The sequence below is a fragment of the Psychrobacter sp. APC 3426 genome, from assembly GCF_030408035.1.
Lineage (GTDB): Bacteria > Pseudomonadota > Gammaproteobacteria > Pseudomonadales > Moraxellaceae > Psychrobacter.
This window is the reverse complement of sequence record NZ_JASDCF010000001.1, coordinates 173,015-403,700: the sequence shown is the minus strand read 5'-3', so window position 1 is coordinate 403,700 and position 230,686 is coordinate 173,015. Positions and strand designations below refer to the sequence as shown.

The following is a 230,686-nucleotide window of genomic DNA, read 5'->3' as shown; positions in this document are numbered from 1 at the left end:
GCGGAGGCTGTCAGTACTTCTGAAGAGATACAGCGTGTTGTACCAGTCGTACGGGCCATTCGGCAAAATTTTGGTCACGAGCTCTGGCTGTCTATTGATACCAGTAACCCATTAGTGATGCAGGCAGCCTTTGATGCGGGTGCCGATATTTGGAACGATGTACGAGCGCTTAAGCGCGAAGGTGCAGCCAAGCTAGCAGCAGCACTTAATATACCCGTTATGCTGATGCACATGCGTGGTGAGCCAACGACCATGAATGATTTGGCACAGTATGATGACGTGGTTGAAGAGGTCAGTAATGAGCTTGCTGCACGTATTGATGAAGTAATAAGCATCGGTGTCAAACGTGAAAAAATAATCATCGACCCTGGATTTGGCTTTGCTAAAAATTATGAGCATCATTGTGCTTTATTAAGTCAGCTTAAAAAGTTACAAGCACTCGGATTGCCGATGATGTTTGGGATTTCGCGCAAGCGATTTTTAGCAGAAGTACTCAGTAAAAGTGGCGTCGAAGCTGTTGCTACTACCCAAGCGCTAGAGCGTGATGCTGTGGGAGCCGCTGCTGGAATCTTTGCGCTGCAGCAGGGGGCTAGTATCATTCGCACTCATAATGTAGCGATGACTCAGCAATCAGTGGCATTATGGAGCCAGTTATCCGCGTATAATCATCATAAAGTCTAACAATTACAATTACTATTCGACACTCGAAAATCATATTTCCATTTAAATACATTTCTATTGAGATCATATCTATGACAGCAATAAACCAACCAGAACCAACCAATGAACAGCGCCGCATTATTTATCAGGCTCGTCGCGGACTAAAAGAGTTGGATTTTTATATTGACCCTTATGTCAAAGAGCTGTATTTGACGGCAGAACCTGCTGAGCAAGCCGCTTTTGCTGAGATGCTGACTCATGAAGACCCTGATTTATTGGATTATTTTACCAATCAATCGCGACCTGAAGATGATGTAATCTGGGAGTTGGTTAATAAAATTAAGACATGGCGTCATACCAAAGATTTGACTTAATTTTTTGTTTAGGGTGTCGCTGAGAAATATAGCAATAATTCGATAATTCAATCGTCCAGTTATCCACTTTAATAATGAGCTTCTGAAGCTGACTGGCACGGCAGTCTGATACGGCTTGTGATACGAACCTATGACTTTGATAAATACTTTGCGTATTGATACTGCTATTAGAACGGCAAGCCGCCTGCGTTTGCTACTATATATTGGTTTGGCTAGTGTCATGACAATATTAGGGTGGCTAGCGTCTCTAGCACTGTGGCAGTATGTACTTATCTTAATAGTGACAACTGCAGTAATAACTTATCTAGCATTATCACAGCCTATATTGCTACATCTTAGCCAGCCACCGCTTAGTCAGCGTGTCGATAGGCAATGGCAGTTGCTGATACGTACAGGCCGTGGCGATGAGTTATGGCACGCAAGTCTGAACACTGTGCATCGCTCTCGGTGGGCACTGAGTTTTGAGTTCGACATCGTAGAGCCTTATCAAAGAGCGCTATTGACCACTATATTTCGTGATCAGGTCAGTCCTGAGCAATGGCGAGAACTGAGTATTCTTGCCAATGTAAGCTCTGCTCAATTAAATTGAAACTCAACCTTACTGTATCCTCTATTTCTTATGGTTGTCTTTAGCTTAATATAGCTAGAGCGTGTCCTTATTTGAAAATGGTGATATATACTCAATTACGAACGCCTACATGTCATAACAAAATACCTATCTCGATGATTAAAGAGATTTGCTATATTAAAAATTAACAACAGGCATTCAAGCCAACAGTTTTATTTTTATAACAAATAATATGACAACAGAGGATGATATTATGAGCCTATTAGGGAATTTGGTAAGCCAAGTTGCACGTAGAGCAATGGATCCAGAGGATGCGCAGCGCAATCCAGTTAACCAACGTGTTGAGCCACGTCGGACAGGTGGTCTTGGTGATATATTGGGCAGTGTATTAGGCAACGGTAGCCAGACGGGTGGTTATAATCCAAGACAATACGATCGTCAACCAGACAATGGCTTTGGTCTAGATGATATTATTGGTGGTCTTACTGGTGGCGCGCAGCGTGGCGGTGTCAGCTCAGGCGCTGGCGGCTTGGGTGATATTTTAGGTGGCGTACTAGGTGGTCAGCGCACCAGAGGTGGTTTTGGCGGTAAAGGCATGTTGGTTGCTGCGCTGATGCCGATGGTACTGAGCTGGATCAAACGTAATGGTGGTTTGAGCGGTGCATTATCTAAAATCACTGGCATGGGTTATGAGAACCAAGCTCGTTCTTGGATGAGCAATCAAGAAGACAATGATAATCTTGATCCCAATGACGTCAGTCGTTTATTTGATGAAAATGAGATTCAACAGGTTGCTGCTCATACAGGAGCCAATGATTTAGAGGTGCGTCAAGGTCTCGCTGAATTGTTACCCGAAGTAATGAACCAACTGACACCCAATGGTAACTTGGATAATGAGTCTGAAGCCAATGAAGAGATTGACCAAATTATCAATCAGTTATCTAGCCGATTGGGCACTCTAAAATAATTCTAATTTTAAAATATGGTCAGTTGTCTGCTAAATTTTAGCCATATATATTCTAAAAAAGGGCGCGTTCAATAACGTGCTCTTTTTTATTGTTAATAATATGGTGGTTAGGTATTTTATCGTTTAATGCTGCAATAGCGGTTAGGAAAGTTTACTAAGCTATCCTCGTCGCACCAACGGTTCACAGTTATTGCTGTTTTCAAGCAACTCGGACACAGACTGACGATGATGTTATTAGATTACTCTAAAGGTCTGAAATGCTGACCTTGATTGAAGTCTAGCAATAAACTTAAGGTATTGTAAATACGCATTCATCTCACCACAGAGGTAGGAGACTTCTGCGCTAAAATGTTAAAAATAGTGAATAACAGGAAATAGATGCTGGAAATCTTATAAGATGTTTATGTAATCCATATGATTTATTGTTGCAGTCACTATGTTGACAGTATTTGATATGAGATAACTTTTATGAAAATTATTTTGATATAGAAAATTATATCTCTATAAGTGTGATTGCATAAGAATCTATAAGGATGTTGACTCATGCCATTTAAGCCTATCCAAGCGGTCATTGCCATTTTAGTTGGTTTAGTCATCTGGTTCGTTATTCCAGTACCTACTGGTGTTACGCCTGCAGCATGGCACATGTTGGCTTTGTTTATCGCCACTATCGTCGCCATCATTGGTAAGGTGCTGCCTATTGGTGCAATAGCCGTCATTGCTGTCACCTTAGTGGCTTTGACTGGGGTGACCAGTGACAGTCCACAACAAGCCATTAAGGATGCGCTATCAAGCTACTCAAGCCCGCTGATTTGGTTAATTGGTATCGCTGTTATGATATCACGTGGCCTTATCAAAACGGGTTTGGGTCGACGTATTGCTTATTACTTTATCTCTATTTTTGGCAAAAAAACCATTGGCGTGGCTTATTCTCTGACGGCAGCTGAGCTGATGATAGCACCTATTACGCCTTCTAATACGGCGCGTGGTGGCGGTATAATTCATCCTATTATGAGATCCATCGCAAAAAGTTTCCATTCAACACCAGATGAGGGAACACAAAATAAGATTGGTCGTTATTTGGCGATGGTCAACTATCATGCCAATCCCATCACTTCAGGTATGTTTATCACGGCTACAGCACCCAACCCGTTAGTCGTAGACTTAGTGAATAAAGCCACGGGCGGTGATATTCAATTGTCATGGACGACTTGGGCCGTGGCAATGTTTGTGCCGGGTATGCTTTGTTTGATAATCATGCCATTGGTTATTTATATGATTTATCCGCCTGATGTAAAGGTAACCCCTGATGCGAAAGGGTTTGCGAAGGATAACCTGGCTGAGATGGGTAAAATAAGCACTCAGGAAAAAATCATGCTTGGCGTGTTCGGTCTGATGCTAGTATTGTGGGCCAACATTCCGGCTCTTATACTCGGTGAGCAGTATAGTGTCGACGCCACCACCACAGCTTTTATTGGACTGACGACCTTAATATTGACTGGTGTACTGACTTGGGATGACATTCTCAAAGAGAAGTCTGCATGGGATACTATTATTTGGTTTGGTGCCCTCATTATGATGGCAGCTTACCTAAATGAGCTTGGGCTGATCAGCTGGTTTTCGGGTAATATTGAGTCAATGATTGGTGCAACTGGGCTTGGATGGGTAGGTGCCGTAACGATTTTGACCCTAGTTTATTTATATATCCATTATTTCTTTGCCAGTACCACAGCACACATTACCGCGCTATTTGCTGCATTTTATGCGGTAGGATTAAGTTTAGGTGCACCGCCAATGCTATATGCGTTAATTCTAGCAGCGGCAGGTAATATCATGATGACGCTTACCCACTATGCAACAGGTACTGCTCCAGTTATCTTTAACTCGGGCTATGTGACGTTAGGAGAGTGGTGGGGCATTGGTGCGATTATGAGTGTGGTTAACTTAGTGATATGGATAGGTGCCGGTCTGGTTTGGTGGAAGGTACTCGGTTATTATTAGCCAGACTTTTTAAACTATATTGATTGAGAGAAAGATGAGCGTTTTTCAAAAGCGCTCATCCAAAGTCTCTAATGTATGGTTAAGCGCGGCAAAACAGATATCGCTCTTAAAACCTCTATACTGTAAAAACCGCAGTTGGCGTGCTTTGTCTTTTTGTTCACTAGGGATGTCATTGCCGTATTTTTTTATCCGTGCGGTAACAGCCAGTTTAAGCCAGTCAATGCCTTCTACTAAGTTATCCGCACTGTCATCTATAAACTCAATAAACTCTTCAGATTCTGTATTTGCCATATCAATAAGCTCATCGATATTACCTGGCATCTCTACCTTTTTACGATAAAACTCTTGCTTGATACGGCCACGCCCACGACCCTTGCGGATATTTTCTCGGATAAGCATCAGGGTGGTACGATAATCACTTTGATACCCTTTTTCCTCGAACTCATCAAGCAGGGCGTCAATCTTTTTTGGATCTTGTTCTTTATCAATCAGTTTTTGTCTAAGCTCAACCTTGCCGTACTCTCGGCGCGATAGATAATAAAATGCCAACCAACGCAAGCGGCTTTCGGCTTTGATAGCATCAATCTCAGCTTGCTTTTGTTCAGGAGTACGTAAATACGCTTTGAGCGCAGATGGCAGGTTATCGATGTCCGATTGATTGCTTTCAGCGAACTCTTTTTGATGCTCATCACTGCTTATACCAGTCTCATGAACGTTACCCTTAACCTCAGCGAGCATCTGCTTAATACTCTGCGCCTCTGGAGGTTGATAAACAGGCGCGTCACTAGGCTCAGGGCTAAAATTAGCCGCTGGGTGAAAACGTTTTTTACGTTTCTTAGATTTGGCAGGGTTTTTGCTAGTAGAAGAATGAGCGTCAGCTGATTCTATCTCAAAGCCAGAGTCATCAGATAATAAATGCTTTTCACGAGAGTAGGTTGAATACTTGCGGCTCTTAGCTGTTTTTTTAGGCTTGTCTTGATAGGCGCGCTGAGAAAGTTTAGAAGACTCAGAAGATTTAATAGGTTTTTTTGATTTAATATTAGGACTACTCGCTGAATCGGCGTCCGACTCAGCGAGTATTTCAGCTAACGTTTTAATTTTCATAACAAGTCATGATTCTTGATAACGATTGATGACTGAGCCGCTATTGTACAGGTTCAGAGGCCAACGCTTCATTGGCCTCGTCAGCATCTGTGGCTTTGGCTTCTTTTTTTGATCCAAGCTTTTCGTCACGAATTTTGGCTTCGATTTCTTGTGCAATCGCTGGATTCTCTTTTAAGAACAGTACAGAATTGGCTTTACCTTGACCGATTTTTTCATCGCCATAGCTATACCAAGAGCCTGCTTTACCAACTGCACCAATTTCAACACCCAAATCAATCACTTCGGCCAAATGATTGGTACCTTCGCCATAAGTAATCTCAAACTCAGCCTGACGGAATGGAGGTGCCATTTTGTTTTTGATGACTTTGACACGGGTTTGGTTACCGATGATTTCATCACCATTTTTGACAGCACCGATACGGCGGATGTCCATACGAACTGAGGCATAGAATTTGAGCGCGTTACCACCAGTCGTGGTTTCAGGACTGCCGAACATTACACCGATTTTCATGCGGATTTGGTTAATAAAGACCACCATACAATTAGAGCGTTTGGCATTACCAGTGATTTTACGTAGGGCTTGGCTCATTAGGCGTGCTTGTAGACCCATATGTGAGTCGCCCATCTCACCTTCGATCTCTGCACGCGGCGTCAACGCTGCTACAGAGTCAATGACAATCATATCAATTGCTCCTGAACGTACCAACATATCAGTAATCTCTAATGCTTGCTCACCATTATCAGGTTGAGAAAGTAGTAGATCGTCCGTATTTACCCCAAGCTTGCGGGCATAGACAGGGTCAAGTGCATGCTCAGCGTCGATAAAGGCACAGGTACCGCCTTGTTTTTGACACTCTGCAATAGCTTGTAATGTCATTGTGGTTTTACCTGAGCTCTCTGGACCATAAATCTCAACGATACGGCCTTTTGGTAAACCACCGATGCCAAGCGCAATGTCTAGACCTAACGAGCCTGTTGACACGACATCAACATCCATAATAGCTGAGTCATCGCCTAGATGCATGATGGTGTTTTTACCAAACTGCTTTTCGATTTGACCAAGTGCTGCTTTGAGTGCTTTGGCTTTATTCTCGTCCATACTGGATTCCTTGTCTTCAATAATTGGCTTAAAACTATAAATTTGATGTGGTAAATAAACTGATTGTAAGTTAGAGGTTAGTGGCTAAATAGGGCTGGTGACTATTAAAATAGTAAATAGCGTACAGCTAAAATGACTGGGTTGTAACGTCAATGATGTAGGTAGTAATATCGAATATCACTCTACTATACAGTAAAATTAAATAGTGAGAGAAGCAAAATTAAGTTCATGATTAATGGCTGTCAGTACCAACGCTAAGCCATATTGTCCCAATGACTTGTGAAGCATTTCTCTTAAGTGCTGTTGGGTAGATAAGGCAATTATAGCAAAAACCAAGGGTGATAGAGAGGGGCTGGTAATGCTATACGACAGTAAGTGTCGCATGCAGTGTAATGGATAAGTTGTAAAAAATAGCAGATGGTCAAGCCACAAATTTGGACAGTATAACTGTATGCTTTGTCAATAGGGCAAGGAGTTGTCCACAACAAATAAAGGGTATTATTTTATTGGTTGTGAAACATAGATAAGGAATAATTTATTTTTAAAATATATTAAAAATAAATTATAATATTGGGATAACTAATGTAAGTGTATGATTTTAAAAGTATTATAAATTGTACAAAAAATGAACGATTTTACCTTACCCTTTGAGCTACCTAGGAAAATCCTTGTCAAGTGGTGAGTTATGCACAGGGTTATCCACAGCTTATGGGGAGAACTCGCGAAACCCTTATGGTACCAATGTTTGGGTAGACTGGCGTTATCGATTAAAAGTGTAGAAAGGCCGTTTTTATATTTTCGCAATCAATTATTAATCGAAAATCACATTTTAGTGACCATGTTTCACATAGTAAATTATTCCTAATTTTTTTTCATTTAAATAGTTATTACTTGTGGATTAAGGGTTGTAGCTGAAAGATTTACATATAAGGGGATAATATTGTGATTGGATAATATGTAAGCATAAAAAAGCGGCTAAGTAGTTTAGCCGCGATATGAGATTTCACTAACAATAAATACGTCGGAACTAGTCTTTGATATAGATTAAATCCCATACACCATGTCCACGCTCTAATCCTCGGCGCTCAAACTTGGTCATTGGACGAAAGTCAGGGCGTGATGTGAAGCTACCAGCCCCTGCTTGGTTAGTAAGACCTACAAAACCATCCAATACTTCGACCATCCAAAAGGCATAATGTTCCCAATCAGTCGCCGTATGGAACCAGCCGCCTGGTTTTAAGCTACGCGTGACAATCGCCATACGCTCAGGGCTGACAAAGCGGCGTTTATAATGACGCTTTTTTTGCCATGGGTCAGGGAAGTAAAGTTGGATGCGGTCGATATGGTTTTCTGGTACCTGTTTCAGTAGTTGAATGGCATCACCGTTGATGATTTTAACGTTGGTTAAACCTTGTGTGCCTGCCATATAAGCACATTTACCGATACCTGGCTCATGAACTTCAACACCTACAAAATTACGTGTCGGCTCTGCTGCTGCCATCTCGATGAATGAATCACCCAGTCCAAAACCAATCTCTAGTGTAAGCGGCGCTTCACTGCCATTAGGGCTATCAGCGAAGAGTGAGCGTAAATTATCAATACCTTCTAGATTGCCGTCACCAAAACTATTATTGACCAAGTACTCAGAGAACTCGGGTGCAGTTAAAGCCAGCTCTGCATTTTTATTCATATGCGTGCGACGCTTCATAAAAGTATTAACAATACGTATATGCTTGCCGTCTGCAGGCGCCGTTTGGCTGCTAACGTTAGTATCAGCACTATCAGCTTCTATGCTTAGAGCATTAGCGTTAGTAGTATTAGGGTTTTGCTCACCACTAGTATCGCTACTATTGATGTTGTCATTGATATCAGAATGTTGACTCATAGGATTAACAAGGCTTAATTAAGTGGGTAATGTTGGTTCATTATAAGTTAAATCGTAACGACTGTGAACGCACAATCCGATATTAGCGGATATGCCGTATATTGCTAAGGTTTATCTAGGTTATAAGGAATGGCTATACACTCGTTTTCTATAGACAGATTGTATTATGGGTTTTCTATAGATGGCTTTTGGCGTTATCATATAGTGACCATTACTCTTTTTGAAGGCTAATAGAGCATACTGCTATGTTATTTATCGAGACGGATTCACCGCCACCGTTTTATCAAGAACAGCTTACGGATGCTAAGCGTAAGCAGCTGGATGAATGGTTTATTGGGCAGCGTACCCAGCGCTATTACCTAAAGCGATTTGAGCAGTTTGATAAGCAAGGCTATCTGTCGCCAAAATGGCATTGGGCAGCGTTTTTTATCACCTTTCCTTGGTTGCTCTATCGAAAACGCTATATGGATGCGATTGTCTATAGTGTGGCAGGTTGGTCGTTTATCCAGCTCAATGTGGCACTAATATTGGTCGCTTTCGAATTTTTGGCAATGTCCTATATTCCTGATGTCTATCAAATGGCCACACGTATTGGCATTGCTGCGATGATTTGGCTATTTTGGTCATTTATGGTGGCGCGTTGGACAGATGCTTATTATTATCGAATGGCTCGACGTGAGATTGCTGATGCTATCAACGACCATCCGCGTGACGAAGCAGCGCAAAAATCGCATCTAAAAAGAGAAGGTGGGGTTAGCTTGTTTGGTTTAGGATTAGGGTTTGGGTTTTTTGCCTTTGCGCTTTTAGTCATTAAGGTACAGTTTTTACCTATAGTGGCAAAACCAAAAGAGAATGAGGTGTTATTCAATGCTTATGATATAGCCAAAAATGCGCAAAATAGAGTGGCTTTAATTTATCAGCAGACGGGTCGATGTCCTGTCAGTTTACCGCTGAATACAGAGGATCAGCAGGTGCGTATGCACATTGATACCCAAGCTGCTGGAGTGGCAGAGACGGATTGTGCCGTCATTGCCACTATCCAAAATGCAAAATTTCCAATACGCTATCTAAATAATCAAACACTGGTTTTTTATCATCTCCCAAATAGTGATGATTGGGGCTGTACCAGCTCATTGAATAAAAAACAGGCACCAAAAAGCTGTTTATCTGAATAGTCCACTCAGTGCATCGTCAACAAGTAATTTTTAGCAAACCTCCGCAGAAATCCCCTACCTATAAGGTAGTGGGTGGTTCATGTTTTAGAGTCCGTTGCAATATTGTCTTTATCCTCTACCGGTGTCGCTTGGCTCTTTAACGCTTCATAGAAGTCTGTCAAATCCATCTTGCGGGCTTTATCAATATCCTCGTCAAATAGACTTTCAAGCTCCGCCATTGCTGATTGTGCCGATTCGATAAGGCTTGCTTCATCGCCATAGATAGCTTGTTGGCGCTCAATCAAGTCATCATCATAATCACGGAAAGTCTGTACCGTCTCACGCGCTTTCTCGGGTGATATACCGAGCAGTTGTAATGACTCACGTGACATGTCTAGTGAGGATAGGTAGGTTTCACGCCAAATATGACGCACACCAACCTCACGCAGACGATAATAATGCTGACGATCACGGGCCCTTGCTAATAGGATAAGGTCGGGATAATTCTTGCGCAAGTATTGAGCTGTGGTAATAGAGCGCTCTAAATCATCAATTGCCAATATAAAGACACGGGCTTTTTTTATGCCGGCAGCGCGCAAAATCTCAGGGTTTTTTGGATCGCCATAGTAGACTTGGTTACCAAATTTACGAACGAAATCCACTCGGTTCGCCGAGCGTTCAATCGCTGTAAATTCGATATTATGCATGCGTAATACACGACCAATAATCTGACCGACGCGCCCAAAACCAGCGATAATGACCTGATGTTCGTGATCAGGAATGGTGTCGTATTCGCGACTGGGCTTGCTTTTGGCAAATAAAGGTTCGCCTACTTTTTCTAATAACAAAAAGGCCAGTGGCGTGAGTGCCATAGAAATAGTCACGATGAGGTTTAAGGTGTTGGCAAGCTCAGACTGCAAGACATTTTGTGCCGTTGCGACACTAAAGAGGACGAAAGCAAATTCACCACCTTGAGCAAGGGTAACACCCAATCTAATACTGGTCGGCCAACGATTACCTGAGACCTTGGCAATGGCAGTAATGACAGCAAACTTGATAAACATCAAGGCAACTGCGCAGCCAATAATAAAGATAGGCTTGGCTAAGATGAGTTTTACATCCGTTAGCATACCAACCGACATAAAGAATAAGCCAAGCAGCAGCCCTTTAAAAGGCTCGATACTGGCTTCTAGCTCATGGCGATATTCAGAATCCGCTAGTAGTACCCCGGTCAAAAACGCTCCTAATGCCATCGATAGACCAATTTGCCCCATCAAAATAGACACACCCATCACGATAAATAGCGCGACTGCGGTCAGTAGCTCTGATGCACCACTGGATGCCACAAACTTAAAAAATGGACGAACGACATAACGGCTCGCAAAGATAAGCCCAGCAAAAACGGCAAATACCTTACCGAAGTAAATCAAATCATAGCTTTGTTCACGTACTCCGGATAAAAACGGAATCACTGCCAATAGTGGAATGACAGCGATATCTTGGAATAATAAAATGGTGAATGCTTCGCGACCATGTGTACTGGAAAGTTGCTGTTTTTCAGTGAGTATCTGTAGTACAAAGGCGGTGGAGGAAAGGGCTAAACCAAATCCGACAATAAAAGCAGTATCTAAGGCCAAAGAAAAATATTGATGTAACAGCCACATCAATAGTGTGCCAGTAAGACCAACTTGCAAACCACCGAGGACAAATATCGAACGCCGCAATGCCCATAATCGAGAGGGCTGCAGCTCAAGACCGATGATGAATAGTAGCATCACCACCCCAAACTCAGAGAAGTGCAATAAGCTCTCAGCGTCACCCGCCACATCTAAGCCACTCGGACCTAATATCAGACCTGTGATGAGATAGCCTAGAACCGTCGCAATACCAAATCGTTTACCAAGGGGTACAAAGAGCAGTGCTGCTCCTAAAAAGATTGTAGCTTGTAACATCAAATTTGGTGAGCCGGCGGCGGCAGCAAACATCTGTTATCCTCAGATAGTGGTGATAAGAAAGGCATATTGATAAGAATAAGTGCTAGCAATATAAAGTGGCCAGAGCAAAAATAATATAGTAGCTACGTATGCTATGTATGTTATTTTTTATGATAAATCTTCCAGATACCATTATCAGCAAGCGGATTGTTATAAGCGTCATTACGGCGTTTACGAGGGGTTTGCCTGCTATCAACTATTTTAAAGTCAGGCAGCGCATGGACGATGAGCCCCGTACGATAGAATCGCACCCGTTCAGGATCCAACATCTCACCTTTGCTATCGCGGCAAAACACATAAGCGCGCAAGTCTATAAACTCGCGATGTGCCACCAGACGAGCTTCGTCATCATTATCAAAAACTGCCGACATACGCACAATTTCCTCAACACTATAATCACCACATTTATCAGTCAGTGCGCCAACAGAGCCAAAGCTCTTAGATTCTTTGGCGCGTGTCTTGGTTAAATGAAGGCGCTGAACATGATAAATAAATTGTGGTATCTCGAGGCTGGCCGGCAACGGTAGATAGTCGGGTGGTAGGTTGGCAGCCGGATAAAATGCCATCGCGCGTTCAAGCAGAGCTTGCCAGCGTTGTTGGTAGGCTTGGACTTCTGCTAAATTGCCTTCATAAATAGGCATATCGCGGATTTGGCGTAAAATATCAGGCGGGAATTGCTCATCACGAAAGCTGGCAATATCTTCTTGCAGCGTGGATAGCAAAACCTTGGCGTGTTTTTTGCCATCTTTTGACGTAGGGTTGTCGATATAGTCAGGGGCGACAAAAGGCGCCGAGCGTCTAGACATAATGGTATATCATCAATAGATAGATTAAAAAATAATAATAAGTATGCTTACCAAAGTCAATTAGCATGCTAAATAGTGGTTTATTATCGTTATTATAAACACATAAACCGCTTTAAGTTTAATTTGTTTGATGATTATGGTATTTCAGACCATGATGTTAAGGCTTTTATTTGCTAGGTGAGAGGCATTGTGATGCTAAATTTTTTAGAGCGGCAAAAGCAAGAGACCTGGGTTGATACTGCGCTAAGCATCTCTATACGCTTTATAGTTTTTGGTTTTATCTTAGCGCTTGGGTTTGTGTTGATAATGGCTTCAAATGTGGGGCCTGCGTATCTGCCGCATATCATGGACGGTGCGCTAGACTTTTGGACTAGAATGACGCTATTAAGTCTCGGGCTACTGATATGGATCATTACCCCAGTTTGGACGATGTGGATGGTATTACGCTATCTTTATCATTGTATTATCCGTAACCACTAAAGCTGTGTCTATATCCTCTACCATCCTTCGACCTAACGTCTCGTAATTGATTGTTTATTGATAATGACTGTTACTAATGATTGTGACCAATATGGCTATTACTATCAGCAGGACGCTCTGAGATATCACAAACTAGCGCATCACTGTGTGTCTCAGTTTGCGGATGCGATAGGCTTTCAACCTGGATGGTGACATGGTGAATACCGAGCGCTAACAGTCTTTTTTCAAGATTGGCAATCAATACACTGGCCTCTGAGATTCTCATATCACCATCGACCATTACGTGACAAGATAAGGCGTTTAGACCGCTGGTGATGCTCCAAACATGCAGGTCATGAACTTTATGCACCTGTGGATGCGCAACCAGTGTGTCCTCAACATCAACGAGCGAGATGCCTTCTGGTGTGCCTTCCATTAAAATATGCACTGAGTCACGTACGACTCGGTAACCACTAAATAAAATCAATATGGCGACAATGACGGATGCTGCCGCATCTGCCCAGACCCAACCAAAGCTCATCATCAATAGTGCAGCAATAATAGCGGCAACCGACCCCATTAAATCGCTCAATACATGTAAGTAAGCACTTTGCATATTAAGGTTAACGGGTTCTTTAGTATCAGGGTTTTTAACTTTTGCATTGCTTTTATTTGCATTGTCTTTATTTACATGTTCTTCCTTTGAGCCATGGCTGTGATCGTGAGCGTGTCCATTGCCACTGCGGCTACCTCGATGCATGAGCCATGCAACCAAAATATTGACTAACATACCGATAGTGGCAACGATAAGCATACCTTGGGTAGCAATCTCAGGCGGCGAGTTGAAGCGTTTGATTGCTTCGTAAAAAATCATCAGCGCAATGATAACCAGCGTAGCACCGTTCACAGTAGCGACTAATATCTCAAAGCGTTTATAACCAAAAGTCTTTTGATGGGTAGCTGCTCTTTCACCGATTTTGAATGCCATCAAGGTTGCACCAAGTGCAATGGCGTCGCTTAGCATGTGACCTGCGTCGGATAAGAGTGCCAAGCTGCCAGTGAGCCAGCCACCAATAGCCTCGATAAACATGTAGGCAGTGATAATAATAAAGCTAAACAGTAAGGTGCGCTGATAGCCCTTGGTATCTCGCGGTGCTGTGGTTTGCTCTAGGTGTTCATCGTGATCGTGGGTGTCTTGATTGTCATGAGTATAGTTGCCCTCATCATTATACAGATGCTCAGGCATAGCAGAATCACTCTGATGGGAGTGATTGCTTTGTTCAGGGTTTGAATTCTTTTGACTCATGACAACACTCAAATTTGTTGAAATTTAAATTAAATAGTCGATATTAATTTATGCTCTATACAAAGCAGATGTTCAGTCTGCATCAGGTTATATCAGAAAATGTTGTATTACAAATCTAACATAGTCGAGTGTTAGAAGCTGTATCGCCGAAGTAAAAATACGGCAGATGGATAATGGAGAATAGATATAACAGAAAATTATTTAGACTTTTTTAGCCCATTTAGAATTTAAGGTTCAGATTGAGCATACGCTCTAAGACTACCAACCAACAGGATCAATGTCTAAAGTAAGCTTAAGATATTTAGCGCTTGGTAAGGCGAGTACTGGCTGCCACCATTGATTTAGTACATGGTGTAATTGCCGTCTATCTTTGGCTAATAATAGCAATTGTGCGTGATAACGGCTGTTCTTCTTACTCATCGGCGCATCGATAGGGCCAAGCACCGCGAGGTTGTGCCCATGAGGCAGATTGGCAACGGCATCTTTCAAGGCTTGGGTAGTAGCCGCCAAGGTTTTGCCTTCACAGCGTATCAGCGCGGCGTGGCTATGAGGCGGTAGACCCATCATTTTACGCTCTTGTAATAGCTCACGTGCGAATGACAGATAACCATCTTTAACCAGCTTTAATAACAGCTCATTATCAGGTTGCAGCGTTTGAATCAGTACGCGACCAGATTTATCACCGCGTCCAGCACGGCCTGCCACCTGAACCATTAGCTGAGCGGTATGTTCAGGCGAGCGAAAATCTGCTGATAAAAAACCACGATCAGCATTGGGTAAGCAAACTAACGTAACATTGGGAAAGTGATGACCCTTGGCGACCATTTGCGTACCGACTAAGATGGCAGGATTGCCTTGATTGATACGCTGATAGATATTCTCCCAGCTGTCTTTACGCCTCGTGGTATCGCGATCGATTTGAATAATCGGATACAGCTCTTTACTGGCTTGCGGATTGGCAAAGATAGCGTGCAAGTTTTCGCTCAGTCTTGTGGTGCCCATACCTTTGGCATCTACGTTCTGACTACCACAGTCAGGGCAAACGGTCGGAATATAGGCTTGCCAGTCGCAGTGATGGCATTTTAAATAGGAGCTATTATAAGTGTTGTGTTGGGACTGGCTATTATAATGAACGGTTAAATGCGCGTCGCAGCGTGGGCAGTCCGCCTGCCAACCGCAAGCCTCACATAACAAGACAGGGGCATAGCCGCGACGATTTAAGAATATCAATACTTGATTGCCAGCTTCTAGTGTTTGCCGTATCGCACCAATCAGTGCATCGGTCAAACCTGTATCATAGCGCGCGCCGTCATCCGTCGTTTGTTGATGAGTGCTTTGCAAGCGCGCATCAATCAGCTGCATCGTTGCAGGCTTTGCATTACCAGGACGAGTAAGCAGTTGACACTCTACTAACTTGCTGTCATCAACCAGTTTTAAATGCTCAAGAGAAGGGGTAGCGGTACCAAGTACGACTGGGATATTGTATTGCAGGCCACGGTAGAGCGCGACGTCAGCCGCATGATAACGCAGTGTGTCTTGCTGCTTATAAGAACCATCATGTGCTTCATCGACGACGATGAGTCCTAAATTTGCAAAGGGATATAGCACCGCTGAGCGCGTCCCGATAATGATTTGTGCATGACCAGAGCGGCAATCTTGCCAGCCTTGTAGGCGGTGAGTATTGTTCATGCCTGAATGCAGTAAAACGATATGAGCAGCAAAGCGACTGGCAAAGCGCGCGCGCGTCTGCGGAGTCAGTCCAATCTCCGGCACTAGAATCAAAACCTGCTTGCCAGCTTCTAATACAGCTTGCATCGCTTGCAGATAGACTTCGGTTTTGCCACTACCAGTAATACCATTTAATAAAAATCCGGTATAGCGTTCAGCTTCATGGGCAGCAACAATAGCTGCAACGGCAAGCTGTTGCTCATCATTGAGATCGAGTGGCATTTTTGCGAGTTTAACAGGAGATGGCGCTTGTTTGGGCTCAATATAGCGCTCGATAAGTCCTTTATCCTCTAGCGTTTTTAAAAAAGCTCGCTCCATCCCTTCCAATAAGAGTACGTCTTCACTTGCACCGCGCTCGCCATGTAGTTTGAGCATATCAAATTGCTGTTTTTGCTTTTTTGCATTGGCACGAAAGTCATTATCGCTGGCATGGGGCAAAACGCGCCAATGGGTAATCAGTAAGTCTAGTGATTTGCCTTGACGAACGAGGTTTGGCAAGATGACTGCCAAAACATCACCAAGCGGGTAGTGATAATATCGCGCTAGCCAATGAGCGAGCTTTAACATATTGGCATCTAAAATCGGCTCAGCATCTAAGCATTTATTGATGGGTTTAAGCTTATTGGCGGGTACGCTGCTATCTGTCTCCGAGGTATGGGCAACCACAATGCCAATTAGAGTCTGACGACCGAATGATACCTCAACTCGGCATCCGATATGCGGTAAAGAAGAGCTTGATGAGGCGTTTACATCTACCGGTACGCTATAGTCAAATACCCGATAAAGGGGCACGGGTAGAGCAACTTGTACCAACATAAATGCATCCCCAATGTTTAGATATATAGCTTCTGAATAACCATATTTTAGATGTTTAGAACATGATATTGATAAGGGTAATAACAATAAGCCCAAATAGCTATATTTGGGCTTACTCTAGAATATGTTTACTTATTGGTTTGAAAATTAATTAAGAGGATATATCAGTTTATTCAATATACATAATAGCTTCAATCTCAACCACACCGCCTTTAGGCAACGCAGCAACTTGTACGGCAGCGCGGGCAGGGTAAGGTTCGCTTAAGTTTTCAACGAACACTTCATTGAGTACGGCAAAGTCGCTTAAGTCGGTTAAAGACACGTTGAATTTAACCACATCACTTAAGCTACCACCCGCGGCCTCACAAACGGCTTTTAAGTTAGCAAATACTTGTTTCGCTTGTGCTTCAAAGCCGTCTCGTAGTTCCATTGTTTCAGGGTCAAAACCAAGCTGACCTGAGATGTAGACGGTATTACCGACTTTTACTGCTTGTGAATAGGTGCCGACGGCGGCAGGTGCATTATTAGTTTGGATGGTTTGGCGGGTCATAGTATGTCCTTTTTATATTTTGCGGGTTTGGTTTTCTGCTAAAGATGAGCAGTGACAACTGTCTAAGTAGGGATGATGATAAATATCTTGGATTTTTTACAGCCTAATTTCATATTAACCGACTTTTAGTGGTTCGTTTTTAATCATTAATTTCTTATAGTTTACTATCACTTCAAATTTTCATGTTTAACCGTTTTGCCTAAACAACGATAGTAGCTATCATTTTTATAGCTGATATAGCCGTATAATGTTGGGGAAGCCTAGTCGCGAGCGTAACTCACGAATACCTTGCGCTAAATGATTGCGACTACGTACCACGATATGAATGATGGTATCACTGTTGCGTACATCAACCGTTTCGACGCCCATATTTAATTGACGCAAATGGTAGATGACTTCACTGATTTGTTCATCGCTAAGGGCAATAGAAAGCTTTAGATAAGCAGGAAAGCGAACTTTGCCGCTATTTTTTATGCCTACATCATCGGCATCACCTTGTTTAACGGCCTTATCATTGCGCCAGCGCAATTGAATCACTTGATAAGGGTTGTCTTTACGAATGTCGTCAAGTGAGAAGCATTTATGCCGATGAACCACTAAGCCATGGCGAGATAAATGGCCAACGATTGGGTCGCCGTAAATAGGGTGACAGCAATTGGCAAAATCGAGCTCCACGCCTGAGGCATTGACAATCAGCTGCTGCGGCTGTGTCATATCATCGATATGTTCTTGTGCCTGCAGGTCACAGACTTCATCACTAAACAAGCGAGTGACCACTAGCTGTGGCAATAGTGTGCCAGAGCTTATTTGCTCAAACAGCGTGTCTTTTTCTGTGAGCCCACGCCATTCAGTCAGGTTTTTCCAATCGCTATCCGTTAAATCATCGAGGCTTTTTTGGTAGGTTTTTAGCGCGCGATCCAAGGCCTGTCTACCATGATATTGCTTATCAGACGCGGACAAATCTTTAAACCATCTTAATATCTCTTCACGAGCTTTATTGGTAACGACAAATCCAAGCCATTCAGCTTTCGGTTCTGAGTGACTATTGACTTCAATCTCTACTAGCTGGCCATTTTTCACTACCGTACCAAGTTTAGCAGGTTTGCCATCGACGTTGGCACCGACGGCGACATTACCGACCATAGGGCCAACAGCATAAGCAAAGTCTAGTGCGGTGGCACCTTGTGGCAGCTCATAAGCGCGACCTTTTGGGCTATAACAGATAATCTTACTAGAGTGTAAGTAGTCCATCAGCTCGTTGATGGTAGAGACGGCGGCCGAAAAGTCAGGGCTGTCATTATTTAGAGTGTCTTCATCGACCAAGTCTTTCATATTGCGCAATGAGGCTTGAATAACTGATTGACTGACATCGGAGGCATGCTCAGCGCCAATGACACCAAGCCTAGCAGCGCTTTGCATTTGCTTGGTCAAAATGGTGACCTTCACCACGTCATTATCGCGCTCATAGATGAGCGTCAGTGATTGATTGCCACCAGGTAAGGGACGGCGAATATTATCGGCAATATGCGTATCGTCAATTTGATATTTTTTAATAAGATAATAAGCCAGTTTGTCACAGGCTTCAATATTGTCGAGGACAATCTCAAAGGCATAATGACGCAGCAATGCATTAATCTCGCCACGATTGCGGAAAAACTGACGGTAGATGACCACACGGTTGTCTAAAACTTTGACCAGGCCATTTAGCTCTAGATTGTTGAGGACTATACTCAAGTAGCGATGGATGGCTTCTCTTTGAAAGTTGCGCCCAAGACCATGCTGCAGTAGTTTATCAGAGATTTTATTGTACATCTCAGAATCAAGATTGCGATAACACAGCACCTCGATATAGTCGGCAATATCATTAAGACCCATTAAACGGGCAAAGGGCACATAAAAGTCTAAGGTCTCTTGGGCAGTGGTACGCTGTTTTTCGGGACGCACCGCATCCAAAGTCGACATATTATGCAAACGGTCTGCAAGCTTGATGATTAGTACGCGAGGGTCAGCAAGGGTAGCGGTCAAGATCTTATGAAAGGTGGCGGCTTTATTTTCTTGCTTGTTGTGTGTGGATGATTTTAACTTGGTAACGCCGTCTACCAGTCTGGCAACGACTTTTCCATAACGCTGTTCAATCTGTTCGTCACTGACCTCAGTGTCTTCAACCGTGTCATGCAAAATTGCCGCGATAATGGTGTCTCGATCTAAGCGAAAACCTGCGAGTATCTCAGCAACTGCGATGGGATGGGTAATATAAGGCTCACCTGATTTACGCTTGTCTTTGATATGCGCAATATCGCCGAACTCACAGGCATCAATAATATCACGGCGTTCAGCGGCAGTGAGATAACCTACTGAGCGCAGTAAATTATATTGAGCATCATCAACCAAGTGATGACTGAGTTTGGGTAAGGTTTGACTCATAAAGTGATGATCCTATTTTCCACTACCTAGCGGCTTAATTATCCACCAAAGTACTGATTATCCACCAAGACATATGGTGACTGAATGAATGCTGACCTACTAAAACGTATTGGATATTCGATGATGGTACTGACTTTATGTGCGAATATTCAAGACACCCTAGATAAAATACAAAAGCTTGAGTAATGAAAGCGAGAGAGTGAGTAGTCCACCCTCTAATTAATCGTAAATCGACGTCAATGTCAACTGCTAAGCAACTAGGATAAGTAAAAGTTTTGGAGTTTCTATGCAATGGTTTGGTTTTAAGCCATTTACCTACTAAAACAGGTAGAAACAGCATAATGCTGACAATCAAAAAACCACAGCATAGGCTGTGGTTTTTATCGTCGATAGGTGTATTCAGTGACGTAACATGATACACCTATCATAAGTACTATAAAATGAAATCTACAAAACAGGTTTATGAGACACTGTTTTGAGAGTCATTTTATGAAATGCCATTCTATTAGAAACTGTGATCGCCTGACAAGGCTAAATCTAGTGAGCTCGTAGCAAAGTTATGCTCTGGCTGATTTAGAATGTCACGGGTAATTTTGCCAGCGGCAATTTCACGTAATGCCAATACGGTTGGCTTATCGTTGTCAACATCAACCAACGGCTCAGCGATGCCTTTAGCTAACTGACGGGCACGCTTGCTTGCGACCAGTACCAGCTCAAAGCGATTATCAACGTTTTCTAAGCAATCTTCAATCGTCACTCGTGCCATAAATAGCTACCTCGGTTGTTTTTATTAGTCACAGAGCTTGCCTGCCACTTAATAAAAATAATATCAAAAATATAAAGGGGGATAGCTAGGCATTATAGCATTTTTTGCTCAGTCGCGTCGTTGCTTTTTTATATCTACTTAGCCAAACTATGAGCAAAGCGGTTGATACTCGGTTTATTCTGCTACTTTATTGTTTAATAAATTGCTAATGGTACGATGATAGCGCTGTTGCTGGCGACCTAGCGTCTGTCTGTCAGCGACAATGATGGCCTTTAACTCAGTCAATGCTACTTCAAAGTTATCATTGATAATCACAAAATCAAAATGTACATATTGCGCCATTTCGGTCACTGCACCAGCCAAACGCTGCTCGATGACCTCTATCGTATCTTGTGCGCGCGTCGATAAACGCTGACGTAAAGTTGCGATACTTGGCGGTAAAATGAAAATCATGGTGGCATCGGTAAATATCTTCTTAACTTGTAGCGCGCCTTGCCAATCAATCTCCAAAATGACGTCGACGCCTGCGTCTAATTGCGCACGGACACTTTGCTCAGACGTACCATAGTAGTTACCAAAGACTTCAGCATGTTCCAAAAACTGTCCTTCACCGATAGCTTTAGTAAACACATCTACGCTAGTAAAATGATAATGATGACCATCAATCTCACCAGGTCGCGGGTCACGAGTGGTATGAGAAACACTAACGGTTAAATCATTGGTAGTTGCCAGTAGCTGCTTTACCAGTGAAGTCTTGCCTGTACCCGAGGCAGCGGTAATGATGAATAATGAACCTGTCATACAATGTGTCCTAATGAATGTGTACCAGTAAAGTGTGTGCGAATAAAAGGCTAAAAGCTGTGCGAATAAATGTCGAGCTGGTAAAAATAAAAAACGCCATCATGTATGGCGGTAGCAAGGGTTGTTGGTATGTCGCTCATTATTAAGATGCCACTGGTCGAGGTATCACAATAAGTGAGCCTGTCATTATAAACTGCTTTTCGTCATGACGTTTTGAATTACCTTATTTTAATAATGCTGTATTTTGACATTATTCGTCAAACTAACCGTAACTCTGTACTATCAATACTTTTTTGCGCTAAACGAGCGTTGGTATTTTCAAGGCAATAAAAGCAAATTATGCTAAAGTAGAGTACTGATATTACCCAAACGGTTTTACCGCAATTTTTGACATGAAGCTTTTAACATGAAGCTTTAAATATAAATTATCTAATGATAGGCCTTCTTATGCAAATTTATCTTGCCAATCCACGTGGGTTTTGTGCTGGTGTGGATCGCGCGATAGCGATTGTCAATGAAGCACTGACACGTTTTGAGCCCCCTATTTATGTCCGTCATGAAGTGGTACATAATAAATTTGTGGTCTCAGATTTGGCCAATCGCGGTGCGGTTTTTGTCGAAGAGCTGCACGAAGTGCCGGATGGTTCAATCGTGATTTTCTCTGCTCATGGTGTGTCAAAAGCAGTTGAAGATGAAGCTGAGCGCCGCGATTTGACCGTATTTGATGCCACTTGTCCATTAGTCACCAAGGTGCATATCGAAGTGGCAAAATTTGCACAAGAGGGTATGGATGCGGTATTGATTGGTCATGCAGGACATCCTGAGGTGGAAGGTACCATGGGACGCTTTAATCGTCGTCATGGTGGTGAAATTCACTTAGTTGAAGATGAGAGTGATGTTGCAACATTGACCGTAAAGAATGCTGAGCGTTTGGCATTTGTCACTCAAACGACGCTATCGATGGATGACACTGCTCGTGTTATTGATGCGCTCAGAGATAAATTCCCAAGTATTCAAGGGCCACGCAAAGATGATATTTGTTACGCCACCCAGAATCGTCAAGACGCGGTCAAAGACTTAGCTGGTCGCTGTGAGGTGGTATTGGTCGTCGGCTCACCAAACTCATCGAACTCTAACCGTCTGCGTGAATTGGCAGAGCGCATGAATTGCCGCGCTTATCTCATTGATAATGCCAGTGAAATGGACAAGAGCTGGCTGAATGGTGTACAGAGTGTTGGCGTTACGGCTGGGGCTTCAGCGCCAGAAGTATTGATTCAAGAAGTGTTGCAACAGTTGCAAGACTGGGGCGGTGATTTGCCGAGTGAGCTGTCAGGGATTGAAGAAAATGTGACCTTTAGTCTGCCTAAAGCGTTGCGCATTCCGGTTACACAAGTAGGTAAGTAATATGAAAAAGCAGAAGAGAAAATTTATATTGGCAGAAGCGACTGTTGACGACATCAACAAGCAATTGAAAATAAATATGTTTGCGATGGTGATGTTGATATTAATGCTTTTTCTCAACACGACGCAGTTTATGAGAGATTATAGTCTCTTATATGGTGCGCTCATTATTATTATGGCTTTTTTCTTATTTATAATGGCGAAGAGTCGCACCCTGCTTAAGATGAGAAAGCAAACGCTTATAAAATAGCTTATAAGAAATGGCATTTCATATTTCATGTAGCCTGCGTGCCATTATACAACCATAATCAAAATCAATCACAGCCACTTCTCACGGCGGTTAACAGTACTGGATGAATGAGAGGGGTTACATCAAACATTGAGGGTGTTCATGTCAGCCTATTACAACTTTATCAAACGCGAACAGCAAACAGGTGGCGTCAGCGTTGCCCATTACCAACCAACCAAGCATGCACAAGGCGCTTGGAATGAGCATGAGCAGCATATGGCACCAGCAACAGGGCTACTGACGGCTGAGCTAAACGCCTATGCGCCACAAGAAAATATGCGCATTGCTCGAATCAGTCTTGATATTTTAGGGCTGATTCCGCTTGATGAGTTTACCATTACCACTCGTTGTATTCGTCCAGGCAGAACCATTGAGCTTGTCGAGGCAGTCATGAGTAGTCGCGGTCGAGATGCTATTATTGCTCGTGCGTGGCGGCTCATGACTCAAGATACCAGCGAGATTGCCGGACTAGAGGATCAGGAGGCGCTACACAAACCTGAGGACTTGCCTGTCTGGAATGATATGAAAGGCTGGCCAGGTGGTTTTATTGAAAGTGTGCGTCTGGTCGCTGCTCCAGAGCGTCGTGAAGGTAAAGGAATGGTTTGGATAACCAACGATGTAGATATGGTAGAGGGTGAAACGACCGATGATTTGGTACATTTAATGGGCATGGTCGATACGGCCAATGGGGTAGTACCTAGACTGGGTCTTGGGTTATCAAAATTAGAATGGATGTTCCCCAATACCGATTTGCAAATTCATATGCACCGCGCGCCTAGAGGAAAATGGCTGGGTATCGAAGCGGTACAGCAATATGGAGACGATGGAATAGGACTGACCAGTGCCGTATTGCACGATGTGCAGGGACCGTTTGGTCGTAGCGAACAAATCCTGACGATTCGTCCGATGCCGCGCTAGTCGCTAGCACGACATGTTTGGCTGGCTGTATTAAATGCGCTATTGTAGCTTTTAATAGCATCCTAGTTTTTAACATTTTCAGCGCAGAAATCCCCTACTTCTAAAGTGGTGGGATGAATGCGTTATTGATAACTACCCTTACTCCCTATGGTATTATAATTAATAATTATAACGCCAATTAACAACAAGCTCCTTATGACCAAGCAAATCCTAAAAGCCCATAAAGTCAGGCTCTACCCTAATGAGGGTCAGCAAATATTCTTTGCTAAATCATTTGGTTGCACACGCTTTATTTGGAATAAAATGCTTAGTGACAAGATTGATCATTACAACGAGCATAAGACCGAGCTTAAAAACACTCCTGCTCAATATAAGAAAGAGTTTGAGTGGCTCAAAGAAGTCGATAGCCTGGCACTGGCGAATGTGCAGCAGAACCTAAGAGCTGCCTATAACAAATTCTTCAAAGGCTCAGGCTTCCCTAGGTTCAAGAAAAAAGGAATTAAGGATAGTTATACGACCAACAACCAAAAGGGCACAGTGGCGATCACAGACAGCACTGTCAAACTGCCTAAGATTGGTCATATCAAGGCTAGACTCCCAAGTAAAATAAACGGCCTAATAAAATCAGCGACCATCAGCCGCACCCCATCAGGCAAGTACTATGTCAGCCTATTGGTTGAAACTATCGTAGAGCCGTTGCTAAAAACTCACTCAAGAATAGGCATTGATTTAGGACTGACTGACTTTATCGTCCTATCAGATGGCAGCAAAGTTGCCAATCCTACCTTTTTATCTAAGCTGCAACATAAGCTTGCGCGAGAACAGAAAATACTGGCCAAACGCAGAGCCGTTGCCAAAGCGAATCAGCGCAAGCTGTCTGACAGCCGCAACTATCAAAAGCAAAAAATTAAAGTCGCCAAAGTCTACGAGCGTATCACGAATTGCCGAAAAGACTTTCTGCATAAGCTATCATTCAATCTCATCAAAAACCACGATGTGATTGCCATTGAGGACTTGAACGTCAAAGGCATGGTTAAGAATAAAAAGTTAGCTAAAGCCATATCAGACAGCTCATGGTCAACCTTCACCACCATGCTGAACTACAAGGCTGAATGGTACGGCAAAAAGCTTGTCAAAATAGACCGATGGTATCCATCGTCTAAGACTTGCTCAGGCTGTGGTCACTTACTGACTAAGGCTGAGCTACCATTACAGGTGAGGTCATGGAATTGTCCGAGTTGCCAGCAAAAGCATGATAGAGACATAAACGCCAGTATCAACATCCTCAACGAAGGATTAAGGCTGGTAACAATCAAAACCGTCGGTGCGACGGGGTTAGCTTAGTCCATTTGCCTAACCGCTGATACAAAACATCGTATCAAGTATGGGTATTACCTAAGAAACCCCTACCTCTATAGGTGGTGGGTAGTTCATCAAAAAGCTATACATCAGTCTATGTTATATAAAATAAATGAAAAGCATGTAATTAATCTATTATACAAATGATTAAAAATCGGTTGTAATGGAAGACAACAAAATATCAAAGTAACTCATGGTTGCTATGATGAATTTTAATAATGAACGTCACACTCAATTTATCTCAAAAGGAATATGATGATGAGCGATAAGAAATGCCCTTACGATACCACCCCATTGACGATGAGTAATGGTGCTCCTGTTGTTGATAATGAAAATAGTAAAACGGCTGGCAAACGTGGGCCACTTTTAGCAGAAGATTTATGGTTGAATGAAAAGCTGGCCGATCTAAACCGTGAAGTTATTCCAGAGCGTCGTATGCATGCCAAAGGTTCAGGCGCGTTTGGTACATTTACCGTAACCAATGATATCACCAAATATACTCGTGCTGATATTTTTAGCGAAGTGGGCAAGCAGAGTGAGATGTTTGCGCGTTTTAGTACCGTCGCAGGCGAGCGCGGCGCGGCTGACGCTGAGCGTGATATTCGTGGTTTTGCTTTGAAGTTTTATACCGATGAAGGTATTTGGGATTTGGTCGGTAATAATACGCCCGTATTTTTTGTCCGTGACCCACGCAAGTTTCCAGATTTGAACAAAGCGGTTAAGCGTGATCCACGTACCAATATGCGTTCAGCGACCAACAACTGGGATTTTTGGACGTTATTGCCAGAATCGCTACATCAGGTCACCATTACCATGAGCGATCGCGGTCTGCCTGCATCGTATAGACACATGCATGGCTTTGGCTCGCATACCTATAGCTTTATCAATAGTGACAATGAGCGCTTTTGGGTCAAATTTCACTTCGTTACCCAACAGGGCATCAAAAACCTAACCGATGCAGAAGCCGAAGCGCTCGTCGGTATGGATCGTGAAAGCCATCAAAAAGACTTGTTTGAAGCTATTGAGAATGGCGATTTCCCGAAATGGAAAATGTACGTGCAAATCATGCCAGAAGAAGAAGCCGATACCGTGCCGTACCATCCGTTTGATTTGAGCAAAGTCTGGCCAAAAGGCGACTATCCATTGATTGAAGTCGGCGAGTTCGAACTCAATAGAAATTCGGACAATTATTTCTTAGACGTAGAACAAGCAGCATTTGCGCCGAACAATCTAGTACCTGGTATCAGTGCCTCACCAGATCGTATGCTTCAAGCCCGCTTGTTTAGCTACGCAGATGCCCAGCGTTATCGTGTCGGGGTCAATCATAAGCAGATTCCAGTCAACAAACCACGTTGTCCGGTCACCAGCAATCACCGCGATGGTGAAGGTAGAATAGGCGATAACTACGGTGGTCGACCACATTACACGCCCAACAGCTTTAGCCAATGGCAAGATCAACCTCAGTATGCTGAGCCGCCACTCAAGATTGATGGCTATGCGGATCACTATGATTTCCGTGAAGACTCAAATGATTACTTCAGTCAGCCACGTGCTTTATTTAATCTGATGAATGATGAGCAAAAGCAGGCACTGTTTGATAATACTGCCAGAGCGATGGGTGATGCGTTAGACTTTATCAAGTATCGTCATATCCGTAACTGTAATTGGTGTGACCCTGCTTATGGTGAAGGGGTTGCCAAGGCATTAGGGTTGACTGTAGAAGATGCGATGGCAGCGCGCGAGTCTGATCCAGCACGCGATTTGCCTAGCTGTCTGTAGACTGCAAATTATATCAATTGATTCAAAAATACCGCTCTAGGAAACTAGGGCGGTTTTTTTGTGGCTAATAACTATTTTTGGCTGGTTCGAGCTTGAAATTTTCGCCCGCGCCCCTATCTGATTAAGCAGCCTAACAGTATTTACAGCGCAGTCTCATCAATTGGATTCGCTATACTACTGGTATTTGAAAATTTGTAATTAACGTGTGCTGAGTAAAGCATCTTTGGTATCAATAATAGGAGTTTTTATGAGTGAGCAAACCCAAGCGGATAATAAAAACGCTGACGACATCAATGTTAATAAAGGCACTGCTAATAACAGTACCACCAATGAAAGCACCCCTGATTTAAAAAAACATACTTTTGAGGCAGAAGTGGCGCAGTTGCTGCATTTAGTGACGCATTCGCTATATTCTAATGCCGATATTTTTGTACGTGAATTGGTTTCCAACGCCTCTGATGCTTGTGATAAGTTGCGTTTTGAAGCAACCAATGATGACAGTCTTTATGAAGATGATGGTGAATTAAAAATTCGTATCGATGTTGATGAAGAAGCGAAAACCATTACCTTTACCGATAATGGTATTGGTATGAATGAAGCGGATGCCATCGAAAACTTAGGGACGATTGCCAAATCAGGTACCAAAGCATTTTTAGACAAACTCTCTGACTCGCAAAAGCAAGACGGTCAATTGATTGGACAGTTTGGTGTTGGTTTCTACTCAGGCTTTATCGTTGCAGATACCATTAGCGTTGAATCACGCAAAGCGGGCGAGACTGCCGATAAAGGTGTGCGCTGGGTATCAGATGGCACCGGTAGCTTTACCGTTGAGCCTATCACTAAAGACGCGCGCGGTACTGCCATTACATTACACCTAAAAGAAGAGTATTCTGAGGGCGAAGATAATTACTTAGATCGCGGCAAAATCAAGCGTTTGGTGAATAAATACTCAGACCATATCAGCTTACCGATTCAGATGCGTAAAGAAGTCTGGCAAGAAGATGAAGTTGAAGAGGGTGATGAGACTCCTGCCAATGGTCAAATGGTACTCACCGATGAGTGGGAGACCATCAATAAAGCCAGTGCGCTATGGACTCGCTCAGCGTCTGAGATTGAAGATGATGAGTATGTCGATTTTTACAAGAACATCACTTATGACATGGATGCACCACTGACATGGACGCACAACCGTGTCGAAGGTCGTGTACAGTATACGCAGCTGCTATATATCCCAAAAAAGGCACCAGTAGATTTATATACTCGTGAGCAGCAGCATGGTCTGAAGCTGTATGTCAAACGCGTCTTTATCATGGATGAGGCTGAGCAGTTATTGCCGATGTACTTGCGTTTTGTCAAAGGTGTCATCGATTCAGCAGACTTACCATTGAACGTTAGCCGTGAACTATTACAAGAATCACGTGATGTGAAGTCTATTCGTGATGGTAACGCTCGTCGAATATTGACGATGCTAGCCAGTCTGGCAAATAGCGAAGACAGTGATAAGCAAGAAAAATTCGCGCAGTTCTACGCAGAATTTGGTGATGTTATCAAAGAAGGTCTTGGCGAAGACATGGGTAACCAAGAGCGTATTGCTAAGCTGCTACGCTATGCGACTAGCACGCAAGACGGTCTTGAGACCAGTTTTGAAGATTACAAAGCACGTATGAAAGACGGTCAAAAAGCCATCTACTATTTAACGGCTGACAATTTGGCTGCGGCAAAGAACAGCCCACAACTTGAGCTGTTTAAGAAAAAAGGTATCGAAGTTATCTTGATGACCAGCCGTGTCGATGAGTGGGCGATGAACTTCTTAACGCAGTTTGACGACACACTGCTACAAAACATCGCCAAAGGCGCCGTCGATTTAGGCGACTTGCAGGATGAAGAAGAAAAGGCGGAAGCTGAAAAAGCTCAAGAGACGATGAAGCCAGTCGTTGATAAGCTAAAAACAGCACTTGGCGAGCGTGCGAAAGACGTGAAAGTATCAACACGTCTGGTAGATAGCCCAGCTTGTTTGGTGGTAGGTGAAGGCGAGCTGTCGCCACAAATGATTCAAATGCTACAACAGATGGGTCAAGACGTACCAGCAAGCAAGCCGACGCTTGAGGTGAATCCTGACCATCCACTCATCAAGAAGCTAGAAACCAGCGAGCAGTTTGATGATTTGGCGCAAGTGATTTTTGACCAAGCGCTACTTGCAGACGGTGGTCAGTTAGAAGATCCGGCCGCTTATCTCAAGCGCGTTAACGAGCTCTTAATGAGATAGCACTGAGTCTTTGATATAGTAATTATTAAGGTAAAAGGAGGTCTTGTGTTCAAGGCCTCCTTTTTATATGCTTTTATGCAAATTTAAGTGAATTTTACAATTCATCCTTATCGTCTTGAGCCACAATCCGTTACAATCGTGATAGATTGACTGGCTAGAATATTTAGTCAGGCTTTTCGATTTTTACCCTTATTTTATCGCAAGTTAAGTATAAAATTGCTATCAACATGCCACATAGAAATTTAAATTAATGACATCCTTGGATGTATTAAAAAACACTCTCAGCAAAATACTTTATCGTTAATTTGCGCTACTTCTCTCGACTGGCTAGAGGTCTAAGTCTTTGTCACTTGCGTCGTTAAAAACCGTATCGCTTCAGCGCTTCTCGCTCAACTTCGCTGCCAATATTATCGCAACCTTATGGATGCTGGTAGGGTCGACACGAGCGTTCTCTTGGGTCAAACCCACTTTTATACAATTTGCTGTCTTTGCGTCCTTGGCACTGGGCAGTAACGTCCTTTTTTCTTGGTTGGCTGCCGAAAATGGCAGTATGTTTAATGAGCAAGGCTTGGTCAGTTATCTTATCTGGCCGATGATTATCTTGCTCAGTGGTATTATTTTGGCACGGCGTGCGAGCAACCAAACATTGGTATTTGTCCCTGTAGTGCTGTGGTTGGTGGCGGACACATTGTCCGCGCTATTACAGAGCTTAGTGCAGTTTTTGGGCAGTCATGGTTGGCTACCAAACTGGAGTTATTCGTTCTTACCGATACTGTTTTTAATATTGTTCTTGTGGCAGACGTTGGCATTACTGTGGATATTTTCTCGTCGTTTGCGGACACCGTGGTGGGAGCGAATCATTGTGTTGGTGGGTGCAGTCGCGCTCTTAACGATTTGGCAGCGTAATGTCGCTGACCAACCAATATTCAAGCAGATACCTGTAGAGCCTGTACTAGAAGAGGCTGCGCTATATGAGCAGCCTCGTTTGCTTCAGCAAGCGTTAAGCAGTATTGATCCCAGTATCATCGGCAAAACAGACTGGTACTTTATGGGTGTGGCAGGATTCTCTGATCAAAATGTTTTCCGCTCTGAGATTAATAAAGTCCGTGAGTTGTTTGATGTACGATTTGGCACCAGTGGTCGATCGCTGACATTGATCAACAATACTTATAGTTGGCTAGACGAGCCTATAGCAACCAAGACTAGCATTTTACGTGGTCTAAAGAGAATCGGTCAGCAGATGAATGCTGATGAAGATGTACTGTTCTTGACGCTATCCTCACATGGTAATGAAGATATCGTGCAATTAGCCAATCCGCCGCTAGCAATGGACAATCTAGACGCTGCCTGGTTGCGCGAGTCATTGGACGCTTCAGGTATTCGCTGGCGTGTCATCGTGGTATCTGCTTGCTACTCAGGGTCATTTATTGACGAGCTTGCCTCTCCGACCACTGTCGTGATTACTGCCTCAGCGGCTGATAAAATGTCATTTGGCTGTACCAATACCGCAGAGATGACTTACTTTGGCCAAGCCTTTTTTGCTGAAAGTCTGCGTAGCAATAACAGTTTTGAATCTGCTTTTAAAGACGCTCGTCTGCGCGTTAGTGAGCGTGAGAGCTTGATGGGTTTTGAGCCATCAGAACCGCAGATGGTGATTGGTAGTCTGATGGAGACCGCTTTGCCTGCCTTTGAGCAAGTATTGTTTGATAAAACACGGCCAGCAGTTGCCAGTATGAGCAACCCTTCTGCTATGAATATCGCATCGAATAGTAACTCCAGCTTGTCAGTGGGTGAGGCGACTGCTACGGCGGCTGTTAGTGCAGATATGAATAATTAAACAGCAACAATTCACCACCAAACATCAGGTATTACGTCGCATGCGTTTAGTAATGCTACTATATACTTAAAGACTAGCACCATCTTATAAGTGCTTTTTATAAGTCATCGTTTATTTTACTTTGGATAAAAAGGATGTCACTCATGAATAATTCTTATAAACACAGTTTATCGACCAACTCAAAACTCACGCAGATCAGCGTCAATCGCTGTTTTGATGGTGAGCAGCACTACTACAGTCACGAGTCGACGTCTACTAAGACGCCGATGACGTTTAGCATTTATCTGCCAGATGAAGCATTGGCAGGTCATCGTTGCCCTGCCGTTTTGTATTTATCAGGCTTGACTTGTAATGCAGATAACGTCACTCATAAAGCACATTTTCAAAAAAAATGTAGTGAGCTTGGCATGATATTTATCGCCCCTGATACCTCTCCTAGAAGTAGTGATGGTATCGATGTGGCAAACGATGAGCGTTACTTTGTTGGGCAGGGCGCCAGTTACTATGTCGACGCAACTCAAGCACCGTGGGCCGAGCACTTTAATATGCAAAGCTATATCGTTGATGAGCTTTATGACTTATTACGCTCAGAGTTCCCTATCGATAGTATTGGCGTGACAGGGCATTCAATGGGTGGTCATGGCGCATTATTGTTGGGCTTTAAATTTCCAAGTAAGTTTGTCAGTGTGTCAGCGCTGTCTCCAGTATGTGCTGCCAGCGAATCAGCATGGGGCCAAGCAGCTTATACAGAGTATTTCGGTGAGGATGCATCACAGTGGTCGCAAGCAGACGCTGCAAAAATGATTGAAAAAGTCGGTCAGCAGTACTCTAGTATTTTGGTTGATCAAGGCGCGGCCGATAATTTCTTAGCAGAAGGTCAGCTACAAACTGCCAAACTACAACAAGCTTGTGAAAAAGCGCAGCAGCCTTTAACATTACGCTATCAAGCTGGTCATGATCATAGCTATTACTTTATCCAGACCGTGATTAACGATCATATCGAACATCATTGGCGTATGGCTCAACTCAGCTAAATGCTGGTGTTGCCGTATTAAGTAATGTCTCAGTACAGGGTTTTTAACAGTTGATGGTTCATACTTAAAGGGTGGTTTTTATGGTCAATTCCTCGCTTGCTATCATGCAAGCTGACATGCAAATTGCGCTAGAAAATAAGCAGCATGCTGATATTAATGTGAATACAAAAAGCGAGCAGCAAGGCGCTACTCGCTCTAGTAACAATATCGCCCAATCATTCAATAAGGCTGGCGAGTCGCTGCTTGATGACTTGCAAGTCTCACGAGTGATAGAGATGGCATGGGAAGACAGAACACCCTTTGAGGCGATAAAGCATAGCTACGGGCTCGATGAAACAGCGGTCATTAAGTTGATGCGCCAAGCGCTAAAGCCATCATCTTTTAGATTATGGCGTCAACGTGTCACCAATCGTGTGACTAAGCATCAAGCTAAGCGTCCATTCGACGTTGGTCGTGCTTATTGCAAGACCCAATATAAACAGCGCTAATGATTTAATTAGGGCGTGTCCATACTTTAATAATCTAACGGTCGTTTAAGCGACGTTTCAATCTCTTTTTATTTTCACCCTTTTGTTATAAACATGAATTAGGTAATTCAATTATGACCAGTCCTGCTAAACCATATCTAATCGCCCCTTCTATCTTATCAGCTAATTTTGCCAGACTTGGTGAAGAGGTTGAGCGGGTATTGGAGTCTGGCGCTGATGTTATTCATTTTGACGTAATGGATAACCATTACGTTCCCAATCTGACTTTTGGTAGTATGATTTGTAAGGCACTGCGTGACTATGGTATCGATGCACCGATCGACGTGCATCTTATGGTCAGTCCCGTTGATAGTATGATTGAGCAGTTTTTAGAGGCGGGGGCCAGTATCATCACCTTTCACCCAGAAGCCAGTGCGCATATTGATCGCTCATTACAGCTAATTAAAGATGGCGGGGCAGAATGTGGCTTAGTGTTAAACCCTGCAACGCCATTGCATTATCTAGATTATGTGATGGATAAGGTTGACCAAATATTGCTAATGAGTGTTAACCCCGGTTATGGTGGTCAGTCATTTATTGACAGCACTTTAGACAAGGTGCGCCAAGTCCGTCAACGTATCATTACCAGTGGCCGTGATATCCGCCTAGAAGTGGATGGTGGTATTAAAGCTAGTAATATTCGTGCCATTGCTGAAGCAGGCGCTGACATGTTCGTCGCAGGCTCTGCCATCTTTAATCAAGAAGACTATAAAGCTGCTATCGATGCGATGCGTGCTGAGCTTGCATTGGCCAATGGTAGTTAGTAACAGCGAATAACAGTGGTGGCTAATAACCGTTATAATGGCCCTAATAAAGCCAACTCGTTAATCGAGCCGTCAGCAGCGACCAGCATTTAGCATGGCTGTATACCGGCTGACCTATGAATAACAACTTGTGAATGATAAATAGTCACAATTGTCATTCATGTAAAGGTAAAATCAGTCACGTAAAGGTGAAGTATGAATATAAAAGAACCGCTTAACTCGTCGGTGGCGCCTGAATCTGTAAGTAGCACTGAACCACGCCAGCGCAGCTTAGTACCAAAAGGTATTACGATTGGCTTGGCTGTCTTTGCGCTTGTTTTAAGCGTAGCTGGTTATGGCTTTCGTCTCATGATTGGTGACGATGTCGATACGGTACTGCGTCATGCTGCGGTAATCGTCCCTGCCTTTGTACTTGGGATACCGCTGTTTTTTTGGCTTGGCTCGCGAGTACTTAATAAGGTAAAGGGCTTGCATATCGAAACCCGCAATGCGTTGACGCTCGGCTGGTTGACCGCCTGTGTGTCGATGCTATGGTTGATGGGCACCTATAGTTAATCTGTTGCCTCAGTGCCAAACTCGCTGTTTTAGACGCTTTGTCAGCCTATTTTAGTGCCCAGTCAGGCATTCAGCTTAATGGTCGTTCTAATAAACCTACTAATCATCAACTCTTATTCATAAATGAGTCACGCAATCTAAGCGTGACTGGATGCTAGCATGCCAAAACCATCTAATAAAATCACTGATCTTATCTTTCCAAAAGACCTACCTAACGGCTTGTTTATCGCTTTAATCATAGCTTGCCTGTTACTGGGCTTAGCTTCGCTAAGTCACGGCGAAGGATTACAGGGTTGGTTGCATGTCTTTGAAAGCTGGCTCATTATGCTGGTCATACTTCCGACCGCGACTGCCACCGTGGCACTACCGTTCAAATATCGTGACCCGACGTTAGAATTGAAACTCATGTATTATCTGGGTATGTTTGTGGCGTTATTATTTACTTTGGCCAAAATGCGCTATTGGCGTTAAGCTGATGTTATATAGCCATGTTATGTGTGATTAATCAGACAACTTGTACGACAGCCCTTGAATTTCAGGGTCAAAGCGTCCATTGTATGTGTAAGATAGTTTTACCCGCGTTACTGTAGGATGATAGCACTGTGTGACAGTATATTTGTCACACAAGATTTTCTTTGCACGTAGTACACGGGACAATAAGGAATACATTAATGCCATACGATATCGATAATGAGATAGAAGTAGATAACGAAAACACCGATCAATTCGCAGGGTTCGCCAAAGAAACCACCCTTGAGCTCGTAGAAGCTGAAGATGGCCGATTGTTACTACGTGATGCTGAACAAGATGATGCACCGCTGATGACCATTGATTTTTCTGAAAAGCTGAAAGAGTTGCTTGGCAGTGATACACAAGCGATTGGTCAGCATATGATTCATGCTGCGATTCAGGTGATTATGCAAAAGCAGATGAGCCAATGGCATGCGCATGTCTATGACAAAGAACCAACGCACTACAGCTAATCAACTGGTGAGATTGGTCAGATTTAAGCTGAGCGTTAATAGATAGAAATCTAAAGCGGCAATGATAAGTAGCAACCATAAAGCGCGATATCTGTAGAACACATCGCCTGTAAAATTAAAAAAAGCATAAAAAAAGGGTATATCAATTGATATACCCTTTTTTTTTGTTCAAATAGTAGATTTATAGAATCTATAAGAAATAGGTTCTATAAATAAACCAAACTATTTGATTTTAGCTTCTTTAAAGATCACATGCTGGCGTACTTTTGGATCAAACTTTTTGATTTCCATTTTGCCAGGCATAGTGCGCTTGTTTTTAGTAGTGGTGTAGTAATACCCAGTACCAGCTGTTGATACTAATTTAATTTTATCTCTCATGATAGCTTTCCTGTAAATGAGGGGTCTTCAAACGATAGGTACGGGTCTAAAATATTAAGTTGCCACAAATAATGTAGCAGAGCAGCAGCTTAGATGACGAAAATTATCGATATCACTAAACTGCCAATCAATACTTATACTTTTTGACCTTGTGCGCGTAGATCCGCTAACACTTTATCGATACCAAGTTTGTCAATAGTGCGCATACCTTTGGTAGACACACGTAGACGTACAAAACGATTTTCAGACTCTACCCAAAAACGATGGTTATGAAGGTTTGGTAGAAAGCGACGACGGGTTTTGTTGTTTGCGTGCGAAACATTATTACCCACCATAGGGCGCTTTCCAGTCACTTGGCAAACTCGAGACATGGCGAACTCCTAATCTATGAGGTATGAGTTTTTCTCATACCAGTCTGGGCAAGTTGCACGTTTTTGCGGCATGGACACAGCAAGCGGCAGCTTTGCACCAAACAAAACTATATGAAGGTTGAGCTGATATGACTGTTATCTAAAGGCAAATAACAGGCTAACCAATTCAGAAAATTTTAAAGCCGACATTTATACCATAAAAGAGATGAATACTCAAATATTTTTATGATTACTGTCGGTCTAAAGGGTAACTATTATACCCTGAAATGGACAGGCTATGTTGTTGATTATTTAATAGTAAAGATTCATTTTTTAGTTGTAAGTTATAACAAAAGTCAGTAAAGTTGCTGTTATATATTTAATACAATCTGTTAATACAACTGGCATTACTGTAAATCTATGTATCATTACCAATCTGTTATGATTCTGTGTAATGATTTTTTGCTTATTTGCTCGAATAAATTACTGCCCACGCGGAGTCTCAAACATGTCATATAGCTCACTACCTATTAGCTCTAAACTATTTCAACTCACTTCTCTGACTTGTGCTTTGGCCTTAGCAGGTTGTGGTGGTGGCGGTGATGGTGACACGGTAGACTCTGTCGCACCTGCACCTGATTTAGGTGTTACTCAACCTGGTACAGGTGGTGGTACTGGCGGTAATGGTAATACTGGTGGTGGCGAACAAGTGCCAGAGATTGAGCCAGACTTCTTTATCCAAAAACTGAGCACAGCGCCTACTATTATTGAGTTGTCTGATGATCAAGCAGCTTTTAGTGTTACGGTTAAAGCTGTTGAAAAAGTATCTGGTGGAGCTATGGTCGGTAAAGCCGTGACTCTAAAAGTAGTGGACTCTGAAAATAACGGTATCACTATTGAAGGTCAGAGCACCCAAACTACGGACGATGACGGGAATGCGGTATATGCATTAAAGCTCAATCCGCAAGCAGTTGCTGATAAAGATGAGCTGATAGCCAATGGTTTTACTCTAGTGGCGACTGCTAACAAAGCAGATGGCACTGCAGTCGCACCGCAGGAATTAAAGGTTTCTGTCAGTAAAAAAGGCAGTGGTGATGGCACACAAGTTACGGAAAGCAAGCTTGATATTACCTCTTCATTGAAAACAAGCTCAGTCTCTAATAACGCGCTAAACCCTTATGGTGACAGCGCTCAATTGACCGTCATTGCTAAGAACAGCAAGGGTGCCCGCGTTCAGGATGTTAAAGTTGGGCTGGGTATTGATAATATAAAAGGCATCTCTATCGTAGGTGGCAGTAGTAAAGTCACAAATGCGGATGGTATTGCAACTTTTAGCATTAAAATAGATGAAAATCTTTCGAAAGCTGAGCGTGATGCACTGTTGAAAGGTGAAGGTGTTGCATATGCAATCAGTATCCAAGAGCAGAATGGCGCCACCAAGCAAGAAACAGATACTTTAACTGTAGCCCTGCCTGTCTCTGATTATGTCTTAGATGTGAAAGGTAGGGACGTAGTGCTTAATGCCTATGGAGATGAGAAGCCGCTAACTATCACAGCAACGGCTAAAAACTCTAAAGTGCCAACCGTTATTAATGGGGCAAAAGGCACAATCAAGCTTAACAATGCAGTTACTGGTGTTAAGCTTAGTACAGAGAGTTTTACATTTGATGCAACAGGAAGTGCAGTTGTTAGTTTAATTGTAGCGCCTACGCTTACTGCAGCTCAGCGCAAAGAAATTGTAGAAAAAGGCGTCAGCTATACGGTGGTTTTATCAGAGCCAAACCGTGCAGTCACGATGGATACATATGGCAACGAAGCGTATATCCCTGAATCTCAGTATCAAATAAAGTTTGCGACGAAAAATAAAAGTAGAATCTCTAGTTTCGGTAGTGAAGCTATTATCAGTTTCCGTGTCAATGATAAAGATGGCGGAGCAATTGCCAATCAAAAAGTCACTGCCAGCTTGCCTCAGGATCTAATTAAAACTGGACTCTTAAACTTAGATAGTGCTGCTACTCAAGTAACTGATGGGAAAGGCATGGTGAATTACAGTGTGAGTGTGCCAGCAAGTTTGACAGCCGCTCAAAGAACAAAGTTAGAGAGTATCGGTGGCTTTGTCTTAACCGCTAAAGTTACTGAAGCTTCAGGAGCTAGTAGTAGTATCAATAGTGAACGTATCAAAGTAACTGCTGAAAGTGAAACGATTCTAAATGTAAAAAACATTCCTAGCGCTGTAAACATCCTAAAAAATCAATTCCAAATTCAAGTTGCAGGTAAGCGCCCGGATGGTAGTGCTGCAGCTGGCAAAGAAGTTAAGTTGGCTATTAGTAATGTCACAGGCGTGAGTATTCAAGGCAGCCAGCAAACGACAGATGCATCAGGCAACGCAGTATTTACCGTCAACTTAAGCCAAGATTTGACAGAAAAGCAACGTCAAGATTTGGTGAAGTCTGGTATTCCTTATACCGTGACTTTGACTGATGAAGATGGCGTGGCTACGAATAAGTATAAGGCACCAGTTATCATTCCAGTGGCTGAATATAAGCTAAACTTTGGCAGCAGTAGTACTGATAAGCTGTTGAGTACAGGCGGTGTAACCACTTTAAGTTTCCGCGTTAATGATAAAAATGGCGGCGTAATAGCCAACCAAACTGTAACAGCAAGCTTACCAAGTAGTTTGACTCAAAAAGGGCTGATAACGCTTGAAAGTGCAGCAAACCAAGCAACTGATGCTCAAGGTAATGTCAGTTATACGGTTCGTATTCCTGCAGGGCTATCTCCTACACAAAGAGCAGAACTTGAAAAAGCAGGTGGGTTCGTCCTAAATGCCCGTTTGGTAGAAGCCTCAGGTGCAAGTATCAATACAAGCAGTAATCGTATTCCTGTGACTGCAGACCCTAGTAGAAGTCAAACCATCCTGACTGCAAAAACCACTCCTAGCATCGTAAACGTTTTAAAAGACCAGTTTACGATTCAAGTATCTGCTAAGCGTCCGAATGGTAGTGCTGCTACAGGTAAGCCTGTGAAGCTTGCAATTAACAATGTCAAAGGCATTAGTATCGAAGGTGGTGAACAAGTCACTAACAGTGCTGGTAATGCTGTGTTCACCGTAAATATAGACCAAGCATTGACTCTAGAACAACGTAAGGCATTTGAAAAAACAGGTATTGCCTATACTGTTGCATTGACTGATGAAGATGGGGTTGCCACTGAAAATTATAGTATTAAAGCATCTGTGCCTAGTGCTGCATACAAAATCAATTTTGGTAGCAGCAGCAATGCAGAGCTCTCAAGCTCAGGTGGCAGTACTGTCATTAGTTTCCGAGTTAATGATAAAGACGGTGGCGTTATAGCCAATCAGAAAGTCTCGGTAAGCCTGCCAAAAGCTTTAGTGGATGCAGGATTGTTGACCTTAGATACTGCTGCTAATCAGACAACAAATGATAAAGGTATCGTGAACTATACCGTTCGTATTCCGACTGGGCTATCACCTACACAGAAATCAGCATTAGAAAAAGCCAGTGGATTTATCTTGAGTGCTAAGCTGACTGAGGCATCAGGAGCTACTACTAGTGCTAATAGTACGCCTATTAACGTCAGTAATAAAATACAGAAAAGCTTAACGGTCTTAACATCAGAGACCAATCCTAAAGTCGTTAATATTTTAAAAGACCAGTTCACGATTCAAGTATCAGGTAAACGCAAAGATGGTAGTGCAGCAGCTGATAAAGTCGTCAAGCTAAAGCTTACTCAGATGACGGGTATTACTGTTAAAGACGATGAGAAAAAGACTGATTCATCAGGTAATGTGACATTTATCGTAGATATAAGCCCAGATTTAACCCAAGCCCAACGTGAAGCACTAGTAAAGTCAGGCGTTACTTATACTGCAACCTTAACTGACAATGATGGTGTCACTGCCAGTAATTATAATGCCTCTGTGGTTATCCCTGCTGCACAGTATCAAATTAATTTTGGTAGCAGTGATAAAGTTCAATTATCAAGTTCAGGTGGTAGTGCAGTCATTAGCTTCCGTGTGAATGATAAAAATGGCGGGGTTATTGCTAACCAAAGCGTCACAGCAATGCTACCGAAAGCTCTAATTGATTCTGGCTTACTGACTCTAGATAGTACTGCGACCCAAACGACCAATGCTCAAGGCGTAGTTAGTTATAAAGTTAGTGTTCCTGCAGGTTTGGCTAAATCACAGAAAGATAAGCTAGAGGCACAAAAGGGTTTTGTGTTAACTGCCAAAGCTGTTGAAGCCTCAGGTGCAAGTAGTAGTATCAGTAGTTCAGCTATAAAAATCAGTTCAGAGTTAGCCAAAAGTGATATTAAACTTACTTCGATTAGCTCTCCTAAAGTGGTGACTGTCACAGACAAGCAGTTTACTATTCAAGTATCTGCTAAACGTCCTAATGGTAATGTTGCAGTAGGGCAAAAAGTTAAGCTTGAGATCAGTGATGTCGCAGGCGTCAGTATCCAAGGAAATGAGCAAACAACCAATGAAGCTGGCAATGCAGTATTTACTGTTAACCTTAGTCAAGATTTAACACCAGTACAACGTACAACACTAATTACATCAGGTATTAAATACAATGTTACTTTAACGGATGATGATGGCACAGTCGCTAAAATTACAGATGCAGTTGTCAAAGTGGTACAGCCAGCAACGAGTTTAGAGTTTGCTTCTATTCTTACGCCTTCAATTAGTGAGCTTGGCGGTAGCGGTACTATAAGTATCAAGCTATTGGATAAAGGTAAGCAAACGCCAGTTAAAGGACAGACAGTTGCTATCCAGTTAGGTAAAGCTGCACTCGATTACGGTGTTACTGTCAATGCAGAGTCAGCGACTACTGACTTTGGTGGTGAGACGACGTTTATAGTTACTATCCCAGAAGGGCTGACAGCAAAAGAGCGTACCGAGCTTAAATCTACTGGTATTAATTATCAGCTGTCGTATGTCGAAAAAGGCGAAACTTATACTTCTGCTATAACCAAAGTAGATATCTTAACCCCAGTGGTTGATTTGACAGTACTAAATCCACCAAATCTTATCAATAATCGTCCTTTCTATACATTGAATGGCGAAGGCGATACAGTTGTGGTTAATGCAGCACTGAGTACTCGAAATACCAACATCAGTATCGGTGGGCAGCCTATCAAGCTAGAATTTGCTAATGAAGAGTTGGCAAAGCTATTAACTGTAAATGGTAAGTTAGGATCGGCGACTAATATTGTCAGTACCAACGCTACCGGCACGGCAGGCTTTACCGTTACTGTACCGAGTAACTTAACCGCAGAGCAAAAAGCTGCTCTAAAAAACCAAAAGCTAACAGCTACTTTGACTGAGACATTGACAGGTAAGAAGCAAGAAATTCAGTTTAATATACAGTCAACTAAAGCCGCTATTGATTTGATAGCTATCACACCGAAAAAACTGAATCTAAACGGTGGTGAGACTCAAGTTGAGGTGATAGCCAAAGACAGTAAAGACAATGTCATTGCAGGCAAGACAGTTTACTTAGCACTCCCCGCTGCCATTGCGGCTCAAGGGGTTAGCTTAGTCACTAGTGGCACGCAAACTACCAATGAGTCGGGGAGAGCTAGCTTTACACTTGCTGTGCCATCTGGTCTAACTGATGAGCAGAAAAAACTCATCGGCAGTAACTTTAAAGTTGTATTCTCAGCAACCGATGAGAATAATAATATTGCCACGAAAACCAGCATCGTCGAGACGATGGCCCCAGATGCAAGTGGTACGCAAGAAAATATAACGATTGGCGCTAATAAAGTCGTTAATACGAAGGGTGATACATTTAAAGTATTTGTGCGTGTAGAGAATAAAAAGGGCAGTATTGCTAATCGTGAAGTGCGTTTAAATGTGGAAGATTCTATACAAACAGGCGTGACTATTAGTAATAACATTGCTACAACTAATGGTGACGGTGTAGCAACCTTTGATCTCACGCTCATAGACGGCGCTAACGTTAACCAAGCAACTCTAGAAGCGGGTATCAAGCTAACGGCCACCACCACCACGGCTGAAAACATTGATTTGATACAGAACTATATCGTTGCAGTAGATACTGCTACGATTGATAGTTATCAGCTCATAGCGTCCTCTGATAAGTCTACTCTAAACACTGGGGGTGATCAGACCAATGCTACCTTCCGTGTGACTGACAGCAAAGGCGGTATCTTGGCAGGAGTACCTGTACAGTTAAGTATTGAAGACTTAGAGGCCAGTGGTGCGGCGTTAACCACACCAAGTATGGTAACCACTGATGCTAATGGTCAGATCGATGTCGGCGTCATCCTAGCAGCCAACTCTATCAATTCGCGTCTAAATCATAGCGTAGTGATTCACGCTAAAATCGTGACACCGCAATACGATGCAGATGGCAAGGTCAGCATGCAAGTGCGTGAAGAGAAGTCATTAAGCTTATCAGCTATCGGTACAGAGATTACTATTGCAGCTACAGAAGCCAATCTAAAAGATGGCGCTTCTACTACTATCACGACCACATTAGTAGATGGTGCAGGACGTGCTATTGCCAATGCTGGTATGGAGTTGGTCGACGCGAACGGTGATGTTATTCACTCTAGTGCAACTGCTATTAGCAATGCAGATGGTCAAGCGGTGTTTAATATTAACGAAGCTGATTTGACCTTTGATAGCAATGGTAACTTACGTGTATTTGCTCGCGCTTTGGGTGAAAATAGTATCAATATTCAGCGTAGTTTAAATAGTATTGAGCTGATTAAGATTTCTCAAGCGGGCATCAGCTTTATTAATATTGAAGACGTTTATAATGTCGATGAGCCACAATTAATTAATGTTCAAATTCGTGCTGATAGTGCAGAACAGGCAGCAACTCTTGTCGGTAAAGAAGTTGAAGTGCAAACGACTATTGGTAGCTTGATTCCTAACTATTTAGATAAGTTCACTGATAAGGTTATTGTAACTAAGCCTATTAAGGCAACTGATATTCAGGGCAATATCATTACCGTGAAAGTATGGTTAAAATCTAATCTTGCTGGTACCGCTGTATTGCAAGCAACAGTTCTCGGTGAAAATGTCAATGGCCAGCCTCGTTACCAAACGACAGTTGATACACGTTTTCGTGCTACAACACCTGCTAAAATGCTATTCCAAGCGGTGAAGTCGGTTATTACTCCAGGTGGTAGTACTGAAATTGTCGCTACAGTAAAAGATAAAAACGATGTACCAGTTGAAGGACAAACCGTTGTCTTTAGTCGCACGTCAGACTCTTCAGCAGGTCGTTTGTCAGCTGCCACAGCAGTAACAAACAGTAGAGGTGAAGCACGTGTTGTCTACCAAGCCAACGCTAGCTCACCTATTGGCGGTGTGGTTATCAATGCTCGACTACTCGATGATAAATTTAATGTTCCTACTAGAACAACCACTATTACCGTATCAGAAGAAGCAGTGTATACGACCTTAGCATTCGCTGATAAGATATCATCAGATGATATTTATTATACTGTACGTGGTTCGATATCGGTCATGGATGGTTCGGGCCGTGCTGTGCCAAATAAAGAAGTATCAATTAAGTCTTATGCAGTTGAATACGCTCAAGGAAAGGTATGCTTACTGAATACAAATGTAGCTTATCAAGGTGCAAATACTATAGATAAAGATGGTAAAGTAAATACGCCAGCACTTAAGACATCTACTAAGCAAGAACCACTTATCTTTAAGTCTAATTGGTATGATACTGAAGATCCAGAGTATAATTACACTCTAGATAAAGATGCTGACATCAATATCAATGATGATGGTAGTATAGGAAATGGTAGATTAGACCCTATCAATCCAGTAGCTATTATAAATGGCCAAGTATCTGAAGATGGTTATTCATTTACAACTGATGAAGTAGGGCGAGCTGATTTTGAGATTCGTTATCCAATACGCTATTCAACTTGGGTGAAAGTGCGGTTTGATGCTTCAACGTTCTTGAACGGTAGTGAGAGTACACAAAGTATCAACTATGTATTACCGTATCAGTTAGGCGACCTGTCGATAAGTGATTCGAGCTTAATTACACCTTGGATAGATCATGCAAGTCCATTTGGTACTGGTGGTGTTCCATGTATTGATAGTATGAGTATCAATATCGATGCTGAGAAGGATATCTCCAAGGTGGTTTTATCTCCTTATCAGCCAAATTATTCTGTATCTATTAACGGTGAAGGTCCAAGTAACATATCTACAGGTTATAACAGCTTCATAGTAGACTTTAGTAAAGCATTTGACTTAGGGTCTACTATTAGCGTAAATAGTAATGGATTTGGCTTCTCTAAAGTGATTCAAGCCCAGTAGAGATTAACAACCTTATAAAATAAAAAACTATAAATACAAACCCCCAACCCCGCGTTGGGGGTTTTTGCATTTGTAATCTCAATAATTAAATACAAGCAACTCAATCAGCAAATTTTTGCAAAAGCGATTAGAATAGTCAGTTTCCTATGCTGCTAACCATATTCAAAGTAAGCAGCACGTTTCATTTTTAATTGGGCGCACTATGTCAGACAATACCACGACTGCTACAGCAAGCATAAAGTCGAGCAAAACTTCTCAAAATGTACTATCTACCGATGTTATTGATACCGCGACGCTACTGATTAAGTGTCGTGATCAAGCAGGTATCGTACAGGCCGTATCTGAGTTTATACACCGTTATAGTGGTAATATTATTACGCTCGATCAGTATTCAACGGCTCATGAAGGTGGGCAGTACTTTATGCGTTTGGAGTTTGCGTTAGCAGGCTTGAGCGAGATTATGGATAACTTTGAAGCCAGCTTCGGTCATACGGTGGCCAAGCGTCACAATATGGCGTGGCGCTTGCATAACAATGCGATTAAAACCAAGGTTGGTATTTTAGTATCAAAGTTCGATCATGCGCTATTAGATTTACTGTGGCGTCATCAGCGCGGATTACTCGATTGCGAGATTACATCTGTTGTCAGTAATCATGAGGATCTGCGCCAAGCAGTAGAGAATTTTGGCATACCTTTTCACTATATACCAGTGACCAAGGATAATAAAGCCGAGGCGGAAGAGCAGATTCATACGTTGATGGCAGGCAATGATTTGCTGGTATTGGCGCGTTATATGCAGATTTTATCGTCTGATTTTGTCAAGCGTTGGCCGATGCAAGTTATCAATATTCATCACTCGTTTTTGCCCGCATTTGTGGGGGCTGACCCATATCGTCAGGCCTATGAGAAAGGCGTCAAGCTGATTGGGGCGACTGCGCATTATGTGACTGCTGAGCTCGATCAAGGCCCCATCATTGAGCAAGATGTGCACCGTGTGACCCATCGTCAAGGCGTGACAGAATTACGTGCTATTGGCCGTGATATCGAGCGCAATGTATTGGCGCGCGCCGTGAATTGGCATGTACAAAACCGCGTGATTGTGGCGGGCAATAAAACCGTGGTTTTTAACTAGCTCTTTGCTAGAGCAATTTTAAAATCAAAAGAAAGCTTTTTAAGCAGAGTTAATAATAAGCCGCCAGTATTAGTATTTAATACTGGCGGCTATATTTTGCAAATCACATTATTGTTCTAAAACTACCTTTATAACAGCATCTCCAACACAAACTTGCTACCGACAAAGCCAATCGCCAGTAGAATAAAAGCGTAAATGGTGATGTTAGCAGCACGTTTACCACGCCATCCTGCCCGCCAATTGCCAAGTAGCAGTGCACCAAATAATAACCATGACAGCAGGCTAAATACCGTTTTGTGAGCAAGATGCTGTGCCATCAAGTCTTCTACATAAACAAAGCCAATTCCTAGCGCGATACTCAGTAAAACAAAGCCGACCAACAGCATATCGAATAATAAGCTTTCCATACTTTGCAGTGACGGGAGTTTATTGACCCAAAAGCGATGAATGGTCTGATGCTTAAGTTCACGAATTTGTAACCGTAAAAATAGCGCTTGCACCGCTGCCATCAGCAGCACACAATAGGCGGCAAGTGATAACAAAATATGAGTCTCAAGCCCAACGCTGATGTCGGTAATGGGTTGATAAGGGGCGCGGCCGACGAAACCGACGGTCATGCCTATCAGTGCAGTAGGCGCTGCTAAGATACCAAGGCTGACGATAGGACGGTATAGGCTAAACAGCACGTAGAAGAATAAGAAAAACAAACTGATTAAACTAATGATGTTAAACAGGTTGAAGTTTAGCCCATAGAGGGTCACGACATACGGGTAGAGTAGTGTGGCGTGCGCGAGCATACCAACCAGTAATAACCCTAAACTGATGCTCTTTGATATGGGTTTATCCTGAATCAGCGCCCAACCTATGTAAACGCTGACTAAGATGTAAATCAGGCTAGCAAGTAAGAATGCAAGGTGCACAGATATAAAGCCTCATCTCATACTGAGCGCAGAATGGCCGCTCAATTTATCGCTAAAGTGGTATTATCGGAATGATTAGAATAATCTTCCAATTTATCATAAAATGGGGAGCAATTGAGCATCATCTTGCTTATCGCCTACAAATGCTTATAGTCAGTCAATTGAGATGCAAATTAAATAACCCCTAAAATACATGTGATATAAGTGTTGTAAGCATCCTTTTTGCAAAACCACTATAAGCTTTGAATCATCTTAATGCTATAGTATTGATACTGTGCTGTTTTTTGTGACGCTTTTATAAGAGCGTCGCTAGATGTGTAAACACACCCTATATTATTTAGAAACCCTTTAATGGGTTACTTAACGCTGATTGAATCAACAATTACTTCAATCAAGAGCTATTTTAACTAAAAACTATTTTAACCAAAAATTATTAACTGCGAATTATTTTAACTGAGAGCTATTTATGTTTGATACCTTAACAGAACGCTTATCGTCGAGCCTACGTAATATCGTGGGCACAGGTCAACTGACAGAAGACAACATCAAAGACACCTTGCGTGAAGTGCGTATGGCGCTACTAGAAGCCGACGTGGCGCTGCCAGTCACTCGTGATTTTGTAAAACGCGTAAAAGAGCAGGCACTGGGTGCGGAAGTGCTGAAAGAATTGGCACCAGGACAAGCGTTTGTAAAAATCGTTCACGACGAGCTGACCGAAATGATGGGCAGTGCCAATCAGCAGCTTGAGATGACAGGTAAACCACCAGTCGTGTATCTATTAGCAGGTTTGCAAGGTGCTGGTAAAACCACCACGGCTGGTAAATTGGCCAAATTTTTGCAAGAGCGTCATAAGAAAAAAGTCATGTTGGTCTCAGCTGACGTCTACCGCCCAGCTGCTATTGCCCAGCTTGAGCAAGTAGCTGGTCAAGTGAATGCCAAGTTCGTCAATTCAACGACTGACGAAAACCCGATCGATATCGCCCTACGTGCTATCGAAGAGGCCAAAATCCAGTATCAAGATATTCTGATTATTGATACCGCAGGTCGCTTACATATCGACGACACCATGATGGATGAGATTAAAGCCCTCACGGCGGCAGTCAATCCTTCAGAAACCTTGTTTGTCGTCGATGCGATGACGGGTCAAGATGCGGCCAATACTGCCAAAGCCTTTAATGATGCGTTGCCACTGACCGGGGTTATCTTAACCAAAACCGATGGTGATGCGCGTGGCGGTGCGGCGCTTTCTGTACGTGCTATCACCGGCAAACCAATTAAATTCTTAGGTCGCGGTGAAAAGTTAGATGCGTTAGAGTTGTTCCACCCAGAGCGTATTGCCCAGCGTATCCTTGGTATGGGTGACGTACTGAGTTTGGTCGAAGAAGTTGAACAAAAAATCGACCGTGATAAAGCCGAAAAAATGGCGAAGAAGATGCAAAAGGGTGGCGACTTCGACCTTGAGGATTTATTAACCCAATTCCAGCAAATGAAAAGCATGGGCGGTATGGCAGGATTCTTAGATAAGATGCCTGGTATGGGTGGCTCTGATATGCAAAAAGCGGTTGAAGACGCTAAGCCTGAAGAAAAAGTACGTGAGATGGAAGCCCTGATTAATTCCATGACGCCGTTTGAGCGCAAAAACCCAGATAAGATAAATCCTAGCCGTAAGCGCCGTATTGCCGCAGGTTCTGGACGTGAGATTCAAGACGTGAATCGTTTGCTCAAGCAGCACAAGCAAATGGCAAAAATGATGAAAATGATTTCAAAGCCAGAAGGCATCAGTAAAATGATGAAGTCTATGCAAGGTTTGATGGGTGGCGGCGGCGGTGCCGGTGGTGGCGGTCCTCTATTTGGCGGTGGCGGTCAGCAAGGCGGCGCTAAAGACGTGAATCCGCAGCAAATGGCGAAGCAGATGGGCCTTGATCCAAATAACATGCCAAGCACTGAAGAGATGCAAAAGCAGATGCAAGAGCTACAAAACCAAGCGCCAAAAAAGTTTAAGACGCGCTTTTAAATGCTAGCAGGCTGTCGTTGCAGTCAGTATTAACAAAGGATGTTAATAAAGACCTCAAAGCTAAAACAGTTTTGAGGTCTTTTTTTATGTCTGTCATATTTAAATAATATCTGATGGATAAAGTATGAAAAACGTAGAAATTAATAAAATTCGCTTATCCTAAATGCTATGATAGGCGCTGTTTTATAATGCCAAGCGAATAAGCCGAGGTGATGATGTTTTTAGCAATGGATACCGTGTTTGATCAGTGTTCAATCGCGATTTTAGATGCCAGTGGTCAAGTACTCTCGAGCCATACTGAGACGGGCAAACGTCAGCAGACCCAGCAAATTCTGCCGATGATTGATGCGGCATTGTCTGAGGCTAATCTGCGTCTGGCTGATATACAAGCATTGATATTTAACCGAGGTCCTGGCGCATTTAGCGGTATACGGATTAATACGGCAGTGGTGCAAGCGCTATCAGTGGCGCACGATATTCCTTGTGTGGGTATTTCTAGCCTACAAGCGATTGCCCAATGTGCCTATCAAAAGTACGGCTTGACCCAAGTTTATAGCGCGCTTGATGCGCGTATGCAGCAAGTTTATTTTGGGCAATATGCTGTAATAGACAATGTTATGCAGCCCGTTAATCAAGACAATGGCGAAGATACCGAGCAGCTGCTTGATTATGATAGCCAGACAGCCCTTAACCTGCCCATCGCCGGAAACGGTGCGCCGCTATTAAAGACACATGATGGGCAAGCAAGCCATGAAGATGCTTGGCCAGATGCGGTGGTGATTGGACAATTAGGTATTGCTCAGTTTATGACCTCTGGTGGTAGCGATGCGGCGAATGCATTACCAAAATATCTGCGCAATCAGGCGTGGAAAACGCTGAAAGAGCAAGGTAAGGCTTAGTTTCTGCTTTATAACATGACGATACGGGTAATGACTAAATACTCTGAATCAACAAAATACAGAATACTATAAAGGTAACGATCATATAGGACAGGCGATAGCGCTGTCTTTTTAGGGAAGCAACTGTGGATATACTGTTATTAATCCAAGCGGTCATCATGGGTATCGTTGAAGGTATCACTGAGTTTTTACCCATCTCTAGCACTGGGTACTTGATTTTATCAGCAGATTTGATGGGGTTTTGGACCAAAGATAAAGTTGATTTGTTTGTGGTGGTGGTGCAGCTTGGGGCTATCTTGGCAGTTATTTATGATTATTGGGGCAGGCTCTGGCAGGCATTGATGGGGCTGTTGACTGGTAAAGCAGAAGGCATGAGCAATCCAAGACAGCTTGGGCTGAGCTTAATTGTCGCAACCATTCCAGTAATGATAGTGGGCTTTACCTTTGCCGATGAGATTAAAGCGTATTTATTTAATCCTATTGTCGTGGCGATTATGCTGATTGTCGGTGGTCTGCTGATATTTTATGTCGAAAATCGTCCTAAAGCCATTATTGCGCAAGAAGCGGAAGACGTCAGCTTAAAAACAGCTCTGATGATTGGTTTGATGCAGTGCCTTGCCTTGATACCAGGAACATCACGCTCAGGTGCCACTATTATTGGTGCGCTTTGGCTTGGCGTATCACGTAAGGCCTCGGCAGAGTTTTCTTTCTTTTTGGGCATTCCTGTCATCGTCGGTGCCGCACTACTGGATTTGCTGAAGCATCATGAGGTGTTGACCAGTAGCGAGGACTGGTTGGTATTAGGCATAGGCACCGTGGTGTCTTTTGTTGTCGCCTTACTTTGTATACGCTTATTGGTCGCGTGGGTCAGCCGTCGTGACTTTAAGATCTTTGCTTGGTTACGTATTATCACAGGCATCATCGTACTGGTCGCTGCTTGGGGTTTTGGCTATCAAATGGCAGGCTAGGATTTATAATGGAATAGTTTTTGATGGTAATACATGTGCTCTTAAATACTAGAAAGGAATGGCAGTTAATATGACCAATGTGAAGCAAGTACTGACCGCTCATATTAACTGCCAACTACTTTATGTTAGCGAGTCGCAGCAAGTGCAGATTGAACGCTTGCAAGCCTTGATAGAACAGCATCAGTTGCCCATCACTTTAAATACCGAGCTATTTACCGAAAAGCTCAATCAAAAACGTCGCCAGCAATTAAGCCAGACAGCAACCCAACCTATATTGTTGTTGGATGAAAAAAACAAACTGTCATGGCTGAGTGATGGGTTAAGCGTGGCACCAGAATGGGATAAGCTACAGCGCCGTGTGGTAAGTGCTGGACGCAAGTCTGAGTTATTATTGCAAGCTGCCAAAATAACATCAGACAGCATGATTATTGATGCGACCGCAGGCTTTGGTCATGACAGTCTCATATTGGGCAGTACTGGCGCTCAAGTTATTATGCTCGAGCAGCAGCCTTTGATGGCGTTGTTACTGCTGGCTGAACAGCAACGTATGAGCGCGCTGCCAAATTGGCAAAAGCTGATGAGCCGTCTACAGATTATCAATGTCGATGCGCTCAGTTATTTTGAAAAATTACAGACTGATGCGATACATGATAGTAAAGAAAATGATGCGAAAGTAGTTGATGTAATATATCTGGACCCTATGTTTCCAGAAGACAGCTATCAAGACAGCAAAACGGGTAAAGGTGCTAAAGTGGGCAAGCATATGCAAGCCTTGCACCAGTTGGCTCGCCCGCCAACATCAGAAGAAGAGCTGCAATTGCTACAAAGTGCGCAAGCAGTCGTCAGTCAATATGCTCAAAGACAAGGCCGCGTGGTTGTGAAGCGTCCGCAGCTTGCGCCGTTACTTGCTAATCAACAGCCGAGTGAAAGCTGGCATAATGAAGCAGTCCGCTTCGACGGTTATTTTTTTTGATGGCTGTTATTTCAAAATGTATTTTTTGATAGACATCTTTTATGATGACGAATGGACTCAGTGAATCAGCTTGAGTATTTAGGGTTAATGGATTTAGGAGCAAGGAATGTCAGCGCTAATCATATGGATAATGGGTGCAGGTTTATTATTAATCAATATTATCTTACGTACTCGGATATTAAGATTGGAAGCACGTTTAAAAGAACTCAGCAACCCGCAAGAGCAGTTGGCATTTTTACGTCAGCAAGCCGCAAATAAAGAGAAGATCCCTGCCATTAAAGCTTTGCGCAAACAATATCCTGAGCTGTCGCTCATCGAAGCTAACAAATTGTGGCAACAAATTCAGTAGCTCGCCAATGTATTAATAATTCAATGTAATGATAAGCACTCTAATAGCACTTCATATAAGAGCTGCCGGAAGCGTAGGCAAACACGCACAAGAAACCTTCTATTAATGATAATTAAAATACCATGACATTTAACGACAAACTACAAGCCTACCTGCAACTAACGCGCTTTGATAAACCCGTAGGTATTGAGCTATTACTATGGCCAACGCTATGGGGCGTGATGTTGGCGGCGATGGGTCATGCGCAGCAGCAAGGGGCAACGGCAGGTCTGCCAAGCCTAAAGATATTTGTGATATTTGCACTGGGCGCGATTTTTATGCGGGCGGCAGGCTGTGCGATTAATGATTTCGCAGACCGTAAAGTCGATGGTCATGTGACTCGCACCAAAGGTCGACCATTGGCCGATGGACGCCTGTCTGCTAAAGAAGCCATTGCTGCATTCTTAGTGTTGGTATTACTCAGTGCCAGTTTGCTCTTCTTTTTACCTGTTTCAGTATTTTACTGGTCGCTTGGTGCGGTCATATTGGCGTTTATTTACCCTTTTATGAAGCGCTATACGCATCTGCCACAAGTGTTCTTGGCAGCGGCGTTTGGTTGGGCGATACCGATGGCCTATGTGGCGATACAAGGTTCACCTGACATCTGGTGTTGGCTGTTGTTTGTCGCTTATATGTGTTGGACAGTGGCCTATGATACCCAGTACGCCATGGCTGACCGTGAGGATGATTTGAAAATTGGGGTTAAATCAACGGCGATATTATTTGGCCGCCATGACATGATTATTATCTCGCTGCTCCAAACTTTATTTTTGCTGATTATGGGCGTGGTGATGTGGCATTATTTTGCACCGACGACGTTAGGTCTTACCCCAGTCTTTGGCTTGGCATTAGTCGCGATGATGTTTGCCAAGCAAAATAGTGCTTGTGCCAGTCGTCAAGCTTTGGCTTGTTTCCAGGCATTTTTGGCCAATATATGGGTAGGGCGTTATGTCTTTGCTCTCATCGCAATTGCTTGTCTATGGACGACGTTTAATGGATAAATTAAATAAATTTTCGATATTAAAAGCAAAAAAGCCTTCTGACCCTAATGCGCCTGTTATCGACTATCAGGCAAAGCTGGCTGAGCATGGGCTAACACGCGCACAAGTCATTGAAACTGAGCGCAAACTGGCAAAATTTGCTAATACTATGGATTCGCTCGTACGTGTGCCTTTTACCAAGCAGGGCATGGGTGCTGATGCGGCACTTTCGACCATTCCACTGGCAGGGGATTTAGCAGGGCTTGCCTTGACCAGTTATGCCTTTATATTAGGCCGTCAGTTAGGTGTGCCGGCGCATAAAATGACGCCAGCCGTCAGACTGGCGCTCATTGATATGGTGGTTGGCATCGTGCCTGGTATTGGTACGCTGTTAGATGTGTTTATTCGTCCCAGTCGCAAGACGTTGACCATCGTGCACGAGCATCTCCACGAAGAATATGGCATCACTGAGACCATGCATATGGATCGGCCATTTTTGCATCAATCCTTGGAAGACAGGCAGCAGCAAGGCCGCCTCCGTTTTTTTTGGCGCAACCCAGTTGTTGCTTGGTTGTATTTACATATTCCTGATATTCTTGGCTTGCTTGTCATTGTAGTGATTGGCTTGGGGTTATGGGCGCTAATCGGTTGGTTGGTCGGCTTATTTGGCACAACGACTGGTTTTGGTTACTTAGATTAACACATGAAGTGCAATATCAAAGAGCAGGTGAAAAAGAGGCCTAGATGCGCTAGCATCAAAGCTACTATCCACCGCCAAAGTGAGATTGCAACCATGAGCTATACACATCTAAGCCTAGAGGAACGATATCAGATTTATGCCCTTAGAGGGGCACAACATAGTATTAAATTTATAGCAGGGGCGTTAGGCAGAAGTTCAAGCACCATATCAAGAGAGCTTAGACGCAATAAAAGCCTACGAGGCTACCGAGCAAAGCATGCAGACAACACCGCTAAAGCGAGGCGGGCAAATAATGCCTTCACCATCATTTTAAACGTCTGGGACTGGGTCGTGACTAAGCTTAAACTGCAGTGGAGTCCTGAGCAAATAGCAGGCGTTCATAGTGGAGTCAGTCACATGAGTATCTATCGTTACTTATGGACGGATAAGAGGCAAGGCGGCACGCTATGGCAATATTTAAGACGCAAAGCCAAACCCTATCGTCAAAGGCTTACCACTGAGACTCGTGGGCGTATTAATGACAGGATATCAATTCATGAGCGCCCTCATGTAGTAAAAGAGCGATCCCGCATCGGTGATTGGGAAGCGGACACCATCATTGGCCAAAACCACAAACAAGCTATCGTGACAGTAGTAGAGCGAAAGACAGGTTTGGTTAAGATGAAACGAGTGACGAAAAAGAGTGCTCATCTGGTCGCGGATGCGATGGTGGTTATGCTAACTCCAGTGAAACTACACGTTAAGACGATTACGTCCGATAATGGCAAGGAATTTGCGGATCATAAAGCCATTAAGCAAAGACTCTATAGTGGGTTTTACTTTGCTGATGCTTATGCCTCATGGCAACGAGGAACAAACGAAAATACCAATGGCTTGATTAGAGAGTACTTGCCTAAAGGATGTGACTTTAGACAAGTATCTGATGATGAGGTTCAAAATATTGAAGACAGGTTAAACAACAGACCAAGAAAACGATTGGGGTTTAAAACGCCAAACCAGGTGTTTTATTCCATTACTTAGCGTTGCACTTGGTGTGTTAATCTAGGTTAATAAACACTTAAGCACATAGAATAAAAACCACATGAGAAAAGGCGGCAACGATATGAACGTTTGCCGCCTTTTTTTTGCTTAAAATATTATTTTTGCGCAGCTCTAAGCCACTTATCTTTTGATGAATTACTCAGTGATGACTTCTGCTTCAGCCCTGACCGCATCGAAGCTAGTGACTTTATTGTTTTGAATAAGGTCAATACTGCCACCACCTGCATGGCTGACTAACTGGATGCTACCGTCTGTAGAGCGGTAAGTTGGATTATTGCCTTGGCCTTCTGGTGCACTTAGTGTGATTTTTGGCTTGTTAGGTAAGGTGACGATAGCATTGAGTACGCCTGCTGCCGAAGTCTCAAAAACAACAGAAAGAGAGTTGCCAGCCGCGCTTTTATAGCGTACATCGGTAATTTGAGCACCTTTGATTGCCTGTTCAGGGTTTGGCGCAGAAGGTGTATCGTTTGCAGTGACAGCAGTACCTTCAAGGTCATTCTCTAGCTGAGTTAAACTGATATCGCGCTCTGGATTTTCCGTTGTTTGCACAGGGTCATCATTAATACTTTCATTATCAATGGCTGGTGTATCGACATTGATATTGGTCGTCACGGGTGTGGTTTGAATTTCCGTGTCAGTCTGCGTATCGTTAGTCGTTTCAGCATCAGGTGATTTTTCGCACGCTGTCAGCAGCAATAAGCTAACAAAAGCAGCAGCAACTATTTGAGAGTTTTGAGAGTAGCGCTTTTGTCTTTTGACTTTAGGCAGTTTTGATACTGAAGTATTCATAATGATTTTGCTGTCCATTAGGTGGGCTTGATGTAAGGTTAATACTTAATAATAAATAATCTACCACTGATGATTATTTATTATTAAGTATTAACCGTTATAACCAACTTGCGCTGACTGATATGATTCCTATGCTCACATAAATAAATACCTTGCCACATACCAAGCCCCAATGCGCCATTGATAAGTGGAACCGTTAAGCTGACTCCAAGCATGATGCTTTTAAAATGGGCTGGCAGGTCGTCTGAGCCTTCTAGCGTATGACGATACTCTGGTAGGTCGGCTGGTGCAATTTTATTGAGCCAGTCTTCAGTATCTAATCTGACATCTGGATCGGCATTCTCATTGATAGCGAGACTGGCTGAGGTATGCTGTAAAAACAGATGCACCAGACCTGCCTCAGATGAATGCGGTATTAGCGCCTCGATGGCATCTTCAATCAATGGCGTGATGATATGAATGCCGCGACCATAGGCAGGTAAGGTAGGAATGGCTTGATGATAAGGCATGGAATCTGTCTCGTTATTAAAATCAACGGTGGTGTTCTAAAAAGTATGCTGGCATCAGACGTAGCCATAATTGACATAAAAGAACACCAGATCGAATACTTTAAAGTGATTATCAAGCTTTTTTGAGAAGCAACAAGTCTTTCTAATCGATCGTCTTAATCGGTGTCTAAGACGGCAGTTATTGCCTTCAATGCCTACCGTATGCTGTTTGCCAATTCGTTTGTTATCACTTTTAAAGGCGGTTATAAAACTGTCCCAGTTGTCCATGCTAATCGAGCCATAGCTGACTGTAAGCTGCTTTAAACGTGCTCTTAACTTCTTAGCCGTTTTTAGGTCACGTTTGCCCCAGACATAAGCGACAATCTCATTAGTAGCACGGTCATAAGCGTAGATGAGCCAGACTTTACGCTTCTTGCGATACACGTAAGTCCAGAACTCATCAACCTCTAAGCGTTCATAATATCGCTTCTTAGGCGCGATCTTATAAACAGATGAGCCTATGGTGCCAAGTACTTTACCAATGCTAACCTTGGCTATAACGGCTGTGTCTCTAACACCACAACCTCGGACAGTCATCAGTCGTATGAGATCTTCTATTCTAGAGTGACAGCCGTTATAGGTTACCGCATGATCGCCAATAAATTGGCGTTTGCAGTCCTTGCATTGGTAGTTCTGCTTGCCATAGCTTTTTATGCCATGTATCGAAAAACTGGGACTGTGACAGTCGGGGCAATTGATCTGTATTTGTGTCTTCATAACCTCAAATATATCATCTTGCTTTGACTGTCACCCTCCCTTTATTACTCCAGCATACTTTTTGATACACCACCAAATCAACTTATAAAGCTCATACTACAAGATAGTCATGAGCGTTGAAAGTGTTGAAAGTTAAGCCTTAGGACAGACAAAAATCCACCTCAAAGTTTCAAGTAAGTGGCGTCTGTAAGCGTGTGCGATTAGGCGATAGTCGCGCAAGCATCGCCGATGATAATGGGGCAAACGAGCCTAGCATCATATCTGCCAATGCTTCAGCACATATCGGCGCAATCGCATAGCCTTTAGCGCCCATCGCACTCATCACCCAAACCCGCTTACTGTCTGCAAGTGGTCCAACGATTGGATGGTAATCAGGCGTTTGAGTACGAATGCCCGCACGACCTTGCCATAAGCTGCTATCTGTTGGAATAACTGACTGCAACTCAGGAATAGCAGTGACGAGCTTGTCACGGCTAATCTGATGCTCTTCAGGACGGATGCCTGTGTCTGTATCGTTGCGTACAAAACTGGCGCCCAGTAATAAATGTCGTCCGCCTTCTACCACATTATTCAAATCATTATCACCAGCTTGAGCGATAAAAATAGCGCAATAGCCACTGTACTTAAGCGGTATTTTAGGTAATTTTGTGAATTGTTCGGCGCTGGGCGTAAACCAAGAGAGCTGACCACGGATTTTGCGACAATCAAAAATACGCTTATGCAGCTCATGGCTCTCATAAGCGGCGCAAATTACCACATTATCAGCGCTAATAGTCAGTAGATGGTTATCCTGATTACTGCCTTTTATATAAACACCTTCTTCTGCTTCACTAATATCATCAACGTTTAATTGTTGAAAGTGGATAAGCGGATGCGTCAATACGGTATCTTTTAATGCTTGCGGATTGACCAAGCCGGATTGTGGCAAATACAAATTCTCTGATAAGTCTTGGGCTTTTAAGTCGCTGATATCTTGTGCTTGCTCAAGCGATAAGGTGGTTGCCATCTCATCAGGATAATCAGCGATTTGCTCTGTGCCAATGTTAGCCTTTATAAGTAGGTCAAGAGCGCCTGTTGGTTCAAGTACTGGCGCTGTATGTTTCTGTGCAGCTCTGTCATTAAGCTTTTGATATAGCCTGCTGCTATAGAGATAGCCAATGGTATGCAAATGCTCATCAACATGATGGATGGGTGTCATCTTGGGCGCGAGTAGCGCGCGAGGGTTACCTGATGCACCCGCCAACGGTGCTGACTTGTCTAGCAAAGTGACATGAATACCACGATTGGCAAGCGTCCACGCCATCATCAGTCCTGAGATGCCAGCACCAATGACAATGCTATGGGAGAGGTCAGAGTTATGGCTATTATGCTCACTCTCAATGTTCTCTGAATAGTCAGGCTCAGTCATGATGGCCGTTAGCATTTCACGCTTACGGCCAAAGCCTTTTACTTTTTTAATCTGAAAGCCGCAGCCTTGTAGCGCGCGTTTGACGATACCAGCACAGCTATAGGTGGCTGCGGTGGTATTGGGACATGACAAGCGCTGTATTTGCGCAAAGATACTCTCCGCCCATAAGGTGCTGTTACAAGAAGGGGCAAAGCCATCTAAAAACCAAGCATCAACGTAGGGCACGGGCTTGATGGAGGTGTCTAGTGCCAGTTTGGCGAGGCTATCAGTAGCATCGCCCAGCCATATATCAACGGTCAAACTATCATCAAAGAAGCTTAAACGATGACAGCCAGCGATAAGGGGCGGGTAAGCAGCTAAAAACAGATCAATGAGCTCTGCCAACTCAGGAGCACGCTGTCCCCATAGTGCGAGTATCTGTGTGAGGTCTGCAAGCGGTATGGGGAATTTTTCAGTAGTAATAAAATGCAGTTTCGCAGTCGCCAATTGCGGATGGATGGCACGCAGCTGTCGCCATAATTGCCAAGTCGCCAAGAGGTTTAGCCCCGTACCCAAGCCCAACTCAGCGATGGTAAAGCATTGCTTTGGCGCAAGGTTTGCCAGTCGTTCTGATAGCTGATTATGTGCCAAAAACACGTGACGCGATTCTGCTAAACCATCGGCATGTGAGAAATACACATCACCAAACTCGCCAGACACAGGTACTTTATTGCCCGTATCATCCACTTGCCAGGCAATATTGGCAGGAGTAATGAGGTTTGGTTGTTCAGCAGTTTTAACTTGAGTGGTAGGCATGAGCAGTTCTTAGGAGCAGGATAAATTTTATGAGAGCGCTTGAGTGATTAAAGATGCTTGAACATCAGCAGGCGTCGTAAATATGCAGCATTAAATAGGCGCTATCAATAACAAACGATGGCACTACCAACGTTCACGGCGAACAAACACGAGCCAAGATATAAAAATACCGACCAGTAAACTGATTAATACCGTAAATGCCCCATATAAAAATAGCTGACCTTTGCTTTCATAAACCAATACATTGACTTGAGTTTGTAGATTATTTACTTGACGCTGCAACTGCGCATTACGGCTCAATAGCTCTTGATTGGCATCAGATAACGCCTTGTTAGACGGCTGCAGTTGTGCTGCCAAGGTATTACTGATATCCAAGCTCGAATTGGCGTTGTTTGCTTGACTGGCCGCTTGCCCTGTTAAAGGTGGTGCGGTCGTAACGGTATTCTGATTAATACTATCATTAGTATTAATAATCGTTGGTGCGGCATGCACTGACATAGCCGCGACTAGAAGTACGCTAGCGAGACTATGCTGATAGCAGCGAGTTTTCAACAAAGATAAGTACTGATTCACGACTTTGCTACTTTACTTGAGAGGTTGTCATCTGCTTTTGGCAAGGTATGAATAAAAGGTCTGATATCGACGTGACTGTAGACACCATCACGCAGATAAGGCTCATCATTTGCCCATGCTTGTGCCGCTTCAATAGAGTCAAAATCAGCAATAATTAGGCTGCCTGACATAGCATCTTTACCATGCTCAATAGGTGTTGGACCGGCGATGATTAGTCGGTTTTCACGACTTAATGACTGCAGGCGTTCGACATGCTCAGCGCGGGTAATCTGACGTTGCGCGCTGCTATTAGCCACGTCATGACCAATAATGGCAAATAAGGACATGAGACTTCCTTGTTAAGAAAATTAAAATGATAATTTATTTGAAATGAGAATAATAAATAATAGGTTTAATCAATATCGAGTAGCCAATAGTGATTAATTATTGCCACTATTGGCATTTAACCACATCAGTAAATTTATAATAAAATCATAGGTGGCATTTATCAGTGCTTAAAGCGCTAAGTGCTATCAATCAATAGGGTTTGATAAGCACTCTTTGGTAAGTGTTATTTAACCGTTTTATCCGTTAGCGCTGGATTGAGATGCTTTTTTAAGACGGCAAACTGCGCAACGACGAACACCAACATAATAGGAATCCAGCCGTAAGTTTTAAAGTTAATCCATGCTTCATCTGACATCGTGAACGCTGTGATATAATGCAATATGCCCATAAAGGCGAAAAACAGTGCCCATGCAATGGTGAGTTTTTTCCAACCACTCATGGTGAGCGAAAAGACATCTTTCATTGCCAGTTGCATTAATGGTTTATTAATGGCGGCACTGACCAAAAGCGTCAAGGCAAAAATACCGTTGATAATCGGAGATTTCCAGCGCAGATAGATGTCATCACGCAATAATAAAGTACCACCGCAGAATAGGATGGTTAATAGCAAGACGACCCATTGCTGCTTATCAAATTTGCCTTTTTGACGAATAAAGTGAATCGCATACACAATAATCGTGGCGATGAGCAACGCGCCAGCGGCCGCCAAAATGCCACTGTAACGAGCAGCAATAAAAAAGGCAATTAAAGGAATAAAGTCTAATAGGGCTTTCATAGCAAATCGGCTGTCCAACAAAACGTATGGGATAGTTTACACGTCTACTGCGGCAAAAAAAAGCAATCAACACGATAATCATGCTATATCACTGGCCTGCGTGGCAATACCTCATTATTATGACCCATAAATATTGTTGCTGCCAAATATAATGGCTTTTTGCTAGGTCATCTCTTAGGTTTATTATTTACCTTCTATACTTTTATCTTTTCAATTTTTATTTTTTAATGCTAAGGCTTACTTATGAAATTCGATTTACATTGTCACAGTACGTGCTCCGATGGTACTTATGCACCAACGGAAGTGGTACAGCGCGCCCATGCGGCCGGCGTCAATGTATTGGCGCTGACTGATCATGACACGCTGGCAGGGATTGATGAGGCACGTGCAGCTGCCACTGCTTGCGATATGCAACTGATTAATGGCGTTGAGATAAGCTGTGAGCATACGCTTAGCGGCGGCTATGGCAAAAACAAATCAACCAATAAGATTATTCATGTACTTGGACTTGATTTTACTGACCGCGACAAAATGCATGCAACGCTACAACAATTACAGGACAGTCGCGCCACTCGCGGTCAGAAAATCACTGAGAAGCTTAGTGAGTTATTAAGTATCGATTATGATGAGCTGTGGCAAGCCGTACTTGGTAAAGCCGGTGGCAACCCACAAGCCGTTGGGCGTGCGCATATTGGGCAGGTATTGTTTGAACGCGGTGACGTTAAAACGGTACAAAAGGCTTTTGATAAATATTTGGCAGATAATAAGCCTGCTTATGTGGCGATTGATGCGCTGAGCATGGCTGACGGTATTGAGCTGATACATGCGTGTGGAGGCAAGGCTGTATTAGCACATCCTACGCGTTATCAGCTATCAGCAACACGGGTACGTAAATTGATTGAAGAGTTTGCTCAGCTTGGCGGCGATGCCTGTGAGCTACCGGCGAACAGTGAGCCGATTAGCACTCGTAGAATGGTGGATCGCAGTATCGCTGAGCACAATCTAGTCACCTCGATAGGTAGTGACTTTCATGGTAGTAATATGCCATGGCGGCGCTTGGGTGATGTGCCAACATTAAATGCTGAGCAGCAAGGGGTTTGGCAATCTTTTTCTGAACTGAACTGAACTGAACTGAATTAATCTAATCACTTGAGATATAGTTTAGTCATATAGAGTATGGAGTTTACTAAGGCTAATCTGGTTACACTTTAGTATGAGGTATTACCCTATAAACAGGTAAAACAGATTGAAAACTTAGAGAAATATTGACACACTTAAAGAGTTGCTTAAAAGCATATATGGCTAAGGGCTAATGATGCACTTTTTCATATTTTAGCTTTTTTATACTAGGGTGTGTCCTCAATTCAATCGAAGACTACCTAAAATGAGGACACGCCCTAGCATTACGCCAAACTGTTGGTGCGACATCTAGTGTACTTAAATTTCTCGCGGTAGCCCAATTATGTCTGTATCGATATCTCATCTAGGCTACAAACGATTGTCCCAAGCAATTTTTGAATGGCAAGCAGCGGATAGAACGTCGCTGCTTGCCTTGTTTATTGTTATGGAGGTTTTTTTACACTGGTTGTGGTGTTTGTTTGTTTGGTGGCAACAAGATGCGCTCAATCCTTATGTGAACTTGTCTCTTTTGTATCCATTGTGGTTCGGCATAACGCTGGCAGGGTTGTTTTTTTGGGGTATCTTCAAATACTTGTTTTACACCACCATTGATAGTGATAAAGCCTTAGACAAATGGCAGATTCTTTTAGTGCTGCCTTACACTGTCTACATTGCTGTGGTTATCGTGATGGTAGGATACAGCAGCTTGTTTGCTGGGGTATCGCTGGTTGGTGGCACGATGCTATGTATGGTGCTAATCAAGCGTCGCTACGCTTGGCGGGTGTTTTTACTGCAAATACTTTTGATTTTATTGGCCATCATTTCACCTTATTTTGGTATCCATTTGCCTAGCTTGCGCCAGCTGACGGTGATTTATCCTCTTTTAGATACTCACAGCTATTTAACCTACAATGAGTTAATGGCGATTGAAAATACTGTTGCCGCCTCAGTGTTCAAAAATGATACCTTAAACTGGGCGAGCATCAGCGAGTTGCAACGCTCATCGACGTTTTTTTGGCGCTCAACCCATGTGCTTTTAGCATTACCCAAAGCAATATTTATCGTTTATATGTTCCGTACTTTGCTGTTGATATTGGATGACAGCAAAAAAGAGATATTAAAGCATGCCAATCAAGATGAGCTCACTCAGCTCAAAAATCGCCGTTACGGTCTAACGCAGATGCAGCAAGCCTTAGCACGAGTGCGTGATGGTGAGGACTTTAGTGTGATTTTGTTGGATTTGGATTGGTTTAAAGACATCAATGATAATTATGGTCATGAAGTAGGCGATCAGGTTTTGACGGAGGTGGCACAGACGCTTTTACAGTCGTTGACTGAGGAGGCGATTGTGAGTCGTTATGGCGGTGAAGAGTTTTTGATTGTATTGCCAGATACCAAGCATGAGCATGGCATGGTTGTCGCCGAACAGTTGCGCAAAAGCATCGCTGAACACGTTATATGTGTCGATGATGAAGTCAGTTTTAATGTTACTGCCAGCTTGGGGCTTTATACGTTGACTCATGATAAGCGCATCTGTATCAAAGAGGATTATGATGCTTTGGTACAAAAAGAGAGTCAGCCAAAATTATCAGTCAGGCAAGCTGCTAAATTACCCGCCAGTAAGCAAGTGGCTAGACAGATATCAAAAGCGCAGCTGCCGAGCGATATTTGCCAACGCTTAATAAGTACTGCAGACAAGGCCTTATATGAAGCCAAGAACCGCGGTCGTGACAGAGTAGTAAGTGCCAACGAAATGCTCGACGTAGCAGATAGTGGTGTTGCACCTCTATATGGTACCTAAACCCTAATACTTAAACTAAGGCGCTTAAACTCAGGCACTTAAACCAATCTACTCAATATGTGCCACTTAATCTACAGCACTTAATATGTAAAACTTGATAGCTGCTATATATGTAATGAACTGCACCTAGCTATAAGGTACTTAACTGCTGAACCACACTTGCCAAGACACTGGTCGCAAAGCTGCCAGTCGTCAATGTAAAGTTTAATACCAACATTTGCTCATCATTATGTTGCCACTCCCAGCTCATCTCTTCAATTGGTAGTCTCAGCGCTCGTCGTTGTGCTTTCACATCGCGCTTCTCTAATCCTATTGCCAGCTGTGTTAGTAAATCACTATTCTGTACCACATCGTCTTCAAGCTGAGCTGCTACACTGCTGACTTTGTCATTAGCCATGCCCCATAACACGCCAGTCGGATGAATATCACCGCTAGCAACTCGCGCACGTAAAGTGTCGTCTATTGCTTCACTGGTAAATATCGAGCCTGAACCGTCTAAGTTAAATACTTCACCTGTCAGCCCTGTATTCCAACTACCATCCCGTACCCGTGCAGCCAATATCTCATTGAATATTAAGCTACGCGCGGCGGATAATTCCATAGAGTTTTGCTCTCGCGGCGTACGTTTGCGTTTACTCTTCTTTGGCTGCGGTCGGCTCTCTGGCGTTGGACGCGCAAACAATGCCAAGGCTTCTCGAATATTATTACCATTCCATCCAAAACGCTGCGGACCAAAGTAATTGGGTACGCCAGTTGTGCTGATATTTTGCAAATGCTGTTCTACAGACGATTTATCGTCATTTTCCAATTCAATATCTCGCAAGGTGATAATAAATTGATTGGCCCTATGTGTACCGCGATTAAGCTTTTTATTGTGCCAATGCTGAGCAAGGATGGTGACAGACTCGTTGTCGCTGATATCTACTGGTGAAAACTCAGACTCTGGCAATTGCTTTTTTGGTATTCGTAGGCTAAACCACTGCGTCGTCAGCGCATGACGGTCTTTGAGTCCTGAATAACCGACATCACGTAAGGGAATCTCTGCCCACTCTGATAGCAGTTTCGCCAAATAGGCAGTATTCACCCCTGACTTCTCTATATGTAGCCAGAGATGCTCGCCTTCGCCAGTAAAGTCGAGCGGCAATATCTCATTGACGACAAAATCTGTGTTATGGGATTTGTAAGTCGCTTGTTTGATAGGTGGCAAAGTCGGCTGCGGTAATTGGGCAGTCTCCGTCGCTGCCTCGAGATCAAAACTGGTGATATCAAACTGTTCATTATTAGATGACTGACTGTTTAAGTCAGGTTCAGAGGTAGATGTAGCTGTCATTTCGTTCTGATTATCTTGATCTTGAGAATTCATAAAGTCGTCTTGTATTTTGGTTATAAGTTTTAAATTGAAAAAGTAGAGCTATTCGTTAAAGGCTAGTAAAGGTTAGGAAGTTACGTTTTGCAACGCAGCGAACATACAAATAAACAGCGTACGCTAACTGGGCTTGCTACTATCAATGAATCTGCTTTTTTAAATGTATATTTGATACTAAATAAAATGGTTACATAACATTATTATGCGTGACTGGTACAAGTTTTTCTCGCTTGCTGTGCCTACGCCGACAGAGGCTTGGTAAAATTCATCCCAGTAACGCTTGGTAGTCCGCATTAAACCTGTATTCATTAAAGTATATCGACTATCTCAAACACGTTTTATTCAGGAAGTAATTATAACTGTTAAGGATGACCTATGAGCCAAGTTAATAATAACCAAGCCAATAACAAAATCGCTGCCAAAAACCTAGTAACGATCAATAAATCTGACATTCCAAGTGGCGGTATGAAGTCATATAAACAAGATGACGATAGTATCATTTTAATTACCCGTGATGAGGACGAGTTTTTTGCCTTTGATGGCAAATGTCCTCATGTTGGTGCAGATCTAGGTGATGGTATGCGCTGTGGTAATCGAGTGGTCTGCCCATGGCATCATGGCAGTTTTGACAGCCGCGATGGCACGCTATTAGAGCCAGTTGCTATGCGTGGATTGACTCAATATGAGCTGATAGATGAGGGCGACAGCTTGACCGTCAATACTTCAGCGAAGATAGATGAACGCGTCGAAAACGACAAGCTGACTGATACCCATACTATTATCGTTGGTGGTGGCGGTTCAGGTTTTATGACGGCCAATCAGTTGCGTCGTACGGGCTATGGCGGCAAGATTACCTTGATTAGTAAAGATGATAAAGCCCCTTATAACCGTCCTCTATTGTCGAAAGCATTTTTGGCAGGAAAAATGGAAGAGAAATATCTGATGCTTGGCGGCAGCGAGTGGGCCAGTAAAAATAATATCGAGCTACGCTTAAACCAAACCGTCAGCGAAGTATTACCCAATGAACGCACCATCGTGATGAAAGACGAGAGTGGCAATAGTGAGCAGCAAACAGCGGACTTCCTCGTGGTAGCGACAGGTGCTGAACCTAAGGTACCACCTTTTAAAGGTGCTGATTTGGACGGCGTCTATACGCTACGCAGCATGGATGATGCCAAAAACATCAAAGCGGCCAGCGATAACAAGCATGTCGTCATTGTAGGTACGGGCTTTATCGGCATGGAAGTGGCGTCTGCTTTAATGGAGGCGGGGAAAGCAGCATCTGTCACCGTTATTGGGCGCAGCCGCCGCGTCATGAGCAATATCGTCTCTAAAACGGTGAGTAATGCGCTCATCAAACTCCACGAAGAAAAAGGGGTGAAGTTCGCATTCGGTGCTGGTGTTGATGAAATCAATGGAGAAGGTAGTAAAGTCAGCGGTGTAAAACTGTCAGATGGCAGTACGATTGCAGCAGATGTGGTCATTTTAGGTACAGGTGTCGCACCACGTACCGAGATTTTAAATGAGGTGAACGCTCCAGATGGCGTGCAAGTGGATGAGCATCTAAAACTGCGTGATGGCGTCTATGCGCTGGGTGATATTGCCAAAGCGACCAACCAAATGGGACGTATGCGTATTGAGCACTGGCGGGTGGCTCTGCAACATGGCATCGTGACGGCAGCAGCTATCTTAAATCAAGACAATGTCAACTCGCTAGAGGAACGTATCCCTTTCTTTTGGACGGCACAATATGGCAAAAGCCTACGCTATAGCGGCCACGCTGCTACGCCAGATAACAACATTTTGTTTGGCTCGCCAGATACGCTAGATTATATTGAATATTACTTTGATGACGATGGGGAAGATACGCGTGCGAGTGCTGCTAGCACGTTAGGGCGTGATAAAGAGCTGGTCGCCTTTTCTGAGCTGCTGCGCCGTGGTCATGCGCCAACGCGCGCACAAATTAATGCAGGATTTAATCTCATTGACCAAGCGCAAGCATTATCACGCTAGCATTTAGAGGGTTATAAGGTTTACTATAAAGGCTGATCTATTAATTTAGGTCAGCCTTTTATCATATAGCCTTTTATACTAAATAGACGGAAAAGGACAACCAGTTTCATGAATAAAGAACAGATAAATAAAAATCACTTGAATAGAGAGTCCGTATTTTTACGCCAAGCAGAAGCGGATGATATTGACGCACTCGAACAGTTACTAAACCGTTGCTACCGAGAGACGGAGGGCTGGACCAATGAAGCGGATTTAGTCGGTGGTGTTCGTATCACTCAAGCTGAGCTGGCAAGCACCATTGCCAATCCAAAACACTATCTGTTCATTTATCCAAAAACGACCACAGGCGAACGCGGTGGAGATGAAACCGGTGAGCTGTTGGGTTGTATCGCGGTCGATATAAAAGTTGATAGTGATGTAAATAAAGACGACCAAAATACGAGCATTGATAAAAACAAAGCTTATATCGGTATGTTTGCGGTACATCCAGAGCTGCAGGGGCAGGGCGTTGGTAATGTGATATTACAAGCCGCCGAAACTTTCGCTGAAAGACATTTAAAAAGTAACGACCAACCAACCCGTCTTACTATGTCTATTTTGAGCCATCGACCAGAGCTATTGGCTTATTATCAGCGCCGTGGTTATCAGTTGAATGGCAATAAGATGCCGTTTCCAGATGATGGTAATAATGGTGAACCAAAACGTCAAGATTTAGAGTTATTAGAATTAGAGAAAGTCGTTAATGCATAAAGGTTGATTTTATCCATCTCAAACTTGAGCTAACCCCAAAAATGCCCAAAGGTCATAAACAGCCCAATACTAAGCAAGATAAATGCCACGACAATTAAGCGCTTAAACCAATTAAAAGCGGGCAAGCGTGTGGCATTGTCATCAGACATTAAGTAAGCAAACAGGCATAATAAGCTTGCTGCTAATGTCATAATCCCTAAGCCTATGGGTAATATATAAAGGTAGATTTGCCACACAGCCATCTCGCAACTATTATTGATACTATCATCATAACAGCATCGATAATGGACTGTCTGTATGCGGCATACTTTAATCTTTTCATCTTATCGAAATGTATAATGAGTGAACAGTAATATCGATAAATCGTGCACTGCTCATATCAATTTTTCTTGCTTGCTGTGCCTGTACAGACAGAGGCTACAAGAAATCAATATCAGCAATAGCGTCGCATTTTTAGCCCATTTAGATGACTATCGATTGAATTGAAGACACGCCCTAGGATATTTTGACTATAAAAACCACTTACGAATAAAATTGACTTTATTTTCTAAAATTAAGTTGGGTTTGTAGAAAGGACTCTGTATAATTAAGTAACATTATAGATACATTGAGAACGATATGAAAAACCTAAAAAAACTCGCGCTGATACTACTTCTCACGCCATTATTCGCGGCTTGCTCTAGTGGTCCTTCTGAAAGCGATGTAGAGGCACTTATCCAAGCTCAGTATGATAAGGCCAACAGTATGATGGATGATGCTGTGGCAAATGCGGGCAATGATGAGATGGCAAAAGCCATGAGCGGCATGATGGAAGGGATGATGCCAACGCTTGAAAAAGTAGAAAATGTAAGCTGTGATACTACCGAAGGTGACAACACTTATTTGTGCACTGCTGACGTCACGCAAACGATTGGTGGTAAAAGCCGTACCGATAGTGGTACCTTTAAAGTTAATGATGTTAATGGCACTTGGGTATTGACTCAATAGCGGTTTATAAAGCTGTTAAAAGTAATGATATAAACAGGGTGCTTAAGTAGCGCCTTTTTTTGTACTTAACAATAGCTGATGAGTGGTTTATATTGTTCTATAAGACCTATGATAATAAAAAATAAGCGAATAAGGATTATCCGATGACTAGCAATATTCTATCTAAAGGCTTGTTTAAAAGAGGATTCAGAGCAACGACGATAATGACCGGTGCGCTTGTTTTTATGTCAACATTGCCAGCTTTGGCTCAAACCTCAAATCAGCACTATCAGATTCAGGATTTTTCTGACGATTACTATGCGGTTATTCAGACTAGCGCCGATGAGGATAGTGAAGAAAACACTAGTATAAATATTATAGATGCCAAAACCAAGCAAACCCTTATCAGCCAGCCAACTGATATTGATATAGAGTATGAGCTGAGCAATAGTGAAGCGTACCAACTAGGCAACAAGGTTAGCGCTAATATTGCCAATAGGCATTATGGCGAACATAGCGTACTCATATACGATGACTTTAATTTTGATAATAAAAAAGACTTGGCACTGCAAGATGGTCGCTACGGCTGTTACGGCGGGCCTTCTTATCAGGTTTATCTCAAGCAAGGGAGCAGGTTCGTGCTTAGCGAAGGTTTTACTGAACTAGCGCAAGGCTATTGCGGATTTTTTGGCATAGATAAAGACAGTAAAACCTTAAACACGATGACTAAGAGTGGCGCAGCATGGCATCAGTTTAAAGAGTTTAAGGTCATCAATAATAAGCCAGTAGCGGTGCGTATTATTGAGGAAGAATATAACTCAAGAAGCCTGCTATCTATTACTGAAAGCAAAAGGGTCAATGGCAAAATGAAGGTCGAGAATTATGAAATGCTACCGCAATATGATGATCAGAATGCAGCGGGCACACTACCTTATATTTATACCCTTATTGTAGATAATGGCAAAAAACTGGTGATTGATAGTCAGTATAAAGATGGCAGCGAGCAATTATATTATGCTTTTGCAAATAAAGAAGACAGAATTGAGCTGCTTTATGAAGGACAGTTTGACTATGATAAAACAACGAAGACACTGAGCTTCACCAACAGACCTGTGCTCTATAAAATCAATAACCAAGGCATCACGGTAAAGCTACCTAACCAGACAGTGCTGTTAAAGTCGCAACCTAATAGTGTGCAAGGCAATTTGGATGAAGTTACTCATTTCAAAAATGTAAGGGTGAGATAAAGAGTATTAAAATAATTCGTTAAAGTGAGAGATAGTCCTCAAACCCAGCAAAAAAGGCTACTCTCTCAAGAATAGCCTCTCTACTTACACACCCTATAAAACTAACGCATATATCAACGCGACATTAACGCATCGTCACAAACTCTTCCGAGCCAGTTGGATGAATGGCAACCGTATTATCAAAGTCCGCTTTCGTCGCGCCCATTTTTATCGCTACCGCAAAGCCTTGAATCATCTCATCGACGCCAAAACCTATGCCATGCAAACCGATGACTTTTTCATCATCGCCCAAGCAAACGAGCTTCATCACGCATTTTTGGCGATGCTGAGTCACCGCGCTATACATCGAGGTAAAGCTTGATTTATAGCATTTAATATTGTCTTTACCATACTGCTCAACGGCATCAATCTCAGACAAGCCAATAGTGCCGATAGCAGGGTGAGTAAAGATAACCGTTGGTACCAAGTCATAAACCAAATGCTCGTCTGTCTTATCATTAAACAAACGCTCTGATAGACGGCGACCTGCAGCGATAGCGACGGGTGTCAAATCAATACTGTTTTCGATAATATCACCGACCGCATAAATACCATCGACATTGGTATTTTGAAATTTATCGACTTTGATTTTGCCATTATCAGTCGTTTCCACGCCTGTAACATCTAAGTTAATGGTATCAGTGGAAGGCGCACGACCAATCGCCCAAATCAAACAATCAACGGTATCAAGCGCACCATCTTTGGTAAAGAGTTCTAAACTGCCATCGTCGTTTTTATTGACTTCCGTCAGCGTCGTTTCAGTATGCAATTGAATACCATCTTGCTCCATCTCTATCAATAACGCTTCTACGATAGTATGGTCAAACGAGCGTAGCGGCGAATGTTGACGCACATACAGATGTACCTCAGCGCCCAGACTGTTGAGCACGCCAGCGATTTCAACCGCGATATATCCTGCCCCGACGATAGCCACGCGTTTTGGCAAATGATTTAATCTAAAAAACCCATCAGAATCAATACCGTGTTCCGCGCCTTTGATATCAGGGAAGATAGGATGACCACCCGTCGCGATCAAAATATGGTCAGCGGTGATATGTTCGCCATTGACCTCGACCGTATTGGTATCGACGAATTTGGCAAAGCCTTTTATCACTTCAACGCCGTTCTTTGCCAAATTATTATCATAAGAGCGATGAATGTTTTGGATATATTGTTGACGACTATTGACCAGCTTTTGAAAGTCAAAGCCTTTTAACTCAACGTCAAAACCATAGTCTGGCGCATACTTTTCGATAGCTTCGGCCACTTGTGCGCCGTACCACATCACCTTTTTGGGCACGCAGCCCCAGTTTACGCAGGTGCCGCCTAATTGCTCCGCTTCGATGATGGCGCATTTTTTACCATAGCTTGCCGCTCGGTTGATTGAAGCAATGCCACCGCTACCGCCACCAATGGAAATATAGTCATAATGTTTGGTCATAGTTAAGTCTCTTTATTTAGTACGTATTGATGCGTATTGGTACAATTTTGCAGTCTATTATTTTTTAATTCTGTTATTTTTAACTCTATTGTAATGGGTATGATAATGAATCTTACAAGGTTTTGCTTATGAAGATGTGCCAGCTAGCACCACGCTATAAAAATATTTAGGCAAAAATAGCCTCACACCTTATAAGCCCATCTAAACAATAGCGCGCCGTCTATAAAATAACAGCCCAGGAATGGATAAGCCTAGCACCAATCCTGAAGTCACAAATAAGGCCTCAAACAAATACACCATCATTTGGCTAAATAATTCGTCGGAAAAGCCAAAATAGCCAATCTGTACCATACTGACCATCGCCTTATAAGCAGCGATACCGGGCATCATACAGATGACGCTTGGCGAGATTAACGCTTTGGGCGGTAAGGTATATTTTTTAGAAAAATACACGCCTAAAAAGCTGGCAAGCATCGCCCCAAAAAAGCTAGCAACCACGAGATGGATGTGCTGATAGACAAGCGCTGTTTTTAGTCCGAACCCAAACGCGGTCATCAGCAAACACGGCAGAATATAACGTTTGGGGACGCTGAACATGAGTGTCCAACCAAGGGTGATGATACACGACAGCACCACGGTTTCAATGAACCACATGTCAAAACCCCCAGTGCTGTATTTGCAGTAATACCAGCGCCATCACGATGCCAACGCACGCTGATAAGGTCAACATATAAGTAAAAACGGCACGTCCAATGCCGATATTGACATAGCCTTTTAAGATGTCTGAGAAAGAGTTGATCAAAGGAAAGCTTGGCACCAATAACAGCACGCTAGAGGCAACGGCAATATCTGCATTATTACCAATATCAAAATAGTAAGTCGTCGCCCCAATCAAAGAGGCGATAAATGCCGTCACGATGACGGTGATAAAGGGATTGAAATGGTGCTTTGCCAAATATATGCGGGTAAACATTGCTACCATGCCAGCGATAAATGTCACAGCGGTAATCGACCAACTGCCACCATTAAGATTGGCAAACGCGGCACAAGATGCACCAACAAATATGCCCACCAGCCACGTTGGATAAACCGTTTTATCTAACTCATCAAACGCAAGGGTGGTGCGGTCAGTCAGCTCAGATTTTAGTTTATTGTTATCTAGCTTGTCGCTATTTGTATCGGCTTCGGTTTTATTGATAATTTGCTGGATTTGTACCAATAAGTTGACATTGATGCTTTGATTAATCGTGTCTCGAGTGGTGGTGATACAGCGTTCATTACAGATAGTGGTCAAGGTAATAGCATTAAAATTAAGCGAACATTCTACGCTACTCATTCCCAAAGCGAATCCCAAACGTTTAGACAAGTCCACCACCACAGCAGACTCAGCACCATATTGCATAAGGAGTAATCCGCAGCGCACGCATAATCGAGTAATGCGCTGTTGCTGTACGTAGCTGATAGAGGTCATTGGGCGAGTACGCATGTTGGCTATTGTGATTTTTATGAATGGTATTAGTATAAACAGTGTGAGTCGTTATGAGGTATCGATACGGCAAGGTAACGATAGCATAACTTGCCGTGCTTATTTGCTACTATTATAAAGCGTAAACCACTGTCGCAAGGAGAATAAAATGCATATCGCTATCTTAACACTGACTTTCGCGCTACCCGGATGTAGTTCACTCAAAGAAAAACGCCAACGCATGGGCGGTTTGCATGCACGATTTGGCAATACGCCAAGTGTCGCGGTATGTGAAAGCGGTGAGCGTGATCGACATGATGCCAGCGAATGGACGTTTGTGATCGTCGGGCTGTCTAAACGTGAGGTCGAGTCGCAGTGTAGTCAGATAGAGGAGAAAATAGAGCGTACGGTAGATGCAAGGGTGATGAATGTTGAGAGGGAGTTTATTTAGTTAGAGCGCTTTTATTACTGGGAGCCAATCCCGCTTTCCGCTCATATCTTGGTTGCCCACTAGAGCGGTAATGAATAACCAATAGCGTTCCTATTGTCTTGATACCGCTTCTACCTAAGTCAATGTAACCTACAAGCTACTTTTCTCCTCTTAGGCGCTCAATGAGCCAGCCTGACAATGGGAATGAAACCATTTGTGTTAACGGAACGAGTATGATCGTTTCGATTAATACCACCACTGGAAGACTTAAGTCATGAGTCACAGGCTTTAATAACGTTAACACGATCAAAAGAGTCGGATAAAGGCCTACATATCCTACTAATATGCGTATAAGTCTGTCTTTAATATTCTTATTCATTAATTTTTACCAATTGATAAATAAATAATCTACAAGTTATAAAAAACCTTAATAGTAGCTTCATTATTTACCAGCTATCAAATTATGAGAACCGTCAAAGCTTTCTATAAGCTTATCTATATAACCTTCGATTGTTTTTATAAGAAAGTATAGTAGGTTCACCTTAAAACCGATGCAGTGCAACTGGGATGAGTTTTTCGTAGCCTCTGTGATAGCAGCAAGCAAGGAAAATTTATACCAGTCGCACGTGACGACAAACGTATCGATTTTATTTCGAACTGACTATATTAGATTTAAGAACAAAAAATAAGACCACGAATGGTCTATTTCACTAGCTATTTTTGGTAATAAGGGTAATCACTATAGCCTATTTCCGTGCCACCATACATTGTGGCTGGATCTACCTCATTGAGCGGCCAATGATGAGCTATGCGCTCTGGTAAATCAGGATTAGCAATAAAAGGACGACCAAAAGCAAATAAATCACCATAACCTTTAGATAACATATTGAGCGATTTCTCTACAGTGTATTTTCCCGCATAAATAATACGTCCTGAAAACTCAGCTCTAACCGCTTGATAAAAGGGCTCTGGTAAATCAGGTGCACTATCCCAATCAGCTTCTGCAATGGACAAATAAGCGATGCCCGCTTTCTCAAGTACTTTAACCGCTTCAATATAAGTATGATGAGGATCTGATTCTACCAGCCCTAAGTACACACGATCCTCACCGGTACTAGCAAACAAAGGCGCAAAACGGACGCCTAAACGATCAGCACCGACCACATCACTCACAGCAGCAACCACTTCTTTTAGGAACCGCAAACGATTCGCTAGCGAGCCACCATACTGGTCATCACGTTTATTGCTATGCTCAGAGATAAACTGATTCACTAAATAACCATTGGCACAGTGCAGCTCTACCCCATCAAAACCTGCTTCTAAGGCGTTGCGAGCGGCTTGAGCGTACATCGTTATCAACTCGCTCACCTCTTCTGTGCTCAGTGCCCGCGGCTCACTTGGATCAGCTAAAGCACCTTCGCCTGGACCTGTTTCAATGAATACTTTGACATTATCAGCAGTAATAGCAGAGGGCGCTACAGGCTGATTTTGGTTGGGTTGTAAGCTAGTATGAGACACACGACCAACGTGCCATAGCTGAGCAAAAATAATACCGCCCTTGGCATGTACCGCTTGCGTGATTTTTTTCCAGCCTTCAATTTGTGCTTGCGTATGAATACCTGGCGTCCATGCATAACCTTGGCCTCTGGGTTCGATCTGTGTCCCCTCCGTCACCATAAAGCCTGCAGAAGCACGCTGGGCATAATAACTTGCCATTAAATCATTAGGAATATTGCCAGGTTGCGTGCTACGAGAGCGAGTCAATGGTGGCATCACAATACGATTTTTAAGCGTATAAGGCCCAAGTTTTACAGGCGAAAACAGTGCACTGGTATTAGGAATAGTTTGTTTCATAACATTCTCTTTTATAGCAAACGGATAGGCTTATTACTTGAAATTTATCCGTTGTTTTAAGGTTTGATTGATCACTTAAGTAATATGAGTAATCATAAAGTTTTAGAGGTACAATTAGGAACAACGTTTTCTTGTTGAAGATACAATTATTAATGGTACAGATGATGAATGGTATAAATCGGCTTGATATCAAACAGCTCAGAGTGCTACAGGCATTGCTTGATCTAAAGAACCTATCAAAAGTTGCACGCAAAATGGGCTTAACCCAACAAGCTATCAGTGAGCAGCTGCGTAAGCTACGTGATCTATTTGATGATCGTCTGTTTATTCGTCAAGGAAATAGCATGGTGCCCACACCAAAAGCACTATCGATGCAGCAACCTATTAACGATATATTAAGACAGTTAGAGGTGCTCTTGGAGCCGGATGTGTTTACGCCGCAAACCTATAAAGGTGTTTTTACGATTAGTGTGACCGATTATGCGACGCAGGCATTATTACCGCAGTTGTTTAATCTAACGCGCCGTGAAGCGCCTAACTTAAAATTGATAGTGCGAGATTTTGCCTCAGACAACATCAATCAGCTTATTGCGGCAGGCGAACTTGATTTACTGCTTACCTTTCCAGAGTTTATCCCTGATAATTTATCTTATGTCACTTTGTTTGAAGAACAACATTTATGCATTACAGGTTATAAAAACGAGTTCGCAACAGAGATATTCACACTGGCACAAATTGCAGCACACCCGCAGCTGGTGGTATCGCCTTCGCGTGCCAACTTGCGCGGTTCTCATGATCAGTGGTTTGCCGAAAAAGGGCTTAAGCGAAACATTGTGATGTCAGTGCCTAGCTTTTCAGCTGTGCCAGATATTTTGCATACCACTGACATGATTGCCTTTTATCCCGCGCGACTACTGCCAAACAGTAAAGTTAAAGCGCTTAAAGTAGAAGCCCTACCGCCTACCTTTAAGATAATAGCCGCTTGGCATCCACGTACCAATGACAGTGGCATTCACCGTTGGCTAATCGAGCAATTACGAGATTTATAATATACAGCGATGGTTAGTGTACTCTCCTGCATCCTATGGATATTTCAACAATATTCTACAGCCCTCGCAGCCCAAGAGTCACATCATAAAATGCTACTTTAGCGTCTTCTATCTCTCCTGCAAAAAGAGAAAATAGAGGTGGTAGCGTCTCATAAACCGTAAGCTCATTCTCTATGCCCGCTCCAAAAAGAATCCGGTAGCAAGCAACTCAAATGATTCACGTTCACGACTCATATCTACCCAAGGCACTCATAACAATTGCAGCTTTGGAGGATAGGTGTCGTCTTTGGTTTGCTGTGCCACGATAGCCGCTAAGTTGCCTCCTGCTCTATCACCGCTAACCGCTAGACGCGTCGCATCAGCGCCAAACTTAGCGGCATTATTCGCAACATGAAGATAAGCGCTCAATCCATCATTGACAGGAGTGGGAAAGGGATGCTCAGGCGCTAAGCGGTAATCAACTGCAATGACAGTGCAATTGCCATTATTCGCTAGATGCTGACAAAGCAAATCATGTGATTCAAGCGAGCCAGCAACATAGCCACCGCCGTGATAAAACACTAGAGCAGGCTGACTTTTGTCAATAGTATTTCGATGGCGATAACGACGCAAGCGAATGCTCTCACCATCCGACACGTCGAGCTTAAACTCATCGCTGATGATGTCTTTCTGATTTGACTGCGCTAACAACGGGCCTTGTCCATCGATTTGACTACGCGTACTTGCCACGCTCGCTAATTGATCAGGCGGTGAACCAAACAGCTTTAAGATGACTTGCACTGAGACATCCAAGGTCTGATCATCTATAACGATAGGCTTGCCAGCGATTTTTCTTAGAATAGGTTTTGGCAGGTTGATAATTGTTCTGACAACAGTTCTTTTTGCTTTCGATGTTAACTTCTTTATTTTTGCGTGGTTTTTGATTTTCATTAAAGATATCCTTATCTCGTTTAGCCAATAATAACACGTAGGTTGGCGTGGAACTTGCTACTGCTAACAGATAAACTATATTTAATAGACTTTTGTTCCTTAGAGTGATAATATTTTGTGGTAATTTAGACACATTACTTACATGCTAGTTACATTGCTAATGTGTATGTTGCTATTAATTGGTGTCTTGCATGACATGGATTTTGGTAGCGAATTTTTGAACTAATAAATTTATTAGCTTCAATTTAGCCATTTAAATATACCTCTCAACTAGGACGTTTAATGAAAACTGTTAACAAAATAAAAAATGCTTTATTTTTGACTACTATTACAACTTTAGTAGGTTGTACCACTGTAGCCGATATGGCAGGGTACGATACTGCTACGCTAAATACTAATGCGGCTAAAAGTTACTCTCAAGTGGTTTCTAAAGCTAATGGTCAAGGCGCAGTAGATAATACTTCTGCCACTGCTATTCGAGTTAAAAACGTCTTCAATCGTATGAAGCCTTATGCCGTTCGTGCTAATACAACAGGTGTTCCTTTTGACTGGCAAGTTACAGTTATACGTTCACCTGAATTAAATGCTTGGGCAATGCCTGGTGGCAAAATGGCTTTTTACACCGGTATTGTAGAAAAGTTGAAGTTAACAGATGCAGAGATTGCTGCGATCATGGGACACGAAATGACCCATGCATTATCTGAGCACAGTAAAAAAGATGCTGGGCAAAAAATTCTGACCGGCTTAGCGCTTCAATTAGGTGGTGCTGCGATACAGGAAAAAACAGGACTAAATGCTGAGGCAATGAGTTTAATTAGTGACTACGGCCTTGATAAGCCGTTTTCTCGTAGTCAAGAATCACAAGCCGATGCTGGTGGTTTACGTTTGATGGCGCAGGCAGGCTACAATCCAGAAGCTGCAATTGCAGTATGGCAAAAAATGGAGGCCGCCAATGGTCGTAGTAATGCGATAGTTACTTTGATGTCTACGCATCCAAACTCTGGGCAGCGTATCGCTAAAATTCAGGCCCTGTTACCTGAAGTTATGCCAGTCTATCAAGCGGCGGCTAAAGCACCTGCTAAGGCAACTACTGGAGTAACTACTAACGCCACTACTACTAGAACTATTAAGCGTAAATAACTCAGTAAGTATTCAAAAAAGTAAATGTTACCACAAAAGGTAAGTCAAACGACTTATCTTTTTTTTGCAAAAGGATATGTACAAGTGGCTGATTTGATGGTTATCTTATGTCTTAAGGGCTAGGTGTGGCAAGCTGTACTCATTTGGCAATACGCCAAGCGTCGCGGTCTGTGAGAGCGGTGAGGGTGATCGGCATGATGCCAGAGAATGGACGTTTGTGATCGTTGGGCTGTCTAAACGTGAGGTGGAGTCGCAATGCAGCCAAATTGAGGAAAAGATAGAACGGACGGTAGATGCGCGGGTGATGAATGTTGAGAGGGAGTTTATCTAAACAACGCGACCTTATTGTATTTTCGAGTGTCGCAATTTTTACGAGTTTATGAGCTAATTGTTCTTGGGATAGTTAATGAAAGTTAGTACTTTACTAAAAATAACGCTCGGTGTTTCTATTGGTTTGATGCTTTTGGCTTTAACTCAAGAATCATACTGTACCGCCGAAGGTTGCATGCATTCAATGATGGCTTTTATTTTTGGCATATTTGGGATGTTCATTGGGGGTAATGAAACACTTACTTGGTTTGCTAATCCGTTATTAATTCTGGCATGGTTACTTATTAAGTATCGTAAAACATCTTTTTTATTGAGCTTATTATCTACTTTAATTGCAGTGTCATTCTTAATGTTTGATGAGGTAGTTGTTACTGAGGCGGGACATAGCAGTATGACTACAAGATATGCTCTAGGATATTGGCTGTGGGTAGGCAGTCATGCTGTCATAGTATTGGGCAATGTACTAATAATGATTAATGGACATTACTATTTAAAAACAGAAACGAAAAATGATTAAAATTTAGTGCAATCCTTGCTAGTAGTGTCTTCGATATTGAATATCGGTCTGCAAGTTAGGGTTGATGATTTATCTTAAGTTATGATGTTGGGGGTCGCAAGCTCCACGCCAACCTACGGATTGTAGGTGATTTCGTATTTAGATTGTAGGTTGGTGTCGAAGGATGAGACCCAACGAGATGGTTTTGATGAATATGAGACAGTTGGGTTTCTCTGGTCAACCTAATCTGCGAGCTAACCAACCTATAAGATAATATCGTAATATAAGGATTTAGGGAAAAATCTTATTAAGAGTGATTCTAAGATAAAATCCAAGTCGCAATAGTAGATGCGAAAATAGCTTGAAGAGTAAGTATTGCAAACCAAGCTATAGATTTAGCGTAGTTCCAATTTAGTTTAGACTTAGCTTTAGCTAGAATTTTTTTATCACCATTGTTTAAATGTATATAACTTAATTCATCTATTCTATCAATCGAATTTTCTAAAAATTTCCCCAGAATTCCTCCTGAAAAATAGAACATACCAATAATACCAATGGTTGATACCAAGTATTTCAGGTTGTTCACATTAACAGTGAAATCTAAATTGATTACTTCAATTAGATAATAGCAAGTGTAAGCCGATATAAGAAACATCGCTATGCTTGTAAATATTGGAAACCAGTGTGATTTACTTTGTAGCAGCACTATAAATTTATTTTTCTTATTGAGCTCAATCTCGGATATCCAACTATCTACTGTAAGTAGCATGTTTTTAGCAACTATAGAATCTATATGCTCAATTTGAATAGTTATGATTTGTCCTTTAAATAATCGATATAACAACCTTGTGGAATTATTCGATTTGGCTTTATGTTTAGCAGCAATTTTAGAAGTTATATTTATTAAAATTTTATAAGGCTGAGGTTTCTCAACATTAGAAAGACCCAGAAGCACATTGAAAGTAATAACAATGTTTTCTACAGGGGAAGTACTGCTTTTGTCATATCCTTGAAATCTGTCAATAGATGAAAAAACCTGCTTACTGTTATCAATATGAAATATAGTTATATTTTCGTTTCTACTTATTACTTCCCATTGAGCATAAGTTTGAACCATTTTATTATATAGTTGAACTATAGGTTCATTATTCACCTCGTAATTATCAGAGTAACTCCTTGATAAGCTTTCAGTTTTTCCAGTTACAGTATTATATAGAGCTTGTGCCAATTTATATGCGTTATCATCTTTAATTATTAGTTGCGTAGTGTCTTGAGTCATTATTAGTTATCCTACTAATTAATTATGATAACTCATCGTCTCCTAAGAGTTTGCTCTGAGTATTTTTTTAGCTCGAAAGATTATAGTGTTTTCTATAAATACTTTCAATCCATATAAAAACAAAAAAAGCCACCCCCTAAAGAGTAGCCTTCTCATCAATTATTACCTAACTTCTATTAACTCACTTCTTTCATCTTTTGCTTAAGCATCGGCTTCAGGAACTCACCAGTATATGAGCCTTTGACTTCTGCTACTTCCTCGGGCGTACCTTCAGCGATAATAAGTCCGCCACCTTTGCCGCCTTCAGGGCCAAGATCAATCACCCAATCCGCCGTTTTGATAACGTCAAGATTGTGTTCGATGACCACGATGGTATTACCTTTATCGCGTAGAGTATGCAAGATATTGAGCAGCTTATCGATATCATGGAAATGCAAACCTGTGGTTGGTTCATCCAAGATATAGAGCGTCTGTCCGGTATCACGCTTGGCAAGCTCACGCGCTAATTTAACCCGCTGCGCTTCACCGCCAGATAGCGTTGGCGCAGACTGACCGAGGCGAATATAGCTGAGACCAACATCCATGAGCGCTTGCAGGCGACGATAAATCGCTGGAATGGCTGAGAAGAACTCAGTCGCATCTTCAACAGTCATATCGAGCACGTCCGCGATGGTTTTACCTTTATAGTGAATCTCTAAAGTCTCACGGTTATAGCGTTTACCTTCACAAGTGTCACACGGCACATACATGTCAGGTAAGAAATGCATCTCAACTTTGATCAGACCATCACCTTGACACATCTCACAGCGTCCGCCTTTGACGTTGAAGCTAAATCGACCGGCTTTGTAACCACGAGCCCGCGCTTCTTGCGTTTGTGCAAACATTTCACGTACTGGCGTAAAGACACCGGTATATGTCGCTGGGTTGGAGCGCGGCGTACGACCAATCGGGCTTTGATCGATATCGACCATTTTATCCAAATGCTCAAGACCAGTGATACTCTCATGCTTATCAGCGATGAGTGTTGACGCATTATTTAACTGGGTGGCTGCAAGTGGCATTAAGGTACGATTAATCAAAGTTGATTTACCAGAACCCGAAACCCCAGTGATACAAGTCATGATACCGATTGGTAAGGTCAAATCAACATCGTGTAAGTTGTTGCCGGATGCACCTTTTAGCTCAATGGTCATCGCGACTTGCTTGGGCTTAGCTTTACCTTTGACTTCCGACTCGATGGTTTTGGCTTTATGACGAATGCTTGGAATCTCGATTTTTTTCTTACCAGACATATATTGTCCAGTCAGTGATTCTTTATTGGCCATGATGTCATTGACCGTACCTTGGGCGATGATATGGCCGCCATGTACGCCTGCGCCGATACCAATATCGATGACGTGATCCGCTTGGCGAATCGCATCTTCATCATGCTCAACGACCAGTACCGTATTACCCAAATCACGTAAGCGCGTTAAGGTTTTTAGTAAGCGATCATTGTCACGCTGATGCAGACCGATTGACGGCTCATCGAGTACATACATGACACCCATGAGACCAGCGCCAATTTGGCTAGCCAGACGAATACGCTGCGCTTCACCGCCCGATAGCGTTTCAGCAGAGCGAGCAAGCGATAGATAATCAAGTCCGACACTGACAAGGAAATTTAGACGCTCATTAATCTCTTTAAAGATTTTTTCTGCAACTTCACCTTTATGACCGCCAATTTTTAGCGTTTTATAATAGTCAGCCGCATCACCGATAGACAGCTTAACGATTTCTGCGATGGTTTGGTCGTCTACGCGGACATTGCGTGATATCTCATTCAGACGCGCGCCATCACAGACGTTACACGTGGTATCCGCCAAATATTTTGCCAGCTCGTCACGGACTAGGTTACTTTGCGTTTTGGCATAACGACGTTCCAAGTAAGGCAGCACGCCTTCAAACGGTACAGTCTTATTGGTTTTACGACCGCGCTCATCGGTAAAGTTAAAAGTTAGTTTTTCTTTACCAGAGCCATGCATGATGAGATCTTGCTGCGCTTTTGGCAGCTCTTGCCACGGCGCATCCATATCAATCTTAAAGTGTTTACAAACAGTCGAAAGCAAACCAAAGTAATACGCGTGACGCTTATCCCAACCATTAATCGCGCCTTGATTGAGCGATTTTTCATGGTGGGTTATCAGTTTTTCGGCTGAGAAATACTGACGTTTACCGAGACCATCACAGCTTGGGCAAGCACCATACGGATTGTTAAAACTGAACATACGCGGTTCGAGCTCAGACACAGCGCGATCACAAACAGGGCAAGAATGCTTGGCTGACATGACCTGATTAGCATCACCGCCTTCTTTTGGATTGCCATCCATAAAGTGCAGCGTCACTAATCCTTGTCCTAAACGTAGGGCGGTTTCCAAACTTTCAGCAACGCGGTTGCCTAAGTCATCACGAACTTTAAAGCGGTCAACGACGACTTCGATGGTATGCTTTTTCTTTTTATCGAGTGTCGGTAGCTCATCAGTATCGTAGACATCACCGTCGACGCGTACGCGTACGAATCCTTGACCAATTAGCTGCTCAAGCAACACCGTATGCTCACCTTTACGCTCACGAACCACTGGCGCAAGTATCATTAATTTTGTGTCATCTGGCAGTGCCATGATTTGATCAACCATTTCGGTGACCGACTGCGCCACCATTGGCTCATTGTGCTCAGGGCAAAAGGGCGTACCGATACGCGCATAGAGCAGACGCAAATAGTCATAAATCTCGGTAATGGTACCGACTGTTGAGCGCGGGTTATGGTTGGTTGATTTCTGCTCGATAGCAATCGCAGGAGATAGGCCTTCGATACTATCGACATCCGGCTTCTCCATTTGCGATAGGAACTGACGTGCGTAGGCCGATAAGCTCTCGACATAACGGCGTTGCCCTTCAGCATAAAGCGTATCAAAGGCCAGCGATGATTTACCAGAACCTGATAAACCAGTAATCACCACAAATTTATCTCGTGGAATGTCTAAGTCGATGTTTTTTAGATTGTGCGTACGTGCGCCGCGTATTGCGATATGGTCATGTGCCATTATTAATAGGTTTCCTATTTGCTAAAATAATATATAAAAAATGTCTAAGTGTTAAAAGAACGAATAGTGTTAAAAAAATAAGGTCGAGTGGGTTAATCAAAAGCTTCAATGGTTTTAAATTTATATTGCTTTATAAAAGGTTAATAACTTTTTAAAGCAATATAAAGCAATATAAAGTAAAGCGATATAAACGGTTATCTTAATGCTTTATCATCTTAAACGGTTATCTAGAATGGCTATTTATAACAACATATAACCACGTCTTCTAAATACTGTCTCTTTTGGCCAATCTTTTGAGGTTTTTCTTTGTTTTATATTTTATAAGTGTTTTATCAGTCCGGAAAAGCAATAGTCATCATGTCTGGTTGCGTAACGATGGTTGTATATTAACGCTTGCGACGCTTTACTTTATTGTCATGGTAGCAGCATTATTCAAGGTATCGTGACGCATCAGATGCACTTGGTAACAAAATTCTTGTCTAATATGAAAGGCTTAAGTTGATGTTAGGTGGGAAGCGATAGTCATAAGACAAAAGTCTCGGCAACCAAACGGCGAATGTCTTATACTAGGGGGCTTAATTTTTAGGCTAGAGTTTTGATAGCGTCATAATAGTATGAGCAGCGCAGTCGTGATAAATCAGCAATGATGAACCAGTGAGGCAAATATGAATAGCGTAGAAAAACGGGCAATCCTTGGGGTCGGTGGTATATTCGCCTTGCGGATGATTGGCTTGTTTATGATTGTGCCAGTATTTTCTGTGTATGGTGATAATTATGCGCATGCCACACCGTTTCTGATTGGTTTGGCGGTCGGTATTTATGGATTAGGGCAGGCTATTTTCCAGATACCGATGAGTCTTGCTGCGGATAAGTTTCCCCGTAAACCTATTATATTCTTAGGTCTGATATTATTTGCGCTTGGCGGTATGATTGCTGCTAATGCGACTGATATTTATGAAGTTATTATTGGCCGGGCGCTGGCAGGTAGTGGCGCGGTATCTGCGGTATTGATGGCATTACTCGCTGATGTGACACGAGAAGAGATGCGTACAAAAGCGATGGCGACGATGGGCTTGACCATTGCGACCTCTATCATGTTGGCTTTTGCTTTCGGGCCGTTATTGGTCGGCTCGCTTGGTATTTCCGGACTGTTTTGGTTGACATCAGGGTTTGCTGTTTTAGCCATGCTACTGCTATTTGTGGTACCTACGCCAATGAGAGTGCTCAAGCACAATTTGGATAATAAGTCGATTGGTCAGCAATTGGCCAGCGTGCTAAAAATCGGTGATTTAAACCGTTTGCATATCGGTATATTTGCCTTACATCTAACGATGACAGCGATATTTGTCATTTTGCCACATCAGCTGAGTGATGTGATGGGGTTGTCTGTGCGCCAGCAAGGCTTGGTGTATTTGCCATTGTTATTTATTGGCTTTGCCGTCGCCATTCCATTTATTATCATCGCCGAAAAGAAACGTAAAATGCGCCAAGTATTTCTAGGGGCGCTAGCGTTAATGACAGCCTCTTTGGCACTATTAGCATTCGGTAGTCATGTCGGGATAGGTATTATCTTAGGGCTATTACTCTACTTTATGGGCTTTAACTTACTCGAAGCCACCATTCCATCATGGATATCTAAGCGAGCGCCAGTAGCGAATAAAGCAACGGCGATGGGACTCAACTCATCCAGTCAGTTTTTCGGTGCTTTTGTTGGCGGGGCGATGGGCGGCTTATTGTTGACACAGCCAAATATGTTGGCGTGGGGCATACTTGCTATCATCATGGGGGCAGCGCTGCTCCTTATTATGCCTATTGCTCAGCCGCCTTATCTCTCGAGTACCACAGTCACTATCCCTAAGGGTATCAATATTCAAGACTGGTCACGTCAAATGCTGGCAGTAGATGGCGTGGATGAGCTGGTCGTCATGGCAAAAGAGCAAGTGGCCTATCTGAAGTTGGACAAAACCCAGCTGACAGATACCTCGCGACAAGAGCTGTCGCATCTAGCACAAAGCCCCCTAGATATTTAGACAAAAATTGGTTAAAGTAAATTCATATTACTGATAGTATTAATGTGCGGTGGACCAAATTGGCTCCATTAGATCATGATTAACACGATTCATTAAATTATTCATAAGTAAAAGGACGGTACCATGCGCGGAGTTAATAAAGTTATCATTATCGGTAACCTTGGAGCAGACCCTGAGGCACGTCAATTTAGTAACGGCGGTAGCGTGACCAATATTTCGGTTGCGACATCGGAACAGTGGACAGACAAACAAAGCGGCGAAAAAAGAGAAGCGACCGAATGGCATCGCATTTCATTGTTTAACCGTTTGGGTGAAATCGCAGCGCAATATTTGCGTAAAGGCAGTAAGGTCTATATCGAAGGTAGCTTACGTACCCGTAAATACCAAGATCCCAATGGTCAAGACCGTTATATTACCGAGATTCGTGCTGAGCAAATGCAGATGCTTGATGGCGCGACAGGTGGTGGCGGTCAAGGCGATAATAGCTTTGGTGGTCAAAACTCAAATCAGGGCAGTGGCGGCTATGGTAATCAAGGCGGTCAAAGCAATCAAAACAACTTTGGTGGTCAGCAAGGCGGCTACAATCAAGCTGGCGGTGCAGCAGCTCAAGGTATGGCACAAAGTGGCAATCAGGGCGGCTTCAATAACCAAAGCGCTCCTGCTCAGCCTAACCAATTTGGTCAGCAAGCGCAAAAGCCTGCACAACCAAAACCGACAGCCATGCCAGATGGTCCTGTAGATGACGATATACCGTTCTAAATCTTATATAATAAAAAGATATTGTATTTACAAACCCTTAGCTCATTGATATTACTATCATTGAGCTATTTTTATATCCAAAATGTATTAAGAGATTAGAGTTTATCGTTTAGGTTTACCATAAAACAGATTTATGTTTACAGTAGCTTATGAGTTATATCTATAAATGCTTTTTTTATAAGTCGGCTTTGGTTTACTTTATAAATAAAAAGATGTTTATATAAGGCGCTCTATATAAATAATATCGATGAAAATTAGCCCATATATTTACTTGGATTAACGATTTATTAATTTCAGTTATAAAAATATAATAATGTACTGTTGTTATCATTGATGTTTTTGTTTATATTAACTGCGCCTATAAGTTATTTAAGTTTATGATATATAAGTATATAAGCTATCTGTGTTTATTGGCATGCATATCAACACGATAATGAGTAAAATTTTAAATATTTGTCGATTTATAGATAAGGTTTGTTCATAAACTTCATGATTGTATTTAATGATGAAAGATAAGCTTGTAGTCGTTAATGTTTTAATCTTAGATAAATGATTCATTTTAAGCCCTTAGTAGTCAGTATTGTGTTTATTAAGGTCAACTTTCCTATTTTATAACTGGATTTACTATGAGCAAAAACAGCGCAATTGATTTAGACAGTTTAAACGTAGATGAGCTACGTGCCATCACTGAAAATGCCCAGCAGCTTATTGCTAAAAAACAGCATCAGCGTTTATATGATGCTTATGTGCAGTTTGAAAAAATTGCAGAAGACAGCAATGCGACCATCGAAGAGATTTTGAAGGCGGGTGAAACCCTAGAGAAGAAACGCAGTATTAAGTACCGTAATACCGACAATGCCGAAGAAACATGGACGGGTCGTGGGCGTAAGCCGACTTGGTTGGTCGAGGCGTTAGCAGCAGGTCGTAATGTTGAAGAATTTGCTATTTAATGAGTCATAGATAGCGCTTAGTGAATAAGCAAAGCAATAGATAGAAGTCAGTATGTTTTTTGCCAGTAATTTGGTGAAAAGATACTGGCTTTTTTTCTGTCATCTATAGGCCATTGTTTGTTATGATAATGACGTTTTTGTCTGATATAAGAGTTGTGCAACCGTGCCCCAAGTATCCACGTCGTCTCATAAGCGTCCCCGTAAGCTGTGGTGGCTGGTTGGGTTTATATTATTTGCGGTATTTGCGGTCTTGCAGATGCCAGCGTCTTGGTTATTAGAGAAGTATGCGCCTGATACGCCTTATGTACAGCATATCTCGGGTAATTTATGGCAAGGCTCTGCGATTTGGCAAATACCAAGCTCAGCGACTCCGCTAACAGGCACAGCGGGCTGGTCGTGGCAGCCTTGGTATTTATTATTAGGTAAACTGGGTGCAGAGGTCGATATTTATTCTGAGCAGACCAGACTCAACGGGCAAGTAAAGCTGGGTCTCAATTCATGGCAAATCGATAATATGAGCGGCAAGATTGCACCTGAAACTTTAGCTCGCGTTGTTGATTGGCAATTGCCAAATACGCCGATTCAAGTCAATGCAGTATCGCTAAAACGACACTCAGGCAGCAACTCAAATAATGAGTCGAGCAATAAGCGGTCTGGATTTAGTCAAGCAGATGGTCAGCTGACATGGGTCGGCGGTGAAGTGGGCTATCCTAGCGGCGGTAAGGTTTTTTATATCACCATGCCTGCGATGCGTGCTGAGCTGAGTGCGGAACAAAAGAATAATAAAAATTTGCTGCATGTTAACTTATTGAACAATCAAGATAAGCGCTTGGGTGACTTATATCTTGATGGGGACAATATGTTAGATGTCAGTTTGACCCAGCGTCTACTAGAAAACATGCCTGAGTATCAAGGACAAGCGCCGCAAGACACCTCAGTCGTCAGTGTTCGTCAGCCATTATTGGCTGGTTTGGGAGCGCGCTAGATGGCTAATACGAGCGCCACCCTAAAACCTATCGTCAATATTCTCAATCGCTTTTCAGGGTGGCTGTTGTTGTTGGCCATTGTTTGGCTATGTTGGACAGCAGCACGGCTATTATGGTTATTGATGGCGGCGCCTTTAGCACCTACATTGCCCTTAGCGCCATTGCAAAGCAGTACAACGTCAGGCAACGATAATAGTGGTCTGTTTGCTATTTTTGCCGACCCTGATCCTATCGCTGCAGCAGTGCAACCACCGCCTAATGTCGGTCTAAAAGGGGTATTGTTGGCCATACCAGAGAGCATGTCTTCAGCACTACTGGACGTCAATGGTGAAGTAAAAAACTATCGTATTGGCGATAGCTTAAAAGACAGCGGGTACACGTTGGTGGCAGTTGATTGGAACGCTGTGATCATCGCTGATGCCAGTGATAAGCAAACCGTTATTAGAATGGCTGATGCCATGCCACTGGATCAAAGCGATATGATGGCAGGCGCAGTCAGTAATCAGCGTTTGCCTGATAATAACATGTTGCCGACTGCTCCGATGCCAGTGCCAAGCAACGCGTCGCCAACCGATACAGACCCTACGGCAGAAAGCAGTAGTGAAGACAGCCCACAATCAGCGATTGAAGAGGCGGTCACTGAGCTGCAGGAAAATCCTGCCAGCTATCTGAGTAGAATGGGCGTGATGGCTTCAGGTGAAAGTTATCAAGTAACAGCAGCGATGCCAGCCAAACTTCGTAATCGTTTGGGGCTTGAACCGGGTGATAAGGTACTGACCGTAAATGGTCAAAGTGTGGGCAATAATCCTGCGCAAGATGCCAGCGTATTGCAGCAAGTGCAGCAAACCGGTGAAGCACAAATAGAGGTGCAACGGGGTGAACAGGTCATTACCATTCGTCAGCAGTTTTAATATGCTGTGACGATTGGTTGTTTTTTAATTTATATATCAGCGTCTTTATATAAAGCGCGCCATATAACGCACCATTAACTCAAACGCAAAGCGCCAAATTACTTTAGCCAACGTTGTTTTATCTCACTCACACTAAAACAGTGGTTTTAAAATACTCGCTATTCAGCTTTTGACCCAAAATCTAGCACATATTTAGCAACATCACTGCAGGTAGTTATCAATATGGTAAGTTCTCATAAATTTTCAGTCACGCCTTTGCACCATGTCTTGCATCGTCTGATGCGTATGTGCCGCCCTCTGTGTTTAGCGCTACCATTGTGGGCGGCCAGTACAGGTCTGGCGAGTGCTGAGAGTTGGAAGGTCAACTTACAAGATGCCGATATTAAGGCTTTCATTAATGAAGTGGCGACCATCACGGATCAGAACTTTGTTCTTGATCCACGTATTAATGGCAATGTGACAGTTATTTCTAACAAAGCCTTGTCGCGTGATGAGATTTATCAGCTATTTCTGAGTGTGATGCAAGTCAATGGTATTGCTGCAATCGACTCGGGGACGACGATTAAATTGGTGCCAGACAATGTCGCCAAACAGTCTGGCGTGGCGGTTGATTTGCGCGGTGATAGTGTTGGCGAAGCCTTGGCAACGCGGGTGATTTATTTGACCAACACTCAAGCGGCAGAAGTATTAGGCGTTATCCGTCCGCTGATGCCCCAGTCTGCTCATGCTGCTGCTGTGCCTGGTGTCAATGCTTTAGTATTGTCTGATCGTGCAGATAGCCTGAACCAATTAACGGCGCTTATCCGTGATTTGGACAGCAATGTGAATGATAGCTTGCATGTGATACCACTACGTCATGTCGATGCTGAGCGCATGATGGAATTAATAAGTGCTTTAGTGGCAAGTGCTGGCAGCGGACAGGCACAGGGTGGCAGCAACCAGCTCAAAGTAATAGCGGATACTTCTAGTGATAGGCTATTGGTGAAAGGTAGTCCTGAGATGATTGCTAAAGTCCAAGAGATGGTCGCTCAGTTGGATACCACGCCCACTAGACGCTTAAGCGGTCTGCGTGTCTTTCGACTAAAGTATGCCAGTGCAGGACACATCGCAGAGATGCTTCGCGGACTGTTGGCCAATCAGTCGATAAATAGTGCTGGCGCGACGTCTACCTTAGAGTCAGCATCGCTGAATGACGCCAATAATGCAGGTGCGGCGTTGACCAGCGCCGCGAGTGACGTTCTGAATAACAACACTGCCACCACATCGGTATCTGGTGGTGCAGGCTCTGGTAGTGCTAGCAGCGGTATTGGTGGTCGACCCTTTAGCATCATCGCTGATGAAACCCAAAATGCAGTCATCGTCAATGCTGCACCTGAGCTAATGTTTGAAATCGAAGATGCTGTCAATCAGTTAGATAGCCGTCGCGCACAGGTACTGATTCAAGCAGCAATTGTCGAGGTGTCAGGTGACGATGCGACTCAGCTTGGTGTGCAGTGGGCGCTTGGTAATGCCAATAGTGGTTATGGCGTTGTAAACTTTAATAACGCTGGCGCCAGCGCGGTGTCGCTTGCCGCCGCCGCGTTGTCAGGTGGCGGTGCTGCCAGTATTAGCGCAGCTGCAGGTTCGATAGCGGGCGCTTTAATTGGTATCGGTGATAGCAGCAAAGACAGCCAGGGCAATACCCAGTTTTATGGTGCTATCTTGCAAGCACTTGATTCTTCTACCAGTGCCAATCTGCTTTCTATGCCATCGATTTTGACGTTGGATAATGAAAAAGCCAGTATTTTGGTTGGTCAAAACGTACCTTTTGTCACAGGTTCTTATACCACCAGTGGTGACTCTTCGAATAACCCTTTTCAGACCATTGATCGCCAAGATATCGGTATCAATCTCAATGTGATTCCACATATCGGCGAAAATGGCACCGTGCGGTTAGAAGTCTCACAAGAAGTATCATCGGTGGTTCCTGGTAGTGCTGGAAACGCCAGCGGTTTGATTACCAATAAAAGTCTTATTAATACCACGATTTTAGCGGATGACCAGCAGACTATTGCGCTAGGCGGCTTGATGCGTGATAACACAACGACACGTCAACAAAAAGTCCCAGGTTTAGGCAATGTACCTTTGATTGGTCGATTGTTCCGTTCTGATAACGACACCACCCAAAAGAGTAACTTAATCATATTCTTGCAGCCAACCATTCTTCGTGATGGCGGCGCGGTCGCTAGCGTCACAGAGCGCAAGTTCAATCAAATGCGTGTGTTACAGCTGGTCATCGATAAAAACGGCACTATCAAACAGTTGCCATTAAGTGGTACAGAAGGCTGGAATGGCGACGTTAGTGCCGATTATGAGCTGATGCCGCTGAACCCACTCATCCCTAAGCGTGACCAAACGCCAAAACCAGCACCGCAGGGCTTTACTAAGGTAGACAGTCAAAGTACTGGCATGACTACTTATCCTCTCAATCGCTAGTATCGAAACTCAACATCCATTCATTTAAATGAACAATGAATCTTGCAATAGCTAGAGCCCTGTACGGTGTGATGAATCAGCATGACACCGTACATTAGCTTGCGCTTTCATAACACGCTATAAACACAGCAGGTTTTATATCTAAGTATAATTAATATCATTAGATGGCCGAGCACACGTAAATAAGTGCCGATACTATAAGACTGAAATCGCCATAGGACTAAATAAAAGTAACAATGATGTTAAGCGTGTGCGCCATTGCTCTACGTAACCCTCAGACGAGCAAGAAATACCATAAAGGATAATGCAAGAAAGGATAGGATGATGGCAGAGCATATAAATAAAAAAAAGTGGTTGGTGTTAGGAGCTGTTGCCACAGCATTATTGATTATTCCTCGGCGCAGCAGTCGAAAGACTGAGACTGAGCTTTATAATATAAATAGAAAAAAGAACACAGAGAAAAGTAACACTGAAAATATGGCTGTAAAGTAAATGACATTAGCCTTCTCATACTATATTTAGCTGAAAAACCAAAACTTAGCGATAAAGCCATAATATGGAATTTCTTTATGACGATCCTCGACTCATTGAGTACTACCGATGAAGCACTGCCTGATATATATCCACTGATTGATACGCATACCCACTTTGATGCACCAGTATTCGATGAAGACAGAGCCACTCAGGTGCAAAAAGCCTATGCCCAAGGGGTTCGCCATCTGGTGTTAGTGGGATATTTATATCGTCATTTTGATCGTATGTATGAGACTGAGCAATCTGTGAATAAAATGACTCAGCCTATAGAAACGAGTGATAACCAAGCACAATCTTCTTTGAATACTCATATTGCTTTGGGGTTACATCCTTTTTATATTGACCAGCACACAGAAAAGCATTTAACAGACATGGAACAAAAAATTGCCGCCAAGCGCCCACTTGCCATTGGAGAAATCGGCTTAGATACTTTTACTGATGAGATGAAAGAGCCTGAGGCCTTTGCCAAACAAGAGCGGTTCTTTAAGGTGCAATTGGACATGGCAGTGACGCATAAGTTGCCAGTGATGCTACATATTCGTAAGGCACATGCAGAGGCGCTTGCCATACTAAAAGCACATGATTATGACGCGCATAAGCTTGGCGGTATCGCCCATAGTTTCAGTGGTGGTGAGCAAGAGGCAAAAGCATTTGTAAAATTGGGCTTTAAACTTGGGGTTACGGGGCAAATCACTAATCCCAATGCTAAAAAGCTACGCCGCGCCATTCAAGCAGCTGTCGACAGCTATGGGGTTGAGTGTTTGGTGATAGAAACAGACTGCCCTGATATGACTCCTATCATGTGTCAGACATCGGATAATAGTCAGTCAGCGCTCGGACAAAGCCCAGATAACGAGTGGGGTGATGCGCCTAACCATAACAGAAATGTACCTGCCAACCTGCCATGGGTGTTGTCAACTCTGAGCGAGTTACTATCAGTACCAGCTGCCGAACTTGCCCAGCAGCTATGGAAAAATAGCTGCAATGCCTTACAAACTGACTGGGCTTATCCAGTATAATTATTAATCTCAACGTTGGTTTTCTGACTGTTATACTGTCTGATTATGACAGCAATGATTAAAACCATTATTAATATTGTCGTTAACGCCGTTATGACATTAGTGGTTGAGCCAAATACATTAAAAGCAACAAATACAATTTAAATGAGCATTCAATCTGTGATGAGAGATACAAAAAAACGTGAGGAATTGGTTCTAGAACCAGTGAATGCTGGGGCTTTAAGAGGGCAAGAGCCTTTGACGCACCTGTTAAATAATGATCAGTTAGATGATAGCTCTCATATGGATAATGTGCTGCATGAAAAGCCTGATTATCATGAAGAGGCTGAATATGATGAAGAGCAGTATGAACGCCGCTTTCAGGGTACGCGAACACTATATGGCTCGTCAGCGGTAGATACATTTGCTGCATCTCATGTGTATGTGATTGGCGTTGGTGGCGTTGGTTCTTGGGCAGCAGAAGCGTTGGCGCGTACGGCAGTTGGCAGCATCACTCTCATTGACTTGGACGTGTTGGTTGCTTCTAATGTCAATCGTCAGCTGCCGGCGTTAGACAGCACTTTTGGTCAAAGCAAAATTGGGGCGATGGCGGCGCGTATGCGTGAGATAAACCCTAAAGTCCACTTACATTTAATCGATGATTTTTTGACAGTGGATAATGTCGCAACCTTACTGCCGACTCGAGAGGAAGCCAAAGCCGCTGCTCAACAAGGTAAGCCTATTGTGGTTTTAGACTGTGTAGACGATATGAGCGCCAAGCTGGCAATTGCACTGCATTGCCGCTTTAATAAATTAAAGCTGATATGTGCCGGTGCTGCAGGTGGCAAGGTGGATCCAAGTCAGATTACAGTGAGCGACCTACGAGACAGTTATCAAGATCCGCTGTTGGCCAAGTTACGTAATAAACTGCGCCATGAAAAAGGCATCAACAGTGCCATGAAAGAAAAGTTCGGTATTAGATGTGTGTATTCTACAGAGCCACCACGGGTAGATAAAAGCTGTCAAACTGGCGGGTTGCACTGTGGTGGATACGGCTCAGCCGTCGTTGTTACCTCAGTAGTGGCGATGATTATGGTGAGTGAAGCATTACAATTATTGATAAAACAGACGGACGTCAAGCATAGCGTCTGAGATTATTAAATGGAGTCCATCTTGTCTACAACCAACGTGCCCAAGCAGAGCTATCCAGTAGCCTTTGATGAAGTAGAACGCATCAATAGGCTAAAAAAGTATCAGGTGCTAAATGACAATGATGAACCAGCATTTAAGCGTTTGGTTGATCTTGCCAAGCTGTTTTTTGATATGCCTATCGTCACCATCACCTTTATGGATGAGAAAACGCAGTACTTAAAGTCCGGTCACGGGCTAGGCGGTGTCTGTAGAACCTCGCGTGAAGTGGCTATTTGTAATTATACAGTGCTATCCAATGAAGTGTTTGTGATAGCAGACTTGTCAAAAGACAGTCGTTTTAGCCAAAACCCACTGGTTATAGATGATCCTTACTTGCGCTTTTATGCAGGCGCACCAATCATCCTTCACGAGGATAATAAGAGTTTTCGCTTAGGTTCCTTATGTGTCATGGATACCAAACCTAATCATGACTTTGGTGAGCAAGACGCGAAGGTATTGGCACAGTTTGCGATGATGGCGGCAGATGCTTTGCAGCTGCAGGATAAGCAGCGCGATGCCAAGCATGCCAATGAGATGAAATCGGATTTTTTGGCCAACATGAGCCATGAGATACGCACGCCAATGAATGGTATTATCGGTATGGTAGACATGCTGAGTGAAACCAATCTCAGCTCTGAACAGCAAGAGTATATCGATAATATTAAAGTTTCCAATGAGCACTTGATGGCCATTATTAATGGTATTTTAGACTTATCGAAAGTTGAGTCTGGCAAGATGACCATTGATTCTATCCCATTGAATTTATCATCGTTATGCAATGAGGTGGTCAGCCTTTTTGCTATCAAGGCACGTCAGCGAGGGTTGGTTTTAGACTATCATTATACTGAGTCGCTATCGCCATATGTGCAAGGCGATCCAGTACGGCTCAAGCAAATCATCGCCAATCTGGTCAATAATGCCATTAAATTCACTCGTGAAGGCGGACACGTTAGCATCAATGTCACACATGTGCCCAACTGTCATTGCATCGATGAAGAGAGCAGCGATGACGCCAATGTTGATACTCAAATAGACAAAATGCTTGAATCCTCTGTCAACGTGACTAACCATGCAGCAATCGATAATGACACGGTCTATCACGAGCATATGACGTTATGTATTGAAGTCACAGATACTGGCGTCGGTATCAAGCCTGAGTCTTTGGATGCGATATTTGATGCTTATGATCAAGCGGATAAATCGACACATCGTCTGTATGGTGGTACTGGTCTAGGGCTGTCTGTTTGTAAGTCTTTGGTTGACTTGATGGGTGGTCATATAGAGGTGGATAGTGAGGTGGGTGTTGGTACAACATTTAGCGTTTTGTTGCCGCTACCGACGCTCGATTCGGATAAATACGATACATGGCAAGATTCAATCGATGTTACCAGTACAGAGCCAAGTCATGAGCGCGCCGGTCATATACTGTTGGTTGAAGATGATACGGTCAATGCCATCATCGCCAAAAAAGCGCTGACCAATAGTGGACATAAGGTCACGCATGTCACTGATGGGCAGCAAGCGCTTGAAATTTTTGCTCTATCGCCCGAGCGTTATGATGTTATCTTAATGGATCATCATATGCCCATTTTGGATGGTGTACAGGCAACGATCAAGCTACACGAGCTTTATGATCCACAATCGTTACCACCCATCATCGCTTTGACTGCCAATGCGATGGATGGTGAGCGCGAAAAGTATCTAAACGTTGGTATGCAAGATTATTGCACCAAACCTTTCAAGCAAGAGCAGTTAAACGCTTTGGTGCAGTACTGGTTGATACAGCGCTCATCCATGCAAGAGTAAGACAGTCAGTGTTGTTAAAAGCATCAATGTGACAAGCATAAAAAAAGCTTAACCGCTTTAATAAGTGGTTAAGCTTTTTTGTTAAACGTCAAATAAGCGCTAGATGATGCTTTTAGACATCAATACTGCCTTAACATGAATGACGTCCTAATACTGAAAAGCATTATCGTTATGAGCTAACGCGGGTTTGATAATCACCGGTACGGGTATCGACACGAACCACCTCACCTTGCTGTACAAATAGAGGTACGCGAACCACAGCGCCAGTCTCTAGTGTCGCAGGTTTGCCGCCACCACCTGAGGTATCACCACGTACGCCAGGATCGGTTTCCGTAATTTGTAACTCAACGAAGTTAGGCGGTGTTACTGATAATGGTACGCCATTAAATAGGGTAATCACACACAGCGCATTGCTATTGTCTTTTAGCCATTTTAGTGAATCACCAACGGCTGTCTTGTCCGCTTGTAGCTGCTCAAAACTCTCAGGATGCATAAAGTGCCAAAACTCACCATCGTTGTATAGATAGTTCATTTCAGTGTCTAAGACATCAGCGGCTTCCAAGCTCTCGCCTGATTTAAACGTTTGCTCTAATACCTTACCGCTGCGAAGGTTACGCAGCTTAACGCGGTTAAAAGCTTGGCCTTTACCAGGTTTGACGAACTCATTTTCAAGAATGGCACAAGGGTTGCCATCTAGCATGACTTTTAAACCAGCTTTAAATTCATTAGTAGAAAAACTTGCCACAAGAGACTCCTAGGGGTTGGGAAGTAGGGGTTGTAAATATGATCGTTCAGTCGTTGGATATAGGGCTTACTGTGTCAAAAATGACGGTAATACTTGCTATTTATAATATCTAGGGTGAATAATATTTGATGATGGATGGTTTTCAGTAATATCCAATATCATTCATCATTAGCGTCGTTAATCACCAGTATCTAAGATAGTTACTATCTATACCAGTTAGGGTCTATATTTATCGGTTAAATCCTATACTTTGATAGGGCAGACACTAAGAGCGTATAATATCGGCTTTTGGGCACAGGTAGTAGGCTGTCATGATAAACCATTTAATCACACAAAAAAACTGGCAAACGCAATTATCCGAAGCCATTACGTCTGTCGATGAGTTGCTGGCCCTCTTAAAGCTTGAATCATTGCGCTCGGAGGTCTATGTGCCGAAACATTTTGAGCTGCGAGTGCCGCGTGCTTTTGTGGCAAAAATGACGGTTGGTGATCGAGAGGATCCTTTGCTTAAGCAAGTACTGCCAAACCAACAAGAACAAATCAAGGTGACAGGTTATGTGGCAGATCCATTAGGCGAAAACGACCAAAATCCAGTAAAAGGCTTACTGCATAAGTACCAGTCTAGAGTGCTGTTAACCATCACAGGTGCTTGTGCGATTCATTGCCGATACTGCTTCCGTCAGCACTTTGACTATAGCGCCAATATGCCCACAGCCGATGCCAAAGAGCATATTATTGACTATATCACTGCCAATCCTGATATCAATGAAGTGATTTTGAGTGGCGGCGACCCATTGAACGTGACAAATAGGCGCTTATTCTTATGGTTAGATACGTTGGAGGCAATTCCGCAGCTGACGACCATACGTCTGCATACTCGGTTGCCATTGGTCATTCCAGCGCGCTTAGATGATGCACTGCTAGAGAGACTGTCTCAGAGCCGCTGTCAGATTGTCATGGTGATTCATTGCAATCACGCCAATGAGATAGATGTGCTGACAGCCGAGTATTTGCAGCGAGCCAAAGCAGCTGGCATTACTTTGTTGAATCAAGCTGTTTTACTAAAAGGTATTAACGACAGCGTAGAGGCACAAACACAGTTAAGTCAGCGTTTGTTTACTAGTGGCGTGCTGCCTTATTACTTACACGTGCTTGATAAAGTAGCAGGTGCTGCACATTTCGATAGCGACGAACGGTCATCAATTGAGCTTTACTGGTCATTATTGGCTGCATTACCAGGCTATCTAGTACCAAAGCTAGTAAGGGAACTACCGAATAAACCTTTTAAGGTACCGATTGACATTTACAATAACCATTAATATGCGCAATATGGTATATTGAAAAATTAATGAACAAAGAATGGCTATTGAAGAGTGGGCAGACTGGTTTCTAATAGAATTAAAACTGTAAAGTCAAATTCGGACTTTTATATCAAGGCAAGTATGTTGGATTGATGGGTACTCGAGTCATCAATAAAGAGGGTGCCAAAAAAGCAATAAGGTAGTGTTTATAAATAGCAGTACCTATAAACAGCACGGATAAAAATACCGACCACAATGATGGATTAAGTGGGTTTGATGGTGTTTTTATTTTTCGTCTGCTATTAGGTCGTGTCGTATATCTGATGCACTCTTCTATCGTCGTTCCTAGTTTGTTTTTTTGCCATATCTTTCTAATTTGTATGATTGAAAGTTTTGGCATTTTGCAAAATAAAGCTATTCGAAACTGTTCGAATTCATAAAAAGCTACTAGGAATATTAAGGATGATAACCCTATCGACCTTTCAAGAGTATCTAACTTCTACAGAGGTAGAGCCAACAGCGCTGCATCAGTCCTTTAATAGTCAGCAACGACATCTGTTAAAACAGCTGACCAGTCTACCGTCGCAAACAGAAAAAGAACAAGCCGAGCAATTAGAAGCTATTCTTGCAGAATTGCGAGTAGCGGACGTAGATGAAAAACAGCGTATCAAACTAACAGCTATAGTGATTGACGCAGCGGAACAACTGATTGCTACCTTGCGCCAGCATTATATCTACGAGACAGGGGCATTAGATGAAGAGCAACTGGGTCATATGGCTCAGATTCAGTCGCTATACTATCTCATTATCATGGTTTACGATGGCGTTATCCGCCGTGAGATATCACTGCTGGCCAATCATGACAGACAGCCGTCCAAGAATGTTTGGCAACGTTATTTAAAACATGATCAATCTTCGCCAATTACGCTATCTATCGCAATCTACCAGTCGCTACTGATGTATCAAAGACTGTTAGGCGAAGAGACATTGTGCTACCAAAAACCCTCTTCTTATTTATGGTCTAAAATCAATCAACTGTATCATCTCGCTCATCAGCAGCGTGCCACTGGCATTGACTTGAGCGTATATACGGTCACTCAGCGTGCTGATAATATACATCGTTTGTACTGTCAGATATGTTTGCACAGCCTATTAAACGTACGAGCCTTTCGCCGACCTAATATTTTATTGGTGCAGCGTCTATTGCCTGAGTGGGCTGAGCATCTCGTTGCGACGCTAGAGCCTCATACTGAGACACGGGTTTTCGTTGATTTACGAGATGACCAGCCGCCCACCTACTTAACTGCCAACTCTACAATCAATCCCTATGAGGATCGGCATGACTGCTTGTTTATAGAGCTTGCGCCGATGGTTGAGTATCTTAAATCACGCAAGCAAGTATTAATCGATGAAGATAGTGAAGGGGTTGAGAGTTGTTTGCTCAACAAGATATCCATGGCGGTTGATTATCGCTACCTAAAGCCACGACTCACACAACCAACCATTGATAAGCTTAAGCAACAAGCTGTGTTGATGAGTGGTTTCAATGATATTCATTACCGGGTGAGTGACTCGCGCCGTTTTACCAATCTAATCGTGACCAAGTCATTACCAGAAGGACAGCGACCGCACTACGATACCTTTACCAACAATCAAGACAGTAGTGTGGTTTTAAATGTTGAGACGTTTGATCGCAATGATGAGATGTCGATATTCCGCTCACTGAGACTGGCTGCATCAACAGAATCTGCTTCAGCGCATAAGGATAGTACTCTACAAAAGGCGCTACCAGTAGGACGTGTGGGTTCAGCAGTAGATAGGAATTCGATTGCTGGCAAGGGTAAAGGTAATCAACCAATTGCTGATGACAAGAGCACTGATGACAAGAGCGTTGATAGTAAGAATGTAGACGACAAAAAGGCAACGTCACCATTTCCTTTACAGGTTATGAGTCTTGTTTTACTGTGTCGCTCTGAGACAAAGGATACAGCTGATTGGTCCATGGGCATGGTACGTTGGATTAATCTCGATGCTAAACATCCTGAGATTGAGTGGCAAGTGCTCGGACATAGCTTAGTTGCTTGTGGTCTACGTCTAGATGGCAGAGGCGTGCGGAGTCGGCATTTTGTACCGGCGTTTATCGTTGGCAAGGATGAGCAATTACAAACCATCGCAAGCTTAGTCGTGCCAACCTCTCACTTTAAAACCAACGACAGAGTCGTCTTACGTATCAATAATCAGCAAACGTCACTACGCTTGCTAAACAGATTATTGATTACCGATGAGTTCAGCCAGTATGAAGTGGTGCAGATATAGCGAATCCACCCATATAGCAACTAAGTTAATCTGCAGTTGGTTAAATTATTGTCTATAATGACTGAAATTGTTACTCTAGCTTTGTATGATACTGACAGCAATGCCAAAGTCGAGCAAACAAGTCAGCTAAGCTGAAGCGTTAAGCTAGTGTGATAGTAGTAATTGCGATAAGGTTTACACTCCATGGTGTTCGCTGTGTTAGATTGTTTTTTTGGTAGAGGTAAACGTTTCGTTTGTCGGCTATCGGTTATAAGATATCTATTAAAGATAAAAATACGATCATAAGATTAAAAGGCTTCCTATGCGCACTCAGTCCACTCTAAACTTATTAGTCATCAATGATGATCAGCTCTATGCTGAGCGCCTTGTGCATTTGCTAGGTTCTTATTATGACAGTGTGAATCTGGGGTTTTTGGACGATAAAGAAGAGCTGTTAAAGCTGCTACGCCAACCATGGGATGTATTGGTTTTTGGTAAAGCCTATGATATGAACTTCACCGATGTGGTGGGGCTTGTTCAGGAGCAAAGCATTGATTTGCCAATGATTTGCTTGATGAGTGAAGAGATGGCAGCGACTGCTCGTAATGATGAGGGGTTGCCCGCTATTGTCAGTGGCACCATGGTCAAAGCACTCAAAGTAGAGCAAGAGATGGCAATAGTGATGGCTATCTGTCTACAGCATGACAATTTGCGTAGTCGCCGCGAATTAAAAACATTGCGCCATGTTCTCTCTGAAGCAGAGCAGCGTGCCAATGTGCTTATTAAGAACTCTAAAAGTGCGGTTGCCTATATCGATCAAGGTATTCATATATTTGCCAATGATCCTTATTTGCAATTATTCGGTTTTAAGTCGCTGAACGATGCCATAGGGGTACCTATTGTTGACTTAATTTCTGGGGGCGATAATGTTAAAAGCGTTAAACAGTTCCTAAGTCGGTTTGATAAAGGCAATCGTAAAGACGTTGAGTTTGAGTTCGAAAGCAAACGTACCGATGGCAGCACCTTTGCAGCAAAATTACAGTTGGCCTCGGCAAGCTTAGAGGGTGAGCCGGTGACGCAGGTAATTATCCAGCAGAACACTGCTAACAGTGCCGAGGTTGCCAAACGTCTCGCTGAAGCTGAGCGCAAAGATAGCTTAACGGGGATTGATAATCGCCGCGGTTTCGAAGAGCAGATGGCAATCGTGCATCAGCAAGCACGGCAAGGTGCACTGACGGCTGGGCTATTATATATTCAGCTTGATAATGTGGGTAAGATTAGAAGTAGTTTGGGTCTGCAAGGGATAGATGCTACAGTGAAGCAAGTGGCCTATGCGCTCAATGAGTTGGTAACAGACGGGCACGTTAGCCGCTTTAGTGATACAGCCTTTACGGTCATCGTCGAAAACAAGACAATGACAGAGCTTCAAGCACTTGCTGAAAAAATCGGTAGCCGTATCAGTGAGATGTTCATTGAAGTGGACAAGCGCACGACCAGTACCACGGTTAGTATCGGTATTGTGAAAATAGAGAAAAACACTGCTGAGCCAAACATATTGCTCGAACGTGCCATGGATGCCATCAATCAGATTATGATAGAAACCTCCAATCATGGTGGTACTTATCACCTGTATGATCCAAGCGAGCACGCCAATAGTGACGATCATGCACTTGCCGAATCCTTGGTCGATGCCATTACCAACAATCGCTTTGAGCTGACATTTCAGCCGATATACGATATCAATAATGACCGTAGCGACTTTTTTGAAGTGTATCTACGCTTACCACTGGCAGATGCTGACAACACCGTACTCACTCCTGATCAATTTATGGCGGTTGCCAAAACGCATCATTTACTTGAAAAAATAGATCGTTGGGTACTCATAAATGCCTGTAAGAAAATAAACGATGTGCGTAAAACCCATCCAGAAGCCAAATTGCTGGTGCAACTGACCAGCGCTTCTTTGGTAGATAAAAAGCTGCCTAGTGTGGCAAGTCAGCTGATAAAAGCAGTGGGCGGTACCGCTGGAGTATTGACAGTACAATTTAATGAAAAAGACATCTCAGACCATTTAACTGTCGCTAAAACTCAATTTTCAGCATTGACACAAGTCAGCTGTCAACTGGGTATTAATAATTTTGGCTCTTCTGCAAAATCTGTGGAGATTGCCAACTTTGTACAGCCAGATATGGTACGTTTGGCACGTAGCTACGTACAAGGTATCGACTCAGAAGATAACTTAAACACGGTCAAGTCATTGATTGTGCGTACTAAAGAAGTCAGTGTCGATGTGTTGATGCCTTATATTGAAGATGCAGCAACGATGTCTGTCGCTTGGAGCGTGGGTGCCCGCTATCTACAGGGTTATTATTTAGAGGCGCCTAGCAGTACAATCAAAATCTCGAATTAGATTGTTAAACCAAAGGCCCGAGTGATGGCTTTGAATCAAAGCATCCAGCTAAAGCCATCTGGTTATTCAATAGACCCTAATCCTACAACTGAATGTTCATCCTAGCGTTATTTATCGGTTGAGATACTGATTCATAACGCTGTGTTTTTTTATAAATAGCTATCTATGAGTGTGGACAATGTGTGCTTTGTATGTCATTCAATATCATGTTTTGCAGATGACATATTCATAAGTTATTGGCTGCATAAGTCTATTTAACCAATTCACTGATAGATAGCGCTCCTCAACTTAAGATTGTCAAAAATGTCTATCCTTAGTAAGTATCTATTGGGCGGTTTTATTGCCGCTATTTTATTGCTCAGCGCTTGCGGCGAACGTACACCACCTGACCACCGTGCCCCTGTGACATTGCCGTTATATACTGAGGGTGATGCCGATAACGGCGCTATTATTTATCAAGATGCCTGTGGTCAATGTCATCAGCTGAATGCTGGCCTCAATAAAAAAGGGCCACAGCTGATGAATATATACGGTGCAAAAGCAGCAGAGCTAGACGACTATACTTATAGCGAAGGGCTTAAGACATCAGGTTGGATATGGGATGCTGAGACGTTAGATCCTTATATCGCTGATGCTCCCAATACTATGCCAGATTCAAAGATGCTTTCGGATCCGATGCCTGATGCTCAGGAGCGAGCAGATGTGATTGCTTATTTGTCCACGCTTCGTGCAGCGCCACCGATTGAAGAGAATGCTAAGTAACTACTGACTTAACAGTCTTATAATTATTAATCAAAAAAACGAGCCAATAATTGACTATGATTCATGCAGCTATAGATAGAACACAGACCTCCGTATCTCAGTCAGTATCGTCAGCAGTCAATGATTCTGCTCCTGATGCTGCCCATGGCGCTGCCAACTATCCCCGCAACCAGCAAAAAATTGCTCAGCTCATGATGCAGTTAAATCAAATCGTGCTAGACAAACCGCAGGCTATCAAGTTGGCGCTGAGCGGCATACTGGCAGGTGGGCATCTATTGTTGCAAGATTTGCCGGGTATGGGAAAAACGACGTTGGCACAAGGCTTAGCGCAGCTGCTCGGTCTGAGCTTTAGCCGCGTGCAGTTTACCAATGACATGCTGCCGGCAGATATTTTGGGTATGAGCATCTACGATCAAAGCAAACAGCAGTTTGAATTTCGTCCCGGCCCCATCTTCACTCAGCTATTGCTGGCAGATGAAATAAATCGCTCTAGTCCTAAGACCCAAAGTGCATTACTAGAAGCGATGGAAGAGCGTCAAGTGACACAAGATGGGCAAACCTATCCGTTACCACAGCCATTTTTCGTCATTGCTACGCAAAACCCATTGCAGCAAGCGGGCGTTTATCCATTGCCTGAATCGCAACTAGATCGGTTTTTATTGTGCTTGTCGCTAGGATATCCATCACCTGCCGCTGAGCGCGAGCTATTAAAAGGTCAAGACCGCCGCGAGCTATTAAAAGAGCTGCCCGCGGTACTTGATACGCAGGCTGTATTATTAGCGCAACAAGGTGTCAAGCAAGTGTATGTCGCGGATGTAGTGTTAGATTATCTGCAAAGACTGGTCGCCAAAACACGTGCAAGCTCTGAGTATCATGGTCTTTCACCACGTGGCGTACTGTCGCTACAGCGTGCTGCGCAGGCTTATGCTTATGTATCAGGGCATATGGAGGTCACGCCTGAAGATATCCAAGCCGTGTTTGCTGCCGTCACCGATCATCGCCTCGGTCAGCGTTTTGTACCCGCGCATGTGACTGGTGGGCAAGCGATGCAGACCATCGCCCAACGTATTTTGGCAGAAGCGCCTGTTATTGTTTGACCATTTTTTTACTCATAATAGATTCACTTCCAAAGCTGCTCGTTTATTAGCGATAAGACTATTAATTTTGAAAATAGGGTAGTCATGAGTCTTTTGCCAAAAGTCTTCACCATACCAGCTAGTTCCGCATTACGCCGTTGGTTTGCCGCGCGGGCACCAAAAAGCGATAGCGCCACGCTCAATTTGCGTAATGTCTATATCTTTTTTAGCCGCGAAGGGATGCTATATGCGGTGTTATTAATTATCACTTTTATTGCTGGTATCAACTATGGCAATAACTTGGTGTTGGGTCTGTGTTTTTATCTGGTCAGCGTTTGGCTTATCAGCTTTCATGTGACCTTTGCCCATATCTCAGGTCTTAAAGTACAGTTAATAGAAGTGACCATGGCAGAAGCAGGTGCGCCTGTCTGGGTGACCTTGCAACTGATTAGTGAAAGCCGTCAACCAAGACGGCAGCTATTATTTAGCTTTGAGCAGGCTGACGGCCAAGCAAATAGTAAGGCTAATAGTAAGATAGATAAAAAAGCCAGTAAAAAAATAAAAAATAGCATTAGTACTCAAGAGTCGATACTAATGACACGACTGCAAGGCGAGCAAGTGATTCGTTTGCCTGTACAAACGCACAGTCGTGGGCAGCTGATATTACCAAGATTAACCATCAAAACCGTTTATCCGTTAGGTATTATGCGCGCATGGTCTTATGTCTACTTTGCCCGTAGCGCTTGGGTGTATCCAAAACCTGAAGTCTTTGATTGGCAAGCACAGTATGCGCTAGCCAATGAAAAAGATCTGCCAACAGGTGGGCAATATCAGCAAGGTCAAGATGATTTTGAGCGGCTCGACAACTATATCGAAGGTGAGTCGCTGGCCCGTGTGTCGTGGGGGCATGTGGCACGAGGTCAAGGCATGTTTACCAAGCATTTTGCCGATCCGGTCGGTCATGAGCAAACGTTGGATTATGCCGATATGCCAGCCGCGCATCATGAACAAAAACTGGCACAGCTGGCTTATGGTGTACAGACATTGGGTGAGCTGGGCGTACCCTTTACGATGCAACTACCGCAAGATAAATCTGCCGGCGCGGCGATGGGGGCAGGTGACAGCTTTGTACAAACGTGCTTGCTAAGGTTGGCAAAAGCGTCATGAATAACTCTACACAGCCTTTATCAAAAAAAACGATAGCGTCATCGAGTCGCTTTGATAAAGCAGACGTTATAAAAACTGCCAGCTTTGAGCAGCTGGCCTTGGGTCATCATCGCAGTGCACAGATAGTACACGGCGAAAAGCCAAGCGGATATGCCAAATTTTTTGCTTTGCCTGCCTACTATTGGGTGTTGATCGCCCAAGTGGTCATTATCTTACCGCATGCAGCGCATTTGCCGTTATGGCTAATGGGTTTTGCGGTGGTCAGTATTATTGCTCAGCTGCCGCGTGTGAAAGCGCGATTTAGAAAAACAGCGCATCTAAAACGCGTCTATCAGGGCATGCAGATGCTCGGGTTTTTGTTAGGGCTGGCAGGGCTATGGCTGACTTATCACACCGCTTTCGGCCTCGATATGGGTGTGGCGTTTTTGGTGCTATGCTTGATTAGCAAGCTGTGGGAGCTTTATAAGCGCCGTGATGCCTATGTGGTATTAAATTTATCGCTATTTGTCCTCGCCGCGCTGTTTTTGATGGATCAAGGCTTGGTCACGACGTTTGAGGTAATCGTAGGGGCGGTTACGGTGCTGCTGGCCTTTATTGCGCTAAATGACGACGGCAATGCTCGTGGTGATGGGCGTCTGCGTACGTTGGGCGTGCTTGGCATCGGCGCATTGCCATTATTGGTCGTGCTGTTTTTGTTTTTCCCGCGCCTGCCACCGCTATGGTCAGTGCAGCTCTCAGGTCAGCAAGCGACCACGGGTGTCTCTGATAGTATGTCACCCGGTGATTTTGCCAATTTAGGACAATCGACCGAGCTTGCGTTTCGGGTAGAGTTTGTAGACAATCGTCCCCCACAGCAGCAGCTCTATTGGCGCGGCTTGGTCTTTAGTGAGTTTGATGGGGTCACGTGGCGTCCTAGCCCTCAGCAACAAGAGTGGCGGCCTGCACCGCAAACGCCTGCTTGGATTGAGAATGCCTTTGCAACTATCCCTGATGAAGCGAAAGTTGCGCCGACCAACTATGAGATTATCCTAGAGCCAACGCAGCAAAGCTGGCTGTTTGGGCTTGATTATCCGTTTACGCAGCGCCAAGACGTCAAAATCACCTCAGACTTTACCTTATTAAAAGACCAGCCGGTGACTCAGCAGCTGCGCTACGACGTATTGCAGTTTGCACCGATGCGTATCGATCCGATTCTCTCTGATGAGTCGCGCCGTCTAAACCTTACCCTACCAGCTGACGGTAATCCGCAAGCGCGAACATTGGCGCAGCAGCTGTTTGTTCAATCAGACTCAGACCCCGTGCGCTACATGCAAGCACTTGAGCGCTGGATTAACCAAACGGACTTTCGTTATACACTGTCTCCGCCACGACTGAATAATAACCGTATTGATGAGTTTTTGTTTGAGACCAAAGCGGGGTTTTGTGAGCATTATTCTTCCAGCTTCACCTTTATGATGCGCGCCGCTGGCATTCCAGCACGCGTCGTGGCGGGCTATCAAGGTGGCGAGCTGAGCCGCGGTGGTAATGTTTGGGAAGTACGGCAAAAGGATGCGCACGCTTGGACGGAGGTTTGGCTTGATGGTCAAGGCTGGCTACGTGTCGATCCGACCGCCTTTGTCGCGCCTGAGCGTGTCGAGCAGGGTATGGAGGCACTGACGCAGGCACAAGGGGCAGCAATGTTCGGTGATGGCGCTGGGGCACAAATCAGCTATCAGCAGTATCAAATGCTACAAACCTTACGCCGCCTCTCCGATCAAGCCAGTTACTATTGGCAAAAAGATGTCGTTGGTTACGATCAGGACAAGCAAGCCGACTCGCTACTCAAATGGTTTAATATCCGTTCAATCATGCAGCAAATTATTTGGCTAGCGGCAAGTGCTATTACTGTCATGGTGATTTTGGTCTTTGTTATTTGGCAACGTCGCCGTAAGCGTTGGCATCCAGCAGACCTACCACTTGCACAGTTATCAAAACGTATTGGTAAAAGTGATAAAGAGTTGGCTCGTCAAGAGCGTGAAGGGCAGCTGGCTTGGCTTGAGCGCTTGGCAATAGCGGTTAATGACCGAGAAAATGATTCAAATACTGATATCGACGCTGATACCAACGCCGATACCAATGCTAAAAGTAGTAATAAGAGCAGTAAAGTGAGTAAGCTAACAGATAGCGGGCATTCAGAGATTGTACAAGCAAAAATCTTGCAAATGAGGCAGAACTATCGGCAGCTGCGTTATGGACGTCTAAGCAGCCTTGAAACCAATGATAGCGAGTACCAAACTATCCTAAAGCAGCTTAAGAAAGATGCACGTGAATTGTTCTAATGGCTGTTTTGTGAAAGCGTTGTTTAGCACATGATAAAATAGCTATTGATAATACAGGAGGCGACTCTATGGCGATATATGTCGATTTTATGCAGATAGAATTTAAAGGCTATAAATGGTGCCACATGCTGGCAGATAGCCTGCAAGAGCTCCATGAGTTTGCCGCCTTGATTGAGATAGATACGCGGTTGTTTCACCGAGACGCCAGCTATCCGCACTATGATGTGACAGTACAAATGCGCAAAAAGGCGATTGAATATGGCGCTATACCTGCCAATCGAAAAAAGATTATTGAATGTGCAAAGAAGCTAAAAATAGAATTACATGAGCAAATCGCACGCGCTGAGGGCTGCGAATAAGCGCATTCTTTCAAAGCAGAAAAAAGGTGGGTCATGCGTTTGCAGCCTACCTTATATGTCAACGTGGAACTGGTATAAATTTTCCTTGCGTGCTGTGCCTGCGCCGCTCGATGCTGCGTAAAATTTATCCCAGTCTCACTGTATCGTTTTTATACTGAACTCACTATATAAGTACTCTTTGTATATCAAAGCGCGATGCTTTATAGCATTGTGCGTAATAAACCATGCATAGTAAAGGCGCGCGTGACAACTAGATCTTATCAGCGATGATGTAAGAGCGCCAACTATGCCAGACGCGCTGCCAGATAATCCACCAGCAAGCGAATCTTTGGCGATAAATGACGATTGTGCGGATAAATCGCCCAAATGCTTTCTTCAGGCTCTCTATAGTTATCCAGTACGCTGATCAATGCCCCTGAGGCCAGATATTGCTGCACATAATAATCAGGCAGCTGCACGATACCTAGACCCTTTAATGCTGCATCCACTAAGCTGTGGCCGCTGTTGTATTGCACGCTGCCTGAGACGCGTAGGTTTTTTTCTGTGTCCGTTGGTTTGTGCGCTTGCTGACCCACTGCCTTGTTAGCCTGTTTATTATTTTCGATAAAGTGCCAATAATCACGTGTACCAAGTAGGCAGTTATGTTTGTGCAGATCAGACAGTGTGTGCGGTGTACCATATCTTTTGAGGTAAGCAGGTGCAGCGCAGACAAAGTTGGTACGGCGACTGAGTTTTTTTGCCATCATGGTTGAGTCGCTTAATTTGCCAATACGCACCGCTAGATCATAGCCGCCCTCTATTAGATCTATTTTTTGATTGCTCAAAAAGGCCGTCACTTCGATATCGCGGTATTGCACCATAAAGTCATTGATCAGGGGCAAGAGTTGCTGCTCGCCATAGGTGACAGGGGCGGTGAGTTTGATTCTGCCTTGCGGCTTAGATTGTAAGTTACTCACCGCTTGCTCGGCGGCATCCAAGCCATCGAGCACGCCGCGGCAATGCTGATAAAACACCCGCCCTTCTTCTGTGAGCGACACCTTCCGCGTCGTACGATAGAGCAATTTAATATTCAGGCGTTTTTCTAACGCGCTGATCTGCCGACTGACCTGCGCGGTGGAGATGCCTAGCTCCTTTGCCGCTCGGGTAAAGCTCTCGTATTCAGCCACGTAGACAAACTCACTAATGCCATCCCAGCGCATGATTATTACCAATGTGAAAAAGATATTTGCAAATATAACACATTGTTATCACAGCAGAAACAACTATAATGGACAGTATAAAATCAACTCTTATAGACGACTCAAACTAGCGCTTGCTTCTACAGTGTAAGCGCTATAAGCTAAATTGGTCTGAGCGTGATTAACGCCATCACTTATTTATGATTACAAGAGGGAATACTATGTCAGATAATTTTATTAAGTCCAAAGCCGCCATCGCGTGGGGGCCAAATGAGCCGCTATCTATCGAAGAAGTCGATGTGATGCTGCCCAAAAAAGGTGAAGTGCTGGTAAAGGTCGTCGCCAGCGGCGTTTGCCATACCGATGCGTTCACCTTATCTGGTGAAGACCCAGAAGGCGTGTTTCCTACGATTTTGGGTCACGAAGGTGGCGGTATCGTCGAGCAAGTCGGTGAAGGCGTGACCAGCGTGCAAGTCGGCGACCATGTCATTCCGTTGTACACCGCAGAGTGCGGCGTCTGTAAAATGTGTCGTTCAGGTAAAACCAACCTATGCTCGGCAGTACGCGAAACCCAAGGTAAAGGCCTGATGCCAGATGGTACCACGCGTTTTTACAAAGATGGTAAGCCGATTTACCATTATATGGGCTGCTCGACTTTTTCTGAATACACGGTGTTGCCAGAGATTTCATTGGCCAAAGTCAATAAAGAAGCGCCATTAGAAGAAGTCTGCTTGCTGGGCTGCGGCGTGACCACGGGCATGGGCGCTGTGATGAATACTGCCAAAGTCGAGGAGGGCGCAACGGTTGCTATCTTTGGGCTGGGCGGCATCGGACTGTCTGCTATCATCGGTGCGCAAATGGCCAAAGCCAGCCGTATCATCGCTATCGATATCAACGAGAGCAAGTTTGAGTTGGCCAAAAAGCTTGGCGCGACAGATTGCATCAACCCAAAAAATTATGATAAGCCCATTCAGGATGTCATCGTCGAATTGACCGACGGCGGCGTAGACTATTCGTTTGAGTGTATTGGTAATGTCGATGTCATGCGTTCAGCGCTTGAGTGCTGCCATAAAGGTTGGGGCGAGTCGGTCATCATCGGTGTCGCTGGTGCAGGCAAAGAAATCTCAACCCGCCCATTCCAGCTAGTGACTGGTCGCGTCTGGAAGGGTTCAGCATTTGGCGGGGTCAAAGGCCGTTCAGAATTACCAGGCTACGTCGATCGTTATATGCAAGGTGACATCCCATTAAATGACTTTATCACTCATACGATGCCATTAGAAGACATTAACGAAGCCTTTGACTTGATGCATAAAGGTGAGAGTATTCGTACGGTTATTCATTTTTAAGAGATACTTTTTAAAATTAATGATTAACGATATAGGTTATAAATTTAGCGTTATAAAATAACAGTGTTATAAAATAAAAATGCCGCTCCTATATGGGGCGGCATTTTTTTAGCTTTGATGGTCATTCAAGTTGATTTAGTCTGTCATATTAGCCAATTGCTCTAATATATTGACATAGTTCTCAACCCCTTGAGCACCACCAACCAAATGGCGCTCATTAAAAATCATTGCTGGCACGCTTTGAATGCCTTGTTGTTGCCAATGTTGCTCAGCCTCTCTTACCGCTTTGGCAAATCGTTGGTCTTCTAGTACCGCCAATGCCTCACTACGATCTAGTCCAATCTCTGCTACAATATCTGCAAGCACTGCATTATCAGAGATGTTTCTGTTATTGGTAAAGTGAGCGGTAAATAGCGCCTGCTTTAAGTCGTGCATACGTCCTTGTTGATCTGCCCAATGCAAAAGTTGATGCAGATTAAAGGTGTTGTGCATACGCGTGTCATCATTAAAGTTGAACTCAAAGCCGACTTCGTGACCCGCTTCCTTCAATCGAGTTCGGCTAGCATCAGACTCTTCCTTGCTCGAGCCATACTTCTCCATAATATGCTCGCGCATATTCTGACCGTCGCTTGGCATACTAGGATTCAGCTCAAATGGATGCCAGTGAATTTCATGCTCGGTATTGGTTTTCTCCAGTGCTTGTGCCAGCTGGCGGTAGCCGATGACGCACCAAGGACAGACCACGTCAGATACAATATCTATGCGCAGTGGCTGCTCTGATGATAACTGCTTTGAATGTTCCATATAACCTCTCATTGCTATTATTTATGATTCTAACTGATATCTATGGCTCTAATTAATCCATATTATTTTAACTGAGAAAACTGCTGCTCGAATACTTTCCGAACAACAGTTTTTTAGATAACAGTATAGAAACACCAAAGGGATTATTTCAACCCTAAATTGGTTGCATCGTTAATGTAATGGTTAATCTGTTTTATTAGTCTGCTTCGTTAGTCAGCGTCATTAGTCAACCTTGTGCCATTCAAACTTTTGGAAAGGCTTATCGATTGGTGTGTTGGCCAAATGGTTCGTATAGTTGCTCATCACTTTTTGCGCTGCAGCAAGGACGACTTCTAAAATCTGGCGCTTAGTGAAGCCTGCATCCAAAAATGCTTGTACGGCGTCATCATTAACGTTACCACGATCACGGACGACAGAGAGCGTAAAGTTACGTAGCGCTTCTAACTTATCAGTCGGTAATGGGATTTCATTACGTAATGCTTCGGTAATCGCGTCATCTACTTTCATACTTTTGCAATACCAGTATGCGCAGGGACGCAATAATGACAAGCGTGCTCGACGTTGATGGTTTGCCATACAACGGTAACTTCTTCATCATCGAAGCTACTGTCTAAAAACAACTGATGGAGACGTTGATAGCCTTCAAGCAAGCCTGGTGCTTCGGCCATTACTGCGTGTAAATTTGGAACCATGCCAAAAGCATTGATAGAGATATCAAGCAGCTATCTGCTGGTGCGCTCTGTTTGTCGTGTAAAGTAAAGTCAGTCATATAAAAACCCTTATTGTGGTTGTTAATTAGTTATTTAATGGTTATTAGAATAAGATAGCCAATCTACTATAGACGTAATATTTTATTTGAGTGTTTGCTCAAATATGTAGATGATGCTTGTCTAAGTAAGTCAACTGCAACTACTATAAGTTATTTTGAGCGAACGTTCAATATTAATTGAGTGATTGTTCAATTAAGTTACAAATCGATTAAATAACGAGTCAATAAGTTTATGAACCAATGAGCTTATCTCTATATTTAAAATGAGAGTACACCTTAATCTTATTGATTTCTAATAAAGAACTACACCCTAAGCACTACAAAGTAATAACAAAGTTAACCTTTGCTGTCAGTCATAATAAAAAAATTGAGGTTACTTTTATCTTATATAAGTAACGATAATTTAATAATCATCCGCCAGCGAGAAGCCAGCATGTCTACTTTGACGTTAACGATTAATAAGCAGGATTATCAGCTTGATAATCTCGATCCGCGCACGACATTGCTCGATGTCTGCCGCCAACATTTACAAATCACTGGTCCCAAAAAGGGCTGTGACCACGGTCAATGTGGTGCCTGTACCATTCTCATTAATGGCAAGCGCGTGAATTCATGTTTGACGCTAGCGGTCATGCACGATGGCGATGAGGTTACGACGATTGAGGGCATTGGATTGCCTGAGTCGTTATCTGAGTTGCAGCAAGCCTTTAAAGATCATGACGCTTTCCAGTGTGGATATTGTACCCCTGGGCAAATCTGTTCAGCGACGGCATTGATAGAAGAGGTCAAACAAAACTGGCCAAGCCACGTCACTACTGACCTGCAAAATCCTGATGGCCTCCTAGTACAAGAAATCGCTGAGCGTATGAGTGGTAATATTTGTCGCTGCTCCGCTTATCCTAATATTATTAAAGCTATCTCTCAAGTATTAGAGCGCCAAGTAGCCGACAAATCTAAAACGTCTGTAAGTAACCCAGTACAAGGCTCAGAAGTAACTGGTATTTGGTCGCCGCCGCCAAGTGAGGCGCAGCTAGGTAACAAGTCGTCGAATAATAAGACTGCCAATAGCACATCAGGAGGCCGCTCATGAAACGCTTTGAATATATTCGTGCCCTTGAACCGCAGCAAGCGGTTATGTTTGCTACTCCTAAAGAAGCCTCATTTATCGCAGGCGGTACCAACCTCTTAGATTTGATGAAGCTAGAGATTGAAACGCCAACTAAATTAGTTGATGTGACGCGCTTAGAATTACAACAGATAGAAACGACTGATGACGGCGGACTGCGTATCGGTACGCTGGTCAGCAATAGTGATTTGGCTGCCCATCCTGAGGTCATTGCAAATTATCCGGTATTGTCTCGTGCCATATTGGCAGGAGCGACTGGTCAGCTACGTAACAGAGCGACAACGGGCGGCAACTTTTTGCAGCGTACTCGTTGCTATTATTTTTATCAAACAGACAGCGCTTGTAATAAACGTGAACCGGGCACAGGATGTCCTGCTATCAACGGGGAGAACCGTACCCTAGCTGTCTTAGGTACCAGTGATTCATGTATTGCTCAGCACCCATCCGATATGGCAGTGGCAATGCGCTTACTGGATGCCACGATAGAGACAGTTAAAGCAGATGGCTCGACTCGCGCTATCGATGTGAAAGATTTTTATTGTTTGCCAAAAGACACGCCGCATATCGAAAATGTGCTAGAAGCAGGCGAGCTGATTACTCATGTTGTATTACCTGCCCCTATTAAGGGCATGCATACCTATGACAAAGTGCGTGATCGCGCTTCTTATGCCTTTGCACTGGTATCTTGTGCCGCAGTCATCGATGCTGACGACAATGGCAACCTAAAGACAGTACGATTGGCGTTCGGCGGCATCGGTACCAAGCCATGGCGTAATGAAGAGGTTGAGGCACTATTAATGGATACCGATGGCAATAGCGACGTTATCACGCAGGCCGCTGATCTATTATTGCAGGATGCCAAAGGTAATGGTCAGAACGACTTTAAAATACCGTTGACGCGTCGCCTACTAAAACAAGTTATTCAGCGCGCATTAGCGGGCGAGGGAGCATAATCATGGCACTATTAGAATCAATCACACAGTCAGAACCAACCAAAAAACTGACCATGGATGAGCCTGTTGAAACGCTATTTAGCACAACGGCAAGCAAGCTAGTTGGTAAGCCAATCAACCGTGTTGATGGTTCCCTAAAGGTTAGCGGTCAAGCGAAATACAGTGCCGAAATACACTTGGACAATCAAGCCTATGGTGTATTGGTAGGCGCGACCATTGTTAAAGGTCAAGTTGAGAGTATCGATAGTGACTCTCTAAAAGGCATTCCTAATATTATTAAAGTCGTGACCGATCCTGAGCACTTTTTGCGTAACTCTCAACAAGGGACAAAAACTAAAGCACCCAAGCAAGGGGTTAGCGAGATTTTTTATCATGGTCAGCCTATTGCAGTGGTCGTCGCTGAGACTTTTGAGGCGGCAAGAGAAGGCGCTAAAGCGCTGAAAGTGACTTATAAGGATGAGACTGACCAAGCGGCACTGAACTTTACCCAAGAGCTCTCTAACGCACATGCGGTAGATGAAAAAAAAGGCTCTGATAAAAATAATGTCCAAGGCGATCCAGACCAAGGCTTAGCTGATGCGGCAGTGACCGTTGATCGCTTTTATCATACCCCAAGTCAAAGCAACTCTCCGATGGAGCCCCATGCAACGTTGGCTCATTGGGAAGGCGATAAGCTCGTTTTGTATACTTCCAATCAGATGCTCGCTTCTTGCAAACAGCAAGTCATGGATGCTCTGGGCCTAAATAAAGATCAAGTACAACTGATCGCATACTATGTGGGTGGTGGGTTCGGTAGTAAGCTCGGTATTGCTCCTGAATCTATTGCAGCGGCGATTGCTGCGAAAGATCTGGGTCGTCCTGTGCTAATCACTATGACGCGTTCACAAGTGATGGAAGCAACGGTCAGACGCTCAAACACGCGTCAGCGTATCGCAATCGGCGCGAACAATGACGGCGTGATCGATACATTGATTCACGATACGATCTCTAGTAATTTGCCAGGTGAGGCTTTCTTTGAGCCAACTGCTCTATCTACGCACCATCTATATAGCGGCAAAAACCGCCGTGTGAATTATGAGATGGTAGACATGAACCAAGTGTTGTCAGGTTCTATGCGTGCGCCTGGCGAAGCGGTAGGTATGATCGCGCTTGAATGTGCCATGGATGAGCTTGCCACACAGTTGGAGATTGATCCGGTTGAACTACGCCGTCGTAATGAGCCAGAGCAAGATCCGAGTCAAGATATTCCTTTCTCAACGCGCCAATTGATTGCCTGTATGGAACAAGGTGCTGAGCATTTTGGTTGGAGTGAGCGAAACGCCAAGCCTGCCAGTCAATTAGAAGGTGACTGGTGGATAGGCACAGGCATGGCAGCATCCGCTCGTGGTAACCAATTACAGCCTTCAGAAGCTCGCGCCACCTTGCAGATAGATAGCTCAAAAGCACTTGGTATCAAAGCAGTTATCGAGACAGACATGACAGACATCGGTACAGGGTCTTATACGGTGTTTTCTCAGGTAGCGGCAGACCTGTTAGGACTGCCTATCGACCATGTTGAGATGAAACTAGGTGACAGTGCATTGCCACCAGCATCAGGCTCAGGTGGCAGTTGGGGTGCTGCGAGTGCGGGTAGTGGTGTCTATCTTGCTTGTGAGCAGCTGCGTGAAATGCTAGCAGAAAAAGTTGGTCTGTATCCTGACAACATTCAGTTAGACAATGGTCAAATCAAGAAAACAGGCGAGCATGCTTTAACGGCAATGGAAGCTGCCAAAAAGAGCGGCCAATCATTTGCTGACAGCACTATTGATAAGCTATCGCAAACCACAGGGCTTTCGCTATCAGGACAGTCAGCATCACAAGAGTATGATTTTGATAATACAGAGTCTTATGCGCTTGCGGATGTGGTCGCTGACTATGATGAGCAAAAAATCACTGCCAAAGGCCAGATAAAACCGGGTAAGAACGGTAAGAGCCATCGCCAAGCCTCTTTTGGTGCGAACTTCGCTGAAGTGGCGGTTCATAAAGTCACTGGTGAGATTCGGGTGAAACGTATGACAGGTGCATTTGCCGCTGGTCGTATTCTGAACCACAAAACGGCTACCTCGCAATGCTATGGCGGTATGGTGTTCGGTATTGGCTCAGCGTTGATGGAAGAAGTGATTCATGACAAACGTGACGGTCGTCTCTGTAACCATGACCTTGCCGAGTATCATGTGCCAGTTAATGCGGACGTACCGCAGTTAGATGTCATATTGGTAGAAGAAGATGATCCTTATACCAATCCAATGCACATCAAAGGTATCGGTGAGACGGCTATTGCAGGTGCTGCTGCCGCGATTGCCAATGCTATCTATAATGCGGTTGGTGTGCGTGTTTATGACTTCCCGATTACCCTCGACAAGCTGCTTTATGAGATGCCAGAGTAGTTTTTTAAATTAACTTGTATACAAAAAGAACCCGCCTAAGCTGCGGGTTTTTACACCCTAACGGTTTATAACATAAGCAAGTTATAACATAAGCAAAACAAGAGGCGTTATGAATCAAATCGCTGACATTCTCAAGCTAGCAGGTGAGGCCGCTCAACAAAACGTTGATGCTGTACTGGCAACGGTCGTCCGTACCGAAGGCTCAGCATATCGTCGTGCTGGCGCGATGATGCTTATATGCGCAGATGGACGCTCGGTCGGAATGATAAGTGGTGGCTGCCTTGAGCCGCATATTATCAAACGTGCCTTTTGGCTTACTCGTAATGGCGCAAGCGTACAAGTTTATCAAACGGGCGATGATATTGAATACACCAAAAATGGCGAAGCGAAAGCAGCTGCTAAAGAAGAGACGTCCGAAAATGATTTTTTAAATGTTGATTTCTATGATGAACCAGACCTTGATTTAGACGAGTTGAATTTTGGCTTAGGATGTAATGGACGGGTACATGTTTTGTTTGAGCGCTTAACGACAGCGACGGCGCTTTTGAATGTTATTGGTCAAGTTCGAGGTACGCAGCAACCCGTCACGATAGCCACATTAATTCGCTCTGCTAGTCGCCAAAACTCAAATCCTGAACTGCAAATCGGTATGCGCATTAATTTGGATAATTATACCGAGTCAGAACAAATTACGACTATAGGCGCTAATGGTATTGGCACTAGTAACAGCTTAAATCAAGCCGGGTTTGATGTTTCAAATACTCTTTTCAATACGGTCGAAAACCTAGCTCAACATGAGCTTGGTAATAAAAAGACCGAATACGTTGTTGTGAAAGATGATGACCATTATGACAACGTTAATTTAACAACAGAGTGGCTGGTACAAAGATTAGAGCCACAAATCCGTCTGCTGATTTGCGGTGCAGGCAATGATGTCATGCCGCTGGTCACCATGGCAAAATTGCAAGATTGGCATGTCACCGTCGTAGATAGTCGCGCGCAATACGCCACACGTATACGTTTCCCGCAAGCAGATGAAGTGCTGCCGTTATCGTTGGAAGATACGGATACTTTGCTAAAGCTCAGTCATAACGCTGCTGTGGCACTGATGTCACATAGCCTCAGTCAAGACCGTGCTCGCCTTGCGGTACTATTGACACGTGCCAATCACTATAAGTACCTCGGACAATTAGGCCCGCGCTATCGTACCGAGCGTCTGATAGATGAGATTAAGGCTACTAAATCTGATCCTAATATTTTAAACAACGGTATCAATAAGCTACAGTATCCTATCGGCTATAAGTTAGGTGGCGATGGGCCCGAAGCTTTGGCGCTGGGTATCATGGCGCAAATAAACGCGGTTATGCATGGACAAACGCCACCAGCTAAATGTGTAGATTTAGATAATAGTGACTTAACTATGATGAGCCACGCATGATGACTCAAAATCATGCGGTTATCATTTTGGCAAGTGGTCTCAGTCAGCGCCTTGGCCAAGCAAAGCAGCTACTCAAAAAAGATGGCGAACCGTTAATCCGTTATATGACCAAGCTTGCATTAGCGACCCAGCCGCAAGCCATTATCATTGTTATTCCTGAAGATAATCCATCAATAGTCAGTGCGGTTACCGAGTTAGCTACTCAGCATGCCATTATCCACACGGTTACGAACCTAACACCCGAAACAGGGATGGCGCATAGTTTATATTTAGGTATTGAGGCATTAGTTAATCTTGACGACAGTCTTGTTAATCGTGTTTTGATAATGGGGATTGACCAAATCTTACTTAATGAGCCGCATTTAATAGAGCTGCTAGCGGGTCAACAGACTGTGGTTGCAAGTGGCTATAGTAGTTTGAGACATTGGAGTAATGGGCAGGATTTAGATAAAACAGCCGATACTGAAACCTTTAAAAAAGATATCATCGGATTGCCTTTAGCGATTGATTACGAGTTGCTAAAACAATGGCAAGCATCGTTAACAGGAGATAAAGGGCTGCGTTACTTAATTAGAGGACTGCCTTCTAGCCAAATAAGTACCGTGAATAAGCATCAGCTCAGCTATGATATTGACACGCCTGAGCAACTGACTTATGCCAAGCAACAAGGCTGGCTTGATACATAATCACAGATAGAGGCTTCAATGACAAAGGTGATAGAAACTAAACGTCTTTATTTGAGACAGTGGCAGCCAGCTGACTTTGGGGTATTTGCTGAAATGAATGCCGATCCAGAAGTCATGCGTTATTTCCCCAAGCTATTGTCGCCAAAATTGAGCGATGTAATAGCCAATAAATGCCAGCAGCTGATTGCAGATAATGGCTGGGGGTTTTGGGCAGTGAGTGAAAAAGACGGCCCAAAAGCGGACAATAGCTTTATTGGCATGGTGGGTTTAAATGCAGCTCATGCGGATATGTCATTTGCGCCTTGTGTGGAGATTGCTTGGCGGCTGCATAAAGACTATTGGGGACAGGGTTACGCCACTGAAGCCGCGCGTGCAGCGCTGAAATTTGCTTTTGAAGTTCTAGCGCTTAACGAGGTCGTCGCTTTCACCGCAGTCATTAATAGACACTCGCAGCTTATCATGCAGCGCCTTGGCATGGCGGATACACAGGAAGATTTTTATCACCCTATGCTTGATGCTAGACACCCACTTGCCAAGCATGTGTTATACAAAATAACGCGGCAGCAATGGCAAAACACTATCGAAAATTGACTGTATTTATAATTACCATTTATAGGATTTACTTACTATTATCCCGCGAAAACGTCAAAATGTGCCCTTTAAATGGCAAGTCAAGATAAGTGGTATTCTCGGGCTTGACGTGTTGACTGCTAAAACCATATTCAAGCATTTTATTGGTCAGCTTGTTTTTGCGCCCACGCCCAGGGTCTACGACGATGACCTCACATTTTGGTAACGCATGACGTTCGATAAATTCAGCCAAAATATCAATATGTTGGTCTTCATAGAGTAAATCACTACCGATAATGATATCGAACTTGCCAAGGTGGCTATTGTCCTCGGCCCAGTCTAAACGTTCAAAATTAATTTCTTTGTTATTATTCAAAGTGGTATTACGATCAAGGAAGTACTCGACCGTTGGGTGATAATCAGTCGCGGTGATATCCGCATGCCGATGATTGAGCAGTAGGCTCGATAATGCCATGCCGCAGCCAACCTCCAAGATACGCTTACCCGCAATATCATAATCAAGCATGTGATTGGCCAATACCAAGCTTGACGGCCAAATCACGCCAAACATCGGCCAAGAAGCTGAACAAATACCAAGGTCTCGTGCCTCGTCGTCAGGGTCACTAAATTGTTGGTTATCACGTAGGGTGCAAATATGAATGTCGGTGCTGCCAATTTCAATCGTTTGATAACGCACGCGTACAGTCGTCAGCGAAGTCATAAACTGTCCTAAAAATAAGCAAGAGTGCAAGGTTTGGCAAAGACTGCCATTTCTGAAGGGTGATTTTTTATAACAATAGCTTAAAAACAATAGCTTAAAAATGATTGATCATTAAACAAAGCCACAAAAGTAAGTATGACCTAACATTTGACAAGTTACTGTTAATTATGAGGGTAGTATCGTTGCTAAGTGAATACCACTGCCAACAACTGATTCAGGAAAATAAGAAGCATTTTGGTCGTTTCAATAGAAAAACGCGCTTAACTCATATGCTCAATGAAACGATAGGCAGATGAGTTAAACGCGTTTATGGCAATGATAGAGGCTGTATTTGAGTTGGCTTCACTGAGAAGCTTAGTTTAAAAACCTTAATCCAGAAGTCTTTAATGCCCAGACCAGTTCCACAAAAGCACGACTGTTGGTGAGAGGCTCACCATCGATGATGAGTACATAACCTGAACCATCAATCCATAAGAATACAAAGCTGGTCTCAGGAATCAACAAGTCTACTTGCTGAAAGAACGAAATTGCTTGGCTTTCTACTGCCCAGCCACGTTGCTTTTGGCGTAGCATAAAGCCTGAGAAGTCAGCGGCCGCCACACTCAGCATATCCGCCTCTTCTTGGCTGTAGCCAATACGAGCAAGACAAAAACCTTCATCAGAGCCAATAGCAGCACGGCGTTTACCAGATAAGCTAGCAACGACATAAGGTAAAAACTGATCCAATGGCAAGTTTGGGGCAGGTAAAAATAAAGACAGTTTTTCAATCCAGCCTTGCTCTATAAAGCTCTGTAACCATTCCTCAGAATAGCGCTCCAACCAATCAGCGGCGAGCAGTGTTTGCCCATAGGACAATAAATCCTGTAATGATAGCTGCTCGTTTGTAGGCTCACTTTGTGAAAACGCCTCAAAAATACCGGCTGGGGTTAAAGTAAGATAGGTTTTCTCAGCATTCAAGTAAGAGGACATAGCGGCTACCATTGTGATGAAAGTGTTAAATAGGCGATAAATTAAGTTTTGATATTCTGGGGGTTGGTTTGGTCAAGGCGCTGTTGGCAATCATTCCAGCGCTCATCGAACTGCCAGTCGCTTTTGCCCAAACGGAACCAAACCAAAGAAAAAGCTAGGCGGTCGTTACGAGCAATACAATGAGCAAAGAACTCATTTTCGACTTGCTCAATTGTACCCCAGTCCTCATCATCGCGCGCTTGCATAAGCTCCGTTGTGATGTCTTTAGAGATTTGTTTGGCATCATCGCTACTGATGCGCAATCGCTGCTTTTGCTCATTCAATGATGGTGACACCAATACGCTCCAGCGCGTTGCCAGCATGCTGTTGCGCTGAATGTAGCTCTTTTTATCGATGCAGTTACGAAACCCTTGTGCGACATGAGGATATAGACGGTCCTTAATACGGGTAAATAGGTTGCTTACATCATAAGGAATATCATACCAGCAGCCATAAAAAAAGTCTGCGACGGCACCTTGCAATGGCTCTTTTTCACTCAACAGCAGGGCAGCATTGATACGTTGTTCATGAAAGTGCCGATTGGCAGGTGCCAAAAACACTTTACGTGAGTAAAAGCGAAACGCTCGGCGCGCCTCCATCTCAGTCTCTTTGATAAGGTCTACATCGGACATAATAGAATCCTTTAGGTCATGACACCATTATTAGCCATTTTATAGCGCTAATGCTTAAAGGTCATGACCTAACTAAGTCATGACCCAACTGAGCATAGTGCCATTGATTAATGGCTAGTCAAGTAAGGTTTGCATCAAATCAATCATGAACTCAGCATCTTCTTCGTCCATGGCTTCAAATCCTTGTGGCATGCCAAGTTCGGCCAATGCTTCTTTGCCATCATCGTCATTATGCAGATTCAGAATCGCATCCATAAAGATTTCAGTATCAGGGAAGTCGTCTTTGATTAGCAGAACATGGCTAATATCTGCCAAATCACTTTCGATCAGCACTGATAACTGGGTTTTGGTCAGGCGCGAAAAACCATGGAAAACCTCTGCTAAAAAGAAAGCCGCTTGGGCATCGCCTTTAATGACCTTGCGAGCAGCAGCCTGATAGGTTTCAGTGACATCCCAGCTTAGGTCCGACTCTTCTATATCCACGGCTTCTAGTAAGCGCAAGCCAATCAGCTTAACATCGCGGTTGTCTGCCATGGCAACGGTCGCACCGGCTTTGATATCTTCTAGGCTATTGATAGCGCTATTAGTCGCTGCGGCGATGACCATTTCATCAGATTTGCCAATAGGGCGCGCCACTGCTCGGTAGCCTTGTTCACGGATGAGAGTGGCTGCATCAAAAGGGTTGGCGTAAATAACCTGAATATCGCCAGCACCAATCACTTGCTCTTGCTCTGCATGTGAGGCTGGGATATTTAGGTGCATGTTTAAGTTGGCACGCTTTTGAATCAACGTGTTAAACATGTGCCAGCCTGCAAAACGGTCAGGCGAAAAATCAGGGGCGATTAACATATTGTGTGTCGTCATGATTTAACCTTCCTCATTTTTTTTCATTTGGGCATACTGAGCCTGTGCGGCTTCGATTTTGCTGCGTGATGGCTTACGACGTACAGACGTGTAGCCCACTGTTTCGCCGCGACGCACATTAGGCACCACAGTGGCATAGACCCAATAGTGACTGCCGTCTTTGCATAGGTTTTTGACATAACCATGCCATTTTTGTCCAGCCTCGGCGGTATCCCACAGGTCCTTATAGGCGGCTTTTGGCATGTCAGGATGGCGCAAGATAGATTGTGGCTGACCGATGAGCTCGTCAACACTATAACCGCTAATCTCGACAAAGGCATCATTGACGTGGGTTAAGACGCCATCCAAGTCTGTACGCGAAACAATGAGCTTGCCATCAGGGTAGGGACGTTCGACACCGGTATCATAAACGGTGCGCGAGGTACCGTCATGATAGGTTAGGGTCATCTGCTCAGCTGGCATATCAGGCTTGAGTGCATCAGGGATTGGAGAACCCATAGTAATCTCCTTAATTTATCGTTATATTCATCGTGATTAAAAAATTAATCTAGCTGTTGTCGATGATATGATTCATGACGATTAAGTTTTGGTTTTATTAGTCTTAATCGCTGGTCTATATAAGTTGTCTATATACATAGAAGGTGTTCTATATAGGCAATCAGTCTTACCTTATAAACACTCATTTTTAGCTTCATACATTTTATAAGACAGTCGCTCAATGTTATTTTACAGTGGTTTTATCTACTAAGTGATAGCGATGACCACATTAGTAAAGCATAAAGCGGCGAACCACGTTATCGACAACCTTCCAAAGTAACGGATTAGATAAGTTTTGCTAGGGCTTCTGAGGCACGCTTGATATCCAAGAATATCAAACCAAGTTTGGCATTTGGTTTTGCCATAATAGTCAAGACAGCCTCATCTCCTGATGACGTCATGATGACATAGCCTTTTTCGCCTTGAATCATAATACGGTCGATACTGCCACGTGCAAGCTCACGACCTGCGCGGTCACCTAGCGATAATAATGCCGCTGACATGGCGCCAACACGGTCTTCATCAACGCCTGTCGGTAGGGCTGATGCAATCATAAGACCATCGTTTGAAATTAGGGCAGATGCTTCCACATCGGCTGATGAGCTGTTTAGGTCTTCCAAGATTTGCTGGAATGAATCTGTACGCATATCGCTTTCTCTATGACGGGTTATTAAATTTATTAAATAACTGTTAGTAATGAAAAAATAGACTTCGACGAACGCCGATTATTATAAACCCTTACCATTAATATTGATATACAGACAGACAGACAAAAGACCGACTTTAGAGCTTTTTTTACCGTTTGGCTCTAATAATTAGCCTTCTATCAGCAATAGCTTAAATTAAGTAGATAAAAGTTGGTTTTTTCGATGACGATGAAAGGTTTGGTCTAAGAAGGAAGTGAATAGGTATCGACTGAAAAGTATCGGTTTTAATCGGTAACCAATAGAAATGCATAACAATAAACTCATTAATTTTTTTTGACTAACGAGTACAAACGAACCTGCTTTCGATGGTTTATACTAAAAAAATCGCTCATAACTTTGCATGATGGTGATATTCACTAGACTTATACACCAAAAAAATGATATATAGTTATGAGATAAAAACTACTTTTGCCTTCAAACCCATCGTTTGGGCACAAAGTCAGTCAGCTTTTCTAATCCCATTGCCTTCTATATATGACCGTGTATAGGGGCGATTTCAGTCTTACATCAGCGTCTGCAATCCCCTCGTTTGCTGCCATGCGACGCAACGTCGATGTAAATAAAAGCACGTTCACAATCTTTACCCTAAGGAAGCTATATGAGTATCAGTCAGGCCATCGAAAAAGTCGAAGCATGTTATGCCCATCAACCTGAATTCGTTCAAGCGGTAAAAGAAGTAGCGCTGACCATTGCGCCTTTATACGATGCGCATTCAGAATATGAAACATTAAAGATATTCGAACGTCTGGTTGAGCCTGATCGTATTATTTGCTTTCGTATTAACTGGGAAAACGATAAGGGTGAAGTGCAAGTTAACCGCGGCTGGCGTGTGCAGTTCAGCAACGCCTTAGGTCCTTATAAAGGTGGTGTTCGCTTTCATCCAACGGTGAACCAATCTGTTCTTAAGTTTTTGGGCTTTGAACAAATCTTCAAAAATGCATTGACTGGTCTACCAATGGGCGGCGGTAAAGGCGGTGCTGATTTCGATCCTAAAGGGAAGTCGGATAGCGAAATCCGTCGTTTTTGTTATGCCTTCATGCGTGAATTACATCAGTACGTCAGTAAAGACATCGACGTACCTGCTGGCGATATTGGTGTCGGTGGTCGTGAAGTCAGCTATATGTTTGCTATGTACAAAAACCTAACTCGTGAGCATGGTGGTGTATTGACGGGTAAGGGTGTCGGTTTTGGTGGCAGTTTGATGCGCACAGAAGCCACAGGTTATGGCGCGGTATATTTCTTAGAAAACATGCTAGCGGTACAAAACGAAAACATCAAAGGCAAAAAAGTACTGATATCAGGCGCAGGTAACGTCTCACTTCACGCTGCTGAAAAAGCCCATATGTTGGGTGCCACAGTACTGACAGTATCTGACTCACAAGGTACGCTCTATGATGAAAACGGCATGGATCAAGAAAAAATTGATTGGTTAAAAAATCAAAAAGCGCAAAGCAAACCCTTGTGTGATTATGTCGATATTTATGGTGGTGAGTGGTTCACCAAGCAAAAGCCATGGCACATAAAAGGCGATATCGCGATTCCATCAGCGACCCAGAACGAAGTCAACGAAGATGATGCCAAGTTAATGGTTGAAAACGGTATCAAATATATCGCTGAAGGTGCTAATATGCCATTGACTGCTGATGCCGTTGACTATATCCGTCTGCATCGTGTGCACTATGCACCAGGTAAAGCGGCCAATGCTGGCGGCGTAGCAGTATCTGGTCTTGAGATGTCACAAAACTCAGTACGTCAGTATAAGACGTTTGAAGAAATCGATGAGCGCCTAAAGCGTATTATGAAAAACATTCATGATTGTGCCGCTGAAGCGTCAGAACAATATGGTCAGACTGATGATGGCTATATTGATTATATGGCTGGCGCAAACATCGTTGGTTTTAAACGCGTGGCTGATGCACTATGTGCTTACGGTATTTTGAACTAATACTCTCCTAAAAGCGGATACTATCTTTTAGCTACCGTGCCTATATCATATGATAGGCACGGTTTTTTTTGTGCTTAAAATACGATGCTCGTGGTTTGATTGTCGATAATCTTAAGGATGCTCACTATTTTTGTACGTTTATTCTTGCTGAATTGCGCTAGTATATGAGGGAGTGGCTATTTAATAGGCAGAGTAAGGACGGATAAGGTCTCAAGCTGTACCTTAAAAAGCCCAAAAACTCACGATAAGACAGAAAGTATCGAATCAGTATTGAAAAATACTTTGAGTAGCCTCAAATCGGGCAACCAAAGCCAGATATTATAATACGCATATTTTATTATTATAGGGTCTTATCCTATCTTATATGCCGGATACACTTTTGCATCACTCATTTATCTTATAAGGACGCCTTATGAAACGTCGTACTCTTTTAGCCCTTGCCGCTAGTACCGTATTGCTTGCCGCTTGTGGTCAGTCACCTACCAATGAAGCTGAAACCAACGCTACGGACAGTGCCGCGACAGGCGGTTCTGATTTGCTACAACGTATCAATAATGGCGGCACTATCAACGTCGGTACCGAAGGCACTTATCCTCCATTTACTTATCATGATGAGAGTGGAAAACTGACGGGCTATGATGTCGAAGTGACGCGTGCCGTCGCTGACAAGTTGGGCGTTGAGGTTGAATTTAAAGAAACCCAGTGGGATGCCATGCTAGCAGGTCTGGACTCTAAGCGTTTTGATATGGTCGCCAACCAAGTTAGCTTAACCACCCCTGAACGTCAGGCTAAGTACGATATCTCTCAAGCTTACAGCTGGTCAGGCGCGGTGGTTTTAGCACCAACTGATGACAATCGCTATAGCTCTTGGGAAGCTCTGAAAGGTTTGCGCTCAGCACAGTCGCTTAGCAGTAACTATGGTGAGCTGGCAGAACGTTATGGCGCAGAAGTCGTTCCTGTTGACGGTATGGCGCAAGCGATTCAATTGGTCAAACAAGACCGTGCTGACTTTACAATGAACGATAATCTTGCCATCTTAGATTATCTAAAAAAATTCCCAGACAGTGCGCTTGAGATTAAACTAACGGCTCCCGTTAGTGAGCAGACAGGTTCTGGAATAGTCTTGATTAAAGGCGATGATGCCGTCGTAGCAAAATTAGACGAAGCAATGGCAGCATTAGCAGCTGAAGGGACGCTAACCAAACTTAGCGAAGAGTTCTTTGGTGCTGATATAAGTCAACAAAAATAATGCTGGCTTCCATCACATCAGTATTGGCTGAATTACTGGCACTCTTGCCATTCATGGACCCTGCGCGGGCGCAGATTGTTATCAATTCGTTTTGGCCAATGCTCAAAGGCGGTATCTATTATTCGATACCGCTGGCATTGATTTCATTTGCCATTGGTATGGCCATTGCGCTGACGGTAGCGCTGATTCGTATTGTGCCGCGTGCTGGTTGGTTTCATGAGATTATCTATAGACTTGCCCGTATTTATGTGTCTGCCATTCGCGGCACACCGATGCTGGTGCAGCTATTTATTATCTTCTATGGTCTGCCAAGTGTTGGTTTAAAGCTTGATCCTTTTCCTTCTGCGATTATTGCCTTTTCACTGAATATCGGTGCTTATGCGTCAGAGACGGTGCGTGCCTCGATTTTGTCTATTCCAAAAGGTCAATGGGAAGCCGGTTCGACTGTCGGCTTGACGTATCTACAGACCTTTCGTCATGTGATTTTGCCGCAAGCGTTACGCGTTTCTGTACCACCATTATCCAATACCTTTATTAGTTTGGTTAAAGATACGTCTTTAGCGTCATTGGTACTGGTCACTGAGCTGTTTAAGGAAGCGCAGATTATCACGGCGCGTAACTATGAGTTTATGCTGGTTTATACAGAAGCCGCAGTTATCTATTGGGGTATCTGTCTGTTCTTGACCTTTATTCAAGGTAAGCTTGAAACCAGACTCGACCGCTATGTGGCCAAGTAGTTTATCTGCTCATCCACTCGTTTTATGACAGTTTTAGCATCAACCGCGTATCAGGAACTTTTATGATTCAAGTCAGTAATATTCACAAAGCCTTTGGTAGTAATCAAGTGCTCAAGGGCATTGATTTGACCATTCATAAAGGTCAAGTCGTGGTCATATTGGGACCATCAGGCTCGGGTAAAACCACCTTTTTGCGTTGTCTAAATGCGCTAGAGATTCCTGATCAAGGGGTTATTGCTTTTGATGATGGTAGTTTGACGGTCGACTTTGCCACCAAGCCTAAAAAGAAAACCCTGCTGGCACTGCAACGTAAAGCTGGAATGGTATTTCAGTCTTATAATTTGTTTCCGCACAAGACCGCGCTTGAAAACTTAATGCTTGGGCCGACGGTGGTACAAGGACAAAGTAAAGCGCAAGCCCGCGAGCAAGCTTTAGTATTACTCGAAAAAGTCGGTCTCTCGGATAAAGCGGATTTGTACCCGTTTCAGCTATCAGGCGGTCAACAGCAGCGAGTGGGTATTGCGCGTGCGCTCGCTATTGAACCGTCGTTACTGTTGTTCGATGAGCCAACCTCTGCGCTTGATCCAGAGCTGGTGCAAGATGTCCTAGGAACGATGAAGCAGCTGGCTTCTGAAGGCTGGACGATGGTTGTGGTGACCCACGAAATTAACTTTGCGCGTGATGTCGCTGATCATGTGGTCTTGATTGAAGACGGTGTGGTGGTCGAAGAGGGTAGCGCGCAGCAGTTATTTGAGCAATCAAAGCATCCACGCACGCAAGCGTTTTTGCAGCGTATCACTGAATAGTTAGAATGAATCAAGGCCTTAATCAAGCTTAGATGTTGTAAGTATTCTATTGTAAAGTAAGGTTTTTAGACACAGACAAGCGGTTAAGCAAAATCCCCAACTATGATGTCATGGCTGGGGATTTTTTTGTCTTATAAAAACCAATAGAACGTGAGACTAAACCTTTTGCCGTCTCTTTAACCAACGCGGTACACGAGTGGTCGTACCATTTAACACCGCATTAAATAAAGCCGCTAGTAGAATTAATATCACGCCTAAATATTGAATCCATGATAATGACTGATGCAGTAATAGCGTCGCTAAAGCAATCGCCGTCAACGGCTCAAAGATAGTAAACACCGATGCACGAGTGGCAGGCAGCTTCTCCAAGGCCTTCATATAGAGGGCAAAGGGCACGACCGTTCCAATCAAAGACAGTCCCAAGGCGTAGCCCCACGTATGCAAAGGCAAAGTTAATAATTGCCCATACGTTTTATAGGTCTCGGGTAGTAAAAGTAATACGCCAGCACTGATAATGATAGAAGTAAAAAACACCAAAGGAGCAGGGTGCGCATAGTGCATCGCGCGCTTGCCGAGTACGCCATAGAGGGAATAACATACGCCTGATAGCAGCCCAAGCACAATGCCCCAGTTGACCTGTGCCGCATCGCCTAACATGGTTAAACCAACACCAAATACTGCCATGAGCGCCAGTAATGCTGACTGCCGAGTAATGGATTCATTCAGCAAAACTGCCGAAAATAATAAGCTAAAAACGGGCGCGGTATAAAGCAAGGCAACGGCAGGACCTGCACCAACATAGATAACGGCAAAGAAATAGCATACCGACATGCCGAGTACGCCAATCAACGATTGTATCGCCAGTCCAAGCCACTGCTTTGGACGCAGCTTAATGAGGTATGGCCATAGCTTTGGTAACATAATGAGAATAATGAAAGCGGCAGTCACAATACGCAAAATAGTAATTTGCCAACCACTAAAGCCGATTTGATTGAGGTAGGTCGAAAATATTCCCAAAGTACCCCAGCAGACAGCGGCTGTGATAATTTGAATGGTGCCTATCCATGACTGCCGTGCTGACATTGCGCTACCGGTGTTTGCCATATTGCTCTCTATTTTATTTTCTAGAAAATTCAAACAATAAGCTGTGTCAGTCTTTTAGCTAATGGCGCTTTTTTTGACTTGGTGCTCGTTGCCTATTGCTCCCTGCTCATTGCATAGTACTTAGTACTATGCTGAAATAACAAAAGACAACCTTGTTAAAGGCTGCCTTTTGTTTGTTGTTTTCAGTCTATCATTAAAGCGTTAATGAAGGACTAATACAAGTCGATTAAACTTAAAGTTCAATTTACTTGGGCTGCATGGTTTAAACTTGCAGTAAAAAGTTGCTTAGCAAGCGCTTAGCCCCTTCAGTGGCAAAGGACTCTGGGTGAAACTGTACGCCTTGAATCGGATAGTCTGTATGCTGCAATCCCATAATCTCATCTCCTGCTAGTGCCGAGTCAGCCAAACTTAAATCACGATGTTCGTCATTAGCAACGACGGCAGTGACGGTTAGGCAGTCAGGTAAGGTATCTGCTTGCACCATTAAAGAATGATAGCGCATGATTTCTATCTGTTGTGGCAAGCCTTGATAGACACCTGCATTATCATGGCGAATGGCTGAAACCTTGCCATGCATCGGCACGCCAGCTCGTACCACGTCACCGCCAAATACGTGGGCGATACCCTGCATACCCAAGCAGACGCCAAGCAGCGGCGTTGTTTTGCCCATGACTTCTATCACTTCTGCACAAATACCGAAATAAGCAGGGTCATCAGGGGCACCAGGACCGGGTGAGATGATGATACGGTCAAGATTCATCGCCTGCACATCGGCCAAGGTAATCTCGTTATTACGCTTGACGATAACGTTGGCTGCTTCTTTAGTACCATCTTTGTCACTGTCCATGGTTTGCAGAATCTCACCGATATATTGATAAAGATTAAAGGTAAAAGAGTCGTAGTTATCGATAATTAAAACATTCATAAGTCATAAGCTCTTTGCTGAAATATAGGGAGTTTAGGCTGTCATAAAGCTGTCTAAGACCACTTTCATGGCAGAAAGCTTACGCTGAATTTCTAAGTATTCATCAGCAGGGTTGGAGTCATAAACATTGCCGCCGCAGGTTTGCGCATAGGCGGATTCGCCATTAATAAATAAGCTACGAATAGGAATGGCAAAGATACAATCGCCATTAAAGTTAAACGACCCAAGCGCACCGCCATAAGCACCGCGACCATCAGGTTCTAGCTCGTTAATGACTTTGATTGCTTCGACTTTTGGTGCGCCAGATAAGGTACCAGCGGGGAAGTTGCTGGCAAGGGCGCTAAACATGTCCTCATCAGGATGCAAAATCCCAACAATTTCAGAGGAGATATGTTGGACGTGTGAGAAGCGTTTGATATCCATTAAACTACGTACTTTGACCGTACCAAAACGTGCGACGCGACCGATATCGTTACGATGCAAATCCACGAGCATATTGTGCTCGGCTATCTCTTTGGCATCGTTTAGCAAAGCGCGGGCAAGCTTACGGTCTTCTGCGATATCGACGCCGCGCTTGGCGGTGCCTGCCAGTGGATAGGTTTCCATCTCACCTTGACGTAAGCGAAACAGCAGCTCAGGGGAGGCGCCAATGATGCACTGCTGAGCAAATTTCATAAAGTACATATGCGGTGACGGATTGACCGCACGCAGCTTTTCATAAATCGGCATCTTGTCGCCTACAATGTGGTATTTGGACTTAAAGCCAACCTCACACTGAAAGATACGCCCAGAGATGATGTCTTCTTTGACTTGCATAACGACTTTGGCATGCTCATTTTGGCTCATACCATCACCCAAAAACTCCACGGTTGGCGGCTCATAGCTTGGAATGGGCGCATCAAGTAAGGCTTTGATTTGCTCGATACGATTGTCTTGCTGCGCGGTCGGATAATAGAAATAGAAAATCTCACCGGTCATCTTATCTAGTGTCAGACCATCTAAATAAACACCAAATTTAAACGGTTCAAAGTCGTCACTGGCTTTAGCATTGAGACTTGGCTCAAAGAAATTAACACTGTCATAGCCTAAATAGCCGACCAGTCCACCGCTTTGGTCACGGGCGATAACGTGCTGCGGGGTGATTTTACGTAGTAGCTCATAAGGGTTGCCCGTTTGATAGTGACTGGTTTCAGCGGTTTTATTGTCAGTAATCGCTAATGTGCTACGGTCCAATGCAGCAATGGTCATAACGGGGTCAAAACCAATGGCATGATGGCGCGCCATATGACCGTCTTCACCCAATGATTCAAGCAAATAACAAGTTTCAAAAGCGCGCTCAATACGTTTAAATAGTGCGAAAAAATCGATATCCTGCGTGAGTTTAATGCGCTGTGGCTTACTAGGAATATCAATGGCAGCAGGTTGGTTAGGCTTGGAGGTAGCAGAGGTCATAACAATGTCCAAAATAGTTCAATGATTTATCAAATAAAAATAAGGCAGATTAACATCATAATTTTTAACGAGTTAAGCGTCTTTAGTAGGTGTGCTTTTTATAGATGTACTTTCTCTATGAGTCTTTAATAAAGCGCTCACATCATGTGCTTGCATTGCTTTAGCACCGCGCGAGACAGTGGCGATACCAACTCCCAGTTGCTCAGATATCTCACGCTGGGTCACACCGCGTTCAAGAAAATCAAAAATACGGATACGATTGGCGATTTCTTGCTGCTCTTTATCGGTCAATAACGCACTGAATAGCCGCTCAATAGCGGCACTGTCATTACAATTTGCGAGATGAGTTAATAAACTGTGATATGGATTAGTGCTCATAGTATGTAATCTTTATAATAGTCAGGTCAGCAGTATGTTGTTTCAGTATTCTAGTACAGTAGTACGTAAAAAACAAGTAATCTGAATTAATGTGTTAAGTTTGAGCTATTCAGCATAACAAGCCAGCTAATCGCCATTAGCTGGCTTGTCTATTTTTTGATAACGTCATTGAGTGGCAATGTCGATTAGAGCGTTATTAAATATGACGTTAGCGTTAATATCTTATTAATATAAATTGCTGAGACATGAGCTGCTAATGCTTAAGCTTATTATTCTGCAAGCTCAATTTGTACCCGCCAATCATTGATATCGAGCTCATAACAGTTTTTGCCTTCACCGTTGATACGGTCAATCACTAAAAAGTCAGAATCACGACCAAGTGCGAGCAGGGGATGATGCCAAACATTGGCGTCATATTGTACACCTTGATGCGATTTGGCATGAAATACAGTCAAATCATCAGCAGACTGTGGCGGCTCGCCTTTAGGCGCAACCACGATAATATAATCCTGACCATTCATCGAAAAGAAAGCCTGAGTACCAAACGGGTGATATTCCATTACTGATAAGGCGATAGGAAATTCGCGCTTTTTGGCACAGAAAATACTCATACCTACATTGCCACCATCGAGCTTAGACTCGGCGATAGCATGATGACGCTTGGCGTAGCCATTGTTAATCTCATAACAATTTTCAGGCGTTTCTTCGTTTTTATCATACGGCTCAATAACCTTGCCATATGGCGCAAACTCAGCTTTAGTCAAAGGTTTGGCTATGATTGTAGTACTCATGAATTCACCTTACTATAGGTTAGTAACGTTAGTTGAACTAGTAACGTGAGTTAATTGGTAGGGGCGTTTAATTGGCAGTATCAGTAAATTTACCATAGACCCGTACTCGAATTAACGATTACGCTTTTATACTATTTATTGTTGCGAATATCTTATCTTTCTGGACGAATAAACGGCATATGTCTATTCACATCTTTATATAGTAAGTATCTAAATGGACCAGGTCCACCAGCGTAACAAGATTGTGGGCAGAACGCGCGCAGCCACATAAAATCACCCGCCTCGACTTCTACCCATTCACCGTTTAAGTGATATACCGCTTTGCCTTCTAACACATATAAACCATGTTCCATAACATGTGTTTCATCAAATGGGATCACACCGCCCGGTTGAAAAGTCACTATATTTACATGCATATCGTGACGCATATCTGATTGCTCAGTAAACCTAGTGGTTGCCCATACGCCATCTGTGCCTGGCATCTCAATGGCGTCAACTTCGTGATCACTAGTGACAAAAGGTTCGGGTGCATCAATACCGTCTACAAACTGATAAGCTTTGCGAATCCAATGAAATTTAACGTGCTTGTCGCTATTGTTTTTCAGCGTCCACTTACATGCCGGTGGTAAGAAAGCATAGCCACCCGCTTCAAGATGATGCGATTCGCCTTCAATAGTAATATCCATTTCACCTTCAACGACAAACAAGACGGCTTCTGCTTTGGTATCCAGTTCAGGCTTTTCTGAGCCGCCATTTGGTGCGACTTCGACGATGTACTGTGAGAAAGTTTCTGCAAAGCCGCTTAAAGGACGGGCAATCACCCACATGCGCATGCCTTCCCAAAACGGCAGATAGCTAATAACAATGTCGGTTAGTACACGTTTGGGAATAATCGCATAAGCTTCGGTGAAGATAGCGCGATCGGATAATAGCTGTGTTTGCGGAGGCAAGCCGCCAGTTGGTGCGTAATAAGTACTTCTTGTTGACATTATAAGTAATCCTTAGTGATTTTGTGCCGCGATAAATTGGTGTCTGAACTTAGCATCTGAACGTAAGGTTACATCCAGTTTGCAGTGTTATCAGCCGTGGCTGGATGGTTTTCATACCAGTGCTTAGCGATTTCATCGCGGCGGCATATCCAAACATCGGGTTTGTCCGTAATATATTTTAAAAACTTTTTAAGCGCGGTGATGCGACCAGCGCGGCCAATGATACGACAATGCAAACCGATGGTTAGCATCTTAGGCGTGTGCTGACCTTCTTCATAAAGCGTGTCAAAGCTGTCTTTTAGATACTGATAAAAGGGTTCTGCATGAGTAAAACCAGGGCTTGAAGAAAAACGCATATCATTGGTTTCAAGGGTGTAGGGAATAACCAGATGCGGCTTGCGAGCGATTTTATTACCGTCTTCTACCTTAACATTAAGCCAGTAAGGCAGCTCATCAGCGTAGGAGTCGGAATCATAAATATAGCCACCTTGCTCGGCGACCAGCTCACGGGTGTTGGGACTATCACGACCCGTATACCAACCTAACGGCTGCCCACCAAGCATCCGCTCAAAGATTTCAGTGGCGCGGCGCACATGCTCGCGCTCGGTCTCACGATACATATATTGATAGGTAATCCAGCGCAGTCCGTGACTGGCGACTTCGTGACCGTCCTCTAAGACGCGCTCGATAATATGCGGCGTTTTTTCAGCCGCAGCAGCGCAAGTAAAGGTAGTAATAGGCAGGCCATAGTCTTTAAACACATCGAGCACCCGCCAAACACCCACACGACTACCGTACTCAAAAGCCGATTCGATAGACTGATGACGGTTGTTAAACGAGGGTGTGCCTAAGATATCGGACAAAAAACGCTCTGATTCTGCATCGCCATGAATAACGCTGTTCTCAGCACCCTCCTCGATATTGAGAATGAACTGGACAGCAATCTTTGCACCGCCCGGCCAATTGGCTTTCGGTGGGTTGCCTGCATAGCCTTTTAGGTCGCGTGCATAGGTATCGTGATTAAAATCGCTGGTTATTTTTTTATTCATTGTAAATATATCCTAAATATCTCAAATAAAATAAAGCAACTAAAGCAAAACAAGGGTGAACATTGCTGAATAGCTACTTAATACTAGCATTTAAAGCTACAAACCTGAGGTATAAGCAACGATTTGTTGGCGTTCTGCATCAGTCAGTTGAGTCAGGTTACCCAGTGGCATATAACCATTTTGCACTGCAGTAATGATTTTGTCTTTATGGATTTTCATATCTTCGGGCGTTTGGATGATAATACCTGCTGGCGGCGCTGCAAATCCTTGCTGAGTGGGCTGCGCAGCATGGCAAGTACTACAGCGCGTATGCACAACATTCATGATGGCATCGTCAGCTGAGGCCGTCACTGGAACGGCTGCTGCGCTAACATTTTCATTAGACTTAACATCAGAGCTACCATCAGAGTTAACAGTGTTACTTGTTACGTCATTGCTAGCCGTTGGGGGCGTGCTGTCATTTACTGCAGGCGCGGTAGCGACTGGGGAACTAGCAGCAGGTAACGGCTCAATTGGCTCTGGACGCATCCAAATAATCAATAAAACGGTTAAAACAGCAGGGATAACCAAATAGCGCGGCTTATGATTGTCTAAATGCTTTTGGTTAAAGTAATGGCGAACAATCGCCGTGATGATGCCAACGTAGACCAATACCAACCAGCCGTGTGCATGAGAATACATCATCGGATAGTGGTTACTAATCATGGTAAAGATAAGCGGCAAGGTAAAGTAGTTGTTCATCAATGAGCGATTTTTTGCTTGCAATGCTAAGTCAGCCACTTCTTTACCTGGCTTTTCGCCGCGCCGCACACAATCTACCAGCGCACGTTGAGCGGGCATGATGCCAAAGAAGACGTTGCCTGCCATGACGGTACCTAAGATGGCACCGATATGGATGAATGAGGCTCGGTCACTGAATAACTGATAGGAACCCCAGCAAGCAATGACTAGTAAGATAAAAATAATGGTGCTAAAAATAAACGAGTTTTTACCTAAGTGACTGCGAACAATCACCTCATAAATAAAGTAGCTACCGAATAAGAATAATAAGCTGGTTGATATAGCACCGATACTGCTACCAAAAGCGACTTTACTGGGATCAATCAGGTAAGCTGTTGCGTTGGCATAATAGACGATAGCAAGCATCGCCATACCAGTCAGCCACGTGGTATAAGCTTCCCATTTGAACCAGTGCAGGGTCTTTGGCATCTCTTCAGGTTCAAGCTTGTATTTGGCAATCTCATAAAAGCCGCCACCATGTACTGCCCATAAGTCGCCTGAGATACCTTTATCAGTTTTCCATTGTGGCGGTTTTCGCAAGCTTAAATCCAACCAAACAAAATAGAAAGACGCGCCAATCCATGCAATCCCAGCGATAACGTGAAACCAGCGAAAAAATAAAGCTAACCAATCGAGAAGATATGCGCCCATGTGGCAAGTGTCCTTTTGTCCAGTGTTCTTTCATCCAGTGTGCTTTTAAACGATAACGTAATACCTTTAAGAACCGCGATACGTGCTGTAGCCATGTGCACTAAGCAGTAGCGGTACATGATAGTGACCGTTATCACTGATCATAAAATCAATGACTACCTGCGGATAAAAAGCCGTTAGGTTTTGTTCATCAAAATAAGCTTGAGTATCAAACGTTAAGGTATAACGACCAACATCTAAGTGATATTCAGCAATATCAATAGTTGGGTCAAATGACCAGCTATCTGGCGTTACGCGTCCATCAGCGTTGGTGACGCCATTGGCCAATAGTGACGCCTCACCGCTTGTGCTTACGCGATGTAGTGACACTGCGATATCAGCGGCAGGTTTGCCAAGATGGGTATCTAAGATATGGGATGAGAGAGTACCTGACATGATAATTCCTTTTATATAGTGAACCAATAAGGCAACGTTTAAATTAAAGAATGTACGTTACTCAGCGCCTAGCAGTTTCTGTAAGCGTAAACGAGTAATTTTATTTTGCTCAGCAGCGGCATTAGCCAGCTCAGTAGCGCGATCGTTTGGCAAACGTGCTAACAGTAAATCCAGCATTTGCTGGGCATTTTTGCCAGTCGCAAACACGATAAAGATAAACCCAAACTTATCGAGATAATCTTGATTGCCTTGCGCCAATGCGGCAATCACGTCATCCTCAGCATCATTTGCGCCTGATTGCTCATGCGCGGCACTGTCTTGAGTGTTGCGGTATTTTGCTTTTAAGGAATCGACATTGCCGATTTGCGGATGACCGTCAAACGCCTCAAGCAAATTGGCTTCAGTCGTTTGAGCTTGCTCCCATATTTCATCGCTACGGGCCAGTAAAGTATCTATATCAGCAAAAGGACGCGCGTTTGCCAACTCATGGGCCCAGATGGTACTGGTGCAACAGGTCAATAGACGTGAGGTGGCGTCGGCTAGAGATAGGTCATTGAATTGTGGTAGCGATAGTTTCACAGTGACATCCTTTTACTTTGTCCCCAGTCCATGGGGTTGAATAAGCTGATATTGGTTATAGTGACATGCTAATATTTATTGATGAACAACCTCATGTTAAAGGTATTCATCAACGATTAATTGGTTTATTATTAACCATTCTCCTTAAACCTGACCATTTGGTCAACTACTTTATGTAAATAATTTATTTTAGTGAGTTATGTCCGATAAAAATTGGACGGCAAGCCTTACGATTTACTAAAATGTAAATTATTGGCGCATAGCCACTCACTGACCATCCTTACAGGCGTTATTAACTATGGCTACCAGCGATCCAACCAAAAGTGGTACGAATAAAAGTGGCACAACTAAAAAAGACACAGCTCATAATACTGACGTTCATACGCCAGAGAGCTTAGATGTCCTTGTACCGCAAAATGTCCAACGCAATCAGCAAGACATTCGCGCGCACAATGAGGCTGTCATATTGGCAGCTGCAGAAGAAGAATTCGTGTTACAAGGGTTTCGTGGTGCCACGATGCAAGGTATTGCGGACAGGGCTGAGCTACCAAAAGCCAATATTCATTATTATTTTAAAAATAAAAAGAACCTGTACAAGGCTGTTCTACATTCTATTATTCAAGAATGGAATGAAGGCTTAGTCACCATGACAGTCGAGAGTGACCCCAAAGAGGTGATTGAAAAATTTGTGCGCACTAAACTGCATCAAGCATTCGCTCATCCAAACCAACATAAGTTGTTCGCCCTTGAAGTCATTGGCGGGGCACCACAACTGCACGATTTTATGTCAACGACGATGAAAGAGTGGGCACTTGATAAATCCAAAGTTATGAAAACTTGGTATGAGCAAGGCCGAATAGGTGTTAGTGATCCATTACAGCTATTAATCTTAATTTGGGCCACGACGCAACGATATGCTGAGTTTGAAGCAGAAATCGTTGGTCTGATGGGTAAGGGTGAATATGATCAGCAGGATGAAGCACGTGCCGCGAATTTTTTAGTACCATTTATCTTGCGTGGTTGCGGGCTAGAATAGTGTCTATTAACGATAGTTAATAGACAACGACAGCTAATAGGCATTGATGTATTTTACTCAGCCAATCATAAATTCTGTCATGTCAGTTTACCGCAATGATAAGAACAGACCTGACAATAACTTTCAGATCTTTTGTCTAAGCGGTTGTAGTTCATCATCAAGATACTGCTCTGGCGTATCAAATTCAGTGCCATAGTTTTTGGGTAAAATCATATCAAGGGTAATGGCGACGATGCCTGACATTGTTACCGCTGAACCAAATATATTTTGAAACAGCTGTGGTGTCTGTGACAGTACATCAGGGACAAAAGCGATGCCCATAGATAGACCAAGCGACGTTGCGATAATCATAATATTACGGTGCGTAAAGTCGACCGTCGATAGGATACGAATACCAGCAGTGGCAACAGTGGCAAACATCAGTAGCGTTACCCCGCCAACGACTGGCTTTGGCAATTGCGTAAAAACAGCCCCAATAATAGGGAACATGCCCATGATAAATAAAATACCGCCCACATAAAAACCAATATAGCGACTGGCGATACCCGTCATCTGAATGACACCATTATTTTGGCTAAAGGTCGTCACTGGGAAGGTATTAAACACCGCGGCTATCAGCGAGTTGACCCCGTCACCTAACACCCCACCCTTAATGCGTTTTTCATACACTGGCCCTTTGATTGGCTCACCAGATATCATCGATGTCGCTGTTAAATCTCCTGACGTTTCAATACTGGTAATGACATACATGAAAGCAATGGGTATAAAAGCTTGCCATTCAAAACCAAAGCCAAACTTGAAAGGCTGCGGTAAAGTAAAAAGAGGCGCTTGAGAAACCAAAAAGAAGTCAATCCGACCTAAAAAGATTGCCGCTATCAAACCGAGCATCAATCCAATAAAGATGGCACTGGAGCGAATAACTTTATTATCAATAATACTGATAAGTACCACACTGACCAGCACACCGCCACCGAGCAAGAGGTTTTCTATACTGCCAAAATTCTGCGCGCCGACACCGCCTGCCAAGTCCGTGAGACCTGTTTTGGTTAATGACAGACCGATAGTGACGATGACGCACCCAGTCACGATAGGGTTCATTAATGATCTCAGTCGAGTGATGAATCGACTTAAGAATATCTCAATAAACGCCCCAATAAATGACACGCCAAAAATGACAGAGAGAATTTCCTCTGGACTTCCGCCTTTGTTCTTTACGACAAAACCTGCAGCCAATACGGCAGCTAAGAAGCCAAAACTGGTGCCCTGTAGCGCCATCAGCCCTGAACCTATGGGTCCAACTTTGTGCGTCTGAATAAAGGTGGCAACCCCAGATACCATCAATGACATACTGATGAGATAGGGGATATGCTCTCCCAAACCTAGGGCGCCGCCTATAATTAATGAGGGTGTAATAATACCGACAAAGCTAGCGAGCACATGCTGGCTCGCACCTAGAAAGGCTTTTGCAGGGGCTGGTCGGTCGTGTAAACCATATAATAAATCGGGGTTCCCTTGAGTATGTTCACTCATTTTGGCTTCCTCCTGAAGTGACTTTTAGTCCAATCTTTGTGGCGCTCACGTAGCAACGTTAAAAACACTGAGAGCCGATACAGACAGTATCGTACTATCACAGTATCTATTGCTTACCTATCCAACAAAGAATCGCACTTATCCTTGTGCTAATAAATAATCTTAGATCACTATTATTTATCAAGATTGCCAATCATTGTAATAAAAACCTGACTAATTGGTCAGCTATATAAGAGTATAGTTGAAGGGTGTGCTATTGCAATGTTTTTTTTCATGCGAGCAGGTTTATTTATAGCGCAATAATGATTTGTCTAAAGAGCATGTTTTAAGCTCTCCAGACAAAAAAACCTGAGAGTATCAATTATTTATAGCAACTGAGCAGCAAGCCTCCATCTCAATACTTCATTTACAAACCAATCATTACAGTGAATTCCTCACATTAATTATTGCCAAATTGTTAATACTTCGTTATTATGCACCTAATTATTCAAATGCTAATCATTATCATTAACGTTTGCAATGCGATTCGCATGAATGACTCGAAGATATCTACTAAACAGTGTTTAAAAATCTAGAGAACGTTAACGCATAGATTGGTAAAGCACGAAGATTTATAAAGCATCCGATCTGGGAAAAACCGTTAAGTAACGGCTTTGAAAGTAGTCTTTTAAAAAAACCTAATTCTGACAGTAACCAAAGTGAGTGTGTTATGCGTGAAGTAAAGTTACCAATCTCGTCTAATCAATTGACCCTATTATCTATGGGCGTGGCTGCTATATTGTGGACACAAGCGGCTAATGCAGCGGCAGAGGAATTGCCAAGTACCACGCTGCAAACCATTACGGTGACCGCCAATAGTTCAGTACGAGATAGAGTGCAAAACGATGGTGTGTATGTAGAAGACTATACGCCAGCCGCGCAAGCCAGCCATTTAAGTGACTTTTTAGACGTCGTACCAGGAGTTGAAGTTGGTGGTACATCATCAGTGAATCAGCGCGTGCGCGTACGTGGTCTTGATGATACCAATCTAAAAGTCACGATCGATGGCGCGCGTCAAGAAGGCGCGATGTTTTATCATATGGGTGATGTGACTATCGACCCAGACCTATTAAAACAAGCAGACGTATCGGTGGGTAACAACTCAGTCACGCTGGGTAATGATGCGATCGGTGGTGCGGTGGCGTTTAAAACTGTAGACGCGGCAGACTTGCTCAAACCCGGTCAAAAAGTTGGTGCCAAACTACACGCAGGATATGGCAGCAATAACGACGAGCTATTAACGTCAGCAACTGTGTATGCTGCTCCAGCTGAAAACGTAGATTTATTGGCGTACTATGGCAAACGAGATGCCAATGCTGGTGAAGATGGCAGTGGCCGTGATATTCAAACACAAGACAGCGAAGGCGAAAACATCCTATTAAAAGCGGGTGCTTATATTGGTGATGACCATCATGTTGGTGCTGGCTTTAGCCGTACTGAAAATGAAGGTCTATTCCCATTACGTCCCGATTTCCCGGCAAGTCCAGGGGTGGGAAGTTGGAACGAGATTCTGCCGCAAAAAGTAAAGCGTGATACCTATACGCTAGATTATAGTTATAATCCAGTGAATCGCTTAATAGACGTTGATACCAATGTGTATCAAACAGAAACGACTATCTCACGGGATACGGACTATACCAAAAATCCTGGCTATGACTGGGAAGCGGGTGTTAAAACCACTGGTGCCAAAATCCAGAATACCAGTATTATTGATAGCGCTATCGTCGATGGCATCACAGGGACGCATAAGCTGATTGCTGGCGTTGAGCATTACAAAAAAGAATCAGAGATGGCACGTGATGGTGCTAGTACAGGCACTGATGAGGCAAAAAACACGTCAGTATATCTAGAAGACCAATGGCAAATGGGCAAATTGACCCTAACACCAGGCGTCCGTTATGACCGTTATGAGTCACCTGAATTTGTCTCAGCGGGCAAGACTTACGACAATGTCGTTGGTGCGTTGGCGGCCAGTTATGAGATTTTACCAAGTACTCAAGTGTTTGCTAGCTATACGCAGCTGTTTAATGGTCCTGACTTAAGCCAAGCGATTTTTAACAAAGATGGCGCAGATACTTATGTCAATAGTGATTTAAAGGCAGAAGAAGGCTCAAACGCTGAAGTTGGGTTGGCGACGACGCTTCGTGGTCTAACGACTGCTGATGATGCGCTACAACTAAGTGCTAAGTATTTTGAGACCAATATTGAAAACTATATTGAGTTTGTCCGTTCAGGTGGTAGTAGAACGGGGTTAAATTGTAGCACTGGCAAGCCTGGCACTACTGATGCTCCTGAGCTATGCCAAGGTGTGATTAACAAAGACGAAGACTTTAAAATCAAAGGTGTAGAGCTCGCCGCCGACTATAAAGTAGATAATTTTAACATGGGTCTTAGCTATGCACGCGCCCGCAGTAAGGGTGAAGACACTGGCTATAATATCGCTTCAGTGAGCGGCAGTAGCTCTGAGTCTGGTGATAAATATATGGTCAACCTTGGTTACGCGCCGACGGATACTACGGAGCTTGGCTGGCGCAGTACCTATGTTGCCTCAGTGACACCTAATACAGGTGGCGATGACATCAAAAAGCCAAACTACGATGTGCATGATATTTTTATGACCTATACGCCAACTCAGGTTGAAGGGTTAAAAGCAACATTGGGCGTCTATAATCTTTTTGATGAGACTTATGCTAGCCATGCCTCACGTAACAATGCATTAGACGATAATTATACAGATTTTGAGATGGGTCGTAATATCAAAACCTCTTTAACCTATCAGTTTTAGGACTGCATTTATTATTTATTAGCAAAGCAAACAAGCCAGCTTTCTGTCTAAGAGAGCTGGCTTTTTTATGGATACTTTTGAGATGAAGACACGCTAAGAAAGAGTCCTGTCAATATTTAAAAGCTAACAGCAAAAATAAAGGGAGCTAACAATGAGTAAACCTAGCCCAAGAGTATTAGAAGTAAAGTGTATCGCTGATATCACACCCAATATGCGCCGTATTACTTTGGGAGGGGAAGGGATGAAAAACTTCCCAGCAGACCAAGAAAGCGCCTATATCAAATTGATGTTTGCACAAGAGGCAGGGCAAAAACCAATCATGCGTACCTATACCATTATCCAGCAGCGCGCTGATGAGATGGATGTCGATTTTGTATTACACGGTCTCAATCATAAAGGTGCCGAAGGGCCAGCATCGCACTGGGCCAAAACGACTCAAGTCGGTGACACTATTTTGATTGGTGGTCCAGGTGCAAAGAAACACATCAATCATGAGGCAGATTGGTTCTTGCTAGCAGGCGATATGACAGCCTTACCAGCCATCACGGTTAATTTGGCAAAGCTGCCAGAGGATGCAGTCGGCTACGCAGTCATAGAGGTGTTGAGTGAGGATGATATCCAATCTCTAAAAAAGCCAAAAGATATCGAGATTGAGTGGGTTGTGAATGCAATAGCAAGTGACAGCCACTACCCAATACTTGAGCGTATTAAAGCGCTTGACTGGTTAGGCGGGACACCTGCAGTGTGGGCAGCATGTGAGTTTAATAGTATGCGAGCGCTACGACGGTATTTTAAAGAAAAAGAAGTGACTAAGAGCCATCTGTATATTTCAAGTTATTGGAAGCTCGATAGCAGTGAAGATGAGCATAAAATTGTGAAGCGGGAAGATGCTGCATTAGGGCTATAACTGGTGAGCACAAACAGCGATACCATATATCTCATATCAAATGAAGCCGATACGCTATGTGAGATTTCCAGTCTTGCATATCGTTCATATATTGAATCAACTATATGGGAGTTATGGTGAAGCGTCATTATAACAATGTATCGACAATCACTGGACGACCTTGGTGATTTAATACCGTCACATCGACGTTATATAAATCTTTCATCGTCTCTTGGGTGAGGACATCGGCAGGTTTACCAACGGCCGTTACCTGACCTGCTTTCATGGTGACCACCGTATCGGCAAATTGCGCCGCTTGATTGATATCATGCAGGACAATCACCACCGTTTTTTGCTGATTATGACTCAACTCGCGCAGCTCACGCATTAGGCGACCCGCATGGTACATGTCTAGATTGTTTAGCGGCTCATCGAGCAAGAGATACGGCGTATCTTGGCAGACAATCATTGCAATCAGCACGCGTTGCCGTTGCCCACCGGATAATGTCGATAAGAAACGCTCGGCTAATGGCTCCAGCTCAAAGCGTTCGATAATATCCTGTACTTTTTGCTCATCGTTTGCGGTTGGTTGCCCTTGATGATAGGGATAGCGCCCAAACATCAGCAGCTCATGCACACGCAGTCGCCCTTGTACTTGATTGTCTTGTCCGAGCATCGCTACTGTCTTGGACAAGGTGCGCGCATGACAGCTAACAATATCACGTTCCTCATTATCTACAGTAAAACTTACCTGTCCTGACTGTAGCGGTTGCAAGCGTGCCATCACTGAAAATAAGGTCGATTTACCTGCGCCATTGGGACCAATTAAAGCAATCACTTGTGAGGGTGGTAAAGACAAGGTAATGTCATGCAGGATTTGTTGTTTGCCAATATGGTGGGAGATATTATCTAGTTTAATCATACAGTTGGTCCGATTCAAAAACACTATAACGCTACTGGAATAAGTTTTTATCGCTTGCTGTGCCGATGCAGACAAAGGCTGCAAAAAACTTATCCCAGTAGCATCTGCAGGTATTTATATATCTTGTCGTTAAAATTTTTTTGATCCGTGCAGTCTTAATGAGCCGTAATCAACGACGCTGAGTCATGAAAATTAGTATTAAAAATACCAAGCCACCAGCCAATTCAATGACCACTGACAGTACCCCTGACATGCCCAATACTTGCTCAAACACTGTCTGACCGAGTACCAAGCAAATCATCGCCACCAAGCTAACCAATATCAGGCGTTCGCTATGATACATATGACGCGCGATGCGATTGGTTAACGCGCAGACCAGTAAGCCAAAGAAAGTCACTGGACCGACCAATGCGGTTGCCGTGGCGACCAAAACTGCGATGACCGTTAACAGCCCAAAGGCTAAGCGTTGATAATTAATGCCAAGGTTAATGGCTTGCGATTTGCCTAGCATTAATACATCACATTGATAACGCCAGCGCCAAATAAACACAGCGCTAATGGCACAAATAAAGAGGCTGATACCCAGTAGCTGGGGATTGACCGTATTAAACTGCGCGTAACTGGCAGATTGTACGACGACAAAATCATCAGGATTAATCAGTCGTGCAATCAGTGCCGATAAACTACGAAACAACACGCCAAAGATGACACCTACCAGTATCAGCCGCGTCAAATCCTGACTGCTTTTTGAGAACAGCACTCGAAACAACAGTAGGGACGCGCCAAACATCAGGACAATTTCAAGGGTGAACTTGGTAATAGGATTGATGCTGGTAAAGCTCATCGCGCCCAAAAAGAACACCAATAAGCTTTGTAGCAAGACATATAGCGAGTCAAAACCCAACAGTGATGGCGTTAGAATAGGGTTGTGCGTTAGAGTTTGAAACAGTAAGGTCGACACGCCAATCGCATAGCCTACCACCATAAGTGCCAGTAGTTTTTTGCCCCGTAACGGTAGGGCAAAATCCCAATAACCGTTGACATTGAGCGTCAAAAATAGCGTCATTGAGATCAATAATATAATCACGGCAATTGATTTTGGATGGTTGGCGATAAATGTCCAAAGTTGTGCTAAATGACTCTGTGCAGAAGTGTTTGCATGGCTGTCGTTTTCCAAAGTGCCATTTTCTGGAACACTCTTTACTGCTGAGCCAGACTTTGTAGAACTGTCATTTATAAGACGATGCTTAGACGGTGAAAACATACGTAAATCCTACTATGCTACCTTTAATAGTAACAACGCCAAGCTTATCTAAGCAGACAACAGGACGAATAAATTAAGAAAAGAGTTAATAACGATTAGGGAGCTGTCTTATTGATATATTATTGCTCAGCAGGCGCACGTAATAACAGCCATAAAAAAAGCACCGTGCCGACCACACCAAAGACAGTGGCGACAGGCACTTCAAACGGGTAGCGAATAGAGCGACCGATGATATCGCAAAGCAGTACTGCTGATGCGCCCAAGAGCGCGACAGCTGGCAAGCTACTGCGTAATTTATCACCCATCAATCGGCTGACGATATTGGGCACGACCAGGCCAATAAAGGGAATCATACCCACCGTCACGACGACGACAGCGCTCATCATCGCCACCATACCAACGCCAAGCCACGTAACCTGCCGTTTACTAATTCCTAAGTTCAGCGCTATATTATCGCCCAAACCCACGATGGTCAGTTTATCAGCGATAATATAAGCCAGCACGCACAGTGCGCCCGTCAGCCATAACAGCTCATAACGCCCCGCTAATACAGCCGAGAAGTCACCAAACTGCCAAACGCTAAGCATTTGCAATGACTCAGTTTGATAAGCGATAAAGGTCGTCACCGCTTCAATAATGCCGCCAAAGACAATGCCAATCAGCGGAATCATCAAAAAATCAGTCGGCGGAATACGGTGAATGAGCAGCATAAATAGCATCATGCCAAACATTGCAGTAATGGTGGCGACGCCCATTTTAATAAGCAGTGCACTGGCTGGAAACAGTAAGCTGACCACCAATAAACCCAGTGCCGCGCTTTGAGTGGCTCCAACCATCGATGGCTCAACGAAGCGGTTTTTTAGCACCACTTGGATAATCATCCCTGCAACCGCCATCGCAATACCGGTCAAAATAATAGCGATAGTACGAGGTATACGGCTGACCAATAGCAGTGAGCTGTCTGAGTTGGCGCTATGATTGATAATGCTGTGGAAGATACCTGACCACGAAAAATCTGCCACCCCAATCGATAAACTTAACAACACCAAAAGCCCCATAATAATGAGGCTACCTGTGTTGATTAACCACGGTGGTATGGCGGCACGTTGATGTTTAGGGCTCGGATTGCGAGTCTTTTTTTGCCAACTTGATGGTGCAGCTGGCAAAGCAGGATTGTCTTTGACACTGGCATCAGCGCGAGATGAAAATAACGACATAACGTCTACTGGCTTATTAATGGGTAATTAAGAAATATGGCTCGTATCGTTATCAGGTCTATTTCGCGCTAGCAAAAGCATCTTTAATCGTGGTCAAATCTTGCATCCATTGATAGTAACCACCAAAAGCTAGGTAAGAGTCTGGGCTGAGGTAAACCACTTGATTTTTACTCCAAGCATTGGTTTGCGCGACCAGTGGATTGTCCAATACCGCTTTGGCACCAGCGCCGTCTTCGCCAATTGCCGCACTACGATCGACGACGAATAACCAGTCTGGATTGGTTTTTTGTATATACTCAAAAGATACGGGTTGACCGTGACGCGCATCGGCGATTTGGTCATCGGCCATCGGGATATCTAATACCGTATGAATAAAGCCATAGCGTGACTTATCACCATAAGCGGATAGCTTATTACCATTCACCATCACCACTAAGCCTTTACTTTTGTCCTTGGTTAATACTTTGGTTTCGTCGATGAGCCCATCGATATTGCCTTGCAGTTTTGCTGCCTGATCACTTTTACCAAACAAGGCACCCAAATCATGCAGACGTTGCTTGCTCGACTCATAAATATTTGCCGTATCAATGGTCATATCAAGCGTTGGCGCAATGCTTGAGAGCGCATCGTATTTTTCTGCCATCCGTGAGCCGACCAAAATAGCTTGCGGCTGCATGGCATTTAACGCTTCAAGATCTGGCTCAAATACCGTACCGACGGCTTTTGGCTCAGGCTGAGTTTTTGAGTGTAGATTGTCTAAATGTAGACCACTTGGCATGCCATCGACTGCCACATCTAGCGCGGCCAAATCTTGCATCAAGGTCATGTCATAAACGACCAGCGGTGATGGATTCATTGCCAAATCGACCTTACCTTTTGTTGTATCAACGGCAATGGTTGCCACAGAAACATTGTCATTATTGACGACATTTGAGGCATTATCTGCCGTTTGGTTTTCAGTCTTGGCATCTGCTGGTTCAGAGTCATTGGATTCAGGTGAGCTACAACCGGCCACGCTGATGGTGGTGACGAGTGCGGTCATCATAGCGGTCAAAAATGGACGTTTGAAAACAGAAGTAGTGGAGCGGTTAGATAGTAGGGTGGTAGGCATAGTTAACTCGGTATATCAGATGTTTAAGCAGCCTTTAAATCATCAGCTGCAACTGTAAGTGTCGAAAGTGAAAAGAGCCGAACAAGCGCCTTTGAGGGATACGCTAATACAGTACTCGTTTGGTTAGTTTATTAATGCTATTAAGCGTTTCTAAATTTTATAAAGGCTATGATAAAGTAATTGAGACTCATTATCAATACAAATGATAATGGTTTTTATTAACATCGTTTTTTAGATGAATGTGCCATTCTAATTTTATGTTTTGATAGTAAAAATCAAGAGACAGATTATATTTACTGGCCGAGGCTGCTTAGGATAAGGAGGTTGGTCGCGCAAATTTTTATGTGGCTGAGCAATTATAAAGTTGCGTTATCAACACTGATAAAAAAAGAAAAAATTAAATTTATTGTTGATAATAATTCTCGTTTGCATTATTATCTACGCCATTGTTGCCCACCAGTATGAATGCACGGCTGTTAATTATTAGGTTGTTATGAACTCAACGGATTTAGACGCGCCACCGCTTAAACTGATACTCATCGCTATCGTGATAGTTGTGGGGCTGCATGTACTGACGGCAGTAGCATTGGTCGCGATGAAACCTGCTGAGCCAATAATTGAGCCACCAGTAGACACACCGCCTATCGAGATAGAGTTTGTCTCACTGCCTGCTCCCAATATCCAGCCTGAAGTAGAAGCGAAGCAACCAGTCGCTCAGCAAAAGCCTCAGCCAAAAGTAGAATCTCAACCAAAGGTAAAGCCTGAACGGATACAGCCGCCTAAGCCGCAGCCGCAACAAACACCAATAGCAGAACCGAAAGCTAAAGCGGTAACAGTAAAGCCAACAGAGAGACAGAGCAAAACGGCTGATATTGAACCTATTGCTAAAGTAGAAAACAAAAAGCCTGACGTTATCAAAAAAGAACCCCCTAAAGTAGATACATCGACGGCGGATGAGCAACGTAAGATGATAGCAGCACAAGCTGAAAAAGCCGCTCAAGACGCTCACGTTAGGGCAGTTGCAGACGCCAAAGCTGCCCGCGAGGCACAAGCACAGGCAGATGCTAAAGCAGCACAAGCAAAGGCTGAAAGAGAAGCAGAGGCTGCTGCTCAAGCAAAAGCAGATGCTGACGCCAAGGCAAAAGCTGCTGCAAGTAATACACCAGTGGACTTTACTGCTAGCAATGCAAATTGGGCATCGGCACCGAGGTTTAGCTTTCCTGAGCGTGCAGCGCGTAGAGCCCGCTCAGGTGATACTCTTGATGTCGTATTGGTATTAAGAGTGAATAAACAAGGCGGTATCGATAGCGTGCGAATTGCTCAGTCATCAGGCAATGCGATAGTAGATAAAGAGGCGCAGCGTCAGGTACGCTCTGGCAAATTTAAGCCCTTTACTCAAAACGGTGTGCCAGTGGTTGGCAATGTGACTTTACCCATAAGCTATGCCGTGCCTTAGTGATTCGGTTTCACTGTTCAATACTGGGCTCTGTATTTGAGCTGTTTGACAAAAACTATATAAAATCTAGTCATTTTGAAATGATGGATTCAGCAGATTTATAACATTTATGATGGTGCTAGACTGAATGTGCGCAGCGCCATCACATGGTTGCATCAAACCTAAGGACTCTCACATGGAATTTACAACCTACTGGCAGTATAGCGATATGGTGACTAGGACTTTGTTCTTTTTACTACTCGCCTTATCTATCATTTCTTGGGTGACTGGTATCATTCGTGTATTACAAAGTCGCAAGCTGGCTGCCAACGTCGCTGACGATTTGAGTCAGCAGGTTGCTGCTAAGCAGTCCGACCTAACAGGTTCTGATGCAGCCACTCATCGATTGGTTACCGAGCAGACACTGCTTAAGCATATCGGTCGCTACCGCTTTGCCAGTGAACGTGGGTTGCCTATCCTCGGTACGACGGCTGCCATTGCGCCATTTATAGGACTTTTTGGGACGGTATGGGGTATTTTTCATGCGCTGCATAACATCGGCACGAGCGGGCAAGCGGGATTGGGACAAGTGGCAGGGCCGGTCGGTGAGGCGCTTATCATGACAGGGCTTGGTATCGCGGTCGCCATTCCAGCTGTCGTTTTTTACAACCTTGCAGTGCGTATCAATCGCCGTGTGATGTATCACGCCAATGATAGGGCGCATGACTTACTGGCACAATCTACCAACTTAGCTATACAACAACCGTCAAAAAATGACAGCTCTGCCGCTGCTAACGTTCAGTCAGAAAATAATAACTTAGCTAAAAAAGACGTTGAGCAACCGGCGCATTATCATCGCTCAGCACACTCTCAGGGCTAGTACTCTCAGAGATATCCTCTCTGGGACAGCAATCGTATCAATGACATTTTGTGGTTAAAAGAGTAGAGCTTTGGGGAAGTGGCAACGTTCTAAATGTGTGTTGAATAACTAAAAGTATTGAGAATAACTATGGCATTTCAGCTGGGTGATGACGACAGTCAAAGTATGAATGAGATGAACCTCATTCCGCTTATCGATATTATGCTGGTATTGATGATTATCTTTTTATTAACGGCGACCGTGCTAAATCCGACCGTGCCGTTAGATTTGCCGCAGACCAGTGCCGAGGTCAACCAAACACCGCCAGAAGCCATTCAAATCAGCATTGATAAAGACGCAGGTTTGTTTTGGGATGATAAACCTATCAGAATGGAGGAATTAGAAGCTCGACTGCAACAGCAGAGCGCAGCTGGCAAAAATCCTTCGATACAATTACGTGCTGATAAAGAAGGTAAATACGATACTGTGGCGCAAGTATTGGCAGCGGCCAGTGAGGCAGGCCTGAGTAAGATAGCTTTTGTTAATGAATAGCATTAGCCGTTAGATACTGTTTATTAAAAAGAGAACGTTAGGCTGTTTACAGCAGTAAGCCTGCAAGAAATACCAGCAGACTTATCAATAAAAAAATCAGCAAGACAATAAGAAGAACAATTAAAATAATAAAATTTTCCTCCGGCCTCGCTTGGCTATCCTTGCGAGGTTTCCTTTATTGTAGACTATAAGTTTTTTTATCAGTTCCAGTGACTCTAGATTGCCATTTAGCAGGCTAAATGGCATCAATTGCCTATATTGAAAGATTACCACGCATAACCAAAGGGACGATAGCCGTAACCATAACCAAAGCGGCCAGGTCCATAACCAAATGGATAGGGCGAACGCAGATAATCAAGGTCGCGCTGACGAATATAATAGTAGCGACCTTGGGAATAGGCCTCCTCTAACTTTTCAATGCCTTCGAGCGGGCAGACAGGCTGCCAGTCATAGCCTTCGCGCCCAAGCTTATAAGCGTTAAGCTCGGTACAGTATTTCTTTAGACCTTGTTGACGTCCTTGTTCCCATTGGATGCGGTTAGGACTTGCCCCGCCGACGCTTGCACATTGATTGGTATAGTGACCAAAATAAGCGCCAGAGCGCCCACGGATACCGTCCGCATAGCCGACTTCCTGCCAGTTACTGGTTTGACACTGCTGCGGCGTGAGGCTTTGCGTCGTTGCACAGCCTGATATGGCCAATAAGGTAGCGCCCATCAGAGAGACAGCGATACCTGATTTACTCACAAGCTGACGAGCAGCTTTACCAGCGAAATCAGCTATCGATGAGTTTAGCTTAATAAGATAATTCATAATAAACCTGCGCGCGTTTAAAATTATGGTTTATCATAGCACTTTTTAGTGGCATTCACTTTTTGTATCTCGTTATCATGCTTGTTTTTGGTTTAGATAAGTATCTGATATATAGGTATATATAGTAGCGTTTTCTCAAGCAATGTGATTCAGGCTTGAGGTTTGGTAAAGACATTCTGCTTGATTTTTAATATTTTGCGCTCATTATAGGCGTCTGTTTATTGACAGGTTTTAATCAAGACGGTTATCTGTATCAATCGTAGCCATTGCATTGTTGGCACTGTTTTTGTTTTTTAGCACCGCATTCATTCAGTCAAAAGGTCAGACCATTATGGGAATATTAATAGGCGTTATCATTGTACTATTCGTATTAGGGAGTATGATGGCGCTCAAACCTAACGGTATCGATCAGCGTTTGGACAAGCTGCGTATGACTGCGCGCCGCTTGCAACTGAATCCAAAGCTTGTGAGCTGCCCTGATTGGATTAAAGGTAAAGACAACGAATATGGTCGCGGGATGCTAGGACAATACTGCCTAGTGCTAGACGATATGCAACTGCCGCATACGCGATATCAAGTGATTGATGGACAGTGGCGACCAGATAGCCGTTTTGTCGATACCTCCACAAAAGATACCAAGCTGACTATCCCGAGTGCCATTCGTTCCAGCCAAAATAATACCAAAACGGATATCAAAAAGCCCAATTTTAGTCTGGATAAGATGCCAATTGATTTGCCTGTTAGTATTGAGCCATTTGTCAAAGGACTATTAACCAAAGCCAATAGCATCGTTATTTATTGGGAAGATATCGCCTATGTGCGTCCATCAACCAATCCTGCCTATCAGCAAAAATTGATTGAGGCTGATTTGCTGGCACTGAAAGAAAACCTAGAAAAATGGGCATTACAAATGCAGAAAAAATCTTAAAACTGGTAAAGCAATTTTTCGTCTCCATTAAAGGGCAATATGCAAGCACTTTTGGCAAACTAGCAGTCATTTTCAGTTGACAGTGTAATACTTAGCAGTGTAACGTCTTTATAACTGACTCTTTGTATTATGGTTATTGTTTGTTTTATAACCGTTTCTATTGGCAGCTACTACTACAATAAACCGCAAGGCTATGATAATTAGCTACCATAAATTGCCATGCTGCTGAATTAAACCTTACTTTTAATCTACTTATATTATGGTGTCGTCACATATGGCAAAAACCACAACCAAAAAAAGCTCAGCATCTGCTGACAGCCCAAAAAAGGGCAAGTCTCTGGTGATTGTAGAATCACCCGCCAAGGCAAAAACCATTAACAAATACTTAGGCGATGACTTTGTCGTACGCTCAAGTATCGGTCACGTCCGTGATTTACCGGTTAGTGCCAGTAAAAGTACCAAAAAAGCTGCTGCTACCAAAAAAGATGACAAACTGAGCAAAGAAGAAAAAGCACAGCAAGCATTGGTACGTCGCATGGGTGTTGATCCTGAGCATGACTGGGCGGCAGTCTATGAAGTATTGCCTAACAAGACCAAAGTCATCAAAGAGCTGAAAGCTTTAGCCAAAGACGCTGACAAAATCTATCTCGCAACGGATATGGATAGAGAAGGGGAAGCAATTGCCTGGCACCTAAAAGAAGTCATCGGCGGTGCAGATAGCAAGTATGAGCGCGTAGTCTTTAATGAGATTACCAAATCTGCTATCCAAAATGCCTTTAAGCAACCATCAAAACTTGATATTGACCGTGTGAATGCGCAGCAAGCGCGCCGCTTTTTAGACCGCGTCGTTGGTTTTATGGTATCGCCGCTGCTATGGCAAAAGGTTGCTCGCGGACTGTCAGCAGGTCGCGTCCAGTCCGTTGCCATGCGCTTAGTGGTGGAAAGAGAGCATGAGATTCGAGCCTTTATCCCAGAAGAATACTGGCAAATCCATGCTGATACTCACGTCACCAATAGTAAAAAGGACGCTGAGCAAATAGCCATTCGTCTAGAAGCGACCAAGCAAGGTGGCAAAACGCTAAAGCTTGTCAATAAAGAACAGACTGACAAAGTCTTAGCAGTGCTGAATGCCAGTGATTTTATTGTCAAAGAGCGCGAAGAAAAACCAACGCAGTCTCGTCCAAGCGCGCCATTTATTACCTCGACATTGCAACAAGCCGCTAGCACGCGACTGGGTTTTTCAGTTAAGAAAACCATGATTTTAGCGCAGCGTTTATACGAAGCGGGTCATATTACTTATATGCGTACCGACTCGACTTTTTTGTCTGGTGATGCATTGGCAGCGGTGCGGGGTTATATCGAAGATAGCTATGGCGAAAAATACGTGCCAGAAAAGCCAAACTTCTATGGCAATAAGCAAGGCGCACAAGAAGCGCATGAAGCCATTCGTCCCTCTAATGTCAATATGAAGTCAACGCAGATGAAAGGGGTGGAACGTGATGCCATCCGTCTGTATGAGCTAATTTGGCGTCAGTTCGTCGCTTGCCAGATGCTGCCAGCGAAATACTTGTCAGTGAATCTATTTGTGGCGGCCAATGATGTTGAGCTAAAAGCGCGCGGTCGTACGTTGGTGTTTGATGGTTATACTAAAGTGATGCCGCCAGCCAAAACTGATGATACATTGCTGCCGGATGTCAAAAAAGGCGATAAGTTAACGCTCGATAAGCTTGATCCGAGTCAACACTTTACCAAGCCGCCACCGCGCTATACTGAGGCAAGCTTGGTGAAAGAGCTTGAGAAAAAAGGCATCGGCCGTCCATCGACTTATGCTTCTATCATCTCAACCATTCAAGATCGTGGTTATGTGAAGCTTGAAAACAAGCGTTTATTTGCCGAAAAAATGGGCGATATCGTCACCGATAGATTGACGGCAAGTTTCCCAGATTTGATGGATTATACCTTTACCGCTGCATTAGAAGACAAGCTTGACCATGTCGCTGAAGGTGATACCGACTGGAAAGATGTCCTCGATAACTTTTATGGCGACTTTAAAACAACCCTAGATCGTGCCAAAGAAAAAGACGGTATGCGCCCGAATGATCCAACCGATGTGCCAGATGTACATTGCGATATTTGTGATCGTCCGATGCAGCTGCGTACCGGTTCAACGGGTGTGTTCTTAGGTTGTACTGGCTATAACTTACCACCAAAAGAGCGCTGTAAAGGCACTAAGAACTTAATGCCAGTCGAAGCGTTTGCCAATCTTGATGATAGCGACAGCGATGATGAAGCGGCTGAAGTTAAAGATTTGATGGAAAAGAAACGCTGTCCGAAATGCGGTACGGCCATGAACGGCTATATCGTTGATGGGGGTCTTAAGCTACATATCTGCGGTAATAACCCTGATTGTGACGGTTATATCTTAGAAGAAGGTAAGTTTGAAGTACCGGGCTCAGATGCTCCAACCATCGATTGTAATAAATGTGATGGGCAGATGGAGCTAAAAACCGGGCGTTTTGGTCCTTACTTTGCGTGTCAAAAATGTGACAATACCCGCAAAGTACTTAAAACCGGTGAAGCAGCGCCGCCGCGTATGGATCCTATCCATTTGCCAGAGCTGAAATCGACCAAGCATGATGATTACTTTATCTTGCGTGAAGGCGCGGCTGGGATGTTCTTAGCAGCATCTAAGTTCCCGAAAGTACGCGAAACACGTGCGCCAAAGCTTGCTGAGTTACGCGAAATCAAAGATAAAATGGAAGATAAGTTCCAGTATCTGTTCGCAGGTCCAGACGAAGACCCTGATGGCAATCCAACCATTTTGCGCTGGTCGCGGAAGAAAAAAGAGCAGTATATCGGCTCTGAGAAAAACGGCAAAGCCACGCGCTGGGGTGTGTACTGGCGTAATGGTGAATGGGTAGAAGAGTAAACCTGTTTTACTTTTACCATAAATTGCTTTAAATAAAAAAACCTCTTAGATAATCTAAGAGGTTTTTTTATGCTATCAATTTTAATAAAACTAACAGTATTGAGCTTTAAAAGTTATTGGCTAAATACGATTAGTTCTTTTCGATGATACCGCAAGCAACGCGATCGCCTGCATTACCAGCTGGCTGGCTAGTATAGTCGTCAACACCGCTGTGCACGATAAAGGCTAAACGGTTAACACTATATTTACCGGCATCAGCAGCGGAGATTTTCTTATTTACAAAGTTGATAGTAGCAACACCATCGGCATTGGCGGTTAAGTTCGGCAAGTCGCCCGCATGACCATTCATATCATCAGGGTTAGAGTGCGGTTTATTATCTGGATTGAAGTGACCACCTGCCGCTTTACCCATATCAGCACAGCTACCCGTTTCATGGATGTGTAGTGATACCGTTTTACCTGGTTGCAGGTTCATGAGCTTACCGTAAACTTGTACGCCGCCATCAACTGGGCGTAGGAATACTTGACCCACTTCATTTTTATTACCAGCGACTGCATTAATAGTAGACTTTAGCGCAGGTTGGCTAAGTGGATTACCAGTTTGCATTTGACCTTCGACCGTTTGGCAACCCGTCATTACTAACGCTGAACCACATAATAGGGCACTTGCAAGCATCGTCTTATTCATTATTATCTCCATTTATATTTAATCGTTATGATGAGTTTCTATAGTTTTAGTTAAGATATTCAAATATTGCCTAATACCGCAACCAGTATAGCCAAGCGTTAGATATAGTTATTCATCAAATACGCAACAATCGGTTAATAAATGTAAGTATCGTATGGGTTTGAAAGCTGTTTACGGTATTTTCTTTACTTCGTTTTGCCATACTAAGGTTGCGCCTGTATCGAGTTTTTGAGTCAGTAAATAATGAGGTAGGCTTGAGGCGTCGAGATTGGTGTTTAGTAATCTTTGCAAGGTTAATTGGCTTTTACTTAACTGTTCAAGTTCTCTAATTTTATCTTCAGCAGCTTCACGTTGAGGACTACAGCCCATCATTGTTTGCGGGCTTGATCCAATTAATAACTTATTGTCAGGCGTTAAAATGTAAGAACCACCAACACCATTACAATCAGAGCTAAAGCCAACATGATGCTCATCGTTATACACTGGGTAAGCAAAATAGGCAGTCACTGGAAAATCTGGACGACTAAGCTCAACGATGGTTTTTTGATTGCTATCGACTGCGCTTACCAATCGCCATTGATATTCTTTTAGAAACTCATAAGTAATGGGTAGTCCCGTTACTGGTCGTAGGGTCTTAAGTGTACCTTCAAATACAAGCTGCTTGTCCTGAACATTTAAGACCAGCTCATAAGGCGTTGGTTTTTTTGGAGTAAGTTTATTCAAAAATGAAAACGATTTTGTTTGTGTAGATGGGGAAGTGATTCTAAGGTTAAAACGTCCTCTGCCGTATTCAGGAAATAATCGTTCTAAATACTGAAAGATATTGTGAGCTGCTTGTTTATCAGTTATTAAGCAAGAAGGCTGCGTAATGGTAGTTACGCCGTATGAGCTGTAAGTGTACTCTTGATAACCATCATGGTTTAAGCGATAGCGCTGGCAGTCATATTTAAACACTAAATTGCTAGGACGCACGTCAAGCATTAACGGCGGTACGGTATCGACATCATTAACAATACCTTGATTGTCTATCCAGCGCACCAATTTCCAATCAAAGCGATTGACACTTTCAACATTTATCACTTGCTCAGATAGTATTGGAGCAGAAGTGCTAGAGCCAGTCACTATTGAGTTAGCAGGTGTAGAATTATCTTTTGCAATATTAGACTGACAACCTATTAATGCTACCGGAAGCGAAGCAGTAAGTAATACAGATAGAGTTAAGCGATTTGAAGTCAGGTGGTTTAACATTATGGCTATTACCAAATAAACATTTGTCTAAAATATAGCACAAGGTCTTAACCAAATTGTTTTTATTATTACCAAAAAAAGCCGCCCATCATGACGATGAGCGGCTCTTCAATTTGTAAGACTGGATTAGTAACGAATCAGATTAGTTATGCAGCACTTTGCTTGAGGTTTTATCAACCGTCACCTTAGCAGGTTTAAGCGGTACTGGCATACTCACCAACGCAACTTTTAATATCTCATCAATCGTCGCGACTGGCTGAATAGTCAGACCAGCTTTGACGTTATCAGGGATATCGGCCAAGTCACGCTCGTTGGTCGCTGGAATCAACACATGCTTGATACCACCGCGATGTGCAGCAAGTAGCTTCTCTTTTAGACCACCGATGCGTAGGATTTTACCGCGCAAGGTAATCTCGCCTGTCATCGCAATATCTGGGCGAATGGCAATACCTGTCAAGGCAGAGACCAACGCTGTGGTTAGTGCACCACCAGCCGATGGGCCGTCTTTGGGCGTCGCGCCTTCTGGCATATGCACGTGGACGTCAGTAGTCTTAAAGGTCTCATAATCGATACCTAAGCTGTCACCGCGGGCACGCACCACACTCATCGCTGCACGAATCGACTCTTTCATCACATCGCCGAGTGAACCGGTAAAGCTAAGCTCGCCTTTACCTTTCATCGCCACCGCTTCGATGGTTAATAGCTCACCACCGACTTGTGTCCAAGCAAGGCCCGTAATACGACCAATCTCAGGCTCTTCTTCTGCTAGACCATAGTCATACTGATGGACACCTAGATAGTCATCGATATTTTTGTCATCGACTACTACCAGCTCACGTTCTGCTTTCTTAGGAGCGCGTGCGCCATGATTTTCGACCGAACCGCGAACGACTTTACGGCAGATTTTATTGACTTCACGCTCAAGGTTACGTACACCGGCTTCACGGGTATAGCTACGCACGATGCTATGTAATGCCGCTTCTACAATCTCAATTTCACCTTCTTTAAGACCGTTGTTTTTAATCGCTTTTGGTACTAGGTATTTCTGCGCGATATTGACCTTTTCTTCTTCGGTATAGCCCGGCAGACGAATGACTTCCATACGGTCAAGCAGGGCAGGCGGAATATCCATGCTGTTGGCAGTACAGATAAACATCACTTGTGATAAATCTAAGTCCATATCGAGATAATGGTCGTTAAAGGTATCGTTCTGTGAAGGGTCTAATACTTCAAGTAACGCTGATGCTGGATCACCGCGGAAGTCTTGCGCCATTTTATCGATTTCATCTAATAAGAATAGCGGGTTTTTAACTTCGACTTTTGCCAGTGATTGGACGATTTTACCCGGCATCGCACCGATATAAGTACGGCGATGACCACGGATTTCCGCTTCATCACGGACGCCGCCAAGCGCCATACGGACAAACTTACGACCCGTTGCACGTGCAATCGACTCACCCAACGAGGTTTTACCAACACCCGGAGGACCGACTAGACAAAGAATCGGACCGCGCAGCTTTTTCACTCGTGATTGTACGGCGAGATATTCTAAGATGCGATCTTTCACATCTTGCAAGCCATAATGGTCTTCGTCTAGGACGGTTTTGGCTTTATCTAAATTAATCGAAACTTTGGTTGTGGCATTCCACGGCGTATCCAAGATCCATTCAATATAGTTGCGCACCACTGATGATTCACTCGATGCAGGTGGCATCATTTTGAGTTTCTTCAGCTCTTGCTCTGCTTTTTTGCGCACATCTTCTGGCAAGTCAGCATCTTCTAGGCGCTGCTCAAGCTCAGCGACATCATCTTCACCATCGAACGCACCGTCATTCATATCTGACAGCTCATTCTTGATGGCTTTCATCTTCTCGTTTAAGAAGTACTCGCGCTGATTGTCTTCCATTTGCTGACGAACCGCATCTTGTATATCTTGCTCGATATTCTGCTCAGCGCTTTGCTTCACTAAGTACTCGGTCAAGGTATTGATATGGGTTTTGATATCGTCGTCTTCTAAAAACGATTGCTTAACCTCAAGATCCATCGACACGCGGGTTGAGATGAAATAGACCAGTTCAAGCAAATCATCGATGCGTTTGGCCACGCGAGTTAGCTCACGCGCATTACGCAAACGAGCATCTGCATAGCTCTCAAACAGCGTGGTTAAGGCCTGAATGGTATTTTTTTGCTGGCTCTCATCCATACTGACATCGAGATCAGCACGCTCAAAGTTTGCCATTAATAGCTCGTCATGACTCTCAATCGAATCAACACGTGCACGGTACTGACCTTCAATCAATACTTTGATGCAATTTTCATCGCTATCATGTGGCATGGTGCTGACGATGCGGCACACAGTTCCGTATTGATACAAGTTGTCTTGATCAATATCTTCAGTCAGTGAGTCTTTTTGTGCCACGACCAACACTTTATTGCCATATTCTGCCTGTGCCAATTCAACGGCTTTTACCGATGGCGCACGACCAACAAATAAAGCTATCTGCATGTGTGGATAAACGACGACATCACGCAATGCTAAAAGTGGTAAGTAGTTATCTGTACCATCATCTTTAGCTGCAAAGCTGATATCAGTGTTATCTTCAGCATGGTTCTCAGTATCGCTTTCAACGTTATTTTCAGCAGTAGCGTCTTTACTATCGTTGTCCTGAATAGTTTCAGCGGCTGCATCTAATGCACTGTCATCAGCCAAAGCAGATGATAAGTCGATGTCGATGTTGTCTTTATCAATATTATATTCACTCATATATTCTTTCCTCGTTCACCAGACTTGTAAAGTCAAGTTCGTGGTTCATGTTTAGATAAATGGTGCTCACAGACAAAATTGCAAGGGTTTTTGACCAAGACATGCGCTTATCTTTGTCAAATAACCCTATTCGTATGAATATAATGACCATACAGCGGTTTGTTTTATGAATGATGTGTTGAGGCATGAGTAAAGGTTTGGCGTTATTAATTCTATGAACAACGATTTCTCTGGTATCTCACGGGTTCTATGCATAGGCTTTGTAGCCAAAATAAGGTAAAATGACGCCCGTCTAAAACGCTGCTTTCAAAGCCAGTTTGAGCAAGTTAATTTGGACACTAGAGCAGACTTTATTAGTTTTAATATATGAAGGGTTTTAAGATATCTTCAGTTTGAAGATATTAGCGAGTCTTAATCAAGCAAAAGCAAAAGGGGCAACACATGACCATCAACGCGGTACTACTGGCAGTCGTTATCATGCTAGGGCTGTCACTTTCGCGAGTACACGTGGTGCTCAGTTTATTGATTGGCGCGCTGGCAGGCGGGTTACTAGCAGGTCTTGGGATAACTGAGACTTTAGAGGCCTTTCAAGAAGGTATCCGTAATGGCGCGCAAATCGCCCTATCTTATGCGCTACTTGGTGCTTTTGCGGTGGCGATTGCGCACTCAGGGTTGCCGCAGTCATTGGCAGGGGCGGTTATCAAGCGCATTGATGCAGGCGGTACTGGTGGCATGATTAAATACATGCTATTTGCAGGCTTAATCACCATGAGTTGCTTTAGCCAAAACCTAATCCCCATTCATATTGCCTTTATTCCACTGCTCGTGCCGCCATTATTGCTCGCCTTTAATCGCATGCAGATTGATAGACGCTTAATTGCTTGTCTGTTGACCTTTGGTTTGGTCACTACCTATATGTTTATCCCATATGGTTTCGGTGATATTTATCTCAATCAAATCATGCTAAAAAACGTCGGTGAAGCGGGTATTGATATCACCAATATCTCTGTGGTTAAGGCCATGGCAATTCCGGCACTCGGTATGTTGGTTGGTTTACTGACAGCAGTATTCATCAGCTATCGTAAGCCCCGACAATATCAGCAAGTGGCAATAGATAAAGAAGCTCGCGATGCCGCTCTTCAGAGTCAAAGGTTAGAAGGTGATGAGCTAAGCAAAACCACCGCTGGTGCGCAGTCTCAAAGTAAGTTAAAGACGCTTATTGCGCTAGCTGCCATTGTTACTGCCTTTGTTGTGCAGCTCTATACAGATTCGCTCTTGCTCGGCTCGATGTTTGGATTTGCGGTCTTTATGGCGACGGGCGTGGTCAAATGGCGTGAAGCTGATACGGTCTTCAATGACGGTATCAAACTGATGGCGATGATTGGCTTTATTATGATTACCGCGCAGGGCTTTGCAGAAGTCATGAAAGCGACGGGTGAGATTGCACCGCTGATTGATGGCGCGACCAACTTATTTGCCGGTAATAAAGCCATTGCTGCATTGGTTATGCTTGGAATTGGTTTAGTGGTCACAATGGGTATCGGCTCGTCATTCTCGACTATTCCGATTATTGCCGCGATTTATGTGCCGCTATGTATCTCTTTAGGGTTTTCGCCATTGGCAACGGTTGCCATTATCGGTACGGCTGGGGCGTTGGGTGATGCGGGCTCTCCAGCATCAGACTCGACCCTTGGTCCAACCTCTGGTCTGAATATCGATGGCCAACACGACCATATCAAGGACAGCGTGGTGCCGACATTCTTGCATTATAATATTCCATTGTTGGTATTTGGTTGGATTGCGGCGATGGTGTTGTAGGTTTTTAACATGCGTGAAATTCTCAGTAGTTTTGTAGGGTGTACCGTGTGCACCTTACAGTTTTCATTGATTTTTAATTAAAGCTAACCTTTAGAAAATACAATCTATTAAATGCAGGATAGCTATTATGAATATTCAAGATTTTAGTCAAAATGAAGTAGAGTTGTTGTTACAAGGGCTTAGAGTTCTATTATCTGAAAAATCAAAGAGCGATCCTGAATTAATACAATGGTCGTATGTGAGAAGTGATCCTTATATGGAAGTATTTGCTATTGATAAGGCTAAATACGAAGAAGAGCGTAATTATATAATAGATTTAATTCGTAAGTTAGAAATAGGCTAATTCAGTTGTTAGAGACTAGATTTCAAACCCAACTTTGAAACGTCAAGCATTTTTCTACTAGCTGAGCTGAGTAGGGTGCGCACCAGAAAAGAAGTTAATCTCGACTATCGGTGCGCTGGGCGCACCCTACTCAAATCAAAGACCATCTTCATCAAAACATCTCAACTCACCGCTTAAACTACTCAAAAACTCATCACTTTGCGCTAGTAACTCATTCAAACGCGCCTCATTAATGACACTAGCCAACTCAACAGAACTAAAGGCTTGTTCTTGACTGTAGTACAGCATTTCCCTAGCGTTATCATTCCCTAATGCTTGCAAATACGTATCAACACTATCAGCGCTAGATGCTTTGTCGTTGGGCATTTTAATCTGATTTCTTTTAAACCACCTTAAGCCACTTGGCGTTATCAAGCCATCTAGCGGCACATCCCAAGGTTGTCGCTCAAGCTGTTCTACTACTTGAAAGTCATAACACCAGCCAATTTTCAACGGTTTTTTTAACCCTGCCTGATAGCTTTTACCAAGAGTCGTATCATAAAAGCCACCACCCATGCCCATACGATTGCCATTCAAATCAACCGCTACCAATGGACAGACAATTACATCTAATTCTCGCGCCCATAATAATCGACGATGATGATTTTGCTTCATCCCTAAGCTATGAATTCGTGTCGGTATATTCAGCAGTTTCGACTGATGAATAGGTACGAAACGCAGGTGTTTATCAACATTTCCCTTATCATCACGACCGAGCGAACCGACGACCGGCAAGTAAGGTAAATAGCCTAAACGTTGACACCAGTCCAATAGTGGCTGAGTGGGCAGCTCACCAAAACCATCGTAATATAAGCCAATACGCGCGCGTGGTGGTAAGCGCTGTTGCAACTTGATTAAATGCAAACTTGCCATGCGCGCGTATTGTCTGCGTTCGCCTGCACTTAACTGGCGACGCTGGCGGGTAAATTGTCGTCTGGGTGGATTGCTTAAGCTGTTAGCAATTTTGACATCCTTTTTAGAGTGAGCGTCATCAGTCGATAACTCAGGTAATGAGTTAGATAATTCAGTAGCAGAATGTTGTTGGCCGGTGTTTTTAGACATCAGTTAGCCTCACGGACTTGGAGAAATTTGTGATAAGTCATGCTATCATAACGCCACTTTACATCGTATTTTCCTTTATGTGCAGCGTGTGTTGCACTTTTTTCGAAGCAGCTATACAACAAACCATCAAAGAGGGTAGTTATGTCGACACAGAATCAGGCAACTCGTACCGAAAAAGATACCATGGGCAATGTGGAAGTCCCAGCTGATGCTTATTGGGGTGCGCAAACTCAGCGTAGCCGTGAGAACTTTAAAATCGGTGGTGAGACGTTGCCACGTCCGATGATTGAAGCGATGGCATTAGTCAAAAAAGCCGCTGCCATTACCAATGCTAGCCTTGAGCGTATCGAAGGTGACAAGCGCGATTTAATCGTGCAAGCTGCTGACGAAATCATCAACGGCGGTCTAACGGACCAGTTTCCATTGGTTGTATGGCAGACGGGTTCTGGTACGCAGTCAAACATGAATATGAACGAAGTATTGGCCAACCGTGCCAACGAAATCGCAGGGAACGCGCGCGGCAGTTATACGCCGATTCATCCAAATGACCATGTCAACCACGCTCAGTCTACCAATGACAGCTTCCCAACGGCGATTCGTGTGGCTGCTGCTCGTCAAATCAACAGCTTGCTTATCCCAGCGGTAAAAGCACTACGCGACACGCTAGATGCCAAAGCCAAAGAGTTCGATAGCATTGTTAAAATTGGCCGTACCCACTTACAAGACGCCACGCCTTTGACCTTAGGCCAAGAGTTTAGCGGTTATGTCAGCCAACTTGACCATTCATTGACTCGTATCGACAACGCGCTCCAAGGCTTATATGAATTGCCATTAGGCGGTACAGCGGTTGGTACTGGCTTGAACGCCCATCCTGATTATGCGGTAAAATCGGCAGAGCAATTATCAACATTGACTGGCTTGCCGTTCGTAACGTCACCGAATAAATTTGAAGCACTAGCCGCTCGTGATGCCGAAGTATTTGCTTCAGGCGCACTAAAAACGCTAGCGGGCAGCCTAAATAAAATCGCTAACGACGTACGTTGGTTGGCATCAGGGCCTCGTTGTGGTCTAGGCGAATTGACCATTCCAGAGAACGAGCCAGGCTCGTCTATCATGCCGGGTAAAGTAAACCCAACCCAGTCAGAAGCAATGACCATGGTTGTCGCTCAAGTCATGGGTAACGACGTCACTATCAGCATGGCAGGCGCGTCAGGTAACTTTGAGCTTAACGTTTATAAGCCTGTTATCGCCTTTAACTTATTGCAATCTATCCAACTATTGGGTGACGCTTGCAATAGCTTTAACGACAACTGTGCCGTTGGTATTGAGCCAGTAAAAGATAAAATCGATGACTTCTTGCATAACTCGTTAATGTTAGTCACGGCATTGAACCGTCATGTTGGTTATGAAAATGCAGCGAAAATTGCTAAGACTGCTTATAAAGAAAACAAAACGTTGAAGCAAGTTGCCGTTGAGTTAGAGCTGTTAACTGAAGCACAGTTTGATGAGTGGGTGACGCCAGCTGATATGGTGCATCCTTCTTAATATCAATCCAAAAACCTGATTAGTATTGTCAGATAAGCTGAGTCTACTATTAGTAGCACTTGCGCTTGGTTTCCTCGCTACCCAGGTTTTTAAATTCGATATTCTGATTGATAAAAAGACCTTGCCATCCTTTGTATAAGGGTGTGTAAGGTCTTTTTTTGTCTATCAATTGAAGCACATACATCGCTTGAAACAATGTCTTACCCTCAGACAACAAGCCAACCAAAACTTATAACAACCCCAATAAAAATTTTGGTTAGAATAGCCCCATAGATAAGAACTGATATATAACAGTTTTTTAAATAACAACAAAGACAATAAGAGCAAACCAACTAGAAAAACCAAAAATGGTTAGCCGATAAAGCCTCTGTTTATATCTTGCTTATCTATAACAACTATAATTAATCAATTGAGGTACTATTATGAAAGCATTAACTGCTGCATTATCATCTGCTGGTATTATGATGGCGATGTTGGGTTCTGGTTCTGCCATGGCTTACTCGGATAAAGTGATGGAGCCAAGTGAGAGTTATGATACCGCTGTGAAACACAGACAGGTCAACTATACTTGCCAAAACAATAAGAAAGTCAGCGTAACTTATGGCTTTAATGAGCAGTATCTACCGACATTCGCAGAAGCCAATCTGAATGGTAAAAAAAGATTTCTACCAATTAACTTAGGTCGTTCTGACAATGTTGGTACCGTGTTTGGTGATGAGGATAACTTTAGTATTATGACGGGTGCATTGCGTTTAAATAACTATCACAAATCATCGGCTAATATCCAAAATGCTAGCAGTGAAATTCTTTATAAAGGCTGTAATGTTAAATCTATTAAAAAGCTTAAAGGCTAGTTTTTAGTAGGCCGATAGCTTTAGAGACTGTAAGAATTCTTATAGGGGTGCTTTCCATGCATCTATTCTATAAACTATCTATTTTATTGGTACGCTAGGCGCACTCTACATTTAAAGCTATTAAATAAAAAGACCTTGTCACATGATGCGACAAGGTCTTTTTTTTATCTTAGATATTACGCTTAATTAAAACTTATAAAGCAATCCTAGCGTCGTCGTGGCATCCGTACGCGAGTCAACCATTGGACTATCCTGCTGCTCATTCGGCAGATAGCTTAAGCTTTGATTGGCAAACCCTGCCCAGCGCTCATTGAAATCATAGTTGGCACTGATGTTGATATATGGGTTCAAGCTTGAGTTGGATTTATAAGCATCAATGCCAGTTCTGGCCGACTCTTCTTCACTAACGCCATAATAGTACTCGTTGTAGTCAGCATCATGATACTCAAAGCCAATGCTTGGATATACCGTTAAATTGCCTTGGGTGATTTTGGCAAGATAGGTCAAGCGTGCAGTATTACCGCCACTATTATCCAACACATCAGTTGCTATCTGCGCACGGAAACCACCGACTGGCGTACGACGTAAGTACGTCAGACCAGCAGCTGCTGAAGCTTTACGTTTATCAAGACCTTTGAGGGCACCTCTAGCATCGTCAGGATCGAACTCACTTCCAGAGAGCTGAGCGTATGCAGACAGCTGATTGGTGCCGTCATTGAGAAGGTACACACCCGCTTGCGCACCGCGGGCATAGACTCTGTTGTTGTCATAAAACACGCCTGGCAACACCCGCACATCAGTGCTGTCTTCCATATCGTAGGCTGAGTTTACCGCCATGACATTGACGCCAACGCTTAGTACCGCATCGCGGTCAGTCGGTAAGTTATTCTTAAAAATCGCCGCATTAGAAAAACTGGCGACACTTAACAATGCTGTCGCCGTTAATGCGCCCAGTAAAGTGCGTGTGAAGGGTTTAGATAGCGCAGGTGATTTAGACATGATTTGCTCTCATAAGTGGGTGGGCTAGAGGGTTGAGTCAGATTGGATAATTAGCAATAATAAATAAAAACAGTCGATTAGAGAAAGCTCAGATTAATAAATGATTTATAGGCTCTAATCATAATGAGTAACTATGGTGCTTTACTCAATGACAGCCAGTACTTGCAATAGCTGCTGATGAATATCTTGCCACCACCAGATGAAACCAATGCTTATTAATAGCATCACCAGCCACGGCAGCAGTTGCCAAATTACCATAGACTTAGACGATGTTTTTGGTTCGTTAATCGTGGCATGATCAGCATTGATATCTATAGGCGATTTTACACCAGAATTATTATCGACATGTGCATCTTTATCAAAACGATGACTATTAAGACGGTCATTATTAGAATGATGGTTATCTAAATTAAGATTGTCAGAGCGATGATTATCAAAATCATGATTACTACTGACAACATCCGTTTCGCTATGCTTCGAGATATCTATATAGGTGGTTTGATAGTCGTTAAGTTGTTCACTTTGCTGCTGGCCTTGATAACTGGTTTGGGCGCTATGTTGCTCCCTGTTTGGATAGCCGCTTTGATAGCCCTGTAAACGAGGAATATTCTGTAGCGCGATATCCATATTTTGGCGTTGACGATAGGCAATAGCAAAAGCCAGTGCAATTACTAGGCCAGTAATCGCGCCACCAATGTGACCTGCGTTATCGATACCCGGTACCGCAAAGCCATAGACCAAGTTGATGCCCATAATAAATATCAGGCTTCTTAGGTTGAGCACCATGCCATTAACAGATATCTTAAACAGTGCTGCTATTAAAAGTGCGGCACCGATACCCATTATACCACCTGATGCGCCAGCCGATATTCCCGGTTGACCAGTGCCATCTAGAATACCTTGCCACGTGACATGATTGTTCAGTAGGTTGCCACCAATTGCTGCCAATAAAAATAACGCCAAAAACTTCGCTGAGCCAAACATCGGCTCGGCGATTTGCCCAAAGAAATACATGGCAAAACCATTGAACAGCAAATGCATCAAACCAATATGTAAAAATGCACTACTGACTAAGCGCCATGGGTCATCAGTCATGGTAAAGGGCAAGGCATTGGCCCCCCATTTTAGCAGCGCTTCTGTCGAGGGGTTGTTGGCATCGACGCCTGTCAGCACCTGCATGATAAATAGTCCGATAAAGCTGACTAAAAGTAAGGTGGTAACGGGTGCTGTCTTTAATAGTTGTTTAATGGTCATAAAAGCCGAGTTTTATTTATAAATTATAAGTAGAGTATAAAGGGTATGGTCAGAGTGTGTCATCTATCAGGATGTAGTCTTCGTTTAATAGTTGCTCGTATGGGTAATGACTGAGTTTAAGGGTTAGCGATTTAAAAACTGCCAACTTTAAGGTTCTCATAAGTGCCTTTTACCAAGATATCCTCTGTGACCTTGTTGATGTCGGTATGACCACAAAATGCCATACTAATATCGCATTCGTTATAGATAAGCTCAAGGGCCCGGCGCACGCCATCCTCACCATAAGCGCCAAGCCCGTACAAGAATGCTCGACCAATCATGGTACCCTTCGCACCCAATGAAATGGCTTTTAGCACATCTTGACCAGAGCGAATGCCACTATCTAGCCATACCTCGATATCGCTATTTTCGGCATGGACAGCCTGTACGATGTCAGACAGTGCAGCAATAGAAGACAGCGCACCATCCAATTGACGACCACCATGGTTTGAGACGACCAGCGCATCGGCACCACTACGGGCAGCCAAAATAGCATCTTCGGGCTCCATAATACCTTTAATAATGAGCTTACCGCCCCAGGCATCTTTGATACGTGCCACATCATCCCAGCTTAAACGTGGGTCAAACTGTTCTGCCGTCCATGCTGATAACGATGAGATGTCCTCAACGTTTTTAGCGTGCCCAACGATATTGCCAAACGTACGGCGCTTGGTACCGAGCATATTCATACACCATTGCGGCTTGGTCATGAGGTTGAGGATATTAGCCAGCGTCGGTTTGGGCGGCGCAGACAGACCGTTTTTGATGTCTTTATGACGTTGACCCAGTACTTGCAGGTCGGCCGTGAGGATAAGCGCAGAACAATTGGCCGCTTTGGCACGGCGAATTAGATTGGCCATAAAATCTTGGTCGCGCATGACATAGAGCTGAAACCAAAACGGCGCACTGGTGTTTTCTGCGACATCTTCGATAGAGCAGATACTCATGGTCGACAGCGAAAATGGCACGCCGAATTTTTCTGCTGCGCGTGCTGCATGAATCTCGCCATCGGCCCATATCATACCGGTAAAGCCTGTTGGGGCAATCGCTACTGGCATTTTGACTGGCTCACCAATCATTTGTGTTGCCAGGCTGCGGTTGTCCATGTCGACTAATACCCGCTGACGCAATTTAATACGGTCAAAGTCGGTCTCATTATTGCGATAGGTGGTCTCAGTCCATGAGCCTGAATCAACATAATCGTAAAACATGCGCGGCACTTTACGCTCAGCGACGCGGCGCAAATCTTCAATTTCTGTCACCTTTTTTAAGGTAGCACTCAACTCTTTCATAGGTTTCTCATTATTATGGCTGGCTATCTGACGATTGTGATGATATGAATAGTTGTTGTAAGTCCATCACTGAAAACGGATAGTTCAAGCGTTTGGTTGGCGTTATTATCACAGGGATAGTGGTGGCAAACTCCATCATTAATGGCTCGTCAAAATCGGCGATATCGACATAATGATAGGTAATCGGCTGTACGGCCTGAAATTGCGCTATTATTTGTTCAGCGATATCGCACAGATGACAGCCAGAGGTACCGAGTAGCCACCACTTATTAATATTGTCGCTACCACCAAGGCTGGGTTTCGCCGCCATCATACGTGTTCGCAATGCGGTTATATTATTATCATTATCCATGTTTACACTCATATTCTAATATCTATTTCTGATGTTTATTTTTCATATCTGTTGTAAGGTGTTTTTTTGACGTGTTTTAAGCAAAAATTTCACATCGCTTAGCGCTACTGACATGATAAAGAAGTAGGGTAAATAATGACAGCGATTGTGAGATTAGGTAAGATGACCTGCTATTTGGTACTACTATTTTATCGGTTTTATCTGTTATGTTCATAAATAGCATTCTTATCTTATTCTCATTTCAATCACTTGGATATCACGCATGACAAGTTTTGGCAAATTTATCAAACGATTATTATTGGCATTCATGTTGTTGGTCGTGGCATTCCATGTATTGGTCGCAGGGCTGTTATTGATTTGGAAAACCCAGCCAATTAACAATAGCATGTTTATGCTGACTCACCGCTTAACAGGCGGCACAGTAACCCAAAATTGGGCAGAATATGATGCCATTGCAAAATCTGCCAAACAAGCGGCGATAGTCAGTGAAGACTCAACGTTTAGCCAGCATAATGGCTTTGATTTAAAGGGTATCGAAGCGGCACGTAAGAAAAACGAAGAAACAGGCAAGATGTCTGCTGGTGGCTCAACCATTACGCAGCAGCTGGCAAAAAACTTGTTTTTGACCTCACATCGCTCTTATACCCGTAAAGCTGAAGAGGCGATTATCACGGTGATGATTGAAACCTTGTGGGACAAGCAGCGTATCTTGACCGCTTATCTCAATGTGGCAGAGTTTGGTAATGGCATTTATGGCATCGATGCTGCGGCACATCACTACTTTAATAAGTCTGCCGCCAATCTCAATCGTGATGAATCGGCACTGCTCATCAGTATGTTGACCAACCCAAAATACTATGAAGACAATCAGGGCGATAGGCGCTTACGTAATAAACAGCGTATCATTAAAAAGCGTATGAAAAATGCGGTATTGCCGCAATCGGTATAAGCATGTCGTAAAAATACGCCCTAATCAACAGTAAGGCTTTAGTCTAATAGTGAGTTTTTAGGGCAGAAAATTATAAAGAAAAATAGTACAGAAGATAATGGTCTATCGATAACGCAAAAGGAGTAGGGATGTGGCAGATATGAATAATAAGCAAAATAATGATGGCATTATTGATGACGTTATTGATGTGAAAGATGCCATTATTAATAAGGTTTCAGTTAATAATGAGACAAACAACCGCGACGACTTAACGCAAATAGCGTGGCAGCGCTCAGAAGATGGCAGCTATTCGCCTAGTAGCTATATCAATCGCGACCTGTCTTTATTACAGTTTCATCTGCGTGTGTTAGCGCAGGCAGCCAGTCCGCGCCATCCTTTGCTAGAGCGCTTGTTTTTTTTGATTATCTTTTCATCAAACATCGACGAGTTTTTTGAGATTCGTGTCGCTGGCATCATGCAAAAGCTCAATATCGGTGATGTCTCGACCAGCGTTCATGGCATGCGTCCGAGTGAGGTGCTGAGAGAGATATCTGCCGTCGCTCACGATGCCATTGATGAGCAATATCGTATTCTGAATGAAGATATCTTGCCTGCCCTTGCTAAGGAAGACATCCGTTATCTAAAGCGTGACGAGCTAAATGCGGAGCAATCGGCATGGATGAAGCGCTATTTCACCGAGCAAGTCTCGCCAGTGTTGACACCGATTAGTATTGATCCAGCGCACCCGTTCCCGCGTTTGGTCAATAAGAGCCTAAACTTTATTGCTACGTTAGAGGGCAAGGATGCCTTCGGTCGCGATATCAATCTTGCCATTGTGCCAGCACCGCGTAGTCTGCCACGTGTGATTCGCTTGCCTGATGAGCTCACTGGTGGTAAAGAGCATCATGTGATGCTATCGGCCGTCATTCATGAGCATATTGGCGAATTGTTTCCTGGGATGAATGTGACTGGCTGTCATCAGTTTAGACTGACACGTAATGCCGATTTGGACTTGGCTGATGATGTTGAGGATATCGCCAAAGCGCTAGAAGGTGAGCTTGAGAACCGTCGTTTCGGTGACAAGGTGCGTTTGGAGGTGACGACTGACTGTCCGATACCGATTAGCGATTATTTGCTCAACGAGTTTGAGCTGCATGACAATCAGCTGTATCGCGTCAATGGACCTGTTAACTTAACACGTCTGTTGTTTGATTTTAATATTCCAGCACTGCGTTATCAGCCCTTTACTCATGTGATACCAAAAGCTTTTCGCCGTGAGATGGATAAGCTGGACAAAACGACCAGTATGTTCGCTGCCATGCGTAAAGGCGATGTACTCGTGCACCATCCTTTTCATGCGTTTTCGCCCATTATTAATTTGTTATCGCAAGCGGCAAGTGATCCAAAAGTGCTAGCGATTAAACAGACATTATACCGTTCAGGTACCAACTCAGAAATCGTCAAAGCATTGGCTGCGGCAGCTCGTAATGGTAAAGAAGTCACTGCTGTCATCGAGCTGCGTGCACGCTTTGATGAAGCCTCTAATATTGCTGTTGCCAACTATTTACAAGAGGCTGGGGCAGTCGTGGTTTATGGTATCGTCGGTTACAAAACCCACGCCAAGCTGATGCTGATTGTGCGCCGCGAGGATGACCGAATCCGCCGCTATGTACATCTAGGGACAGGCAACTATCATGCAGCCAATGCCAAAGTTTATACTGATTATGGATTGTTTAGCGCCGACCCTGATATCTCAGAAGATGTCCATAAAATATTCCAAGAGCTGACGGGTATGGGCAAGCCTGCCAACCTCAAAAAGCTATTGCATGCGCCATTTACCTTACATGAAAAACTGATGAGCTATATCGACGATGAAATCGCGCATGCAAAAGCGGGCAAGCGCGCCCACATTATCGTTAAAGTCAATGCTTTGACTGAGCGCCGCCTAATTGGCAAGTTATATGATGCCTCACAAGCAGGGGTCAAAATTGAGCTGATTTTGCGCTCTATGTGTTGTCTGCGTCCACAGGTCAAAGGTCTGTCTGAAAACATCACGGTGCGCTCTGTTATTGGTCGTTTTTTAGAGCATACGCGCGTTTACTATTTTTATAACAATGGTGATGAGCGCCTGTATTGCGGTAGTGCTGACTGGATGGATCGTAACTTATTTCATCGGGTAGAAGTGGCATTTCCTATCGAAGACAAGAAACTGTTTAAACAAATATATCAAGATGGCTTAATCAACTACCTACAGGACAACACCCAAGCGTGGACGCTCGATGGCCATGGTGTTTGGCAGCAGTTAAAACCCGCAGCAGGGGAGACGCCACATATCGCTCAAGAGCATTTGTTAAAAGTCATTAATGGTGTTGAAGCCTCGGTATAGCTTATCTACCAGTCGATTTATTGGTTGATGCTTGTAGCAGATTGTCATAACGTTAGCGACAGGCTAGAAAACTGGATGTTAAAACAATACTGAGTCGATAAGTCGTTTAAATATCCTTAATTAGACCAAGCGTTGGTAAATACTGGCGCTTGGTTTTTTATTGGGAGAAAGGGTTCACATGAGTTACAAACTGTCTTGTAACCTCACATTTATTCACATATTGATACGGCAGTACACTGGTGCAGTGCTCTATCTCCTCCCTATAATCAAAGTCATCTCGGGTGTTACTGGTCAGCTAACTTTTATCTCTTAGTGCTCTTCAATGAACATTGATGCTTTAGAATGATTTTTAGCCAAAACAGTCTTATATGGATTTTTTATGTCAATTTTTTCATAAAGGATATGTAACACCGCACTATGATAATCAATCAATTATAAAAATAGGGAATAGCTCATGAGCAATACTAACAATGATATATCAGACATCAAAAAAGCGGCAGAGCAAGCAGATGGTCAGAAAATCGAGCAAAATCTCGAAGACAATAAACAAGTCGATGCCCCTGAACCGTTAAGCGAAGAAGAACAAACCTCTTTTATCGATGATGAGCTACGTACTGATAAATAGTCAGTCACTGCTCAAACGTATGCAACGAATGATGCAATTAAGCAGTAATTTATTTTAATTAATGTAACTATTCTATCAAGGCGAGGGACGCGCTATGACAACCAACAAAAAATTAAACACCGAAGAAAAAGTATTGGTCAATGATTCAGCAGCCTTACATCCAAATCATACTCAAGATAGCTATGAAGGGCGCAAACATGAGCCGGAGATTGATGGGCCGCAGCAAGCCTCACAAGAAACTGACGAGATATATGCTGATCCACGAAAATCAGAAGATTTACCGGCTGGCGGCAAGAATGTCGCTGATCTAAATGCGCATGACTTGAGTCAAAAAGGCAATGAATAGTCCTTGCTAAGATTGTTTGGCTAATCCTATGAGTAAAGTCTCTCCGGTATGAATCTGCATATCGCTAAGCCAATAACAACCATCAGTATAAAAGTCTAAATAAGAACAATAAGGATAGGATAATGGAAACCAAAGACCCTGCATTAACCAAAACCCGTATCAATGAAGCCGACCGTGTGACGAAAGCTGACAATGCTATTGATGATAGTAGTCATGCTGAAAGTAGAATTATTGAGAAAAACACCACTGAAAATAAAGGAACAGACACCTTTAAAGAAGGGGTGGTTGAGTCAGAGCATGTTAACGACAATGACAATCCTGCCCGTCAACCAGATCGCCGTGATCAAGAAGGCAATGCCTTTGATGAGAATATCAATGAAGATACAGTGGGTAGCGAAATGCCTGATAGTCAAAGAATCAATGATATGAATCGTTATGCCAATATTGATAATGCTCAAACACGTGTGCTAAACCCTGATGAAAAAGACTGAGTCACATTGGATAAGCGTTGGTAGTAAGTAGATGTTTACGCACATCGCCAGTATATGTTTGACAGAAAACATTGATAGTGTGGACTGATATTATGGGTTGCTAGTAAGCCAAGCGTCGCTAAGGCGCGTCACATCAAATGGATAACAAGATAAGGATGATAAACGATGACCATGCCAAAAGATAATCATAATATAGATAATGGCCATGAGCTAAAGGATGCAGATGACAACAATGGTATCGTCCCTGATGATGCGTTACAGAAAGTGAACCCAGCCGCTGCAGAAAGAGCCACTGAGGATCATGATCCGCACAATATTGCTAAGCATAATAAACAGTACGATAGCCCATTGATGGAAGATGATAAATAACTAACGATGGTCGTTAATAGATGGTATCTAAGCTAGACATCCATTTTAGGCTGATGTTAGCCTTTATATATGGTCATAAACAAGACAGGTAGGTTCGCTGATGAGGGTATTTGACCCTATTAGCGAACCTACCTTTTCTGTTTTTTATTGCATCAAATTCTAGCTGCGATTAGCTATAGTCAGAATACCCTAAAAACGCTACGGTATGGCTGATATCAATTTTTTGTAACCTCTGTCTGCGCAGGCATAGCAAGCAAGAAAAAATGATATCAGCAGCGCGTAATGTATCGATATTACTTTTCACTAACTATACTACTAACTAGTAGAGCTTGCCGCTGTCGTTCTATGCAGGTGCGCCACTATGAAAACGCAGTTCAGTATCTGGACTAGCTATCAATTCGGCTTCCACTGCTTTGAAGAATGCCACTCGCTCATCAATATTATCCTCAGATAGTGATTGAGCCAGTGCCAGATAATCCTCAAAATGACGGCTCTCTGACTTTAGTAGATAACGGTAGTACTTTGCCAAACGCTCATCATCGATAACTTCAGCGAGTGCAGCAAAACGTTCACAAGAGCGTGCTTCGATAAATGCCCCAATGATTAATACATCAACCATCGCGGCTGGCTCGTAAGTGCGTTTATGTTTTAACATGCCTTTGGCATAGCGTCCTGCACTCAGATACTCCCATTCCTGACCACGCTCATGCATGATGCCCAGCACTTGCTCATAGTGCAGCATCTCCTCACGTATCAATTGCGCCAACTTACGCTGTAAGTCGTAAGAAAATTCGTAGCGGAATAGTAGATTCATTGCTGTGCCAGCTGCCTTTTTTTCACAATTAGCATGGTCTTGAATGATCAATGGCAAGTTAGCAATGGCAGCCTCGACCCATTCTTGCGTGGTTCTGGCACCCAAAAAATCATAGACAGCTGAGAGGTCTACTTTAATAGGGGTTCGCAGCTGTGCGATATCGACACTGTCTTCTTCTATAAGGTTTGCCTGCACGTTCTCCTTATTCACGATCTCTTTATTCATACCTTTTTTGTTCATACTTTCTTCATTCATAGTCTCTGCCATAGTCGAATATTCGACAAGTCTTAATCAAACATAAAAATTAAATAGATAACGGTTAAGCATAACTCACAGATGTAATGATTACTTACAGTTTATACTTTGTCTATTGCTACCAGAGTCTAGAGCGGTGATTACCGTCGCTAGGGTTGATGCCTTATAGGGTATCATTATTATACAACCCCAGTATTTACTTGGTGAATGGCGTTTCCTTGTTTATTTTATTATTTGATAGTAGGATGATATTTTGCTTTTCAGGCATTTTGTCTTACTATTGATAATCCATCAATTGGATGGCAACTCACCAAAATTTGTTTAAGCAGATGATATTTTGAGTAAGCAGCACTTATCTGAATCGCATTTAATTAGGTAGTGCTTCAGCGCTGGTACTTAAACGCTGCTACTTAAAGGATAGTTACTCAGTGGTGAATAACAAGCATTATATCAACTGCCTATAGGGTATCAACTTAGTGTTAAGGCTCAAGGTCTAAAAATGCGATCTTTTAATAGTAGTCGATAACATAAGCGCTGATGCCATAGAGTGACTATATATAGCAAAGTATAGTAAATAGTTTTATAGCGGTTGGTTTTTGATTATTTTATAACGGCCATTATATAAGCATCACTATATAGCCAGCTGTCCACTAATAGCCAATATTGCACATTATTATTTTTACTAATTATCTCCTGCGGGTTTGAGATAAACGCTTCAAGAGAAAACGCGCTAAAAGCAAGTGCTTTAACGCGTTACTGCAGTACCCCAGCATTAACACACCTCACGAACAGATAAGGATAACAACATGAGCCAGTCTTCTAACGCCAATCGTATTCAAAAAGGCATCCTTGCCATTGACCAGCAGTTGTATGACTTTATTGAAAACGAAGTGCTGCCGAAAGTCGGTGTTGATTCAGACAGTTATTGGTCAGGTTTTGAAAAAGTCATTAAAGAGTTCACCCCGCGTAACAAAGCGCTGCTTGCGACTCGTGACAAAATTCAAGCGCAGATTGATCAGTGGCACCTGGACAATCCTGCCAAAGACGGTGACATTGACTATCCTACTTATAAAGCATTCTTAAAAGAGATCGGCTATCTGTTACCAGAAGGCGATGACTTTACCGTAAGCACGCAAAACGTCGATGACGAGATTGCTCATATTGCAGGCCCGCAGCTGGTTGTACCAGTACGTAATGCTCGCTATGCACTGAACGCGACCAACGCGCGTTGGGGCAGTTTATACGATGCATTATATGGTACTGACGTCATCAGTGACGAAAACGGTCAAGAAGCAACAGGCGGTTATAACCCAACGCGCGGTGCTGCTGTTGTCGCTTACGCCAAAGCATTTCTAGACGAACACTTTGCATTGGCATCAGGCTCATATACTGATGCGACAGGCTTCAAGGTTGTTGATGGTAAGCTTGAAATCGTCCAAGGTGACGGTAGCACTGAGCTAAAAGACGCCACGAAGTTTGTTGGGTTTGTCGGTGAAGCAGAGCAACCTACTGGTATTTTGCTCAAAAACAATGGTTTGCATGCTGAGATTCAAATTGATGGCAGTCATCCAGTGGGTAAAGATGACCCAGCAAACATCAAAGATGTGCTGTTAGAGTCAGCGATTACGGCGATTCAAGATTGCGAAGACTCAATCGCTGCTGTCGATGCAGAAGAAAAAGTAGAAGTGTATCGTAACTGGTTAGGTCTGATGAATGGCGACTTGCAAGAAACCTTCGAAAAAGGTGGCAAAACTCGCACTCGTAAGCAAAACCCAGACCGCGAATACACCAAGCCTGACGGTGGCACGCTTATCTTGCCAGGTCGTTCACTCCTGTTAATTCGTAACGTTGGTCACTTGATGCAAAACCCAGCCATCTTGGTTGATTTGGGTAATGGTCAAGAACAAATCTTTGAAGGTCTAATGGATGGTTTGATCACCCCGCTATTGACGCTAAATGATTTGAAAGGTAAAACTGGGCTATCGAACTCACGCAAAGGCTCGATGTATATTGTTAAGCCAAAAATGCATGGCCCTGAAGAAGTCAAAATGGCCAATGACTTGTTTAACGCCTCAGAAGACCTATTGGGTCTAGAGCGCAACACCCTAAAAATCGGTATCATGGACGAAGAGCGTCGCATGACGGTCAACCTAAAAGAAGCCATTCGCCAAGCAAAAGAGCGTGTTATCTTCATCAATACGGGTTTCTTAGACCGTACGGGTGATGAGATGCATACCAGCATGAATGCAGGCCCATTTGTCCCTAAAGGTGACATGAAGTCACAAGCATGGCAGCCAGCTTATGAGCAGTGGAACGTGGATATCGGTCTAGAGACTGGCCTGCAGGGTGTGGCTCAGATTGGTAAAGGCATGTGGGCGAAGCCTGATGAGATGAAAGAGATGATGGATACTAAAGCGGCTCATCCTAAGTCTGGTGCTAGCACAGCGTGGGTTCCATCACCAACTGGCGCAACCTTGCACAGCATGCACTACCATCAAGTTAACGTCGCTGACGTACAGGACAGCCTAAAATCACGCGAGCGTGCCAGCTTAGATGATATCTTGACCATTCCATTGGCGAAAGACACCAACTGGACAGACGAAGAGAAGCAGCAAGAGCTAGACAATAACGCTCAGGGCATCTTAGGTTACGTCGTACGCTGGGTGAACCAAGGCGTTGGTTGTTCTAAAGTGCCTGATATCAATGATGTCGGTCTAATGGAAGACCGTGCGACCTTACGTATCTCAAGTCAGCATATTGCCAACTGGTTGCATCATGATGTGGTCAGCGAGCAACAAGTGATGGACACCATGAAACGTATGGCAAAAGTCGTTGATGAGCAAAACGCTGGTGATAACGGCTATCAGCCAATGGCAAACAACTTTGATCAGTCTTACGCGTTCAAAGCCGCCTGTGACCTCGTATTTAAAGGACGCGAGCAGCCTAGTGGTTATACTGAGCCATTGCTCCATCAAGCACGCCTTGATCTAAAAGCCAACTGCTAAACCAATTAGCCCATATGCTTGATTAAGTAATATAACTAGCGTTAGTTATTATTAACGGGCTTTGCTTTAAGGCTATTTATCTAGGTATAAGTAGCCTGCTAACGTTTTGTTTTTAATAAGCATATTAAATATAGTTAATATTCTTATTACTGATATTTCTCAATAACACCTCTATTCGTCCATGACGAGTAGTGGTGTTTTTTTGTCCCTAATTAAATATAGGTTAAACCTCATAGTGGACATGGCTTTGAAGATTTTTTGTCATTAGAGACGTAAAAAATATGTTGCAAATTATGTCAAAGTTGTTATGCTTGTACTCGAAGTATGAGTTTGGTAACGGATGTTACGCAGCAGAAGGATAAAGACCAACGTTTACATGGCAGTTACTTTTTTGATGCTGGTTATGTAAGTCATGGTTTTTTCATCTTACTGTAATAAAACTTCGCCACACTTGTTTCTGACTAATCTCGGTAGCCAGTTACACATTATATCTTTGAGGATTTGTGACGATACCAATATGGGCGCCAGCTAATAATAGCTTGCTCATTACTACAATTGTAAAGTGGAGATACCCCATGAAAAAACTACTTTTAGCTACAGCCGTTGCTGCTCTATCTGTTTCTGCAGCCAATGCCGCTCCTACCGTATATGGTAAAGCGTTCGTAACTGCCGATTATGTCAATGCTGAAATTGACTACCCAAATGGTGACCCTCGTGCAGACAGAGATTCTGACTCAGTACAGATTAACTCAAACTCTTCACGTATTGGTCTAAGAGGCTCTGAAGCCATGACTGCTAATACTGATGTTATTTATCAGTTAGAGTATGGCACGCGTGTCGATGGCGACAGCGATGGTTTTAGCAACCGTGATACGTATCTTGGTGTTGTAAACAAGCAGTTCGGTGAGTTCCGTGCTGGTAAAAACCAGTCTACTTTAGACAAAATTAACAACGTTGTCGTAAACGATGGTTATTGGGATAACCTAGGTGGTAACAAGCTTGAAGAAGACGAAAACTATGGTGGCCTAAATATGGCTGATAGTGGCCGTATCAATAGCTCAGTTATTTGGATGGCTCCAAAGTATAACGGTCTTCCATTACAGCTTTCTCTAATGTACAGTGCTGACGAAAGCTTTGTTGAATCAAGCAAAGATCGCGATAGTGGCTTTGGTGCTGCATTAATGTTTGACCAAGGTACTGGCTTCACCGCTGGTGTTGCTTATGACAAAGACCAAAACATTGCTGGTGACATCATCCGTGGTACAGCGACTGTAGATTTGGGCAAATACATGGCAGCTCCTGTTACTTTAGGTGCACTATATCAAGTAGCTGATTTTGACTATGATCGCTCTACTAAGAAAGAAAAAGGTCTAGTAGTTAGTGGTGCTTTGGGTCTATCTAACTTTGCTCGCCCAGCAACTGTATATGTTCAGTATAATAAAACTGATAACTTGGACGGCATTGAGAACTTTGACTCAGATCAAATTGTTGTTGGTGGTAAATACTACTATCAAGACAATATGATTGTGCACGCTTATGCTGGTAATAACTCAGCTGATATTGGCAATGCTGATGCTGACGTACTAGCTATCGGTGGTGGTCTAGAATACTTATTCTAATCTAACCATTAGAATCTGAATAAAAAACTCATCCTTCGGGGTGAGTTTTTTTGTTGTATGAGTTTAATGATAAAAAAATGTTGATGATAAGCACTGAAAAATAAGAGTTTTGAGCAGTTTGCGCTTTTGCCCTATATTTTGTGGCAGATTTTTAGTAAAATCCTTCTTTACCAATTACCGAAAGAGTACTATGACCAAGTTTATATTTGTGACCGGTGGGGTAGTGTCCTCACTAGGAAAAGGTATCACCGCAGCTTCTCTTGCCGCGGTCTTAGAAGCTCGTGGCGTGACTGTCACGATGACCAAGATGGATCCGTATATCAACGTCGATCCAGGTACGATGAGTCCATTTCAGCACGGTGAGGTATTTGTCACCGAAGATGGCGCAGAGACGGATTTGGATTTGGGTTATTATGAGCGTTTTTTACGCCATTCCAAAATGAGCAAGAGTAATAACTTTACCAGTGGTCGCATCTATCAGAACGTATTGAATAAAGAGCGCCGTGGTGAGTATCTAGGCGGAACCGTACAGGTGATTCCGCATATCACTGATGAGATTAAAAGTAAGATTCTTGCTAGTGGTGAAGGCTACGATATCGCCATTATCGAGATTGGCGGTACGGTCGGTGATATTGAGTCACTACCCTTTATGGAAGCGGTGCGCCAGATGCAAGTAGAGCTTGGTCGCAATCGCGCCATGCTCATGCACCTAACACTGGTTCCTTATATCGCTAGTGCCGGTGAAACCAAAACCAAACCGACTCAGCATTCGGTGAAAGAGCTGCGTTCTATCGGTCTGCAGCCAGATATTCTAATCTGCCGCTCTGATCACCATATCTCGCAAGACAACCGCCGTAAAATCGCGCTATTTACCAATGTAGAAGAGCGTGCGGTTATTATGTGTGAAGACGCACAAAGCATTTATCAAATCCCGCGTACCCTTCATGAGCAAGATCTTGATGATTTAATCTGTGAGCGTTTTGGTCTTGATGTGCCTGAAGCAGATTTGAGCGATTGGGACAAAGTGGTTGAAGCCCAGCTTAACCCTGAAACGACGGTTACCGTAGCGATGGTTGGTAAGTATGTCGAATTGCCAGATGCTTATAAGTCTATCAACGAAGCATTGCTACACGCAGGTATCACGCACAAATCAGACGTTAAGATTGATTATATCGATGCCGAGATGCTAGAAACAGACGATGAATTGTTTGCTCGTCTGAATGATGCGGATGCGATTTTAGTACCAGGTGGTTTCGGTGAGCGTGGTACGTCTGGCAAAATGAAAGCGATTACTTATGCGCGTGAAAACAACGTGCCGTATCTAGGTATTTGTCTTGGTATGCAGTTGGCTGTGATTGAGTACGCGCGTAATGTACTTGATATCGATGCCAACTCTTCTGAGTTCAATCGCACTGCCGCTGAGCCAATCATTGGTTTGATTACTGAGTGGTTGGATGAGCGCGGTGAGCTACAGATTCGTAGTGATGATTCAGACCTTGGCGGCACGATGCGTTTAGGGGCTCAACAAGCGGAACTGGTTGCTGGTAGCAAGCTTGCCCAGATTTATGGTGCAAACAACATCACTGAGCGCCATCGCCATCGTTATGAGATGAACAATCGCTATATCGAGCCATTAGAGCAAGCAGGTATGAAAATATCAGGGTATTCTGCCAAGCAACATTTGGTTGAGTCAGTTGAGATTCCTGCTCATCCATGGTTTATCGCGGTACAGTTCCATCCTGAATTTACCAGCTCGCCACGTGGTGGTCATCCACTGTTTAACAGTTTTGTAAAAGCTGCGAAGAACTATAGCGCCACTAAATAACGGTTATTGTACGAATTACAGTTAGTTCACGATAGAGTAATGGCTATAGAAAGACTGATCTTCGGATTGGTCTTTTTTTGCTTTTTAAGAGAGCAACTATATAAAAATCCTTAGCTGAAACGATTGATTGTGTCCAATTACGCTTAGATACTTTTTTTAATCGGTCTATCGGTTACAATGTAGGACAGTGATATAAATAACAATGAAATACTGATAAAGATAAAATATTAATAACGACAAAGAGGGCGGTTTCTTCATGGATAATTCATTAACGGCGCAATCACATATTCAACTTACTACCCCTAGTAACAATACAATCAATATCGGTAATGATCAGCCGTTTGTATTGTTTGGTGGCATGAATGTTTTAGAGTCCAAAGAGTTAGCATTTGAGATTGCTGAGCAGTATGTCGAGATATGCCAGCGTTTGGGGATTGGCTATGTATTCAAAGCCAGTTTCGATAAAGCCAACCGTTCAAGCCTGCATTCGTATCGTGGTCCTGGATTAGAGCAGGGCATCGATTGGCTAGGTCAAATCAAAGAAAAGTTCCAAGTGCCGATCATTACTGACGTGCATGAACCATATCAAGCGGCACCAGTGGCTGAGGTTGCTGATATTATCCAGCTGCCTGCATTTTTATCACGTCAGACTGACTTGGTACATGCGATGGCTAAGACAGATGCGATTATTAATATTAAAAAGGCGCAGTTTTTAGCCCCGCACGAGATGCGCCATATCGTCAATAAGTGCCTTGAGGGTGGAAACGATAAGCTGATCCTCTGTGAGCGCGGTAGTGCCTTTGGTTATAACAATCTGGTCGTCGATATGCTTGGGTTCGATACCATGAAGCAGATGGATGTTCCGGTATTCTTTGATGTGACGCATAGCTTACAGCAGCCGGGTGCGCGTAGTGATAGCGCGGGCGGACGTCGTGAGCAGATTACCACGCTTGCACGTGCAGGTATGGCAACAGGACTAGCAGGGCTATTCTTAGAAGCGCATCCTAATCCAGAAACGGCGAAGTGTGATGGTCCATGTGCCTTAAGAACCAGTCAGTTAGAGCCATTCTTGCGTCAGCTTAAGCAGATTGATGATTTGGTCAAAGGTTTTGAGGTGTTAGACACTCATTAATGTGGTAAACGATAAGAGGGTAAGATAATGGCCATTCAAGTTGCACAAGTCAGTATCGAAAACATCGATGACGCTGAAGGTCTAGAGAGTGTAATGACCGCGCTTAAGAATATCACAGGGGTGACTGCGATTGAGCTTGATCCTGAGAACGATGTTGCTACCGTCAGCTACGAGGATACCGATACCAGTATTCATGCCTTAACTGCCGCGATTAGCATGGTCGATTATGTCACCCAGCCGTTTCCGATTGATGCCCCGCAAAATCCAAATCATCATGATTAGATACTGCTAGGGCGTGCTTCAGGAAGGAATATATTTTATCTTTTTACTAAAAGTTTTTTCCTTTATTAATATAGTGATAATCAAACGGTCTTGTTGTTCACAGCGATACGGCTTATCCTAGTTGAATAGTGTTTTTATAAGATTCTAAAAGATAGCAGTCTTAAGAGGCTGGTTATAAAAGCAGTTTATTTACTTAAAAAAATATTCAGTAATAAAAAATAAGGAGCCTCTTATGGCAAACCAAACCCGTATTATTAAAATTGATGGTATGACTTGCGGCGGCTGTGTGGCAAGTGTTCATAATGCCACCGCTGATATCGATGGATTAGATGATATCAGTATTGAGCTTGCAGACAACCAAGCAACAGTCACCTTTGATGATAGTAAAACCAGTGTAGAAGTCATTGCTGCTGCTATCGATGATGCAGGCTTCGATGCTACCGTTGCTAACTCATAAGCCTTGTTATTTATGCAAGTAAACCAGCTGTTATGGCTGGTTTTTTCATGGATGTTTAAGGCTCTCTTAACCGTTTTTTTAAATGCCTTTCTACGCATGCTCTTAACTGACAGTCATGATACTTATAAGGTTGCTTCTGTGACGACGCTGGCTTATTGTTACTGAGCTGCAGTCAGTGTCTGACTTGAATAGGCCGCAGTTGTGACCATCTACTATTTAGTATCACTCAATATGTGATAAAAGTGAAAGTACCTTACTTGTTTCATTTGGATTTACCACCCCATTATATTTTTATTGCTCATACAAATCTATAAACGCTATAACGCGCTATAACGCAATGACGAGTTCTATTTATGAATGATTCTACCCATACTACCAATGACCAGTCCTATGATGTTGAGACTGATACACAGTCTAATACGACGCTCGCGCCGGAGCGTGCACACCTGCAGCTGGCCATTGATGGAATGACATGTCAGGCTTGTGCCTCACGCATCGAAAAGGTGCTCAATAAAAAACCTTCGATATATGAGGTGAATGTAAACTTCGCTGGCGAGACCGCCAATGTAGATTATGATCCGACGCAGACGACGCCCGAGCAGGTCACAGAATGGGTAAATAAAACGGGTTTTGTTGCAAACTTGCAGGCAGGCGACAGCTTGTTTGCACAGAAGGATGAAGATACAGCGACCGAATACCCATGGCGATTGATTGGACTGTGGATTTGCTTAGTGCCGTTTTTAGTTGGTATGGCGGGTATGCTTGTGGGTCAAGGTATGGCGTGGATGCCGCCAGTTTGGATTCAGTTTATCCTAGCGACGATTGTGCAATTTGGGCTGGCGTTACCCTTTTACAAAAGCGCTTGGGCGTCCATCAAAGGTGGTCTTGCCAATATGGACGTACTGGTGGTCATCGGTACGGTGACTATTTGGGCATATTCAACGTATCTATGGCTCACTCATGGTGATGGCACGTTAAACAGTCTATTGCAAAGCAGTCATGGCAGTGGACACGGACCTGCTGTATATTTTGAAGCAGGGGTGATGGTCATTGCTTTTGTTCGTACGGGTAAGTATTTAGAAGAGCGCACCAAAAAGCATAGTCTTAATAGTATTGATTTACTATTGTCATTGACTCCTGATGAAGTTGAGCAGCAGCAGCCGAATGGCGACTTTCATAATGTGGCACTGCAAGATGTGCAAGTTGGTGATATTTTACGCGCTAAGCAGGGCAGCCGCGTCGCAACCGATGGTATGGTCATCGGTGGCAGTGGTTGGTGTGTCGAGAGTCATTTAACGGGTGAGTCAGTACCGCTTAAAAAAGAAGAGGGCGATGGGCTACTCGCAGGCGCTCTCGTCGAAAACGGCAGTCTACTGTATCGTGTCAGTGCTAAGGGTAGCGACACTAAGCTGGGTGATATGGTACAAGCGCTCAGCGACGCTCAAGGCTCAAAAGCTGATTTAGCGCGTCTTGCTGATAGAGTCACAGCTATTTTTGTCCCAGTCGTCGTTGCTATAGCCCTTGTCACCTTTGGTCTGACATGGTGGTTGACAGGTGCCGTTAGTACGGCATTGATGCATGCGGTGTCAGTGCTAGTCATTGCTTGTCCCTGTGCGCTTGGTTTGGCAACACCAGCGGCTATCATGGCTGGTATGGGTGTCGCCGCACGTCATGGCGTTTGGTTCAAAGATGCACAAAGCCTTGAAGCTGCGGGCAACATTGATACTGTTGTGCTTGATAAGACAGGCACATTAACCATTGGTAAGCCTACTATCGTAGACAATGTGATGGTAGATAGGTCCATTGCCGTTGATGATGTCTTACAAATTGCCGCAAGCGTTGAAGCCCATGCCAGTCATCCACTAGCCACGGCATTGATTAATGCGGCTACTGAGCGCCAATTACCATTGATGAATGTCACTGACATTAGTGTTGTAAAAGGCGCTGGTATCCAAGCAAATATCGAAAGCCTGGGTCTTGTAAAAGTCGGCACCGCAGAGTTTGCTAATTTAACCTTGCCTAAGTTTATGCCAAAAGTATGGCAAATTGCTAGTACCGTTGCGGTTAGTATTAATGATGAGCCGTTAGGTGCTTTTGCCCTTGCTGATGACTTAAAGCCTGATACGCCACAAGCCATAACCGCGCTACAAGATGCTGGTATCAATGTCATTTTGATGAGTGGTGATAAGCAGTCCGTCGTCGACCATGTGGCAGGGCAGCTGGGTATTGAGCAAGCTTACGGTAAAATGAGCCCTCGTGACAAAGCAAGCCAAATTGCCGTGTTGCAAACCGCTGGGCATAAAGTTGCGATGGCAGGTGATGGTGTTAACGACGCACCAGCGATGGCGACCGCCGATGCTAGCTTTGCGATGTTTGAGGGCACTGATGTCGCTCAGCATAGCGCCTCTGCACGCTTGATGGGTGAGTCGCTCATGCATATCGATGCCGCGCAAAAAATTGCGAATGCCACGCTACGAAATATCAAGCAAAACTTATTCTTTGCTTTTCTTTACAACACGCTTGGTATTCCGCTTGCCGCTTTTGGTTTTTTAAACCCAATGATTGCCGCTGCTGCTATGGCGCTCAGCTCCATTTCAGTATTGATGAATGCACTAAGATTGACACGATTCAAAACCGAGGTTGAGCTGGAGAATACCGTCTCTAACCCTCATAATGATGGCAAAGGCGTCACGAAAGTATGAGTGCTATCTCACTTCTAATATCGTCGCCAATTCAACAGTTCGATTATGACTGCTATCGCTGCCCATAGATGATTTTGTGGGCGCAAGTTGGTGTAAGATAAGGGAAGTTTGGCAAAATTTATGCTATGATGCTAAGCACTATAGCTGACGGTTAAAATACCAAATAGACTTGTCATTATTTGCAAAGTTACGCGTAAATAAATCGATTTTATAAACGGATATAAGATTGTATCAACCGTATAAATAGGCAAGACTGGTCTGGGTATACAGGCTATACGATATTTTGCTTTATCTTTTTTGTATTCTAGTTGCCGTTATTTACCCCACAAACTTGGCATGACCAAAGGAATTAACAGACATTATGTACGCTGAAGAAACCACCAACATCGCCGCAATTAAAGACATTCGCGCTCGTGAGATTTTAGACTCACGTGGTAACCCAACGATTGAAGCTGATGTGATTTTAGCTGATGGCACCATCGGTCGTGCTGCCGCCCCAAGTGGCGCTTCTACTGGCTCGCGTGAAGCACTTGAGCTGCGTGATGGCGACAAAGATCGCTACATGGGTAAAGGCGTTAAAAAAGCCGTTGCCAACGTCAATAGCCAGATTCGTAGTGCACTGATGGACAAAGATGTCACTGAGCAACAAGCCATTGATGATGCCATGATTGCATTAGATGGCACAGAAAACAAAGACAATCTTGGTGCGAACGCTATGCTAGCCGTGTCACTAGCGACAGCTAAAGCCGCCGCTAAGTCACAAAGTCTGCCACTGCATCAGTACATTGCAAATCTGCGTAATCAGACGTCATTGACGATGCCGGTACCGATGATGAACATCCTAAACGGTGGTGAGCATGCGGATAATACGGTAGACATTCAAGAGTTTATGATTGAGCCAGTTGGTTTCACCAGCTTCTCAGAAGCGCTGCGTGCGGGTACAGAGATTTTCCATAGCTTAAAATCGGTACTGAAATCACAAGGTCTAAATACTGCGGTTGGTGATGAAGGTGGTTTTGCACCAAACCTACGTAGCAACGAAGAAGCTATCACCGTCATCATGCAAGCGATTGAGCAAGTCGGCTATAAAGCAGGCGAAGATATTCATTTAGCTTTAGACTGTGCTGCTAGCGAGTTCTATAAAGATGGCCAATATATCTTAGCAGGCGAAGGTAATAAAGCCTTTGATAGCCAAGGATTCTCAGATTATTTAGTAGGGCTAGCACGTCAGTATCCTATTATCTCTATCGAAGACGGTCTGGATGAGTCTGATTGGGATGGTTGGAAGTATTTGACTGAGCAGATTGGTGATAAGGTTCAGTTGGTTGGTGATGATTTATTTGTGACCAACCCTGCTATCTTACAAGAAGGTATTGACAAGAAAATTGCCAATGCGATTTTGATTAAGTTTAACCAAATCGGTACTTTATCAGAAACCTTAGATGCGATTTATCTGGCGAAGAAAAACGGCTATGCAACAGTTATCTCGCATCGTTCTGGTGAGACTGAAGACAGCACTATTGCAGATTTAGCGGTTGGTACAGCAGCAGGTCAGATCAAAACTGGCTCATTATGCCGTTCAGACCGTGTTGCTAAATACAATCAATTGCTACGTATTGAGCAACAAGTCCGTGCAAGCTATCGTGGCCGTGAAGAGTTCATCGGTCTGCGTGGTTAAACTGACTGGCTATTTAATTTGAAAATTTTATATTAAACAGCCAAAGCTTATAAGCTGAACTATTAGCGCATGCTAGGCGATGTATCACTGTTTATATATCGCCTAGCAAGTTTGGCTGATTTTTTATTATCTTTCTATCGTTTGGCGTGATCACTCTATGAAATACTTTAGCCAATTTATCCTACTTGCTCTAGCCGTTGCCGTACTTTTAGGATTGCAATATCAGTATTGGCTAGGTGAAAACGGTCGGGTTGAGCACAATAAACTGATGACTCAAATAGAAGAGCAGCAGCGCTTAAACGACAATCAAGTAGCGGCAAATAACTTATTACGCACGGATGTTCATGACCTGAAGACTGGTCTTGAAGCAGTAGAAGAGCATGCCCGTTTAGATTTGGGTCTGATTAAGCCTAATGAGACATTTGTACAAGTATCAACCGCGCCGACGACGCACAGTCGTTATTAATCATGCTTGATTTTGAAGTTATTATTTTCCTCTATTTATAATAGAGCCATTATACTCTATTAGACTCTTTTTCACCTTTCTTATTGCTCATCCTTCTAGCAACATCTTCATTGGTCTCAACCATGAGCACTGCTTTATGAGCGCTATCATATGAGCACTGCCTTATGAATACCACACCTAAAATACATGCCATGATCGTCGCTGCTGGTCGCGGTAGTCGCTTTGGTGCGTCTGTAGCTAAACAATATACCAAGCTACAAGGGCAAACGTTAGTACAACACAGCGTGGCAAGGCTTGCGTGTAGTGGTTATATAGATAAATGCTTGTTGGTCGTAGCCGCTGATGACAGTACAGCCCAGACGCTTAATTTTGCGCTCCCCATCAATTATGCGGTTGGCGGCGCTGAGCGTTGGCAGTCAGTACGAGCAGGGGTAGAGGCCATTCATAATGAAGGTGCTGAAGATTCAGATTTGGTATTGATTCATGATGCTGCACGTCCTGCTGTACCAAGCCATGATATTGATAAAGTTATCGAAGCTGCGATGTTAGAGCCTTATGGTGCTATTCTCGCCACACCAGTGGCTGACACCCTAAAAGAGTCCTATGTTCAATGTAGCGATCACTCTGAGCCTAAAAATAAGCAAGTAGATACAAGTAACCAGCATTCTTATACTAAGCGTACTATCGACCGTAGTAACACGTGGCAAGCACAAACCCCGCAAGTCTTTCGCTTAGCTGAATTGCAAAAAGTATTGGCACATGTCGCCGAGAATCAGCTAGATATCACGGATGAGTCCAGCGCTTTTGAACACTTAGCGCTGCCGATTCGTCTAGTGACTGGCAGTCGGCAGAATATCAAGCTCACTTACCCTGATGATGCCACATTACTAGCAGCGATTTTGACCATTCAATCTTAAATATAAGTGATAACGACACTGTCAAAAATAGCGGCATTTCTTACTACTCCTTTCTGTCAGTTGATTTTGTAACCAACAACCCTTCTAACCATCAAAAACCATTTCCCTCAGTGCTTTAGTGGTTTTGCATTATTCTTTTCTTGCAGCGCTTGGTTTGCATAGGCTTCGGCATATTCACGTCATAAATGTTTCTATGAGAATCATTCAAATATATTCATAAATTTTAATATAAAGTCAGTCTAACATATGTATTTTCATTGATTAGTATGCTTGTAAAGTAAACATAGGTTGCTTTGATGACTAAACTAGCCTATGATGTAACCAACTTAATACAATTAATATAAACACTTATAAAATCAATAATATATCAGACCGATTCATTACGCTTAGTTATGTTGTCTCTATATTTTTTCTGAAGTTAGTATGATTGTTTTAGCGACATTTACCTGATAATAGGGAGAAGCTGATTGTCAACAATCAACGATTCAACAAATCCAGTAACGACAGATCTCTGCCAGCTTGTATATATAAGCCGGATTACCTCTACTGGTCTTTCAAGTCCTAGCACGCTTAATGATATCTCAGAGACCGCGGTTGAACGCAATCAAATAGATAATGTCACCGGTATTCTTTGCTATGGCAATGGCTACTTTTTACAGTGTGTCGAGGGATCAGAGCAGGCACTAACCAATCTAAAAAATCGTTTGTTGGTAGATGATCGACATAAAGAATTAAAGATTTTAGATTTTTCTGAAATTACCAAACGTCGTTTTGCCAGTTGGTCATTACGTTCAATTACCCTTGAGCGTTGGATGACTAAAGAGCCTGAGTTAAAGCAGTTCATGCCATTTAAGCCTTATAATTGGGGCAAAAACGAATGGCGTAAGTTCTTAGATATCTTGCAAAACTACTATGAAGAGCAAGTAAGAACTGGCAATATTGACACACCGCCTATTAAATACAGCACTTTAGGAGTGACTTTGAGTAAAGTGGTTGGTCAACATCAAGCATTCTTTTTGATTCAAACAGTATTGGGCTCGATGATTATCATAGCATTACTGTGGTTAATGCTATCAGATAAAATTTGGTAGATGATTGGTGCTTTTAGATGACTATTGATAACTGATATTCAATAGCTTATAGCCAATTTAAAGTTCGAAAAGCCAGCATGCATTGCTGGCTTTTTTGCGGCTAAATATAAGATGTATTTGAAGTGGATAGTGCTCAATGGACTCTATCAGCTAAAAGAGTAGAGAAGAGGTGACTAGTTTGGCTAAAAAGGTTCGTTTGGTCAAAAAGTAGAAAATAGACATAAAAAAAGCCCCACTCATAATATCTTATGAGTGGGGCTTTTTAGTGGTACGCTTATCAGTCTTATCTAATGCTTATCAAAAGTGCCAATAAGTGACGCCGAATAGTGGCGTCCCCAGGGGGATTCGAACCCCCGTTACCGCCGTGAAAGGGCGGTGTCCTAGGCCTCTAGACGATGGGGACTAGTAACAACGCTTCAGCTGCTTTCACCATTTATGCTGAAGTGGTGCGTATTTTAATGGCGTCTGCGTCTTGTGTCAAGCCTTTTTCTTCTTCTTTTTAAAATTAAATATCTTTTTTTAATGGCACGGCGAGGATGCAGGTCATTACGCTTTAAGTGATGTCGAATCCATAACGAGGTGCAAGCGCTAATGGTTAACGCTAGCAGCATATAACCGAGGATGGTTCCCCATAACTTGAGCTGTGGATCCATGATAAAATCCCTCCTATTGAGCAACCTTGATAGCAGTGCCACACATAAGCGACGTTTGCTATCAAGCCAGCGTGAGCGACTTAAACCATCTGTAGGATATCATTGCAGGTTCAGTATTCTTTCAGTATTAATTTTGCCAGTGTCCTATACTCTATTAATCTTGAAAATAGTCTATAAGACTCTATCAACGTTAATAAGTAAGCTACCTATTGTTTTATAGTGATATCAATCATATCCTCATTGATTGCAAAATCAAGAGGTTAAAGTCGTCAAGTATTACAAATAGCACTATTACAAGTAGTTAGCAACATAGGATATGTGGCTTATTTATTATCATCTTCAGAAGACTCTTCTACATTTGTCTCATTATGCATAGCATTGGCTAGCATCGGGTAGCTGTTAAGGATATGACAAAACAGCTCCGCGGTCTTTTGCGTGTCATATAGTGCAGAGTGGGCGTCTTTACCATCAAAATCAATACCAGCAGCCTTGCAGGCACGTGCCAGCACTGTCTGACCAAAGGCTAATGCAGACAAAGTCACGGTATCAAATACTGAGAAATTATGGAAAGGATTGTGGTTTTTGCTATTAGTACGTAACACCGCAGCATTCAAAAATGCTAAGTCAAAATGGGCATTATGACCGATTAACACGCATTGACGGCAGTCTTCTGCACGGCGCACTTCTTTTAAACCTTTAAAAATACGACGTAGCGCAGTCTTTTCATCTTCAGCAATGGCTTTACGCATTGGGTTTTTAGGGTCAATACCTGTGAAGGCAAGCGCACTTGGCTCCAGATTTGCCCCTTCAAAAGGTTCTATATGGGCATTGAGGGGCTCACCTGGGTAAAACACACCCTGCTCATCAAGCAGCACTGGGATACAGGCAATTTCTAACAAAGCATCCGTCTGCGCATTGAAACCAGCTGTTTCGACATCGACCACGACAGGCAGAAACTTCCGAAAACGGTCTTTTAAGCACATGGCTGTTTGCTCGTCCACCTCGGTATGAGTGGTGGGCTTAGTATTTAAGTCTGTATCATTTATGGCGTTATTGTTGGTTAAGGTGGCTTCGTTTTGAATGGTCATATCAAGTTAAATCACTTTTATCAGTAGAGCAGTGGTATTGAATGAAAACATTGGGGTAATAGCAATCGTCCTATGATACTGCTGACAACACTCAATTTAAGTATATCATCAGTATCATAGGACTAAATAAGTTGCTTTATATGAGCAAGCTTTAGGCTTTTAGAGACCACGGCAGCGTTTCGCCAGCCATCAGTGGAGTCAGTGAGTTGCCATCAAAGTAAGGGTATTCTGTCGGCACTTGCATCGGTGTATTGATGAGCGTAATAGTACTGTCATTTACTGGCAGTCCGTAGAACTGAGCCCCAAATCGGCTTGCGAAGCCTTCTAGCTTATCTATTTTTCCCACACTATCGAAGGCAGTGGCATACAATGCTAGTGCGGTGGCAGCACTATAGCAGCCAGCACAGCCACAAGCGGCTTCTTTTTTATCAGTCGCATGCGGTGCTGAGTCAGTGCCTAGGAAAAACTTAGGATTGCCACTGGTCGCAACGTCTAACAGTACTTTTTGATGGCTTTCACGCTTGAGTATAGGCAAGCAATAAAAGTGTGGTTTGATACCCCCAACCAATAGGTGGTTGCGATTAAACATCAAATGCTGCGGAGTAATGGTGGCCGCAATTTGGTTGCCTTGCGCTAATACGAAGTCAGCGGCATCACTGGTAGTGATATGCTCTACCACAATCTTTAAGGTTGGGAATTTGACGATAATTTGTGACAGTACTTCATCTAAAAAGCGTTTTTCACGGTCAAAAATATCCACAAGATCTTGCGTTACTTCGCCATGTAACAGCAGCGGTAGGTTGTGTTTTTCTAACGCTTCAAACACATCAACGCAGGCATTAATATCGGTGACGCCATCAGCTGAGTTGGTGGTTGCGCCAGCAGGGTAAAGCTTGACCGCTTGTACAAGGCCTGACTGTGCTGCCATCTCGATATCTTGTACAGTAGTATTGTCGGTCAAATATAATGTCATACGCGGATCAAACGCTGACTTGCGCTCAGCACTCAAATCACTGGCTTGTAAATGCGCCATGATGCGCTCGCGGTAAGCACGTGCATCGTCGATATTTTTGACAGGTGGTACTAGGTTTGGCATACAAATGACGCGATTAAAACTGTCAGCTGCATGCGCCACAGTCGTGCTCAAAGCGTCACCGTCACGCAAGTGGATATGCCAATCGTCCGGCTGAAGGATGGTTAACTCTCTAATCGAATCAGTCATAATGTCATCGCGCTCTATATCGTCATATACAGGAATAAAAGTGAGTGGTACTGGGCTGCTATCATAACAGATTTGCCTACTTGACTAAATATGCGGCTAAGTATCTGTACATAATTCATTGAGTATTTATGCAGTAATGGTTAATTCATTTAAATCCTGCTAAATCTGAACATGAATCATTAATCCAAAAATGACTGATTAAAATGAATTAACGAGAGATTTTAGCCAAAAGCTTACACCTTATGGCAGTTGTACTTTTGCCTATAGTAAATATGATGTACACTGAGCAAGTAGATTATCTTTTGATTGTATGTTCGCGCTTTTACCAAATCCCAATTCTCATAATAGGAGTTATTCATGGCTCAGCTTGATCCAAAAAATATTAATAAAATCGTCTTGGCATATTCAGGTGGTCTTGATACCTCAATCATCGCTAAATGGCTACAGGAAACCTATGATGCAGAAGTGATTACCTTTACTGCTGACATCGGTCAGGGTGAAGAGGTTGAGCCAGCACGTGCCAAAGCAGAAGCCATGGGTATCAAGAACATCCATATCGAAGACTTGCGCGAAGAGTTTGCTCGCGATTATGTGTTCCCTATGTTCCGTGCCAACGCGATTTACGAAGGTGAGTACTTACTTGGTACTTCTATTGCGCGTCCGCTAATTGCCAAACGTTTGGTTGAGATTGCCAAAGAACATAACGCTGATGCCATTAGTCATGGTGCGACAGGTAAAGGTAATGACCAAGTACGTTTTGAGCTTGGTGCGGTTGCCTTATCTCCTGATGTGGTGACCATTGCCCCTTGGCGTGAGTGGGATTTGTCTAGCCGCGAGAGCTTGATGCAATATGCTGAAGAACATGGCATTGCTATTGATTATGCAGGCAATAAGAAAAAATCTCCTTACTCAATGGATGCCAACTTATTACACATCTCTTATGAAGGCGGCATCTTAGAAGATCCATATGCTGAAGCAGAAGATGATATGTGGCGCTGGTCAGTCAGCCCAGAAGAAGCGCCAGATAAGGCGCAATATCTGGAATTAGAATATGAAAAAGGTGATATCGTTGCGATTGACGGCGAAACATTAAAGCCTTATGAGGTGATGATTAAGCTTAATGAGATTGGCGGCAAGCATGGTATTGGACGTTTGGATATCGTTGAAAACCGTTACGTTGGTATGAAGTCACGTGGTTGCTACGAGACGCCAGCTGGTACTATTATGCTAAAAGCGCATCGTGGTATCGAATCATTAACGCTGGATCGTGAAGCGGCACATCTAAAAGATGAGCTAATGCCACGTTATGCAAAAATTATCTACAATGGTTATTGGTTCAGTCCTGAGCGTATGATGCTACAGGCATTAATTGATAAATCACAAGAATATGTCAATGGCACGGTTCGTGTGAAGCTGTACAAGGGTAGCGTAAGCGTTGTTGGTCGTAAGTCAGATGACTCATTATTTGATGAGAAAATTGCTACTTTTGAAGATGATGCTGGCGCGTATGATCAAAAAGACGCGGAAGGTTTCATCCGTTTAAATGGTCTGCGTTTGGCTATCGAAGCCAGCCGTGGTCGTGACTTATCAAAATAAGATAAAGATTTAAATAGCGTATAAATAAAAACAGAGGCCTATATGAATAGTGCCTCTGTTTTTTATTGTGGATACATTATTGGCAAAAGTATTATATTAACAATCGCCGTGTGGAAAATAGATATCTCTACTTAGTATCCTCTACAGCTTCAGTACTAGAATCATCGTCATCTACCCTCACAATGGCCACATCTTGTTGCTGATGCTCCTCGCTAGCCTCTTTTTCTAATACCTCTTCAGTGGCAAGGCTAGCACCATCAGATCTTTTCGTTTGATATTTTAGCGTTGCTAATGCACCAAGTACGCTGATGACCAAAATAATGATAAGAATAACGGGATTCTTCCATAGTGGTGTGGATGCTTCATACTCGATCGGTTTTTCACTGGTTGTGGCAGGCGTGTTATCGTTATTAGCACCGATTAACCCTAAGCTGACTAGTGGTGGTTTTGGTGGATTGATAGGCTCTGAGGTGACTCGTAATCGATTACGACTGAGATAAATGTCAGAGATTTTAGCAAGCTGTAATAACCAGCGCTGATGTGGCAGGGCAATGGCGTACATATCTGCGAACACCAACATGTCATTGTGGCGACCTTGCTGTACATTGTCAGGAGAGCGACCAATGGCTTTTAAATAGTTGCCAGTTGCTAGTTGCATATCTTGTACCGGCTCTTGATTTTCAGGTTTAAAACCAGTCAGCTCATGCCAATGAGGGTCGAAAGGTGGCGGGGTGCTCGAGAGTTGCTCAGTGCTTAATAAGCGACGTTCCTGAGGGCTTTCTGAGTGTGTTTCTGAGTTCTCGATTGCGGTATCAACGGAGGTATCAGTACTGATAAGGTCTTTTTCATCTTTATCAGTCAACGCACTTGGCGATTTTTTTGGCTCACTGACGGTAAAACGCGCTGATGATAAGAACTGTGGCTGCAAAGCGAACCACTTATTAATCTCATCATTATCAAGTTGACTGTATTCTGCCAAAATGGCCAGTTCACGTAGGACGATGACACATAAAGATGTGAGTAAAGTTTGCACCTGTTGAGTTGTCGCGTCTATTTTTTCTGCAATGAGTTCACTGGCTTTGATTACCCGTGCGCTATCACTGAATATCGCGTCTGCTGCATCGTGACGATGATATAACGTCGCACTAATGGTCGCAAAATTCATAGAATTATATTGGCGTAGCTCTTTGACTGCACTGCGGCCAAACAGTTTTTTGCTGACTGTTTGCCCTTGATGGCGCTGCTGATAAGCAAGAAGCGCACTGACAATGGCTTGTAAGCTGGCATCTATCGCTAAGCGCGCTTGCGGCAATGAGAGCTGTGCGGCATCTGCTAAAAGCGATACCATAGGCTGGGTATCATGATATAAAAAATCATACATCGACACACGTGTCGGTGAAATAGTCGTCATAATCTGCTAGCATCAAAAAGTGTGCCCCTATATTACGGTGCCAAATGCCTTGATACAATCCCTTAATAATAGAAAAACTCAAGAATTTTACTCATTATGCTCTCAGTAATGCGGTAAACAGCAGTTGGATATGTTTATGAAAAATAATAGCGTTAATAATAATCACCTTGATAGACAGCTGATAATCAATGTCGAGAAGCAGACATTGACGGTTTTTCAGCAGGATATAGAAGTAAAGCAATACCCTGTATCTACTGCCAAAAACGGTATTGGTGGGCAGCAGGATAGTGGTTGTACACCGCTTGGCAAGCATGTCATCGCTGATAAAATAGGCGGGGAGTCGCCTATGAATGCTGTATTTGTGGGACGCGTGCCAACAGGTGAGGTATACGATGCTGAACTTGGTAAGTCGCATCCCGAGCGTGATTGGATATTAAGCCGCATTCTATGGTTAAGTGGTCTTGAGGATGGCGTCAATAAAGGTAGTAACAGCCAAGGGGGCTGCGATACTTATGAGCGCTATATCTATATCCATGGCACACCAGACACTGAACCAATGGGCGTGCCACTCTCACATGGCTGCGTACGTATGCGTAACGAGGATATCGTTGAGCTATTTAAACACGTTGAAGAAGGTGCTGCTGTCACCATCATAGGGAGCTGATTTGATAAGGGGGCTATATTCATTGAGAATACGCCCTAGGAAGGTAACACTAAAAAAGACAGCTCACGTTGTATGAGCTGTTTTTTTTATACTCAGTATCTTAGTGTCTTTCATGATGTAGATATAGAGTTGATTAAAAAAGCACTGAGATGTCCTTCACTTTAGCCAGTCGCTTCTCAGCATGCTTTTGGTCTCGTATTAGCATGGCTGCAAACCAACCTGCACCATAGCATGCATTGGTATTTGTCAGAGACTTTAGTTGATAACGTTGTTGATATTGTGCATGGTTACGATATTGCGCTACAGCTTTTTTTGCCTTTAGCAAATGTTTGAGCATGCGTTTGGTTTTCTTTTTCGATTTTTTCTTGTCTAATAATGGCGCAGCAAACTCGCTACCATAATGCAAGATTTCCAATTGATGATGTAGTTCATGCAGTGCTTGCTCATGAATAGGGTCTTCCACATCTAAGCTTGCTAAATTCACACTGTCTGAGCCAATAGTCTGTGAATCATCATCTGCTGAATCAATACCTTTTATATTGTCGTTTGCTGACTTGGTGATATCCGAGCCTGAATGAGGGTTACTCTGTAGGTTATGTGCAGCGTTAGCAAACTTTGCATACTGATTAGAGAAGGTGTTTGCCAGTTTATCTATAACGCGTTTATCCGCTCGCGGTTCGATACTTGGGTCGCTCATAGTAAAGGCTATTAGCTCAAGCAAGGTCAGTTGAAAATCATTGGCACTGACAGCATCCTTTGGGGTGATTTTTAGAGCATCAATGTCTGCTGTCCAATCGACGATAGGTGCGCCATGCCTCTGTAAGTTGGGCTCTATATCTGATGCTACATAGCCAAGCTCGTGGTAGCCGTCAAGTAAGCGCGCTGTTTGGTTAAGTATCAGTAGCCATTCAGGATTGACCTCATCGGAGTAATCAGCAAACATCTGTAAGGCTGCTGTTAGGCGCGCAATGCCAATATACAGTTGCAGTATATGCTCATCCTCTTTACTACCAGCCACGATAGCACTGCTATTCGGTAATATCTGCAACAGACAATTATGCACGGCTGCCCGTATAAAGGCGGGCAGGCTGGTCTTTTTATTGATAGTCATTTGCTTTAGATCGGCGTTCACTGCTGGGCTATGCGTTTGCTCAGTAATGAGCAACCCACCGCGTTCAGCTTTGGTCACCGTAGACAGGCAGAGTTTATAGCGTTTGCACCATGTTTTGGCTGTGGCAAATAAAAAGTCTATATCGCCTGATATCAGCTCAAATTCAATCTCTTGAATCGCATCACGCTTGTCATCGTCGTTGCCATGGATAATATCACCATCATCGTATGCCATCTCAATCTGGTTATTAGCAGCTTCATCACTATCATCTATCAGTAGTCGAGTGGTGCGTTCTACGTCCGTGACATATAGCCGTGTAAGTTTTTTAGTCAGTTTTTTTAATTTAAAGTCTGCCAAAGCAGGAGCGATAGAGGTGTTTTTATAAATCGTTAAGTCAGGCATGAGCTCATTATTATCGAGCATGGCCTGTACCTGCTCATTGTCTAACACGGCATTGTGCTCTAGGCGTGCGGCAATACCGTCGCCGCCTGCCTTGATGGTTTGTACCCATGTATCGCCTTCTTTACGAATACGTAGGCCAATGCCCGCCTGTGCGAGCTGCTGGTCAGGGGTGTCATAATAATGGGCAGCCAGTTGTGTTACTTCAGAAGATTTGACTTTTGCTTGGCGCATCAAACCTTTTAGTCGCGACTCTGGTACCAAAAACTTTAGCTCAATCTCTTGCATAATGGCTCCCGATTATTTGAATACTATGTAAGTTATTATCTAGATGACTACCATCGTATGAAAGCTATCGCTGAATAACAAGTAAAACTTTATTTTTGCATGTCTTAAGATAGCGCATAAAAAAGCCGCCCTACATGCATGTAGAGCGGCTTTTCTTATAACCTTTACTTATAAAAGGTACTTATAAGTGGTCGGTGATTAGAACTGGTTCATCGTGTTCTTGCCGCCGCCAGCTTTAAGGGCGTTGTCACCAGAGAAAATCTCTTTGTGATCATCACCTAGGTCAGAACCTGCCATTGCTTGGTGCTTAACACAAGCGATGCCTTCACGGATTTCTTTACGTTGTACACCAGCTGCATAAGCAAGCATACCTTCTTCACCGAAGTAGCCTTTAGCCAATTCATGAACGCTAAGTGCAGTGGTGTGGTAAGTAGGTAGCGTGATTAAGTGATGGAATACACCTGCTTCACGTGACGCATCACGCTGGAAGTTCTTAGCCGCTTCGTCAGCTGCTGTATCAAGCTCAGTACCGTCGTAATCAGCACTCATCAAGTCATCTTTATTGTATGCAGAGATGTCTTTGCCTTCTTCTTCCCACTGAGCGATGATTTGCTTACGGAAGTTAAGCGTCCAGTTGAACGATGGGCTGTTGTTGTATACAAGCTTAGCTTTAGGCTGTTGCTCTTTAATACGATCAACCATCATTTTGATGTGTGCTACGTCTGGAGTCGGTGTTTCGATCCATAGTAGGTCAGCGCCGTTTTCTAGAGCAGTTACACAGTCAAGTACAACACGGTCGATGTTCGTTTCTTCACGGAATTGATATAGACCGTTTGGCAGACGAACTGGACGTACTAGTTTGCCGTTGTGCTTAAGCAAGCTGTCGTTTTCTTTTGCATCTTCAAGAGTCACTTCTTCCATTTCGATGAAGTCGATGTACTGAGAAGCAAGGTCGCCTGGCTCTTCTGATACTGGGATTTTTTGCGTTAGTGATGCGCCTTCAGAGTCAGTACGTGCAACGATAACACCGTCTTCAACACCCAATTCTAGGAATGCATAACGAATCGCGTTGATTTTTGCGATGTAATCTTCATGCGGTACCGTTACTTTACCAGCCTGGTGACCACACTGCTTAGCGTCAGAGACTTGGTTCTCAACTTGGATAGCACAAGCACCAGCTTCAATCATTTGCTTAGTTAGCAAGTAAGTCGCTTCTTCGTTACCGAAGCCAGCATCGATATCAGCAATGATTGGCACAACGTGTGAATCAAAGTTTTCGATTTTTTCTAGGATAGCTGAAGTGTCTTGACCTGCTTCTTCTGCAGCGTTTAGCTCACGGAAGTAGTCGTTTAATACTTTAGCATCAGCTTGACGTAAGAACGTGTAGATTTCTTCGATTAGCTTAGGTACTGACGTTTTTTCGTGCATAGATTGGTCAGGTAGAGGACCAAACTCAGAACGTAGGGCCGCAACCATCCAACCTGATAGGTAGATGTAAGTTTTAGACGTCGTACCGAAGTATTTTTTCTTAGCATACATTGTTTGTTGAGCAACAAAACCATGCCATGCACCTAAAGACTGCGTGTACTGAGACGTATCATTGTCATAGTCTTCCATATCTTGACGCATGATTTTTGCAGTATATTTTGCGATATCTAAACCAGTTTTGAAACGGTTTTGTGACATCATACGTGCCGCATCGGTTTCGCTGATATTCTGCCAGTTACCGTGCTTTTGCTTTAATTCACGTACTAAATCGATCGCTGATTTATATGCAGTTGACATCTATAGTCTCCTTGGTGGGGTGTAAAAAAACGAATGAACTGAGTGCTAAAGTAGTGACGATTGTTTATCACTAAAAATATAATTTTAAGCAGTACATTAACGGTATTGCCATCTCATAAAGCTTGGCGCAGTCGTTAGCCATCAGTTAAAGCCTTAGTTACCCTAAACAAACCTGTCCACTAATACAAGGGGATTGCTGAACTCGGTCGTTGAAAGATAGTTGGTGACATATGAAAGTTGGTTGCACTTATTCATATGTTTCTAAGGGGTTTAAGCGAATTAATAGACAGTGATGTCATAATTGGCGATAAGAGATGTTACAATAATATATGGGGTATTCGATATATTTATCCGTGGTTAGTAACGAATGCAGTATCGATAAATTGCCAGATAATAATTATTTGCTACCGATTTATATCATTAATATACGATATGATTGTGTCCGCTAGATGACTCAAAACAGCAGGCTACCTCACGGTGTATCGTCCGTGTCACAAACCATCTACGTGACTCACTATAACTGCCTTACCAAGATTTATCTAATTTATGATAGTTATCTTGGGTATTTTTTTAAGATATAGTCCATAGATAACAGTACCTTACGGTCGGTAAATTGAGTTATAATGCGTGTGTATCAGAGAAGAATAGATAAAAATAGCGATATGATGCTGTTATAACTCAACAATTTGTATAAGAGCACTAAAAAGAAAGCACTAAAAATGCCATGCTTACAAAGGCATTTATTCCAAGCCCAAGAGAACTATATATGAATTTGCAGCGGGTAGACTTGAATTTATTGGTACATTTAGATGTGTTGCTACGAGAGAAGAACGTCACTCGTGCAGCTGAGCAGCTTGGTATTACTCAGCCTGCGATGAGCAACATCTTGCGTCGTTTGCGTAAATTGTTTAATGATCCATTATTGGTACGCTCCTCTGAAGGTATGACACCAACCGAACGCGCCCTAGAGCTGCAGCCACGCATTCGCGAGATACTCGCTGACTTGACCCAAGTATTAGAGCCACGTACTGAGTTTCGCCCTTATAGCACGTCACGTGTTTTTCGGATTATGACCTCAGACTATGCAGAAGCGACCTTGGTACCCAAGTTAGTCAAAGCGCTGCGTTCAGAAGCACCCAATGTTATTTTGGACTTTTTGACTCCATCGGACGTCTCGTATCGAGACATGGAGCAGGGACGGGTTGATTTGGCGATTAACCGTTTCAACGAGATACCACAGAGCTTCCACCAAGTATTGGTTTGGCGTGATACTTTTAGTTGTTTGCTATCGTCAGAAAGCCCTTATGCCAATCGTTTCAATCTAAAAAACTATCTAAAAGCGCAGCATGTTTGGGTGTCCAAGACAGGAATGGGGGTAGGATTCGGCGTCAACCCAGAAAAGTCAGGTGGCTTGGGCTCCATTGATCAAGCGCTACAACGCTTGGGACAAAAGCGCCAAATCAGTGTCTTTACTCGTCATTATCAAATGCCAGCCATGCTCGCGGCTAACAAAGATTTGATTGCCACATTGCCAACGCGTGTGGCAAAAATGCAGGCCAATAACGACAGCATTAAAATGGAAGAGCCGCCGTTCTTTATTCCTGAGTTTGAGCTAACCATGGCATGGTCCCCATTATTACAACATCATCCAGCACACCGGTGGTTGCGCCAACTTATCATGCATGTGGCTCGTCAAATTGTCGATGACGAAGAAAACCCACCGCAAGAAATCCCTGTGATCAATCACTTATTTTAGGCAGTTTACAGCTCGACGGTCTCTTTATGGTGTCATTCATTATCGAAGCAAAATTATCAAACCAGCCTTAGGGCTGGTTTTTTTGTCTGATTTGATTGACATAACTTTCACAAAAGGATTTGTACAAGAGGTGGGTGTGCTTAATACCGCAGTCACACTCTTAACAACTTACGCACACTTCTTTATAACTTGTAAACCTACTCATCGAGCATTTTGTTATGATGAAAGAACATTAAGAAAAAAGACATATAAGACTGCTATTGTTAAGCTGCTCGATACTATTGGCTTAAGAGTTAATTAACTTTGATTTGATAATCTTAATTTAATAATAGTGATCGGATTTTAATAATAGACATAGCAATAATAAGTTCATTTAACTTTTAAATACGTTAAAGAAACTACACTAAAATAAATAAGGAAAATAATCATGGCAGATATTACCACTGTGAACCCAGCAACGGGTAAAGACATCAAAGGTTACAGCTATATGAGTAATGATGAAGTCAATACAATCATCGATGACTCTCATAAGGCTTATTCAGAATGGCGTTTGGTCAGCTCTGAAGAACGAGCTAAAGTCATCAACTCTATTGGCGACACGCTGATGAAGTATAAAGATGAGTTGGCTAAGTTGATGACCGAAGAGCGCGGTAAAACGCTTGAGGCCAGTTTAGGCGAAGTTGATTTATGTAAAGCCATTTGTGACTTTACGGCCAGTGAAGGTGTTGCTGCCCTTGCTGAAGATGAGCGTGATATCGAAGGTATCAAAAAAGGATTGGTCAGATATGACCCAATCGGTATTATCTACGGCATTCAGCCTTGGAATTTTCCAGCGTATCAGGTCTTCCGCTATACTATCGCCAACCTAATGGCAGGTAACAGTGTTTTACTTAAGCATGCGTCAAACGTTACAGGCTCAGGGTTGCTTATCGAAAAAATCATGCATGAGTCTGACTTACCAAATGATTTATTCCGTACGTTAATCATTAACCATGATCAATCTGAGCAAGTGATTGAAAACGATAAAGTACGTGGTGTAACTCTAACTGGTAGTGATGTAGCCGGTAGAGTAGTGGCACAGCAAGCAGCCAAAGTGCTCAAAAAGACTGTTATGGAGCTTGGCTCTAATGATGCGTTTATCGTACTAGAAGATGCAGATTTAGAGTTAGCGGCGACAACTTGTGCCCATGCTCGTCTGTATAACAATGGTGAGACGTGTATTGCTGCCAAGCGCTTTGTGGTTGTAGACAGCGTTTATGACAAGTTCCGTGATTTGGTTATTGAAAAGTTCAAAGGCTATACAATCGGTGATCCAATGGATGAATCTACTGATGTAGGCCCGATGTCAAGTAGCAAACAGCGTGATGAGCTGCACAAACAAGTACAAGAAAGTGTGAGCAAAGGCGCAACGATTACGCTCGGTGGTGAAGTGCCTGATATGCCTGGCTCTTTTTATCCGCCAACTATCTTGGAAAACATCAAACCAGAGCAGCCTGCTTATAAAGATGAGTTATTCGGTCCAGTCGCTTCTTTAATCCGTGCGAAGGATCAAGATGACGCATTCCGTATTGCTAATGATAGCCGTTATGGACTGGGTGGTGCTATCTTCTCCAAAGACGAGGACAAAGCCATTAGCCTGGCTCAAGAGCACTTCGATACTGGTATGGTCTATATCAACGGTTACGATTTGGTGAGTCCAGCATTACCGTTCGGTGGTGTCAAAGACTCAGGTTATGGTCGTGAGCATGGTGGCTTTGGTATCAAAGAATTTGTAAATATCAAAGCAGTTCATGTTGTCGGTCAAGCACCTGTCTAATTTTACGTTCTGTTATCAGTCTCACAAATACCCTGCTATTGAATAGCGGGGTATTTTTTTTGAGCATAAATAGCTTAAAACAGTCGATTGTCACATAAGAGACTGTCACATAAAAAAAGCAGAACAAGAATGACTTGTTCTGCTTTTTCTGTAAACGGATAAGTATTGTTTGACGTTTAGTTATTTAACCAAAGCTGTAAAGGTAGGGCGGGTAACATAGAAAAAGCCTCTGTACCCTGACTATTAAGGTTAATGACACCTTTGGCAATAAGCATAATAGTCCAAGGCAGCAGTTGATGCTCAAGCTTTTGCACGCGCGTTTGCAGGCTGTTAGTAGTATCTTTTTGATTGATTTCTAATAAAGCTTGGGTCAAAACAGCGCCCGCATCAAGCTCAGCCGTGACAACATGAATACTACAGCCATGATGACGTTCGCCTGCTTGTATGGCACGTTGATGGGTATCAAGGCCTTTATAAGCAGGTAATAAAGAAGGATGCAGGTTAATCATCGGTGCTGGTGCGTTATCGATAAAATCTGCACTGAGAACCCGCATAAATCCTGCTAATACAATCAAATCTGCTTGCCATTCTACCAATTGGGCGCTGGCATGAGTCTCAAAAGTTTTGATACCCATGCGTTTGCCACTGGCAACATGTGACAACACAGCGACTGGAATGGCGGCGTCTTGTGCGCGTGTGATGGCATAAGCATCCTCACGATTACTAATCACGCCGACTATCTCAATCGGTAGCGCACCTGCTTGCATGGCATTTATTAGAACTTGTAGATTGCTACCACTACCTGATACCAAAACGGCAATGCGTAATGGTTGGATAGTTTGGCTTGCATTGTCCATTAACATTAACGGTACACCACGGCATCCGCCTGGGCATCAGTGCTGCGCTTGACCATCTCACCCAGTTGCCAAGCTGTCTCGCCAGCATCGTTTAAAGTTTTGATGGCTGCCTCAGCTTTATCTTTTGGTACGACGATGACAAAACCAACGCCACAGTTAAAGGTGCGATACATCTCGCTTTGCTCAATATTACCTTGGGTTTGTAGCCATGTGAATAGCTCTGAGAACTGCCAGCTGTTGGTGTCAATGCTAGCAGCCAGATGGTCTGGTAATACACGCGGTAGGTTGTCGGTTAAGCCGCCACCAGTGATGTGTGACATAGCATGCAGGGCAGAGCTACCAAGCGTATCTTGCAAGGCTTTAATGGCTTTAACATAAATACGGGTAGGGGCCATCAGCGCATCTTGGATAGGTTGTCCATCTAGTTGCTCGTCGCTGCTAGTGACATCAATACCGCTGACTTCGATGACTTTACGTACCAATGAATAGCCGTTTGAATGCGCGCCGCTTGAGGCAAGGGCGATTAATACATCGCCTTCTGCGACATTTTCACCCGTGATGACTTCTGCTTCTTCAACCACACCCACACAGAATCCAGCTAGGTCATAATCATCATCTTGATACATGCCTGGCATCTCAGCTGTTTCACCGCCGATAAGGGCACAGTTTGACAGTTTACAGCCTTCACCAATACCAGTGACAACGGTCGCCGCCACATCAACATCAAGCTTGCCAGTTGCGTAATAGTCTAAGAAGAATAACGGCTCTGCACCGCACACTAATAAATCGTTAACACACATGGCGACCAAATCAATACCGATGGTGTCATGACGATTGAGCTGCAACGCCAATTTGAGCTTGGTACCAACACCATCAGTGCCAGAGACAAGTAGAGGAGAGGTGTAACCTGTTGGAATGCGGCATAATGCGCCAAACCCACCAAGCCCGCCCACAACTTCAGGACGAGTAGTGGCTTTTGCTACGGATTTGATCCGCTGAACCAGCGCGTCGCCTGCATCAATATCAACACCGGCATCTTTGTAGCTTAAAGAAGGCTTATCACTCATGGTTATCTCACAATTGGGGTTAAATAGTTCGAACGAATCGTCGAAATCGATAAATAGAATCAGAGAAGGAAGGTTTGAAAGTAGTGGGCACATTATACCCAAAAATAGCCCTTACTCGCAAAGCAACTTACCAATTATCAGCGAATATTCACCTTAAGCGGTAAATAAACCACTAAGAAACAAAAAATGACGGATTTTTTATCTGACTCTGCGATAATAGAACGCTAAATTTATGGTCAATAACTGTCTGCTGTTATGATGGTGTTGCTCAATTAAAAATAAGCACAGTTTAACCCTTACTATTATCTTCAATCAGCCCAGTCGTAGGATTACTCACCATGATGAACCGCTCAATAGATTCTTTTTTCCGGCGCTTATTTATCGTCGTGGGAATGGTAGTGGCTGTGTTTTTATTGTATTTGATGATGCCCGTTATCGTGCCTTTTGTCTTTGCTTTCGTATTGGCGTATTTATTCAATCCGTTGGTCAAACGGTTGTCAAAATATATCAGACGTTGGATAGCAATCATCATCGTTTATGCGACTATTACATTAGGCATGGTGCTACTGCTCTGGTGGTTAATACCGACTCTATGGCATCAGTTGCAAGCGGCTTGGGAATACCTACCGAAGGTATTAAATTGGTACAACGAAGTGGTGCGTGACTGGTTTACCAATAACAGCCGCATTCGTCTGCCAGAATTAGAAGCCAAAGGTTTCTCTGAAACCTTGGTCGAGTATATGCAGACGAACTATAAGTTTGAAGATGCCAGTACGATGATGAGTCAAATCATTGCGTCTAGTATGAACTTTATTAATAATGCTGGTTTGATTGTATTGGTGCCAATTTTGACCTTCTATTTCTTATTCAATTGGGATCAACGCTTGCAGACATGGAAGATGGCGATACCTGCACCTTATTGCCATAAGGTCGTTGAGATTGCACAAGAATGTGATCGTGCATTGATGGCATTTATCAAAGGTCAGTTATTGGTGATGGTTTTGCTAGGTGCCATTTATGCCGTGCAGTTACAGCTTATCGGGCTTGAGCTTGGGCTTATCATTGGTATGGTCGCAGGTATTGCCAGTTTTGTGCCTTATTTAGGCTTTGGTATCGGCTTTATTGCAGCGATTATCGCCTGCCTATTCCAGTTTGGCTTAAACTGGACATATCTGTCATTAATCGTCGGGGCGTTTTTGGTAGGGCAAGCGGCGGAAGGCTATATCTTGCAGCCATTACTGTTAGGGGATAAGATTGGGTTGTCACCGCTGTGGGTTATCTTTGCCGTATTAGCAGGTGCAAGCCTATTGGGTTTTGTGGGCATGCTCATAGCACTGCCTGTCTCCGCCGTACTGAATGTGTTATTCCACCATTTGTATGATTATTATCGTTCGACAGACCTTTATAAGGGTCGCAAGCAATTAACGTTATTTGATAAAAAATAGCGTTTAAAGTAGCTTCTACAGCTTTATGTTTTTACTTAAAGTCTTTGCTGATTAATACTATTCAAATTTTTTCTATTAGTACTGCTTTTATAATCTGCAAGTAAAAAAAGCTGGACAAAGTTTTATAGGTATCTAAATATGATGGTTGGCATCGTTCAGTGGTAAGATAAGCAAACGGTGATTGATAAGGCGTAATAGGTAAAAGACTTGTCAGTCATTTTGTAAATATGTTATATATAGGCGCAGTATTAACGGTATTGGCCGTTATTAGGTTGGCTTTGATAGCAGTCAATGTTGTCAAGGTCAGTTTAAAATATCAGTCGTTTAGCCTTTTTAGTGATTGTGCTACGCAAACCGAGTTGATGATTCATGGCAGAAGCACAGCTAAGTCTCAATCTGGACATTAAGCATGATGCAAGTCTCAGCGACTTCGCCGGTCCAGGTTGGATGTCGATTATTGATGCAGTACGGCAGTTACATGTCGGCCTGATTGGTCAGCTATACCTGTTTGGCAGCCCTGCTACTGGTAAGTCCCACCTACTATCCGCTATTTGTGAGTCGTTTATTGAGATGGACAAGACCGCAATATGTCTGTCACTTAATGAGCTAATACATACCGATGTCCACGTACTGTCTTCTTTAGAAAACTTCGACCTTATCGCTATCGATGATTTAGAGGTGCTCGAGCAAAGCAGCCAGTGGCAAGAAGCCTTATTTCACCTGATAAATCGCAGCCGTGAAGGTCAGCGTCAGCTGCTATTTGCGGCCAATAAGCCTGCTAGCGAGCTGCCATTTCAATTGAGAGATTTGTTGACTCGTCTGGCACAGTCTCCCTCCTTTAAAGTCCCTAATGGTCATGACTTAGCTGACCGCCAAGCATTACTGCAGTCTATCTTACGTCGCCGTGGTTGGCAGTTTGATGATCGCATCATTGACTACTTACTCAATGAGGGGCCACATCGTATTGGCGCGATGATGGAGGTGCTCAATTACATTCAACCAATGTTTTCTAACCTTGGTCGTAGTAATATATCTAAAGCAGTCATTACTGATGCCTTGCGTACTATTGATGAGCAGACTTTAGCGGCTGAACTGGCTGATATCGCACAAGAAACACAAGTCGATAGCGACGCGGCCGATCAGGACCAACATACGATGCCGCTCGACTTCTAGCATAAAGAAGCCGAATTTTTATCCAAAATGTTTTATTTTCTAAAACGCACTATTATTAATGGAACCCTTTATGAAATCGCATGCTTCTTTGCTAAAAAAACTGACTATCAGCTCGTTACTCATCGGTGCGGGTTCTATTTCTATGTTGTCGCAGGCAGCCGTCACGCTACTCGTTGATGATCACATCAAAGTAACGGCTATCAATGGGCAAGAAGTGCAGCAGAGCGCTTTTCAACCATTGACCAAAAAGTTCACCCTACAACCTGGGACCCATGCTTTTACCGCCAAATATGATCGTTTATATAACTTATCACGTGATGAGCACGATTATCTGCGTTCAGGCAACGTGAGCGTGACCGCAGAGTTGGCAGACAATCAAACGTATCGTCTGACTATGCCCAACCAACCTGAAGCGTATGACGCTGCTAAAGAATACGCCAAGCGTCCAACATTGGCTGTGCAGCAGAACAACACTGTGGTTGCAAGCCAACAAGGCATAGCCGGCAATCAAGGTGGGTTGTTCGCAGGTTTAGGTAAGGCCATCGGCGGCGTATTTAGCGGTGCAGGTGATGCCGAACTACAAAATCAGCGTGCCATTGCTGCCTTGGATCAGCCAACCACCCAACCTACTCAGAATAGTGTCAATACAGGTACAGCAGCGTCAACAACCTCTATCGTGACATCGTCAACGACGGCTAAGCAAACCAGCAATACCTTAGATAGCTTTATGCAGTTGTGGCTACAAGCAACCCCAGCCGAGCGTGAAAAAATCCGTCAGTGGATTCAAAAATAAGCCGCTTAAGAATTTATGACCTAAAAAAAAGCACCTAACTAGGTGCTTTTTTATTAACTGAGATTTATGGACATTAATTATTATCGTCTGTCTTTTTTAAGCTAAGAGTTTATTAGCCTAAGAAAGCATTGTACATCCAAATCAGTTTTTCTTGCTGTTGTACATACTCGTCTACTAAATCCGCAGTACCTTGGTCTTCAGCTTTTTCAGCCAATGCTGACACTTCACGCTGCTCTTCAATCAATGATTGCAGTCCAGTCACCACACCTTTCACACAAGCATTACCGTCTTTGACATTCTTGTCCTCAGAGATACTGGTGTGCTGTGCAAAATCACTATAAGCATGTAGCGGCGTGCCACCTAACGTTAAAATACGCTCAGCGATTTCATCAATCTCTACTTGTAGGTTGGTGTACAACTCTTCGAACTGTGGGTGTAGCGTAAAGAAATGCTCACCTTTTACATTCCAGTGGTAACCACGGACGTTGATATAAAACATGTGATAGCTTGATAGTAGGCTGTTGAGCTTGTTGATGACTTCGCTCATGTCTGCTTTTTCTAGACCGATTTGATTGGTTGCATTGTTACTCATAATATTATCCTTATAGTTTGAGTGTTTATATAAAAAATAAATATTTAAAGAAAGAAGTGTAGCAACTCATAAACTTCATGGCTATGCTTGTTAATATAATATAGCCATTACACCTTAAAAAGTTACAATCAAAACTAGAATGATATTGAGGCGATAGCGGCATTTATATTTGCAATTATATGAGAGCGTCTACACTTTCCCTGTTGATGCTTATTATAATAGCAAAACACTATAGATAAGTTAAGTTTAATAAATACAACATCATGATTGGTTTTTTAAAACCAGCAGAGTAGCCTCTCTGCCGTCTTGTAGACAAGCGACAAAGAGGACTGAATTGGCTATGCAGGTGGTTGCAGATTCTCTGGGTTCAAGCCTTTAACGGGAACCACTGCTTGTAGATGCTGACGGACAGTATCAATGGGGAATTTCTGCGCTTGCAAACGTTTCGGGACGATTTGGCTGCCTTGTTGACCTTTCATCTCAAACATCATGAAGATGTAGTCATCAGTTTCATCCCAGCTTTTGATGGCAGTCCAAGGGATGACAGCTTGCTGAGTGGTACCAGCACGCATTTGCATACCGCGCATTTGTGAGTTTTTCATGATGTCTGGCTGATTGGTTGGTAGTGCCATGACCAAACCATGTTTTTGTACACCCAATTTCATCTGACGCATCTCATCTGGCATTTCTTGGTCAGCCACTTGCTTTTCAAACTCTCTTTTAACATACCATCTAAAGCCAAGGGTACGAGCCAATAAGTAAATCACAACGGCGGCCAACATTAACCAAAAAATGATAGTGGAGTAGCCGGTGACAAAGACCAAACCTGCAATCGCCAATATCACAACCACTGCCATAATAACCCACTCTTTGGTCTTAAAGCTTGATAAACCAAAGGAGGGGCTGGCACTGGCAAAAAGTTCATACTGTGCTTGATGGAATTCAGCCTCGGTTAAATTTAAGGCAACAGGTTGGAGCGTGTAGGGGTACAGGGCCATAAAGGTTTCTCAAATACTTGTATGAAGAGCGTTGGGTTTAAATTGCCAAGAATCAGTAACAATGCTAATGAGCAACATCATGCTTGGCTAAAGGTAGAATAAAGGTATGCGCTTATCTTACCGAAAAGTGCTCCTAAATGAAACATATAAGCCCGCTTGTGCCCTTATTGTGGTGATATTTATGGTTATTTATTAACATAAGGGATGATTGCGAATATTGTTCAATACATAAGCATCTTTTACTTCAGGGTTATGGCGTCAACGCTTATGATAATAGTGGACAAATATGCTTCTTAAAGTAAGCGATGATTGACACGTATATGAGTAGAAATTAGCCAAAATCTAGCACATATACAGTCAAAACATGGTCAAATCTGCTGGGTCTTGGTATTATAGCGACTACTATTTATTCTCATAACAAAACCAGCTGCCATCAAGTTTGATTATCCCTCTCAGCTGTTCGATTCTTATATTAATAATATTATTTAAACCTTTTATTCACACTCAGCGTTACAGGCAACTATTATGATTGATCCGAAACTCTTACGCGGCGATTTAAGTGCTTTACAGCAGCAGTTGGCCACTCGTGGTTATGCGCTTGATATGGCGTTCTGGCAAACCATTGAAAATGAGCGTAAATCGCTGCAAGTCAAAACCGAAGAGTTGCAATCGCGCCGCAATGCGGGTGCGAAACAGGTAGGTGCACTCAAAAAATCGGGCGAAGATGCCAGTGAACTATTGGCTGAGATGCAAAGTGTCAGCGGTGAGATTAAGACCGCCGAAGACGAGCTGCGCACCCTACAAGAGCGTATCAATCAATCTGCCCTGCAAATCCCAAATATTCCAGCAGCAGATGTGCCAATGGGTACGTCAGAGGATGATAACGTCGAAGTACGCACATGGGGCACGCCGCGTGAGTTTGACTTTGAAATCAAAGATCATACTCATATCGGAGAGAAGCTTGGTATGCTCGACTTTGAAGCCGCAGCGAAGCTTACTGGCAGTCGCTTTAACGTTTTAAAGGGTCAGCTTGCACAGCTTCATCGCGCCTTGATTCAGTTTATGCTCAATACTCATACGATTAAGTACGGCTATCTTGAGACCTATGTGCCTTATATTGTCAATTCTGAAAGCTTAAAAGGCACAGGTCAGTTGCCTAAGTTTGAAGATGATTTGTTCAAACTCACCAATCATACCAATAACGAAGACACAGACTTTTATCTCATTCCAACAGCGGAAGTACCAATGACCAATTTGGTACGCGGCGAGCGTTTGGATAGCAAAGAGCTACCATTGAAGTTTACCGCGCATACGCCATGTTTTCGTAGTGAGGCAGGCTCGCACGGTCGTGATACTCGTGGTCTCATCCGTCAGCATCAGTTTGAAAAAGTCGAGATGGTTAATATCGCCGGCAGCGACCAGTCAGATGAGCTGCTTGAAGCGATGACTGGGCAGGCTGAATATATCTTGCAGCAGCTTAATCTGCCTTATCGCACGGTGTTACTGTGCACTGGTGATATGGGCTTTGCCGCACAAAAAACTTATGATATTGAAGTTTGGTTACCAAGCCAAGAAACCTATCGTGAAATCTCTAGCTGTTCAAATTGTGGTGATTTCCAAGCACGCCGTATGGGTACACGTGTCAAAGACGGTAAGCAGACGAGCCTAGCACATACGTTAAATGGTTCAGGTTTGGCAGTCGGACGCACCTTGCTTGCAGTGATGGAAAATCATCAAAATGCCGATGGTAGTATCACCATTCCAGAAGTATTGCGTCCGTTTATGGGCGGTGCTGAAACTATCTCAGCTTAAATGGTTATTTTGCTGTAATGGTTTACAGCGTATTACTACGGGTATTTTGATAAAATGGATATACGTTACTGTGAAATACGCACCGCTAAGCCATGCCATTTTTTGGCGTGACTTGCGTCAAATATGTTAATATTGCACTTTAATTTTATAGCCAACACGGTAAGGGCGCATTTTGCGTCCTTATTTTATTACCCTTTGAGTAAACTCTCCTCTTATCAGCCATACCCCTCATTTGAATATTAGGACACTCTATGCCAGCTCCAATTAGCGAACGTAAATTAGCCAATGCCATTCGTGTACTGTCGTTTGACGCGGTACAAAAAGCCAACTCTGGTCATCCAGGTGCTCCGATGGGCATGGCTGATATTGCTGAAGTTCTGTGGCGCAAGTTTTTGAAGCACAACCCAACCGATCCACAGTGGCACAACCGTGATCGCTTTGTTTTATCGAATGGCCATGGCTCAATGCTTATTTACTCATTGCTGCATTTATCTGGTTATGACGTCAGTGTGGATGACCTAAAAGGTTTCCGTCAATTGCATTCAAAAACCCCGGGTCATCCTGAGCTTGGCTATACACCAGGTGTTGAGACGACCACTGGTCCATTAGGACAGGGTATCGCCAATGCCGTTGGTTTTGCAATTGCAGAAAAAACTTTAGCGGCACAGTTCAATCGTGACGGCCATAACATCGTTGACCATAACACCTATGCGTTCTTAGGCGATGGTTGTCTGATGGAAGGTATCAGTCATGAAGTTTGCTCACTGGCTGGCACGTTAGGTCTTGGCAAGCTGGTCTTCTTCTATGATGACAATGGCATCTCTATCGATGGTAATGTCGAAGGCTGGTTCACTGATGATACGCAAGCACGTTTTGAGTCTTATGGCTGGCAAGTTATCAAAGTCGATGGTCATGATACCGATGCGATTACGCAAGCCACTGAGCAGGCGATTGCTGAGACCACTAAGCCAAGCTTGATCATTTGTAAAACTATCATCGGTGTCGGTAGTCCAAATAAGCAAGGTTTAGCAGCCAGCCATGGTGCACCACTTGGTGATGATGAAATCGCCTTGACTCGTGATGCGTTATCTTGGAAGCATGCACCGTTTGAATTAGATGACGAAATCTATGAAGCGTGGGATGCTAAAGCCAAAGGCGATGTACAACAAAAGAACTGGGAAGCGGACTTTGAAGCGTATAAAAAAGCCTATCCAGAATTGGCAAGTGAGCTATTACGTCGCTTAAATGGTGAGTTACCAGCGGACTTTGACAAGCAAGCGCAGGATTATATCCAGCAAACCCAAGAGCAGGGCGGTGATGTTGCCAGTCGTAAAGCCAGTCAAAACGCGATTAATACGCTACAGCCATTATTACCTGAATTATTAGGCGGTTCAGCGGATCTAGCTGGTTCAAACCTAACGCTATTTAAAGGTGCTAAAGGCATCGAAACTGACGCTGATGGCAACTATATCTACTATGGTGTGCGCGAGTTCGGTATGACCGCGATTGCCAATGGTATCGCATTGCATGGCGGCTTTATCCCTTACGTGGCGACCTTCCTGATGTTCATGGAATACGCGCGTAATGCCGTGCGTATGGGTGCATTGATGAAGCAACGTATCATCCATGTCTACACGCATGATTCTATCGGTCTGGGTGAAGATGGCCCAACGCATCAGCCAGTTGAGCAATTGACTAGCCTACGCACGACACCAAATCTACGTACATGGCGTCCTTGTGATGCGACCGAATCTGCTACGGCTTGGGTAGAAGCGATTAAGTCAGAAAACAATCCATCTGCACTTATCTTTAGCCGTCAAAGCTTACCGCATCAAGCACGTGACAGCGAGCAAGTCGCTAATATTATTAAAGGTGGTTATGTCCTAGCGAAGGAACAAGGCGAGCTAAAAGCAATCATCATCGCCACAGGTTCAGAAGTTGGTCTAGCGATGGAAGCATACGAAACGTTGAGCGCAAACGGTGTTGGCGTACGTGTGGTGTCTATGCCATGTGCAGAGATTTTCGTTGAGCAAGACGCTAGCTATCGTGAAGCGGTATTGCCTGCCAATATCCGCGCCCGCGTAGCAGTTGAAGCCGCCCATGTAGACTACTGGTATAAGTTCGTTGGCCTCGATGGTAAAGTCATCGGCATGACCACTTATGGCGAATCTGCCCCTGCTGAGGACTTGTATAAAGAGTTTGGTATCACTACAGAAGCAGTAGTTGATGCGGTGAATAGTTTGGTTTAATTAACCAAAGCTTAAACTTAGTTTTTGAGTTTATAAAAGAGTTGCTGGAGTAATCTGGCAGCTCTTTTTTTATGGTTCGTTTTTGGAGCTGATACCTGCTTTTCGCTATTATCTGCTTCGTCAATGGCGTGCGGGCTATCATGTCTAGATGCGTTCCATCATCCGAGCGACCACATCTAGCCACGGTCCGCAACGCCATTGTCATCAGCAGGATAACCGCTACAATCAGTAGATTGTTGGGTTCCCTTCGTCCGCTTGCCCAAGATGTCAGGGGGCAATGATCAAACGTGTTGCAAAAAAAGGCCAGCACCAAGGGAAAGACTTTTTTGGTTGTAGTCAGTTTCCTAAATGTCGCGGTGTGGTCAATGTTAATTAACTGGGATTAACCAATAGCTACTTTACCCATAAATTTCTTCCAACCGTAAACAAGAGACCAATCGACCTTCCCACTCTCGCAGCTCAGGCTCTATTTCACTACATTTAGGCTTGGCGTAAGGACAGCGTTTATGCAGTGCGCAGCCACTTGGTGGGTTAAGTGGACTTGGCAGCTCCCCATGTAAGGTTAAGTCATTTTTATGGCCAGTTACAGTCGGTGCCGCTGCTAATAAAGCAATGGTGTAAGGATGTTTTGGGGCATTATAAATAGCCTCTTTAGGCCCGTGTTCGACCGCCTGACCTAAGTACATCACCATTACATCATCAGCGACATGGCGTACCACTGATAAGTTATGAGAGATAAAGACGTAAGCGGTATGGTATTCGTCCTGTAAATCCATGAATAAATTCAATACTTGCGCTTGAATCGAGACATCGAGCGCGGAGGTAGGTTCGTCAGCGACCACAATCTTTGGGTTGAGCATCATAGCGCGGGCGAGAGCAATCCGTTGACGCTGTCCACCTGAAAACATATGCGGATAACGGCCAGCATGTTCAGGACGTAGACCAACATGTCTCATCATCTCATTAATTTTGCTACGCTTTTCTTCTTTTGATAGCTTGGTATGAATGTCTAACGGTTCAGTCAATTGATAACCAATAGTATGACGCGGGTTAAGGCTACCATAAGGGTTTTGGAATACCATCTGAATCTCGGTACGCAAATCTTTTAATGCTTTTCGGCTATAGCCAGTTGTCGCCTCATCGTTGATAAATAATTCACCGTCAGTAGGCTGTTCAATGAGCGTTAGCTGGCGAGCGAGAGTCGATTTACCGCAGCCTGATTCACCAACGACCGCAAGCGTCTTGCCAGCTTCAAGCTCAAACGAGATACCGTTTAAGGCTTTAACATAAGCTTTAGGCTTGCCCAGACCTTGCGATACTGGGTAATGCTTGTGTAGGTTGACCGCTTTTAAGACCACTTTATTACTCATAACTGGGACTCCAAAGTAGCAGCGTTAGCGATAGAAGTGCGAGAAGGTAAGTTTGGCAGGTCTGAGTGAATACAGCGTACGTTGCCAGTAGGCGTCTCTAAAATGGGCGGTGGTACTTCACAAGCTGGCTCTTTATACGGACAACGCGGAGACAATAAGCAACCGCTTGGGCGATCATATTGACTGGGTACGACACCCGGCAAGCTATTGAGCCTATCTTGACCGATAGCCAGCTCGGGGATGGCTTGTAGCAATGCTTCGGTATAAGGGTGAGCAGGGGTTTGAAAAATCTCTGGCACGGTACTGGTTTCAACCACTTGGCCGGCATACATGACGACGACATCGCGTGAGTTTTGCGCGACTAAACCTAAATCATGGGTGATAAGCACCATTGCCATTTGTTTTTCGCGTTGTAGTCGGCTGAGTAAGTCCATGATTTGCGCTTGCACCGTGACATCAAGAGCGGTGGTTGGTTCATCAGCGATAAGCAGTTTTGGCTCGCAAGCAATCGCCATCGCAATCATAACTCGCTGGCTCATACCGCCTGATAGCTGATGCGGATAGACCTTAAGTCGGTTTTTGGCGTCAGGCATCTCAACCAATTCAAGCAGCTCTAAGATATGTGTCTGGACCGCTGAACCCCGTAAGCCAAGATGTTTGCGCAGTACTTCACCCAATTGCATCTCAACCGTAAAGCTTGGATTTAGACAAGACATCGCATTTTGAAAAATCATCGAGATATCTTTACCAATAATGCCGCGTTTTTCTTTGGCTGACATACTAAGCATGTCTTTATTATCAAACATCACCCGCTTAGCCCGAACCGTCGCAGAGGGCGGCAACAGTCCCATTAGGGCCATCATAGTGACGGACTTTCCTGAGCCAGATTCACCGACTACTGCCACCACTTCGCTTTGCCTAATCGTTAACGACACGTCATCTACCGCGCGAAAAGCACGCGCCCCTTCACCAAAGGTTACCGAGAGATTTTTGATATCCAGTAGTAATGGGGTATTTTCTGTCGAAGAACCTGCTGAATTTACTACAGAAGCATTATTTAAAATTTCAGTCATTAGGTTACCTGCTTCAATTTGGGATCTAGCGCATCGCGTAGGCCATCACCAGTTAAGTTAATTGACAAAGCAGCTAAGAAAATAGCGACACCCGGCCAAATAGCTAGCCAAACATTACTTTGAATATATTGACGCGCTGTACCTAACATCGCACCCCATTCAGCATCTGGCGGTTGTACACCGAAGCCTAGGAAACCAATCGCACCTGCTTCTAAAATGGCAGAGGAGAAAATCATCGTCGCTTGTACGATAAGCGGGGCCATACAATTGGGTAAAATGGTCACGAACAATAAGCGGAACACGCCAGCGCCCATTACTTGTGAGGCAACAAAATACTCACGTTGTAGCTCTACCATCGCGGTAGCACGTGTCAGGCGAATAAAAGGTGGTGTGCAGACCAAGGCAATCGTAATAATAGTGTTGGTCATAGAAGGGCCTAAGATAGCCGCAATAATGATAGCCAACAGCAAGCTAGGATAGGACATCAAAATATCATTGACCAGCATCACTGCTTTACCCCAAACCTTTGGCCAAAACGCGGCGCTAAGTCCTAATGAAACACCGACCAACATAGCGAGGGTAGTGGCACTTAGACCAATAAACAATGAGTAACGCGCGCCATACATCACCCGAGATAAAGTATCTCGACCTGCATCATCAGTACCAAGCCAAAACATCGCATTGCCACCGTCCAAGAAAGCGGGTGGGAGCTGCTCTTGGCCGGTGAATAGCTCATAAGGATCGTGAGGCGCAATAGCGGGCGCAAGTATGGCGATAATGACCATCAACGCCAGTACAATAAAGCCAAGCACGGCGCCTTTATTTCGGCAGAACGTCGATAGAAATAGCTGCCAAGACGAGGGCGGTGTGGCTGCCAGATTGATATCAGAAGGGAGAACAGAAGGCTTCATGAGCAATTCCTGTAGTGGCTAGCGCTTTGAACATGTTTAGAGTCTCATTTCTAAGAAAGTATTGATAATTTGCTAAAAAATTACTCAAAACCATGAAAGCGCTAATCGTCACTATTTGTAATATGATTATTTATCAATGTTAAATTAAGAAGTATGTCGAATACGCGGATTGATAAGACCATACAAAATATCGATAAATAAACTAACCAAAATCAAGGCAGTGGCTACCAGTAAAATACCGTTTTGCACAATAGGATAATCACGAGTAAAAAACCCATCGAGTAGCCAATTACCAACGCCTGGCCAACTAAAGATAGTCTCAGTGATAATAGCGCCAGCAAGCAAGGTCGCCATCTGCAAACCAACAACAGTGACTACTGTGATTAAAGCATTGCGCATAACGTGTACTAATATCACTCGGCGCGGCGATAAGCCTTTGGCTCGTGCCGTACGCACATAGTCCTCGTCTAACACCTCAAGCATTGCAGAGCGTGTCATCCGAGCTATCATCGCTAATGGAATAGTCGATAAGGCAATAGAAGGTAAGATAAAGTGCTTTACCACATCCCAAAATGCGCCAGGTTCTCCTGACGTCAGAGAACCCAATAACCACGAGCCGTATAAGGGCTTAACATCTAAAAATTGCGCGACAGATATCACTCCAGCGACTGGTAACAGGCCTAAATAGTGGGCGAATATACCGGTTAGGATAGGTCCCAATAGATATATGGGCATAGAGTATCCTGCCAGCGCCCCTGACATTAAGGTGTAATCAATCCAAGTACCACGTCGCAGCGCAGCAAAGATACCTAAGCTAACACCAATGACACTGGCAATGACAATGGCGCATACCGCCAGCTCTAAGGTTGGTACAAAATGGGCAAAGAAGTCTTGTAATACTGGAGTACGTGTACGAAAAGACTGACCAAAATCACCGGTCAAGATACCAGTCAAATAATCCCAATATTGGACGATGAGTGGTTTGTCTAAGCCAAGTCTTTCTAGTGCACGGGCATGTAGCTCTGGATCGACCATACGCTCACCCATCATAATCTCGACGGCATCTCCAGGTACGAGACGAATTAGGGTAAAGGTCGATAGCGTTAGGCCAAGATAGACGGGAATTAGAATAGCAATTCGACGCAGAATATACAGTAGCATGGGCTGCTCAATAGTTGAGGGTCAATAGTTATAGATCGATGATTAGCGTATTAGCAGTGCTGAGACTGTCCGTGACAATATGTTTGGCAATGTGTTTAGCAAAGCGCTTAACTCATACAAATACGGCTGGAGCAGAGAGTCTGATCCAGCCGAATACAAATTAAATAACAGTGCATGTCGTACCGGACTTAATTAGCCAAGGTTATTCAACCTTCACACCATCAAAGCGTATTGAACCTAGTGGACTAATTTTATAATCGACAACGTTTGGTGCCGTGAATACGGTTACCACCGAATGTGCCATCGTTGTCCAAGGCAGTTGCTCTTTGAATATCTGCTGAGCTTGTACATAATCACTGACGCGATCATCTTGATTGGTAATTTGACGGGCATTGGTCACTAAACTGTCAAAGTCCTTATTACACCAGCGTGAGTAGTTGTTACCACCGACAGCGTCACAAGACAATAGGGTACCAAGCCAGTTATCTGGGTCACCATTGTCACCGGTCCAGCCAGCCAAAATAACATCGTGCTCACCTTTAGCAGCGCGATTCAGGTACTCGCCCCACTCATAAGTGACAAGCTTGGTATCGACGCCAATCTTCGCCCAATCTGCTTGCAGCATTTCAGCCATAAGCTTAGCATTAGGGTTATATGGCCGCTGAACAGGCATATACCATAAATTGATGGCAAGATTATCAGCGTTGGCTTCTTTCATAAGTGATTTGGCTTTTTCAACGTCATAAGGGGCATCTTTAAGCGACTCGTCGTAACCCCACTGCGTTGGCGGCATAGGATTGGTCGCTTTAAGCCCTTCGCTCTGATAAACCGCGTTAATAATAGCGTCTTTGTTGATGGCCATATCTAACGCTTGGCGGACTTTAAGGTCGCTAAGCTTTGGTTTTTCTACGTTGTAGCCCACATAGCCTACGTTGAAGCCAGGCTGATCAAGGACTGTGGCTTTACCGGATTTTTTGACTGACTCAATTTCGGCAGGTTTTGGGTAGGCTGACACATGGCATTCGCCTGCTTGCACTTTTTGAGCGCGAACGGCTGAGTCTTTAGTAATGACAAATACTAGATTGTCGATATGAATATCATCTTTGTTCCAATAGTCTGGGTTTTTGGTATAACGAATTTGTGCGTCTTTTTGATAGGAGGTAAAGACGAAAGGTCCGGTACCAACAGGTTTGGTATTAATATCAGCGGCATTATCCGCAGCCATTAGCTGATCGGCATATTCAGCGGAATTAATATAAGCGAAGGCCATCGCTAGGTTCTGTAAAAACGGCGCGTTGGTCTCGCTGAGGGTGATTTTTACCGTATAGTCGTCAACCTTTTCGATATCAGAGATGATATCAGGCAGTCCCATGCCGACCGAATATGGGAACTCAGCAGGATAGGCTTTATTAAATTCAAAGTCTGGGTTGGTAATACGTTCTAGCGTAAAGACGACGTCGTCAGCGTTAAAGTCGCGGGTTGGAGTAAAGTAGTCTGTTTTACCAAATTTGACCCCTTTACGTAAATTAAAGGTATAGGTTTTGCCATCTTCGCTAATATCCCAGCTTTCAGCCAGCCCTGGTTGAATCTCGGTACCCGCTCTTTTGAATTCTACTAAGCCGTTATAGATGGGGTAGGCGCTGGCATCAAAGTCAGTACCAGAAGTATATTGTGCTGGGTCGAAGCCAGCAGGACTACCTTCTGAGCAATAAAGTAAGGTTTTCGCAGCTTTGGCGTCTGAGCCTGCAGCGGCGCCATCAGTAGTTTTGTTGTCACCGCTACAGGCGCTGATACCTAAGACAACCGTCGCCAACATCGTCAATTTGAAAAGTGATTTTTGCATTATTACATCCTATGTAAATGATAAGGAGTTTGCCGATATATGCACAGGTTCATATTTGAACCATAAACACAGTTGGCAAACTCTTAATTCCCTTTAAAGCAGTTTTTTATATCGTGTCTTTAATATATGAAATAAAAAATGAGTCAGGTTGAATCAACCCGGACTCATATTTAAAAAAAACATCAATATAAATAAGTCGTTTAAATATACCCTTTTAAACAGTGCTAATGCAAGGTATCTTCACACTAATTTTGATAGAAAACGTCCCGTTATAATATCTTTATTTCCGAATTTATTATGAGCAGATACTGAGTTATATAAGATGCCATAATTTATCGATTTTCTCGGTACTATTTAACATAAGCATTAAATAATTATAAGATGAGCTTATCCTAATTTTAATGACTATAAATTTTCATACACAAGGTTATTAAAGAAAAATACCTATCATAAGATATTTGTCTTTCTGTATTTTATGACGCGGCGCGCTCAACGTTATTATGTTTCGCCTTGATAAGGTCTGCCATTTTTTCAGCAATCATAATCGTCGGTGCATTGGTATTGCCGCTGATCAAGGTGGGCATGATTGATGCATCGATGACACGCAGTCCGCTTACACCGCGCACCTTTAAATCTAAATCAACGACGGATTTGTCATCTGAGCCCATGCGGCAGGTACCAACAGGATGGTAGATGGTATCTGACTTATTGCGGATATAGCCGAGCATACCGTCTTTTTCAATATAAGGAGCAGGGTAATCTTCGGTGATATATTTGGCGATGGGGGATTCTTGCATGATGGCGCGCGTGCGCTCAGCGCCTGCAACCATATATTCTACATCTTTAGGATGTGAGAGGTAGTTTGGATCAATCAGCACCGCCGCTGATGGGTCGGCTGAATCAAGCCTTACTGTCCCGCGACTTTCGGGTCTTAAGTAACAGCTATGGCAAGAGATAGCAAAGCCGCGTCTAAGATCACGACCATGCTCAATCACGCGAGAAATGACAAAATGCAACTGGGTATTTGGCCATTCTTTTGGGTCATCACCGACACTAAAAAACGCGCCCGCTTCAGCATAGTTGGTAGACAAGAGGCCCGTGCCATCCTTTCTCCATTGCCGAATGCTTTTGGTTAAGGTTGAAATGGTTGCTATGCCAATACCGATGACATCGGTGGTATTAACCTCATAGTCAAAGACCACGTCTAGATGATCTTGCAAGTTACCGCCAACGTCAGGCGCATCTACTAACACATCAATGCCATGTGACTGCAAATGTTCAGATGGGCCTATGCCCGATAACATCAGAACTTTTGGTGAGCCAAAAGCGCCACCTGATAAGATGACTTCATGATGCGCCATCACCGTATGTTCAACACCGTCTTTTTCATAAGCGACGCCAACGGCTTGCTTTTCCTCAAAAATGACACGGTTGGCTTGCGCATGGGTAATAACGGTCAGATTTGGTCGGCTTTGAACTGGATGTAGATAGGCGGCCGCCGCAGAGCAGCGTTGACCTTGTTTTTCCCCATGAAAATGAGTGACTTGATATAGCCCAGCACCATCTTGTTTTTTGCCATTAAAATCTTGGTTATCATCTAAACCATTGGCAATCGCAGCGTCTACAAATGCTTTTGAGATATCGCGTGGACTTAGTAAGTCACTGACATGTAAAGGGCCGCTATCACCATGTAGGTTATCAGCGCCATGGATATTGTTTTCAGCTTTAATAAAGTAGGGCAACACATCGTTAGATCCCCAGCCTTCGCAGCCTTGCTCAACCCAGCGTTCATAGTCTAAAGCACTACCACGGGTATAAATCATGGCATTGATAGCAGAGGAGCCACCCAAGCATTGACCACGTGGTTGGAAGCCGCGACGGTTATTAAGATGCGTTTGCGGGGTGGTATGAAAACACCAATTGTTCAATTTCAGCGGTTTACCTGGCACCATCAAAATCAGCCCAGCAGGCACACGAACTGCGAGGTCCTTGCCTTCACCCCCATATTCTAATAAACAGACACTGATGTCTGGATTTTCTGTCAGCCGGCTGGCAAGCACACAGCCTGCAGAGCCGCCACCGACGATGACGTAATCAAAGGTTGCGTCAAATTCCATTTTATATTCCTTATAGCATCCATGCTTATAAAAACGCGCTTATTGAAATAGGTTACGCTTTACAGTATCTATTATTTTAATGAAATAATGAAATAAAAATGACTATAGGGTGTCTGTATGTCAAAGCATCACAGAAAAAACCTTAACAATACAGAATGAACTTGCATAGCAGCTCCAGTGTTTTATCATGCGTTGACCACACTGTGCGTTAGCCAATGGCTATACGGCACAAATCTCTGAACGGACGATAAAGCGCTTACCTTCAGGTATCTCAAGCGAAAAACTGGCCCCGCGTCCATTAACCACATCAATCGTGAGATTGGTATGTTGCCAAAGTTTGTACTGAGCTTTACCCATATAAAAGGGGCAGCCTGCGAGCTCACCCACGAGTACATCTTGCCCACCAACTTTGAATTCACCTAACGGATAGCACATAGGTGAGCTACCATCGCAGCAGCCACCCGATTGATGAAACATCAAATCACCATGCTTAGACTTTAATAGTTCAATTAACGCAACGCAGGACTCTGTCGCTTCAAGTTTCATGTCATGCTCCTTATCTTCAAAATTATCGCTGAATTACTATCATGCTGATTATGGATATAAGCTAAGTAAGAATATAAAAGGCCGCATCATTTTCACTCACATCATTAATAGCATGTGGCTGAAAACGATACGACCTTTTATTTGTGACCAAACGTCATAATTATCGAGACAGTTTCTAAAAAGTGAAAATGTCGTAATTAATTGACCTGTCTACATAGAGTAGTCAATGACGATGCGACCTTCAATTTTACCATCGCGCATACGGTCAAAAATGTCATTGATATTCTCAAGCGGCTCAGCGGCAACAGTTGCTTTTACTTTACCTTCCGCCGCCATATCTAACGACTCTTGCAAGTCTAGACGGGTACCAACGATTGAGCCACGAATGGTAATACCGTTTAGAACAGTATCAAAGATAGAAACAGGGAAGTCACCCGTTGGCAGACCATTACAGACCAACGTACCACCGCGTCGTAACATACCTAGGGCTTGATCAAATGCTTTAGACGATACCGCTGTTACGAGCGCACCATGAGCACCACCGATTTCTGTTTGTAGATATTCGGCAGGGTCGGTGTTTTTGGCATTAACGGTGACGGTCGCCCCCAGTTTTTTGGCAAATTCAAGTTTTTCATCGTCAATATCGACAGCAGCAACATTCAAGCCCATGGCAATAGCATACTGTACTGCCATGTGACCAAGTCCACCGATACCTGAAATAACGACCCAATCACCCGGCTTGGTGTCGGTCATTTTAAGACCTTTATACACGGTAACACCTGCGCATAAAACTGGTGCAATCTCAACAGAGTCAACGCTCTCAGGGATAATACCAACATAGTTTGCATCTGCTAGGACATATTCTGCAAAACTGCCATTTACTGAGTAGCCAGAGTTCTCTTGACTTAGGCACAAGGTCTCCCAGCCACCCAAACAATGGGTACAGTGACCACAAGCAGAGTAAAGCCAAGGCACACCAACTCTATCACCCTCTTTGACATGATGAACGTTGTCACCCACAGCAGTTATCAAACCTACGCCTTCGTGTCCTGGGATAAATGGTGGACTTGGTTTTACAGGCCAATCACCTTCGACAGCGTGCAGGTCAGTATGACAGACACCTGATGCTTGCATTTTTACCACGATTTGACCGGCACCTGGGGTCGGAATGTCTACTTCTTCAATTTGCAAAGGTTGTCCAAACTCGTGCAAAACAGCCGCTTTCATTTTATTACTCACGTTGCAACTCCTTGTCATCGTTCTTTGTATTAAGATGCTCAACAAGCATCAAGGTCGCACTTTACAGTTTTGCCATAAAGTGCCTTGAGAGACAGCTTTAAAAGAAGCCCATTTTTTTAGGACTATAAGACACCAGCATGTTTTTGGTTTGCTGATAGTGATCGAGCATCATCAGATGGTTTTCGCGACCGATACCAGACTGCTTGTAGCCACCAAACGCTGAATGCGAAGGATAGACATGATAGCAGTTGGTCCATACGCGACCAGCTTGGATGCCACGTCCGAAACGATAGGCCTTATGTACACTACGTGTCCAGATGCCAGCGCCTAGACCATATAATGTATCATTGGCAATGCTCATGGCTTCTTCGTCGTCTTTAAAGGTTGTGACGGCGAGTACAGGTCCAAAGATTTCTTCTTGGAACACGCGCATGTCATTGGTACCCTCAAAGATAGTCGGCTGCACATAGTAGCCATCTCCCAAATCTCCCTCATGTTTGGCTCGTTCGCCGCCAACCAATACTTTGGCGCCTTCTTTTTTACCGATATCAAGATAAGAAAGGATTTTTTCTAATTGATCTGAGCTGGCTTGCGCACCAATCATGGTATCGGTATCTAGTGGGTTGCCCATTTTGATCGCTTCGACACGGGCGATACAGCGTTTAATAAACTCATCATAAATGCTTTCATGAACCAGAGCACGCGATGGGCAAGTACAAACTTCGCCTTGGTTTAGTGCAAACATCACTAGACCTTCAACTGCTTTGTCCAAGAAATCATCGTCTTCATCCATGATATCGGCAAAGAAAATATTTGGACTCTTACCACCAAGCTCTAGCGTTACTGGAATGATGTTTTCACTAGCGTACTGCATGATGAGACGACCAGTGGTGGTCTCGCCAGTGAAAGCCACTTTATTAATACGTGGGTTAGATGCTAGAGGCTTACCAGCTTCAACACCGAAACCATTGACGACGTTAAGTACGCCTTTTGGTAATATATCAGCGATACCGATGGTTTCTAGCATGAATAAAATAGAAGCTGGCGTTTGCTCAGCAGGTTTGAGTACAACGCAGTTACCAGCAGCAAGGGCAGGGGCAAGTTTCCAAACTGCCATTAGGATAGGAAAGTTCCAAGGAATGATTTGACCGACGACGCCAAGTGGCTCATGGAAGTGATAGGCGACGGTGTCTTCATCGATTTGGCTGATACCACCTTCTTGGGCGCGAATGGCACTGGCAAAATAGCGAAAGTGATCGACAGCTAGTGGAATGTCGGCAGCCAAGGTTTCGCGTACGGGCTTACCGTTTTCATAGCATTCAGCAATAGCGATAGCCTCTAAATTGGCTTCCATCTTATCAGCGATTTTTAACAATAGATTAGCGCGTTCAGTGACACTGGTTTTGCCCCATGCGTCTTTGGCAGCATGAGCGGCATCAAGGGCTTTTTCAATATCAGCTTCTTTTGAGCGTGCGACCTGACAAAAAACTTTACCATCGATTGGGCTTGAGTTATCAAAGTATTCACCATCGACTGGCGCGACCCACTCACCATTGATAAAGTTGTCATATTTTTTGCGGAATTGAACGGGGCTTTTTTCAGTATTGGGATAGGCGTATAACATGAACGATTCCTTGTTGTGTACTATGGTTATATGGATAAACATACCTGGCCTTCCTGACCAAGTTATGACTCTATCGTACTGAGCTTTGGCTTTGAGCGATAATGACTTTTTATAATGATATACTTCGTATCATATAACTTTAGGTTATGTAAGCTTGACGGGTTAAAGTGGTTCGCAAAACTGGCGTAGCTGTTATAATTGTGGATAGCTTTTCCCTCATAACCTGTTCTTAAGCTCTTTTCTTATTACTATTAACTAAATTGGTTTAGATATATGCGTCAATCTTCTGCTCTTGATATCTTAAAAACGGGTCAAAATGTATTTTTGACGGGCTCAGCAGGTTCAGGTAAGACTTATACTCTCAATCAATATATTGACTATTTGCGCGCGCGCCGTGTCCCTGTGGCTGTGACCGCGAGTACGGGGATTGCCGCCACACATATGAATGGCACGACCATTCATAGTTGGTCGGGCATCGGCATTAAGGATGAGCTCACTGATCGTGATTTAACCAATTTATCGCGCAAACAGTTCTTAGCGGATAGACTAAAAGATACTGCTGTCCTAATTATCGACGAGATATCGATGTTGCATGCCAAGCAGCTCAATTTGGTCAGCCAAGTACTTAAGCATGTGCGTAAAAATGATAAAGCGTTTGGTGGTATTCAGGTTGTCGTTGCTGGGGACTTCTTCCAGCTGCCACCGATTGGCAGCAAGGGTGAAACCAACCGTGAAAAATTTGCCTTTATGTCTGAAGCTTGGCTCGATGCTAAGTTTCATATTTGCTATCTGTCTGAGCAGCATCGGCAAGTCAGTGAGGCGGCTAATGGCGGTCTGGATTTGGATGATATTCTCAATCAAATTCGCAGGCAAGAAGTGACCTTTGAAGCGATTGCCGCGCTCGAGGCCACCTTTGATCAAAACGTCGATATCAAACGTACCCGTCTTTATACCCATAATCTCAACGTCAATAAAATCAATGACAAAGAGCTAGCTGCGTTAGATGGCGAGATGATGCGTTTTGCAGCCACTGCGACTGGTGATAGCAAGCTGGTTGAGACACTCAAAAAGACGGTACGTACTCAAGATGAGCTGATTCTCAAAGTTGGCGCCAAGGTGATGTTTATCAAAAACAACACTGAGCTTGGTGTGTCCAACGGCACCATGGGTGAATTGATAGGCTTTGCAGCCGTCAAGGTCGATGACAGCAAAGACAGTAGTGATGCATTGATTGCAAGTGACGACATCGATGTGGATACAGATAATACTGCCGATAATGATGAAGAGACGGCTACCCATAAAAAAGGCACCGCAAAAAAAGACAAAGAAAAAACAAAAAAACCAACCACACAAAAAATGCCTGTGGTTAGGCTGAATTCTGGCCGTGAAGTCATTGCTGAGCCGGAAGAGTGGATAATCGAAGATGAAACTGGCGATGTACTGGCAAGCTATGAGCAAGTGCCATTATGCTTAGCTTGGGCGATTACCATTCATAAATCACAAGGTATGACCCTTGATGCGGCAGAGATTGATTTATCGCGCACCTTTGAGCTAGGACAAGGTTATGTGGCATTATCACGGCTAAAGTCATTAGCAGGTTTACAGCTGCTTGGTATGAATGACATGAGCTTGCAGCTTGATCCGCTCGCACGCGGCGCAGACAAACGATTTTTGGTATTGTCTGATGAGGCTGATGCGAATTATGCGATGCTTGATGAGGAGAGCATGACGCAGGCGCACGAGAAATTCATTCTAAAGTCAGGCGGTACCTTGAGCAAGTCGGTGATTGATGCGTATGCCAATTTGCAGAAAAAACGCCGCGAGCAACAGCAGGCGCAGCTCGATAAAAAACAAAAACTGGGCAATCAGGTTTCTGATAAGTCTGATAGCACCTTACTAGCAACAAGGGTGTTGTTAGAAGAGAGCTTGTCGATTGCAGAAATATCGCAAGCGCGTCAGCTGTCACAGTCGACCATTATGCGTCATATTGGTGAATTGAAGTCGCAAGACCCAAGCCTCGCCTGTGATCATTTACGTCCAGATGATGAGGTGATGACAGCAGTAGGCAACGCTTATGTGGCGATTAAAGTCGCTAACAATCCAAACGACTTTAATGATGATGGCAGCATTAAGCTGCGCCCAATCTTTGACCATCTTAAGCAAAGCATCGATTACAATACCATTCGTTTGGCTCTGATTTTTATCACGCCATAGCGAGCAATTAGCCAATATTCAAGTTATTAAACAATTTATTGATTCAGCCATTTATTTATTAAGTCATATATTAAAACCAATCATCATACGTATGAATATGTTGGTTTTTCTAGAGCATTGA

195 protein-coding genes and 1 tRNA gene (1 of these 196 only partly in view) are annotated in these 230,686 nt (G+C 43.6%); 110 read left to right on the top strand and 86 right to left on the bottom strand.

All coding sequences use genetic code 11. The features are described from left to right. From folP to QL919_RS01765, 5 genes are all read left to right on the top strand, one after another. Window positions 1–681 carry the 3' portion of a dihydropteroate synthase gene (folP, locus tag QL919_RS01785; protein WP_290187874.1) on the top strand. 222 nt of this gene lie to the left of the window's left edge, so 681 of the gene's 903 nt are visible here — the last part of the coding sequence; the start codon falls outside the window, past its left edge; its stop codon occupies window positions 679–681. 71 nt (window positions 682–752) lie between these two features. Next, a complete protein-coding gene (locus tag QL919_RS01780) occupies window positions 753–1,034 on the top strand; it encodes a succinate dehydrogenase assembly factor 2 (protein WP_290187873.1) in 282 nt (93 codons plus the stop codon). A gap of 130 nt (window positions 1,035–1,164) precedes the next feature. Next, window positions 1,165–1,623 (top strand): hypothetical protein, encoded by a 459-nt coding sequence (locus QL919_RS01775; protein WP_290187872.1) that lies wholly within the window; start codon window positions 1,165–1,167, stop codon window positions 1,621–1,623. A 232-nt stretch (window positions 1,624–1,855) separates the two neighbouring features. Further along, a complete protein-coding gene (locus QL919_RS01770) occupies window positions 1,856–2,569 on the top strand; it encodes a YidB family protein (RefSeq protein ID WP_290187871.1) in 714 nt (237 codons plus the stop codon). A 543-nt stretch (window positions 2,570–3,112) separates the two neighbouring features. Next, on the top strand, window positions 3,113–4,570 hold the full coding sequence (locus QL919_RS01765; protein WP_290187870.1) for an anion permease: 1,458 nt from the start codon (window positions 3,113–3,115) through the stop codon (window positions 4,568–4,570). Window positions 4,571–4,615: 45 nt separating this feature from the next. Here the strand turns inward: QL919_RS01765 and QL919_RS01760 are convergent, their stop codons facing one another. The 3 genes from QL919_RS01760 to trmB form a co-directional block, all read right to left on the bottom strand. Continuing rightward, window positions 4,616–5,674: a regulatory protein RecX gene (locus QL919_RS01760; RefSeq protein WP_290187869.1), complete on the bottom strand. Its 1,059-nt coding sequence runs from the start codon at window positions 5,672–5,674 to the stop codon at window positions 4,616–4,618. Between the two features lie 40 nt (window positions 5,675–5,714). Then, complete coding sequence (gene recA / locus QL919_RS01755) at window positions 5,715–6,773, bottom strand: recombinase RecA (protein WP_290187868.1); 1,059 nt, start codon at window positions 6,771–6,773, stop codon at window positions 5,715–5,717. A 1,027-nt stretch (window positions 6,774–7,800) separates the two neighbouring features. After that, the gene (gene trmB, locus QL919_RS01750; protein ID WP_290187867.1) at window positions 7,801–8,658 is read right to left on the bottom strand and encodes a tRNA (guanosine(46)-N7)-methyltransferase TrmB; all 858 of its coding nucleotides are present in this window, start codon (window positions 8,656–8,658) and stop codon (window positions 7,801–7,803) included. A gap of 245 nt (window positions 8,659–8,903) precedes the next feature. Between trmB and QL919_RS01745 the strand changes: the two genes are divergently transcribed. Beyond that, window positions 8,904–9,833, top strand: a complete 930-nt coding sequence (locus tag QL919_RS01745) for a DUF2628 domain-containing protein (protein WP_290187866.1) — start codon at window positions 8,904–8,906, stop codon at window positions 9,831–9,833. Window positions 9,834–9,910: 77 nt separating this feature from the next. Here QL919_RS01745 and QL919_RS01740 read toward each other — a convergent pair whose 3' ends face one another. Beyond that, window positions 9,911–11,797, bottom strand: coding sequence for a monovalent cation:proton antiporter-2 (CPA2) family protein (locus tag QL919_RS01740; RefSeq protein ID WP_290187865.1), 1,887 nt, complete (start codon window positions 11,795–11,797; stop codon window positions 9,911–9,913). Between the two features lie 110 nt (window positions 11,798–11,907). Continuing rightward, window positions 11,908–12,612 carry a hypothetical protein gene (locus tag QL919_RS01735; protein WP_290187864.1) on the bottom strand — a complete coding sequence of 235 codons (705 nt, stop codon included), beginning with the start codon at window positions 12,610–12,612 and terminating at the stop codon, window positions 11,908–11,910. Between the two features lie 192 nt (window positions 12,613–12,804). Here QL919_RS01735 and QL919_RS01730 point away from each other — a divergent pair, with 192 nt between their 5' ends. Further along, the gene (locus QL919_RS01730; RefSeq protein WP_290187863.1) at window positions 12,805–13,092 is read left to right on the top strand and encodes a hypothetical protein; all 288 of its coding nucleotides are present in this window, start codon (window positions 12,805–12,807) and stop codon (window positions 13,090–13,092) included. A 73-nt stretch (window positions 13,093–13,165) separates the two neighbouring features. Here QL919_RS01730 and QL919_RS01725 read toward each other — a convergent pair whose 3' ends face one another. From QL919_RS01725 to gmk, 6 genes are all read right to left on the bottom strand, one after another. Further along, window positions 13,166–14,377 (bottom strand): cation diffusion facilitator family transporter, encoded by a 1,212-nt coding sequence (locus tag QL919_RS01725; RefSeq protein ID WP_290187862.1) that lies wholly within the window; start codon window positions 14,375–14,377, stop codon window positions 13,166–13,168. 258 nt (window positions 14,378–14,635) lie between these two features. After that, on the bottom strand, window positions 14,636–16,921 hold the full coding sequence (locus QL919_RS01720; RefSeq protein WP_290187861.1) for a primosomal protein N': 2,286 nt from the start codon (window positions 16,919–16,921) through the stop codon (window positions 14,636–14,638). A 169-nt stretch (window positions 16,922–17,090) separates the two neighbouring features. Next, entirely contained in the window at window positions 17,091–17,471 is a 381-nt protein-coding gene (locus QL919_RS01715) for a RidA family protein (RefSeq protein WP_290187860.1), read from the bottom strand. A gap of 225 nt (window positions 17,472–17,696) precedes the next feature. Beyond that, window positions 17,697–19,895 (bottom strand): HD domain-containing protein, encoded by a 2,199-nt coding sequence (locus QL919_RS01710; RefSeq protein WP_290187859.1) that lies wholly within the window; start codon window positions 19,893–19,895, stop codon window positions 17,697–17,699. Window positions 19,896–20,400: 505 nt separating this feature from the next. Further along, on the bottom strand, window positions 20,401–20,661 hold the full coding sequence (gene rpoZ, locus QL919_RS01705) for a DNA-directed RNA polymerase subunit omega (protein ID WP_290187858.1): 261 nt from the start codon (window positions 20,659–20,661) through the stop codon (window positions 20,401–20,403). A gap of 174 nt (window positions 20,662–20,835) precedes the next feature. Then, window positions 20,836–21,462 carry a guanylate kinase gene (gene gmk / locus QL919_RS01700; protein WP_290187857.1) on the bottom strand — a complete coding sequence of 209 codons (627 nt, stop codon included), beginning with the start codon at window positions 21,460–21,462 and terminating at the stop codon, window positions 20,836–20,838. Between the two features lie 447 nt (window positions 21,463–21,909). Here gmk and ispH point away from each other — a divergent pair, with 447 nt between their 5' ends. The 13 genes from ispH to QL919_RS01635 all read left to right on the top strand — a co-directional run bounded on the left by ispH (window position 21,910) and on the right by QL919_RS01635 (window position 35,174). Beyond that, on the top strand, window positions 21,910–22,866 hold the full coding sequence (gene ispH / locus QL919_RS01695; RefSeq protein ID WP_290187856.1) for a 4-hydroxy-3-methylbut-2-enyl diphosphate reductase: 957 nt from the start codon (window positions 21,910–21,912) through the stop codon (window positions 22,864–22,866). Between the two features lies 1 nt (window position 22,867). After that, the gene (locus QL919_RS01690; RefSeq protein WP_290187855.1) at window positions 22,868–23,113 is read left to right on the top strand and encodes a hypothetical protein; all 246 of its coding nucleotides are present in this window, start codon (window positions 22,868–22,870) and stop codon (window positions 23,111–23,113) included. A 141-nt stretch (window positions 23,114–23,254) separates the two neighbouring features. Next, window positions 23,255–24,070: a thioesterase family protein gene (locus QL919_RS01685; protein ID WP_290187854.1), complete on the top strand. Its 816-nt coding sequence runs from the start codon at window positions 23,255–23,257 to the stop codon at window positions 24,068–24,070. A gap of 195 nt (window positions 24,071–24,265) precedes the next feature. Next, complete coding sequence (tnpB, locus tag QL919_RS01680; protein ID WP_290187853.1) at window positions 24,266–25,414, top strand: IS200/IS605 family element RNA-guided endonuclease TnpB; 1,149 nt, start codon at window positions 24,266–24,268, stop codon at window positions 25,412–25,414. A gap of 273 nt (window positions 25,415–25,687) precedes the next feature. Then, window positions 25,688–27,208 carry a catalase gene (locus QL919_RS01675; RefSeq protein WP_290187852.1) on the top strand — a complete coding sequence of 507 codons (1,521 nt, stop codon included), beginning with the start codon at window positions 25,688–25,690 and terminating at the stop codon, window positions 27,206–27,208. Between the two features lie 247 nt (window positions 27,209–27,455). Next, complete coding sequence (gene htpG / locus QL919_RS01670) at window positions 27,456–29,474, top strand: molecular chaperone HtpG (protein ID WP_290187851.1); 2,019 nt, start codon at window positions 27,456–27,458, stop codon at window positions 29,472–29,474. Window positions 29,475–29,817: 343 nt separating this feature from the next. Then, entirely contained in the window at window positions 29,818–31,311 is a 1,494-nt protein-coding gene (locus QL919_RS01665; RefSeq protein ID WP_290187850.1) for a C13 family peptidase, read from the top strand. A gap of 143 nt (window positions 31,312–31,454) precedes the next feature. Further along, window positions 31,455–32,345 (top strand): S-formylglutathione hydrolase, encoded by an 891-nt coding sequence (gene fghA, locus QL919_RS01660; RefSeq protein ID WP_290187849.1) that lies wholly within the window; start codon window positions 31,455–31,457, stop codon window positions 32,343–32,345. Window positions 32,346–32,584: 239 nt separating this feature from the next. After that, window positions 32,585–32,833: a TIGR03643 family protein gene (locus tag QL919_RS14140; RefSeq protein WP_356649779.1), complete on the top strand. Its 249-nt coding sequence runs from the start codon at window positions 32,585–32,587 to the stop codon at window positions 32,831–32,833. A 113-nt stretch (window positions 32,834–32,946) separates the two neighbouring features. Further along, entirely contained in the window at window positions 32,947–33,636 is a 690-nt protein-coding gene (gene rpe / locus QL919_RS01650; protein ID WP_290187847.1) for a ribulose-phosphate 3-epimerase, read from the top strand. 195 nt (window positions 33,637–33,831) lie between these two features. Next, window positions 33,832–34,191, top strand: coding sequence for a hypothetical protein (locus tag QL919_RS01645; RefSeq protein ID WP_290187846.1), 360 nt, complete (start codon window positions 33,832–33,834; stop codon window positions 34,189–34,191). A gap of 159 nt (window positions 34,192–34,350) precedes the next feature. After that, window positions 34,351–34,662, top strand: coding sequence for a hypothetical protein (locus QL919_RS01640; protein WP_290187845.1), 312 nt, complete (start codon window positions 34,351–34,353; stop codon window positions 34,660–34,662). A 200-nt stretch (window positions 34,663–34,862) separates the two neighbouring features. Next, complete coding sequence (locus QL919_RS01635) at window positions 34,863–35,174, top strand: hypothetical protein (RefSeq protein WP_290187844.1); 312 nt, start codon at window positions 34,863–34,865, stop codon at window positions 35,172–35,174. A 222-nt stretch (window positions 35,175–35,396) separates the two neighbouring features. Here the strand turns inward: QL919_RS01635 and rpmG are convergent, their stop codons facing one another. Together rpmG and rpmB are read right to left on the bottom strand one after the other, a co-directional pair. Continuing rightward, window positions 35,397–35,552, bottom strand: coding sequence for a 50S ribosomal protein L33 (gene rpmG / locus QL919_RS01630; RefSeq protein WP_010201403.1), 156 nt, complete (start codon window positions 35,550–35,552; stop codon window positions 35,397–35,399). Between the two features lie 134 nt (window positions 35,553–35,686). Next, complete coding sequence (gene rpmB, locus QL919_RS01625) at window positions 35,687–35,923, bottom strand: 50S ribosomal protein L28 (protein WP_149488796.1); 237 nt, start codon at window positions 35,921–35,923, stop codon at window positions 35,687–35,689. Between the two features lie 487 nt (window positions 35,924–36,410). On the opposite strand from rpmB, the gene QL919_RS01620 reads away from it, so the two are divergent. Both QL919_RS01620 and purU read left to right on the top strand, forming a co-directional pair. Then, complete coding sequence (locus QL919_RS01620; protein ID WP_290187843.1) at window positions 36,411–44,249, top strand: hypothetical protein; 7,839 nt, start codon at window positions 36,411–36,413, stop codon at window positions 44,247–44,249. A 202-nt stretch (window positions 44,250–44,451) separates the two neighbouring features. After that, window positions 44,452–45,381 carry a formyltetrahydrofolate deformylase gene (gene purU, locus QL919_RS01615; protein ID WP_290187842.1) on the top strand — a complete coding sequence of 310 codons (930 nt, stop codon included), beginning with the start codon at window positions 44,452–44,454 and terminating at the stop codon, window positions 45,379–45,381. A gap of 128 nt (window positions 45,382–45,509) precedes the next feature. Here purU and ccsA read toward each other — a convergent pair whose 3' ends face one another. Then, window positions 45,510–46,301, bottom strand: a complete 792-nt coding sequence (ccsA, locus tag QL919_RS01610) for a cytochrome c biogenesis protein CcsA (protein WP_290187841.1) — start codon at window positions 46,299–46,301, stop codon at window positions 45,510–45,512. Window positions 46,302–46,767: 466 nt separating this feature from the next. On the opposite strand from ccsA, the gene ffh reads away from it, so the two are divergent. From ffh to QL919_RS01570, 8 genes are all read left to right on the top strand, one after another. Then, the gene (gene ffh / locus QL919_RS01605; RefSeq protein ID WP_290187840.1) at window positions 46,768–48,315 is read left to right on the top strand and encodes a signal recognition particle protein; all 1,548 of its coding nucleotides are present in this window, start codon (window positions 46,768–46,770) and stop codon (window positions 48,313–48,315) included. Window positions 48,316–48,530: 215 nt separating this feature from the next. Then, on the top strand, window positions 48,531–49,214 hold the full coding sequence (gene tsaB / locus QL919_RS01600; protein ID WP_290187974.1) for a tRNA (adenosine(37)-N6)-threonylcarbamoyltransferase complex dimerization subunit type 1 TsaB: 684 nt from the start codon (window positions 48,531–48,533) through the stop codon (window positions 49,212–49,214). Window positions 49,215–49,339: 125 nt separating this feature from the next. Beyond that, the gene (locus QL919_RS01595) at window positions 49,340–50,182 is read left to right on the top strand and encodes an undecaprenyl-diphosphate phosphatase (protein ID WP_290187839.1); all 843 of its coding nucleotides are present in this window, start codon (window positions 49,340–49,342) and stop codon (window positions 50,180–50,182) included. Window positions 50,183–50,252: 70 nt separating this feature from the next. Then, complete coding sequence (locus QL919_RS01590) at window positions 50,253–51,155, top strand: class I SAM-dependent methyltransferase (protein WP_290187838.1); 903 nt, start codon at window positions 50,253–50,255, stop codon at window positions 51,153–51,155. Window positions 51,156–51,261: 106 nt separating this feature from the next. Beyond that, window positions 51,262–51,504 carry a hypothetical protein gene (locus QL919_RS01585; RefSeq protein ID WP_290187837.1) on the top strand — a complete coding sequence of 81 codons (243 nt, stop codon included), beginning with the start codon at window positions 51,262–51,264 and terminating at the stop codon, window positions 51,502–51,504. Window positions 51,505–51,626: 122 nt separating this feature from the next. After that, entirely contained in the window at window positions 51,627–52,544 is a 918-nt protein-coding gene (gene ubiA / locus QL919_RS01580) for a 4-hydroxybenzoate octaprenyltransferase (RefSeq protein WP_290187836.1), read from the top strand. Further along, window positions 52,537–53,223 (top strand): DUF4112 domain-containing protein, encoded by a 687-nt coding sequence (locus QL919_RS01575; RefSeq protein ID WP_290187835.1) that lies wholly within the window; start codon window positions 52,537–52,539, stop codon window positions 53,221–53,223. Before ubiA ends, QL919_RS01575 begins: the two co-directional genes overlap by 8 nt. A gap of 93 nt (window positions 53,224–53,316) precedes the next feature. Next, window positions 53,317–54,243, top strand: a complete 927-nt coding sequence (locus QL919_RS01570) for an IS30 family transposase (protein WP_290187834.1) — start codon at window positions 53,317–53,319, stop codon at window positions 54,241–54,243. A 156-nt stretch (window positions 54,244–54,399) separates the two neighbouring features. Here QL919_RS01570 and QL919_RS01565 read toward each other — a convergent pair whose 3' ends face one another. From QL919_RS01565 to ispZ, 7 genes are all read right to left on the bottom strand, one after another. After that, window positions 54,400–55,053, bottom strand: a complete 654-nt coding sequence (locus QL919_RS01565) for a hypothetical protein (RefSeq protein ID WP_290187833.1) — start codon at window positions 55,051–55,053, stop codon at window positions 54,400–54,402. Window positions 55,054–55,136: 83 nt separating this feature from the next. Further along, window positions 55,137–55,562, bottom strand: a complete 426-nt coding sequence (locus tag QL919_RS01560) for a secondary thiamine-phosphate synthase enzyme YjbQ (protein ID WP_290187832.1) — start codon at window positions 55,560–55,562, stop codon at window positions 55,137–55,139. A gap of 54 nt (window positions 55,563–55,616) precedes the next feature. Then, on the bottom strand, window positions 55,617–56,318 hold the full coding sequence (locus QL919_RS01555) for an IS1 family transposase (protein ID WP_290187831.1): 702 nt from the start codon (window positions 56,316–56,318) through the stop codon (window positions 55,617–55,619). 169 nt (window positions 56,319–56,487) lie between these two features. Next, window positions 56,488–58,521 carry an FAD-dependent 5-carboxymethylaminomethyl-2-thiouridine(34) oxidoreductase MnmC gene (mnmC, locus tag QL919_RS01550; RefSeq protein ID WP_290187830.1) on the bottom strand — a complete coding sequence of 678 codons (2,034 nt, stop codon included), beginning with the start codon at window positions 58,519–58,521 and terminating at the stop codon, window positions 56,488–56,490. A gap of 123 nt (window positions 58,522–58,644) precedes the next feature. Continuing rightward, complete coding sequence (locus QL919_RS01545; protein ID WP_290187829.1) at window positions 58,645–59,019, bottom strand: hypothetical protein; 375 nt, start codon at window positions 59,017–59,019, stop codon at window positions 58,645–58,647. A 71-nt stretch (window positions 59,020–59,090) separates the two neighbouring features. Further along, the gene (locus QL919_RS01540) at window positions 59,091–59,420 is read right to left on the bottom strand and encodes a YciI family protein (RefSeq protein WP_290187828.1); all 330 of its coding nucleotides are present in this window, start codon (window positions 59,418–59,420) and stop codon (window positions 59,091–59,093) included. A gap of 224 nt (window positions 59,421–59,644) precedes the next feature. Further along, on the bottom strand, window positions 59,645–60,196 hold the full coding sequence (ispZ, locus tag QL919_RS01535) for a septation protein IspZ (protein ID WP_290187827.1): 552 nt from the start codon (window positions 60,194–60,196) through the stop codon (window positions 59,645–59,647). Window positions 60,197–60,439: 243 nt separating this feature from the next. On the opposite strand from ispZ, the gene QL919_RS01530 reads away from it, so the two are divergent. Then, on the top strand, window positions 60,440–61,321 hold the full coding sequence (locus QL919_RS01530) for a PHP domain-containing protein (protein WP_290187826.1): 882 nt from the start codon (window positions 60,440–60,442) through the stop codon (window positions 61,319–61,321). A 337-nt stretch (window positions 61,322–61,658) separates the two neighbouring features. Continuing rightward, a complete protein-coding gene (locus tag QL919_RS01525) occupies window positions 61,659–63,116 on the top strand; it encodes a GGDEF domain-containing protein (protein WP_290187825.1) in 1,458 nt (485 codons plus the stop codon). A gap of 130 nt (window positions 63,117–63,246) precedes the next feature. Here the strand turns inward: QL919_RS01525 and QL919_RS01520 are convergent, their stop codons facing one another. Beyond that, entirely contained in the window at window positions 63,247–64,479 is a 1,233-nt protein-coding gene (locus tag QL919_RS01520) for a tRNA pseudouridine(13) synthase TruD (protein WP_290187824.1), read from the bottom strand. A gap of 378 nt (window positions 64,480–64,857) precedes the next feature. On the opposite strand from QL919_RS01520, the gene QL919_RS01515 reads away from it, so the two are divergent. Both QL919_RS01515 and QL919_RS01510 read left to right on the top strand, forming a co-directional pair. Beyond that, window positions 64,858–66,495 (top strand): FAD-dependent oxidoreductase, encoded by a 1,638-nt coding sequence (locus QL919_RS01515; RefSeq protein WP_290187823.1) that lies wholly within the window; start codon window positions 64,858–64,860, stop codon window positions 66,493–66,495. 108 nt (window positions 66,496–66,603) lie between these two features. Continuing rightward, window positions 66,604–67,245: a GNAT family N-acetyltransferase gene (locus QL919_RS01510; protein ID WP_290187822.1), complete on the top strand. Its 642-nt coding sequence runs from the start codon at window positions 66,604–66,606 to the stop codon at window positions 67,243–67,245. Window positions 67,246–67,274: 29 nt separating this feature from the next. Here QL919_RS01510 and QL919_RS01505 read toward each other — a convergent pair whose 3' ends face one another. Next, window positions 67,275–67,436 (bottom strand): hypothetical protein, encoded by a 162-nt coding sequence (locus QL919_RS01505; protein ID WP_227674769.1) that lies wholly within the window; start codon window positions 67,434–67,436, stop codon window positions 67,275–67,277. Between the two features lie 427 nt (window positions 67,437–67,863). Here QL919_RS01505 and QL919_RS01500 point away from each other — a divergent pair, with 427 nt between their 5' ends. After that, the gene (locus QL919_RS01500) at window positions 67,864–68,232 is read left to right on the top strand and encodes a hypothetical protein (RefSeq protein ID WP_173238859.1); all 369 of its coding nucleotides are present in this window, start codon (window positions 67,864–67,866) and stop codon (window positions 68,230–68,232) included. A gap of 143 nt (window positions 68,233–68,375) precedes the next feature. Beyond that, a complete protein-coding gene (locus QL919_RS01495) occupies window positions 68,376–69,458 on the top strand; it encodes a hypothetical protein (protein ID WP_173238860.1) in 1,083 nt (360 codons plus the stop codon). A 124-nt stretch (window positions 69,459–69,582) separates the two neighbouring features. On the opposite strand, the gene gorA is transcribed toward QL919_RS01495, so the two are convergent. The 3 genes from gorA to QL919_RS01480 all read right to left on the bottom strand — a co-directional run bounded on the left by gorA (window position 69,583) and on the right by QL919_RS01480 (window position 72,409). Continuing rightward, window positions 69,583–70,938 carry a glutathione-disulfide reductase gene (gene gorA, locus QL919_RS01490; RefSeq protein ID WP_173238861.1) on the bottom strand — a complete coding sequence of 452 codons (1,356 nt, stop codon included), beginning with the start codon at window positions 70,936–70,938 and terminating at the stop codon, window positions 69,583–69,585. A 201-nt stretch (window positions 70,939–71,139) separates the two neighbouring features. Beyond that, window positions 71,140–71,592: a threonine/serine exporter family protein gene (locus QL919_RS01485; RefSeq protein WP_068037441.1), complete on the bottom strand. Its 453-nt coding sequence runs from the start codon at window positions 71,590–71,592 to the stop codon at window positions 71,140–71,142. Between the two features lies 1 nt (window position 71,593). Next, the gene (locus tag QL919_RS01480; protein ID WP_290187973.1) at window positions 71,594–72,409 is read right to left on the bottom strand and encodes a threonine/serine exporter family protein; all 816 of its coding nucleotides are present in this window, start codon (window positions 72,407–72,409) and stop codon (window positions 71,594–71,596) included. Between the two features lie 163 nt (window positions 72,410–72,572). Here QL919_RS01480 and QL919_RS01475 point away from each other — a divergent pair, with 163 nt between their 5' ends. After that, complete coding sequence (locus QL919_RS01475; protein ID WP_011514283.1) at window positions 72,573–72,854, top strand: DUF503 domain-containing protein; 282 nt, start codon at window positions 72,573–72,575, stop codon at window positions 72,852–72,854. A gap of 136 nt (window positions 72,855–72,990) precedes the next feature. Here QL919_RS01475 and QL919_RS01470 read toward each other — a convergent pair whose 3' ends face one another. After that, a complete protein-coding gene (locus QL919_RS01470) occupies window positions 72,991–73,212 on the bottom strand; it encodes a hypothetical protein (RefSeq protein WP_201575466.1) in 222 nt (73 codons plus the stop codon). A gap of 335 nt (window positions 73,213–73,547) precedes the next feature. Next, window positions 73,548–74,687 (bottom strand): alkene reductase, encoded by a 1,140-nt coding sequence (locus QL919_RS01465; RefSeq protein WP_201575464.1) that lies wholly within the window; start codon window positions 74,685–74,687, stop codon window positions 73,548–73,550. 131 nt (window positions 74,688–74,818) lie between these two features. On the opposite strand from QL919_RS01465, the gene QL919_RS01460 reads away from it, so the two are divergent. After that, complete coding sequence (locus QL919_RS01460) at window positions 74,819–75,736, top strand: LysR family transcriptional regulator (RefSeq protein WP_290187821.1); 918 nt, start codon at window positions 74,819–74,821, stop codon at window positions 75,734–75,736. A gap of 249 nt (window positions 75,737–75,985) precedes the next feature. Here QL919_RS01460 and QL919_RS01455 read toward each other — a convergent pair whose 3' ends face one another. Then, entirely contained in the window at window positions 75,986–76,666 is a 681-nt protein-coding gene (locus QL919_RS01455; protein WP_290187820.1) for an alpha/beta hydrolase, read from the bottom strand. A gap of 282 nt (window positions 76,667–76,948) precedes the next feature. On the opposite strand from QL919_RS01455, the gene QL919_RS01450 reads away from it, so the two are divergent. The 3 genes from QL919_RS01450 to QL919_RS01440 all read left to right on the top strand — a co-directional run bounded on the left by QL919_RS01450 (window position 76,949) and on the right by QL919_RS01440 (window position 78,653). After that, entirely contained in the window at window positions 76,949–77,806 is an 858-nt protein-coding gene (locus QL919_RS01450; RefSeq protein ID WP_290187819.1) for a M48 family metallopeptidase, read from the top strand. Window positions 77,807–77,939: 133 nt separating this feature from the next. Then, window positions 77,940–78,137, top strand: coding sequence for a DUF503 family protein (locus QL919_RS01445; RefSeq protein WP_290187972.1), 198 nt, complete (start codon window positions 77,940–77,942; stop codon window positions 78,135–78,137). Window positions 78,138–78,212: 75 nt separating this feature from the next. Further along, the gene (locus tag QL919_RS01440) at window positions 78,213–78,653 is read left to right on the top strand and encodes a hypothetical protein (protein ID WP_290187818.1); all 441 of its coding nucleotides are present in this window, start codon (window positions 78,213–78,215) and stop codon (window positions 78,651–78,653) included. 298 nt (window positions 78,654–78,951) lie between these two features. Here the strand turns inward: QL919_RS01440 and QL919_RS01435 are convergent, their stop codons facing one another. Together QL919_RS01435 and uvrA are read right to left on the bottom strand one after the other, a co-directional pair. Next, window positions 78,952–79,911 carry a hypothetical protein gene (locus QL919_RS01435; RefSeq protein ID WP_290187817.1) on the bottom strand — a complete coding sequence of 320 codons (960 nt, stop codon included), beginning with the start codon at window positions 79,909–79,911 and terminating at the stop codon, window positions 78,952–78,954. 176 nt (window positions 79,912–80,087) lie between these two features. Continuing rightward, on the bottom strand, window positions 80,088–82,994 hold the full coding sequence (gene uvrA, locus QL919_RS01430; RefSeq protein ID WP_290187816.1) for an excinuclease ABC subunit UvrA: 2,907 nt from the start codon (window positions 82,992–82,994) through the stop codon (window positions 80,088–80,090). Between the two features lie 665 nt (window positions 82,995–83,659). Between uvrA and QL919_RS01425 the strand changes: the two genes are divergently transcribed. The 10 genes from QL919_RS01425 to QL919_RS01380 all read left to right on the top strand — a co-directional run bounded on the left by QL919_RS01425 (window position 83,660) and on the right by QL919_RS01380 (window position 95,634). Continuing rightward, window positions 83,660–85,024: an MFS transporter gene (locus tag QL919_RS01425; protein WP_290187815.1), complete on the top strand. Its 1,365-nt coding sequence runs from the start codon at window positions 83,660–83,662 to the stop codon at window positions 85,022–85,024. 123 nt (window positions 85,025–85,147) lie between these two features. Beyond that, window positions 85,148–85,783, top strand: a complete 636-nt coding sequence (gene ssb / locus QL919_RS01420) for a single-stranded DNA-binding protein (protein ID WP_290187814.1) — start codon at window positions 85,148–85,150, stop codon at window positions 85,781–85,783. Between the two features lie 626 nt (window positions 85,784–86,409). After that, entirely contained in the window at window positions 86,410–86,733 is a 324-nt protein-coding gene (locus QL919_RS01415) for an H-NS histone family protein (RefSeq protein WP_290187813.1), read from the top strand. 163 nt (window positions 86,734–86,896) lie between these two features. Beyond that, window positions 86,897–87,718 carry a type II secretion system protein N gene (gspN, locus tag QL919_RS01410; RefSeq protein WP_290187812.1) on the top strand — a complete coding sequence of 274 codons (822 nt, stop codon included), beginning with the start codon at window positions 86,897–86,899 and terminating at the stop codon, window positions 87,716–87,718. Continuing rightward, window positions 87,719–88,630: a type II secretion system protein N gene (locus QL919_RS01405; RefSeq protein ID WP_290187811.1), complete on the top strand. Its 912-nt coding sequence runs from the start codon at window positions 87,719–87,721 to the stop codon at window positions 88,628–88,630. 222 nt (window positions 88,631–88,852) lie between these two features. Then, on the top strand, window positions 88,853–91,105 hold the full coding sequence (gene gspD / locus QL919_RS01400) for a type II secretion system secretin GspD (RefSeq protein WP_290187810.1): 2,253 nt from the start codon (window positions 88,853–88,855) through the stop codon (window positions 91,103–91,105). A gap of 324 nt (window positions 91,106–91,429) precedes the next feature. Continuing rightward, window positions 91,430–91,597, top strand: a complete 168-nt coding sequence (locus tag QL919_RS01395; protein ID WP_290187809.1) for a hypothetical protein — start codon at window positions 91,430–91,432, stop codon at window positions 91,595–91,597. 77 nt (window positions 91,598–91,674) lie between these two features. Continuing rightward, window positions 91,675–92,658 (top strand): TatD family hydrolase, encoded by a 984-nt coding sequence (locus tag QL919_RS01390; RefSeq protein WP_290187808.1) that lies wholly within the window; start codon window positions 91,675–91,677, stop codon window positions 92,656–92,658. 282 nt (window positions 92,659–92,940) lie between these two features. Next, window positions 92,941–93,789 carry a tRNA threonylcarbamoyladenosine dehydratase gene (locus tag QL919_RS01385; protein WP_290187971.1) on the top strand — a complete coding sequence of 283 codons (849 nt, stop codon included), beginning with the start codon at window positions 92,941–92,943 and terminating at the stop codon, window positions 93,787–93,789. Window positions 93,790–93,810: 21 nt separating this feature from the next. Continuing rightward, the gene (locus QL919_RS01380) at window positions 93,811–95,634 is read left to right on the top strand and encodes a GAF domain-containing hybrid sensor histidine kinase/response regulator (RefSeq protein ID WP_290187807.1); all 1,824 of its coding nucleotides are present in this window, start codon (window positions 93,811–93,813) and stop codon (window positions 95,632–95,634) included. Window positions 95,635–95,803: 169 nt separating this feature from the next. Here the strand turns inward: QL919_RS01380 and efp are convergent, their stop codons facing one another. Further along, window positions 95,804–96,379, bottom strand: coding sequence for an elongation factor P (gene efp, locus QL919_RS01375; RefSeq protein WP_290187806.1), 576 nt, complete (start codon window positions 96,377–96,379; stop codon window positions 95,804–95,806). Window positions 96,380–96,690: 311 nt separating this feature from the next. Between efp and epmB the strand changes: the two genes are divergently transcribed. The 8 genes from epmB (at window position 96,691) to QL919_RS01335 (ending at window position 108,067) form a co-directional block, all read left to right on the top strand. After that, entirely contained in the window at window positions 96,691–97,698 is a 1,008-nt protein-coding gene (epmB, locus tag QL919_RS01370) for an EF-P beta-lysylation protein EpmB (protein ID WP_290187805.1), read from the top strand. 444 nt (window positions 97,699–98,142) lie between these two features. Beyond that, window positions 98,143–99,996 (top strand): hypothetical protein, encoded by a 1,854-nt coding sequence (locus tag QL919_RS01365; protein ID WP_290187804.1) that lies wholly within the window; start codon window positions 98,143–98,145, stop codon window positions 99,994–99,996. Window positions 99,997–100,297: 301 nt separating this feature from the next. Continuing rightward, complete coding sequence (locus tag QL919_RS01360) at window positions 100,298–102,385, top strand: GGDEF domain-containing phosphodiesterase (RefSeq protein ID WP_290187803.1); 2,088 nt, start codon at window positions 100,298–100,300, stop codon at window positions 102,383–102,385. Between the two features lie 303 nt (window positions 102,386–102,688). Further along, window positions 102,689–103,147, top strand: coding sequence for a c-type cytochrome (locus QL919_RS01355; protein WP_290187802.1), 459 nt, complete (start codon window positions 102,689–102,691; stop codon window positions 103,145–103,147). Between the two features lie 56 nt (window positions 103,148–103,203). Continuing rightward, window positions 103,204–104,244 carry a MoxR family ATPase gene (locus QL919_RS01350; protein WP_290187801.1) on the top strand — a complete coding sequence of 347 codons (1,041 nt, stop codon included), beginning with the start codon at window positions 103,204–103,206 and terminating at the stop codon, window positions 104,242–104,244. Window positions 104,245–104,328: 84 nt separating this feature from the next. Continuing rightward, window positions 104,329–105,390, top strand: a complete 1,062-nt coding sequence (locus QL919_RS01345; RefSeq protein ID WP_290187800.1) for a hypothetical protein — start codon at window positions 104,329–104,331, stop codon at window positions 105,388–105,390. Continuing rightward, window positions 105,387–107,708 (top strand): DUF3488 and transglutaminase-like domain-containing protein, encoded by a 2,322-nt coding sequence (locus QL919_RS01340; RefSeq protein ID WP_290187799.1) that lies wholly within the window; start codon window positions 105,387–105,389, stop codon window positions 107,706–107,708. The genes QL919_RS01345 and QL919_RS01340 overlap by 4 nt, the downstream gene beginning before the upstream one ends. A 68-nt stretch (window positions 107,709–107,776) precedes the next feature. Next, entirely contained in the window at window positions 107,777–108,067 is a 291-nt protein-coding gene (locus QL919_RS01335) for a DUF4031 domain-containing protein (RefSeq protein ID WP_105244000.1), read from the top strand. A 284-nt stretch (window positions 108,068–108,351) separates the two neighbouring features. On the opposite strand, the gene QL919_RS01330 is transcribed toward QL919_RS01335, so the two are convergent. Continuing rightward, window positions 108,352–109,266, bottom strand: coding sequence for a LysR family transcriptional regulator (locus tag QL919_RS01330; protein WP_105243999.1), 915 nt, complete (start codon window positions 109,264–109,266; stop codon window positions 108,352–108,354). Between the two features lie 200 nt (window positions 109,267–109,466). Between QL919_RS01330 and QL919_RS01325 the strand changes: the two genes are divergently transcribed. Then, window positions 109,467–110,591 (top strand): S-(hydroxymethyl)glutathione dehydrogenase/class III alcohol dehydrogenase, encoded by a 1,125-nt coding sequence (locus tag QL919_RS01325; protein ID WP_290187798.1) that lies wholly within the window; start codon window positions 109,467–109,469, stop codon window positions 110,589–110,591. Window positions 110,592–110,726: 135 nt separating this feature from the next. Here the strand turns inward: QL919_RS01325 and QL919_RS01320 are convergent, their stop codons facing one another. From QL919_RS01320 to QL919_RS01310, 3 genes are all read right to left on the bottom strand, one after another. Further along, window positions 110,727–111,395 carry a DsbA family oxidoreductase gene (locus tag QL919_RS01320; protein WP_290187797.1) on the bottom strand — a complete coding sequence of 223 codons (669 nt, stop codon included), beginning with the start codon at window positions 111,393–111,395 and terminating at the stop codon, window positions 110,727–110,729. A 222-nt stretch (window positions 111,396–111,617) separates the two neighbouring features. Continuing rightward, entirely contained in the window at window positions 111,618–111,902 is a 285-nt protein-coding gene (locus tag QL919_RS01315; protein ID WP_290187796.1) for a hypothetical protein, read from the bottom strand. Beyond that, a complete protein-coding gene (locus QL919_RS01310; protein ID WP_290187795.1) occupies window positions 111,899–112,087 on the bottom strand; it encodes a hypothetical protein in 189 nt (62 codons plus the stop codon). Before QL919_RS01310 ends, QL919_RS01315 begins: the two co-directional genes overlap by 4 nt. A 510-nt stretch (window positions 112,088–112,597) precedes the next feature. Between QL919_RS01310 and QL919_RS01305 the strand changes: the two genes are divergently transcribed. From QL919_RS01305 to QL919_RS01280, 6 genes are all read left to right on the top strand, one after another. Next, window positions 112,598–113,254, top strand: coding sequence for a 2Fe-2S iron-sulfur cluster-binding protein (locus tag QL919_RS01305; RefSeq protein ID WP_290187794.1), 657 nt, complete (start codon window positions 112,598–112,600; stop codon window positions 113,252–113,254). Then, window positions 113,251–114,243 (top strand): xanthine dehydrogenase family protein subunit M, encoded by a 993-nt coding sequence (locus QL919_RS01300; RefSeq protein ID WP_290187793.1) that lies wholly within the window; start codon window positions 113,251–113,253, stop codon window positions 114,241–114,243. Before QL919_RS01305 ends, QL919_RS01300 begins: the two co-directional genes overlap by 4 nt. Window positions 114,244–114,245: 2 nt before the next feature. Then, a complete protein-coding gene (locus tag QL919_RS01295) occupies window positions 114,246–116,669 on the top strand; it encodes a xanthine dehydrogenase family protein molybdopterin-binding subunit (protein WP_290187792.1) in 2,424 nt (807 codons plus the stop codon). A 109-nt stretch (window positions 116,670–116,778) separates the two neighbouring features. Further along, complete coding sequence (locus QL919_RS01290) at window positions 116,779–118,107, top strand: XdhC/CoxI family protein (protein WP_290187791.1); 1,329 nt, start codon at window positions 116,779–116,781, stop codon at window positions 118,105–118,107. Further along, entirely contained in the window at window positions 118,104–118,793 is a 690-nt protein-coding gene (locus QL919_RS01285) for a nucleotidyltransferase family protein (RefSeq protein WP_290187790.1), read from the top strand. The genes QL919_RS01290 and QL919_RS01285 overlap by 4 nt, the downstream gene beginning before the upstream one ends. Window positions 118,794–118,811: 18 nt before the next feature. After that, on the top strand, window positions 118,812–119,384 hold the full coding sequence (locus tag QL919_RS01280; protein ID WP_101212510.1) for a GNAT family N-acetyltransferase: 573 nt from the start codon (window positions 118,812–118,814) through the stop codon (window positions 119,382–119,384). A 28-nt stretch (window positions 119,385–119,412) separates the two neighbouring features. Here the strand turns inward: QL919_RS01280 and QL919_RS01275 are convergent, their stop codons facing one another. The 6 genes from QL919_RS01275 to QL919_RS01250 all read right to left on the bottom strand — a co-directional run bounded on the left by QL919_RS01275 (window position 119,413) and on the right by QL919_RS01250 (window position 123,772). Then, window positions 119,413–120,084, bottom strand: a complete 672-nt coding sequence (locus QL919_RS01275) for a histidine kinase (RefSeq protein WP_290187789.1) — start codon at window positions 120,082–120,084, stop codon at window positions 119,413–119,415. Between the two features lie 354 nt (window positions 120,085–120,438). Then, window positions 120,439–121,053, bottom strand: a complete 615-nt coding sequence (locus tag QL919_RS01270; RefSeq protein WP_290187788.1) for a hypothetical protein — start codon at window positions 121,051–121,053, stop codon at window positions 120,439–120,441. Between the two features lie 41 nt (window positions 121,054–121,094). After that, window positions 121,095–121,724, bottom strand: coding sequence for a hypothetical protein (locus tag QL919_RS01265; protein ID WP_290187787.1), 630 nt, complete (start codon window positions 121,722–121,724; stop codon window positions 121,095–121,097). A 114-nt stretch (window positions 121,725–121,838) separates the two neighbouring features. Then, a complete protein-coding gene (locus tag QL919_RS01260) occupies window positions 121,839–122,588 on the bottom strand; it encodes a PhnD/SsuA/transferrin family substrate-binding protein (protein WP_290187786.1) in 750 nt (249 codons plus the stop codon). Window positions 122,589–122,591: 3 nt separating this feature from the next. Continuing rightward, window positions 122,592–123,086: a PAS domain-containing protein gene (locus QL919_RS01255; protein ID WP_290187785.1), complete on the bottom strand. Its 495-nt coding sequence runs from the start codon at window positions 123,084–123,086 to the stop codon at window positions 122,592–122,594. A gap of 323 nt (window positions 123,087–123,409) precedes the next feature. Beyond that, window positions 123,410–123,772, bottom strand: a complete 363-nt coding sequence (locus QL919_RS01250) for a roadblock/LC7 domain-containing protein (RefSeq protein WP_010201036.1) — start codon at window positions 123,770–123,772, stop codon at window positions 123,410–123,412. Between the two features lie 658 nt (window positions 123,773–124,430). Between QL919_RS01250 and gdhA the strand changes: the two genes are divergently transcribed. From gdhA to QL919_RS01230, 4 genes are all read left to right on the top strand, one after another. Further along, window positions 124,431–125,777, top strand: coding sequence for an NADP-specific glutamate dehydrogenase (gene gdhA, locus QL919_RS01245; RefSeq protein WP_290187784.1), 1,347 nt, complete (start codon window positions 124,431–124,433; stop codon window positions 125,775–125,777). Between the two features lie 412 nt (window positions 125,778–126,189). Next, window positions 126,190–127,026: an amino acid ABC transporter substrate-binding protein gene (locus QL919_RS01240; protein ID WP_290187783.1), complete on the top strand. Its 837-nt coding sequence runs from the start codon at window positions 126,190–126,192 to the stop codon at window positions 127,024–127,026. Beyond that, window positions 127,026–127,763 carry an amino acid ABC transporter permease gene (locus tag QL919_RS01235; protein WP_290187782.1) on the top strand — a complete coding sequence of 246 codons (738 nt, stop codon included), beginning with the start codon at window positions 127,026–127,028 and terminating at the stop codon, window positions 127,761–127,763. Before QL919_RS01240 ends, QL919_RS01235 begins: the two co-directional genes overlap by 1 nt. Before the next feature lie 62 nt (window positions 127,764–127,825). After that, window positions 127,826–128,569, top strand: coding sequence for an amino acid ABC transporter ATP-binding protein (locus tag QL919_RS01230; RefSeq protein WP_290187781.1), 744 nt, complete (start codon window positions 127,826–127,828; stop codon window positions 128,567–128,569). 156 nt (window positions 128,570–128,725) lie between these two features. On the opposite strand, the gene QL919_RS01225 is transcribed toward QL919_RS01230, so the two are convergent. From QL919_RS01225 to uraD, 10 genes are all read right to left on the bottom strand, one after another. After that, window positions 128,726–129,673 carry an EamA family transporter gene (locus QL919_RS01225; RefSeq protein ID WP_290187780.1) on the bottom strand — a complete coding sequence of 316 codons (948 nt, stop codon included), beginning with the start codon at window positions 129,671–129,673 and terminating at the stop codon, window positions 128,726–128,728. Window positions 129,674–129,935: 262 nt separating this feature from the next. Next, window positions 129,936–130,598: an aminodeoxychorismate/anthranilate synthase component II gene (locus tag QL919_RS01220; protein WP_290187779.1), complete on the bottom strand. Its 663-nt coding sequence runs from the start codon at window positions 130,596–130,598 to the stop codon at window positions 129,936–129,938. 33 nt (window positions 130,599–130,631) lie between these two features. Next, entirely contained in the window at window positions 130,632–132,050 is a 1,419-nt protein-coding gene (locus QL919_RS01215; RefSeq protein WP_290187778.1) for an anthranilate synthase component I family protein, read from the bottom strand. 72 nt (window positions 132,051–132,122) lie between these two features. Further along, window positions 132,123–132,428 (bottom strand): Trp family transcriptional regulator, encoded by a 306-nt coding sequence (locus QL919_RS01210; RefSeq protein WP_290187777.1) that lies wholly within the window; start codon window positions 132,426–132,428, stop codon window positions 132,123–132,125. A 269-nt stretch (window positions 132,429–132,697) separates the two neighbouring features. Continuing rightward, complete coding sequence (locus tag QL919_RS01205) at window positions 132,698–133,219, bottom strand: ureidoglycolate lyase (protein ID WP_290187776.1); 522 nt, start codon at window positions 133,217–133,219, stop codon at window positions 132,698–132,700. A 152-nt stretch (window positions 133,220–133,371) separates the two neighbouring features. Continuing rightward, window positions 133,372–134,208, bottom strand: a complete 837-nt coding sequence (locus QL919_RS01200) for a bifunctional allantoicase/(S)-ureidoglycine aminohydrolase (protein WP_290187775.1) — start codon at window positions 134,206–134,208, stop codon at window positions 133,372–133,374. Window positions 134,209–134,276: 68 nt separating this feature from the next. Further along, on the bottom strand, window positions 134,277–135,257 hold the full coding sequence (puuE, locus tag QL919_RS01195) for an allantoinase PuuE (RefSeq protein ID WP_290187774.1): 981 nt from the start codon (window positions 135,255–135,257) through the stop codon (window positions 134,277–134,279). Window positions 135,258–135,353: 96 nt separating this feature from the next. Further along, entirely contained in the window at window positions 135,354–136,688 is a 1,335-nt protein-coding gene (locus QL919_RS01190) for a urate hydroxylase PuuD (protein ID WP_290187773.1), read from the bottom strand. A 66-nt stretch (window positions 136,689–136,754) separates the two neighbouring features. After that, window positions 136,755–137,123 carry a hydroxyisourate hydrolase gene (gene uraH, locus QL919_RS01185; protein WP_290187772.1) on the bottom strand — a complete coding sequence of 123 codons (369 nt, stop codon included), beginning with the start codon at window positions 137,121–137,123 and terminating at the stop codon, window positions 136,755–136,757. A gap of 57 nt (window positions 137,124–137,180) precedes the next feature. Further along, entirely contained in the window at window positions 137,181–137,702 is a 522-nt protein-coding gene (uraD, locus tag QL919_RS01180) for a 2-oxo-4-hydroxy-4-carboxy-5-ureidoimidazoline decarboxylase (protein WP_290187771.1), read from the bottom strand. 298 nt (window positions 137,703–138,000) lie between these two features. Here uraD and QL919_RS01175 point away from each other — a divergent pair, with 298 nt between their 5' ends. Then, window positions 138,001–138,738, top strand: coding sequence for a TetR/AcrR family transcriptional regulator (locus QL919_RS01175; RefSeq protein ID WP_290187770.1), 738 nt, complete (start codon window positions 138,001–138,003; stop codon window positions 138,736–138,738). A gap of 123 nt (window positions 138,739–138,861) precedes the next feature. Here QL919_RS01175 and QL919_RS01170 read toward each other — a convergent pair whose 3' ends face one another. After that, the gene (locus QL919_RS01170) at window positions 138,862–140,268 is read right to left on the bottom strand and encodes a nucleobase:cation symporter-2 family protein (protein ID WP_290187769.1); all 1,407 of its coding nucleotides are present in this window, start codon (window positions 140,266–140,268) and stop codon (window positions 138,862–138,864) included. A gap of 709 nt (window positions 140,269–140,977) precedes the next feature. Here QL919_RS01170 and QL919_RS01165 point away from each other — a divergent pair. Both QL919_RS01165 and QL919_RS01160 read left to right on the top strand, forming a co-directional pair. Beyond that, window positions 140,978–143,092 carry a TonB-dependent receptor gene (locus tag QL919_RS01165; RefSeq protein WP_290187768.1) on the top strand — a complete coding sequence of 705 codons (2,115 nt, stop codon included), beginning with the start codon at window positions 140,978–140,980 and terminating at the stop codon, window positions 143,090–143,092. A gap of 151 nt (window positions 143,093–143,243) precedes the next feature. Beyond that, the gene (locus QL919_RS01160; RefSeq protein WP_290187767.1) at window positions 143,244–143,999 is read left to right on the top strand and encodes a siderophore-interacting protein; all 756 of its coding nucleotides are present in this window, start codon (window positions 143,244–143,246) and stop codon (window positions 143,997–143,999) included. A gap of 127 nt (window positions 144,000–144,126) precedes the next feature. Here the strand turns inward: QL919_RS01160 and QL919_RS01155 are convergent, their stop codons facing one another. From QL919_RS01155 to QL919_RS01140, 4 genes are all read right to left on the bottom strand, one after another. After that, on the bottom strand, window positions 144,127–144,900 hold the full coding sequence (locus tag QL919_RS01155; protein ID WP_290187766.1) for an ATP-binding cassette domain-containing protein: 774 nt from the start codon (window positions 144,898–144,900) through the stop codon (window positions 144,127–144,129). Window positions 144,901–145,069: 169 nt separating this feature from the next. Further along, the gene (locus QL919_RS01150) at window positions 145,070–146,164 is read right to left on the bottom strand and encodes an iron chelate uptake ABC transporter family permease subunit (protein WP_290187765.1); all 1,095 of its coding nucleotides are present in this window, start codon (window positions 146,162–146,164) and stop codon (window positions 145,070–145,072) included. 119 nt (window positions 146,165–146,283) lie between these two features. Next, on the bottom strand, window positions 146,284–147,381 hold the full coding sequence (locus tag QL919_RS01145) for an iron chelate uptake ABC transporter family permease subunit (RefSeq protein WP_290187764.1): 1,098 nt from the start codon (window positions 147,379–147,381) through the stop codon (window positions 146,284–146,286). Between the two features lie 58 nt (window positions 147,382–147,439). After that, a complete protein-coding gene (locus tag QL919_RS01140) occupies window positions 147,440–148,492 on the bottom strand; it encodes a siderophore ABC transporter substrate-binding protein (RefSeq protein WP_290187763.1) in 1,053 nt (350 codons plus the stop codon). A 493-nt stretch (window positions 148,493–148,985) separates the two neighbouring features. Here QL919_RS01140 and QL919_RS01135 point away from each other — a divergent pair, with 493 nt between their 5' ends. The 3 genes from QL919_RS01135 (at window position 148,986) to QL919_RS01125 (ending at window position 151,338) form a co-directional block, all read left to right on the top strand. Then, a complete protein-coding gene (locus tag QL919_RS01135; RefSeq protein WP_290187762.1) occupies window positions 148,986–149,948 on the top strand; it encodes a TonB family protein in 963 nt (320 codons plus the stop codon). 175 nt (window positions 149,949–150,123) lie between these two features. Beyond that, window positions 150,124–150,807, top strand: coding sequence for a MotA/TolQ/ExbB proton channel family protein (locus tag QL919_RS01130; RefSeq protein WP_290187761.1), 684 nt, complete (start codon window positions 150,124–150,126; stop codon window positions 150,805–150,807). Window positions 150,808–150,936: 129 nt separating this feature from the next. Continuing rightward, window positions 150,937–151,338: a biopolymer transporter ExbD gene (locus QL919_RS01125; RefSeq protein ID WP_290187760.1), complete on the top strand. Its 402-nt coding sequence runs from the start codon at window positions 150,937–150,939 to the stop codon at window positions 151,336–151,338. 266 nt (window positions 151,339–151,604) lie between these two features. On the opposite strand, the gene QL919_RS01120 is transcribed toward QL919_RS01125, so the two are convergent. Then, on the bottom strand, window positions 151,605–152,150 hold the full coding sequence (locus QL919_RS01120) for a DUF2799 domain-containing protein (RefSeq protein ID WP_290187759.1): 546 nt from the start codon (window positions 152,148–152,150) through the stop codon (window positions 151,605–151,607). Between the two features lie 331 nt (window positions 152,151–152,481). On the opposite strand from QL919_RS01120, the gene QL919_RS01115 reads away from it, so the two are divergent. Both QL919_RS01115 and topA read left to right on the top strand, forming a co-directional pair. Next, window positions 152,482–153,078 (top strand): hypothetical protein, encoded by a 597-nt coding sequence (locus QL919_RS01115; protein ID WP_290187758.1) that lies wholly within the window; start codon window positions 152,482–152,484, stop codon window positions 153,076–153,078. A 274-nt stretch (window positions 153,079–153,352) separates the two neighbouring features. Further along, complete coding sequence (gene topA, locus QL919_RS01110; RefSeq protein ID WP_290187757.1) at window positions 153,353–156,007, top strand: type I DNA topoisomerase; 2,655 nt, start codon at window positions 153,353–153,355, stop codon at window positions 156,005–156,007. 130 nt (window positions 156,008–156,137) lie between these two features. Here topA and QL919_RS01105 read toward each other — a convergent pair whose 3' ends face one another. The 3 genes from QL919_RS01105 to lon form a co-directional block, all read right to left on the bottom strand. Next, on the bottom strand, window positions 156,138–156,695 hold the full coding sequence (locus QL919_RS01105) for a superoxide dismutase family protein (protein WP_183620600.1): 558 nt from the start codon (window positions 156,693–156,695) through the stop codon (window positions 156,138–156,140). Window positions 156,696–156,866: 171 nt separating this feature from the next. After that, on the bottom strand, window positions 156,867–157,943 hold the full coding sequence (locus QL919_RS01100; protein WP_290187756.1) for an META domain-containing protein: 1,077 nt from the start codon (window positions 157,941–157,943) through the stop codon (window positions 156,867–156,869). 142 nt (window positions 157,944–158,085) lie between these two features. Beyond that, window positions 158,086–160,707: an endopeptidase La gene (lon, locus tag QL919_RS01095; RefSeq protein ID WP_290187755.1), complete on the bottom strand. Its 2,622-nt coding sequence runs from the start codon at window positions 160,705–160,707 to the stop codon at window positions 158,086–158,088. Window positions 160,708–161,148: 441 nt separating this feature from the next. On the opposite strand from lon, the gene QL919_RS01090 reads away from it, so the two are divergent. Further along, window positions 161,149–162,525 carry a Na+/H+ antiporter NhaC family protein gene (locus tag QL919_RS01090; RefSeq protein WP_290187754.1) on the top strand — a complete coding sequence of 459 codons (1,377 nt, stop codon included), beginning with the start codon at window positions 161,149–161,151 and terminating at the stop codon, window positions 162,523–162,525. Between the two features lie 127 nt (window positions 162,526–162,652). Continuing rightward, the gene (locus QL919_RS01085) at window positions 162,653–162,868 is read left to right on the top strand and encodes a hypothetical protein (RefSeq protein WP_025651323.1); all 216 of its coding nucleotides are present in this window, start codon (window positions 162,653–162,655) and stop codon (window positions 162,866–162,868) included. Between the two features lie 135 nt (window positions 162,869–163,003). On the opposite strand, the gene QL919_RS01080 is transcribed toward QL919_RS01085, so the two are convergent. After that, window positions 163,004–163,969 carry a 5-formyltetrahydrofolate cyclo-ligase gene (locus QL919_RS01080; RefSeq protein ID WP_290187753.1) on the bottom strand — a complete coding sequence of 322 codons (966 nt, stop codon included), beginning with the start codon at window positions 163,967–163,969 and terminating at the stop codon, window positions 163,004–163,006. Between the two features lie 141 nt (window positions 163,970–164,110). Here QL919_RS01080 and fumC point away from each other — a divergent pair, with 141 nt between their 5' ends. Further along, on the top strand, window positions 164,111–165,514 hold the full coding sequence (gene fumC / locus QL919_RS01075) for a class II fumarate hydratase (protein WP_290187752.1): 1,404 nt from the start codon (window positions 164,111–164,113) through the stop codon (window positions 165,512–165,514). A gap of 422 nt (window positions 165,515–165,936) precedes the next feature. After that, complete coding sequence (locus tag QL919_RS01070; protein ID WP_290187751.1) at window positions 165,937–166,368, top strand: adhesin; 432 nt, start codon at window positions 165,937–165,939, stop codon at window positions 166,366–166,368. Window positions 166,369–166,554: 186 nt separating this feature from the next. Here the strand turns inward: QL919_RS01070 and QL919_RS01065 are convergent, their stop codons facing one another. The 4 genes from QL919_RS01065 to QL919_RS01050 form a co-directional block, all read right to left on the bottom strand. After that, window positions 166,555–167,367 (bottom strand): MipA/OmpV family protein, encoded by an 813-nt coding sequence (locus QL919_RS01065; protein ID WP_290187750.1) that lies wholly within the window; start codon window positions 167,365–167,367, stop codon window positions 166,555–166,557. Window positions 167,368–167,508: 141 nt separating this feature from the next. Then, the gene (locus QL919_RS01060; protein WP_290187749.1) at window positions 167,509–168,621 is read right to left on the bottom strand and encodes a rhomboid family intramembrane serine protease; all 1,113 of its coding nucleotides are present in this window, start codon (window positions 168,619–168,621) and stop codon (window positions 167,509–167,511) included. A 131-nt stretch (window positions 168,622–168,752) separates the two neighbouring features. Next, window positions 168,753–169,952, bottom strand: coding sequence for an alpha-hydroxy acid oxidase (locus tag QL919_RS01055; protein WP_290187748.1), 1,200 nt, complete (start codon window positions 169,950–169,952; stop codon window positions 168,753–168,755). Window positions 169,953–169,965: 13 nt separating this feature from the next. Then, window positions 169,966–170,304: a glutaredoxin family protein gene (locus QL919_RS01050; RefSeq protein ID WP_290187747.1), complete on the bottom strand. Its 339-nt coding sequence runs from the start codon at window positions 170,302–170,304 to the stop codon at window positions 169,966–169,968. Window positions 170,305–170,566: 262 nt separating this feature from the next. Between QL919_RS01050 and mtgA the strand changes: the two genes are divergently transcribed. From mtgA to QL919_RS01020, 6 genes are all read left to right on the top strand, one after another. Continuing rightward, complete coding sequence (gene mtgA, locus QL919_RS01045; RefSeq protein ID WP_290187746.1) at window positions 170,567–171,253, top strand: monofunctional biosynthetic peptidoglycan transglycosylase; 687 nt, start codon at window positions 170,567–170,569, stop codon at window positions 171,251–171,253. Window positions 171,254–171,392: 139 nt separating this feature from the next. After that, on the top strand, window positions 171,393–173,618 hold the full coding sequence (gene ppk1 / locus QL919_RS01040) for a polyphosphate kinase 1 (protein WP_290187970.1): 2,226 nt from the start codon (window positions 171,393–171,395) through the stop codon (window positions 173,616–173,618). Between the two features lie 454 nt (window positions 173,619–174,072). Continuing rightward, complete coding sequence (locus tag QL919_RS01035) at window positions 174,073–174,243, top strand: hypothetical protein (RefSeq protein WP_290187745.1); 171 nt, start codon at window positions 174,073–174,075, stop codon at window positions 174,241–174,243. Window positions 174,244–174,337: 94 nt separating this feature from the next. Continuing rightward, entirely contained in the window at window positions 174,338–174,589 is a 252-nt protein-coding gene (locus tag QL919_RS01030) for a hypothetical protein (protein WP_290187744.1), read from the top strand. A 122-nt stretch (window positions 174,590–174,711) separates the two neighbouring features. Continuing rightward, a complete protein-coding gene (locus QL919_RS01025; RefSeq protein WP_290187743.1) occupies window positions 174,712–175,080 on the top strand; it encodes a hypothetical protein in 369 nt (122 codons plus the stop codon). Between the two features lie 165 nt (window positions 175,081–175,245). After that, entirely contained in the window at window positions 175,246–175,449 is a 204-nt protein-coding gene (locus tag QL919_RS01020) for a hypothetical protein (RefSeq protein WP_290187742.1), read from the top strand. A 343-nt stretch (window positions 175,450–175,792) separates the two neighbouring features. On the opposite strand, the gene QL919_RS01015 is transcribed toward QL919_RS01020, so the two are convergent. Further along, window positions 175,793–176,518 carry a tRNA-(ms[2]io[6]A)-hydroxylase gene (locus tag QL919_RS01015; protein WP_290187741.1) on the bottom strand — a complete coding sequence of 242 codons (726 nt, stop codon included), beginning with the start codon at window positions 176,516–176,518 and terminating at the stop codon, window positions 175,793–175,795. Between the two features lie 806 nt (window positions 176,519–177,324). Here QL919_RS01015 and QL919_RS01010 point away from each other — a divergent pair. The 11 genes from QL919_RS01010 to QL919_RS00960 all read left to right on the top strand — a co-directional run bounded on the left by QL919_RS01010 (window position 177,325) and on the right by QL919_RS00960 (window position 191,692). After that, window positions 177,325–179,523: a malate synthase G gene (locus QL919_RS01010; RefSeq protein ID WP_290187740.1), complete on the top strand. Its 2,199-nt coding sequence runs from the start codon at window positions 177,325–177,327 to the stop codon at window positions 179,521–179,523. A 575-nt stretch (window positions 179,524–180,098) separates the two neighbouring features. After that, window positions 180,099–181,142: a porin gene (locus QL919_RS01005; RefSeq protein WP_290187739.1), complete on the top strand. Its 1,044-nt coding sequence runs from the start codon at window positions 180,099–180,101 to the stop codon at window positions 181,140–181,142. A gap of 190 nt (window positions 181,143–181,332) precedes the next feature. Further along, complete coding sequence (locus QL919_RS01000; protein ID WP_290187738.1) at window positions 181,333–182,967, top strand: CTP synthase; 1,635 nt, start codon at window positions 181,333–181,335, stop codon at window positions 182,965–182,967. 256 nt (window positions 182,968–183,223) lie between these two features. Next, window positions 183,224–184,099 (top strand): 3-deoxy-8-phosphooctulonate synthase, encoded by an 876-nt coding sequence (kdsA, locus tag QL919_RS00995; RefSeq protein ID WP_290187737.1) that lies wholly within the window; start codon window positions 183,224–183,226, stop codon window positions 184,097–184,099. Window positions 184,100–184,126: 27 nt separating this feature from the next. Continuing rightward, complete coding sequence (locus QL919_RS00990; protein ID WP_290187736.1) at window positions 184,127–184,381, top strand: heavy-metal-associated domain-containing protein; 255 nt, start codon at window positions 184,127–184,129, stop codon at window positions 184,379–184,381. A gap of 232 nt (window positions 184,382–184,613) precedes the next feature. Beyond that, window positions 184,614–184,838, top strand: coding sequence for a cation transporter (locus QL919_RS00985; RefSeq protein ID WP_290187735.1), 225 nt, complete (start codon window positions 184,614–184,616; stop codon window positions 184,836–184,838). 353 nt (window positions 184,839–185,191) lie between these two features. Beyond that, window positions 185,192–187,540: a cation-translocating P-type ATPase gene (locus QL919_RS00980; protein WP_290187734.1), complete on the top strand. Its 2,349-nt coding sequence runs from the start codon at window positions 185,192–185,194 to the stop codon at window positions 187,538–187,540. A 385-nt stretch (window positions 187,541–187,925) separates the two neighbouring features. After that, window positions 187,926–189,218 carry a phosphopyruvate hydratase gene (gene eno / locus QL919_RS00975; RefSeq protein WP_290187969.1) on the top strand — a complete coding sequence of 431 codons (1,293 nt, stop codon included), beginning with the start codon at window positions 187,926–187,928 and terminating at the stop codon, window positions 189,216–189,218. Window positions 189,219–189,375: 157 nt separating this feature from the next. Then, on the top strand, window positions 189,376–189,684 hold the full coding sequence (locus QL919_RS00970) for a septum formation initiator family protein (protein WP_290187733.1): 309 nt from the start codon (window positions 189,376–189,378) through the stop codon (window positions 189,682–189,684). A 164-nt stretch (window positions 189,685–189,848) separates the two neighbouring features. After that, a complete protein-coding gene (gene ispD, locus QL919_RS00965) occupies window positions 189,849–190,601 on the top strand; it encodes a 2-C-methyl-D-erythritol 4-phosphate cytidylyltransferase (RefSeq protein WP_290187732.1) in 753 nt (250 codons plus the stop codon). A gap of 467 nt (window positions 190,602–191,068) precedes the next feature. Then, window positions 191,069–191,692 carry a BLUF domain-containing protein gene (locus QL919_RS00960; RefSeq protein WP_290187731.1) on the top strand — a complete coding sequence of 208 codons (624 nt, stop codon included), beginning with the start codon at window positions 191,069–191,071 and terminating at the stop codon, window positions 191,690–191,692. Between the two features lie 327 nt (window positions 191,693–192,019). Here the strand turns inward: QL919_RS00960 and QL919_RS00955 are convergent. The 3 genes from QL919_RS00955 to pyrC form a co-directional block, all read right to left on the bottom strand. Next, window positions 192,020–192,095 (bottom strand) — tRNA-Glu (locus QL919_RS00955). 573 nt (window positions 192,096–192,668) lie between these two features. Next, window positions 192,669–193,328, bottom strand: coding sequence for a ribonuclease T (gene rnt / locus QL919_RS00950; protein ID WP_290187968.1), 660 nt, complete (start codon window positions 193,326–193,328; stop codon window positions 192,669–192,671). A 256-nt stretch (window positions 193,329–193,584) separates the two neighbouring features. Continuing rightward, window positions 193,585–194,655, bottom strand: a complete 1,071-nt coding sequence (pyrC, locus tag QL919_RS00945; RefSeq protein ID WP_290187730.1) for a dihydroorotase — start codon at window positions 194,653–194,655, stop codon at window positions 193,585–193,587. A gap of 357 nt (window positions 194,656–195,012) precedes the next feature. Here pyrC and QL919_RS00940 point away from each other — a divergent pair, with 357 nt between their 5' ends. Continuing rightward, a complete protein-coding gene (locus tag QL919_RS00940) occupies window positions 195,013–196,251 on the top strand; it encodes an argininosuccinate synthase (RefSeq protein WP_290187729.1) in 1,239 nt (412 codons plus the stop codon). Between the two features lie 127 nt (window positions 196,252–196,378). Here QL919_RS00940 and QL919_RS00935 read toward each other — a convergent pair whose 3' ends face one another. Continuing rightward, on the bottom strand, window positions 196,379–197,662 hold the full coding sequence (locus QL919_RS00935; protein WP_290187728.1) for a hypothetical protein: 1,284 nt from the start codon (window positions 197,660–197,662) through the stop codon (window positions 196,379–196,381). Between the two features lie 136 nt (window positions 197,663–197,798). Here QL919_RS00935 and QL919_RS00930 point away from each other — a divergent pair, with 136 nt between their 5' ends. Beyond that, window positions 197,799–198,326 (top strand): L,D-transpeptidase, encoded by a 528-nt coding sequence (locus QL919_RS00930; RefSeq protein WP_290187727.1) that lies wholly within the window; start codon window positions 197,799–197,801, stop codon window positions 198,324–198,326. A gap of 133 nt (window positions 198,327–198,459) precedes the next feature. Here the strand turns inward: QL919_RS00930 and QL919_RS00925 are convergent, their stop codons facing one another. Both QL919_RS00925 and QL919_RS00920 read right to left on the bottom strand, forming a co-directional pair. After that, window positions 198,460–200,124, bottom strand: a complete 1,665-nt coding sequence (locus tag QL919_RS00925) for a CYTH and CHAD domain-containing protein (protein ID WP_290187726.1) — start codon at window positions 200,122–200,124, stop codon at window positions 198,460–198,462. Between the two features lie 198 nt (window positions 200,125–200,322). Then, window positions 200,323–201,909, bottom strand: coding sequence for an isocitrate lyase (locus QL919_RS00920; RefSeq protein ID WP_290187725.1), 1,587 nt, complete (start codon window positions 201,907–201,909; stop codon window positions 200,323–200,325). A 766-nt stretch (window positions 201,910–202,675) separates the two neighbouring features. Here QL919_RS00920 and QL919_RS00915 point away from each other — a divergent pair. Together QL919_RS00915 and QL919_RS00910 are read left to right on the top strand one after the other, a co-directional pair. Beyond that, window positions 202,676–203,665 (top strand): LysR family transcriptional regulator, encoded by a 990-nt coding sequence (locus QL919_RS00915; RefSeq protein ID WP_290187724.1) that lies wholly within the window; start codon window positions 202,676–202,678, stop codon window positions 203,663–203,665. Between the two features lie 427 nt (window positions 203,666–204,092). Further along, entirely contained in the window at window positions 204,093–205,481 is a 1,389-nt protein-coding gene (locus QL919_RS00910) for an NAD-dependent succinate-semialdehyde dehydrogenase (protein ID WP_290187723.1), read from the top strand. 176 nt (window positions 205,482–205,657) lie between these two features. Here the strand turns inward: QL919_RS00910 and purN are convergent, their stop codons facing one another. Then, window positions 205,658–206,344, bottom strand: coding sequence for a phosphoribosylglycinamide formyltransferase (gene purN / locus QL919_RS00905; protein WP_290187722.1), 687 nt, complete (start codon window positions 206,342–206,344; stop codon window positions 205,658–205,660). Continuing rightward, entirely contained in the window at window positions 206,344–207,405 is a 1,062-nt protein-coding gene (gene purM, locus QL919_RS00900) for a phosphoribosylformylglycinamidine cyclo-ligase (protein WP_290187721.1), read from the bottom strand. The genes purN and purM overlap by 1 nt, the downstream gene beginning before the upstream one ends. A 338-nt stretch (window positions 207,406–207,743) precedes the next feature. Between purM and QL919_RS00895 the strand changes: the two genes are divergently transcribed. The 3 genes from QL919_RS00895 to QL919_RS00885 all read left to right on the top strand — a co-directional run bounded on the left by QL919_RS00895 (window position 207,744) and on the right by QL919_RS00885 (window position 210,816). Beyond that, window positions 207,744–208,850, top strand: coding sequence for an AI-2E family transporter (locus QL919_RS00895; RefSeq protein WP_290187720.1), 1,107 nt, complete (start codon window positions 207,744–207,746; stop codon window positions 208,848–208,850). A 369-nt stretch (window positions 208,851–209,219) separates the two neighbouring features. Continuing rightward, complete coding sequence (hda, locus tag QL919_RS00890) at window positions 209,220–210,023, top strand: DnaA regulatory inactivator Hda (protein ID WP_290187719.1); 804 nt, start codon at window positions 209,220–209,222, stop codon at window positions 210,021–210,023. Between the two features lie 70 nt (window positions 210,024–210,093). Continuing rightward, a complete protein-coding gene (locus QL919_RS00885) occupies window positions 210,094–210,816 on the top strand; it encodes a DUF2057 family protein (RefSeq protein WP_290187718.1) in 723 nt (240 codons plus the stop codon). A 112-nt stretch (window positions 210,817–210,928) separates the two neighbouring features. Here QL919_RS00885 and QL919_RS00880 read toward each other — a convergent pair whose 3' ends face one another. Then, a complete protein-coding gene (locus QL919_RS00880; protein WP_290187717.1) occupies window positions 210,929–211,408 on the bottom strand; it encodes a Dps family protein in 480 nt (159 codons plus the stop codon). Window positions 211,409–211,746: 338 nt separating this feature from the next. After that, complete coding sequence (locus QL919_RS00875) at window positions 211,747–212,406, bottom strand: YcxB family protein (protein WP_290187716.1); 660 nt, start codon at window positions 212,404–212,406, stop codon at window positions 211,747–211,749. Window positions 212,407–212,931: 525 nt separating this feature from the next. Here QL919_RS00875 and serS point away from each other — a divergent pair. The 3 genes from serS to QL919_RS00860 all read left to right on the top strand — a co-directional run bounded on the left by serS (window position 212,932) and on the right by QL919_RS00860 (window position 216,843). Next, the gene (gene serS, locus QL919_RS00870) at window positions 212,932–214,218 is read left to right on the top strand and encodes a serine--tRNA ligase (RefSeq protein ID WP_290187715.1); all 1,287 of its coding nucleotides are present in this window, start codon (window positions 212,932–212,934) and stop codon (window positions 214,216–214,218) included. Window positions 214,219–214,469: 251 nt separating this feature from the next. Then, entirely contained in the window at window positions 214,470–216,467 is a 1,998-nt protein-coding gene (gene tkt / locus QL919_RS00865; RefSeq protein ID WP_290187714.1) for a transketolase, read from the top strand. 232 nt (window positions 216,468–216,699) lie between these two features. Next, window positions 216,700–216,843: a topoisomerase DNA-binding C4 zinc finger domain-containing protein gene (locus tag QL919_RS00860; RefSeq protein ID WP_290187967.1), complete on the top strand. Its 144-nt coding sequence runs from the start codon at window positions 216,700–216,702 to the stop codon at window positions 216,841–216,843. 22 nt (window positions 216,844–216,865) lie between these two features. Here QL919_RS00860 and QL919_RS00855 read toward each other — a convergent pair whose 3' ends face one another. The 9 genes from QL919_RS00855 to QL919_RS00815 all read right to left on the bottom strand — a co-directional run bounded on the left by QL919_RS00855 (window position 216,866) and on the right by QL919_RS00815 (window position 228,351). Continuing rightward, complete coding sequence (locus QL919_RS00855) at window positions 216,866–217,837, bottom strand: peptide ABC transporter ATP-binding protein (RefSeq protein ID WP_290187713.1); 972 nt, start codon at window positions 217,835–217,837, stop codon at window positions 216,866–216,868. Then, window positions 217,834–218,910 carry an ABC transporter ATP-binding protein gene (locus tag QL919_RS00850; RefSeq protein WP_290187712.1) on the bottom strand — a complete coding sequence of 359 codons (1,077 nt, stop codon included), beginning with the start codon at window positions 218,908–218,910 and terminating at the stop codon, window positions 217,834–217,836. The genes QL919_RS00855 and QL919_RS00850 overlap by 4 nt, the downstream gene beginning before the upstream one ends. Next, entirely contained in the window at window positions 218,910–219,821 is a 912-nt protein-coding gene (locus QL919_RS00845) for an ABC transporter permease subunit (RefSeq protein WP_290187711.1), read from the bottom strand. The genes QL919_RS00850 and QL919_RS00845 overlap by 1 nt, the downstream gene beginning before the upstream one ends. A 144-nt stretch (window positions 219,822–219,965) precedes the next feature. Continuing rightward, complete coding sequence (locus QL919_RS00840) at window positions 219,966–220,982, bottom strand: ABC transporter permease subunit (RefSeq protein ID WP_068328608.1); 1,017 nt, start codon at window positions 220,980–220,982, stop codon at window positions 219,966–219,968. Window positions 220,983–221,184: 202 nt separating this feature from the next. After that, window positions 221,185–222,825, bottom strand: coding sequence for an ABC transporter substrate-binding protein (locus QL919_RS00835; RefSeq protein ID WP_290187710.1), 1,641 nt, complete (start codon window positions 222,823–222,825; stop codon window positions 221,185–221,187). A gap of 473 nt (window positions 222,826–223,298) precedes the next feature. Further along, window positions 223,299–224,942, bottom strand: coding sequence for a GMC family oxidoreductase N-terminal domain-containing protein (locus QL919_RS00830; protein ID WP_290187709.1), 1,644 nt, complete (start codon window positions 224,940–224,942; stop codon window positions 223,299–223,301). Window positions 224,943–225,161: 219 nt separating this feature from the next. Further along, complete coding sequence (locus QL919_RS00825) at window positions 225,162–225,488, bottom strand: DUF779 domain-containing protein (RefSeq protein ID WP_290187708.1); 327 nt, start codon at window positions 225,486–225,488, stop codon at window positions 225,162–225,164. Between the two features lie 210 nt (window positions 225,489–225,698). Further along, window positions 225,699–226,727: an alcohol dehydrogenase AdhP gene (adhP, locus tag QL919_RS00820; protein WP_288727093.1), complete on the bottom strand. Its 1,029-nt coding sequence runs from the start codon at window positions 226,725–226,727 to the stop codon at window positions 225,699–225,701. A gap of 97 nt (window positions 226,728–226,824) precedes the next feature. Then, window positions 226,825–228,351, bottom strand: a complete 1,527-nt coding sequence (locus QL919_RS00815; RefSeq protein ID WP_101211597.1) for an aldehyde dehydrogenase family protein — start codon at window positions 228,349–228,351, stop codon at window positions 226,825–226,827. 273 nt (window positions 228,352–228,624) lie between these two features. Between QL919_RS00815 and QL919_RS00810 the strand changes: the two genes are divergently transcribed. Beyond that, window positions 228,625–230,565, top strand: a complete 1,941-nt coding sequence (locus QL919_RS00810; RefSeq protein WP_290187707.1) for an AAA family ATPase — start codon at window positions 228,625–228,627, stop codon at window positions 230,563–230,565. Window positions 230,566–230,686: the final 121 nt, after the last annotated feature.

What these genes read in the sequence shown, in the direction of transcription:
- QL919_RS01780 (WP_290187873.1), top strand. Translation starts at nt 753, where the DNA reads ATGACAGCAATAAACCAACCAGAACCAACCAATGAACAGCGCCGCATT.
- QL919_RS01775 (WP_290187872.1), top strand. Translation starts at nt 1,165, where the DNA reads ATGACTTTGATAAATACTTTGCGTATTGATACTGCTATTAGAACGGCA.
- QL919_RS01770 (WP_290187871.1), top strand. Translation starts at nt 1,856, where the DNA reads ATGAGCCTATTAGGGAATTTGGTAAGCCAAGTTGCACGTAGAGCAATG.
- QL919_RS01765 (WP_290187870.1), top strand. Translation starts at nt 3,113, where the DNA reads ATGCCATTTAAGCCTATCCAAGCGGTCATTGCCATTTTAGTTGGTTTA.
- QL919_RS01760 (WP_290187869.1), bottom strand. Translation starts at nt 5,674, where the DNA reads ATGAAAATTAAAACGTTAGCTGAAATACTCGCTGAGTCGGACGCCGAT.
- recA (WP_290187868.1), bottom strand. Translation starts at nt 6,773, where the DNA reads ATGGACGAGAATAAAGCCAAAGCACTCAAAGCAGCACTTGGTCAAATC.
- trmB (WP_290187867.1), bottom strand. Translation starts at nt 8,658, where the DNA reads ATGAGTCAACATTCTGATATCAATGACAACATCAATAGTAGCGATACT.
- QL919_RS01745 (WP_290187866.1), top strand. Translation starts at nt 8,904, where the DNA reads ATGTTATTTATCGAGACGGATTCACCGCCACCGTTTTATCAAGAACAG.
- QL919_RS01740 (WP_290187865.1), bottom strand. Translation starts at nt 11,797, where the DNA reads ATGTTTGCTGCCGCCGCCGGCTCACCAAATTTGATGTTACAAGCTACA.
- QL919_RS01735 (WP_290187864.1), bottom strand. Translation starts at nt 12,612, where the DNA reads ATGTCTAGACGCTCGGCGCCTTTTGTCGCCCCTGACTATATCGACAAC.
- QL919_RS01730 (WP_290187863.1), top strand. Translation starts at nt 12,805, where the DNA reads ATGCTAAATTTTTTAGAGCGGCAAAAGCAAGAGACCTGGGTTGATACT.
- QL919_RS01725 (WP_290187862.1), bottom strand. Translation starts at nt 14,377, where the DNA reads ATGAGTCAAAAGAATTCAAACCCTGAACAAAGCAATCACTCCCATCAG.
- QL919_RS01720 (WP_290187861.1), bottom strand. Translation starts at nt 16,921, where the DNA reads ATGTTGGTACAAGTTGCTCTACCCGTGCCCCTTTATCGGGTATTTGAC.
- QL919_RS01715 (WP_290187860.1), bottom strand. Translation starts at nt 17,471, where the DNA reads ATGACCCGCCAAACCATCCAAACTAATAATGCACCTGCCGCCGTCGGC.
- QL919_RS01710 (WP_290187859.1), bottom strand. Translation starts at nt 19,895, where the DNA reads ATGAGTCAAACCTTACCCAAACTCAGTCATCACTTGGTTGATGATGCT.
- rpoZ (WP_290187858.1), bottom strand. Translation starts at nt 20,661, where the DNA reads ATGGCACGAGTGACGATTGAAGATTGCTTAGAAAACGTTGATAATCGC.
- gmk (WP_290187857.1), bottom strand. Translation starts at nt 21,462, where the DNA reads ATGACAGGTTCATTATTCATCATTACCGCTGCCTCGGGTACAGGCAAG.
- ispH (WP_290187856.1), top strand. Translation starts at nt 21,910, where the DNA reads ATGCAAATTTATCTTGCCAATCCACGTGGGTTTTGTGCTGGTGTGGAT.
- QL919_RS01690 (WP_290187855.1), top strand. Translation starts at nt 22,868, where the DNA reads ATGAAAAAGCAGAAGAGAAAATTTATATTGGCAGAAGCGACTGTTGAC.
- QL919_RS01685 (WP_290187854.1), top strand. Translation starts at nt 23,255, where the DNA reads ATGTCAGCCTATTACAACTTTATCAAACGCGAACAGCAAACAGGTGGC.
- tnpB (WP_290187853.1), top strand. Translation starts at nt 24,266, where the DNA reads ATGACCAAGCAAATCCTAAAAGCCCATAAAGTCAGGCTCTACCCTAAT.
- QL919_RS01675 (WP_290187852.1), top strand. Translation starts at nt 25,688, where the DNA reads ATGAGCGATAAGAAATGCCCTTACGATACCACCCCATTGACGATGAGT.
- htpG (WP_290187851.1), top strand. Translation starts at nt 27,456, where the DNA reads ATGAGTGAGCAAACCCAAGCGGATAATAAAAACGCTGACGACATCAAT.
- fghA (WP_290187849.1), top strand. Translation starts at nt 31,455, where the DNA reads ATGAATAATTCTTATAAACACAGTTTATCGACCAACTCAAAACTCACG.
- rpe (WP_290187847.1), top strand. Translation starts at nt 32,947, where the DNA reads ATGACCAGTCCTGCTAAACCATATCTAATCGCCCCTTCTATCTTATCA.
- QL919_RS01645 (WP_290187846.1), top strand. Translation starts at nt 33,832, where the DNA reads ATGAATATAAAAGAACCGCTTAACTCGTCGGTGGCGCCTGAATCTGTA.
- QL919_RS01640 (WP_290187845.1), top strand. Translation starts at nt 34,351, where the DNA reads ATGCCAAAACCATCTAATAAAATCACTGATCTTATCTTTCCAAAAGAC.
- QL919_RS01635 (WP_290187844.1), top strand. Translation starts at nt 34,863, where the DNA reads ATGCCATACGATATCGATAATGAGATAGAAGTAGATAACGAAAACACC.
- rpmG (WP_010201403.1), bottom strand. Translation starts at nt 35,552, where the DNA reads ATGAGAGATAAAATTAAATTAGTATCAACAGCTGGTACTGGGTATTAC.
- rpmB (WP_149488796.1), bottom strand. Translation starts at nt 35,923, where the DNA reads ATGTCTCGAGTTTGCCAAGTGACTGGAAAGCGCCCTATGGTGGGTAAT.
- QL919_RS01620 (WP_290187843.1), top strand. Translation starts at nt 36,411, where the DNA reads ATGTCATATAGCTCACTACCTATTAGCTCTAAACTATTTCAACTCACT.
- purU (WP_290187842.1), top strand. Translation starts at nt 44,452, where the DNA reads ATGTCAGACAATACCACGACTGCTACAGCAAGCATAAAGTCGAGCAAA.
- ffh (WP_290187840.1), top strand. Translation starts at nt 46,768, where the DNA reads ATGTTTGATACCTTAACAGAACGCTTATCGTCGAGCCTACGTAATATC.
- tsaB (WP_290187974.1), top strand. Translation starts at nt 48,531, where the DNA reads ATGTTTTTAGCAATGGATACCGTGTTTGATCAGTGTTCAATCGCGATT.
- QL919_RS01590 (WP_290187838.1), top strand. Translation starts at nt 50,253, where the DNA reads ATGACCAATGTGAAGCAAGTACTGACCGCTCATATTAACTGCCAACTA.
- QL919_RS01585 (WP_290187837.1), top strand. Translation starts at nt 51,262, where the DNA reads ATGTCAGCGCTAATCATATGGATAATGGGTGCAGGTTTATTATTAATC.
- ubiA (WP_290187836.1), top strand. Translation starts at nt 51,627, where the DNA reads ATGACATTTAACGACAAACTACAAGCCTACCTGCAACTAACGCGCTTT.
- QL919_RS01575 (WP_290187835.1), top strand. Translation starts at nt 52,537, where the DNA reads ATGGATAAATTAAATAAATTTTCGATATTAAAAGCAAAAAAGCCTTCT.
- QL919_RS01570 (WP_290187834.1), top strand. Translation starts at nt 53,317, where the DNA reads ATGAGCTATACACATCTAAGCCTAGAGGAACGATATCAGATTTATGCC.
- QL919_RS01565 (WP_290187833.1), bottom strand. Translation starts at nt 55,053, where the DNA reads ATGAATACTTCAGTATCAAAACTGCCTAAAGTCAAAAGACAAAAGCGC.
- QL919_RS01560 (WP_290187832.1), bottom strand. Translation starts at nt 55,562, where the DNA reads ATGCCTTATCATCAAGCCATTCCTACCTTACCTGCCTATGGTCGCGGC.
- QL919_RS01555 (WP_290187831.1), bottom strand. Translation starts at nt 56,318, where the DNA reads ATGAAGACACAAATACAGATCAATTGCCCCGACTGTCACAGTCCCAGT.
- mnmC (WP_290187830.1), bottom strand. Translation starts at nt 58,521, where the DNA reads ATGCCTACCACTCAAGTTAAAACTGCTGAACAACCAAACCTCATTACT.
- QL919_RS01545 (WP_290187829.1), bottom strand. Translation starts at nt 59,019, where the DNA reads ATGTCAGTGCATGCCGCACCAACGATTATTAATACTAATGATAGTATT.
- QL919_RS01540 (WP_290187828.1), bottom strand. Translation starts at nt 59,420, where the DNA reads ATGTCCTTATTTGCCATTATTGGTCATGACGTGGCTAATAGCAGCGCG.
- ispZ (WP_290187827.1), bottom strand. Translation starts at nt 60,196, where the DNA reads ATGAAAGCCCTATTAGACTTTATTCCTTTAATTGCCTTTTTTATTGCT.
- QL919_RS01530 (WP_290187826.1), top strand. Translation starts at nt 60,440, where the DNA reads ATGAAATTCGATTTACATTGTCACAGTACGTGCTCCGATGGTACTTAT.
- QL919_RS01525 (WP_290187825.1), top strand. Translation starts at nt 61,659, where the DNA reads ATGTCTGTATCGATATCTCATCTAGGCTACAAACGATTGTCCCAAGCA.
- QL919_RS01520 (WP_290187824.1), bottom strand. Translation starts at nt 64,479, where the DNA reads ATGAATTCTCAAGATCAAGATAATCAGAACGAAATGACAGCTACATCT.
- QL919_RS01515 (WP_290187823.1), top strand. Translation starts at nt 64,858, where the DNA reads ATGAGCCAAGTTAATAATAACCAAGCCAATAACAAAATCGCTGCCAAA.
- QL919_RS01510 (WP_290187822.1), top strand. Translation starts at nt 66,604, where the DNA reads ATGAATAAAGAACAGATAAATAAAAATCACTTGAATAGAGAGTCCGTA.
- QL919_RS01505 (WP_227674769.1), bottom strand. Translation starts at nt 67,436, where the DNA reads ATGACATTAGCAGCAAGCTTATTATGCCTGTTTGCTTACTTAATGTCT.
- QL919_RS01500 (WP_173238859.1), top strand. Translation starts at nt 67,864, where the DNA reads ATGAAAAACCTAAAAAAACTCGCGCTGATACTACTTCTCACGCCATTA.
- QL919_RS01495 (WP_173238860.1), top strand. Translation starts at nt 68,376, where the DNA reads ATGACTAGCAATATTCTATCTAAAGGCTTGTTTAAAAGAGGATTCAGA.
- gorA (WP_173238861.1), bottom strand. Translation starts at nt 70,938, where the DNA reads ATGACCAAACATTATGACTATATTTCCATTGGTGGCGGTAGCGGTGGC.
- QL919_RS01485 (WP_068037441.1), bottom strand. Translation starts at nt 71,592, where the DNA reads ATGTGGTTCATTGAAACCGTGGTGCTGTCGTGTATCATCACCCTTGGT.
- QL919_RS01480 (WP_290187973.1), bottom strand. Translation starts at nt 72,409, where the DNA reads ATGACCTCTATCAGCTACGTACAGCAACAGCGCATTACTCGATTATGC.
- QL919_RS01475 (WP_011514283.1), top strand. Translation starts at nt 72,573, where the DNA reads ATGCATATCGCTATCTTAACACTGACTTTCGCGCTACCCGGATGTAGT.
- QL919_RS01470 (WP_201575466.1), bottom strand. Translation starts at nt 73,212, where the DNA reads ATGAATAAGAATATTAAAGACAGACTTATACGCATATTAGTAGGATAT.
- QL919_RS01465 (WP_201575464.1), bottom strand. Translation starts at nt 74,687, where the DNA reads ATGAAACAAACTATTCCTAATACCAGTGCACTGTTTTCGCCTGTAAAA.
- QL919_RS01455 (WP_290187820.1), bottom strand. Translation starts at nt 76,666, where the DNA reads ATGAAAATCAAAAACCACGCAAAAATAAAGAAGTTAACATCGAAAGCA.
- QL919_RS01450 (WP_290187819.1), top strand. Translation starts at nt 76,949, where the DNA reads ATGAAAACTGTTAACAAAATAAAAAATGCTTTATTTTTGACTACTATT.
- QL919_RS01440 (WP_290187818.1), top strand. Translation starts at nt 78,213, where the DNA reads ATGAAAGTTAGTACTTTACTAAAAATAACGCTCGGTGTTTCTATTGGT.
- QL919_RS01435 (WP_290187817.1), bottom strand. Translation starts at nt 79,911, where the DNA reads ATGACTCAAGACACTACGCAACTAATAATTAAAGATGATAACGCATAT.
- uvrA (WP_290187816.1), bottom strand. Translation starts at nt 82,994, where the DNA reads ATGGCACATGACCATATCGCAATACGCGGCGCACGTACGCACAATCTA.
- QL919_RS01425 (WP_290187815.1), top strand. Translation starts at nt 83,660, where the DNA reads ATGAATAGCGTAGAAAAACGGGCAATCCTTGGGGTCGGTGGTATATTC.
- ssb (WP_290187814.1), top strand. Translation starts at nt 85,148, where the DNA reads ATGCGCGGAGTTAATAAAGTTATCATTATCGGTAACCTTGGAGCAGAC.
- QL919_RS01415 (WP_290187813.1), top strand. Translation starts at nt 86,410, where the DNA reads ATGAGCAAAAACAGCGCAATTGATTTAGACAGTTTAAACGTAGATGAG.
- QL919_RS01405 (WP_290187811.1), top strand. Translation starts at nt 87,719, where the DNA reads ATGGCTAATACGAGCGCCACCCTAAAACCTATCGTCAATATTCTCAAT.
- gspD (WP_290187810.1), top strand. Translation starts at nt 88,853, where the DNA reads ATGGTAAGTTCTCATAAATTTTCAGTCACGCCTTTGCACCATGTCTTG.
- QL919_RS01395 (WP_290187809.1), top strand. Translation starts at nt 91,430, where the DNA reads ATGGCAGAGCATATAAATAAAAAAAAGTGGTTGGTGTTAGGAGCTGTT.
- QL919_RS01390 (WP_290187808.1), top strand. Translation starts at nt 91,675, where the DNA reads ATGACGATCCTCGACTCATTGAGTACTACCGATGAAGCACTGCCTGAT.
- QL919_RS01385 (WP_290187971.1), top strand. Translation starts at nt 92,941, where the DNA reads ATGGATAATGTGCTGCATGAAAAGCCTGATTATCATGAAGAGGCTGAA.
- epmB (WP_290187805.1), top strand. Translation starts at nt 96,691, where the DNA reads ATGATAAACCATTTAATCACACAAAAAAACTGGCAAACGCAATTATCC.
- QL919_RS01365 (WP_290187804.1), top strand. Translation starts at nt 98,143, where the DNA reads ATGATAACCCTATCGACCTTTCAAGAGTATCTAACTTCTACAGAGGTA.
- QL919_RS01360 (WP_290187803.1), top strand. Translation starts at nt 100,298, where the DNA reads ATGCGCACTCAGTCCACTCTAAACTTATTAGTCATCAATGATGATCAG.
- QL919_RS01355 (WP_290187802.1), top strand. Translation starts at nt 102,689, where the DNA reads ATGTCTATCCTTAGTAAGTATCTATTGGGCGGTTTTATTGCCGCTATT.
- QL919_RS01350 (WP_290187801.1), top strand. Translation starts at nt 103,204, where the DNA reads ATGATTCATGCAGCTATAGATAGAACACAGACCTCCGTATCTCAGTCA.
- QL919_RS01345 (WP_290187800.1), top strand. Translation starts at nt 104,329, where the DNA reads ATGAGTCTTTTGCCAAAAGTCTTCACCATACCAGCTAGTTCCGCATTA.
- QL919_RS01340 (WP_290187799.1), top strand. Translation starts at nt 105,387, where the DNA reads ATGAATAACTCTACACAGCCTTTATCAAAAAAAACGATAGCGTCATCG.
- QL919_RS01335 (WP_105244000.1), top strand. Translation starts at nt 107,777, where the DNA reads ATGGCGATATATGTCGATTTTATGCAGATAGAATTTAAAGGCTATAAA.
- QL919_RS01330 (WP_105243999.1), bottom strand. Translation starts at nt 109,266, where the DNA reads ATGCGCTGGGATGGCATTAGTGAGTTTGTCTACGTGGCTGAATACGAG.
- QL919_RS01325 (WP_290187798.1), top strand. Translation starts at nt 109,467, where the DNA reads ATGTCAGATAATTTTATTAAGTCCAAAGCCGCCATCGCGTGGGGGCCA.
- QL919_RS01320 (WP_290187797.1), bottom strand. Translation starts at nt 111,395, where the DNA reads ATGGAACATTCAAAGCAGTTATCATCAGAGCAGCCACTGCGCATAGAT.
- QL919_RS01315 (WP_290187796.1), bottom strand. Translation starts at nt 111,902, where the DNA reads ATGAAAGTAGATGACGCGATTACCGAAGCATTACGTAATGAAATCCCA.
- QL919_RS01310 (WP_290187795.1), bottom strand. Translation starts at nt 112,087, where the DNA reads ATGGTTCCAAATTTACACGCAGTAATGGCCGAAGCACCAGGCTTGCTT.
- QL919_RS01305 (WP_290187794.1), top strand. Translation starts at nt 112,598, where the DNA reads ATGTCTACTTTGACGTTAACGATTAATAAGCAGGATTATCAGCTTGAT.
- QL919_RS01300 (WP_290187793.1), top strand. Translation starts at nt 113,251, where the DNA reads ATGAAACGCTTTGAATATATTCGTGCCCTTGAACCGCAGCAAGCGGTT.
- QL919_RS01295 (WP_290187792.1), top strand. Translation starts at nt 114,246, where the DNA reads ATGGCACTATTAGAATCAATCACACAGTCAGAACCAACCAAAAAACTG.
- QL919_RS01290 (WP_290187791.1), top strand. Translation starts at nt 116,779, where the DNA reads ATGAATCAAATCGCTGACATTCTCAAGCTAGCAGGTGAGGCCGCTCAA.
- QL919_RS01285 (WP_290187790.1), top strand. Translation starts at nt 118,104, where the DNA reads ATGATGACTCAAAATCATGCGGTTATCATTTTGGCAAGTGGTCTCAGT.
- QL919_RS01280 (WP_101212510.1), top strand. Translation starts at nt 118,812, where the DNA reads ATGACAAAGGTGATAGAAACTAAACGTCTTTATTTGAGACAGTGGCAG.
- QL919_RS01275 (WP_290187789.1), bottom strand. Translation starts at nt 120,084, where the DNA reads ATGACTTCGCTGACGACTGTACGCGTGCGTTATCAAACGATTGAAATT.
- QL919_RS01270 (WP_290187788.1), bottom strand. Translation starts at nt 121,053, where the DNA reads ATGTCCTCTTACTTGAATGCTGAGAAAACCTATCTTACTTTAACCCCA.
- QL919_RS01265 (WP_290187787.1), bottom strand. Translation starts at nt 121,724, where the DNA reads ATGTCCGATGTAGACCTTATCAAAGAGACTGAGATGGAGGCGCGCCGA.
- QL919_RS01260 (WP_290187786.1), bottom strand. Translation starts at nt 122,588, where the DNA reads ATGACGACACACAATATGTTAATCGCCCCTGATTTTTCGCCTGACCGT.
- QL919_RS01255 (WP_290187785.1), bottom strand. Translation starts at nt 123,086, where the DNA reads ATGGGTTCTCCAATCCCTGATGCACTCAAGCCTGATATGCCAGCTGAG.
- QL919_RS01250 (WP_010201036.1), bottom strand. Translation starts at nt 123,772, where the DNA reads ATGCGTACAGATTCATTCCAGCAAATCTTGGAAGACCTAAACAGCTCA.
- gdhA (WP_290187784.1), top strand. Translation starts at nt 124,431, where the DNA reads ATGAGTATCAGTCAGGCCATCGAAAAAGTCGAAGCATGTTATGCCCAT.
- QL919_RS01240 (WP_290187783.1), top strand. Translation starts at nt 126,190, where the DNA reads ATGAAACGTCGTACTCTTTTAGCCCTTGCCGCTAGTACCGTATTGCTT.
- QL919_RS01235 (WP_290187782.1), top strand. Translation starts at nt 127,026, where the DNA reads ATGCTGGCTTCCATCACATCAGTATTGGCTGAATTACTGGCACTCTTG.
- QL919_RS01230 (WP_290187781.1), top strand. Translation starts at nt 127,826, where the DNA reads ATGATTCAAGTCAGTAATATTCACAAAGCCTTTGGTAGTAATCAAGTG.
- QL919_RS01225 (WP_290187780.1), bottom strand. Translation starts at nt 129,673, where the DNA reads ATGGCAAACACCGGTAGCGCAATGTCAGCACGGCAGTCATGGATAGGC.
- QL919_RS01220 (WP_290187779.1), bottom strand. Translation starts at nt 130,598, where the DNA reads ATGAATGTTTTAATTATCGATAACTACGACTCTTTTACCTTTAATCTT.
- QL919_RS01215 (WP_290187778.1), bottom strand. Translation starts at nt 132,050, where the DNA reads ATGACCTCTGCTACCTCCAAGCCTAACCAACCTGCTGCCATTGATATT.
- QL919_RS01210 (WP_290187777.1), bottom strand. Translation starts at nt 132,428, where the DNA reads ATGAGCACTAATCCATATCACAGTTTATTAACTCATCTCGCAAATTGT.
- QL919_RS01205 (WP_290187776.1), bottom strand. Translation starts at nt 133,219, where the DNA reads ATGAGTACTACAATCATAGCCAAACCTTTGACTAAAGCTGAGTTTGCG.
- QL919_RS01200 (WP_290187775.1), bottom strand. Translation starts at nt 134,208, where the DNA reads ATGTCAACAAGAAGTACTTATTACGCACCAACTGGCGGCTTGCCTCCG.
- puuE (WP_290187774.1), bottom strand. Translation starts at nt 135,257, where the DNA reads ATGAATAAAAAAATAACCAGCGATTTTAATCACGATACCTATGCACGC.
- QL919_RS01190 (WP_290187773.1), bottom strand. Translation starts at nt 136,688, where the DNA reads ATGGGCGCATATCTTCTCGATTGGTTAGCTTTATTTTTTCGCTGGTTT.
- uraH (WP_290187772.1), bottom strand. Translation starts at nt 137,123, where the DNA reads ATGTCAGGTACTCTCTCATCCCATATCTTAGATACCCATCTTGGCAAA.
- QL919_RS01175 (WP_290187770.1), top strand. Translation starts at nt 138,001, where the DNA reads ATGGCTACCAGCGATCCAACCAAAAGTGGTACGAATAAAAGTGGCACA.
- QL919_RS01170 (WP_290187769.1), bottom strand. Translation starts at nt 140,268, where the DNA reads ATGAGTGAACATACTCAAGGGAACCCCGATTTATTATATGGTTTACAC.
- QL919_RS01165 (WP_290187768.1), top strand. Translation starts at nt 140,978, where the DNA reads ATGCGTGAAGTAAAGTTACCAATCTCGTCTAATCAATTGACCCTATTA.
- QL919_RS01160 (WP_290187767.1), top strand. Translation starts at nt 143,244, where the DNA reads ATGAGTAAACCTAGCCCAAGAGTATTAGAAGTAAAGTGTATCGCTGAT.
- QL919_RS01155 (WP_290187766.1), bottom strand. Translation starts at nt 144,900, where the DNA reads ATGATTAAACTAGATAATATCTCCCACCATATTGGCAAACAACAAATC.
- QL919_RS01150 (WP_290187765.1), bottom strand. Translation starts at nt 146,164, where the DNA reads ATGTTTTCACCGTCTAAGCATCGTCTTATAAATGACAGTTCTACAAAG.
- QL919_RS01145 (WP_290187764.1), bottom strand. Translation starts at nt 147,381, where the DNA reads ATGTCGTTATTTTCATCTCGCGCTGATGCCAGTGTCAAAGACAATCCT.
- QL919_RS01140 (WP_290187763.1), bottom strand. Translation starts at nt 148,492, where the DNA reads ATGCCTACCACCCTACTATCTAACCGCTCCACTACTTCTGTTTTCAAA.
- QL919_RS01135 (WP_290187762.1), top strand. Translation starts at nt 148,986, where the DNA reads ATGAACTCAACGGATTTAGACGCGCCACCGCTTAAACTGATACTCATC.
- QL919_RS01130 (WP_290187761.1), top strand. Translation starts at nt 150,124, where the DNA reads ATGGAATTTACAACCTACTGGCAGTATAGCGATATGGTGACTAGGACT.
- QL919_RS01125 (WP_290187760.1), top strand. Translation starts at nt 150,937, where the DNA reads ATGGCATTTCAGCTGGGTGATGACGACAGTCAAAGTATGAATGAGATG.
- QL919_RS01120 (WP_290187759.1), bottom strand. Translation starts at nt 152,150, where the DNA reads ATGAATTATCTTATTAAGCTAAACTCATCGATAGCTGATTTCGCTGGT.
- QL919_RS01115 (WP_290187758.1), top strand. Translation starts at nt 152,482, where the DNA reads ATGGGAATATTAATAGGCGTTATCATTGTACTATTCGTATTAGGGAGT.
- topA (WP_290187757.1), top strand. Translation starts at nt 153,353, where the DNA reads ATGGCAAAAACCACAACCAAAAAAAGCTCAGCATCTGCTGACAGCCCA.
- QL919_RS01105 (WP_183620600.1), bottom strand. Translation starts at nt 156,695, where the DNA reads ATGAATAAGACGATGCTTGCAAGTGCCCTATTATGTGGTTCAGCGTTA.
- QL919_RS01100 (WP_290187756.1), bottom strand. Translation starts at nt 157,943, where the DNA reads ATGTTAAACCACCTGACTTCAAATCGCTTAACTCTATCTGTATTACTT.
- lon (WP_290187755.1), bottom strand. Translation starts at nt 160,707, where the DNA reads ATGAGTGAATATAATATTGATAAAGACAACATCGACATCGACTTATCA.
- QL919_RS01090 (WP_290187754.1), top strand. Translation starts at nt 161,149, where the DNA reads ATGACCATCAACGCGGTACTACTGGCAGTCGTTATCATGCTAGGGCTG.
- QL919_RS01085 (WP_025651323.1), top strand. Translation starts at nt 162,653, where the DNA reads ATGAATATTCAAGATTTTAGTCAAAATGAAGTAGAGTTGTTGTTACAA.
- QL919_RS01080 (WP_290187753.1), bottom strand. Translation starts at nt 163,969, where the DNA reads ATGTCTAAAAACACCGGCCAACAACATTCTGCTACTGAATTATCTAAC.
- fumC (WP_290187752.1), top strand. Translation starts at nt 164,111, where the DNA reads ATGTCGACACAGAATCAGGCAACTCGTACCGAAAAAGATACCATGGGC.
- QL919_RS01070 (WP_290187751.1), top strand. Translation starts at nt 165,937, where the DNA reads ATGAAAGCATTAACTGCTGCATTATCATCTGCTGGTATTATGATGGCG.
- QL919_RS01065 (WP_290187750.1), bottom strand. Translation starts at nt 167,367, where the DNA reads ATGTCTAAATCACCTGCGCTATCTAAACCCTTCACACGCACTTTACTG.
- QL919_RS01060 (WP_290187749.1), bottom strand. Translation starts at nt 168,621, where the DNA reads ATGACCATTAAACAACTATTAAAGACAGCACCCGTTACCACCTTACTT.
- QL919_RS01055 (WP_290187748.1), bottom strand. Translation starts at nt 169,952, where the DNA reads ATGAAAGAGTTGAGTGCTACCTTAAAAAAGGTGACAGAAATTGAAGAT.
- QL919_RS01050 (WP_290187747.1), bottom strand. Translation starts at nt 170,304, where the DNA reads ATGGATAATGATAATAATATAACCGCATTGCGAACACGTATGATGGCG.
- mtgA (WP_290187746.1), top strand. Translation starts at nt 170,567, where the DNA reads ATGACAAGTTTTGGCAAATTTATCAAACGATTATTATTGGCATTCATG.
- ppk1 (WP_290187970.1), top strand. Translation starts at nt 171,393, where the DNA reads ATGAATAATAAGCAAAATAATGATGGCATTATTGATGACGTTATTGAT.
- QL919_RS01035 (WP_290187745.1), top strand. Translation starts at nt 174,073, where the DNA reads ATGAGCAATACTAACAATGATATATCAGACATCAAAAAAGCGGCAGAG.
- QL919_RS01030 (WP_290187744.1), top strand. Translation starts at nt 174,338, where the DNA reads ATGACAACCAACAAAAAATTAAACACCGAAGAAAAAGTATTGGTCAAT.
- QL919_RS01025 (WP_290187743.1), top strand. Translation starts at nt 174,712, where the DNA reads ATGGAAACCAAAGACCCTGCATTAACCAAAACCCGTATCAATGAAGCC.
- QL919_RS01020 (WP_290187742.1), top strand. Translation starts at nt 175,246, where the DNA reads ATGACCATGCCAAAAGATAATCATAATATAGATAATGGCCATGAGCTA.
- QL919_RS01015 (WP_290187741.1), bottom strand. Translation starts at nt 176,518, where the DNA reads ATGAATGAAGAAAGTATGAACAAAAAAGGTATGAATAAAGAGATCGTG.
- QL919_RS01010 (WP_290187740.1), top strand. Translation starts at nt 177,325, where the DNA reads ATGAGCCAGTCTTCTAACGCCAATCGTATTCAAAAAGGCATCCTTGCC.
- QL919_RS01005 (WP_290187739.1), top strand. Translation starts at nt 180,099, where the DNA reads ATGAAAAAACTACTTTTAGCTACAGCCGTTGCTGCTCTATCTGTTTCT.
- QL919_RS01000 (WP_290187738.1), top strand. Translation starts at nt 181,333, where the DNA reads ATGACCAAGTTTATATTTGTGACCGGTGGGGTAGTGTCCTCACTAGGA.
- kdsA (WP_290187737.1), top strand. Translation starts at nt 183,224, where the DNA reads ATGGATAATTCATTAACGGCGCAATCACATATTCAACTTACTACCCCT.
- QL919_RS00990 (WP_290187736.1), top strand. Translation starts at nt 184,127, where the DNA reads ATGGCCATTCAAGTTGCACAAGTCAGTATCGAAAACATCGATGACGCT.
- QL919_RS00985 (WP_290187735.1), top strand. Translation starts at nt 184,614, where the DNA reads ATGGCAAACCAAACCCGTATTATTAAAATTGATGGTATGACTTGCGGC.
- QL919_RS00980 (WP_290187734.1), top strand. Translation starts at nt 185,192, where the DNA reads ATGAATGATTCTACCCATACTACCAATGACCAGTCCTATGATGTTGAG.
- QL919_RS00970 (WP_290187733.1), top strand. Translation starts at nt 189,376, where the DNA reads ATGAAATACTTTAGCCAATTTATCCTACTTGCTCTAGCCGTTGCCGTA.
- ispD (WP_290187732.1), top strand. Translation starts at nt 189,849, where the DNA reads ATGAATACCACACCTAAAATACATGCCATGATCGTCGCTGCTGGTCGC.
- rnt (WP_290187968.1), bottom strand. Translation starts at nt 193,328, where the DNA reads ATGTGCTTAAAAGACCGTTTTCGGAAGTTTCTGCCTGTCGTGGTCGAT.
- pyrC (WP_290187730.1), bottom strand. Translation starts at nt 194,655, where the DNA reads ATGACTGATTCGATTAGAGAGTTAACCATCCTTCAGCCGGACGATTGG.
- QL919_RS00940 (WP_290187729.1), top strand. Translation starts at nt 195,013, where the DNA reads ATGGCTCAGCTTGATCCAAAAAATATTAATAAAATCGTCTTGGCATAT.
- QL919_RS00935 (WP_290187728.1), bottom strand. Translation starts at nt 197,662, where the DNA reads ATGACGACTATTTCACCGACACGTGTGTCGATGTATGATTTTTTATAT.
- QL919_RS00930 (WP_290187727.1), top strand. Translation starts at nt 197,799, where the DNA reads ATGAAAAATAATAGCGTTAATAATAATCACCTTGATAGACAGCTGATA.
- QL919_RS00925 (WP_290187726.1), bottom strand. Translation starts at nt 200,124, where the DNA reads ATGCAAGAGATTGAGCTAAAGTTTTTGGTACCAGAGTCGCGACTAAAA.
- QL919_RS00920 (WP_290187725.1), bottom strand. Translation starts at nt 201,909, where the DNA reads ATGTCAACTGCATATAAATCAGCGATCGATTTAGTACGTGAATTAAAG.
- QL919_RS00915 (WP_290187724.1), top strand. Translation starts at nt 202,676, where the DNA reads ATGAATTTGCAGCGGGTAGACTTGAATTTATTGGTACATTTAGATGTG.
- QL919_RS00910 (WP_290187723.1), top strand. Translation starts at nt 204,093, where the DNA reads ATGGCAGATATTACCACTGTGAACCCAGCAACGGGTAAAGACATCAAA.
- purN (WP_290187722.1), bottom strand. Translation starts at nt 206,344, where the DNA reads ATGTTAATGGACAATGCAAGCCAAACTATCCAACCATTACGCATTGCC.
- purM (WP_290187721.1), bottom strand. Translation starts at nt 207,405, where the DNA reads ATGAGTGATAAGCCTTCTTTAAGCTACAAAGATGCCGGTGTTGATATT.
- QL919_RS00895 (WP_290187720.1), top strand. Translation starts at nt 207,744, where the DNA reads ATGATGAACCGCTCAATAGATTCTTTTTTCCGGCGCTTATTTATCGTC.
- hda (WP_290187719.1), top strand. Translation starts at nt 209,220, where the DNA reads ATGGCAGAAGCACAGCTAAGTCTCAATCTGGACATTAAGCATGATGCA.
- QL919_RS00885 (WP_290187718.1), top strand. Translation starts at nt 210,094, where the DNA reads ATGAAATCGCATGCTTCTTTGCTAAAAAAACTGACTATCAGCTCGTTA.
- QL919_RS00880 (WP_290187717.1), bottom strand. Translation starts at nt 211,408, where the DNA reads ATGAGTAACAATGCAACCAATCAAATCGGTCTAGAAAAAGCAGACATG.
- QL919_RS00875 (WP_290187716.1), bottom strand. Translation starts at nt 212,406, where the DNA reads ATGGCCCTGTACCCCTACACGCTCCAACCTGTTGCCTTAAATTTAACC.
- serS (WP_290187715.1), top strand. Translation starts at nt 212,932, where the DNA reads ATGATTGATCCGAAACTCTTACGCGGCGATTTAAGTGCTTTACAGCAG.
- tkt (WP_290187714.1), top strand. Translation starts at nt 214,470, where the DNA reads ATGCCAGCTCCAATTAGCGAACGTAAATTAGCCAATGCCATTCGTGTA.
- QL919_RS00855 (WP_290187713.1), bottom strand. Translation starts at nt 217,837, where the DNA reads ATGAGTAATAAAGTGGTCTTAAAAGCGGTCAACCTACACAAGCATTAC.
- QL919_RS00850 (WP_290187712.1), bottom strand. Translation starts at nt 218,910, where the DNA reads ATGACTGAAATTTTAAATAATGCTTCTGTAGTAAATTCAGCAGGTTCT.
- QL919_RS00845 (WP_290187711.1), bottom strand. Translation starts at nt 219,821, where the DNA reads ATGAAGCCTTCTGTTCTCCCTTCTGATATCAATCTGGCAGCCACACCG.
- QL919_RS00840 (WP_068328608.1), bottom strand. Translation starts at nt 220,982, where the DNA reads ATGCTACTGTATATTCTGCGTCGAATTGCTATTCTAATTCCCGTCTAT.
- QL919_RS00835 (WP_290187710.1), bottom strand. Translation starts at nt 222,825, where the DNA reads ATGCAAAAATCACTTTTCAAATTGACGATGTTGGCGACGGTTGTCTTA.
- QL919_RS00830 (WP_290187709.1), bottom strand. Translation starts at nt 224,942, where the DNA reads ATGGAATTTGACGCAACCTTTGATTACGTCATCGTCGGTGGCGGCTCT.
- QL919_RS00825 (WP_290187708.1), bottom strand. Translation starts at nt 225,488, where the DNA reads ATGAAACTTGAAGCGACAGAGTCCTGCGTTGCGTTAATTGAACTATTA.
- QL919_RS00815 (WP_101211597.1), bottom strand. Translation starts at nt 228,351, where the DNA reads ATGTTATACGCCTATCCCAATACTGAAAAAAGCCCCGTTCAATTCCGC.
- QL919_RS00810 (WP_290187707.1), top strand. Translation starts at nt 228,625, where the DNA reads ATGCGTCAATCTTCTGCTCTTGATATCTTAAAAACGGGTCAAAATGTA.